The sequence below is a fragment of the Paenisporosarcina indica genome (assembly GCF_001939075.1).
Taxonomy (GTDB): Bacteria; Bacillota; Bacilli; order Bacillales_A; family Planococcaceae; genus Paenisporosarcina; species Paenisporosarcina indica.
Genome location: NZ_MPTA01000006.1, coordinates 1 through 230,686 on the forward strand (window position 1 = coordinate 1; position 230,686 = coordinate 230,686).

At 37.7% G+C, this 230,686-nt stretch carries 229 protein-coding genes, 1 tRNA gene, 2 other RNA genes, 7 pseudogenes and 1 riboswitch (1 of these 240 cut by a window edge); of the genes and pseudogenes, 71 read left to right on the forward strand and 168 right to left on the reverse strand.

What is annotated here, in order from left to right:
• Window positions 1-197: 197 nt before the first annotated feature.
• Complete coding sequence (locus tag GY23_RS13400; protein WP_075619735.1) at window positions 198-458, reverse strand: DUF1871 family protein; 261 nt, start codon at window positions 456-458, stop codon at window positions 198-200.
• A 76-nt stretch (window positions 459-534) separates the two neighbouring features.
• Between GY23_RS13400 and GY23_RS13405 the strand changes: the two genes are divergently transcribed.
• Window positions 535-1,707 carry a MalY/PatB family protein gene (locus tag GY23_RS13405; protein ID WP_075619942.1) on the forward strand — a complete coding sequence of 391 codons (1,173 nt, stop codon included), beginning with the start codon at window positions 535-537 and terminating at the stop codon, window positions 1,705-1,707.
• A 46-nt stretch (window positions 1,708-1,753) separates the two neighbouring features.
• Here the strand turns inward: GY23_RS13405 and GY23_RS13410 are convergent, their stop codons facing one another.
• Together GY23_RS13410 and GY23_RS13415 are read right to left on the reverse strand one after the other, a co-directional pair.
• Window positions 1,754-1,966: a hypothetical protein gene (locus tag GY23_RS13410; RefSeq protein ID WP_075619736.1), complete on the reverse strand. Its 213-nt coding sequence runs from the start codon at window positions 1,964-1,966 to the stop codon at window positions 1,754-1,756.
• A gap of 17 nt (window positions 1,967-1,983) precedes the next feature.
• The gene (locus GY23_RS13415) at window positions 1,984-2,724 is read right to left on the reverse strand and encodes a peptidylprolyl isomerase (protein WP_211270682.1); all 741 of its coding nucleotides are present in this window, start codon (window positions 2,722-2,724) and stop codon (window positions 1,984-1,986) included.
• Window positions 2,725-2,869: 145 nt separating this feature from the next.
• Between GY23_RS13415 and GY23_RS13420 the strand changes: the two genes are divergently transcribed.
• From GY23_RS13420 to mnhG, 8 genes are all read left to right on the forward strand, one after another.
• A complete protein-coding gene (locus tag GY23_RS13420; RefSeq protein ID WP_139311126.1) occupies window positions 2,870-4,102 on the forward strand; it encodes an MFS transporter in 1,233 nt (410 codons plus the stop codon).
• Between the two features lie 226 nt (window positions 4,103-4,328).
• Entirely contained in the window at window positions 4,329-6,752 is a 2,424-nt protein-coding gene (locus GY23_RS13425; protein WP_075619738.1) for a Na+/H+ antiporter subunit A, read from the forward strand.
• On the forward strand, window positions 6,739-7,161 hold the full coding sequence (locus GY23_RS13430) for a Na(+)/H(+) antiporter subunit B (RefSeq protein WP_075619739.1): 423 nt from the start codon (window positions 6,739-6,741) through the stop codon (window positions 7,159-7,161). The genes GY23_RS13425 and GY23_RS13430 overlap by 14 nt, the downstream gene beginning before the upstream one ends.
• A complete protein-coding gene (locus GY23_RS13435) occupies window positions 7,161-7,502 on the forward strand; it encodes a Na(+)/H(+) antiporter subunit C (RefSeq protein WP_075619740.1) in 342 nt (113 codons plus the stop codon). Before GY23_RS13430 ends, GY23_RS13435 begins: the two co-directional genes overlap by 1 nt.
• Window positions 7,495-8,979: a Na+/H+ antiporter subunit D gene (locus GY23_RS13440; RefSeq protein WP_075619741.1), complete on the forward strand. Its 1,485-nt coding sequence runs from the start codon at window positions 7,495-7,497 to the stop codon at window positions 8,977-8,979. The genes GY23_RS13435 and GY23_RS13440 overlap by 8 nt, the downstream gene beginning before the upstream one ends.
• A 2-nt stretch (window positions 8,980-8,981) precedes the next feature.
• Entirely contained in the window at window positions 8,982-9,461 is a 480-nt protein-coding gene (locus GY23_RS13445; RefSeq protein ID WP_075619742.1) for a Na+/H+ antiporter subunit E, read from the forward strand.
• The gene (locus GY23_RS13450; RefSeq protein ID WP_075619743.1) at window positions 9,458-9,742 is read left to right on the forward strand and encodes a Na(+)/H(+) antiporter subunit F1; all 285 of its coding nucleotides are present in this window, start codon (window positions 9,458-9,460) and stop codon (window positions 9,740-9,742) included. Before GY23_RS13445 ends, GY23_RS13450 begins: the two co-directional genes overlap by 4 nt.
• Window positions 9,726-10,094, forward strand: a complete 369-nt coding sequence (gene mnhG, locus GY23_RS13455) for a monovalent cation/H(+) antiporter subunit G (RefSeq protein ID WP_075619944.1) — start codon at window positions 9,726-9,728, stop codon at window positions 10,092-10,094. Before GY23_RS13450 ends, mnhG begins: the two co-directional genes overlap by 17 nt.
• Before the next feature lie 70 nt (window positions 10,095-10,164).
• Here mnhG and GY23_RS13460 read toward each other — a convergent pair whose 3' ends face one another.
• Complete coding sequence (locus GY23_RS13460) at window positions 10,165-10,383, reverse strand: hypothetical protein (protein ID WP_084544144.1); 219 nt, start codon at window positions 10,381-10,383, stop codon at window positions 10,165-10,167.
• Between the two features lie 143 nt (window positions 10,384-10,526).
• On the reverse strand, window positions 10,527-12,053 hold the full coding sequence (locus GY23_RS13465) for a leucyl aminopeptidase (RefSeq protein ID WP_075619745.1): 1,527 nt from the start codon (window positions 12,051-12,053) through the stop codon (window positions 10,527-10,529).
• Between the two features lie 122 nt (window positions 12,054-12,175).
• Here GY23_RS13465 and GY23_RS13470 point away from each other — a divergent pair, with 122 nt between their 5' ends.
• Together GY23_RS13470 and GY23_RS13475 are read left to right on the forward strand one after the other, a co-directional pair.
• Window positions 12,176-12,652 (forward strand): divergent PAP2 family protein, encoded by a 477-nt coding sequence (locus tag GY23_RS13470; RefSeq protein ID WP_075619746.1) that lies wholly within the window; start codon window positions 12,176-12,178, stop codon window positions 12,650-12,652.
• 96 nt (window positions 12,653-12,748) lie between these two features.
• Complete coding sequence (locus GY23_RS13475) at window positions 12,749-13,567, forward strand: hypothetical protein (RefSeq protein ID WP_211270683.1); 819 nt, start codon at window positions 12,749-12,751, stop codon at window positions 13,565-13,567.
• Between the two features lie 86 nt (window positions 13,568-13,653).
• On the opposite strand, the gene GY23_RS13480 is transcribed toward GY23_RS13475, so the two are convergent.
• The 5 genes from GY23_RS13480 to GY23_RS13495 all read right to left on the reverse strand — a co-directional run bounded on the left by GY23_RS13480 (window position 13,654) and on the right by GY23_RS13495 (window position 17,577).
• On the reverse strand, window positions 13,654-13,983 hold the full coding sequence (locus GY23_RS13480) for a YuiB family protein (RefSeq protein WP_075619748.1): 330 nt from the start codon (window positions 13,981-13,983) through the stop codon (window positions 13,654-13,656).
• Window positions 13,984-14,126: 143 nt separating this feature from the next.
• The gene (locus tag GY23_RS18325; RefSeq protein WP_161487612.1) at window positions 14,127-14,252 is read right to left on the reverse strand and encodes a YuiA family protein; all 126 of its coding nucleotides are present in this window, start codon (window positions 14,250-14,252) and stop codon (window positions 14,127-14,129) included.
• Between the two features lie 711 nt (window positions 14,253-14,963).
• On the reverse strand, window positions 14,964-16,178 hold the full coding sequence (locus GY23_RS13485; protein WP_075619749.1) for an NAD(P)/FAD-dependent oxidoreductase: 1,215 nt from the start codon (window positions 16,176-16,178) through the stop codon (window positions 14,964-14,966).
• A 548-nt stretch (window positions 16,179-16,726) separates the two neighbouring features.
• Window positions 16,727-17,089 (reverse strand): HesB/IscA family protein, encoded by a 363-nt coding sequence (locus tag GY23_RS13490; RefSeq protein WP_075619750.1) that lies wholly within the window; start codon window positions 17,087-17,089, stop codon window positions 16,727-16,729.
• 251 nt (window positions 17,090-17,340) lie between these two features.
• Window positions 17,341-17,577, reverse strand: a complete 237-nt coding sequence (locus tag GY23_RS13495; RefSeq protein WP_075619751.1) for a NifU family protein — start codon at window positions 17,575-17,577, stop codon at window positions 17,341-17,343.
• Between the two features lie 84 nt (window positions 17,578-17,661).
• On the opposite strand from GY23_RS13495, the gene GY23_RS13500 reads away from it, so the two are divergent.
• Entirely contained in the window at window positions 17,662-17,994 is a 333-nt protein-coding gene (locus tag GY23_RS13500) for a YuzD family protein (RefSeq protein ID WP_075619752.1), read from the forward strand.
• A gap of 48 nt (window positions 17,995-18,042) precedes the next feature.
• On the opposite strand, the gene GY23_RS13505 is transcribed toward GY23_RS13500, so the two are convergent.
• Window positions 18,043-19,110 (reverse strand): NAD(P)/FAD-dependent oxidoreductase, encoded by a 1,068-nt coding sequence (locus GY23_RS13505; protein WP_075619753.1) that lies wholly within the window; start codon window positions 19,108-19,110, stop codon window positions 18,043-18,045.
• Between the two features lie 200 nt (window positions 19,111-19,310).
• Between GY23_RS13505 and GY23_RS13510 the strand changes: the two genes are divergently transcribed.
• Window positions 19,311-19,547, forward strand: coding sequence for a YuzB family protein (locus GY23_RS13510; protein ID WP_075619754.1), 237 nt, complete (start codon window positions 19,311-19,313; stop codon window positions 19,545-19,547).
• A gap of 33 nt (window positions 19,548-19,580) precedes the next feature.
• Here GY23_RS13510 and GY23_RS13515 read toward each other — a convergent pair whose 3' ends face one another.
• The 25 genes from GY23_RS13515 to GY23_RS13630 all read right to left on the reverse strand — a co-directional run bounded on the left by GY23_RS13515 (window position 19,581) and on the right by GY23_RS13630 (window position 43,933).
• The gene (locus tag GY23_RS13515) at window positions 19,581-20,342 is read right to left on the reverse strand and encodes a TIGR01457 family HAD-type hydrolase (RefSeq protein WP_075619755.1); all 762 of its coding nucleotides are present in this window, start codon (window positions 20,340-20,342) and stop codon (window positions 19,581-19,583) included.
• Window positions 20,339-20,791, reverse strand: a complete 453-nt coding sequence (locus GY23_RS13520) for a DUF86 domain-containing protein (RefSeq protein ID WP_075619756.1) — start codon at window positions 20,789-20,791, stop codon at window positions 20,339-20,341. Before GY23_RS13520 ends, GY23_RS13515 begins: the two co-directional genes overlap by 4 nt.
• Before the next feature lie 146 nt (window positions 20,792-20,937).
• A complete protein-coding gene (locus GY23_RS13525) occupies window positions 20,938-21,288 on the reverse strand; it encodes a YutD family protein (protein WP_075619757.1) in 351 nt (116 codons plus the stop codon).
• Between the two features lie 17 nt (window positions 21,289-21,305).
• Window positions 21,306-22,274: a lipoyl synthase gene (gene lipA, locus GY23_RS13530; protein WP_281251506.1), complete on the reverse strand. Its 969-nt coding sequence runs from the start codon at window positions 22,272-22,274 to the stop codon at window positions 21,306-21,308.
• Window positions 22,275-22,527: 253 nt separating this feature from the next.
• Window positions 22,528-23,319 (reverse strand): sporulation protein YunB, encoded by a 792-nt coding sequence (gene yunB, locus GY23_RS13535; RefSeq protein WP_075619759.1) that lies wholly within the window; start codon window positions 23,317-23,319, stop codon window positions 22,528-22,530.
• Window positions 23,320-23,360: 41 nt separating this feature from the next.
• Window positions 23,361-24,731, reverse strand: a complete 1,371-nt coding sequence (locus GY23_RS13540; RefSeq protein WP_075619760.1) for a bifunctional metallophosphatase/5'-nucleotidase — start codon at window positions 24,729-24,731, stop codon at window positions 23,361-23,363.
• A gap of 12 nt (window positions 24,732-24,743) precedes the next feature.
• Window positions 24,744-25,568 carry a sulfite exporter TauE/SafE family protein gene (locus GY23_RS13545; RefSeq protein ID WP_075619761.1) on the reverse strand — a complete coding sequence of 275 codons (825 nt, stop codon included), beginning with the start codon at window positions 25,566-25,568 and terminating at the stop codon, window positions 24,744-24,746.
• On the reverse strand, window positions 25,568-26,428 hold the full coding sequence (locus GY23_RS13550; protein ID WP_075619762.1) for a DUF72 domain-containing protein: 861 nt from the start codon (window positions 26,426-26,428) through the stop codon (window positions 25,568-25,570). Before GY23_RS13550 ends, GY23_RS13545 begins: the two co-directional genes overlap by 1 nt.
• A 302-nt stretch (window positions 26,429-26,730) precedes the next feature.
• Window positions 26,731-28,128, reverse strand: a complete 1,398-nt coding sequence (sufB, locus tag GY23_RS13555; RefSeq protein ID WP_075619763.1) for a Fe-S cluster assembly protein SufB — start codon at window positions 28,126-28,128, stop codon at window positions 26,731-26,733.
• An 18-nt stretch (window positions 28,129-28,146) separates the two neighbouring features.
• Window positions 28,147-28,587 (reverse strand): Fe-S cluster assembly sulfur transfer protein SufU, encoded by a 441-nt coding sequence (gene sufU, locus GY23_RS13560; RefSeq protein ID WP_075619764.1) that lies wholly within the window; start codon window positions 28,585-28,587, stop codon window positions 28,147-28,149.
• Complete coding sequence (locus tag GY23_RS13565; RefSeq protein WP_075619765.1) at window positions 28,577-29,806, reverse strand: cysteine desulfurase; 1,230 nt, start codon at window positions 29,804-29,806, stop codon at window positions 28,577-28,579. The genes sufU and GY23_RS13565 overlap by 11 nt, the downstream gene beginning before the upstream one ends.
• Window positions 29,806-31,110 (reverse strand): Fe-S cluster assembly protein SufD, encoded by a 1,305-nt coding sequence (gene sufD / locus GY23_RS13570; protein WP_075619766.1) that lies wholly within the window; start codon window positions 31,108-31,110, stop codon window positions 29,806-29,808. Before sufD ends, GY23_RS13565 begins: the two co-directional genes overlap by 1 nt.
• A gap of 17 nt (window positions 31,111-31,127) precedes the next feature.
• Window positions 31,128-31,907 (reverse strand): Fe-S cluster assembly ATPase SufC, encoded by a 780-nt coding sequence (gene sufC, locus GY23_RS13575; protein WP_075619767.1) that lies wholly within the window; start codon window positions 31,905-31,907, stop codon window positions 31,128-31,130.
• A 286-nt stretch (window positions 31,908-32,193) separates the two neighbouring features.
• Window positions 32,194-32,352: a YuzK family famiily protein gene (locus GY23_RS18580; RefSeq protein WP_211270684.1), complete on the reverse strand. Its 159-nt coding sequence runs from the start codon at window positions 32,350-32,352 to the stop codon at window positions 32,194-32,196.
• A gap of 447 nt (window positions 32,353-32,799) precedes the next feature.
• A complete protein-coding gene (locus tag GY23_RS13580) occupies window positions 32,800-33,330 on the reverse strand; it encodes a hypothetical protein (protein ID WP_075619768.1) in 531 nt (176 codons plus the stop codon).
• A gap of 415 nt (window positions 33,331-33,745) precedes the next feature.
• Window positions 33,746-34,567 (reverse strand): MetQ/NlpA family ABC transporter substrate-binding protein, encoded by an 822-nt coding sequence (locus GY23_RS13585; RefSeq protein WP_075619769.1) that lies wholly within the window; start codon window positions 34,565-34,567, stop codon window positions 33,746-33,748.
• Between the two features lie 59 nt (window positions 34,568-34,626).
• Window positions 34,627-35,295 carry a methionine ABC transporter permease gene (locus GY23_RS13590; protein ID WP_075619770.1) on the reverse strand — a complete coding sequence of 223 codons (669 nt, stop codon included), beginning with the start codon at window positions 35,293-35,295 and terminating at the stop codon, window positions 34,627-34,629.
• A complete protein-coding gene (locus tag GY23_RS13595) occupies window positions 35,288-36,313 on the reverse strand; it encodes a methionine ABC transporter ATP-binding protein (protein WP_075619945.1) in 1,026 nt (341 codons plus the stop codon). The genes GY23_RS13590 and GY23_RS13595 overlap by 8 nt, the downstream gene beginning before the upstream one ends.
• Window positions 36,314-36,405: 92 nt before the next feature.
• A riboswitch (SAM riboswitch) is annotated at window positions 36,406-36,510 on the reverse strand.
• A 56-nt stretch (window positions 36,511-36,566) separates the two neighbouring features.
• Window positions 36,567-36,875 carry a thioredoxin family protein gene (locus GY23_RS13600; protein WP_075619771.1) on the reverse strand — a complete coding sequence of 103 codons (309 nt, stop codon included), beginning with the start codon at window positions 36,873-36,875 and terminating at the stop codon, window positions 36,567-36,569.
• Window positions 36,876-36,891: 16 nt separating this feature from the next.
• A complete protein-coding gene (locus GY23_RS13605) occupies window positions 36,892-37,230 on the reverse strand; it encodes a toprim domain-containing protein (RefSeq protein WP_075619772.1) in 339 nt (112 codons plus the stop codon).
• An 83-nt stretch (window positions 37,231-37,313) separates the two neighbouring features.
• Window positions 37,314-37,694: a glycine cleavage system protein GcvH gene (gene gcvH, locus GY23_RS13610; RefSeq protein ID WP_075619773.1), complete on the reverse strand. Its 381-nt coding sequence runs from the start codon at window positions 37,692-37,694 to the stop codon at window positions 37,314-37,316.
• Window positions 37,695-37,768: 74 nt separating this feature from the next.
• Entirely contained in the window at window positions 37,769-38,128 is a 360-nt protein-coding gene (locus GY23_RS13615; protein ID WP_075619774.1) for an arsenate reductase family protein, read from the reverse strand.
• 429 nt (window positions 38,129-38,557) lie between these two features.
• Window positions 38,558-40,342, reverse strand: coding sequence for an acyl-CoA dehydrogenase family protein (locus GY23_RS13620; RefSeq protein ID WP_075619775.1), 1,785 nt, complete (start codon window positions 40,340-40,342; stop codon window positions 38,558-38,560).
• Between the two features lie 18 nt (window positions 40,343-40,360).
• Window positions 40,361-41,536, reverse strand: coding sequence for an acetyl-CoA C-acetyltransferase (locus tag GY23_RS13625; RefSeq protein WP_075619776.1), 1,176 nt, complete (start codon window positions 41,534-41,536; stop codon window positions 40,361-40,363).
• 30 nt (window positions 41,537-41,566) lie between these two features.
• Window positions 41,567-43,933 (reverse strand): 3-hydroxyacyl-CoA dehydrogenase/enoyl-CoA hydratase family protein, encoded by a 2,367-nt coding sequence (locus tag GY23_RS13630; RefSeq protein WP_075619777.1) that lies wholly within the window; start codon window positions 43,931-43,933, stop codon window positions 41,567-41,569.
• Between the two features lie 538 nt (window positions 43,934-44,471).
• Here GY23_RS13630 and GY23_RS13635 point away from each other — a divergent pair.
• The 4 genes from GY23_RS13635 (at window position 44,472) to GY23_RS13650 (ending at window position 45,995) form a co-directional block, all read left to right on the forward strand.
• The gene (locus GY23_RS13635; protein WP_075619778.1) at window positions 44,472-44,732 is read left to right on the forward strand and encodes a hypothetical protein; all 261 of its coding nucleotides are present in this window, start codon (window positions 44,472-44,474) and stop codon (window positions 44,730-44,732) included.
• On the forward strand, window positions 44,729-45,043 hold the full coding sequence (locus GY23_RS13640; protein WP_075619779.1) for a spore coat protein: 315 nt from the start codon (window positions 44,729-44,731) through the stop codon (window positions 45,041-45,043). Before GY23_RS13635 ends, GY23_RS13640 begins: the two co-directional genes overlap by 4 nt.
• Before the next feature lie 70 nt (window positions 45,044-45,113).
• Window positions 45,114-45,434, forward strand: a complete 321-nt coding sequence (locus GY23_RS13645) for a thioredoxin family protein (protein WP_075619780.1) — start codon at window positions 45,114-45,116, stop codon at window positions 45,432-45,434.
• An 81-nt stretch (window positions 45,435-45,515) separates the two neighbouring features.
• On the forward strand, window positions 45,516-45,995 hold the full coding sequence (locus tag GY23_RS13650; protein WP_245827669.1) for an STAS domain-containing protein: 480 nt from the start codon (window positions 45,516-45,518) through the stop codon (window positions 45,993-45,995).
• 68 nt (window positions 45,996-46,063) lie between these two features.
• On the opposite strand, the gene GY23_RS13655 is transcribed toward GY23_RS13650, so the two are convergent.
• Entirely contained in the window at window positions 46,064-47,320 is a 1,257-nt protein-coding gene (locus GY23_RS13655) for a GNAT family N-acetyltransferase (protein ID WP_075619782.1), read from the reverse strand.
• A 169-nt stretch (window positions 47,321-47,489) separates the two neighbouring features.
• On the opposite strand from GY23_RS13655, the gene GY23_RS13660 reads away from it, so the two are divergent.
• Window positions 47,490-48,935 (forward strand): catalase, encoded by a 1,446-nt coding sequence (locus tag GY23_RS13660; protein ID WP_075619783.1) that lies wholly within the window; start codon window positions 47,490-47,492, stop codon window positions 48,933-48,935.
• Window positions 48,936-49,061: 126 nt separating this feature from the next.
• Window positions 49,062-49,586, forward strand: coding sequence for a C39 family peptidase (locus GY23_RS13665; RefSeq protein WP_075619784.1), 525 nt, complete (start codon window positions 49,062-49,064; stop codon window positions 49,584-49,586).
• Here GY23_RS13665 and GY23_RS13670 read toward each other — a convergent pair.
• Both GY23_RS13670 and GY23_RS13675 read right to left on the reverse strand, forming a co-directional pair.
• Entirely contained in the window at window positions 49,570-50,397 is an 828-nt protein-coding gene (locus GY23_RS13670) for an STAS domain-containing protein (RefSeq protein ID WP_075619785.1), read from the reverse strand. The two genes, GY23_RS13665 and GY23_RS13670, sit on opposite strands and share 17 nt — an antisense overlap.
• Window positions 50,398-50,416: 19 nt before the next feature.
• Window positions 50,417-51,307, reverse strand: a complete 891-nt coding sequence (locus tag GY23_RS13675; RefSeq protein ID WP_075619786.1) for a 5'-3' exonuclease — start codon at window positions 51,305-51,307, stop codon at window positions 50,417-50,419.
• Window positions 51,308-51,685: 378 nt separating this feature from the next.
• Between GY23_RS13675 and GY23_RS13680 the strand changes: the two genes are divergently transcribed.
• From GY23_RS13680 to GY23_RS13690, 3 genes are read left to right on the forward strand one after another with little or no spacing between them, the layout of a single operon-like run.
• Complete coding sequence (locus GY23_RS13680) at window positions 51,686-53,221, forward strand: spore germination protein (protein ID WP_075619787.1); 1,536 nt, start codon at window positions 51,686-51,688, stop codon at window positions 53,219-53,221.
• 16 nt (window positions 53,222-53,237) lie between these two features.
• Complete coding sequence (locus GY23_RS13685; RefSeq protein ID WP_075619788.1) at window positions 53,238-54,350, forward strand: GerAB/ArcD/ProY family transporter; 1,113 nt, start codon at window positions 53,238-53,240, stop codon at window positions 54,348-54,350.
• Entirely contained in the window at window positions 54,347-55,471 is a 1,125-nt protein-coding gene (locus GY23_RS13690) for a Ger(x)C family spore germination protein (RefSeq protein WP_075619789.1), read from the forward strand. The genes GY23_RS13685 and GY23_RS13690 overlap by 4 nt, the downstream gene beginning before the upstream one ends.
• Window positions 55,472-55,647: 176 nt before the next feature.
• Here GY23_RS13690 and hutH read toward each other — a convergent pair whose 3' ends face one another.
• On the reverse strand, window positions 55,648-57,174 hold the full coding sequence (hutH, locus tag GY23_RS13695) for a histidine ammonia-lyase (protein WP_075619790.1): 1,527 nt from the start codon (window positions 57,172-57,174) through the stop codon (window positions 55,648-55,650).
• Between the two features lie 152 nt (window positions 57,175-57,326).
• Between hutH and GY23_RS18775 the strand changes: the two genes are divergently transcribed.
• Entirely contained in the window at window positions 57,327-58,313 is a 987-nt protein-coding gene (locus GY23_RS18775) for a GNAT family N-acetyltransferase (protein WP_084544146.1), read from the forward strand.
• 26 nt (window positions 58,314-58,339) lie between these two features.
• Window positions 58,340-58,888 carry a GNAT family N-acetyltransferase gene (locus tag GY23_RS13710; RefSeq protein ID WP_075619791.1) on the forward strand — a complete coding sequence of 183 codons (549 nt, stop codon included), beginning with the start codon at window positions 58,340-58,342 and terminating at the stop codon, window positions 58,886-58,888.
• A 36-nt stretch (window positions 58,889-58,924) separates the two neighbouring features.
• Here the strand turns inward: GY23_RS13710 and GY23_RS13715 are convergent, their stop codons facing one another.
• From GY23_RS13715 to GY23_RS13735, 5 genes are all read right to left on the reverse strand, one after another.
• On the reverse strand, window positions 58,925-60,232 hold the full coding sequence (locus tag GY23_RS13715; RefSeq protein WP_075619792.1) for a DUF4179 domain-containing protein: 1,308 nt from the start codon (window positions 60,230-60,232) through the stop codon (window positions 58,925-58,927).
• A complete protein-coding gene (locus GY23_RS13720; RefSeq protein ID WP_075619793.1) occupies window positions 60,225-60,743 on the reverse strand; it encodes a sigma-70 family RNA polymerase sigma factor in 519 nt (172 codons plus the stop codon). The genes GY23_RS13715 and GY23_RS13720 overlap by 8 nt, the downstream gene beginning before the upstream one ends.
• A 251-nt stretch (window positions 60,744-60,994) precedes the next feature.
• Window positions 60,995-62,626 (reverse strand): GNAT family N-acetyltransferase, encoded by a 1,632-nt coding sequence (locus GY23_RS13725; protein WP_075619794.1) that lies wholly within the window; start codon window positions 62,624-62,626, stop codon window positions 60,995-60,997.
• Window positions 62,627-62,669: 43 nt separating this feature from the next.
• Entirely contained in the window at window positions 62,670-63,968 is a 1,299-nt protein-coding gene (locus GY23_RS13730; RefSeq protein WP_075619795.1) for a tyrosine-protein kinase domain-containing protein, read from the reverse strand.
• A 286-nt stretch (window positions 63,969-64,254) separates the two neighbouring features.
• A complete protein-coding gene (locus GY23_RS13735) occupies window positions 64,255-64,521 on the reverse strand; it encodes a hypothetical protein (RefSeq protein ID WP_075619796.1) in 267 nt (88 codons plus the stop codon).
• A gap of 434 nt (window positions 64,522-64,955) precedes the next feature.
• On the opposite strand from GY23_RS13735, the gene GY23_RS13740 reads away from it, so the two are divergent.
• Window positions 64,956-67,991: an efflux RND transporter permease subunit gene (locus GY23_RS13740; RefSeq protein ID WP_075619797.1), complete on the forward strand. Its 3,036-nt coding sequence runs from the start codon at window positions 64,956-64,958 to the stop codon at window positions 67,989-67,991.
• 831 nt (window positions 67,992-68,822) lie between these two features.
• Here GY23_RS13740 and GY23_RS13745 read toward each other — a convergent pair.
• Complete coding sequence (locus tag GY23_RS13745) at window positions 68,823-69,353, reverse strand: hypothetical protein (RefSeq protein WP_075619798.1); 531 nt, start codon at window positions 69,351-69,353, stop codon at window positions 68,823-68,825.
• Between the two features lie 146 nt (window positions 69,354-69,499).
• Complete coding sequence (locus GY23_RS18780; RefSeq protein WP_075619799.1) at window positions 69,500-69,712, reverse strand: hypothetical protein; 213 nt, start codon at window positions 69,710-69,712, stop codon at window positions 69,500-69,502.
• A gap of 357 nt (window positions 69,713-70,069) precedes the next feature.
• Here GY23_RS18780 and GY23_RS13755 point away from each other — a divergent pair, with 357 nt between their 5' ends.
• Window positions 70,070-71,098: a PTS sugar transporter subunit IIC gene (locus GY23_RS13755; RefSeq protein ID WP_075619800.1), complete on the forward strand. Its 1,029-nt coding sequence runs from the start codon at window positions 70,070-70,072 to the stop codon at window positions 71,096-71,098.
• 239 nt (window positions 71,099-71,337) lie between these two features.
• Here the strand turns inward: GY23_RS13755 and GY23_RS13760 are convergent, their stop codons facing one another.
• The 4 genes and pseudogenes from GY23_RS13760 to GY23_RS18065 all read right to left on the reverse strand — a co-directional run.
• Window positions 71,338-71,637: a spore coat protein gene (locus GY23_RS13760; protein ID WP_075619801.1), complete on the reverse strand. Its 300-nt coding sequence runs from the start codon at window positions 71,635-71,637 to the stop codon at window positions 71,338-71,340.
• A 13-nt stretch (window positions 71,638-71,650) separates the two neighbouring features.
• Entirely contained in the window at window positions 71,651-71,848 is a 198-nt protein-coding gene (locus GY23_RS13765; RefSeq protein ID WP_075619802.1) for a hypothetical protein, read from the reverse strand.
• A gap of 18 nt (window positions 71,849-71,866) precedes the next feature.
• Window positions 71,867-72,991 (reverse strand): annotated as a pseudogene (locus GY23_RS13770) (zinc-dependent alcohol dehydrogenase).
• Window positions 72,992-73,008: 17 nt separating this feature from the next.
• Window positions 73,009-73,098, reverse strand: a pseudogene (locus tag GY23_RS18065) (spore coat protein); the annotation flags it as partial.
• A 169-nt stretch (window positions 73,099-73,267) separates the two neighbouring features.
• On the opposite strand from GY23_RS18065, the gene GY23_RS13775 reads away from it, so the two are divergent.
• Window positions 73,268-74,365, forward strand: coding sequence for an L-dopachrome tautomerase-related protein (locus GY23_RS13775; RefSeq protein WP_075619803.1), 1,098 nt, complete (start codon window positions 73,268-73,270; stop codon window positions 74,363-74,365).
• Window positions 74,366-75,496: 1,131 nt separating this feature from the next.
• On the opposite strand, the gene GY23_RS13780 is transcribed toward GY23_RS13775, so the two are convergent.
• Window positions 75,497-77,152 carry an ABC transporter substrate-binding protein gene (locus GY23_RS13780; RefSeq protein WP_075619804.1) on the reverse strand — a complete coding sequence of 552 codons (1,656 nt, stop codon included), beginning with the start codon at window positions 77,150-77,152 and terminating at the stop codon, window positions 75,497-75,499.
• Between the two features lie 100 nt (window positions 77,153-77,252).
• Here GY23_RS13780 and GY23_RS13785 point away from each other — a divergent pair, with 100 nt between their 5' ends.
• The gene (locus tag GY23_RS13785) at window positions 77,253-78,509 is read left to right on the forward strand and encodes an MDR family MFS transporter (protein WP_075619805.1); all 1,257 of its coding nucleotides are present in this window, start codon (window positions 77,253-77,255) and stop codon (window positions 78,507-78,509) included.
• Window positions 78,510-79,060: 551 nt separating this feature from the next.
• Here the strand turns inward: GY23_RS13785 and GY23_RS13790 are convergent.
• The 8 genes from GY23_RS13790 to GY23_RS13825 form a co-directional block, all read right to left on the reverse strand.
• On the reverse strand, window positions 79,061-80,263 hold the full coding sequence (locus GY23_RS13790) for an NRAMP family divalent metal transporter (RefSeq protein ID WP_075619806.1): 1,203 nt from the start codon (window positions 80,261-80,263) through the stop codon (window positions 79,061-79,063).
• Between the two features lie 19 nt (window positions 80,264-80,282).
• Window positions 80,283-81,053 (reverse strand): LamB/YcsF family protein, encoded by a 771-nt coding sequence (locus GY23_RS13795; RefSeq protein WP_075619807.1) that lies wholly within the window; start codon window positions 81,051-81,053, stop codon window positions 80,283-80,285.
• Window positions 81,054-82,064 (reverse strand): 5-oxoprolinase subunit C family protein, encoded by a 1,011-nt coding sequence (locus GY23_RS13800; protein ID WP_075619808.1) that lies wholly within the window; start codon window positions 82,062-82,064, stop codon window positions 81,054-81,056.
• A gap of 1 nt (window position 82,065) precedes the next feature.
• The gene (gene pxpB / locus GY23_RS13805; protein ID WP_075619809.1) at window positions 82,066-82,749 is read right to left on the reverse strand and encodes a 5-oxoprolinase subunit PxpB; all 684 of its coding nucleotides are present in this window, start codon (window positions 82,747-82,749) and stop codon (window positions 82,066-82,068) included.
• A gap of 286 nt (window positions 82,750-83,035) precedes the next feature.
• Window positions 83,036-83,347, reverse strand: a complete 312-nt coding sequence (locus GY23_RS13810; protein ID WP_075619810.1) for a 2Fe-2S iron-sulfur cluster-binding protein — start codon at window positions 83,345-83,347, stop codon at window positions 83,036-83,038.
• A gap of 25 nt (window positions 83,348-83,372) precedes the next feature.
• A complete protein-coding gene (locus tag GY23_RS13815) occupies window positions 83,373-85,067 on the reverse strand; it encodes an FAD-binding protein (protein WP_075619811.1) in 1,695 nt (564 codons plus the stop codon).
• A gap of 318 nt (window positions 85,068-85,385) precedes the next feature.
• On the reverse strand, window positions 85,386-85,685 hold the full coding sequence (locus GY23_RS13820; RefSeq protein WP_075619812.1) for a hypothetical protein: 300 nt from the start codon (window positions 85,683-85,685) through the stop codon (window positions 85,386-85,388).
• Between the two features lie 57 nt (window positions 85,686-85,742).
• The gene (locus GY23_RS13825) at window positions 85,743-86,084 is read right to left on the reverse strand and encodes a hypothetical protein (RefSeq protein ID WP_075619813.1); all 342 of its coding nucleotides are present in this window, start codon (window positions 86,082-86,084) and stop codon (window positions 85,743-85,745) included.
• A 206-nt stretch (window positions 86,085-86,290) separates the two neighbouring features.
• Between GY23_RS13825 and GY23_RS18785 the strand changes: the two are divergent.
• A pseudogene (locus GY23_RS18785) lies at window positions 86,291-86,422 on the forward strand (MDR family MFS transporter); the annotation flags it as partial.
• Between the two features lie 100 nt (window positions 86,423-86,522).
• Here the strand turns inward: GY23_RS18785 and GY23_RS13830 are convergent.
• Together GY23_RS13830 and GY23_RS13835 are read right to left on the reverse strand one after the other, a co-directional pair.
• Window positions 86,523-87,557, reverse strand: coding sequence for a S66 family peptidase (locus tag GY23_RS13830; protein ID WP_075619814.1), 1,035 nt, complete (start codon window positions 87,555-87,557; stop codon window positions 86,523-86,525).
• A gap of 407 nt (window positions 87,558-87,964) precedes the next feature.
• Window positions 87,965-88,477 carry a DinB family protein gene (locus tag GY23_RS13835; RefSeq protein ID WP_075619815.1) on the reverse strand — a complete coding sequence of 171 codons (513 nt, stop codon included), beginning with the start codon at window positions 88,475-88,477 and terminating at the stop codon, window positions 87,965-87,967.
• Window positions 88,478-89,233: 756 nt separating this feature from the next.
• On the opposite strand from GY23_RS13835, the pseudogene GY23_RS19080 reads away from it, so the two are divergent.
• Window positions 89,234-89,514: pseudogene (locus GY23_RS19080) on the forward strand (tyrosine-type recombinase/integrase); the annotation flags it as partial.
• A gap of 279 nt (window positions 89,515-89,793) precedes the next feature.
• On the opposite strand, the gene GY23_RS13845 reads toward GY23_RS19080, so the two are convergent.
• Window positions 89,794-90,066: a hypothetical protein gene (locus tag GY23_RS13845; protein ID WP_075619816.1), complete on the reverse strand. Its 273-nt coding sequence runs from the start codon at window positions 90,064-90,066 to the stop codon at window positions 89,794-89,796.
• A 502-nt stretch (window positions 90,067-90,568) separates the two neighbouring features.
• Here GY23_RS13845 and GY23_RS13850 point away from each other — a divergent pair.
• Entirely contained in the window at window positions 90,569-91,684 is a 1,116-nt protein-coding gene (locus GY23_RS13850; protein WP_075619817.1) for a competence protein CoiA family protein, read from the forward strand.
• 185 nt (window positions 91,685-91,869) lie between these two features.
• Here the strand turns inward: GY23_RS13850 and GY23_RS13855 are convergent, their stop codons facing one another.
• From GY23_RS13855 to GY23_RS13885, 8 genes and pseudogenes are all read right to left on the reverse strand, one after another.
• Complete coding sequence (locus tag GY23_RS13855; RefSeq protein WP_075619818.1) at window positions 91,870-92,766, reverse strand: GNAT family N-acetyltransferase; 897 nt, start codon at window positions 92,764-92,766, stop codon at window positions 91,870-91,872.
• Between the two features lie 243 nt (window positions 92,767-93,009).
• Complete coding sequence (locus GY23_RS18500) at window positions 93,010-93,159, reverse strand: hypothetical protein (RefSeq protein ID WP_169834571.1); 150 nt, start codon at window positions 93,157-93,159, stop codon at window positions 93,010-93,012.
• Window positions 93,160-93,357: 198 nt separating this feature from the next.
• Window positions 93,358-93,743, reverse strand: a pseudogene (locus GY23_RS13860) (transposase); the annotation flags it as partial.
• 559 nt (window positions 93,744-94,302) lie between these two features.
• The gene (locus GY23_RS13865; protein ID WP_075619819.1) at window positions 94,303-95,409 is read right to left on the reverse strand and encodes an AAA family ATPase; all 1,107 of its coding nucleotides are present in this window, start codon (window positions 95,407-95,409) and stop codon (window positions 94,303-94,305) included.
• Window position 95,410: 1 nt separating this feature from the next.
• On the reverse strand, window positions 95,411-96,178 hold the full coding sequence (locus GY23_RS13870) for a DUF6414 family protein (RefSeq protein ID WP_075619820.1): 768 nt from the start codon (window positions 96,176-96,178) through the stop codon (window positions 95,411-95,413).
• 221 nt (window positions 96,179-96,399) lie between these two features.
• Entirely contained in the window at window positions 96,400-96,699 is a 300-nt protein-coding gene (locus GY23_RS13875) for a hypothetical protein (protein WP_075619821.1), read from the reverse strand.
• 84 nt (window positions 96,700-96,783) lie between these two features.
• Entirely contained in the window at window positions 96,784-97,098 is a 315-nt protein-coding gene (locus GY23_RS13880) for a hypothetical protein (RefSeq protein ID WP_075619822.1), read from the reverse strand.
• A gap of 984 nt (window positions 97,099-98,082) precedes the next feature.
• Window positions 98,083-99,255: pseudogene (locus GY23_RS13885) on the reverse strand (DUF4153 domain-containing protein); the annotation flags it as partial.
• A 246-nt stretch (window positions 99,256-99,501) separates the two neighbouring features.
• Here GY23_RS13885 and GY23_RS18800 point away from each other — a divergent pair.
• Window positions 99,502-99,723, forward strand: coding sequence for an Arm DNA-binding domain-containing protein (locus GY23_RS18800; RefSeq protein ID WP_245827673.1), 222 nt, complete (start codon window positions 99,502-99,504; stop codon window positions 99,721-99,723).
• Window positions 99,724-100,176: 453 nt separating this feature from the next.
• Here GY23_RS18800 and GY23_RS13895 read toward each other — a convergent pair whose 3' ends face one another.
• The 23 genes from GY23_RS13895 to clpP all read right to left on the reverse strand — a co-directional run bounded on the left by GY23_RS13895 (window position 100,177) and on the right by clpP (window position 120,468).
• Window positions 100,177-100,737 carry a TIR domain-containing protein gene (locus GY23_RS13895; RefSeq protein ID WP_075619823.1) on the reverse strand — a complete coding sequence of 187 codons (561 nt, stop codon included), beginning with the start codon at window positions 100,735-100,737 and terminating at the stop codon, window positions 100,177-100,179.
• Window positions 100,737-101,573, reverse strand: a complete 837-nt coding sequence (locus tag GY23_RS13900; RefSeq protein ID WP_211270685.1) for a macro domain-containing protein — start codon at window positions 101,571-101,573, stop codon at window positions 100,737-100,739. Before GY23_RS13900 ends, GY23_RS13895 begins: the two co-directional genes overlap by 1 nt.
• The gene (locus GY23_RS13905; RefSeq protein ID WP_084544148.1) at window positions 101,570-102,424 is read right to left on the reverse strand and encodes a toll/interleukin-1 receptor domain-containing protein; all 855 of its coding nucleotides are present in this window, start codon (window positions 102,422-102,424) and stop codon (window positions 101,570-101,572) included. Before GY23_RS13905 ends, GY23_RS13900 begins: the two co-directional genes overlap by 4 nt.
• A 644-nt stretch (window positions 102,425-103,068) precedes the next feature.
• The gene (locus GY23_RS13910) at window positions 103,069-104,097 is read right to left on the reverse strand and encodes a toll/interleukin-1 receptor domain-containing protein (protein ID WP_075619824.1); all 1,029 of its coding nucleotides are present in this window, start codon (window positions 104,095-104,097) and stop codon (window positions 103,069-103,071) included.
• A 433-nt stretch (window positions 104,098-104,530) separates the two neighbouring features.
• Window positions 104,531-104,668 (reverse strand): hypothetical protein, encoded by a 138-nt coding sequence (locus tag GY23_RS18585; RefSeq protein WP_211270686.1) that lies wholly within the window; start codon window positions 104,666-104,668, stop codon window positions 104,531-104,533.
• Window positions 104,665-105,171, reverse strand: coding sequence for a tyrosine-type recombinase/integrase (locus GY23_RS18805; protein ID WP_342742419.1), 507 nt, complete (start codon window positions 105,169-105,171; stop codon window positions 104,665-104,667). The genes GY23_RS18585 and GY23_RS18805 overlap by 4 nt, the downstream gene beginning before the upstream one ends.
• Before the next feature lie 5 nt (window positions 105,172-105,176).
• Window positions 105,177-105,563: a phage integrase N-terminal SAM-like domain-containing protein gene (locus tag GY23_RS18810; protein ID WP_245827671.1), complete on the reverse strand. Its 387-nt coding sequence runs from the start codon at window positions 105,561-105,563 to the stop codon at window positions 105,177-105,179.
• 119 nt (window positions 105,564-105,682) lie between these two features.
• Window positions 105,683-106,038, reverse strand: a transfer-messenger RNA (tmRNA) gene (ssrA, locus tag GY23_RS13920).
• Window positions 106,039-106,184: 146 nt separating this feature from the next.
• Window positions 106,185-106,652, reverse strand: a complete 468-nt coding sequence (smpB, locus tag GY23_RS13925; protein ID WP_075619825.1) for an SsrA-binding protein SmpB — start codon at window positions 106,650-106,652, stop codon at window positions 106,185-106,187.
• A gap of 52 nt (window positions 106,653-106,704) precedes the next feature.
• Window positions 106,705-109,023, reverse strand: a complete 2,319-nt coding sequence (rnr, locus tag GY23_RS13930; protein ID WP_075619826.1) for a ribonuclease R — start codon at window positions 109,021-109,023, stop codon at window positions 106,705-106,707.
• Between the two features lie 43 nt (window positions 109,024-109,066).
• Entirely contained in the window at window positions 109,067-109,813 is a 747-nt protein-coding gene (locus GY23_RS13935) for an alpha/beta hydrolase (RefSeq protein WP_075619827.1), read from the reverse strand.
• 240 nt (window positions 109,814-110,053) lie between these two features.
• Window positions 110,054-110,281 carry a preprotein translocase subunit SecG gene (gene secG / locus GY23_RS13940; RefSeq protein ID WP_075619828.1) on the reverse strand — a complete coding sequence of 76 codons (228 nt, stop codon included), beginning with the start codon at window positions 110,279-110,281 and terminating at the stop codon, window positions 110,054-110,056.
• A gap of 361 nt (window positions 110,282-110,642) precedes the next feature.
• Window positions 110,643-111,938: a phosphopyruvate hydratase gene (eno, locus tag GY23_RS13945; protein WP_075619829.1), complete on the reverse strand. Its 1,296-nt coding sequence runs from the start codon at window positions 111,936-111,938 to the stop codon at window positions 110,643-110,645.
• 2 nt (window positions 111,939-111,940) lie between these two features.
• Window positions 111,941-113,482: a 2,3-bisphosphoglycerate-independent phosphoglycerate mutase gene (gene gpmI / locus GY23_RS13950; protein WP_075619830.1), complete on the reverse strand. Its 1,542-nt coding sequence runs from the start codon at window positions 113,480-113,482 to the stop codon at window positions 111,941-111,943.
• Window positions 113,475-114,236 (reverse strand): triose-phosphate isomerase, encoded by a 762-nt coding sequence (gene tpiA, locus GY23_RS13955; RefSeq protein ID WP_075619831.1) that lies wholly within the window; start codon window positions 114,234-114,236, stop codon window positions 113,475-113,477. The genes gpmI and tpiA overlap by 8 nt, the downstream gene beginning before the upstream one ends.
• A 12-nt stretch (window positions 114,237-114,248) precedes the next feature.
• Window positions 114,249-115,436, reverse strand: coding sequence for a phosphoglycerate kinase (locus tag GY23_RS13960; protein ID WP_075619832.1), 1,188 nt, complete (start codon window positions 115,434-115,436; stop codon window positions 114,249-114,251).
• A gap of 101 nt (window positions 115,437-115,537) precedes the next feature.
• Window positions 115,538-116,545 (reverse strand): type I glyceraldehyde-3-phosphate dehydrogenase, encoded by a 1,008-nt coding sequence (gene gap / locus GY23_RS13965; protein WP_075619833.1) that lies wholly within the window; start codon window positions 116,543-116,545, stop codon window positions 115,538-115,540.
• 12 nt (window positions 116,546-116,557) lie between these two features.
• On the reverse strand, window positions 116,558-117,595 hold the full coding sequence (locus tag GY23_RS13970; RefSeq protein ID WP_075619834.1) for a sugar-binding transcriptional regulator: 1,038 nt from the start codon (window positions 117,593-117,595) through the stop codon (window positions 116,558-116,560).
• Between the two features lie 183 nt (window positions 117,596-117,778).
• Window positions 117,779-117,925, reverse strand: a complete 147-nt coding sequence (locus GY23_RS18330; protein ID WP_161487613.1) for a hypothetical protein — start codon at window positions 117,923-117,925, stop codon at window positions 117,779-117,781.
• Window positions 117,926-118,041: 116 nt separating this feature from the next.
• Window positions 118,042-118,275 carry a glutaredoxin family protein gene (locus GY23_RS13975; RefSeq protein ID WP_075619835.1) on the reverse strand — a complete coding sequence of 78 codons (234 nt, stop codon included), beginning with the start codon at window positions 118,273-118,275 and terminating at the stop codon, window positions 118,042-118,044.
• A gap of 124 nt (window positions 118,276-118,399) precedes the next feature.
• Complete coding sequence (locus GY23_RS18335) at window positions 118,400-119,176, reverse strand: TPM domain-containing protein (protein WP_075619836.1); 777 nt, start codon at window positions 119,174-119,176, stop codon at window positions 118,400-118,402.
• Window positions 119,176-119,754 carry a LemA family protein gene (locus GY23_RS13985; protein WP_075619837.1) on the reverse strand — a complete coding sequence of 193 codons (579 nt, stop codon included), beginning with the start codon at window positions 119,752-119,754 and terminating at the stop codon, window positions 119,176-119,178. Before GY23_RS13985 ends, GY23_RS18335 begins: the two co-directional genes overlap by 1 nt.
• A gap of 117 nt (window positions 119,755-119,871) precedes the next feature.
• Entirely contained in the window at window positions 119,872-120,468 is a 597-nt protein-coding gene (gene clpP / locus GY23_RS13990) for an ATP-dependent Clp endopeptidase proteolytic subunit ClpP (protein ID WP_075619838.1), read from the reverse strand.
• A 171-nt stretch (window positions 120,469-120,639) separates the two neighbouring features.
• Here clpP and GY23_RS14000 point away from each other — a divergent pair.
• A tRNA-Arg gene (locus GY23_RS14000) sits at window positions 120,640-120,711 on the forward strand.
• A gap of 427 nt (window positions 120,712-121,138) precedes the next feature.
• Here GY23_RS14000 and GY23_RS14005 read toward each other — a convergent pair.
• From GY23_RS14005 to hprK, 12 genes are all read right to left on the reverse strand, one after another.
• On the reverse strand, window positions 121,139-121,396 hold the full coding sequence (locus GY23_RS14005) for an HPr family phosphocarrier protein (RefSeq protein WP_075619840.1): 258 nt from the start codon (window positions 121,394-121,396) through the stop codon (window positions 121,139-121,141).
• A gap of 73 nt (window positions 121,397-121,469) precedes the next feature.
• Window positions 121,470-122,426 (reverse strand): DNA-binding protein WhiA, encoded by a 957-nt coding sequence (whiA, locus tag GY23_RS14010; RefSeq protein WP_075619841.1) that lies wholly within the window; start codon window positions 122,424-122,426, stop codon window positions 121,470-121,472.
• A 26-nt stretch (window positions 122,427-122,452) separates the two neighbouring features.
• Window positions 122,453-123,445: a gluconeogenesis factor YvcK family protein gene (locus tag GY23_RS14015; RefSeq protein ID WP_075619842.1), complete on the reverse strand. Its 993-nt coding sequence runs from the start codon at window positions 123,443-123,445 to the stop codon at window positions 122,453-122,455.
• A 4-nt stretch (window positions 123,446-123,449) separates the two neighbouring features.
• Window positions 123,450-124,337, reverse strand: coding sequence for an RNase adapter RapZ (rapZ, locus tag GY23_RS14020; protein WP_139311129.1), 888 nt, complete (start codon window positions 124,335-124,337; stop codon window positions 123,450-123,452).
• Entirely contained in the window at window positions 124,334-124,810 is a 477-nt protein-coding gene (locus GY23_RS14025; protein ID WP_075619843.1) for an NUDIX hydrolase, read from the reverse strand. Before GY23_RS14025 ends, rapZ begins: the two co-directional genes overlap by 4 nt.
• A 493-nt stretch (window positions 124,811-125,303) precedes the next feature.
• On the reverse strand, window positions 125,304-126,254 hold the full coding sequence (gene trxB / locus GY23_RS14030) for a thioredoxin-disulfide reductase (protein WP_075619844.1): 951 nt from the start codon (window positions 126,252-126,254) through the stop codon (window positions 125,304-125,306).
• A 74-nt stretch (window positions 126,255-126,328) separates the two neighbouring features.
• Window positions 126,329-127,855: a tetratricopeptide repeat protein gene (locus tag GY23_RS14035; RefSeq protein ID WP_075619845.1), complete on the reverse strand. Its 1,527-nt coding sequence runs from the start codon at window positions 127,853-127,855 to the stop codon at window positions 126,329-126,331.
• A gap of 386 nt (window positions 127,856-128,241) precedes the next feature.
• Entirely contained in the window at window positions 128,242-128,754 is a 513-nt protein-coding gene (locus GY23_RS14040; RefSeq protein WP_075619846.1) for an acyltransferase, read from the reverse strand.
• A complete protein-coding gene (gene ppaX, locus GY23_RS14045) occupies window positions 128,751-129,407 on the reverse strand; it encodes a pyrophosphatase PpaX (RefSeq protein WP_075619847.1) in 657 nt (218 codons plus the stop codon). Before ppaX ends, GY23_RS14040 begins: the two co-directional genes overlap by 4 nt.
• Complete coding sequence (locus GY23_RS14050) at window positions 129,404-130,342, reverse strand: nucleoside recognition domain-containing protein (RefSeq protein ID WP_075619848.1); 939 nt, start codon at window positions 130,340-130,342, stop codon at window positions 129,404-129,406. The genes ppaX and GY23_RS14050 overlap by 4 nt, the downstream gene beginning before the upstream one ends.
• A 17-nt stretch (window positions 130,343-130,359) precedes the next feature.
• Window positions 130,360-131,172: a prolipoprotein diacylglyceryl transferase gene (lgt, locus tag GY23_RS14055; protein ID WP_075619849.1), complete on the reverse strand. Its 813-nt coding sequence runs from the start codon at window positions 131,170-131,172 to the stop codon at window positions 130,360-130,362.
• Window positions 131,173-131,201: 29 nt separating this feature from the next.
• Entirely contained in the window at window positions 131,202-132,137 is a 936-nt protein-coding gene (hprK, locus tag GY23_RS14060; protein WP_075619850.1) for an HPr(Ser) kinase/phosphatase, read from the reverse strand.
• A 269-nt stretch (window positions 132,138-132,406) separates the two neighbouring features.
• Here hprK and GY23_RS14065 point away from each other — a divergent pair, with 269 nt between their 5' ends.
• On the forward strand, window positions 132,407-132,949 hold the full coding sequence (locus tag GY23_RS14065; protein WP_075619851.1) for an N-acetylmuramoyl-L-alanine amidase: 543 nt from the start codon (window positions 132,407-132,409) through the stop codon (window positions 132,947-132,949).
• 107 nt (window positions 132,950-133,056) lie between these two features.
• Here the strand turns inward: GY23_RS14065 and GY23_RS14070 are convergent, their stop codons facing one another.
• The 4 genes from GY23_RS14070 to GY23_RS14085 form a co-directional block, all read right to left on the reverse strand.
• Window positions 133,057-134,232 carry a DUF4097 family beta strand repeat-containing protein gene (locus tag GY23_RS14070; protein ID WP_075619852.1) on the reverse strand — a complete coding sequence of 392 codons (1,176 nt, stop codon included), beginning with the start codon at window positions 134,230-134,232 and terminating at the stop codon, window positions 133,057-133,059.
• Window positions 134,233-134,310: 78 nt separating this feature from the next.
• Window positions 134,311-137,211, reverse strand: a complete 2,901-nt coding sequence (uvrA, locus tag GY23_RS14075) for an excinuclease ABC subunit UvrA (protein WP_075619853.1) — start codon at window positions 137,209-137,211, stop codon at window positions 134,311-134,313.
• A 6-nt stretch (window positions 137,212-137,217) separates the two neighbouring features.
• Window positions 137,218-139,200, reverse strand: a complete 1,983-nt coding sequence (gene uvrB / locus GY23_RS14080) for an excinuclease ABC subunit UvrB (RefSeq protein WP_075619854.1) — start codon at window positions 139,198-139,200, stop codon at window positions 137,218-137,220.
• A gap of 349 nt (window positions 139,201-139,549) precedes the next feature.
• Window positions 139,550-139,789, reverse strand: a complete 240-nt coding sequence (locus tag GY23_RS14085) for an IDEAL domain-containing protein (RefSeq protein ID WP_075619949.1) — start codon at window positions 139,787-139,789, stop codon at window positions 139,550-139,552.
• A 186-nt stretch (window positions 139,790-139,975) separates the two neighbouring features.
• Here GY23_RS14085 and GY23_RS14090 point away from each other — a divergent pair, with 186 nt between their 5' ends.
• Window positions 139,976-140,524: a competence protein ComK gene (locus GY23_RS14090; RefSeq protein ID WP_075619855.1), complete on the forward strand. Its 549-nt coding sequence runs from the start codon at window positions 139,976-139,978 to the stop codon at window positions 140,522-140,524.
• Window positions 140,525-140,607: 83 nt separating this feature from the next.
• Here GY23_RS14090 and GY23_RS14095 read toward each other — a convergent pair whose 3' ends face one another.
• Complete coding sequence (locus GY23_RS14095; protein WP_075619856.1) at window positions 140,608-140,973, reverse strand: YhjD family protein; 366 nt, start codon at window positions 140,971-140,973, stop codon at window positions 140,608-140,610.
• A gap of 204 nt (window positions 140,974-141,177) precedes the next feature.
• On the opposite strand from GY23_RS14095, the gene GY23_RS14100 reads away from it, so the two are divergent.
• Window positions 141,178-141,951, forward strand: coding sequence for an enoyl-CoA hydratase-related protein (locus GY23_RS14100; RefSeq protein WP_075619857.1), 774 nt, complete (start codon window positions 141,178-141,180; stop codon window positions 141,949-141,951).
• Window positions 141,952-142,019: 68 nt separating this feature from the next.
• Here GY23_RS14100 and GY23_RS14105 read toward each other — a convergent pair whose 3' ends face one another.
• From GY23_RS14105 to GY23_RS14160, 11 genes are all read right to left on the reverse strand, one after another.
• Complete coding sequence (locus GY23_RS14105) at window positions 142,020-142,592, reverse strand: YdhK family protein (RefSeq protein ID WP_075619858.1); 573 nt, start codon at window positions 142,590-142,592, stop codon at window positions 142,020-142,022.
• 34 nt (window positions 142,593-142,626) lie between these two features.
• Entirely contained in the window at window positions 142,627-145,032 is a 2,406-nt protein-coding gene (locus GY23_RS14110; protein ID WP_075619859.1) for a heavy metal translocating P-type ATPase, read from the reverse strand.
• Between the two features lie 90 nt (window positions 145,033-145,122).
• Window positions 145,123-145,332: a copper chaperone CopZ gene (gene copZ, locus GY23_RS14115; protein ID WP_075619860.1), complete on the reverse strand. Its 210-nt coding sequence runs from the start codon at window positions 145,330-145,332 to the stop codon at window positions 145,123-145,125.
• Between the two features lie 15 nt (window positions 145,333-145,347).
• On the reverse strand, window positions 145,348-145,677 hold the full coding sequence (locus tag GY23_RS14120) for a metal-sensing transcriptional repressor (RefSeq protein ID WP_075619861.1): 330 nt from the start codon (window positions 145,675-145,677) through the stop codon (window positions 145,348-145,350).
• Between the two features lie 186 nt (window positions 145,678-145,863).
• On the reverse strand, window positions 145,864-147,000 hold the full coding sequence (locus tag GY23_RS14125; protein ID WP_075619862.1) for a bifunctional cystathionine gamma-lyase/homocysteine desulfhydrase: 1,137 nt from the start codon (window positions 146,998-147,000) through the stop codon (window positions 145,864-145,866).
• 5 nt (window positions 147,001-147,005) lie between these two features.
• A complete protein-coding gene (locus GY23_RS14130; protein WP_075619863.1) occupies window positions 147,006-147,935 on the reverse strand; it encodes a PLP-dependent cysteine synthase family protein in 930 nt (309 codons plus the stop codon).
• A complete protein-coding gene (locus GY23_RS14135) occupies window positions 147,935-148,405 on the reverse strand; it encodes an S-ribosylhomocysteine lyase (RefSeq protein ID WP_075619864.1) in 471 nt (156 codons plus the stop codon). Before GY23_RS14135 ends, GY23_RS14130 begins: the two co-directional genes overlap by 1 nt.
• 12 nt (window positions 148,406-148,417) lie before the next feature.
• Entirely contained in the window at window positions 148,418-149,053 is a 636-nt protein-coding gene (locus GY23_RS14140) for a class I SAM-dependent DNA methyltransferase (protein WP_075619865.1), read from the reverse strand.
• Window positions 149,054-149,887: 834 nt separating this feature from the next.
• Entirely contained in the window at window positions 149,888-150,436 is a 549-nt protein-coding gene (locus GY23_RS14150; protein WP_075619867.1) for an SF0329 family protein, read from the reverse strand.
• On the reverse strand, window positions 150,433-150,969 hold the full coding sequence (locus GY23_RS14155; RefSeq protein ID WP_075619868.1) for a GNAT family N-acetyltransferase: 537 nt from the start codon (window positions 150,967-150,969) through the stop codon (window positions 150,433-150,435). The genes GY23_RS14150 and GY23_RS14155 overlap by 4 nt, the downstream gene beginning before the upstream one ends.
• 12 nt (window positions 150,970-150,981) lie before the next feature.
• Window positions 150,982-152,955, reverse strand: coding sequence for a S9 family peptidase (locus GY23_RS14160; protein WP_075619869.1), 1,974 nt, complete (start codon window positions 152,953-152,955; stop codon window positions 150,982-150,984).
• A gap of 306 nt (window positions 152,956-153,261) precedes the next feature.
• Here GY23_RS14160 and GY23_RS14165 point away from each other — a divergent pair, with 306 nt between their 5' ends.
• The 3 genes from GY23_RS14165 to GY23_RS14175 all read left to right on the forward strand — a co-directional run bounded on the left by GY23_RS14165 (window position 153,262) and on the right by GY23_RS14175 (window position 156,998).
• On the forward strand, window positions 153,262-153,951 hold the full coding sequence (locus GY23_RS14165; RefSeq protein ID WP_084544149.1) for a hypothetical protein: 690 nt from the start codon (window positions 153,262-153,264) through the stop codon (window positions 153,949-153,951).
• A gap of 258 nt (window positions 153,952-154,209) precedes the next feature.
• The gene (locus GY23_RS14170; RefSeq protein WP_075619870.1) at window positions 154,210-155,754 is read left to right on the forward strand and encodes an FAD-dependent oxidoreductase; all 1,545 of its coding nucleotides are present in this window, start codon (window positions 154,210-154,212) and stop codon (window positions 155,752-155,754) included.
• 104 nt (window positions 155,755-155,858) lie between these two features.
• Entirely contained in the window at window positions 155,859-156,998 is a 1,140-nt protein-coding gene (locus GY23_RS14175; protein WP_075619871.1) for a zinc-dependent alcohol dehydrogenase, read from the forward strand.
• Window positions 156,999-157,052: 54 nt separating this feature from the next.
• Here the strand turns inward: GY23_RS14175 and GY23_RS14180 are convergent, their stop codons facing one another.
• On the reverse strand, window positions 157,053-157,262 hold the full coding sequence (locus tag GY23_RS14180; RefSeq protein ID WP_075619872.1) for a hypothetical protein: 210 nt from the start codon (window positions 157,260-157,262) through the stop codon (window positions 157,053-157,055).
• A 237-nt stretch (window positions 157,263-157,499) separates the two neighbouring features.
• Here GY23_RS14180 and GY23_RS14185 point away from each other — a divergent pair, with 237 nt between their 5' ends.
• Complete coding sequence (locus GY23_RS14185) at window positions 157,500-158,792, forward strand: helix-turn-helix domain-containing protein (RefSeq protein ID WP_075619873.1); 1,293 nt, start codon at window positions 157,500-157,502, stop codon at window positions 158,790-158,792.
• A 101-nt stretch (window positions 158,793-158,893) separates the two neighbouring features.
• Here GY23_RS14185 and GY23_RS14190 read toward each other — a convergent pair whose 3' ends face one another.
• The gene (locus GY23_RS14190) at window positions 158,894-159,190 is read right to left on the reverse strand and encodes a DUF3006 domain-containing protein (protein WP_075619874.1); all 297 of its coding nucleotides are present in this window, start codon (window positions 159,188-159,190) and stop codon (window positions 158,894-158,896) included.
• 268 nt (window positions 159,191-159,458) lie between these two features.
• On the opposite strand from GY23_RS14190, the gene GY23_RS14195 reads away from it, so the two are divergent.
• A complete protein-coding gene (locus GY23_RS14195) occupies window positions 159,459-160,748 on the forward strand; it encodes a helix-turn-helix domain-containing protein (RefSeq protein ID WP_075619875.1) in 1,290 nt (429 codons plus the stop codon).
• Window positions 160,748-160,888 (forward strand): hypothetical protein, encoded by a 141-nt coding sequence (locus tag GY23_RS18340; RefSeq protein ID WP_161487614.1) that lies wholly within the window; start codon window positions 160,748-160,750, stop codon window positions 160,886-160,888. The genes GY23_RS14195 and GY23_RS18340 overlap by 1 nt, the downstream gene beginning before the upstream one ends.
• 653 nt (window positions 160,889-161,541) lie before the next feature.
• On the opposite strand, the gene GY23_RS14200 is transcribed toward GY23_RS18340, so the two are convergent.
• The 6 genes and pseudogenes from GY23_RS14200 to lplA all read right to left on the reverse strand — a co-directional run bounded on the left by GY23_RS14200 (window position 161,542) and on the right by lplA (window position 168,949).
• Window positions 161,542-163,089: a fatty acid--CoA ligase family protein gene (locus GY23_RS14200; RefSeq protein WP_075619876.1), complete on the reverse strand. Its 1,548-nt coding sequence runs from the start codon at window positions 163,087-163,089 to the stop codon at window positions 161,542-161,544.
• Window positions 163,090-163,425: 336 nt separating this feature from the next.
• Window positions 163,426-165,359 (reverse strand): annotated as a pseudogene (locus GY23_RS14205) (FtsX-like permease family protein).
• Entirely contained in the window at window positions 165,331-166,104 is a 774-nt protein-coding gene (locus GY23_RS14210; RefSeq protein WP_075619877.1) for an ABC transporter ATP-binding protein, read from the reverse strand. The pseudogene GY23_RS14205 and the gene GY23_RS14210 overlap by 29 nt, the downstream one beginning before the upstream one ends.
• Window positions 166,037-167,113 carry a sensor histidine kinase gene (locus tag GY23_RS14215; protein WP_075619878.1) on the reverse strand — a complete coding sequence of 359 codons (1,077 nt, stop codon included), beginning with the start codon at window positions 167,111-167,113 and terminating at the stop codon, window positions 166,037-166,039. The genes GY23_RS14210 and GY23_RS14215 overlap by 68 nt, the downstream gene beginning before the upstream one ends.
• Window positions 167,110-167,817 (reverse strand): response regulator transcription factor, encoded by a 708-nt coding sequence (locus tag GY23_RS14220; RefSeq protein WP_075619879.1) that lies wholly within the window; start codon window positions 167,815-167,817, stop codon window positions 167,110-167,112. The genes GY23_RS14215 and GY23_RS14220 overlap by 4 nt, the downstream gene beginning before the upstream one ends.
• A gap of 139 nt (window positions 167,818-167,956) precedes the next feature.
• A complete protein-coding gene (gene lplA, locus GY23_RS14225) occupies window positions 167,957-168,949 on the reverse strand; it encodes a lipoate--protein ligase (RefSeq protein WP_075619880.1) in 993 nt (330 codons plus the stop codon).
• A gap of 139 nt (window positions 168,950-169,088) precedes the next feature.
• Here lplA and yhfH point away from each other — a divergent pair, with 139 nt between their 5' ends.
• The gene (gene yhfH / locus GY23_RS14230) at window positions 169,089-169,214 is read left to right on the forward strand and encodes a protein YhfH (RefSeq protein WP_075619881.1); all 126 of its coding nucleotides are present in this window, start codon (window positions 169,089-169,091) and stop codon (window positions 169,212-169,214) included.
• 41 nt (window positions 169,215-169,255) lie between these two features.
• On the opposite strand, the gene GY23_RS14235 is transcribed toward yhfH, so the two are convergent.
• The 6 genes from GY23_RS14235 to hemE all read right to left on the reverse strand — a co-directional run bounded on the left by GY23_RS14235 (window position 169,256) and on the right by hemE (window position 176,043).
• A complete protein-coding gene (locus tag GY23_RS14235) occupies window positions 169,256-171,442 on the reverse strand; it encodes a YhgE/Pip domain-containing protein (RefSeq protein ID WP_075619882.1) in 2,187 nt (728 codons plus the stop codon).
• Between the two features lie 66 nt (window positions 171,443-171,508).
• On the reverse strand, window positions 171,509-172,078 hold the full coding sequence (locus GY23_RS14240; RefSeq protein ID WP_075619883.1) for a TetR/AcrR family transcriptional regulator: 570 nt from the start codon (window positions 172,076-172,078) through the stop codon (window positions 171,509-171,511).
• Between the two features lie 149 nt (window positions 172,079-172,227).
• On the reverse strand, window positions 172,228-172,425 hold the full coding sequence (locus GY23_RS14245) for a hypothetical protein (RefSeq protein WP_075619884.1): 198 nt from the start codon (window positions 172,423-172,425) through the stop codon (window positions 172,228-172,230).
• Between the two features lie 156 nt (window positions 172,426-172,581).
• Window positions 172,582-173,988 carry a protoporphyrinogen oxidase gene (gene hemY, locus GY23_RS14250; RefSeq protein WP_075619885.1) on the reverse strand — a complete coding sequence of 469 codons (1,407 nt, stop codon included), beginning with the start codon at window positions 173,986-173,988 and terminating at the stop codon, window positions 172,582-172,584.
• Between the two features lie 29 nt (window positions 173,989-174,017).
• Window positions 174,018-174,953 (reverse strand): ferrochelatase, encoded by a 936-nt coding sequence (hemH, locus tag GY23_RS14255; protein WP_075619886.1) that lies wholly within the window; start codon window positions 174,951-174,953, stop codon window positions 174,018-174,020.
• Between the two features lie 40 nt (window positions 174,954-174,993).
• Complete coding sequence (hemE, locus tag GY23_RS14260; protein WP_075619887.1) at window positions 174,994-176,043, reverse strand: uroporphyrinogen decarboxylase; 1,050 nt, start codon at window positions 176,041-176,043, stop codon at window positions 174,994-174,996.
• 326 nt (window positions 176,044-176,369) lie between these two features.
• Here hemE and GY23_RS14265 point away from each other — a divergent pair, with 326 nt between their 5' ends.
• From GY23_RS14265 to GY23_RS14275, 3 genes are all read left to right on the forward strand, one after another.
• Complete coding sequence (locus GY23_RS14265; protein ID WP_075619888.1) at window positions 176,370-176,891, forward strand: antibiotic biosynthesis monooxygenase family protein; 522 nt, start codon at window positions 176,370-176,372, stop codon at window positions 176,889-176,891.
• Window positions 176,892-177,010: 119 nt separating this feature from the next.
• On the forward strand, window positions 177,011-177,478 hold the full coding sequence (locus tag GY23_RS14270) for a hypothetical protein (protein ID WP_084544150.1): 468 nt from the start codon (window positions 177,011-177,013) through the stop codon (window positions 177,476-177,478).
• 452 nt (window positions 177,479-177,930) lie between these two features.
• Entirely contained in the window at window positions 177,931-179,106 is a 1,176-nt protein-coding gene (locus GY23_RS14275) for a M20 family metallopeptidase (RefSeq protein WP_075619889.1), read from the forward strand.
• 291 nt (window positions 179,107-179,397) lie between these two features.
• Here the strand turns inward: GY23_RS14275 and GY23_RS14280 are convergent, their stop codons facing one another.
• Genes GY23_RS14280 through GY23_RS14295 form a run of 4 tightly spaced genes read right to left on the reverse strand, consistent with a single transcriptional unit; the run spans window position 179,398 to window position 182,698 of the window.
• Window positions 179,398-180,495 carry an ABC transporter permease gene (locus tag GY23_RS14280; RefSeq protein WP_075619890.1) on the reverse strand — a complete coding sequence of 366 codons (1,098 nt, stop codon included), beginning with the start codon at window positions 180,493-180,495 and terminating at the stop codon, window positions 179,398-179,400.
• Window positions 180,495-181,364: an ABC transporter ATP-binding protein gene (locus GY23_RS14285; protein WP_075619891.1), complete on the reverse strand. Its 870-nt coding sequence runs from the start codon at window positions 181,362-181,364 to the stop codon at window positions 180,495-180,497. The genes GY23_RS14280 and GY23_RS14285 overlap by 1 nt, the downstream gene beginning before the upstream one ends.
• Window positions 181,348-182,154 carry a hypothetical protein gene (locus GY23_RS14290; protein ID WP_075619892.1) on the reverse strand — a complete coding sequence of 269 codons (807 nt, stop codon included), beginning with the start codon at window positions 182,152-182,154 and terminating at the stop codon, window positions 181,348-181,350. The genes GY23_RS14285 and GY23_RS14290 overlap by 17 nt, the downstream gene beginning before the upstream one ends.
• Window positions 182,132-182,698, reverse strand: coding sequence for an RNA polymerase sigma factor (locus tag GY23_RS14295; protein ID WP_084544151.1), 567 nt, complete (start codon window positions 182,696-182,698; stop codon window positions 182,132-182,134). The genes GY23_RS14290 and GY23_RS14295 overlap by 23 nt, the downstream gene beginning before the upstream one ends.
• 387 nt (window positions 182,699-183,085) lie before the next feature.
• On the opposite strand from GY23_RS14295, the gene GY23_RS14300 reads away from it, so the two are divergent.
• From GY23_RS14300 to GY23_RS14310, 3 genes are all read left to right on the forward strand, one after another.
• Window positions 183,086-184,354: a DUF3221 domain-containing protein gene (locus tag GY23_RS14300; RefSeq protein ID WP_075619893.1), complete on the forward strand. Its 1,269-nt coding sequence runs from the start codon at window positions 183,086-183,088 to the stop codon at window positions 184,352-184,354.
• 134 nt (window positions 184,355-184,488) lie between these two features.
• The gene (locus GY23_RS14305; RefSeq protein WP_075619894.1) at window positions 184,489-184,884 is read left to right on the forward strand and encodes a hypothetical protein; all 396 of its coding nucleotides are present in this window, start codon (window positions 184,489-184,491) and stop codon (window positions 184,882-184,884) included.
• Between the two features lie 35 nt (window positions 184,885-184,919).
• A complete protein-coding gene (locus tag GY23_RS14310) occupies window positions 184,920-185,528 on the forward strand; it encodes a DUF3298 and DUF4163 domain-containing protein (protein WP_075619895.1) in 609 nt (202 codons plus the stop codon).
• An 86-nt stretch (window positions 185,529-185,614) separates the two neighbouring features.
• Here GY23_RS14310 and GY23_RS14315 read toward each other — a convergent pair whose 3' ends face one another.
• Together GY23_RS14315 and GY23_RS14320 are read right to left on the reverse strand one after the other, a co-directional pair.
• Entirely contained in the window at window positions 185,615-186,808 is a 1,194-nt protein-coding gene (locus tag GY23_RS14315) for an ABC transporter permease (RefSeq protein WP_075619896.1), read from the reverse strand.
• On the reverse strand, window positions 186,792-187,541 hold the full coding sequence (locus tag GY23_RS14320) for an ABC transporter ATP-binding protein (RefSeq protein ID WP_075619897.1): 750 nt from the start codon (window positions 187,539-187,541) through the stop codon (window positions 186,792-186,794). Before GY23_RS14320 ends, GY23_RS14315 begins: the two co-directional genes overlap by 17 nt.
• 214 nt (window positions 187,542-187,755) lie before the next feature.
• Between GY23_RS14320 and GY23_RS14325 the strand changes: the two genes are divergently transcribed.
• From GY23_RS14325 to GY23_RS14350, 6 genes are all read left to right on the forward strand, one after another.
• Entirely contained in the window at window positions 187,756-188,181 is a 426-nt protein-coding gene (locus GY23_RS14325; protein ID WP_075619898.1) for an HIT family protein, read from the forward strand.
• A gap of 116 nt (window positions 188,182-188,297) precedes the next feature.
• Entirely contained in the window at window positions 188,298-188,831 is a 534-nt protein-coding gene (locus GY23_RS14330; RefSeq protein ID WP_075619899.1) for a tryptophan transporter, read from the forward strand.
• Window positions 188,832-189,046: 215 nt separating this feature from the next.
• Window positions 189,047-189,430: a YtxH domain-containing protein gene (locus GY23_RS14335; protein WP_075619900.1), complete on the forward strand. Its 384-nt coding sequence runs from the start codon at window positions 189,047-189,049 to the stop codon at window positions 189,428-189,430.
• Window positions 189,431-189,601: 171 nt separating this feature from the next.
• A complete protein-coding gene (locus GY23_RS14340; protein WP_075619901.1) occupies window positions 189,602-190,171 on the forward strand; it encodes an HTH-type transcriptional regulator Hpr in 570 nt (189 codons plus the stop codon).
• Window positions 190,172-190,288: 117 nt separating this feature from the next.
• Window positions 190,289-190,834, forward strand: coding sequence for a DUF3267 domain-containing protein (locus GY23_RS14345; RefSeq protein ID WP_075619902.1), 546 nt, complete (start codon window positions 190,289-190,291; stop codon window positions 190,832-190,834).
• 68 nt (window positions 190,835-190,902) lie between these two features.
• Window positions 190,903-191,088, forward strand: a complete 186-nt coding sequence (locus tag GY23_RS14350; RefSeq protein WP_075619903.1) for a hypothetical protein — start codon at window positions 190,903-190,905, stop codon at window positions 191,086-191,088.
• 140 nt (window positions 191,089-191,228) lie between these two features.
• On the opposite strand, the gene GY23_RS14355 is transcribed toward GY23_RS14350, so the two are convergent.
• Window positions 191,229-191,321: a YjcZ family sporulation protein gene (locus tag GY23_RS14355; protein WP_425435000.1), complete on the reverse strand. Its 93-nt coding sequence runs from the start codon at window positions 191,319-191,321 to the stop codon at window positions 191,229-191,231.
• Window positions 191,322-191,459: 138 nt separating this feature from the next.
• Here GY23_RS14355 and GY23_RS14360 point away from each other — a divergent pair, with 138 nt between their 5' ends.
• Window positions 191,460-192,335, forward strand: coding sequence for a peptidylprolyl isomerase (locus tag GY23_RS14360; protein WP_075619905.1), 876 nt, complete (start codon window positions 191,460-191,462; stop codon window positions 192,333-192,335).
• Between the two features lie 144 nt (window positions 192,336-192,479).
• Here GY23_RS14360 and yhaM read toward each other — a convergent pair whose 3' ends face one another.
• From yhaM to GY23_RS14395, 7 genes are all read right to left on the reverse strand, one after another.
• Window positions 192,480-193,418, reverse strand: a complete 939-nt coding sequence (gene yhaM / locus GY23_RS14365; RefSeq protein WP_075619906.1) for a 3'-5' exoribonuclease YhaM — start codon at window positions 193,416-193,418, stop codon at window positions 192,480-192,482.
• Window positions 193,415-196,300, reverse strand: a complete 2,886-nt coding sequence (locus tag GY23_RS14370; protein ID WP_075619907.1) for an ATP-binding protein — start codon at window positions 196,298-196,300, stop codon at window positions 193,415-193,417. Before GY23_RS14370 ends, yhaM begins: the two co-directional genes overlap by 4 nt.
• Before the next feature lie 10 nt (window positions 196,301-196,310).
• Complete coding sequence (locus tag GY23_RS14375) at window positions 196,311-197,531, reverse strand: metallophosphoesterase family protein (protein ID WP_075619908.1); 1,221 nt, start codon at window positions 197,529-197,531, stop codon at window positions 196,311-196,313.
• A 131-nt stretch (window positions 197,532-197,662) separates the two neighbouring features.
• The gene (locus GY23_RS14380) at window positions 197,663-198,931 is read right to left on the reverse strand and encodes an ABC transporter permease (RefSeq protein ID WP_075619909.1); all 1,269 of its coding nucleotides are present in this window, start codon (window positions 198,929-198,931) and stop codon (window positions 197,663-197,665) included.
• Window positions 198,924-199,823, reverse strand: coding sequence for an ABC transporter ATP-binding protein (locus GY23_RS14385; RefSeq protein WP_075619910.1), 900 nt, complete (start codon window positions 199,821-199,823; stop codon window positions 198,924-198,926). Before GY23_RS14385 ends, GY23_RS14380 begins: the two co-directional genes overlap by 8 nt.
• An 11-nt stretch (window positions 199,824-199,834) precedes the next feature.
• Complete coding sequence (locus tag GY23_RS14390; RefSeq protein WP_075619911.1) at window positions 199,835-200,146, reverse strand: DUF2178 domain-containing protein; 312 nt, start codon at window positions 200,144-200,146, stop codon at window positions 199,835-199,837.
• On the reverse strand, window positions 200,139-200,348 hold the full coding sequence (locus GY23_RS14395) for a helix-turn-helix transcriptional regulator (protein ID WP_075619912.1): 210 nt from the start codon (window positions 200,346-200,348) through the stop codon (window positions 200,139-200,141). Before GY23_RS14395 ends, GY23_RS14390 begins: the two co-directional genes overlap by 8 nt.
• A 145-nt stretch (window positions 200,349-200,493) precedes the next feature.
• Here GY23_RS14395 and GY23_RS14400 point away from each other — a divergent pair, with 145 nt between their 5' ends.
• On the forward strand, window positions 200,494-200,679 hold the full coding sequence (locus GY23_RS14400) for a YhzD family protein (RefSeq protein ID WP_075619913.1): 186 nt from the start codon (window positions 200,494-200,496) through the stop codon (window positions 200,677-200,679).
• Between the two features lie 47 nt (window positions 200,680-200,726).
• Here the strand turns inward: GY23_RS14400 and GY23_RS14405 are convergent, their stop codons facing one another.
• Complete coding sequence (locus GY23_RS14405; RefSeq protein WP_075619914.1) at window positions 200,727-201,509, reverse strand: enoyl-CoA hydratase; 783 nt, start codon at window positions 201,507-201,509, stop codon at window positions 200,727-200,729.
• Between the two features lie 199 nt (window positions 201,510-201,708).
• Between GY23_RS14405 and GY23_RS14410 the strand changes: the two genes are divergently transcribed.
• A complete protein-coding gene (locus GY23_RS14410) occupies window positions 201,709-202,368 on the forward strand; it encodes a CPBP family intramembrane glutamic endopeptidase (RefSeq protein WP_075619915.1) in 660 nt (219 codons plus the stop codon).
• Window positions 202,369-202,467: 99 nt separating this feature from the next.
• On the opposite strand, the gene ssrS is transcribed toward GY23_RS14410, so the two are convergent.
• Window positions 202,468-202,666: non-coding RNA, 6S RNA (gene ssrS, locus GY23_RS14415), on the reverse strand.
• A 163-nt stretch (window positions 202,667-202,829) separates the two neighbouring features.
• Here ssrS and GY23_RS14420 point away from each other — a divergent pair.
• Together GY23_RS14420 and cspC are read left to right on the forward strand one after the other, a co-directional pair.
• Window positions 202,830-203,171, forward strand: coding sequence for a hypothetical protein (locus GY23_RS14420; protein ID WP_075619916.1), 342 nt, complete (start codon window positions 202,830-202,832; stop codon window positions 203,169-203,171).
• 228 nt (window positions 203,172-203,399) lie between these two features.
• Complete coding sequence (cspC, locus tag GY23_RS14425) at window positions 203,400-203,600, forward strand: cold shock protein CspC (protein ID WP_016429181.1); 201 nt, start codon at window positions 203,400-203,402, stop codon at window positions 203,598-203,600.
• Window positions 203,601-203,908: 308 nt separating this feature from the next.
• Here cspC and GY23_RS14430 read toward each other — a convergent pair whose 3' ends face one another.
• From GY23_RS14430 to GY23_RS14440, 3 genes are all read right to left on the reverse strand, one after another.
• A complete protein-coding gene (locus GY23_RS14430) occupies window positions 203,909-204,256 on the reverse strand; it encodes a YlbF/YmcA family competence regulator (protein ID WP_075619917.1) in 348 nt (115 codons plus the stop codon).
• A 10-nt stretch (window positions 204,257-204,266) separates the two neighbouring features.
• Window positions 204,267-205,388: a DUF445 domain-containing protein gene (locus GY23_RS14435; protein WP_075619918.1), complete on the reverse strand. Its 1,122-nt coding sequence runs from the start codon at window positions 205,386-205,388 to the stop codon at window positions 204,267-204,269.
• 105 nt (window positions 205,389-205,493) lie between these two features.
• Entirely contained in the window at window positions 205,494-205,883 is a 390-nt protein-coding gene (locus tag GY23_RS14440) for a ferritin-like domain-containing protein (protein WP_075619919.1), read from the reverse strand.
• 71 nt (window positions 205,884-205,954) lie between these two features.
• Here GY23_RS14440 and GY23_RS14445 point away from each other — a divergent pair, with 71 nt between their 5' ends.
• Window positions 205,955-206,161: a YheE family protein gene (locus GY23_RS14445; RefSeq protein ID WP_075619920.1), complete on the forward strand. Its 207-nt coding sequence runs from the start codon at window positions 205,955-205,957 to the stop codon at window positions 206,159-206,161.
• A gap of 46 nt (window positions 206,162-206,207) precedes the next feature.
• Window positions 206,208-206,333, forward strand: coding sequence for a hypothetical protein (locus tag GY23_RS18950; protein WP_281251505.1), 126 nt, complete (start codon window positions 206,208-206,210; stop codon window positions 206,331-206,333).
• A 52-nt stretch (window positions 206,334-206,385) separates the two neighbouring features.
• On the opposite strand, the gene GY23_RS14450 is transcribed toward GY23_RS18950, so the two are convergent.
• Complete coding sequence (locus GY23_RS14450) at window positions 206,386-208,140, reverse strand: ABC transporter ATP-binding protein (protein ID WP_075619921.1); 1,755 nt, start codon at window positions 208,138-208,140, stop codon at window positions 206,386-206,388.
• Window positions 208,137-209,879: an ABC transporter ATP-binding protein gene (locus GY23_RS14455; protein WP_075619922.1), complete on the reverse strand. Its 1,743-nt coding sequence runs from the start codon at window positions 209,877-209,879 to the stop codon at window positions 208,137-208,139. Before GY23_RS14455 ends, GY23_RS14450 begins: the two co-directional genes overlap by 4 nt.
• Window positions 209,880-210,544: 665 nt before the next feature.
• Here GY23_RS14455 and GY23_RS14460 point away from each other — a divergent pair.
• Together GY23_RS14460 and GY23_RS14465 are read left to right on the forward strand one after the other, a co-directional pair.
• Complete coding sequence (locus GY23_RS14460; RefSeq protein WP_075619923.1) at window positions 210,545-211,033, forward strand: universal stress protein; 489 nt, start codon at window positions 210,545-210,547, stop codon at window positions 211,031-211,033.
• A 121-nt stretch (window positions 211,034-211,154) separates the two neighbouring features.
• Window positions 211,155-212,555 (forward strand): cryptochrome/photolyase family protein, encoded by a 1,401-nt coding sequence (locus GY23_RS14465; protein ID WP_075619924.1) that lies wholly within the window; start codon window positions 211,155-211,157, stop codon window positions 212,553-212,555.
• A gap of 729 nt (window positions 212,556-213,284) precedes the next feature.
• Here GY23_RS14465 and kynB read toward each other — a convergent pair.
• Together kynB and kynU are read right to left on the reverse strand one after the other, a co-directional pair.
• Window positions 213,285-213,905 (reverse strand): arylformamidase, encoded by a 621-nt coding sequence (gene kynB / locus GY23_RS14470; RefSeq protein WP_075619925.1) that lies wholly within the window; start codon window positions 213,903-213,905, stop codon window positions 213,285-213,287.
• Entirely contained in the window at window positions 213,906-215,177 is a 1,272-nt protein-coding gene (gene kynU / locus GY23_RS14475; protein ID WP_075619926.1) for a kynureninase, read from the reverse strand.
• Window positions 215,178-215,530: 353 nt separating this feature from the next.
• Here kynU and GY23_RS14480 point away from each other — a divergent pair, with 353 nt between their 5' ends.
• Both GY23_RS14480 and GY23_RS14485 read left to right on the forward strand, forming a co-directional pair.
• Window positions 215,531-216,874: a hemolysin family protein gene (locus GY23_RS14480; protein WP_211270688.1), complete on the forward strand. Its 1,344-nt coding sequence runs from the start codon at window positions 215,531-215,533 to the stop codon at window positions 216,872-216,874.
• A gap of 66 nt (window positions 216,875-216,940) precedes the next feature.
• Window positions 216,941-217,834 (forward strand): cation diffusion facilitator family transporter, encoded by an 894-nt coding sequence (locus tag GY23_RS14485; RefSeq protein ID WP_075619927.1) that lies wholly within the window; start codon window positions 216,941-216,943, stop codon window positions 217,832-217,834.
• Between the two features lie 34 nt (window positions 217,835-217,868).
• On the opposite strand, the gene GY23_RS18345 is transcribed toward GY23_RS14485, so the two are convergent.
• Window positions 217,869-218,024, reverse strand: a complete 156-nt coding sequence (locus GY23_RS18345) for a hypothetical protein (RefSeq protein ID WP_161487615.1) — start codon at window positions 218,022-218,024, stop codon at window positions 217,869-217,871.
• A gap of 356 nt (window positions 218,025-218,380) precedes the next feature.
• Between GY23_RS18345 and rsgA the strand changes: the two genes are divergently transcribed.
• Window positions 218,381-219,463: a ribosome small subunit-dependent GTPase A gene (rsgA, locus tag GY23_RS14490; protein WP_075619928.1), complete on the forward strand. Its 1,083-nt coding sequence runs from the start codon at window positions 218,381-218,383 to the stop codon at window positions 219,461-219,463.
• Window positions 219,464-219,613: 150 nt separating this feature from the next.
• On the opposite strand, the gene GY23_RS17865 is transcribed toward rsgA, so the two are convergent.
• The 5 genes from GY23_RS17865 to GY23_RS14510 all read right to left on the reverse strand — a co-directional run bounded on the left by GY23_RS17865 (window position 219,614) and on the right by GY23_RS14510 (window position 225,220).
• Window positions 219,614-219,766 (reverse strand): hypothetical protein, encoded by a 153-nt coding sequence (locus GY23_RS17865; protein WP_211270687.1) that lies wholly within the window; start codon window positions 219,764-219,766, stop codon window positions 219,614-219,616.
• Window positions 219,767-219,794: 28 nt separating this feature from the next.
• Entirely contained in the window at window positions 219,795-220,445 is a 651-nt protein-coding gene (locus GY23_RS14495; RefSeq protein ID WP_075619929.1) for a response regulator, read from the reverse strand.
• A gap of 12 nt (window positions 220,446-220,457) precedes the next feature.
• Complete coding sequence (locus GY23_RS14500; RefSeq protein WP_075619930.1) at window positions 220,458-221,573, reverse strand: GAF domain-containing sensor histidine kinase; 1,116 nt, start codon at window positions 221,571-221,573, stop codon at window positions 220,458-220,460.
• A 275-nt stretch (window positions 221,574-221,848) separates the two neighbouring features.
• Window positions 221,849-223,582 (reverse strand): phospho-sugar mutase, encoded by a 1,734-nt coding sequence (locus GY23_RS14505; protein ID WP_075619931.1) that lies wholly within the window; start codon window positions 223,580-223,582, stop codon window positions 221,849-221,851.
• Between the two features lie 93 nt (window positions 223,583-223,675).
• Window positions 223,676-225,220 (reverse strand): carbon-nitrogen hydrolase family protein, encoded by a 1,545-nt coding sequence (locus tag GY23_RS14510; protein WP_075619932.1) that lies wholly within the window; start codon window positions 225,218-225,220, stop codon window positions 223,676-223,678.
• A gap of 137 nt (window positions 225,221-225,357) precedes the next feature.
• Between GY23_RS14510 and GY23_RS14515 the strand changes: the two genes are divergently transcribed.
• From GY23_RS14515 to GY23_RS14525, 3 genes are read left to right on the forward strand one after another with little or no spacing between them, the layout of a single operon-like run.
• A complete protein-coding gene (locus GY23_RS14515) occupies window positions 225,358-225,783 on the forward strand; it encodes a disulfide oxidoreductase (protein ID WP_075619933.1) in 426 nt (141 codons plus the stop codon).
• A gap of 1 nt (window position 225,784) precedes the next feature.
• Window positions 225,785-226,255 (forward strand): thioredoxin family protein, encoded by a 471-nt coding sequence (locus GY23_RS14520; RefSeq protein WP_075619934.1) that lies wholly within the window; start codon window positions 225,785-225,787, stop codon window positions 226,253-226,255.
• A 54-nt stretch (window positions 226,256-226,309) separates the two neighbouring features.
• Window positions 226,310-227,155: an RluA family pseudouridine synthase gene (locus GY23_RS14525; RefSeq protein WP_075619935.1), complete on the forward strand. Its 846-nt coding sequence runs from the start codon at window positions 226,310-226,312 to the stop codon at window positions 227,153-227,155.
• Window positions 227,156-227,383: 228 nt separating this feature from the next.
• Here GY23_RS14525 and GY23_RS14530 read toward each other — a convergent pair whose 3' ends face one another.
• From GY23_RS14530 to queG, 3 genes are all read right to left on the reverse strand, one after another.
• Window positions 227,384-228,220: an aldo/keto reductase gene (locus GY23_RS14530; RefSeq protein WP_084544153.1), complete on the reverse strand. Its 837-nt coding sequence runs from the start codon at window positions 228,218-228,220 to the stop codon at window positions 227,384-227,386.
• Window positions 228,221-228,771: 551 nt separating this feature from the next.
• Complete coding sequence (gene trmL, locus GY23_RS14535; RefSeq protein WP_075619936.1) at window positions 228,772-229,245, reverse strand: tRNA (uridine(34)/cytosine(34)/5-carboxymethylaminomethyluridine(34)-2'-O)-methyltransferase TrmL; 474 nt, start codon at window positions 229,243-229,245, stop codon at window positions 228,772-228,774.
• A 12-nt stretch (window positions 229,246-229,257) separates the two neighbouring features.
• Window positions 229,258-230,394 (reverse strand): tRNA epoxyqueuosine(34) reductase QueG, encoded by a 1,137-nt coding sequence (gene queG, locus GY23_RS14540; protein ID WP_075619937.1) that lies wholly within the window; start codon window positions 230,392-230,394, stop codon window positions 229,258-229,260.
• A gap of 55 nt (window positions 230,395-230,449) precedes the next feature.
• On the opposite strand from queG, the gene GY23_RS14545 reads away from it, so the two are divergent.
• Window positions 230,450-230,686, forward strand: the start of a protein-coding gene (locus GY23_RS14545; RefSeq protein ID WP_075619938.1) for a B3/B4 domain-containing protein. 456 nt of this gene lie beyond the right edge of the window; the window shows 237 of its 693 coding nt (coding positions 1-237); its start codon is at window positions 230,450-230,452; its stop codon lies off the right edge, out of view.

The window sequence follows — 230,686 nt, forward strand, 5'->3', positions numbered from 1 at the left end:
TTTAAACGGTGAAGCTTTTTTTTATGGGTTTTTCAGACGTCAAACGCCATTTTTCAGACGTCACCCTTCAAAAGTGTAAGTGAGCCACCGCTCAAGTGGGAGCAAGTGCTGGAACACTAGGTTTATGGTAGCCATAAATTTTACACTTTATATATATTAAAAAAGCTCTCCCATGTATATAAAGGGAAAGCTTAAGCTCAAACTATACACTTGGCTTCATATTTTATTGCAATTAATTTATAGGCAATTTGTACGCATTGTTCAATAGGAATCCAAAGTTCGTACGAATGCTCATAAACTTCTTGTATGCGTTTTGCGAGTTCAGTGGGATGGTCAATCCCTTGTAGGGCTGCCACCACGTCAGCTGTTTCCGTATCATACGCTTCTGATCCCATATTGAAAGGATCCCACGTTTGAAGTAATCGAACAGCTTTCCGATTCATTTCAATGTTTTCCATCTATTTTCACCTATTTTACTTTTCTTTAATACTTGCTATGATAACATATTAATAAAAAAGGAAAGTAGGAATGGCTTTGAATTCGTTTGAACAAGTAATCAATCGACGTAAAACTCGCTCAGTTAAGTGGGACTTAATGGAGATGATATATGAAATTGAAGATGCTTCTGATATTTTGCCAATGTGGGTCGCGGATATGGATTTTGCCGCCCCTAGAGCTGTGATTGATGCATTACACGAACGAATCGATCATCCCATCTTTGGCTACTCCTATATGTGTGAAGGATGTAAAACCGCAGTGCAAACATGGTTGCTGAATCGACACGGTTGGCAAACACAAAATGACTGGATGTTATTTCATCATGGTGTGGTCCCAGCAATTGCAACAGTGATTGAGACGTTTACACAGAAAAGCGACCGAGTATTAATAAATACGCCAGTTTACCCACCTTTCTTCTCTGTCCCTGAAAAACAAGGTCGCCAAATAGTTGAAAATAAGCTATTAGAAGACAATGGTGTTTATAAACTAGACTTTACTTCTTTTGAAAATCAATTAAAACAAGGGATTAAGTTGTTTATTTTTTGTAACCCCCACAACCCTGGAGGAACAGTTTGGCCAAGAAAAACGTTACAAGAAATTATTAGATTGTGCACAAAATATGACACACTGATTTTATCAGATGAAATTCATGGTGATCTAGTGTTTCCTGAATTTAAACATATCCCTCTTGCTTTGCTAGCTGGAGCCGAAGCAGACCGTATTATCACGTGTGTCGCACCAACCAAAACATTTAATTTAGCAGGAGTACAAGCAGCCGTAATGATTGCCACTGATCCTGAAAAACGTGAAAAACTAAAAGAAAATGCACTTTCACATGGACAAATGGAATTAAGCGCATTTGCTGCTGCTGCATTAAATGCCGCCTATGAACATGGGGCTCCTTGGTTAGACGACTTGATGAAAGTTCTCTCATCGCATATGGACTATGCCATTGAAAAAATTACTAAAGCAATCCCGAACATAAAGATCTACAAACCCCAAGGAACTTACTTGTTATGGATCGATTATCGAGCAACAGGTTTATCTGAAGAATCCATTATGAAGTCCCTATTAACCAAGGGCAAATTGGCATTAGAACCAGGGTCGAAATATGGTGAGTTAGGTACAGGTTATTTGCGCATGAACGTAGCTTGTCCCCGTGCAACACTTGAAGATGGGGTTCAACGGTTTATTCACGCATTAACATAAGAAAAAGGCTTAACCGATGGAACTCGGCTAAGCCTTTTCTTTTCTTTTATTTTTGCTTTTTTTGCTGTTCTATATCTCGTTCATTTAATATGCGTTTTTCTAATTCTTTTGTCTGTTCTTCTTGTTTCTTAGACTTTTTTAAAATCCAACGAAAAACAAGAATACATATGACAGCGAATATAAGAAATTCTATTGCTGCTGGAATGTAAGCAGACTTATCTTCTGGAAAGTACAGAAAGTTGAGAATCCAAACTTTCATGTGGGACACTTCCTAACTTATTTTTGAAGAACTTCGATTGACTCGATTTTAATATCTTCAACTGGTTTATCGTTTGCACCTTTTTTAACTACAGCCATTGCATTGACTACGTCCATACCTTCAATAACTTGTCCAAAAACTGTATGACGGTTGTCTAACCAAGGAGTACCACCATTTGTTGAATAGGCTTCAACGATTTCTTCAGGGTATCCAGCTTTTTTCATTTGGCTTAACATGCTTGAATCCATATCGCTTTTTTGAACGATAAAGAATTGGCTACCGTTTGTTCCTGGGCCAGCATTTGCCATCGATAATGCACCATTCAAATTGAATGCTTTATCAGAAAATTCATCAGCGAATGTCGCTCCATAAATACTTTCTCCACCCATACCAGTTCCTGTTGGGTCGCCACCTTGAATCATGAAATCTTGAATGATACGGTGGAAAATAATACCGTCATAATAACCGTTTTCTGCATGAGTGATAAAGTTTTCTACTGTTTTAGGTGCGATTTCTGGGAATAATTTAATTTTGATAGCACCCATAGTTGTGTTCATTACGACTAAAGCTTCATTTGCTGCAACTTCTTTTGATAATTGTGGATACATAGGACTCTCTCCCTCAGTTGTAGTTGTAGTTTGTTGTTGCGTTTCTTCGACAGGTTTTTCAACCTTTTCTGGCTCGACACTCTTATTCTCGCCACATCCTGCTAACAAGATCAGCAGGCTAATTAGTAACAGACTTCCTCGTTTTTCCATGATCATTTCACCCTCAAATAGTCTATCATAATACGACTTTAATTTCAGTAATTAAGTCATCTCACTTCCTTCGGAAAGCGAAATGTTTTATAATAAAGAATTGATTGATGCAATTTATGGTTAAGGAATGAAAGTAGGGATATATTTGAAGATACAAAAGAGAAATTTCACGATAATGTGGATTTCGAACTTTTTAGTTGCAGGAACGATAACGATGATCATGCCTTTCTTGTCACTTTATATTGACACAATGGGTGATTTTTCAGACTCTTATGTGCAGAAATGGTCAGGACTTGTATTTGGTATCACCTTTGTATCTGCATTTTTAATGTCACCGGTTTGGGGACGTGTTGCAGACCGTTTTGGGTATAAACCAATTTTAATAATAACTGGGCTCGGAATATCCATAAGTATTTTACTTATGGGATATGTCCATTCAGTTGAAGGATTTTTCATTCTTAGATTGTTTATGGGAATTGTAACAGGATTTATTCCAACCTCTCTCGCTTTTATCAGTTCGCAAACAGCCAAAGAAGTGGCTGGTAAGACTTTAGGGACTCTTCAAATGGGGAGTGTGTCCGGTTCCCTTTTTGGACCAGTGTTCGGTGGTTTTCTTGCCGACTCATTCGGTTTCCAATATACCTTTGTCATAACATCCGTTGTCATCGCAATCGCTGCTCTTTTAGTGTTAATCGGCATAAAGGAAACAAAAAAAGCACCGTCAAAGTTTGCACATGTATACTCTCGAAAAACGGTTATTATGGGGATATTTCATCATCGATTAGTATTTAATGTAATGATTATCACCGCTCTCATCCAGATAGGTAATTTCAGCATACAACCACTGCTTTCACTCTATGTGGCAGGTTTGACGGATTCCTCGCAAGTTGCATTGCTAGCGGGTGTGACGTTTAGCGCTGCGGGAATCGGAAATTTGTTGTTTGCTCGTAAATGGGGGCAACTCGGAGATTCTGTTGGCTATGAAAAAATCTTAACTATTTTGCTCATTCTAGCTTTTATATTTATTATCCCACAAGCCTTCGTTACAGAACTGTGGCAATTAATGATACTACGCTTACTATTCGGGATTGCTGTTGGAGGATTAATCCCAATTACGACAGCATTAGTTAGACGTGAGTCTCCAATTGAAATTCAAGGAGAAATGATGGGCTATAATACAAGTTTCCGTTTCTTTGGTAATATCATTGGACCAATGTTCGGTGGAATAATCAGTGGATTTATCGGTATTTCTTCAGTGTTCTTTGTTACTGGCGGATTATTTTTAGTAGCATTTATAGTTCTACTACTGACACGAAAAATGCCTGAACAAGATTTTGAACGTGTGTTGCTAAATGAAGAAGCACACCAACAAGCTTAATTATCCATAGTAAAAAGCGTTTCTCGATATTGAGAAACGCTTTTTAACATTGTTTTTCATAAAATATCCACTAAATAATTGTGAACTCTTCCTATTTATCAAGACAGCCAAAGTTATGCGTCAACGCCCAATACTATAGAGAGAATCCAATGCAAGCGAACTAATTCTGAGTTATAATCGAGTTGTGAATATGAAAATGTAATTTTTCAAAAAAAGGAGGATTAACTTGTCATTTGTTTATTTTATTTTCATCCCGATGATTGCTGCACTCCTGATCCCTTTTTTATACAAAAAGGTTTGCGGCATTCATACTGGTTGGTTTGTCCTCGTAATACCTGTCGTTTTGTTCGGCTTATACACGACATTATTGTCTAATGTTCAACATGGTGAATCGGTTACATCTTCATTTGAATGGATTCCCTCATTGAACATATCTTTTGTTTCATACATAGATGGATTGAGTTTGTTATTCTCTCTTCTCATCACAGGAATTGGAGCTCTTGTTGTACTTTACTCCATTTATTACTTGGACAAGACACGCGAACAATTACATAATTTTTATGTGTATCTCATGTTGTTTATGACTGCGATGCTTGGAGTGGTACAATCTGATCATTTAATCAGTTTATATTTCTTTTGGGAGTTAACTTCGATTTCTTCTTTCTTGCTGATTGGTTATTGGTATAAGCGAGATCGTTCCCGCTTCGGTGCACTAAAATCGATGATGATCACCGTGTTCGGTGGATTAATGATGCTTGGTGGATTTGTACTCCTGTCGATTATGGGTGATACGTATTCGATTCGTGAATTAATCGCTATTGCGCCTGAATTAGCTAATCACGAGTGGTTTGTATGGTCATTAATATTAGTTTTACTTGGAGCATTTACAAAATCTGCTCAATTCCCGTTCTACATCTGGCTACCAGATGCCATGGAAGCACCAACTCCAGTTAGTGCATACCTACACTCAGCTACAATGGTTAAAGCAGGTCTTTATTTAGTTGCTCGTTTCACCCCGATTTTCGCCAGTTCCGAATGGTGGATTTGGCTTGTTACTGGAATCGGGTTGCTCACTTTGTTCTGGGGATCCTTCTTTGCATTAAAACAGACCGATTTAAAAGGAATCTTAGCATTTTCTACAGTAAGTCAATTGGGATTAATCATGTCTCTGCTTGGCGCAGGTGCAATATCGTTCCATACAGGGATTGAGGATAACTCAATTTTCAAATACGCAGCATTCGCAGCAATCTTCCACCTTGTCAATCATGCAACGTTCAAAGGTTGTCTATTTATGATTGCTGGAATTATCGACCATGAAACAGGAACTCGTGATATTCGTAAACTTGGTGGTTTGATGAGTATTATGCCGATTACGTTTACCATTGCTATGATTGGCAGTTTCTCAATGGCAGGACTTCCTCCTTTCAATGGTTTCCTAAGTAAGGAAATGTTCTTAACTGGTATGTTATCCATACCCGATTTTGACTTCTTTGCATTCGACACTTGGGGGATTTTATTCCCGATTATTGCATGGATTGCTAGTGTGTTCACATTTGTGTATAGTTTCTACTTTGTATTCCGTACATTTACAGGTACATATAAACCTGATTTTTTACCGAAAAAAGCACACGAGGCACCATTTGGAATGTTAATTTCACCAGCAATTTTAGGTTTGCTAGTCGTTGCGATCTTCTTTATTCCAAATATAATTGCAGATATATTGATTAAACCTGCAGTAGCTGCTATTCAACCCTATCTATATAGTTCGCCTGAAGAGATTGATATACATGTCTCCGCGTGGCACGGTTGGGCTAGTCCTGAACTTTGGATGACAATCGGAATTATCGTCATTGGTTTCTTGTTATATTGGACCTTGTCTAAATGGCAACCTATGTTTGAGAAGATTCCTAAATGGTTCTCATTGAATCGAATTTATGACAAGTTGATGGATTTAAGTGAAACAGGCACTCATCGTTTTTCTAGTTTGTATATGACCGGTTATATGCGTTCATATTTAATCTATATGTTTACAGCGATTGTTGTGTTAACAATTAGTACGGTATTTATTAAAGATGCGTTTGATATCAGTTTTGCGATGCTTGCACCGATTCACCTTTACGAACTGGTTATCGTGTTGGTATTAGTCGCGGGAACAATCACCGTGTTAACAGCTAAGTCGAGGTTGACTTCAATCATTGCTTTAGGGTCTGTTGGTTATTCAGTAGCTTTATTCTTTGTCATATTCAATGCACCTGATTTGGCATTGACTCAATTAGTCATCGAAACGGTATCCGTTGCCCTATTCTTGTTGGCATTCTATCATTTGCCAAAATTAAATCGACACGAGAATCGAATGAAATTCCGTTTAGGAAATGCATTAGTTGCTTTTGGTGTTGGAGCAATGGTAACGATTGTTGCACTATCTGCACACTCAAATAAACTGGTACGATCAATTTCTTCATATTATGAAGATACCGTCTATTCTGAAGCAGGCGGAGGTAATATTGTAAACGTTATCTTAGTTGACTACCGTGGATTTGATACATTATTTGAAATTACGGTATTAGCCCTTGCTTCACTTGGCATTATTGGGATGATCAAACTTCGATTATCGAAAAAGAAAGAGGTGAATCGAAATGAAAACAAATGATGTGATTTTGCAAACGACAACAAAAGTCATATTCTTTATCATTATTCTCTTTTCGATTCATATTTTCTTTGCTGGACACTATGCACCTGGTGGAGGGTTTGTTGGAGGATTACTTACATCCAGCGGAATCGTCCTACTGTTGCTGGCATTTGACTTAAAAACAGTGTCTACCATGTTACCAATCAATTACACCGTCATGGTAGCAATTGGTTTACTAATAGCACTGGGTACAGCAGCAGGGTCCATCTTTTTTAATGTTCCTTTCTTCACACATGCATTTGAATACTTCACGCTCCCACTTCTTGGCAAACAGTCATTACATACCGCCGCTTTGTTTGATGCAGGAGTTTACCTCGTTGTCGTTGGTGTCACGATGACCATTATTCAATCGATTGGAGAGGACGAATAATGGAAATAGTAATGTGTTTTGTTATTGGGTTTTTATTCATGGCAGCAGTTTACCTCATGTTGTCCAAAAGTTTGCTTCGAATCATTATTGGTACAGGTCTTTTAAGTCACGGTGCGCATTTGTTGATATTAACAATGGGTGGACTAGGGGGTTCTTCACCTCCTGTTGTAGCTCCAGGCGTTACAGATTATGCTGATCCGTTACCTCAAGCATTAATCTTAACCGCGATTGTCATTAGTTTTGGCGTGACCGCATTTTTCTTGGTGCTTGCGTACCGCTCATACCAAGAGCTTGAAACCGATAATATGAATTTAATGAGAGGAACTGAAGATCATGATTAATTTGCTTTTGTTCCCCATCTTACTTCCATTCTTCTTTGCCATGATACTGCTGTTATTTCCCAAGAAATTATTTCTACAGCGAACCATATCAATTGTTGCACTAGCTTTAACTGCTGTTTTCACGATTATATTAATGCTAAAAGTAAAATCGGATGGTATTCAGGCAATTACATTAGGTAGTTGGCCAGCACCATTTGGTATATCGATGGTTTCTGATATGCTTTCCGTACTTCTCGTTTTATCATCCACAATCATTGCGATTTTTGTGGTTTGGTACAGTTTTTCGTCCATTGGTAAAGAGCGTGAATCATTTTTCTATTATCCCGGTATTTTATTTATGCTTACAGGGGTGAATGGTGCATTTACGACAGGTGATATTTTTAATATGTTTGTATTTTTCGAAGTGCTATTAATGTCTTCCTATTTATTAATCGTCCTTGGTGGAGAAAAAGTCCAATTGCGAGAATCAATTAAGTACATATTAGTAAACGTTATTTCATCCGCATTGTTTGTTATTACGGTTGCCTACTTGTATTCAGTTGTTGGAACGTTAAACATGGCCGATATCTCAGTGAAAATAGCACAAATTGATCAGCCAGGAATCATAACGGTCATCGCGGTTTTATTCTTAGTCGTATTCGGTTTAAAAGGTGCGATATTCCCGCTATTTTTCTGGTTACCAAGTTCTTATGCGGCTCCGCCTATTCCTGTATTAGCGTTATTTGGAGCTTTACTTACAAAAGTCGGGGTGTATGCGATAATGCGTACGTACACCTTGTTTTTTACACTCGATCAAGGCTTCACTCATGAATTGTTGATGGTACTATCCATCTTAACGATTGTTGCGGGGTGTATCGGAGCATTAGCATATTTCGATGTTAAGAAAATCATCATTTACAATATTATCATTGCGGTAGGAGTTATTTTATTTGGAGCTTCACAAATGACTGAAACCGCGTTAATGGGTTCTGTTTTTTATTTGATTCACGATATTCTCATTAAGGGAGCCCTCTTCCTTCTAATAGGCGTAATCATAGCCATTACAGGTACATCTAATTTACGTAAAATGGGTGGACTAATTAAGACCTATCCGATGCTTGGGTGGACTTACTTGATTGCTGCATTTGGATTGGCAGGTATTCCTCCGCTAAGTGGATTCGTCGGAAAACTATTGATTGTACAAGGTGGATTTGAAGCGGGTAATCTTTGGGGCAGTATCTTTATATTAGCGTCAAGCTTAGTTGTCTTACTTTCTGTCATGCGCATCTTTATCTATGCGTTTTGGGGAGAGCCTGTACAAGTTATTAAATTGGATTCAATACAATATCGTAATCTCTTTACACCAGCAGCTATTTTAGTTGGATTCAGCGTAATTTACGGCGTTGGTTCTGAGTGGCTTGTACCTTATATGAGTGACGCAGCAGAAGTGCTGTATAATCCTTCTACATACATTAAAGCCGTTTTAGGGGGTGCTTGATCATGGCTTTTCAACTTTTGTTAAATTTCTTTATTGCTGTTGTGTGGATGTTCATATCGGTATCATTCACCGCTTCGACTTTCATCGTTGGATTCATACTGGGGCTGATTATGCTTTGGATTATGCAACGCTTTATTCCAGGAAGATTCTATATGAGCCGTGTTTGGGCTGTCATTAAATTGGTGGTGTTGTTTTTCAAGGAACTATTTATGGCAAATATTCAGGTGTTGTTATTGATTATTCAACCTAAAATGCCTATTAAACCAGCCATTTTCGCGCTTCCTACATCTCTTGAAAAAGAATGGCAGATCACCTTGTTGTCAAGCCTAATCACATTGACGCCAGGTACTTTAGTGCTTGATGTATCCGAGGATTCGAAGACTCTTTACATCCATGCCATCAATTATGAGGATTCGGATGATGCCATCAATTCCATTAGGGATACATTTGAGAAAGCTATTTTGGAGGTGAGCCGCTCATGATGATTTTCTTTTGGGTAGTCCTGATACTGATTAGCTTATCGATGGTTGCTTTCATTTACAGACTTGTAAAAGGCCCATCTACTCCGGACCGTGTAGTGGCACTTGATGCATTAGGTGTTGCATTAATATCAATGATTGGTGTCATTTCCATTTTGGCAGACACAATCTTTTTCTTAGATATTATTTTATTGTTAGCGATTTTAGCCTTTATTGGTACTGTAGCTTTCTCTAAATTCTTAGAGAAGGGAGAGATTATCCAACGTGATAACAATCCTAGCTAACATTCTCATTGTTGCAACCATTGTATTTGGTGTCATTTTCACGCTCGTGACTGCAGTTGGATTAATTCGATTGCCCGATATTTATACGCGTACTCATGCGGCATCAAAAAGCGCAACGCTTGGTGTTATGTTTATATTGATCGGGGTCTTTCTTCATTTTTGGTTGATTGAAGGGCATCTAAATTCACGTATTCTTCTCGGGATAATATTCTTGTTTATCACGGGTCCTATAGGTGGTCACGTAATCGGACGTGCATCCTATCTATCTGGTGTGAAGTTGTGGGATAAATCGGTAGTGGATGAACTTGCACCCGTTGTAGAAGAACGAAAAAAACAATTTAATAAACAATAAAATAAATTAAAACGCTTATGCGCTCTACCGATAAGGTAAAAGCATAAGCGTTTTTCATTTATTTTTATACTTAGTAGCCGTATGGATAGTATGGATAGTATGGATAGTATGGATACGGTGGATAATAATATGGATACGGTTGACTATAGCCATACCCACCATACAATGAAGACCCTAATAAACCACCCAGTACTCCACCAATAAAAGGACTGCCAAATCCGCCACCAAATCCTCTGCCGAATCCTCCACCAAATCCTCTTCCAAAACCTCTTCCAAAACGATTATTCATATCTCTCCTCCTCTTCATCATAACGTATGAAAAAAAGAAGGAGCGACATATGCATAATGCCTACTTAGTTTTTCTAGCCTTTAAATTTGAAAAACCGACCGTTTCACAAATCATACCGGTCCCTATCGATTTGAATGATTGTTTTACTCTTCGCTATCTTCAAGGCTCATTCGTTCTACTAGTGTAGCCAATGATCGCACCATTGCTCCTGTGCCACCTTTGGGTCCTAAATCATATGCTGCACTTGCATCGGAAGTTCCTGCGATGTCTAAGTGAATCCAAGGAGTATTCTCTACGAATTCACCAACAAAACCTCCTCCAAAGATCATGTGCCCATCACGCCCAGGTGAATTGTTTAAATCAGCTACATCACTCTTACGGATTCGTTTTTTATCACTTTCCGTTAATGGCATACGCCATACAAACTCTCCCGTTTCAGCAGTTGCTTCTTTAAATAGTTCAAAGAAAGCATCATCATTTGAAAGTGCACCGGTTTTGTCCTTGCCAAGTGCGACAATAACTCCCCCTGTTAAGGTTGCTATATCAACTATATAATTAGCACCTTGTTGCTTCGCATAACTCACAGAGTCTGCCAAGACCAAACGACCTTCTGCATCTGTATTTAAAATTTCAATTGTTTTGCCACTGTACGAAGTAATGACATCATCAGGTTTAAAAGCATTTCCCGAAATCATATTGTCTGTTGAAGCAATAACAGCGATCACGTTTTTATTCGGACGTGTTTCACCAATAATTCGCATGGCACCTAGAACTGCAGCAGCACCACCCATATCGCCCTTCATTCCGACCATACCTTCTTTTGTCTTAATAGAATATCCACCCGTGTCATATGTGATTCCTTTGCCAACAAGACCTACTACATCGTTCCATTCGTCATTTGCACGGTATTTCAAAACCATTAATTTCGGTTCTTCTGTAGAACCTTGATTTACAGCTAAGATTGCACCCATTCCGAGTTCTTCCATTTCAGCTTTTCCTAATTCTTCATATTCAAAGTCATAAGTCTCTGCTAATTCTTTTGCGTACTCAGCCATTTTTGTCGCAGTTAACACGTTTGGTGGCATGTTTACGAGAGTACGTGCTTCGTTAACTGCTTCTGAATACACTTGTCCAATTTCAAAGTAAGACAAGATTTCTTGTTCATCTGAATTTGTCACTAACTCCACTAAATCGAGATAGTAATCAGTAGTATTTGAAGATGTTTTATAGTTTTGAACTTGATATAGTCCTAAGCCGATGCCTTCTGCCGCTAAATAAGTTGCATCCTCAATCTCAATTTCTTCATTGGTGAATGAATCTAACCAAATCGAAACGTTCGTAGTTTTGGAAGCGACAAGTTCTTTTCCTACAGTTCCAAAAATATCTCGTAACTCGTCTTGTGTTAATGTTTTACGATTGCCAAGTCCCACGAAGAAAACTCGTTGAAGTTTCCCCTCTTTTAGGGTCGGCAACTTCGTTAGTTTCTTACGATCTGTTGAAACATCTCCAGCTTTCAACCACTTTTCTAACGATGAACCGTAAAAAGAAACGAATTCTGACCAATTTGTCGTGTTCTCCGGGTGCTTGTAAGTTCCCACAATTAAAACTTCAGCTTGAATTTCATTGAATTGCACTCCAGTTACTTCAACATTCACAAAAAACCCCTCCATATCTATACATACAAGTCTAATTATAAACTATTATTATTCGGATTTCGAATTGTCAATAATCACACTTTTGTGTTGTGATATAATTGTCTATACAATATGGAAATAGAAAGGATGCGCTGTTTATGGACCTTTTAACGAATATTCCACTCATCGCTGCACTTTTAGGAATTATATTGGCCCAATTCATCAAAGTTCCAATAACATATTTAGTAACAAGAAATTTAGATTGGAAATTGATGACTTCCACGGGTGGAATGCCAAGTTCACACTCAGCTGCAGTCACTGCCGTCACAACTGCAGTTGCATTTGAAACAGGTCTAGGCTCACCTCTCTTTGCAGTTTCAGCTATTTTTGCAGTAATCGTCATGTTTGATGCAACTGGTGTTCGTTTCCAAGCAGGACAACAGGCAGTCATGATCAATCAAATGCGAAGTGATTTTCAAACTTTCGTAAATCAATCCAAGGATTGGGCACATAAGAAAGAGGAAGAAAAAATTGAGGAATTAAAAACATTACTTGGACATAAACCGAGTGAAGTATTTATGGGTGCCATTACTGGGATCTTGATTTCTATTGTTATTTACGTCTTTATTGTCTAAGGCTATGTTTAATTATTGGAATGAGTTGATATAATTTTGTTAAAAAAATTATTTTACATCGTTTTACTTCTAATCACATTATTGCTAGTTGCAAGTGTGACTGCCACTAAATTTAAAGAAAATATTACTTCTTTTATTTTTGGAAAAATAGTCACAAAAGAGAAAGAAGATTTAATAAAAGACCGAAAAAAAATAGAATTTAAACATTTATCGATTTATTATTCAGATTCAGATTCAAAACTATTGCCAGCAACAAAAGATTCATTGGCACGTGCAATGGAATTGAATAATTCTTTGTTTGGCTCTAGTTATACTCAACCCTATGATTTAATTATCTTTAGTAGTAAAAGTGAAATTGAATCTTTTTCAGGTCTAGATTATGCTATCGGGATTAATTCTCCCATTAACAATTTGTTTGGTGTACTTCCCGAAAATAAAGAAGGGATTATTGAGGATATACCGCCTCTTGTTTGGAACTACAAATCAAATATAATGCATGAATATACCCATTATGTATTTACACAGAAAATATCTGAAATCGGATTGATAAATGAAGATTTCCCTCTATGGTTCTCAGAAGGAGTAGCAGAATATATTGGCTCTGATGGTGAAAGTGGATTTGTATTAGAGCTAGGACCTAAAATTGTGTCATTTAATGAATTGACTACTAATGAACAATGGAACAAGTACCGAACGGACATTCAATATGATGTTTATTTGCAATCTGAAAAAGCTATCCATTTCTTAATCAATGACTATGGAATTGGTATTATTAAAAAAATCATCGTGGAAACAAGTTCTAAAGGTGGATTCGAAGAGGGACTCCAAAGTGCCACTAATATTAATATAAAAAAACTAGATGGTTTCATCAAGACTTTACCTAAAAGAGTAGATACAAATGAATCAGACAGGTAAAGGAATTAGCGTCAAATTTGGAAGTTGTTAAATGAAATTGTATAAAAAAGCAGTAAAGCTCAAATAAGAGCTTTACTGCTTTTTAGTTAAAACATTTGATAACCATTTTTACGTAACAGTTTAATAACAATTCCTGAAATAATTGCTCCGAGTAACCCACTTGATAGTATCAGAATGTCTGCTATATGAAGTGACACTAATTTATCTCCGAGTGCTTGAAATGCAAACACTGGTGATGTGAAATAATCAAAAAACTCGATATCATCAATAATCAAGATTACAACGATTGGATAGACAAGTGCCATTAACCAAGTCATGCGTAGTAACATGTTGAGCAAAAAGCCGATTCCGAAAAACATAACTAAAAATATTAATACTGATAACATTAATTGTACAAGCGAAAAATTTCCGTCCATTGAATGATTCCCTCCATGCTTCCTTTCAACAGTTTACATGATTGATAAGGTCCTTTCAATGGACATGTACGTTGTTCAACTATATGTAACAATTAATAACGCCCCTCGTCGGCTTTATCACCTTTACGAAACATTATCGAAGTTTATTTTCTGCCTGATCCTGAACAGCATGTGCATGTTTCTGATCCACCAAGACGTAATTGGAAATAACCATTTCCTTTGCAATACGGGCATTGATTAGTTTTATCCTCTTTTTTAGTCGTGTTCATCTGAACCGTCTCCTTTTATTTCTTAATTTTCAGATAATATATCATAGACTAAATATTCTGTAAACCATTTAAATACCCAATGTAAACGAGTACATTGGACTTTATCTCATTTATTCTTTGATTATCTAAGGATAGCTCATTCTTTTAAAAAGCATTTTATCACTCTTGTAACCAAAGAAAACTCCTGGTGAATACTTTCGATTACTTGATGGCCCTGAACTAACGTATTTTTGGCTAGTTCATGAATCTTAACAAAGGTATCTGGTTTCTGGCTCAATCAATTCGGACTTAAACCGATGTGCATCGTATATTTCTGTCAATTGTGCGGTAATGACTAGTTCGTTGGTTGTGGGTCCCAAATAAAAATCACCATGTTGTCACTTATGTCGTTCTGAACGACACCTGTACGAAAAACCATTACTCCTTACACAGGTGACTGTATTCCTGTCTCTTCTAGCACTTATCTGCTGCACTGTTTCCTTTGATTCACATACTCTGCTGGGGGGCTAATGACCATTTTCCGTCTTAAACCACCGTAGCGTGTCTTCAACAAGCCTATTCACCTAATGATTAACGGCCACCCAGATTCTCCTAGCCACTTTACTGCGGTCCTTGTTCGTCACGACCATCATCCTGCTATTAAAAAAACCCATCTGGAAATTCCAGATGGGAGACATATATTGATTCTTATTAAATTTTCCAAACTACTTATTATAGTAAGTTAAATTTACCTTTTTTCACGACTAATGACGGACCACCGATCATGTAAAGAGAGCGGTTATCGATTACTTTTTTCATGAATGATGCTTTTGTTCCCGTAATTTTTTTACCGAAAACAACACCGATTGCGTCATGCTCGCCAAGTGAACATACACTACCTTTTAAATCAGGTACGAATTCTTCAGTTGCTGATCCGTTAATTAAAGAGATAATGTTTTTCGCCACTGTAACACCTTGTTGCATAGCAATTTGTGCAGTTGGTGGGTAAGGACGGTTAATTTCTTCATTGATCATTAACGCACAGTCACCTACGATAAATACATCGTTATGGCCAGGAGCACGCATATCTTTATCGACTTTAACGCGAGCACGCATATTTTCAATGCCTGATTGTTCAATCAAACGATTTCCGCGAACTCCTGCAGCCCAGACAACAGTTCCAGCTTTGATGAATTCAAACTCGTCTTCACCTTTTTTAATTTTCACGCCTTCAGGTGTCGCTTCCACTACTGGAGTTCCAACTGAAAATTCGATTCCTTTTGCTTGTAAGTGTCCTACAGCGTATTCCACCAATTCTGGATCGAAACCAGGTAATACCATTGGAGACGCTTCTACACAAATAATGCTTACTTTATCTTTTGGTACATCAAATTCTTTACAAAGTTCAGGAACACGGTTTCCTAATTCACCTAAGAATTCGATACCAGTGAATCCAGCACCACCAACGACGATTGTTAAACGGCTATCGTCTTTGACTTCATCCATTGACCATGTTGCAAATTGATATTCAATATGTTCACGGATTTGACGAGCCGCTTTTACATTCGCAATGGAAAGCGCATATTTATCTAGACCTGGAATGCCGAAAGTTTCGCCTTCGAATCCAAGACCAATTACTAAGTAGTCATAAGTAAATTCACCATTATCAGTTGTAACTTTCTTTGAAGCAATGTCGATACCTTCTACAGATGCTTTAACAAATTTTACTTTGTCAGCTTTAATTACATCTGCAATCTCATAGCGTACTTGATCCGGACGTAGAGTTCCAGCTGATGCCTCATGCAACCATGTAGATTCATAATGATAATTATTTTGGTTAATTAAAGTAATATCAGCAACGTCAGTGCCAATATTTTTTTGTAAGTTAACTACTGTTGCCAAGCCGCCATATCCGGCTCCTAATACTAAAATTGTCGGTCTTTTCACGAAGATCGAAACCACCTTTTACAAGTTTTATATGCATATTGCATTAGTCAAAGAAAAAAGAAGTATTTTCATACTTCATAAATCTTAACGTCCAAAGTTTATTTGTCTAAATTTCGACAAACGTACTATCTCTAATAATAGCTCTTTTAAGTTTTGATTTCAATACAATCTTGTCTAGTGTTAAAGGTTTGAATTTACAGAATAAGAATTTAGTTTACTAGTACGAAACAATTAACTTTTTCCTATATTAAACATTAAGTAATATCAAATTATCTATTTTCATCGTACATTTGCGCATGAGCCAACAACAATGAAAACCGCATACTTGTTAGTCTCATTCTTCACGCTCCTGCGGGTGGTCATGCAGGCGCAAATTCACTCTTTTGTTAATATTCAATCTCAATACTAGTTAAGGAAACAGTTAAATATAGGCGATTTGCTTTTCTTAACATACGTAGATTTCGATTGTTCATTGCCAATCAAAAACCTCCTCTAATAGTAATGTAAAAACATTATCTACCGAGGAGGAAAGTTTAGTCAGCCCTATGTTAACAATTTTCCGGAGTGCCTGTTTTTGTTGAGGTTCTAAATGAAGATCCACAACCACATGAAGCGATTGCATTTGGATTTTCAATTGTAAATCCGCCACCCATTAAAGATTGTTTATAATCTATAACCGTTCCATTTATTATTGCTTTGTCATCATTTGATACAAGAATTGTTAACCCGTGCTGTTCTAAAATTGTATCAGAATCTTTTTTCTCATGTTCGAAGCCCATCCCGTAAGATAGACCACTACACCCTCCACCATGAACGGCTACACGTAAAAAAGAGCCTTCTTCTTCATTGTGAGTCATCATTTCTTTCACTTGGTAAGCTGCAGCTTCAGATAATTCAACAACTTGTGTCATGGTTACACCATCCTTCTTTCTGATATGATATCAAGTTTACTCCTGAACTTTCCAGAACTTCAACTCGAAAACAATCCCCTATTTGAAAACCTTATTCGGTATAATGTAAATGAGTCTATATAAAAAAAGAAGCCCGAAAAGGCTCCTAGTTACTAATTTTCTAGTTTAAAGCCTAGGCTCTTATGCTTTGCCCCACCCAAAGTGGATCGTGAAGGCGTTGCGACTGTGGTCGCGGTCTTAGCCTTCAAACATTAAAATACTTGTTCAACTTCAACAACACCTGGTACTTCTTCCAAAAGTGCACGTTCAATACCAGCTTTTAATGTAATAGTGGAACTTGGGCAACTCCCGCATGCGCCAAGAAGACGAAGTTTAACAATGCCATCTTCGATATCAACAAGCTCGCAGTCTCCACCATCTCGTAGTAAGAATGGACGTAATTTATCTAGTACTTCTTGAACTTGCTCGTTCATTAATGTATCAGTCATTTATTTCGACTCCTTTCCTTATAATCATTATAATGTGAAGAGATGAAAAAATCCATCAGTTAATACTAAAGGGGAATAATAATCATGGACAATAAAATACTTTCAATTGAAATCTTCGGTTCTGATATAGTATGTGCAAGTTGTGTGAATGCACCCAGCTCTAAGGATACATACGAATGGCTACAAGCTGCAATTGACCGCAAGTACCCAAGTCTAACTTACAATATTTCTTATATCGATATTCAAAAGCCAATTGATAATGAGCGACAACAGGCATTAGCCAATCGTGTATTGGATGATGAGTTCTTTTATCCTCTCGTCTTAATCGATGGCGAAGTCGTTGGTGAAGGCTATATCCAGTTAAAGCCTGTATTCACTGAACTTGAAAAACGCGTGATTGAAAGTGATCCATCATAAAAAGAAGACCTAGAAGCTATTTTTCACTTCTAGGTCTTCTTTTATTCATCAACCGTTATGCCATTTGTACATCCATAATATACCGGATTTTAATAAACGGGCAATACGTCCCGTAACTGTTCGATCCGCTAAAAAGGCAAAGCCTTGTTTTTTCCCTAAAGAACCAACAAATCCTTTCAACTTAATTTCAGGCATCGTTTCAGGTAATTCTTTGCCTTTCCATTTAGCTTGAAGCACTTGTACAATTTGTTCAGCTTGTTCTTCCGCTACATAAGCACTAGGTGCGAAAGGCAGTGCAGCACAGTCACCCACTACATAAACATGTTGATCTTCTGGTAAGTGATGATACTTACTCAAAATAACGCGTCCAGTTGAGTCTGTTTCGCCACCCAAGTTACGCACGGGTGCAACTGGCTGTATTCCCGCAGTCCAAACAACAGCATCTACATCAATCGTCTCTTCATGGTTATACAAAACCTTTGGCTCTACTTTTGTAATGTTTGAGTTACTTACCACTTCAACGTTGTGCGTATCAAACCACTTTTTCACAAAATTACTTAAACGTTCAGGGAAATCACGCAATATACGTGGACTTCTGTCAAATAATTTAATCCGTAAATCGGGACGTGATTCACGAAGTTCACTTGCAAGTTCAATCCCACTAAGTCCAGCTCCGACAATTCCAACAATCGAATTCGATGGTAATCCACAAAGTATGTTAAAGGTTTCTCGAGATCGTCCGATGGTTTGAATGCTATAGGTAAACTCATCAGCTCCTGGTACACCGTGATACTTATCTTCACAACCTAATCCAATGACTACATCATCGAAAGGAATTTTCCTATCATCTGATAACACAACCACTTTTTCTTCACGGTTAATTTCTACAATTTCACCATAAACCATTTTTAAACGTTCATGTTCTGGATAAGCTACACGTACCTCCTGATCAGGAACCGTACCTGCTGCAAGAGCATAAAATTCAGTTTTCAAACTATGAAAAGGTGTACGATCGATTAACGTAATTTGGACGTCATCTGGTAAATTATTCGGCAATAAACGAAGCAATACGCGCATATTGCCGTATCCGCCTCCGAGCAATACTAAATTTTTCATAAAAATCTCCCTTAAGGCTGTTCAAAAAATCCAATTAACCGACAAGCAAGTTGCTAAATTGAGCTTTTTAAACAAGCATGTTATATACAGTCTACCTCTACGTAGTTAGTATAAATCATTGTGAGATGTTTCACAATAAGACAACTGAATTGACGTACGAAAAAAAAAGAGTAGCATGTCGATGTAGCGAGGTGAAGAACGTGAATCCTATGGTTGAATTTTGTGTCAGTAACTTGGCAAATGGATCACAAAAAACGTTTGAAGAATTAGAACGCGATCCGAATTTAGACGTTCTAGAATATGGTTGTTTAAGTTATTGCACAAAATGTGCAGAATCTTTTTTCGCAATCGTAAATGGCGATGTAGTTCAAGCCGACTCCCCAGATGAACTTACGAAAAAGATTTACGAATATATAGAAGAAAATCCACTATTTTAAAGAAAAGGAGCTGCATATATGCAGCTCCTTTTGTTATACCCATTCAAGTAAGTTTTCAAGCATCATAGTGGGAGGAATTTTTTTCAAATGAATTTCAGCAGTTGTTGTTACACCTGTGTTTACATGAACCGTATCGATTCCAAATTCAATGCCTGCTAAAATATCTGTATCATAATTGTCTCCAATCATTACCATTTCTTCTTTTGAAAAATTATGTTCAAGCTGAATCATATTCAGCATATGTCCTTGAGGTTTTCCAATATATATGGGATCAATGCCTGTTGAGGTTTGAACAAGTGCTGTAAAAGCACCGTTACCTGGCATCAGTCCCCTTTCATTTGGAAATGCACGATCACTATTTGTTGAAATAAACACCGCACCACTTCGAACATCTAAACAAGCTTGGGCTAGTTTTTCATAGGAAATACCACGATCAATACCCATGACAAATACCTCATTTGATGACGAGACAACTTCTAAGCCATTTTCCAATAACGCATCGTGCAGTCCACGTTCTCCAATCATTGAAACTGCTGCATGTGGATAATGCAGTGCTATATATTTCGCAGCAGCCATTGCGGAAGTCATAATATGACTCCGTTTCGGATTAATCCCGAAACCTATTAGTTTCTCCATTACTTGATCCGGAGTTTGAGAAGCATTATTTGTTACATAAAAAGGTTCAATGTCGCTTTTTTGTAATTGATCAATAAAATGGACGGTCTCGAGGATTGGTTCGGTTCCACGATACACGGTACCATCTAAATCAAGACAATACGCTTTGTATGTTTTCATGCTTTGTCCTCAGGTATGAAAGCTGAGACTGGTCCGAGTTCGTGAGTTAAGTAGTGTTCAACTTGATCCGAAAACTGTTTTAAAACGCTCAAGTTCGCAATAAGAGTCTCGGCTATCTCATTATGATTTACATTAATAAAATCACGTACCAATGTTTTCCTTAATAAAATCACTTCTTTCAAAGGTGCATCCATTTCTTGAGAAATCACTTTTTCATCAGTTAAAATGTCGATGATGTCATCGTAGCTACCAGGGTCGCGCATGATAAATCCATCGATCATCGTATTCCCTACATCAATTATGGATTCGATAACGTTTTGCGCGATTCGTTCCAAGGCCAATTTGCTGATGTTATTGGAAGTGATATCAGGTGTTTCTTCAAGCACTTGAACAATTTCCGTCATATAAGATAGTGTCGTATTAACTTTTTTGCGGTCAACAAAATACATGTGAAGTCCCTCGCTTTATATCTTCTTAGTTGTTGGTCTTTTCCATCCTATAGTACCATAAATGCCAGACGTGGAAGGAGAACTGCTTTATGGAATAAATTTAGATGTCTCGAATTTCATTATGTTTAAATATAAAAAACCCTCGATTAAGATTGGGTATCTAAATCGAGGGTTTCTTCAATTGGAATTTCTGCCGTTTCAACTAACACTTCAGCGGGTTTTGCTGGGCCGAATTTTTTTAAGATAAAATGGGCACACCCAAAGTTACAATGCTCGTATAAATAATCTTGTAAGGTACTAACTTTTGTATCGTACGTTGCTTTTTGGTTTTTATCATCGAAAAAACCTTTTAATCGAAGCTGTCCATAACCCCAGTCTCCAAGGATATAGTCATACTTATTTAATATTTCACTATATCGTTCTTGAAACGCTTCTTCTTTAAACGCTTCACGATAATCTTTAATTATCTCATAATCCCATCGATCGATTGTTATCATGTTTTACTCACACTCCATCAGTTTGTTGTGAGAGCTAGTTGCTCGTCTCCAAGACGATGTTTTTCTTTAGCAGCTGCGTTCACTTGTTCGTCTGCATGATAGCTACTTCGTACCAGTGGTCCTGCTTCACAATGTGAAAATCCTTTTGACATGGCAATTTTACGAAGTTCTCCAAATTCCAGTGGCGAGTAATATTTTTGTACAGTCAAATGTTTTTTGGAAGGTTGTAAGTATTGTCCAATTGTCATGATATCAACATGGTTAGCTCTTAAATCATCCATGACTTCAATTATTTCTTCCGTTGTTTCCCCAAGTCCAACCATCAATGATGATTTAGTTGGGATTTCCGGTTGCATTTCTTTAGATCGGCGTAAAAATTCGAGCGAACGGTCATATTTTGCACGAGCTCGAACTCTCGGTGTTAAACGTCGAACTGTTTCGATGTTATGATTTAATATATCAGGCTTTCCATCCATTAACATTTTTAAATTCTCTTCAATTCCACCCATATCTGAAGGCAGAACTTCAATCGTTGTGAAAGGATTTTTACGACGAATCGCTCGAATGGTTTCAGCAAACACGGCTGCTCCACCGTCTTTTAAATCATCACGAGCAACTGCTGTAACGACCACATGTTTTAAGTTCATCAAGATAACAGAGTCCGCTACACGTTCAGGTTCTGCTAAATCGAGTTCATTAGGAAGACCCGTTTTAACTGCACAGAAACGACAAGCTCGTGTACAAATTGCCCCTAGTATCATAAAGGTAGCTGTACGGCGAGTTCCCCAACACTCATGAATATTAGGACATTTTGCTTCTTCACAAACTGTATGTAAGTTATTTTCACGCATGAGTTTTTTTAGATCTTTGTAATTATCATTCGTGTTCAATTTTATCTTAAGCCAGTCAGGTTTACGAATATGAGTTTGCTGTGTCGTCATACGTATCGACCCCTTCTTTACGGACCATTTTGATAATTTATTCACTGTTGTCAATGTACCATATTTGACCAACTCTCACAACCATCAAAACCTCCTAGATGCAGATACATAATCGAGTTAAAGGCTTTAAAAGCCCGATTCCAATTAGAGAAGATGGACAATAAAAACATAGAAAAACGCCTCTAAACGAGACGCTTTTCCTCTAATGCTTTTTGCTTTTTGTTGTTTTTCCTTCGTACCACAGATAAAGGAATCCGTCGGTTCTCGTTACTTCTACACCCACTCTAACTCATTATATTTACTCTGGTGGATTTAGAGTTGGAGTTTCTGGTGGTTGGATTGGAACTTCTATGGAAGGTTGAGCTCCACCATCACCTTTCGTATAAATTTGAGGAACTTGACCAGAAATTATTCCCATTGCTACTGGAATTTTCTGCTCAATTGTAGTGGTTTTTGTAGCAAGTGGAACAATCACTTGTACGTTGACTTTAATCATGATACTGATATCCACCATTGCACTATTAATCCCAAATTCCTTAATCTCACGAATGATGTTCGATTGTACATTTCCAATGACGTGAAAGCGTATTGGTATTTTAGGGCCTAAGTTACCAAGGAGAGGAATATTCGTCGCTTGACCAAGTGGGACAAAAAAGACGATTCCCCCGTTATCTTCCATTGCTGTTGGGTCATACTCTATGTCATCTAAATAAGGTAAATTTTCCAAGTTTCCTTCTTCAGCTTGTTCCAGATGGGTTTGCACCAAAGCTACTGTTTCCGCCTGTACCCGGGTGATGATTTCTGTATTAATTTTCTGCGTCATCATGTTAGGCTTATCCGATGGTACTTCCACAATGATTTCATTAATGTCCATTATATCTAATGTTCTAGAGTTAATTGCTTTGCTAATAACAAGGGACGCTATTTTATTTGACTGGATCTCGGCATAATCCATATAAATCGGTGTCAATCTAACATTGACGAGATAAAACATCAACGCAACTGAAATTACAACAACAATAAATAAAAATGGAATTATATTCTTACCTCTACGATAAAGCGATCTTTTAGGTGTTTTACGTAAGCGCACAAAAAAGCCTCCTACGTCATGGTACTACGAGGAGGTTCATATTATTCCAAAACTTGCTGTTGTTTTTGACCATAATTAATCACTACGTCTCGAATAAAATCAGGCATAAAATAAGTCTTTGGCAACTCTTTAAGTAATGGGTAAAAATAACCAAAAGTGAACATATCGAGCGTGGCTAAACGTACAATCTCTGCAGGTTCTATGCGTTTATTTTGAATGAATAATACTTTATCCACTACGTTAAATTGATGTGTGATCATTTTACCCATTACAACACCACGAAAACCTAATCCTTTAATCTCGAGATTTGGCCAGCTTTCATTTAATGATAACTGATAAATCTCAACTAATTGTGCTCCAGTAAGTTCAATGACACATGGATTAATTGGATGTGGCATCATTTTATGAATATCAAAATGGGAAACTTCCTCCGCTTTTAAATCCGATAAAAATATGCCTGCATTAAATAATGCACAATCCGCTTCGCAAAATGTAGTGATTGCTTCTCCGAAAAAGGTAGACAAAGCTGATTCTTTGAACCATTCCTTTTGGAGTGATACCGGTTGATAAAAAGCTGTTTCCAACAAGTTTTCTTTCCCAACATTAACTAATTCATCAAGAAATTGCTTTTCGTTAGGGCATTGCTTGAGCTCATTTGTATCATATAAAAGTGCCTGTTTTTTCTCGAGTTTTTTCGAGTCTAAATTAAAATCAACCGTAACATGACCAACAAAATATCCAAATTTACCGGCTGCCGCTAAAAGTGAATTATTGACCACTTTCCCTTCGTGTAAAATATGATGTGTATGTGCACCAAATATGACATCAATGTCGGGAAATTGTTCAGCGATTGTTTCATCAGCGTTAATTCCTAAGTGGGACAAGCAGATCAGCATATCAGTTTGAGATTTCAATACATCTACTTGATGTTTTAATGCCTCAAATGCGTTCGTTACTTGCCAGCCTAACTGGTGATAAAAATGGGTGAATTCGGCTGTTAGAGCCGTTACACCAATTTTTGTTCCATTAAGGGTTGTTAATATAGTAGTTGGCATCAACCATTTCGGTAGTTCACCATTCTCATACCTCAAGTTTCCAACAACTACATCAAATTGAGCATCGCTATAAAGATTTTCTAACTCACTATGTGAAAGCGTAATTCCTTCATTGTTACCAATTGTTGCAACATCATATTGAGCTTTATTTAAGAGTTCAACATTGCCTTTACCTAATGTTCCCTCTGTAAAAATATGTGATCGATCAATATGATCACCAAGATCCAGCGTAAAGCTTGATTCGCCTTCTTCATGATGCCATTTTTTCCGACTTGTCACGAGTTCATGAATTCGTGGCCAATGTTGAAAGTGACTGTGTAAGTCATTTGTATGATAAAAATGGATGGTTTCAATCATTAGACCAACTCCTTACCCCATCAGTCCCGCTACAATCGAACGAATACCGAGTAATAATAAGATAATACGTAACGCAAATACTAATGTTTCCGATTTTATTCGTTGATTTAAGGATGCCCCAATCTTTGCTCCGATAAAAGCAGCAGGTACGACTGGAATCGTGTAGAACCAAGGCACGTTTCCAAGCGAGATATGGCTAGCTGAATTGACAATTGACGAAAGGAATACCATAAACATCGATGTACCAACGGCAACATGTGGAGGAAATAAGAACAACAATATCATGGCAGGAACAATAATCGATCCTCCACCAATACCAAACAATCCAGAAGCAAAACCGACACCAAAAGTAAGTAACAGTGCAAACCAAACTGGATATCCATACACATGATTTGTTCCATGAGGATCCGTAAATGTTTTTTTCTTGCCGTTATTCACAAACCATTGTACTGGTTTTAAATACTTCCGAATCAGAAGCAAAGTCGACAGTATGATCAATAAAATCCCAAAATACAAATTAAACGATGGCAAGTCCAATCCTTTATTGACCCAAGCTCCCAAAATGGTGCCAGGTATGCTCCCCACAAAAAAAATCAGCCCGCTACGATAATCTACCGTTTTTGATTTCATATAGGTCATCGTCGAAGCCAAACCTGTAAAAATCATCATGATTACAGATAATCCTACTACATTCTGTGGCGTAATCCCTGGAATTAAGCCTAGAGAACCACCTAAAAACAAGGTAGCAGGAACCAGAATGATACCTCCGCCAAGTCCCACCAAGGCACCGACAACACCGGAAAACAATCCGATGAGTGCTAATAATACATACTCCATTACCATTCTCCTTCAAATATATCTAGCTGTTTAGGCGCAAGCCCTTCATATTCAAGATCCAACAATCGCATAAATTGCTTGGCATTATTGGCTGCGTGTCCACCCGAATTGTTGTTGAACAATACCGTTACATGTTCGGCTTGCCCTTCAAGCAATCTCACCACATCTGCTATTTCAGTCAACTCCGCCAAATTGTAATCGTATAAATAACGGACTTCCCTCCATTTTTGGTCATTTCCAGGATTTTTCCATCCATGAACATTGCGACCATGCAGTCTGAGCAAAACATGATCTTCCCTCGTTACGATGGGAACAAGCGGGATACTCCCTTCCCCAGCCTGAGGTTCGTCACATACAGAATGTATCCAGTTGTTATTCTTTAAAAAATCGAGCGTTTTCTCCCTGTATTCCGAGTAGTACCACGACTGATGGCGAAACTCAATCGTAAGGGGTAATTCTTTAAGCTGGTCTTTCACTTCATTTATGTAAGAAATATGTTTTTTTTGGCAATCAAACCACGGTGGGAATTGGACTAATACCATCCCAAGTTTCTTTGCCTGAATTAAAGGTTCTAAAGATTCTCTATATAAGGCAAACATTTCCTCAGTTGATTCAAAAGGCAATTCCCCACGATGATGACCTGTAATTCCTTGATAGGCTTTTACTATAAATTGAAAATTATCAGGAGTTTCACTAACCCACTTCCGCATATTTCGTGCTGGTTGTATGGCATAAAATGCTGCATCGAGTTCGACAACCGGAAAATGGGAGCTATAATCAATTAACTTTTCAGTGCTTTTTGATTGTGTGCTATAAATATCAGGATGGTCTCCCCATCCAGTTAGGCCAACAAGAATCATCCATTATCACACTCCATTTTTTCATTATCATACCATAATTTTCATAAATAAAATAAATAGCCACTCGTATTAGCATAGGTCTAACTATAAAAATATTTAATTTAATGCGACTGGGTTTTGTTGCCTTACTATGTTTTATGATCAACTTTTGATATTACTTGATCAACTTTAACTCTAACTTGATGAATTAACGCTATTTCTCCTAATCAAGAATCTTACTGTCAAAAAAATGCCTCCAGAATCATATCGATTCCAGAGACATTTTTTATTCATCTAGTGTCTGCATGTTGAGATATCAAATGTTAGCCGATTGAGCCTTCCATTTCGAATTTAATCAAACGGTTCATCTCAACTGCATATTCCATCGGTAATTCTTTTGTGAATGGCTCAATGAAGCCCATTACGATCATTTCAGTTGCTTCTTCTTGCGTAATCCCTCGACTCATCAAGTAGAATAATTGTTCTTCAGACACTTTTGAAACTTTCGCTTCATGTTCTAAAGAGACATTATCATTCAAGATTTCGTTGTAAGGAATGGTATCTGAAGTAGATAAGTTATCCATGATCAATGTATCACATTCGATATTTGAACGTGCACCTGACGCTTTAGGACCAAAACGAACGACACCGCGGTACGTTACTTTACCACCTTGTTTCGAAATAGATTTCGAAATAATCGTTGATGACGTATTTGGAGCTAAGTGAATCATTTTAGCGCCAGCATCTTGGTGTTGCCCTTTACCTGCAAGTGCAATTGATAATGTCATACCACGAGAACCTTCGCCTTTTAAGATGACAGCTGGGTACTTCATCGTCAATTTAGAACCGATGTTACCATCAATCCATTCCATCGTTGCATTTGCGTCACATACAGCACGTTTCGTCACTAGGTTATACACATTGTTAGCCCAGTTTTGAATTGTTGTATAGCGGCAATATGCATCTTTTTTAATAATGATTTCAACAACTGCACTGTGTAGTGAGTTTGTTGTGTAAACAGGAGCTGTACATCCTTCAACATAGTGAACTGACGCACCTTCATCAACGATGATTAACGTGCGCTCGAATTGACCCATGTTTTCAGAGTTAATTCGGAAGTACGCTTGCAGTGGGGATTCTACTTTAATGCCCGGTGGGACATAGATGAAAGATCCACCTGACCATACAGCCGAGTTTAATGCAGCGAACTTGTTATCTGTGTTTGGAATTACTGTACCCCAGTGTTTTTTGAAAAGTTCTTCGTTTTCACGTAAAGCTGATCCAGTATCTTTAAAGACGATCCCTTGATCTTCAAGTTCTTGCTTCATGTTGTGATAAACAACTTCAGATTCATATTGAGCAGATACTCCTGCCAAATATTTTTGCTCTGCTTCGGGAATACCTAATTTATCAAACGTTCGTTTAATTTCCTCAGGTACTTCATCCCAAGATGTTTGTGATGCTTCAGATGGTTTTACATAATAAGTAATCTCATCAAAGTTCAGTGAATTTAAATCGCCACCCCATTGTGGCATTGGTTTTGCATAAAATAACTCTAAAGATTTTAGACGGTAATCCAACATCCATTGAGGTTCTTCTTTCATACTAGAAATTGTTTCAACGATTTCACGTGTTAGTCCACGTTTTGAACGGAAAATAGATACGTCTTTATCGTGGAAACCATATTTGTAATCGCCGATTTCAGGCATTTTTTTAGCCATCATCTTTCCTCCGTTCTATTACGAATGTGATTCGTTTTGTACGCCCTTTTCCATGGCTTTCCAAGCAAGTGTCGCACACTTGATACGTGCTGGGAATTTGGCAACTCCTGCTAAAGCTTCGATATCACCCAAGTCAATAGAATCATCATATTCTTTACCAAGCATGATATCTGAGAAAATCGTTGACAGTTTCAATGCTTCATCCACAGGCTTGCCTTTTACAGCTTGCGTCATCATGGATGCTGAGGCCATAGAAATCGAACAGCCTTCTCCATCAAATTTTGCATTCTCTACGATTCCATCAGTAACTTGCAATGTTAAATGAATACGGTCACCGCATGTAGGATTATTCATATCAATTGTGACACTACCATCTTCAAGTGACCCTTTGTTACGAGGTTTTTTGTAATGGTCCATGATCACAGTTCTATAAAGTTGATCTAAATTATTAAAAGACATCGTTGAAATACTCCTTCGCCGTGTTAAGTCCAGCTACTAATCGATCGATATCATCAACCGAGTTGTATAGATAAAAACTGGCACGTGCAGTTGCTGTTACTTGCAACCACTTCATAAGAGGTTGTGCACAATGATGTCCGGCACGTACGGCAATTCCGTTCATATCTAGCACCGTCGCAACATCATGCGGATGGACATCGTCTAAGTTAAACGTGACTATTCCTGCTCTTTCGCCAGGATCTTTAGGTCCAAATATGGATAATCCTTTGATAGTGGACATACGATCCATAGCATAAGATGCCAGTTCATGTTCATGTTTCTCTATTTCATCGAGACCAATCTCTTCTAAGAAATCAATTGCTGCCGCTAAGCCGACAGCACCTGCGATAATCGGCGTCCCACCTTCGAACTTCCATGGAAGCTCTTTCCAAGTTGAGTCAAACAACCCAACAAAGTCGATCATTTCGCCACCAAATTCAACAGGTTCCATTTGCTCAAGCAACTCTTTCTTGCCATATAACACGCCAATTCCAGTAGGTCCGCACATTTTATGACCAGAAAACGCTAAGAAATCACAGTCTAAATCTTGAACGTCGATACGTAAATGAGGTGCCGCTTGTGCACCGTCTACTACCATAATTGCTCCATTTTCATGTGCAATTTGCGCAATTTCTTTTATGGGATTCATTGTTCCAAGGACATTTGACACATACATAATTGACACAATTTTAGTGCGTTCTGTAATGGTCTCACGAACTTTTTCCAAGGATAATGTTCCATCCTCTTCAAGGTCCACGTATTTTAAAACTGCACCTTTTTGTTTCGCTAGTTGCTGCCAAGGAATAATATTCGAATGATGCTCCATGTATGTGATGACGATTTCATCGCCCTCTTGGACATTTGCACTACCATAGCTTTGTGCCACCGTATTAATTGCAGTCGTAGTTCCACGCATAAAAATAATTTCTTGTGTAGACTTCGCCGAAATAAAGTTACGCACTTTTTCGCGTGCCCCTTCATAACTTTCAGTCGCACGGTTCCCAAGTGTGTGCACACCACGGTGAACATTTGAATTATCAAAACGGTAATAGTTGGATATAGCTTCTATGACTTGAATTGGTTTTTGAGAAGTTGCTGCACTATCAAGATAAACGAGTGGATGCCCGTTTACTTCTTGATTCAAAATTGGAAAATAGCTTTTAATTTCATTATTAATCATTAGCGCACTTTCCTTTCAATAACCTCCGTCAGCTGCTTTTTAACGCCTTCAATTGGCAATACATTTACAACTGGTGCAAGGAACCCATGAATAACTAATCGTTCTGCATCTTGTTTAGAAATACCACGACTCATCAAGTAGTAAAGTTGAAGTGGATCAACGCGTCCAACAGAGGCTGCGTGTCCAGCTGTAACATCATCTTCATCAATCAATAAAATAGGGTTTGCGTCACCACGTGCTTTTTCATTCAACATTAACACGCGTGACTCTTGTTCCGCGTTTGCTTTTGTAGCACCGTACTCGATTTTACCGATTCCGTTAAAGATGGAAGAAGCTTCATCTTTCATTACACCATGTTTAAGGATATAGCCTTCTGAGTGTTTACCCCAGTGAATAATTTTGGTTGTAAAGTTTTGTTTTTGTTTTCCACGACCAACAACCACCATTTTTGTATCCCCATAAGAACCGTCACCAACTAAATGAGTAACGTTTTCAGAAATGGTATCTCCATCATTCATTAAGCCCAGCGCCCACTCAATACGTGAGTTACGATTTGCAACTCCGCGACGATTGACATAGGTAGTGATTCCTTGTGCTAAAACATCCACAGCTCCGTATGTTACACGTGCATTGTCTTCAGCAAATACTTCAGAAATAATATTAACAATTCCAACTGCGTCAGTAACTGTTGATAGATAGTTTTCTACATAAGTTACTGAGCTATTCGCATCAGCTACAACAATTGTATGGTTAAACAGAGAAGCTTGAGCGTTATCATGTAAGAAAACTACTTGCAAAGGCTCAACTACTTCTACATTCTTAGGAACGTATAAAAAGACACCGCCATTTAATAATGCTGCGTTTAAACTGGCAAGTTTATGCTCATCCGTTTTGACACCGTTCGTCATGAAATACTTTTGGACTAGCTGACTGTGTTCGCGTACCGCCGTGAATATATCGGTAAAAATAACACCTTGTGCGGTTAACTCGTCAGAAACTTGTAAATAAGCAGGTGTATTATTGCGTTGAATATAAATATTTTTTTGATTGTCTGTAACAATGGCTTTCACTTCTTCTGGTAAATCAGCAAGTGATGCAAACGTGTCACTTTCCACTGCATGAACTGGGAAATCCGTGAAATTCCACTTATCAATTTTTGTTTTGTCTGGTGTTGGCAATGGCAGATTCTCTGCCGCCTGTAAAGCTTGTACACGATATTCAGCAAACCAAGAAGGTTCTTGTTTCGCAGTTGAATAGGAGCGTACATCTTGTTCGGTTAATGCCAATTTCGTTTCAACCGTCATGTGTATATCTCCTTTCCTTACGCTTCTTGGCCTACAGTTTCATCTTCAATTCCTAATTCATCTTTAATCCAGTCATAACCTTGTGCTTCTAATTTGTGCGCAAGTTCAGGACCACCTGTTTTAACTACGCGGCCTTGCATCATCACATGTACATGATCTGGCGTAATGTAGTTAAGTAAGCGTTGGTAATGGGTAATGATCAAACAACCAAAACCTTCTCCACGCATTTGGTTAATTCCTTTTGAAACAACTTTAAGAGCATCGATATCTAGACCAGAGTCAATCTCATCAAGAATCGCAAATTTAGGTTGAAGCATCATTAATTGAAGAATTTCATTGCGTTTCTTTTCCCCACCTGAGAAACCTTCATTTAAATAACGTTGTGCCATATCTTGATCCATTTCAAGGTATTCCATTTTCGAATCGAGCTCACGAATAAATTTCATGATTGAAATTTCATCGCCTTCTTCTCGACGTGAGTTAATTGCAGAACGTAAGAAGTCTGCATTTGTAACGCCATTTATTTCACTTGGATATTGCATAGCCAGGAAAAGACCTGCTTGTGCACGTTCATTAACTTCCATCTCAAGAACATTTTCCCCATCTAAAGTGACAGATCCAGAAGTAACTTCGTATTTAGGGTGACCCATAATTGCAGATGCTAATGTCGATTTACCAGTACCATTAGGTCCCATAATCGCATGAATTTCGTTCGTGTTAATTGTAAGGTTTAGACCTTTAAGAATCTCCTTGCCATCAATGGCAACATGAAGATCTTGAATAACTAAAGTGGACATTTTACTACCTCCAAGTGTATAAATGAATGAAAAAGCCATTCTTAATTTATTATCATTCTAATCTTAACTGAAATAATGAGCCCATGCAAATCTTTTAAACGGTTCAATCTATATAGAATAAAAGTCCAATACCATTGAAATCGGCTAATAGTAGTGTGCCTTCTCGAAGTCTCAAAGTCTATTCATTTCATTTTCAATACTGATATCCTAATTGAGAATGTATTTCACTCTCTTTTTAAACAAAAAAGTCAATGAACTAGGTTCATTGACTTTACAAATTTTCACTTTATGAATCGCGGTGTGCCAGTCTATCTAATTGAGCTGATGCTTGTTGGCCTGCTTCATAATCACGCTCTCTTTTCATTTCCACTTGCAATCGAACGTCAGGATTATTTTGATAATCGACGAATCCCACACCGTGTGAACTTCTAAATGCGTGGTCCATTTGTTCAGTGTAGTTGAAATATAGTGCTTGGATAATGAATCATTCCTTTCAAATTTTCAACTCAATTTACAAGTTGTTATCCTTCACATGTATATGTATACCCAGATGGAAATGTTCTAAACAAAAAAGTTCGTGCGTGGAAAATTGGCCCCGGATAAAGTTCATCATTATAAACAGGACTGAGTAATCCCTATAATAACACTTCTGCGATTTGTGGATGCCGACGTCGAGAAGCATGAATAAATTAGTGCCAGACTACTCGCTATGGCTACCATTTGAAATGCGCTTACGCTGGTTCTGCCTAGGTATATGGTTCACATCAAATTCAGGTACAGCGCAATAAAAAACAAGCGATCATTCCTCGATTAGTCGAAGAATGATCGCTTAAGTAAAACTTTATTTTATAGACTTTTTCAGTGTACTCGGCAAATACGGACAAACACTTTCTTATAGTGAAACTTCGTTGTAAATGCTTGAACCCACTAAACCAACTTCTTCAAGTACTGCATTTAATTCAGTATCAGCTTCTTGGAATTTAGCATTCGCTTCATCTACTACAACTTCACCTTCAGCGGCTAGTGCTTCTGATTTCATTGTATATGCTTCTTGAATTTTTGCTAAAGCACCTTCAATAGCATCTTGCTGTTCTGTTAAGCCTGCAGGAATTTCAAGTGATTCAACTTTAGCAGATGCATTAACAGCAGCATTTTTAGCATTTTCTCTCATTGTTTGAAGCTCAGCACCTTCAGGAAGAGAATCTTTTGCTTGTGCATTATCAAAAGCATTTAAATCAGCATCAACTTCGTTAATTGATTGTGAAATTGATAAATAAAAGTTCATCATATCTGCAGCTGGATTAGCTTTTTCTTCAGTAGAAGTAGCTCCAGTTGTTTTTGTGTCAGTGGCTTCTTCTTTGTCTGATGAACAAGCAGCCAGTACTAAAGAAAGTGAAGCGATTAGGAATAATAATTTTTTCATTTTGAATCTCCTTTGAATGTGAACTTATTTTCTTTGCAAGCCTAACATAGCCAAAATGCGATGTAAAGACGGTTTCGAATAGTCGCAACTGCAAGAAAATTGAGATTCCAATGTGAAAAGTTACTAGTTGTGATTACCTGTAAATCGACTGACGATTATGCTAACATTCGTGATTGAAAAGTGATAATGTTCACTGACAAATCCAGGTTAACAGGTAGCTATGAAAGTCTGAATACTGCACCATTATACAAAATACAGAAAATAGATGCCCTAATACCACTCACCATCTTTGGGCTTTACATTGAGAATATTAAAAATTGTGGGAGACATCCACAAAATACTAGATTCGCGGGAGTCTGAAATTATATTCTAATTACAAAAGACGCCGGGGAACCCCGACGTCTGGATAAGGCTATTATTTAACTGGTACGACAGAGCCGCCCCATTTTTCTAAAATGAAATCTTGAATTTCTTTTGATGTTAATGCTTCAACTAATGCTTTAACTTCTTTATTGTCTTCATTACCAGCTTGAACTGCAATGATATTTACATATGGCGAATCCGTTTTTTCAATTGCAATTGAATCTTCCAATGGGTTGATGTCAGCATCGATTGCATAGTTTGAGTTAATCAACACAGCGTCGCCTTCTTCATTTTCATACATTTGAACAAGGAGTGCTGCTTCGTACTCTGCATCAAATACTAAGTTTTTCGGGTTGTCGACGATATCTTTTACTTCAGCTTTTGTTTTATCGATTCCTTCAGCTAATTTAATTAAACCTTCAGCTTCTAAAATTGAAAGAACACGACCGTGATCGGCCACTGAATTACTGATTAAGATTGTTGCCCCATCTGGAAGTTCATCCAATGATTTATATTTTTTAGAGTACACACCGATTGGTTCAATATGAATTCCACCAGCATTGACAAAATCATAGCCATGATCAGCAATTTGTGATTCTAGGTATGGTATATGTTGAAAATAGTTGGCATCCAATTCACCAGATTCTAAATCTTGGTTAGGTAAAACATAGTCTTGGTACGTTTCGATAACTAGGTCGATCCCTTGTTCTTCAAGTATAGGTTGTACTTTTTCTAAAACTTCGGTATGAACACCGTTTGATGCTCCTACAACTAATTCTTTGTTGTCTCCACCCGAAGACTCTTTATCGCCACCACATGCTGCTAGAGTGATTGCACTTACTGTCAATAAAATTCCTGCTACAAATTTCTTCATAATTTTACTCTCCCTTTTTGCTTTTATATGTGTACGAATTTACATTCGACAGCACCAAATTAACGTTTATCTGCTTTTGAAGTAATTGAGTCTCCCACCCATTGGATGATAAAGACGATGATTAAGATGATAATTGTAGCCACAAGTGTTACATCTTCTCGACTACGTTGGAAGCCATCCTGAAATGCTAATGTTCCCAATCCACCGGCACCGATTATTCCAGCCATTGCGGTATAGCCAACGAGTGCAACTGCCGTGACAGTAAGACCTGACAATAAGGCCGGCAATGACTCTGGCAATAAAACTTTCCAAATAATTGTTGAGGTCTTAGCACCCATCGAGCGGGCAGCTTCAATTACTCCTTTATCAATTTCACGCAGTGCAATTAAAACCATTCTTGCATAGAACGGTGCAGCACCAATTATTAATGCCGGCAATGCTGCGTCTGGACCGCGAATGGATCCCAGTAAAAGCTTGGTAAATGGAATTAACAAAATGATTAATATGATAAAAGGAATCGATCGAAAGATATTGACGAAGGCACCTGTTAACCAGTTGACCAGCTTATTTGCCCATAATTGGCGTGGGCTTGTCAAAAACAATGTAATTCCCAGTGCTAATCCGATTATGAAAGTAAAACCAGTAGCCAATGCAGTCATATAAAGAGTTTCTAATGCTGCTTCCCACATGTTAATCCAATCGACATTCGGTAGAAGTTTTTCAAGCATGTGAGATCACCTCCGTTTGAACGTCTTGCCCATGTAAATACTGAATGGCTTTCTCAATAGCTAATGACTCACCTTCAATTTGTAAATACAACGTTCCATAAGCCCCGTTTTGAGTTTGAGCAATATTCCCTTGTACAATGTTTACTTCCACTTGATATTGTTTGATTAATCTTGAAAGTATTGGTTGTTCAGTTCGATCGCCAACAAACACAAGTTTTACTAGTTTTCCTGAAGGATATTGTTCTACAAGATGAGCAATCGTTTGATTTGCTTCTTCTGGTCCGTTAATTTGTGCAACAAAACGTTTTGTTATGTCTTGCTGTGGTTTCTGGAAGATGTCAAGCACGCTACCCATTTCTACCACTTTCCCTGCTTCCATTACAGCGACACGGTGACAAATTTTTCGAATGACATGCATTTCGTGTGTAATTAATACAATGGTTAGTCCTAAACGTTTATTAATATCAACAAGTAATTCTAAAATGGCATCGGTTGTTTCTGGATCCAAAGCAGAAGTCGCTTCATCACAAAGTAATACCTCTGGATTATTTGCTAATGCACGCGCAATTCCCACACGTTGCTTTTGTCCACCTGATAATTGTGAAGGATATGCTTTTTCTTTTCCTTTTAATCCAACAAGCTCGATTAATTCTTTTACTCGTTCCGTGCGTTTTGATTTGCTAATACCAGCAATTTCAAGTGGGAACGCTATATTATCTTCTACTGTTCTAGACCACAGTAAATTGAAATGTTGGAAGATCATGCTCACTTTTTGTCTAGCACTCCGAAGGGCTTGCCCCGAGCTTGACGATATTTGTTGGCCATTAACAGTCACACTGCCCGAAGTTGGTTTTTCTAAACCATTCAATAATCGAATTAATGTACTTTTACCAGCACCACTATAGCCGATAATGCCAAAAATCTCACCTGTATCAACAGTAATATTGACGTCATCAACCGCAACAAGTTTGCCATTCCCTGTCACGAACGTTTTTGATAAGTTTTGTAATTGGATCATTTCCACTTCACCTCTACTCTTTTCAAATAAAAAGCCCCTCCTGCAGATCAGCAGAAGGGACATAAGCGCACAAAAATATACGTTAGACCGATCTCTCATCTTTCAAAGTAAATACTTTGAGTGATTTGGCACCATTTCACAAATGTGACGGTTGCCGGGCATCATAGGGCACTTCCCTCAGCCTCTCTTTATAAGAGCAACGATATTAAGTTTTTAGTTACGAATGATAATGTAACATGATAAAAAGTGAACGTCAAATACTTTTTTTCAAATGATTATACAAATAAGGAACTGAGTGAAATGCATAAATTTTTTCACTTATTTCACCATTTTCAGTAATTAATAAACATGGTACACTCTCAATTTCATGGTCGATGGCTAAATCTGCTACATAGTTTAAATTTGCTTGACCCATCTGGATGTTGGGCAACAGCTCTTCCACTACTTCTAACATCTTTGATGCCACTTGGCACGTTCCACACATTGGGGCATATAAATAATAAGCTGTAACCACTGTATTTTTGGATTGATTTTCCCACTCTTGACGCGTCCATTCTTTCACTGTTTTCATCCTTTTATTAAATAAATTCTGATTTCACATCAATATTTGCTCCAAGTAAGATTGTCGCGAGGAATTTTAATGGGGTTGTCGCGACTTCCCGATATGTTGGATCTGTATATAAATGAAATGCTTCGGGAAATTCGCGTTTAATAAGTGCACGTAACTTCTCTCCAGATTTATCCGCGTCAACAAATACATAAATCTCCAGATGATCATATGGAGCAAGAATCTCTTCTAAACGGGTGGGACTGACAGTTCCGTTCGTACAAATAATTTCAATTGGTTCTGCAAGAAGTCGCATGATTCGTTGTTTGTCCGAACGTCCTTCTACAAGTAAGACTTTACCTTCAAGCATGACGATTCACTCCTGAATTTGAGAGACTTCTACTTGACATATGCAAAAAACGCCGAACAAATGTCGGCGTTTAACAAACGAAATTATTCTTGAGTCATTTCTTCGTATTGCTCAGCCGTCATTAATGAATCTAATTCCGAAACATCCGTTGGCTCGACAACAATCATCCATGCGTTTTCATATGGAGATTCATTTACGAATTCTGGGCTGTCTTCTAATCCACTGTTCACTTCAACAACTTTCCCACTGATCGGCGCGTATAGTTCAGAAACTGTTTTAACAGATTCTACACTTCCAAATGGTTCGTTCGTTTTAATATCGTCGCCAACTTGTGGAAGCTCTACGAAAACGATATCACCAAGCTCAGATTGAGCGAAATGTGTAATTCCGATGCGTGCTTTTCCATCTTCTAGTTTAACCCACTCGTGTTCTTCAGAGTAGCGTAAATCTTTTGGTGTGCTCATTAAAACCCCTCCAAATATGTATTCTATTCAATCTCAGTTTGACATAATTTCATGCTAAAAACAAGAACGGAAACTTAGTTAATCCACTTCTCTTCAAATTCGGATTCCTTATAACCTAGAGTAACTTTTGTGCCATCAGTTACAATCGGTCTCTTTATTAACATGCCCTCAGAAGATAGGAGTTCAAACTGTTCGTCTTCTGCCATAGTTGGAATTTTATCCTTTAATTGTAGTTCTCGATATTTCAACCCACTCGTGTTGAAAAACTTCTTCAATGGGAGGCCACTAGTTTCCACTATCTTTTTTAATTCTTCTTTCGAAGGGGGGGATTCTACGATATGCACATCATGATATATAACTCCTTGCTCATCTAACCATGCTTTTGCTTTTCGACATGTCCCACAATTCGGGTATCCATAATATGTAACTGTCATTTTTCAACCTCCTTGATAAGAACCATTTTAACAAAAGGCTATGATAAATCCTACTGTTGATATTCCGCAAAACTGTTTCGCTATCCGAGGGAGTCTTCGCTGTATGTCTCCCTATCTACCTATGAGTAAAAATCACAATTGAAACGATGCATACAATTTGACATCGTATCATTCGTTTAGCAAGTCCTAATACAAGCTATTTCTGCAGATCTTCGTTTCATTTGATGTGCAGCCAATTTGTGTTTCCTTCACCTGACTAAAATCTATATGAATTATCTTTTACAATTAATCGAAATATATAACACAAGCAATGGGTTTCTTATAAACTTTGATTCTTATTAAAAATGCAAAAAAACCCCAAACACTATCTCACAAGATCTGTGTAAAAAAATCCGAACGCTTCTATATAGAAGCGTTCGGATTTCCTAGTTATACGACAAATTTTTCAGCATTGATTAATTTAACCGAAGCATCACGTTTTTTCGCAATGATATTGTAAGGGGTTGAACGTGTTAATTTACGCAGTGCTGAAAGCATCATTCGTAAGTTATCACCTTCAACGGCAGCAATTAATGTTTCTTTCGCATCTTTTTCAATACACTCGAAAGCTTCTTGACAGAAGATTTGTGTATACAAAAGTTTTTGGTTCGCTTTTTCAACACCATCTCTGTGAATCGCTTTTTCCGTACGAAGAACCGCTGATTCCATTGCAAATAAGTTGTTAACGATATCTGCAATGTTTACCAGTACTTCTTGCTCTGTCTCAAGCTTGGTACCGTAACGTTGAGCCGCAAGACCTGCAGCAAGTAAAGCGATTTTCTTCGCATTTTGTACCAAGTATTTCTCTTGTGCTAAAGGTGTATCTTCGATTTCTTCAGGCATCATCATTAATAATTCTTCTTGAAGAGCTTGAGCCTTTTGAAGAAGTGGAAGCTCGCCTTTCATAGCTTTGCGCAAGAAAGTCCCTGGAATCAGAAGACGATTAATTTCGTTCGTGCCTTCAAAAATACGGTTAATGCGTGAATCACGGTAAATACGTTCTACTTCATACTCTTGCATGAAGCCGTAACCACCGTGTAATTGAACTGCTTCATCAGCAATATAATCCAACACTTCTGTACCGAAAACTTTATTTATTGAGCATTCTATCGCATATTCTGCGATAGAAGCTGCAATGGCTTTTCCGTCTGTTTGCTCTTCCACACTTAATTGACTCATGCGATCTTCAAAGTAACCAACAGTGCGATAAATTAAACTCTCTGAAGCATAGAGTTTAGATGCCATCGTAGCTAACTTTTCTTTTGTTAAGTTGAAAGAAGAAATAGGTGTCTTAAATTGTTGACGTTGGTTTGTATAGGTTACGGCTAACTCAAATGCACGTTTAGAGCCACCTACTGTACCTACCCCCAATTTGTAACGACCAATATTTAATATGTTAAAGGCTATAACATGACCGCGACCAGCTTCTCCAAGTAGGTTTTCTACAGGTACTTGAGCTTCTTGAAGGATTAATGTACGTGTAGAAGAAGATTTAATCCCCATTTTCTTTTCTTCCGCGCCAACTGATACCCCAGCAAATTCACGCTCTACAATGAAGGCAGAAAACTGTTCTCCATTAATCTTCGCATACACTACAAATACATCTGCAAATCCTGCATTCGTGATCCATTGTTTTTCACCATTTAAAACATAGTGAGTTCCTTCTGCATTTAATTTAGCAGTTGTTTTAGCACCTAAAGCATCTGATCCCGAACCTGGCTCTGTTAATGCGTATGCCGCAATTAATTCACCTGTTGCAAGTTTAGGTAGGTACGTTTGCTTTTGCTCTTCATTTCCAAAAAGAACGATTGGTAATGAACCAATCCCTACATGCGCACCGTGTGTAATCGAGAAACCTCCAGCACGAGACATTTTTTCAGCAATTAATGCGGAAGAAATCTTATCTAAAGCAAGGCCACCGTATTTTTCTGGAACATCTACACCGAGTAAACCCAAATCGCCTGCCGATTTCAGTAGTTTCACAGAATGCTCAAATTCATGGTTTTCTAGTTTTTCAAGTACTGGGGCAACTTCACTTGCAACGAAGTCTTCCGTTGTTTTCGCAATCATTTTATGTTCGTCAGTAAAATCTTCTGGTGTGAAGACGCGATCTAGTGAAATATCTTCAAGTAAAAAACTTCCACCTTTAATCATGTCTACAGTTTTGTTTGTCATAGTGTTTCCTCCTATTTTTTAAAGAATCTCGAATACGCCGGCTGCACCCATTCCACCACCAATACACATCGTAACAACACCGAATTGCTTACCTTGACGTTTTAATTCATGAATCATTTTCAGACTTAAAATTGAACCTGTTGCCCCCAGTGGATGACCAAGAGCAATCGCCCCACCATTAACATTTACTTTATTTATATCTATTCCTAAGTGACGTACTACTTGAATTGATTGAGAAGCAAATGCTTCATTTATTTCCCACAAATCAATGTCTTTTATTGAAAGACCAGCAATTTTTAAAGCTTTTGGTACGGCGACAATTGGACCAATCCCCATAATCTCAGGTGGTACTCCTCCAACAGCAAATGACAGGAATTTCGCCATCGGTTTTAAACCTTGCGATTCAGCCACTTCACGGTCCATTACTAATACAGCACCCGCACCATCTGATGTCTGAGATGCATTTCCAGCTGTAACAGTTCCACGCACATTAAATACTGGACGAAGTTTTGCGAGCGTCTCTATACTTGTTCCAACTCGAACGCCTTCATCCATTTCAAACATGAATTTCTTTTCTTGCGGTTTGTTATTTTCGTCGATATATCGCTTCAGTACTTCTACTGGTACAATTTCATCCTTGTATTTTCCAGATGCAATAGCTGCAGCTGCGAGTTCATGTGAACGAACTGCAAAGGCATCTTGCTCTTCACGTGTGATTCCGTACTTCGTCGCAACTTGTTCAGCTGTGTGTCCCATCCCCATATAGTATTGGGGTGCTGTTTCAGCAAGTGTTGCATTCGGTCGTATTGTATTCCCCATCATTGGCACCATACTCATCGATTCAACACCACCTGCAATGATTGCTTCTGCGTGGCCTAGCATGATGCGTTCTGCTGCAAAGGCAATGGATTGAAGACCGGATGAACAGAATCGGTTAATGGTAATTGCCGGTGTTGTATCTGGCAGACCGGCAAGTGCCCCAATGTTTCGCGCTACGTTCATCCCTTGCTCCGCTTCAGGCATCGCACATCCTAAGATGAAATCGTCAATCGGTCCATCATATCCGCCGGCACGTTTTAACGTTTCTTTTACAACTAATGCACCAAAATCATCTGGTCGGACTGTTGCAAGGGAGCCTTTTTTCGCTTTCCCTACAGGCGTTCTGGCACCTGCTACAATTACTGCTTCGCGCATAAGTTCTCCTCCTTATTTGCCGCGTGCAACCTAGTTACGCAGCGGCTTTCCTTTCACTAACATGTGTTGCATTCTTGCTTGGGATTTTGGCTGAGCTACTAAGCTTAAAAATGCTTCGCGCTCTAAATCGAGCAAATATTGTTCATCAACAAGTGTGCCGTATGGAACTTTACCTCCAGACAATACATAAGCAAGTTTCTTCGCGATATTCAAATCATGCTCACTAATGAAACCTGATAAGAACATGCCTTCCGCTCCAAGTAAAAGCGTGGCATAACCTGAATCGCCAGTTACTGGAACCTTTTCACGTAATGGAGCTTTGTAGTTATTTTCATATAATGCTAAGGCAGCTTGTTTAGCATCGTAGATTAAATGATCGGCATTTACACTGATGCCATCTGCGAAATTCAGGAAGTTATTTTCGCGTGCTTCTTCACCTGATGTTGATACTTTCGCCATTGCGATGGTTTCAAACACTTTGTTAGCCACAAATTGATAATCCACATGAACACCGTTAGGCAAACCTTTTAAATGCTTCATATATAATTCTTTGTTTCCCCCACCACCAGGGATGAGCCCTACTCCCGCTTCTACTAAACCCATATAGGTTTCATGAGAAGCTTGAATGTGAGCTGCTGGAAGACAAACTTCTGCCCCTCCACCAAGAGCCATACCAAATGGTGCTGCAACAACTGGTTTTGAGCTATATTTTATTTTCATCATGGCATTTTGGAATGCTCGAACAGTGAAATCAAGTTCGAAAATATTGTCATCTTGGGCTTCCATCAAGATCATGCCAAGATTCGCTCCTACACAGAAGTTTTTCCCTTGGTTTCCGATGACAAGTCCTTTATAGTTTTTCTCCACTTCATCGACTGCGAAGTTAATCATTTGTATAATATCGAGTCCAATCGCATTGGCTTGTGAATGGAACTCAAGTAGTGCAATGCCATCTCCTAAATCTATTAAACTAGCACCCGAGTTTTTCTTGATTACGCCATGTTTCTTTTTATATTGTTTCAGATTGATCACTTTTTCATTGGTTGGGACAAGCGCATATTCGTGACCATTAAAGAAATACGTATCTCCATTTTCTTCTTTATAGAAGGAATCAAATCCTTGTTCAAGTAAGCTTTGTACGAAATCCGGAACTTCCAAGCCTTCCGCTTTCATTTTTTCGACCGATTTTTTCACTCCTAATGCATCCCAAACTTCAAACGGACCTTGTGCCCATCCGAACCCCCACTTCATCGCATTGTCAATTGCGACGATATCGTCTGCAATCTCACCGTGCAGTTTCGCAGAATACACAAGTGTCGGTGCCAAAATGCTCCATAATAATTCACCTGTACGGTCTTTCGCAAATGTTAATGTTTTCACTTTTGCAGCTAGACCTTTTTGTTGTTTTGCCATTTCAAGTGAAGGCGTTTTCAATTTTTTCACTGGTTCGTATTCCATTGTTTCAAAGTTTAATTCAAGTATTTCTTTCCCTTTCTTCATGAAGAATCCTTGACCTGACTTCGCACCAAACCATCCGTTGTCTAGCATTCTCTTAATCAATGTTGGGAGTTCAAACACTTTTTGCTCATCACCAGAAGTTTGGTCATAGACATTTTTCGCCACATGTCCGAACGTATCTAGACCAACCACATCAAGCGTACGGAAAGTTGCAGATTTTGGACGACCAATTACAGGACCTGTAACCGAATCTACTTCGCCAATTGAATATCCCTTTGCTATCATTTCTCGAAGAGTTACCAAGAGTCCATATGTTCCGATTCGGTTTGCAATAAAGTTTGGCGTGTCTTTTGCAATCACCACACCTTTACCAAGGCGATCTTCACCAAATGTTCGCATGAACTCAACAACAGCAGGAAGTGTCGTTTGTGCAGGAATCACTTCTAACAGTTTCAAATAACGTGGTGGATTGAAGAAATGAGTGCCCAAAAAGTGTTTTTGAAAATCCTCTGAACGTCCCTCAACCATCGCATTAATACTTATTCCAGATGTATTTGAACTGATGATTGTTCCTGGCTTGCGCACCGCATCAATTTTTTCGTAAAGCCCTTTTTTAATGTCAAGATTCTCAACTATGACTTCGATAATCCAATCTACATCTTTTAGTTTGCCTAAGTCATCTTCAAAGTTTCCAGCTGTTAATAATGCAAGATTTTTCTTTGACGCAAGGGGTGCAGGCTTTTGCTTAAGTAATTTTTCTAAAGATCCTTGTGCGACTTGATTTCGAGCTATCGGATTAGTTTTGTTTTCTTCAGATAAATCTCGTGGCACCATATCAAGTAATAGTGTTGGAATTCCGATATTTGCTAAGTGGGCTGCAATACCTGAACCCATGACACCTGATCCCAGAACTGCGGCTTTTTTAATTTGATAAGTCATGTATAAAGCCCCTTTCTCAATTTGAATGAACACTCATTCATTTTTTAATTAAAAAAATAGACACCAACTCTATGACATTCAGTGTAGACCATTTTCTCTTTTTTCGCAATATTTAAATGATAATCAAATGCCCTAATTTCACAGTGATTCACTCTGCGGAAATCGGATGTTTTTTATGCTTAAACCATCTTATGAATTGAAGTCTAAGTTGATGAAAATTAATTCTTTCATAGGCAGATCATCCCTTCAATTCATGTATAATTCATGAAAATTTTCTCACACTACTACCTATGACTAAGCTATGTTAAATTTCATTGTTGATTTTCACCTATTAATAGATATGGAGCAAAACTGCGAAGTAAAAGCCTGCTCCTGCACCGCTACGCTGCTTCGTCGCAAAGACATTGGCCGAACTATCTTCGACCAATATCTTTCCTGCGGAATAGCTCGGCGCCCGTCCGCGGAAAGTGGAGCAGTTTTGCGGAATATCCTCAGTATGATTTAACATAGCCTATGACCGAAAAGGAGGATATTCACTATGGGCTTATTTTCTCAAGCAAATGAACAGCAACTTATGTATCCAGAGCCACCTAAAATGGTTTCGACAAAAGACTTTCTTTATTTTAAGGATATGATGTCATGGAATTTATTAGCTGCCAAAAAAATGAACTGGTCTGCTCAGAACTGCCATTTACCTGATTTAAAGAAAGAGTTTGAAACTGCTGCTCAAATGCACGCTAAACACTTTAATGAATTACTAAAAACATTACAGCAAAGTGAAGGAGGTCCTGTTTCATGAGTGAACAGACCATTAAGAATCCACAAACTCCTTTTGCAGAAACAGCAGATCTAAACGATCGGGATATTTTGAATGATGCCCTTTCTACGGAAAAGTCTTTATGTCATTCTTATCAAATCGCACTACAAGAAGCCAGCCATGACGCACTATATCAACTAATTTTCTCTCAATTACGTGATACATCAAAACAGCAACGTAGCTTTTATGACTTGAATTTCAAACATGGTTGGTATGTCCTAACACCCACCACATCACAAGAAATTCAACAAACTGTCCAACAATTCGAAGGATATAAGCAACAGCTACAATAAGAAACAAATTGCTTTCCGTCTGAAGTGAAACGGTGTAAACTGTTCCTATAGATAGCAAGGAGGAGCAGAAATGAAAGCAATTACAACAGCTGAACAATTTAATGAAATTATTTCATCTGATACAGAAGTTATCGTAAAATTCACTGCAGGATGGTGTCCGGATTGCACAAGAATGGATATGTTCATCGATCCTATTATTGAAGAGTATAACCAATATCAATGGTATGAAGTAAATCGTGATGAACTTCCAGAAATAGCCGAAAAATATGATGTCATGGGTATCCCAAGCCTGTTAATATATCAAGAAAACACAAAAAAGGCACATTTGCATAGTGCAAATGCTAAATCCCCAGAACAGGTAACTGAATTTTTACAAAGCCAAAAAGGGTAGACCTCGCGTCTGCTCTTTTGTTTATCCACGAACTTTTGAAACACCATCGCTTATGTTATACTCTCTGAAAAGAATACCGTCATGAGGTGGAATATGCATAACGAGTTAAACTTGCAAGAATTAAAAGACAAAGTAAAATACTATGAAAATATCATTAATCAAATGTCCGCACCTATTATTGCTTCAATCGTACCCCAGACCATCATGATTCCAATCGCAGGTTATATGTTTAAGGAACGGCTTAAAATGATACAAGAAAAAACACTTAAATATGCAGAAAGTCATCGTGACATTGAACACGCAGTATTTGATTTTACAGGGGTAACGGTTGAGGATGTTGTCTCTTTTGATTACGATGATTTAGCATGTGAATTATCTCACCTTAATAATTCGCTTAAATTGATGGGCATTCGTTCAATCTATGTCGGATTTAATCCCAGGATTGTCAGAGAAATAGTTCATGCAGGAATACATGTAGAACTTGAAACATATGTCAATTTCCGCATGGCGCTCCAACGTTTATTAAAAGAAAACAACCAGTCTCTTCACACTCTTGCGTGATGAGCTGGTTGTTTTTTATTAAGAGGTCTTTGTCAGAAGTTATTTTTCATTCTACTTGGATGCTCCCCTTAAAATGATGTGAAACAAATCGGTTTCATATTTGGCTTGAACCAGCTATCTAAATCTCTTGCTGAGCCATCATTTAATTCGACTTTACCGTATTTAATCAATTGTTCAAGGCTTATACACCCCATCCACCAAGAGCTTAGGTCGTTTATTGAAATGCTCAAATCGGCTAATGTCTGTGTAATTACTGAAGGTTCCACTTCCCATATATTATTTTTACATGTCAATTTGTATCCACCTTGGATCTCCTGTGAAAATGAATCCTCAACAAAAATGCTCATGCTTACAAATTTGTCTGGTCGAACATTCGAACTGAAATTCGACTGTTTTACAAATTCCTCCACTGAAATCAAACGGTACATTAAGCCGGTACCAACCTGGGCCACTTCATGATAAACACTTGGAATCATACGATTGCTATCATTCCTTGGATCTTCCAACTGGTACATAAAAGCTTCATCTTGTGTTCGAATAATCACTCGTTCTACTTGATCTTGTTGAGAATTCAGCCAAGCACTAATAGCTAAGAAGGCACTCGGCTTTATCCAAAACCATTCGAATACAACTAACTCATGATGTAGGAAATGGCTATCCTTAACCGGTTGTAAAATATATGCAATAGCCCCAACTAATTTGTCTTCTTCATAAACACCAGCATAATAAGACGCTTTTTTCTTGATGAGATTTCTTTCATTCCACGTCCGTTTAATCATTCCATGATGAGTTGCCGCATATTCATTGTATAGCTGAACAATCTCTTCTTCGATTGCAGGCGATAACAACTTCACACGGTGTTTATCTCCACCACTCGGAAAACTAGTTGGTTTTAATTTGTATTGGTATCTTGTTGGTCCATAGCCATAGCCCATTTTCCGATAGAACCCAGTGTTAAATGGATACAAAGAAACAAGCGATACCTGTTCATTTTGTGCAAGTTCATGAAAATGTTGTAATAAATGAAAAGCGATCCGTTCTTTTTTATGAAATAAATGAACCGCAACCATTCCAATTCCAAATTGCCGAACCATTTTTCCGTTTATATTTCCTAGGAAGTCATGTAATCGATACAAACCTACTAATTTATTTTCTTCATCAAAAAATCCATAATAGCGTAAATCATTATCTGTTACTTGTTCCGTCGTCAGCCGTTCTGCAAATTCTGCTTGTTGCGTTGCTTGTGAAATGTTCATTCCTGGATACGCCATAGCTACAATTTCTGTTGCTTGTTTTATGTCCTTTTGAGTAAGTAAACGGATCATCTTCATTCCCCCTAATTTAGGTAAGTATAAGAATTTCTGAATCGTCTGTAAACTAGCTATTCATCCTAGTCTATAAATACCTGTTTCTTATTACTTGATAATTAGTTTAATATACTTTACATTGGAATTAGTTCTTTTTTATAATAACTATTAATAAGGAGTCGGTATAATGAAGAAGTTAACAACAAACCAAGGTGTTCCAATCGGAGACAATCAAAATTCACGCACGGCTGGTCGACGTGGACCCACACTAATGGAGGATTATCAACTAATTGAGAAATTAGCTCATTTTGACCGTGAACGTGTTCCAGAACGTGTTGTTCATGCTCGCGGTGCAGCGGCACACGGTACATTCGTTGTTAAAAACAGTATGAAAAAATATACAAGTGCGGCATTCCTTCAAAATGAAGGGCAAGAAACACCAGTATTCACTCGTTTTTCAACAGTAATTCATGGTCTACATTCTCCTGAAACCGCACGTGATCCACGTGGATTCTCAGTTAAATTCTATACAGAAGAAGGCAACTATGATTTCGTTGGTAATAATTTGCCAGTATTCTTTATCCGTGATGCCATTAAATTCCCGGATGTTATTCATTCATTAAAACCAGATCCACGTACCAATTTACAAGATTCTGCACGTCTTTTTGATTTCTTTGGATTATCACCTGAGTCAACTAATATGGTCATGCATTTATTCACAGATGAAGGCATTCCACAAGATTACCGTCATATACGTGGTTCTTCTGTACATTCATTTAAGTGGATTTCGGAGGAAGGCAAAACTACATACATTAAACTTCGTTGGGTACCGAAGCAAGGCGTTAAAAACCTATCAATTGAAGAAGCTGCCGCTCAGCAAGCGAAGGACTTCAGCCACGCGACTCGTGACTTGTATGAAGCAATTGAACGCGGGGAGTTTCCAGAGTGGGATTTATATGTGCAAACATTAAAACCAGAAGACATGGATAATTACGACTTTGATCCATTGGATGCTACAAAGGATTGGTTAGAAAAAGATTTCCCATATGAATTAGTTGGAACAATGACCTTAAATCGTAACGTAGATAATTTCTTTGCTGAAACAGAATCAGTTGGATTTAACCCAGGCGTTCTTGTGCCAGGTTTCCTACCTTCTGAAGATAAAATGTTACAAGGTCGTCTATTCTCTTACTCAGATACACAACGATACCGCATAGGAGCAAACTATCTACAATTACCAATCAATGCGCCACAATGTCCGTTTGCCAATAATCAACGTGACGGTGCTATGCCATTCAAACAGCAAACGTCTCGTGTGAATTACGAGCCTAATAGTTTCGACTCAGAACCAAAAGAAGCACCAGAGTATAAAGAAGCCGATCAACCTATCTATGGGGTTGCCGGTAAAAACGCAATTGAGAAAACAAATAACTTTGGTCAAGCTGGAGAAATTTATAGAACTTATGATGAATCTACAAAACAGGCTCTTATTAAAAACTTGTTAGATCAATTCTCTAGTATTGAAAATCGTGATATCGTTGGCCGTGTAATAGCCAATTTGTATCGTGCAGATGAGACTCTAGGCCAGAAACTTGCCGAAGGTTCAAATGTGGACGTGAATCTTTACCTATAATATTTGAAATGAAAAGAGTTTTTCCTTACTGTTAATACAGGAGGGAAAACTCTTTTTCTTCATCAATGCTAAAAACAGCCTACGTTCCGATGATGGATCTATTACGAATTACCAGGAGATGAAATCATGCGTGTGCAATTGAAAGTTAAAGGATTATCTCAATATGATGAATCTATAAAGACCCACTATCAGAATTCTGCTTGTGGTCCCGTAACAGCTTTAACCATTTTACGGTACTGGATGCCGAACTCTTCCACTTATGATGTGAATCAATTGTATCGGTTACTGCAAACTACTCGAATCGGATTATTTACATGGAGATTAAAACATAACTTGGGTAAACTCCTCGGTTCTTCTTGGGAAATAAACACATGTTCTCTAGAAGAAGCAAAATCTGAACTGATTGAAGGACGTCCAGTTGCGTGTAAATTTGATCGCTACTTTACATTTCACTGGTTTGGCACTTACGAATTTGCCTATCACTGGGTTCCAATGATCGGTTTTGAAGAAAATGAAAACGACTTAACACTGATTCTCCATGACAATGGTGGAAGAAATCGTGAAAGTCGCATTCGACATGTCTCATATAAGCAGAATCAGGATATTTTAACATTTGTAAAAATGTATCCATATTCTAAGATGATTGAATAACTGAAAGTGCACGCTTTAAAGTTGAGTAACTACCGACTTTTCCAAAATCTAATCCAAGTTGAACGAGAGTTTGAGCGATAATCGGAGAAATCCCACTTACGGTGCCTTTTACACCAAGAAGAGCTAATGAATCTAATAAATGAAATAGTTGTTGAGCAACAAATGTATCAATGATCTGTACGCCGGATAAATCAATAATCAAATGTTTGATTTTCAATCGGGACGCTTCAATCAAAGCACGCTCATGCAATACTCGTGAGCGTACTTCATTCATTGTACCAACCAGCGGCAACACAGCAATATCGTTATTGATCGAGACAACTGGTACGGACAATTCCAACACCATTTGTTGAGTTAGAGCCAATTGTTCTTTATCGTAACGTACGAAGGGAACACTGAAGAAATAAACGAGATCGTTGATAGAACGGTCTAACACATCAATGATATCGTATAGTTCATTGGTATTTAGTTCCAGCTTTTGTGCTTCGTATTTTATTAGACTGCCTATAGTATTACGATAATGTGGAACTTCACGTAGCATCATGTCAATCGTCACTTGGTGCATTTTTGCTGTATGAGCCCCTGCCTTCTCTCCCCATTCTCTTAAACCCACCACGCGTTGTTCTTCAGACATTTCTAAACAAGCCCCATAAAGTTCGACAAGTTCAATTCTCATTGGATGTAGGTCTATTTCAATCCTATTTAATTCTGGATAACGAGAATTTTGCTCATTCGTAATGATTCGTGCAAGATCATGTGATTGTTGTAATATACAATTCTTCATATGGATGAGTTGTGAATTTAAATTCATGGAATACCTCCCAAATTTGTCAAATTAAATACAATGAACGTGCATGTCTACTTGTAATCCCAAACCCCGCTTGGTCAAGTTGGTGTAAATGATCTTGATTATAGGTTGGGATTAATAACTGATTCAGCTCGATTGGTAAGTCCATTTCACAATGTATGGTGGCAAGTTTTTTTGACAGACGTAACATGTCGAGATTTTCTTGAATTTTCTTTTGTTGCCCTGGTTTTAATTCATGCAAAGAATCGATGACCCCTTCTACTGAACCGTATTTTTGAATTAATTGCAATGCACTTTTTGGTCCAATCCCTTTTACGCCTGGATAGCCATCACTTGAGTCGCCCATAAATGCTTTAACGTCAGCAAAAACAGATGGCTCAATTTGATATTCCTCGATAAATCGTTCATATGTATAATCATCGTAAATTGCAAATCCTTTTTTCGTGAAAGCGATATTTGTAGTTGGGGTTAATAGTTGCAATAAATCTTTATCCCCACTTACGATTGTAATGTTGGCTTCATTTTGCCATTTGCATGCCATCGAACCGATTAAATCATCTGCTTCCATGCCAACTTCCCCAAAGTTTTGCCAACCCAGCATTTTTGATATATCTTTCGCCATATCAAATTGTGGAATCATCTCTTCTGGTGGTGCAGGACGATTTGATTTGTAGCCGTCAAAAAGATCATTGCGAAATGTTTGACTCCCCATATCCCAACAAATTGCCATATGAGTTGGTTGCATCATTTGTTTTGCTGTTAAGACGTGACGTGCGAAGCCTTGTACGCCATTTGTTGGGGTCCCTTGTTCATTTCGGAAATATTGGCCAAACACAGATGTAGCAAAGAATGAACGGAATAACAAAGCCATTCCATCTACTAATAAAATATGTGGTTTCTCCATTGATTTCATTTTTTCTCCTCTTTTCCTCACGGTTTTTCACTTCAATTCATAAAGTACATTTCCGAGTGACATTTCCAAAAAATTTGACAGTCTTTTTAACTGTAAGTTTCCCTTCATTATCAACCTTTTTTGATACAAATCCTACTACTATTTCGTTACTGTGGAAAGTTTATGCTTTATGTCTAGGAAATTCAGTATGAATGCTAATGTTTCCTAATGTTAATCATCGCTTCAGAAATTCCTTCAATTAGTATAGCAGGTTCAAAGTAAATAATATGGGAGTTCCTACTTTTGCAAAATGGAAAGTTTAGAATATATCTCTGAAATCGAGTATAGAATATCCCCCTAAAGCCAATTCTTATAACAAAGTAAGAAAGGGGGAATATCATGTTTAAAAATAAATTCAAACTATCTTTATCAAAGAAACAATCAAAAGTTGAGAGTGATAGGGATGGAAATGAACCGAAAGAAAATATGATTCCTTCAGCAACGAATTCTTTTATTCAGGCGATTAAAGATGCTACTCATAACCCATCAGACTTAATTGTCAAGTCGATTCCTCCCAATCTCACGCTCATTTTTATAGAAAATCTCGTGGATGAACGGACATTAAATGATCATATCCTAAATGATTTGTACAAAAAACCGAGTGAATCACCGGAACTTATGAAGTCTTTACTATCTATTCCCTTGTTAAATATATCTAATCTACTGGATGATGCTTTGTCTTCAATGATGACTGGAACGGTAATCATTCATATTGATGGTTATTCTCAAGTTGTATTGGCAAATATCGCCACTAGAGAAACACGCAGTTTGTCAGCACCAGAAAATGAATCCCAAGTAATTGGCTCACAAGTTGGATTCAATGAAAGTCTTTCAACAAATGTATCGTTAGTACGTAGGTACATCATGAATCCTGATCTTTGTATTGAAAAAACCAAGATAGGGAAACGAACGAATACATCAGTTTCACTATTATTCATGAAAGGTATCGCCTCGGAGGAGATGGTTAATACCCTACGACAAAGGATTAACAGCATTGATATCGATGCCATAATAGATAGTGCCGCTCTGGCTGAAATGATTGATGACAACTCTCTTTCAATTTTCCCACAAATGCTTCTTACAGAAAGAACTGATAAATTTTGTGATGGATTAATGAACGGCAAATTGGGAGTTCTTGTAGATGGTAGTTCCATGGCAATCATTTGCCCGCAATCATTTATTGAATTCTTCCAAAGTAGAGAAGATCAAAATCTCAGATGGCAAATTGCATCATTTCTTCGGATATTAAGATTTAGTGCAATCTTTTTATCCGTTTATTTAACGCCTTTATACGTGGCGGCATTGACATTTCATTACGAAGTTATTCCACAAGCTTTCTTAGTTCCACTAAGTGAGTCTAGAGCTTTAGTTCCTTTCCCTCCAGTATTTGAAGCCTTACTTTTAGAATTTATTATCGAGTTACTTAGAGAAGCTGGAGCAAGATTGCCTACAAAAATCGGACAAACCATTGGTATTGTAGGCGGTATCGTAATTGGAACAGCAGCCGTACAAGCAGGAATTACGAGTAATATCTTAATTATTATTATCGCTTTAAGTGCATTGGCGTCCTTTACATCACCAAGTTATATGATGGGGAATGTTATTCGTATTATTAGATTTCCCATTATCATATTGGCGGGCTTTTGGGGCTTTTATGGCATTATGCTTGCATTTTGTTTTATACTCATTCATCTATTACGTCAATCCAGTTTGGGTACTCCGTACACGGCACCTTTTTATCCACCTCGACTGAAAGATTGGCGTGATAGTATTATCAGAGCGCCCTTTTCCTATACATCTAAAAGACCCACAAGTTCAAGACCAGTAGATGATGAAAAATCCAATCCTGAACCAGTAAATCCTGAAAAAAGTTGAACTGAAGGTGATATGAATGAAAAATCCACTGCAACTTAGCCCGAAAGATACGATAAATGCTTTTCTCCTTTTTTTTGTGATTCATAGCAGTCAAGTTGGAGTTGGAATACATGGCTTTCAGCGCTTTGTGTATCATGATGCAAAACACGATGCTTGGATTTCGGTACTTCTTATAGGCATCGTCTCACATATCATCGTTATCTTCATGATTAAAACGTTAGAGATGTACGATTCAAATGATTTATATGGGATTCACCAAGATGTATTTGGTAAATGGATTGGGAATTTTTTGAATGGGATTTATATTCTATACTGCTCAACCGCATTTTTCGCTGTTTTGCGAAACTATATGGAAGTAATAAATGCATGGGTTTTCCCCAACTTAAATCCCTGGTTCCTTTCAGCTACTTTGCTGTTAATTGTGATGTATGCCTTTCTCTCCGGTCTACGGGTGATTGTCGGAATTGCGTTTTTTAGTGTTGTTTTTTCTTTTTGGCTCTACCCATTATTAATATTTCCGCTCGAGTTTTCGTCATCGTCAAGTTTTTATCCAATTTTGGAGAGCGATATTATCTCGATTTTAAAAGGTGCACAATCCATGACTTTTACAATTATTGGTTTTGAAATCCTTAATGTCATTTATCCTTTCGTAAAGGATAAGGAAAACGTTAAAAAGCACGTTCATTTAGGTTTGCTAGCTACTACAGTAATTTACTTAGCCATAATTTTGGTTTCGCTTGCCTATTATAGCGAAGGTGAACTCGCAAGAACCATATGGGCAACTTTAACTTTATTTAGTATTGTCCGATTCCCATTTATTGAACGATTTGAATTTATTGCAATAAACTTCTGGATGTTGATTATTATACCTAATCTTTGTCTATACATATGGGCTGCTTATAGAGGAACCATACGCTTAGTAAAAATAAGTGCGAAAAAATTCGTTTGGATTTTTTCAATTATCATCTTCATTTTCACTATTGTTATTCAAACACGTACCCAAATAAATATGATTAACACTCAATTTGGCAAAGTTGCCTTTTATATTGTTTTTGTTTATCCCATTTTTCTGTATGTAGTCGCCGCATTGAAAAAGAAACTCACATCACAAAAGGAGCAAAAAGAATGAAAAAATTAAGATACTTTATCATAATTATATTGCTCTTTGTAAGCCTAGTGGGATGTGCGGAAACAAAAATCCTAGAAAGAATCGGTGTAACCACTTTGGTAGGCTATGACTTGGGTGATGACGAGATGGTGGACACTACCGCGATCATTCGACAAGTAAGTCCCGAATTTCAGAGTAGAGTGGAGATTATTACTACGAAAGACAAAACTAGTAAAGGTACACGTATAAAAGCCAATCTTAGATCATCTAAAAAGATACAGATCGGTCAAATGAGGATCGTCTTGTTCGGAGATGATGTAGCTAAAGATGGACTTCGTTATTACACTGAAACACTTTTGGAAAATCCTGCTGTTAGTAATAGTCTTTTTATGGCCGTTGTTGAGGGTCGAACGCAGCCATTACTTGAATACAAATATGAAAATATTGAGGATATTGGTCAACATATATTTAAGTTGGTAGAACAAAACATTACGAATGAGCACTTGATTTCATCCACTCTTCATGAGGTAGCACATGATTATGATTCCATAGGTATGGACATGTCTATGCCTATTTTAAAAAGAGACAAAGAAGTGATAGCCATAACTGACGTCGCCCTATTCAAAAGGGACAAAATGGTAGGTAAACTTTCGGTTAACGATAGTTTTTATTTAAAACTTGTTAGAAATAATTTTCAATCTGGAATGCTTGAAACGGTTCTTACAAAAGATGATTTAACATCTTCGTTAATGAAAAACTCTCCCGACGGAATTCCTTTAGTATTCGATACCGTTCGAACGGTCAGAGATGTAAAGCTAATCAATCAAAAAACACCGGAATTCGACTTACACATTAAAATGAATGCAAGATTATTGGAAATAAAGTCAGACATAAATACAGGGGATCCAAAACAAATTGCGGCTCTTGAAAAAGCGATAAAAAAGAATTTAACCCGTGAGATATCAAGAGTAATTGCCTACTGTCAGGAAGTTGATTCGGATGTTTTCGGCTTCGGCGAAGTATACAGAAGCTCTGTTAGAAATTCCAACCTAACGCATGAAAAATGGCATGAGATGTATAAAGAAATGAAAGTGAATGTAAAAATAGACTTCACGATAATTAGAAATGGGATTTTTGAATAATTTGAAGGCAAACCTATTATATCTTGATATAAAATAAACATCGTGGCAAATGAAGTTAGGTGGAAAGTAAATTCCCGATTCAACACTTCCTATACTATGGAAAACACACATATTCCGACACTCCTTAGAATTGTGTATAGAAAAGGCAGTCCCCCAATGTAGGGGACTGCCTTCTTTTAATTTACTGACATTGTTAATTTTTTTGAATAGGTAGCAAAGTATGTTTCGTTCTTTAAGTAAGCACTAATACGCTCAATGTCTATGCTGAAAATTCGATCTTCAACCATTGATGGTGTGAATGCCCTGAATTCTTCCCATTTATCTTGAAGTGATGGCGACATGTTTTCTTTTCCTCGGTATTCAGTTCCTTGAAGTGCACAAAAAGCTTCAATGGCTAAAACACGGCGTGCATTTTGAATGATGTTTCCTGCATGACGTGCACCGATTGTTCCCATACTCACATGATCCTCTTGATTCGCCGACGATGGAATAGAATCCACTGATGCAGGATGTGCCAACGTCTTGTTTTCTGATACTAAACTTGCCGCTGCATATTGCAATATCATAGCCCCTGATTGAAGTCCAGGTTGTGGACTTAAAAATGGTGGCAGTCCTTCGTTCAATTGAGGATTCACCAACCTTTCAATTCGACGCTCTGAAACATTCGCTAGCTCAGCTACAGCTATCTTTAAGAAATCCATCGCAAACGCAATCGGCTGACCATGAAAGTTACCACCTGATATGATGACTTCCCCATCATCAAAAATTAGCGGATTATCCGTTGCCGCATTCATTTCAATTTCTAATTTTTCTTTTACATAGCCAAGTACTTGCCAACTAGCCCCATGAATTTGTGGAATACATCGAAGCGAATAAGCATCTTGAACTCGTTTCTCCCCTTGTGAAGTTACAAGCTGGCTACCTTCTAACCACGCAAGCATACGTTTTGCTACGTCTACCTGCTCCACGTATCCACGTGCTTGATGAACTGCCGGGTGAAAAGCATCCGTAATACCGTGAAGTGATTCCATCGTCATCGCAGCAATCCATTCGCTTTGATAAGCAAGAGTCTCAGCTTCCAACCAATTGAGAACTCCCTGAGCTGTCATCGCTTGCGTTCCGTTGATAAGGGCTAGCCCTTCCTTCGCTTCCAATACAAGTGGCTGCATACCTCGTGATTCCCAAAGTTCGCCTGCTGGTTGGTGGTCTCCTTCATTCCAAACCAACCCTTCACCGACTAAAACCAATGCCAAATGTGATAGAGGAGCTAAATCGCCTGATGCTCCTAGTGATCCTTGTGAAGGTATGACTGGATGAATCGAATGATTAACCATATAAGCCAAACGTTCCAATACTTCTACCCGAATTCCTGAGAAACCTTTTAATAAAGCATTTAATCGCAAAACGACCATTGCACGAGACACTCGTTCTTCAAATGGTTCGCCAATCCCACATGCATGGGAACGAATTAAATGAAGCTGTAGTGCATGGACATCTTTTTCGTTAATACTGACGTCGCTAAATTTACCAAATCCCGTATTAATGCCATAAACAGTACGTCCTTCTCTTACAATTCTCTCGACTGCTTCTCGACTTTTTTGTACTCGAGATAATGCTTGGTTATCTAACTCAACTTCTTCATTTTGATATAAAATAGCCCGCATTTGTTCAACGTTTAAGCTTTCACCTGTTAATAAAACCATTCCGAACACCCCTTTGTATTGAGTATAAATTGGAGTGGATAGAAGAACAATTAAAATATGTAAAATTATAACAAGTTACAGTGATAGTCTGCTATCTTAATAAAGTGTTAATATAGGGAATATTCACATCTATAATCTTGAGGAGGAGTTTCATGGAGTGGCAATCGATGTTTCATTATCATAAGTGGGCAACGCAAAAGTTATTAAATCATGTAGGTTCAAAAGATCGTTCACTTTTTCATCAAGAAGCAAAGAATTCCTTTAAGACAATCAGCGAAACATATGGACATGTCATCACAGTTGACGATTTATGGTTTAAGAGACTGAAAGGAATCGAAAAACCTGACTTGGTTGATTTCGATGTACGTTCTGTACTGTCCACAAAAGAGGCATTTGCCAGGTTACATACAGATATGGAAGCCTATTTAGAGACACTTACAAAAGCAGCGTGGAAAGAAACTTTACACTTTACCAATATGAAGGGACACCCATTTTCAAATACACGTGAAGAGATGTTCTTCACTTTCATCAACCATTCATCCTATCACCGTGGTCAAGTGACATCTTTCTTACGCCAATTTGATTTAGATGGAATACCCGTTGATTATATCTATTTTAGTAGAGATACTAAAATAGATACTCCCCACCTATCAGAAGTGACAATCCGACCTTTTGAAGCGGGAGATCTCGGCTATGTAGGGCATCTCCACGGAACACTCTATGACAAAACATATGGCTTTGGACCAATGTTTGAGTACTACGTAATGAAGGGTTTGACAGAGTTTATGATTGACAACGATGGCGGCGAACTATGGGTGGCTGAAGTAAATGGTAAAGTGGTTGGTTCGATTGCGATTACTAAATCAACTGATACAGAAGCTCAGCTCAGATGGTTTGTTTTGGACGAAGAATTCCATGGAAGAGGCATCGGGAAGAAACTAATGGAAACTGCCCTCAATTTTTGTGCAGAACAAAATTACCAACATGTTTTCTTATGGACTGTTAACATACTCGAGGTTGCTCGCCACCTGTATAGTAAATACAACTTTACTTTAACTGAAGAAAAACCAAATGATGAATGGACGGGCACTACATTATTGGAAGAAAGATGGGACTTGGATCTTGCAGTAGATAAGTAGAAATAAAGTATAATGGAGGTTAAAGCATGACATTTCCTATTTTTGATACAGAAAGACTTCAACTAATACAATTAAATCAATCCCATTCTCTCCAACTCTTCAATCAGTTTTCACGTGAAGACGTCACCCGTTATTATGGGATGGATCCATTGAAAACAGTGGAACAGGCTGAAAAAGTGATTGACAATATGAACAATGGTTTTACTGAAAAGCGTTCCATGCGATGGGGAATTCAATTAAAAGAAACGGGTGAATTAGCTGGAACAATTGGCTTAAATAACCTGCAGTTGTGGAGCAAAAAATGTGAAGTCGGCTATGATTTACACCCTGATTATTGGGGAAATGGCTATGTAACAGAAGCACTTCATACCGTTTTGCAATACTGTTTTGATGACTTGGAATTTTCTCGTGTTGGTGCGCTAACCTTCCCTGATAATGTACCTTCTTGGAAACTGTTGATAAAAGCGGGTTTTAAAAAAGAAGGATTGCTGCGAAATTATTTATATCAAGGTGGTAGGAACCATGATGCTTTCATGTTTTCGATCACAAGGGATGATTGGACAACGATTCAATAAAAGCAATGGCCTATCCCACTTGGATAGGCCATTGCTTTATTCAGTTAAGTCGATTTCCACTCTTCCTTCGATCCATCTTGGATAAAAACTAAATGGGAGTGTTAACGGATTCTCATATGATTCTGTAGGGAGTTTCATTATAAGTTCTTTACCGCCATTATGACTCCATTCCTGTATATACGATTCTTTTCCATTATGATCCACAAATCGGCTAAATAGTTCAAAATGAAAATCTTCTGGTACATTAGATCCCAATCCCACTCTTCCATTTAATACATTTTGGAAAGAAAAATAGTTTTCATGTGGCTGATTTAAGATGATTTTCTTGTCTGTATCAATCGTAATAAATGCCTCATCTTTTGGCATTGCTTGTAGTTTACTAAACGTAAGTGTTAGTCTCTTTGGTTGATCAAAATAATTACTTTGCAAGTAGATAATTTCTTCATCATCGCTTAAAATACTTGAATTAAACCCATATGTTGCCGAGCTCCACTCTTCTCCTTTTTCATTCTGTAGAGCCAAATCTTCAAAGTTAAAGATTCTCATTGAATTTTTTGGATCTTTTTCTATATGGATTGCCACGCGAAGTGGTGTGATATTAACATCACTTACTGTGATTTTTTGACCTTCAATTGTTACGGTTTCATTTACTATAATTGTTTTTACAGAATCATTCTTTCTAGTTATTTCAAATGGAATTTCAAATTCAAAAGCTTCTTCATCATTTTCGAATGGCATCATCAGCTCAAATTTTTCTTCTTGAATCGGCTCTTCAAACGAAATTTCAAGGCGAGACGAGTAGTTGGAATGTTGATAATCATTTGGTTTCGCATTTAATGACATCGATGCCCCTGGCAGTTTCTTTTTATTCTCCCCGTATATCCTCGGTGCTTGAGGTCTCACTTCGCCTTTTGTCCCATCATGTTCTATCGAATAAAAGATGAGCATTTGTTGATGGTCCGAAACTACGCCGTCGATTGTCAATGTAATGCCATTTTGTGTTTGGCTCTTCGCGATTTCTTGATAATAGTCATTTTCGATGGCAGCATTGAATCCTTTATCGTCATGAATGAGTGAAACCAACTTTTCCATTCCCGGAAATGAAGCGACTGCATTAGCAATGGCCGGAGATACGCGAATCGATGTAACCAATGTAATCAGTACGAGTGCAGAAATGGCCAATATCCAAAATCCACGTTTCCGTTTCGTTCTTCTCATCTGTTTTTCACGTTTTGCTCTCTCCAAACCTTGCAAGATGGCTCCTTCCAGCTCACCCTGAGGAATGTCCACATGTTCTAAATGCTTTCGTAATTCATTTAATTTCTCTTCCTCATTTTCAAACATGATCCACTTCTCCTTTCTCATTGAAATACTGTCTCAAGGTCTTCATGATTTTGTGCAGTCTAGATTTGACGGTACCTTCAGGAATATTCTCTAAAATCGCTATGTCTTTAATCTTTACGTCCTGGAAGTACTTTAAGTGAATTAATTGCTGTTCCGCATCTGAGAGTGTGGAAAGTGCTTCTGTTATTTCAAGTTGAGAACGATCATTCGTTACAAGCGAATCACTTAGTCTTTCATCAATCACTATTCGCTTGTTTTTCTTGATTTGATCTTGGCAATAGTTCATCATAATTCGTGTTAACCAAGTTTTAATATAATTCGGCTCTTTTAAAGTATGAATCTTTTTGTATGCACGATATGTGATTTCCTGAACAGCCTCGATGGCATCGTGTTCATTTTTCAAAAAAGCGAGTGCGGTTCGATATAAAGTATCTTTATGTTCCTTCATAATTGTAATAAAGGCCTCATCGTCACCGTCAATCGCCTTTTTAATGATTTCTAAATCCCCCAAAATACCACCTCTTTTAATCTCTGTTATACATTAGACATGTAACTCCCCAAAAAGTTCAACTCAATAAAAAAAACCTACTACATTATCGTAGTAGGCAGGTCAGTCATTCACAAGTTTTAGATTATGGACTCTTCTTTACCTTCGTTGATATTTTCTCTTTAAATTACGGATTCTTAAAATGATATTACCTAAACGATTTTTTGGGATATATACTGAAACTGCTTTCAATAGTTGACCTCCAACATTCATACTTAACTGCTTCTACTGGTAATGCTTGTAATTGCTTTGTTGAACATGCTTATTTTCGATATGCAATTCACTTTGGTAAAACCTAAATAGGATAAATGCTTGGTGAGTGATTCATCTCGTTTCGTTGTTGAAATATAAATATCTCTTACCTGATGTTCGTGACGTAAAAAAGAACATATTTCAGGTAGTTGGTGAACTTGCCATTCATTCACAAAAAAACTTTGTTTCGGTAGTGTTTGAAGATAATCAACCTCGTCCAAACGAATGGCTCTAGCATTCACCCAAAAAATAGATGCATCGGCAGCTCGATAAGGCAGAAATCCACTATAAAACTTTTTATTTACATGATGAAATTCTTTTTCTTCTTTCATAATTTCTTCATGTGTCATCAATTGAAAATCTCCTATCGCTGAATTGCCTTTACATTGGTGATATACATCTAGTGACTTATTCGAAAAGAGAAAACCGCGTAGGTTAGTTAAGCTCTTTAGCCAATTCATATCCTTTACATGCCGCAACAAATGAGATGTTCTCCCTAGAATCTGACGCTTGAACAGCACCATGTTATGATTCTTATTCAAAACGGTTCGAACATATCCTCTACTCTTAATCAGTTGAACCAGAAGTTTAGCAGGCCATTCATTCGAAGAAAAAAGAATATTATTTACTGTATCTAGCCCTGTGTTCCAATCCAATTTATATGGATCATCGCCAACACTCAGATCAAAAATCTTAATGCCGTGTTTTCTACTGTGTTCAATTAACTTATTCATTAATATACGACCTGGACTATACAAATTGTAATCATCGTCGTGACCGATGATAAAAGACACATATCTGCCGCGGCACATAAAACCATATGTAAATGCAATCATTTGATCGTTTAAAAATAGTGCATCTACTTTTACTTCTATTGGTCGATCCTTGACCGATAGCAATGCATGGTAAAAATCTTTGTGTGCCTGATTCTTAAATTTACTAGTATCAAGTTTCTGTTTCCAATGCTTATCATGCAACGAGAAAACAGTTTCCATATCACTGGGGTCGACAGATGCCGTTGTTAGATCACCGATCAACTGAATTCTTTTTTCTCTTCTATTTAATCCATGCAGCTTTTTTCTTGGCTTCATATAATCATTCAAATCAATTGATTCAATATGAATATACGGTGTGACGCTTGAAAAAATAGTGGTTGGATAATCTCTGCTTTTTAAATAACCCATTATATTTGTGGTTGTTTTACTGCTAGATAACAAGCCATGGAGATTAAAGACAACATTTGGAATGGATGTAATGAGATAATTCAGGATAAAAGGTATGGCTGCTTTCTTATCTTTGTCGTAAACAATTACATCCATATAGTCAGCTTCATCTCTTGCCACGAATTCTACAAGAGTTGAATTCCATTTGTTTGTAAACTGAAACGGAAAGAAACCAATCCATTTGTCATTGTCTTCTACAACAAGTATCTCAATATTTTTATCTTTGCCCAGATGCAACCACCAGTGCACAATCCACTCAAACTCTATAAATGGATTTGTATTTTGATTACTCTCCAATATTTGATCCCAGTTTTCTTTGTACTTTCGCAATTCTTCTATAGTTCGAATTTTATCAAGTTTAATATAGGTCACCTTCCATCTTTTTAAGATTTTCTTACTAGAAAGCTAGCCACTTCTACTTCTTCGAACGTGGTGAATCTTTTGATTTGTTTATGATAACGCCCAGCAAAGGAGCTTGGACTATTTTTAACTTTTCAATCGCATGGATTGTTTTTTCAACTCTTGAAGTTTCAGCATTTACTACATATATGCACCCATCTACCAAATTCGTTACTTTCAACGTTTCAGCAAAAGTTAAAGGATGGGTATCCACTATGATTACATCAAATAATTGCCGCAATTCTTCCAGCAACTGTACAAAGTTCTCCGTGGATAGCAGTTCTGAAGGATTTGTTTGGACGGGTCCAGCACTAATAAAGAATAAGTTTGGTACCTTTGTCGGTTGGATGATGTCATTTACACTGCATAAGTCCAAGACGTAAGATGTGACACCTATTTGATTGGAGTATTCAAAAAGTCGATGCTCAGTTGCTCGGCATAAGTCGACGTCCACATACACGGTCTTTTTGTGATCCATGGCAAATGCCACACTTAAATTGGTGCTGACAAATAACTTACCATCACCCGATTCGGCACTACTTACCAATAACGTTTTTGCCTGTTTCTTTAACAGGTCATCCGTTAAGTTCTTTTGAATTGATTGAAATGCTTCTAAAAATACATGATTGGCAGGAAGTTCATTAATCAGTAATCCATCACTAAAGGGCAGAACACCAAGAACCGGCAACTTTAATATCTTTTCGGCTTTTTCTGGTGAATCTAATATTGTTAAAAACGATTGTTGAATCAGGACAATGACATAGCTTAGCAAGCAGCCCACAAGAGCAGAAAATGCAAAAAACAAAACAGTTAGAGGGGTTATTGGTTTTTCATCTTCAACAGTAGCGTCACTGATGATTAACACATTATCTACCTTTTTTGATGTCTTGGATTCGTCTTGAAAAACAATTGCCAATGTATTAGCCAATTTTATCGCATGATCTGGTGATTTATCCTTTGCAATAATGGTGATTGTTTGAGGACTTAACTTAGACTCTACTTTTACTTTCCTTTTTAACTCTTCCTTTTTATACGTTGTATTCAAAGCAACATTGACTTTGCTTAATACGCCATCATTATTTGTTAAATGTTTATAGGTCTCTGTCAGAAGTAAGTCTTTTTCTCCCTCGACATTCATCACCGATTCCTCTTTGGCCAATTTGACAATCACATCAGCTTTGGCTTCGTAACTTAGTGGAATCGCAAAACTTGTGAACCCTCCAATAAATGTCATAAAGAAGGTAACCAAAATGATCAATTTTTTCTTTCTTTTAAACAAATGAAATGCATTTTGTAGTTTCAAAGTTTGTTTCATTTAAACCATTAAACCTCCTTTGTAAATTGCCACATCGAGGAAATAAAGTTACCTATTCTATTGAAAATAAACCACACACCTTTTGACCAAATGGCTGATCCGTCCAGATGCATACTAATGATTTTCATTTAACGTTTTTCAGAATATGAACTGTACCAGTTCTTAGTGATTATATTCATTCACCCCACTCGTACAGAACTAAAATTACATACAACACAAAAACACGTCGCTCGAAGTTTCTCGAAAGACGTGTTTTTGTGTATATTTTTCAACCCATTAATGGATGTTACTTATTTAGATCTGTTTCCTTTTTTTCTTGTGTATCTGGCATATCAAATTCATCATCACCGATTATTTCATTTTCTTTCTGACCTGGCTTCACTTCACTGTCTTCACTCACACCTTCATTTTCGTTATCTTTCGGACCAGGTACTTGAGTTTCATCCTGAGTTTCCTCCGCAGGTGGGTTATTAGCACGATTTGCTTCCTCATCTCCACAACCGACGAGAAGAAGTGCTGATAATGCTACTACTAGTGACGTTTTTTTACTCATCTAAATACCCTCCATTGATTCTTTTTTGTATTTTGTCCGACTAATATAGAACTATGTAAAAATTTTATATTAGACAAATAAAAACCATAAAACGAAATGTTTTCACATTTGGTTTTATGTAGACGGAGGGAATCTAACACACGTTCAGAAACTCCAACACTTAAGCTTCTGTGCGTATATGTTGCCAATTTCCGATTTCCATTATCTTCTAAGTCTTAAGTCTTAGAAAAAAATAATTCTAAGGATCAATGTGGAATTGACTCCTATTTTTTACAATGAAGATACAACTGAAGCTATGGGAGGAAAGGAGCACATCGTTTGTATTAAATTATTGTAAAATTTTTATAGTTTAACAATAGTCTGATTTATCGTTTTGTATTCATGATAGGATTTTATTTGGGAATAAATCAGTAATTTTTAGGAGGAGAATATCTGTGTCGAGATTTACCAAGTGGGCTTTTGATAACAGGGCTGCTGTCGCTGTATTGACTATTTTAATTTTAGCTATGGGTGTTGTCAGCTATTTTAGACTGCCGATGGAATTTTTACCCTCAGCGGATAATCCGCAAGTAACCATTATTTCCATGGGCCATGGAACTGACTCCAAGACAATGGAATCAGAAGTAACCATTCCGATTGAAAGAGCCGTTACAGGAATGAACGGAAAAACATCTGTTTATTCTACCACTGGAGATGGCTTTTCCAAAGTAGACCTGTTCTTCGAGGCAGGATATGATATGAAGCAAGCCAAACAGGATGTACAAGATGCATTAAGCAGTGTGGCTTTGCCTCAGTTTATTTCCAAGCCAACAATCTCACAGCTTAATACTTCTATGATTCCAATTGCTAACCTTGCCGTCACCTTTGACGACGGGTTGACTACAGAAAATATGGATTTTGCTCGTGAAGAGCTTCAATCACTCTATCAAGAAATCAAAGGCGTCTCCAGTGTAGATGTATATGGGATTACAGATTCCGTCATTTCCGTCCATATAGATGATGAAAAATTGGCTGAAAATCAAATTTCTCTTCAAGCGATTTTGGGTATTCTAAATGGTCAAAACACTGCTGTAGCTGTCGGAGAAAAGATGATTGACGGAAAAACAAGCAATATTAAAGTAATCGGAGATTTAACAAGCCTTGAAAAACTAAAAGGTTTAATTGTAGCGCCAAGTGTAACGTTAGGCGAAATTGCAACAATTGAAGAAACAAGAGAAGAAAATTTCATTAGCCGATTCAATGGTAAGGATAGTTTAGAAATTAGCATCACAAAGGACAGTCAATCCAATGCCGTGACGATTAGCAAAGAAATTGAAAAAGTAACAAAGGAAATCAATGAAAAGTATGATCACCAGGAATCAGTTATTTTTATATCCACTGCTGATATGGTTCAAAATTCCGTTCATACTATGATAAAAGAAGTTCTTCTTGGTGCACTATTTGCAACAATTATAATCATGATCTTCCTACGAAATATTCGTTCTACTTTTATTACCATTGTATCAATCCCTTTATCCCTTTGCTTCACACTATTCCTACTATCATGGTCTGGCGTGACATTGAATATATTAACACTTGGCGGTGTTGCTGTTGCAGTTGGGCGACTAGTTGATGACAGTATTGTTGTAATCGAAAATATTTTCCGTAAAATGCAAACAGAGAAGTTCTCAGTCCAAATGATAATTGACGCAACTAAGCAAGTTGGTGTTGCGATTACTGCTTCTACATTAACGACTGTAGCCGTTTTCTTACCAATGAGTTTATTGAATGGAGGACTTCAAGAATTCCTTTTACCATTCGCTTTAACCGTAACCTATTCCTTGCTCGCTTCTTTGATTGTTGCGTTGACTGTTGTTCCGTTAATGAGTGCGGGGTTATTGAAGAATGCGAAAATTCCCGAACATAAACCAGCTGTTCGTTTCCCAAAAATAGTTACATGGTCCCTAAACCATAAATGGATCGTCTTCTCGATTTCCATCTTCCTTTTCATCGGATCCATCGGCACATACTTTGCCATTCCAAAAGGTGCAGTTGACAGCTCCTCTGCTGACTATGTCTCGGCCACGCTGAGTTACCCGAATGATACGCCAATGGAAGAAGTAAAGGAAAAGACAATTGAACTTGAAACATCAATCCGAGATATGGATGAAGTGAAATATGTGTTTTCACAGGTAGGTTCTCCAGCTGAGAGCGCTCAATACGGCTATGTGGGATCACCGACAGAAGCATCTTTCAGTATTTTATTAGATGACAAAAATGATACAGACCTTATAGTGAAAGAAATGGAAAAGAAAAAGAATCAATATCCTGATGCCCTTTTAGAAGTTACGACAGCCTCCTTTATGATGGGGGGAGCAGGTGCGAATATCACCATTGATGTAGTCGGTGAAAATTTGGCAGAGCTTGAAGAAGTGGCAAACAATATTAAAGAAAAAGTTCAGACCATTGAGGGTGTGGAGGAAGTATCCACCAATCAAGACGAAAAGAAAACTGTACACTCCCTCGTTGTAGATCCAACAAAAGGAAATACTGAACAAATCGCACAGCAGTTGGGTGTGATGTTAAATAAGACACCAATTGGAACGATTAGTTTAAATGACAAGCAAAAAACCGTATTCCTGGAACCTCTCCTGGACACGGAATCACCTGAAGACATAGGGAATATACCAGTCATGACCGATAGCGGCCTTGTACCAGTATCGTCCATGGCTACCTTACAAAGTGAAGAGCTATCAACAAACCAGTTTCATAAAAATGGAGAAGCTTACCTTCGGGTCACAGCATCCGTCGATCCTGCAAAGCTATCTGAAATCTCGAGCTCAATAAATCTAGAGATTTTCGGCGATAAAAATGACAATGAAGGCATGAAACTTCCAGATAATGTTGAGGTTCTAGTCGGTGGATCAAGTAGCCAACAAGCGGATGATTTTACAGATTTATTTCTCATTATGCTTGTTTCAATTGGGATTGTATTTTTAATTATGGTCATCACATTTAAGTCGATCAGAGCACCAATTGCCATTCTTTGCTCTCTGCCACTTGCTGCGATTGGCGCCATTTTAGGAATCGTCATCAGCCGAATCTCAGTTGATATCACAGCACTTCTAGGAGCATTAATGCTCATTGGGATCGTCGTAACAAATGCAATTGTACTTTTAGACCGAGTAAAACAAAATGAACAAAAAATGATTATTCGTGATGCGCTTGTAGAAGCAACAGCAACAAGAATGAGACCAATCTTCATGACTGCGATTGCAACCATTTGTGCGATGCTTCCATTACTAATGAAAAAAGCTGAAACAGGTAGTTTAGTATCACAAAGTCTCGCAGTTGTTGTTATTGGTGGGTTAGCCATGGCAACCCTGCTTACTCTGATTGTGATTCCATGTATCTATGAATTGCTTTATTTTAGAAAGTCTAAGAAACAGCGAATGAATCAGGCAGCAGTTCAGGAAACTTCCGAACAGTAAGAGGAGAGTATGTGTTTATTTTGGTACCCAACATGTTCGTTATCGTTTCGGAGTAATCTAAATAAGAATCTTGCTACGTCATTACGAATAGATAATTAAAGCAGGGGCTGTCCCAAAAGTCATAGAAAATGACTTTTAGGGCAGCTCTCTTTATATTAATATTTCTCCGTTATATTAATATGAGGATTTCCGTTCCAACGTACTTTCATGTTTCGAAGCTAGCGTATCGATGCAGAAACAGGCGGACGCGTTCCGCGGGGCGGGCGGTGAGCCTCCTCGTCACTTAAAAACATGTGCTCCTGCATCGCTGCGCTAGCTTCGTCGCAAACGAGTTGTGCAAAATTCATTTCCACAACTCGTTTCCTGAGGGGTCTCACCTGTCCCGCTGATCCCGCAGGAGTCGCCGCCTTCCACTACAATCTATAAAGTGTTTAATAATCAACGGGTATATACAACCTAGCTATAAAAAAAACATGATGCATTCGCTATTTGAAGTAATGAAAGCAAAGGCAAAAGCAGCCCTTGAATGTGAAACAAAATCACGCATCTACGCGCAACGTAAAATTGACGTAGAAAGTGTTTTTGGTCTCCTCAAGGGTAATCAGTCGTTCCGCAAATATTTTACTGCGGGGCCTCGATAAGATCCACACAGAGTTTGGGATGGTGGCATTATCCCACAACCTCTTGAAAGTAGCAGACATCCGCCAGCTACTTTCAAGGAAAACAAGTGAAAACATAAAAACAGGTGGAGAAAAACGACTCGTTTTTCTTCACCTGTTTCATTTTAGGAACTTATTAGACTGCCCCTGCTTCGTCTATTGTTTTTATAAATTATACAAGCACAAAATCAGCACCTTCAGGATAAAGGGAAACATATACACCGTCTTCATTTAAATAGGCTAATTCAACACCCTGTAATAAATTGTGTTGGGATAGTACTTTCTTGATAGTTTCCAATGCTATTTCAACATCTAGTACAAGGCAAGAGGTGGTCCCAGCACCATCACCAATTTCTGAACCATAAAGCTCCCCAATTCCTGTCGAGAACAAAGCATCATCTAATAAGTCTTCTACAAGAAAACTCTTTTCCTCCGTCTCTTCGAATTGCTCTTCATCTTCATAACGGTATTGCACAACTACTTTAATCATCGACTTTTCATCAACATATTCATAGCCCTGATAAACCTTCTCTTCAGCTAATTTTTTCATTACTTTTTTTGAGCTTGCAAATAAAGTCAGGGGTATTTCTTCCTCGTTACCACTAACCCCTACAGTGCCAGAAAGTATGTGTAAATTCTTTTCCACTTTCCAAACTTGCCAATAAGATATTTTATTACTGGTCTTTTTAATTAATCTAATCATGTTGTATCATTCCCCTTTTTTATGATTCATGACCATTCTTAACCCAATAATAACTAATTTTCTATTAATCTTTATTCTAATATACAAAAAGGCGCTCAACCTCTGATTATCAGAATTTGGCGACTTTTTTAGTACCATCGGAAAATTCAACATGATGTTCTAATTTCTGAACAATTAGGACCTTTTTTCTGATTGCATCCTTTAAATTTTGTTAAAGTTTTTTCAAAATGATTTCCGCATAAACTTTTTAACTGCAGTTTTTGCGAGAATCCATGATATTCAGTAGATAATAATTCACTATCAGAATTCTTCTTCACGTAATCACGTAAATATCCAAACTTACCCGTTCCCACTATCATACCACCACTTCAGCGAACAAACCTACAGGGAGCCAATGTAGTAACCAAGCGCAAATATCAATTTCCAAACGAAGAATTCCTGGAAAGGCTTCTGTCTCTCAGTTCGGAATCTACTTTCAAAGAGAATTCTCTTAATTTCAGAAAAAAATATGTATTGACATTATTGCGATAGTTATATTAGTATAATAGCAATTCATTAGTCGCCTCCGATATATACTTTGTATGTCTAGCACTAATAGATTAGACAACCTATCTAACTATAATCAATAAAGATTCAGCGCTCATCCTATTGGAGAGCTTTTTATTTTATCTAAATTAGAAATATATTTTATGCGATATATTAGGAGGAGTTAAATAATGAAAGCGTCAACGAAACAATATTTAATTGATCGAATGTATAAAGGATCACAAGGGCTTGCAAACGCTGTATTAGTAACATTAGGTATCGGGCTTCTAATCGAAACTTTTGGAACATTTACTGGTTGGGAAGGTTTTACAACTATTGGGAAGTCAGCACAACTAATGCTAGCTCCTGCAATCGGTGCTGGTATTGCCTATCAATTAGGTGGGAATACACTGGTTATTTTCAGTGCAATGGCCTCTAGTACAATTGGTGCAAATGCTTTATCGCTTCATGCAGATGGTTTTTGGGTACTTACCACAGGACAACCAATTAGTGCTGTATTAGCTGCAGTCATTGCTGTTTGGGTTGGGAAACGTATTGCAGGTAAAACAAAACTAGATATGTTAGCTATCCCTTTTGCAGCTATATTTGTCGGAGGGGTTGCAGGTGTAGCTTTAGCAGCAGTAACAACTCCACTTTTACAACAGTTAAGTAGTTTTATTACCAACTCTGTATCAGGTTCACCACTTATCGGCTCAATTGTTATAGCTCTTGTTTGGAGCATTTTCCTTATGTCTCCTGCATCCTCTGCAGCAATTGCGATTGCCTTACAACTTGATCCTGTTTCTAGTGCAGCGGCATTAATCGGATGTACAGCTCAGTTTGCTGGTTGGACAGCTATGTCCTTTAAACAAAATGATCTTGGTGCAAATATTGCACAATCATTCCTAACACCAAAAGTACAAGTTCCTAATATCGTAAAAAACCCACGACTCATCGTAGGTCCATTTCTTGCTTCAATCATTTGTGCACCAATCGCTATCTTATTTTTCGACTTTCAAGTTCCCTATACATTAGCTGGACTTGGACTTAATTCTTTTATTGCTCCATTAAATATCTTGGCAAACCAAGGTGTAGGCTTTCTTGTGATGTATCTTGTATTAGGAGTAATTGTACCCGCGATAATTTCAGTTACTGTTTATCGCTTGTTAAAAAATAAAGGATTAGCTAAAACTGGTGATTTACATATGGAAGTAAAATAGTTTCTTTATGGCACTAGGTTATCCTTCAGCGCTTTGATACTCAAAGAAATCTGTAACTTCAGAAGAAAAACCCATATCCATTTTAAGCTTTATATTACATATAAATTGAGGAAATCCAGCAACCTTGTATTAACAGGATTGCTGGGTTTTTTGTTATATACATTTTGTCTATTGCTGCTACCGATAATTCGTCATTTAGTTTCCTGTTTTGAAGTCATTTGGTCTAATTGACGTATATTCTATAGAGTGGGCAAGTTTATTGCGGTTTCAATATTTTGTAGACTTAATTCGGTTTGCTTGTCAAGATCCCATGCATGATACCAGCCTTTTTCCATCATATAATTTGATATTATTTCATGCATATTAAGAGATTCCTCTAAATGTTGAGTAAGGATAGCTTTAATCTCTGGTGTTCCTGACTCAGTAACGGCCATGGCATAATTTCTGACGCCACTTTTAGCTGAATTCAGTAAATCCATTGCTACAACTTGGTCAGTCAGAGCATCCATGCCAGTTATATTTTTAATTATCGGATTCATGTTCTTTCATCTCCTAATTAGGCTTTGCTTTAGATAGGATGGAAGCAAACTCCTGTAATTGTCTAGTGGAAGTATCAACGTCTTGTTGCAAAATATTTTTTAGTTCTTCATCTGATACATAGCCTTTCATTGTTTTGGACTTAGTTAAACAAAGGGTTTTAAATGCGGTCATTTCTTGTACTTCAAGTACTTCATGTAATGCGTAATCCACTATACAAACCTCCTTTATTTAGGTTTTCAGAACGACCTTTATACAATTATCCGTCCTTCTGTCAAAGATTTCATAGCCTCGTTTAGCTTCACTCAATGGAAGTACATGACTTACTACATCACTTGGATCGATTTTACCTGTAGAAACTAACTCGAACATATATGGCATATAGTGGATAACCGGAGCTTGCCCTGAGCGAATATTCACATTGCGCTGGAAAATATCCCCTAGTGGGAAACCGTTATACCTTCCTCCCACCAGTAACTTGAATTGTTCCACCTTTTCTAACCGCTTGGGAAGCAATGACAAATGCACTCATGGTTACACCGTGAAGCTTTAATCCGCTTGCAAGGAACTCTCAATCGCTCATTTTCCCATCCATGCCCACTGCGTCAATGACCACGTCAGCTCCACCCTTAGTCATTTCCAAAAGATGCATTCCGACATTTTCGTATTGCTCAATATTTACGGTTTCTACGTTGTTTGTACGTTTGGCATGCTGTAAGCGGTAATCAATAAAATCAACAGCTATTACTCACTTTGCCCCTTTTAGCCAACAAAACTTTTGAGCAAAAAGGCCGACTGGACCGCAGCCAAGAACGATTACAGTAGCCGTTTTTAACACCCGCATTGTCCACACTCCAGTAACCAGTAGTCATGGCATCGGCGATTTAATTTTTCATCAGGTTCTTCACATGTTTCAGAAATTTTAAAATGGGTGAAATTAGCAAAAGGCACTCGTAAATATTCGGCTTGTCCACCAGGGTAGCCGCCGGCAGTACCTGAGTAGCCGAAATAAGCTCCTATTTCTCCATTATCATTGGAATTATCACATTGGCTCCCAAGATGGTTTATACAATAGACACATTCACCGCAGGCAATATTAAAAGGAATAATGACTCTGTCTCCCTTTTTCACCTTTGTAACACCGGGTCCGACCTCTTCTACAATCCCCATTGGTTCATGCCCGATTACATAATCCTCTTGCAAATTAGGAATCATTCCATGGATCAAATGCAAATCAGATCCACAAATCGCTGTGCTTGTTACTTTAATAATCATGTCATCTGGTTTTTCAATCCGAGGATTTGGAACTACTTTGACTTCAACATTCTTGGTGCCTTGATACGTTACTGCCTTCATCTAGACAACCTCCTAAGTTATTGTTCATCTGGTGTTCGATCAAACATCCCTTTTCTATTCGTTTCACCCGGGAACAATTTCATGTTGCCGATCATTATGGTATTTTTCATGAATTTCTTAAATCGGTATCTTCAGTCGGGAGAAACAGGTACCTGTGGAAGAAACAATTAAACCCACAGCATCCAACACGATGAAAAATTTATCAAGAACCAGGCACTAAAAAAAAGTTTCATCATATATAGGGGATATACGTTCGGATTTGATGAGGAGGATATCATGCAACCTATGTTACCTATGGAAAAATATTTTGGGCAGTTTGAACTGGTGCATGCTTTTTATGGGGCTATGCCTACAGGTGTCAGCGTTTCCGAAATCGGTCGTATTTTTGTTTGCTTTCCAAAATGGGGAGACGACGTTCAATTTACTGTGGCGGAAATTGTTGAGGGTGAATTGCAGCCTTATCCCAGTTTAGAAACTAATTTGGTTAATACCGAGAATATTACGATGTCTTTCGTCAGTGTCCAAAGTATCGTTGCTGATGGAAGAGGAACACTTTGGGTACTGGATACAGGAGCACCAAATTTTTCTGAACCTATTCAAGGGGGAGCAAAATTAGTTGCTGTTGATTTAAGCACGAATACAATAAGGAGAGTATATACCTTTACAGAAGACGTTGTCTTACCAACAACTTATTTGAATGATGTCCGATTGGATTTCCGGGTTGGAAAAGCAGGTTATGCATATATAACGGATTCTTCTTCCAGAGGGCCAGGGGGCATTATCGTCGTAGATTTAGAAAACGGGAACGCGTTTAGACGGTTAAATGGGGCAATATCAACTTCACCTGATCCCTATTTTTTACCGAAAGTAGAAGGTGAAATTTTGATGAATCGAAACCCGGATGGCTCGACTTTCCCATTTAGATTGGCTTCCGATAGTTTAGCGATTTCTCCTGATGGAAAGGTTTTATTTTATGCTCCACTAACCAGCCGTCAGCTGTTCTCGATCTCAACAGAAGCCCTAAGAGACACAAGGATACAGGACATGAATTTATCCCATTATGTGCAGTATTGGGGGGAAAAAGGTGCGTCTGATGGCATGATCACCGGCGCAAAAGGAACTGTTTATGCGGGAGACTATGAAAACAATAGTATCCGGAAGATATTGCCGAATGGCACAATGGAAACCATCGCACATGACCCGAGAATTTTATGGCCGGATACTTTTTCGATTGGCCCCGATCAATACTTATATGTCATTGTGAATCAATTACATCGGCAGGCGAGATTTCATTATGGAAGAGACCTGCGGGAAAAACCATACAGTTTACTTCGTATGAGAATTGATGAATTCCCTGCTCCTACCTTTTCATAATAATCATAAACGAAGGTAGCTATCCCTCATCATAGAGCAGCCTTTTTTGTCAGTTAAAATCCGTCTCATAAGTTTCTCGGAGGACCATTGTGCATCTCATAATGGCAAAGAAAAGCTAATGATTTCCATTAGTTTTAGCGGCGTACTCTCCAGTTGGTAATAAAAACTATATATTCAAATCTACGTTTCCAATAATTGCAAAAAAAAAATCCCCCTCACATCACGAAGTGATTGTAAACGTTGATACATCAATGTTTATAGAGGAGGGTAATGAAGAAACAATATTTCTAAGACTCAACTACAGGAGTAGAGGGTCTTTTTGTATTAAGCGTTGGCTTTTCTCTCTTGCCGAGGCTTTTTCTAACTGGTTTAAATTACTTATATTTAGTCACTAATAATGTTCGTAGAACTTTTTTCCGTATTTCACTTCAGGTCTCTACTCAAAGTGAACCTTGAGAAAAGATGTTACCCTTAATTTGCCAAAGTCTATTTTGAAACTCCACATATTTCATCATTAGACTTATTTTTGAGTTGCAATGTGTAACAAAACTCGTCCTTTTCTGAACACGATACTAGTGGATCATAAATATATCATTTTGATTCAATTGCGTGTAATAAAACTCTGATCATTTTTCGATGTTCATTAACCTGGACGATACATTCTTATGTAATAGTTGATGTAGGATTAAAGCGAAATTAGAATTATCGAAAAAAGCTATGATTCACATTTGATCATCGCTTAATATATGTTCTCTAAGTTTCTGCCGTTTAATTTGGTTTCATATCTCATTAGTAACTCGTTCGAAAACAGACCAATTCCCTCGTTTAGCCTACTGCTTTGGCTGGATATTCAACCTTTTTGCGTTAGTCCTCTTAGATCAACTCCATGATGTCTTAGAAAAGAATCTTTCACCAGCACTAACATCATAATATTTGGCATTCAAACTGGATTTTTTATTAGTCCTTTTTGGTATTTTTTTATCTTAGGAAATTTTACGATTTAATGGAAATAATTTCCCCCATTACCTCTATATTTTCTGAATTTACAGTGTAGAAAAGATAATTAAAGCCTCCCCAGTTAATGGATTCTTGTTTTGAGGCTATTATTCATACTGTTTATATCGTCATTCTTTATTCTAACTGTGGTCTAACCCACAACTTAGAAAAGTCGACATAGCCAAAATGCTTAATACTGATGTTCATCAAATCTACTGAAAATGGGATTTGGCGTTTTTCGTAATAGAGCGGAATCATAATTGATGATTCCAATAAAACTTTTTCTACTTTTAAATTTAAAGCTGTCCATTCATGAAATGGCGTATGGGCATACTCATTCAGATAATTAGTCAAGATGTGATCTGTTTTTATAATTTTGGCTAGTGGAGAATATCCATTTTTCAAAAATTGATAAAAGGAAAAGTCTTGATTCATTTCGAAAACTTCCCCATGAATAAATAGGTCCACTTGTTGGTTCTCTTCACTATTGGTTACAGTATCTTCAAATGAAACCCATTTAATTTCCACGGGAACACCCTCAGCATCAAATATTTCTTTCAGCCAATGGGTTGTTTGTTCCGTGTAATTTACGAGCTTCATAATGAGAGTTCCAGTGAAATCAGGGTACTTCACTTTTGGAACTGTATAGCCTTGATTTTGACCAATAAGACAACTTTTATTGTTTGGAAATGCACGAGGGTGTACACGTGTAATATTATGTCGATGCTTTGAAATAATGTGATGTATGTAATCTCTCACTTCTTTTCGTTGAATGTCAGACTTGCGGAAAGTATTCATAATAACGACTCCAAACCCTGAATCACTTTCAACTTCAACTGTATCTTTTCCAACTTCTTGTGTTGAAGAGCGGTAAACGATATCAAAATCTTTAGGCACTTGCACAAATTCCACTTCATCGAGTAATGGTCTTTCTTGAAAATAATCTTTAAAAGCAAATAAGGTTGTCTTTAAATCATGGTTATTTTCAGCATAAAAGGCGCCAGTCCCAAACACTTGATCTTTACTTTCTTTGTAAATGCTTGCATTCAAAGTGCCCAGCATTTGCAGACAATAGTTACAACCCTTTGGGAAATAAATATCAAGTATTAAAGGAGCAACAACCTTTATTTCCTTTACAGGTTCCCACAGATCCTGAAAATGAACATCCCTTCGAAGTTTCTCTAAACATTCAACCACATCTTCTGCAACTAAAATCGAGCCGTCATGAAATTTAACATCTTTTTTTATATAAAGTCTAAGACTTGTGGGGCATTCATCCCAACTATGTGCCAGTTCTGGATAAATCAATCCCCGTTCATCAACTGCGACCAATCGATTAAAGACATTCGCAACCATATTTGCGCTATGTACCTCTGCTGCTTTTAACGGGTGCATGGTTAATAAAGGATAGCGTCTTGGGATAATTAATTTGTCTATCTCATTTGCACTTTGAAAATACCCTAGTTTTGATCGAAACTTATTCATTAAACGAAGTTTGCTATCTTTTGACCAGTCGAATAAAAGATACTTACTACTTGTTTCGACAGGTTCATCCTCAATCATCTTCAGCAGCTGTTCTTCAAATATTTCTTCTACATCTTTTATCCATTGTAGTTTCGAAACATTTCCACGTCCTTTACCAGGTGTGAAGGTTAGCCAACCTTGAGTGCTCCATTTTTGTATGTAACGTGTTGTCTGTTTTGGACTTAGATGAAGGACTTCTGCTATTTCCTCTTTTTTTATGTTGCCTGACGATACAGAGTTCCATAATGTTAAAAGATAATAATCCATTTTAACCTCCTCTGACATAAGTGGACATATATAAATAAATTGTCTATTTTTAGGTACTCGAGTCTAGTTTAATATACAAAAGACAGAGGAGGTATGCAACATGAATTGGAAAGACTATCCACAAAATATTAAGGTCCGTTTAATAACTTCTTTTTTTAATCGAGCTGTATCTTCTGCAGTGATGCCATTTATGGCATTATTCTTTGCTCAAGAAATGAGTAAGGTATGGGCTGGACTGTTTTTGGTATTCACGGTAATCATTAGTTTTTTTATAAATCTAATTGGTGGGTATATATCCGATCGATTCCCACGAAAGAGTGTATTAGTAACAACCGCTTCTTTAAGTGCAGTGATGTTTTTATTGATGACCATTAGCTTATTTCCTATAAATAATGTAATTTGGCTGTTTGCCACTGCTTATGTAGCGTTTGTCATGACAAGTAGTTTGGGACGACCTGCAATGCATGCCATTATTATTGATTCCACTACCCCGGAGAATCGGAAGGCTGTTTATGCCATTGAATATTGGCTAGTGAATTTATCCATGGCTATTGGTGCTGCATTGGGTGGCTTGTTATACGTGAATCATCAAATTGAGTTATTCATCCTACTGACAATCACATCTGTGACTCTCCCAATTGCTTATCACATTTGGCTGATAGATGAACATACAACTCGTTTAGAAAAGCAGCACCAAAATGTGGTAATAGATTTAATTCAAAATTATAAAGTGGCTTTTCAAGATCGACCATTCGTCAAGGTGGTTGTAGGGTCAATGTTCATTTTTGCTGCGGAGTTTTCTTTAAATAGCTATATAGGTGTTCGACTTGCAGAAACATTTAAGTCCGTAACTATTGGTGATTTTGAATTAGGTGGAGTACGTATGTTAAGTATTCTAAATATCGAAAATATGTTACTCGTAGTGTTCTTCACATTTTTTATTACTAAATTTACTAATCGATTCAGCAAACAAAAAATGTTGCTAATTGGACTCATTATTTATGGAATCGGTTATGTAACGATTACTTCTGCAAATTCATGGTATATGCTTGTTATCTTTGGTTTCATCGCGACGATCGGTGAACTAATTTACTCTCCTATTCGAAATGCTGAAGAAGCGAATATGATGCCAGCCGATAAAAGAGGGTCCTACTCGGCATTTTCTAATCTGTCATTCTCTGGAGCCGACTTGATTGCGAGATCCACAATCATTATAGGCGCATTCTTAATTCCAACGATGATGTCTGTATACATTGGAATCCTCTTGATGATTGGTATTTTCCTTATCTATTCTGGGTTATTTTTGAAAAGCTCAATGCCAATAAAAAATATAAAGGCTATTTGGCGGCAGCAATGAATAAAACAGGGGACGGTTCTTTTGCTTCTTTTTTAGTGAAACTCGTATCGCTGTTCCCATTTGTAAGGGAGGACAAAATAGAATTTTGGGTACCAGGTTCTAACGTGAATGATTCTTATAATGTAGCTTCAGATAGCTAGGGGTGGAAATGGAGGAGTTCTGATGATCGAGAAATCGATTGAGGGGCTTTTTCTTTTGGGCTTGTGCCTAGATTTATTGTTTCTTAACCCCATTGATTCGTCTAAATTGGATGGTTTACTATCATTGTACGTTGCAAGATGAAATTATAGGTCAGTCAACAAGCGTTACGGTACATCCTATTAAAAACGAAGGGACATATTGGCCAAATTTATCAAAAACTTTTTTATATAAAAAGTAGACACCAGACTCGGGTTATGGGTTTTCAGCGTTTATATTCATCGAAACAAAAAATCCCAATTTTTGACCATTACCACTTTTACTAGTACAGTCTAGGGATAATTCACAACATACTTTTAACACATAGGAAGGAGGAAGCAAGAGAACCGTCCCCTTGCTTCCTGGACTCCTTTCTATTTAAACAATTGAGGAATTCCATTCATTAATGAGTAAACGCCCATTATCGCCATTGTAATAACAATGATTGCTCCAAAAATTGTCAGCCATAATGGATGTTTATAATCTCCAACAATTTTAATTTTATAAGCTGCTACTAACATAACCCCTAGTGCAATTGGTAAAATAAGACCATTTAGTGATCCAACTAGAATAAGAATAAGGACTGGTCGACCGATAAAGACAAATACTAAAGTTGAAACTGCAATAAACCCAATGATTATTTTTTTATGATGCTTCTCTAACCAAGGGTGAAAGGTACGAATAAATGAAACGGATGTGTAGGCTGCTCCAACTACTGACGTAATTGCTGCTGCCCACATAACGATTCCGAATATCTTATAGCCAATATTACCAGCGGCTAGTTGGAAAACAGAGGCTGGTGGATTTGAAGGGTCCAACTTTAACCCTTGAGAGACAACACCTAACACAGCTAGAAATAGAATAATTCGCATAACAGAAGCAATTCCTATCCCGAATATTGAACTACGTGTTACCTCGGGTAATGCCTCTTTTCCTTTTATCCCTGCGTCAATTAAACGGTGACCACCAGCAAATGTGATATAACCTCCAACTGTTCCGCCCACCAAAGTAACAATTGCTAAAATACTAATATTATCGGGTACAAAGGTTTTTATAACCGCCTCCCCGTACGGAGGCGTTGCCGTAAACATCACGTACAACGTTAAACCAATCATAACAAAACCTAACACTTGCGCGAACTTGTCCATCGCTTTGCCTGCTTCACGAACTATAAAAATACCAATTGCAAGGATACCACTGAGAATCGCTCCTAATTCTGCAGAGATCCCAAACAAAACATTTGTCCCTAGTCCAGCTCCTGCAATATTTCCGATGTTAAAGGCTAGACCACCTATAACAACCAAAAACGCTAGAAAATAACCCAGACCTGGCAATAAATCATTTGCTATATCTTGGGCACGTTTTTCAGAAACGGCAATAATTCGCCAAATGTTTATTTGAGCACCGATATCAATAATAATTGAAATTAGTATTACGAATCCAAAACTTGCAAGAAGTGACTCTGTGAAAACGGTTGTTTGCGTCAAGAAACCTGGCCCAATTGCAGATGTCGCCATTAAGAAAGCAGCACCCAGTAATACACTACGATTTGTATTCTTCATCTTTACCTTTTTCATGTGTATTCTCCTTTATTTCTTATTTGAACGCTGAAATCTTTCTTACATTGACTTCAGAAGTTTTCAAAGTTTCAGAAATACGTCGAGCAAAATCAAGCGCGTGAATGCCATCCCCGTGAATACATACAGTGTCTGCTACTATTAAAACTTCAGTTCCAGCGGTGCTAATAACCTTCCCTTCTTTAACCATTCGAACAACTTGTTGAATGGCAGTATCGGTTTGTGTTATTAAAGCATTCTTCTCTTTTCGACTGGTTAGCGTTCCATCAGTTTGATACGTGCGATCAGAGAACACCTCATTCGCTGTACGTAAACCAATCTTTGCACCTGCTTTCACAATCTCACTACCTGATAATCCAAATAGAACTAATTCGGGATTCACCGCATATATAGCTTCTGCAATTGCTTCTGATAAAGCAGGGTCAGTTGCAGCCATGTTAAAGAGTGCACCGTGTGGTTTTACATGTTGCATTACGCCACCTTCAGCTTTTACAAATCCATACAATGCCCCAATTTGGTACACAACAATTTCATAAGCCTCTTGCGGAGTAATGATAATATTTCTTCTCCCAAAGCCTGTTAAGTCTTGAAATCCTGGATGCGCGCCAATTCCAACATCTTTATCCAAAGCAAGTTTGACCGTTTTTCGCATCGTTGCAGGATCGCCAGCATGAAAACCACATGCTATATTCGCAGACGTCACAAAATCTAAAATTTCTTCATCATTCCCCATCTTATAAGCACCAAAACTCTCGCCCATATCGCAGTTCAAATCAACTTGATATTTCATTCAAATCCCCTCCTTAAATTTCAGGGAAATTGATTGCTTTAATTGCTCAATCAATTTCCTTTCCTTCATTAATTCATGTTGTGCTTCTTCCAGTGAAATGCGTTCAAATCGTAGATATTCTCCAGGTTTTAATTGACTCATCTTTTGCAAGTCAACTGTTGCAACTTGTCCAATCTTCGGGTAACCACCTGTCGTTTGTCGGTCTGCCATTAATATAATGGGTTGTCCATCTGGCGGTACTTGAATTGAACCAAAAGACACTGCTTCTGATAACAATTCTTTTGGCTCCTTTAATGCAAGTTGCGGTCCTTTCATTCGATACCCCATCCGATCAGAATCCGAAGAAGCTTGGAAAGCATGATTAAAGAATACGTCCTTACTTTTCTCGTTGAATAAATGTGCTTGTCTCCCATCAATAATTCGCACACTGGTTTCCGGTCTATAAGTCGGAATTGCTTTGGCCATTAACGTCCATTCCATTTGAATAAAAGAACCCTTATTTTCATTCTTAGATAAATGCTTCATATTACCTTTTACGTACTGTGAACATTCACCAACCTGAACAACGTCTCCTTTTTGTAGAGCTCGTCCTTCAAATCCACCAATTCCCGCACGTAAATAAGTCGATTTACTACCCATCACTTCAGACACAATAAATCCTCCAGCAACCGCTAAATAGGTACGGCATCCTGAAACAGGCTTTCCGAAAGTAAGCTTACTCCCTTTTTTCACTACTATAGGACGCCACATTTTAATCGGGAGTCCGTCTATTGAAGGGGATAAATCGCCACCAGTTAGTGCAAATAAACAATCATTTTGAAACGTTATATGTGGGCCCATTAACGTTATCTCAATCGTGGGATCGGTCTCTTTATTGTCGACTAAGATATTGGCAAGACGATGTGCATAAGGATCCATGACACCACTTGCAATCACTCCATATTTTTGAAAACCTCTTCTTCCAAGGTCTTGGATAGTTGTTTGCAGCCCACCTTTCTCAATCCATATCATGTTACTCCCCCTCCCACTGGTCATACTCTGCTTTAGATATAGGTTTAAAAACAATACGATCTCCTGCTTGTAGTAAACTTGGAATCTCTTCATTTGGGAGAAAAAGGTCCATTGGCGTACGACCAATCAATTGCCAGCCCCCCGGAGTTTCAATTGGGTAGACTCCTGTCTGCATACCCGCAATCCCAACAGTACGTTCAGGAATCCGAAGCCTTGGAGTGGACCTACGAGGAGTGGCAATACTTTCAGCCATTCCACCTATAAAAGGAAACCCTGGCGCAAAGCCGATCATATTTACTTCGTATGTACCGTTAGAATGAAGTTCAATTACTTGTTCCACGGTTAACTTATTATGTAATGCTACAAATTCCAAATCCGGTCCATATTCTCCGCCATAGTAAACTGGAATCTCTATCGTGCGTTGTGCTACTGTATCCGACTCTGTTATCTCAACTAACATCTTTTCAAGTAAGTTCTTAATGTCTTTAAACTTAAATTGTGCAGTAACCTCATAGAAAACAGTCACCGTTGTAAATGCTGGAATTACTTCGACAATCGTATCAATTGCAGCTTCCTCTAGTTGTCTCATGATTGATCGAACTAGGTTTGTTGCTTCTTTTGTAATTTCGTACCCAACTTCAATCACAATTGCTTCATCACCAAGTGGTGAAAAGGTTATATCCATCATCACACTTCCAAACTTTTCTGAATTATAAGTAATTATAGATAGCTTGATTCATAGTTGGCAAGTTGAAGGCATCGGAAGAATCTAGAAAGTTAGTAGTTTAATTTATTACTAGTGGAATAAGAGTAGAACCTAAGTAGAGAGAGCAATTTATAATCCCATCCCTCAGAACTCTAATTTTGATACAGCAAACACCCCTAATCACAGTTTAGAGGTGTCTTCAAATCTATATTAATGTATTCAGGATTACTTTATCCTAAGGGAGCAAGTTCATTTATATCACTGCCTATTCCATTACCGTTGTTAAATCTTTTACCCACTGTCGTGATTTAAGCGGTTCTATCGATACTTTTTGTCCATCACTAGCTCTTATACTACATAAATACTGAACTTTGCCGTCTACCATTGCCATACATTCTTTACACGCATTCGCGGATCTGCATGAATAACGTACTGAAAGAGAAGAATCGACATGTTCCCGAATCCAAAAAATAGCATCTAGCAAACTAATACCTTCAGAGTAAGGAATTTCATATTCAATGAAATTCCTCCCCTTTGCTTCATCTCCTCTGACAATGTTTAACTTTATAGGCGACATCCGTTTCACTCCTTTTCTTAATCCTTTACTTTGTTGTCATATCTCTTTTCTTAAGTGTCCATTCACCGCTATCATTTAAATTGAAACTTATTCCGTAAACATCTTTATGCATTTCAGGATAATCTAATCTTACATGGGCACCCCTTGATTCTTTTCTCTCAAGTGCACCTCTTATAATCGCTTCACTAATAATGGACATATTATAGTTTTCAATCTTTTCAACAACAGAAAGGGAGTATTTGTCTTGTTTTGCTAGGGCCACTTCCCTATTTTCTTCCTGTAGCTTTTTCATCTCATCCAGAGCTTTCTCTAGGTCCTCTTTTTTTCGAAGAGGGCCAGCACCTTTCCACATCACCTGTTGAAGTTTCTTCCGTAAGGTAAGTGTAGATTCTTCATCATTAGAAACTTCACGAGGATACCAAAAATGTTGAAGTTTCTGCCATTCTACGTCTAGCTCTCTTGCAACAATATCAGGATAAATCTCTTTCTTTGTTCTTGCTGCTGTTTCTCCAGCAACCCTTCCAGTAACAAGAGCCTCCGTAATCGCATTACCAGACAATCGATTTGCACCATGCATGCCGTGGATTAGTTCACCACATGCTAACAAACCCTCAATGGATGTCTTCATATTTTTATCCACATAGACACCACCTAGCATGAAATGAGCCATAGGTGCAACTTCAACTAAATCCTTAGTAAGGTCAACACCTTGTGATAAAAGAATATCGATAACAGGACCAAAGCCTTCACGAAGTTTTTCTTCTGGAACCATACGGAAGTCAAGATACGCTCCACCATGAGGGGTCCCTCGTCCCGCTTCCACTTCTTTAAAGATGGCAAAGCTCGTCATGTCCCTTGTAGCGGTATATTTCCCTGCCTCTTCACCGGCATATGCATCCATGAATTCCTCTTGATTCCCATTTAATAGGCGCCCGCCTAGTTTATAGCGAAAAGGATCCCACATAATTGGATCAATTCCTACAAGTGGTGGAAAAAGGTGTGCAATGGGAAAAAATTGGACCATTTCCATATCATATAATTCGCTCCCTGCCTCAACCGCAAGTAAAAAGCCGTCTCCGGTCATGTTTGCGGACGCACTGTTTCGTTCATATAATTCTGTCAGTCCACCTGTAGCAAGGATGACCTGTGAAGCTGTAATGCTAACAGGAACCATGTCCTCCATTGAAAAACCTACAGCACCTACAACTTTTCCTTCATGTTTCACCAATCTTGTAATCATCACATTTTTGATACGGCTAATTCGTTTGTCTTTCCAAATTGCCTTTCGCAGACCATTTGAAGTTGCAACGCCAGTATTTAAAATATCAACATAGACACACCGTTTTTTAGAATGTCCAGGGGATACAACCTGTGAGCGCTTCCCGTTCTCCGCCCTAGCAAAGCGGACTCCATATCCTTCGACTTCATTAATAACCTCTGGACCTCTGTCAACAACCGTTCTTACAATTTCAGGATATGCAAGCCCTCGACTTCCTTCCATTGTATCGTTGAAGTGAATGTCCACATCATCATCTTCAGCTTCACCAAGTGCTACCGCAACAGTCATCTGTGCAATTATTGTTGCACCGCCACGTCCAATCAAGCTCTTATCTGCAATAATGACACTTGCACCTTCATCAGAGGCTGCCCTTGCAGCCATCATTCCAGCAGCACCAGAACCTATCACTAATACGTCAGCACTATAGCTTTCTTTTGCCATTGCAAACTCACTCCCACTCCAATGCTCTAATTACTTCGCCTAAACAATTTCTTGGAATACCACGATTACATCGCTTAACAAAAGGATTTTACGCCTGTTTATGACGGCTTTTAAAAATGTACTATTCGGTAACAGTATAATAGCGGGGATTCTTTGTTAGAAGTCTTACGGTTCTCCAAAATTGCGAGTACCAGGTTCTAAAATAATTCCGAATTCAATGAGATCCTGATACCTTTCACTACAACACTACAACTAATGATATATCTTGCTGTAAAACATTTTTTACGACGTAATCGATGATTAGCCCCACAAATTCAGCTATACATCTATAATAGTATTTGCTATTATCTTTGCCTTCTCTCGAATATCATCTTTTAATCTACCAGATTTTATAATATTATCTAGAGCTACTTTTTCCATCTTGAACTCAAATATTTTCCTCGCATTAGAAATTCTTGTTTTTTGTGCATCTAAGGAATTGGCATTTGGATTCTCTTTTAGGAGTTTATTTGCCAGTTCTCCACTATCATTAGTTACATTCCTAAATTCTTCAAAATACTCAACAAAAATTTCTTTACCAATTGACCTTAATTTCTTTTCTAAAAGTTCTTGATTCATTACGTACCTCTACCTCCTGTAACCTTTTCTTATTTGAATAATTAATGTAACAGCTTGTTAGATTACTAATATTTCATTTAATATTGATCGATGATTTGTTTGATAGCTAATTGCTGCCATTATATAAACAGAGTTACCTGTAATTGCAGTAATTTCTTTGCTTATCCCCTTTTCACCAGCCATCCATCTTTCGTAGTAAGCGCAAACTTTTATAAAATTATCTTTGTATATAGGACGAGGGCTTTTTAATTTACTAGAAGGCACTATTTCTGATTCATATACAGTCAAAATCTTGCCATTGGTTACCAGTTTAAAATTAAGACCTGTTTTTGTTTTTAGTTCTATTGGTTTTTCTAAACTTTCTGCTAATAAACTTTCCCATATATCTGCTGCATTCATTCTATACCTCCTTTAGAATTTGATCATAATTAATCTAATTCAACATTATGACCTAATTTACCTTCAAAAAAAGAACGCAATTCCTTCATTTGGAATTCGTTCTTTTACTGTTATAATCACTCAAACCAAGAGACCACCTCGCAATACCGACGCGAGAACCAGGTTCTAAAATAATTTAGAATTCAATGAGAACCTGGTACCCTTCACTAATTGGACTCACTATTTATCGAATCACTTATGTAACTATTACTTCTGCAATTTCATGGTATGTGCTTGTTATCTTTGGTTTCATCGCGACGATCGGTGAACTTATTTATTCTCCTATTCGGTATGCTGCATAAGCGAATATGTTGCCAGCTGATAAGAGAGGGTGCATATCTGTTAGTATTACGTATCGCTAAATTTCATTTTAAAAACCATCTATTTTCATTTTTAGAACTATATAAATTTCATGGTAACTGAACCCTTACCTTTAATATATTTAACTGTCGTATACGCACCATTCACCAAAATATTTTGTGGCGGTGTATGACCCACATCAGCATCTAGAATAACAGGAATATTAAATCTTTCAAAAATAACCTTCAAGGCATCGGTTAGTGTAAAATCACCGATATCTTTATATCCACTTGCCCGTCCGAATAGCACGCCTTTAATATTTACAAACCAATTATTTTCTTGCATTTGCCATAATGCCCTATAAATTTTTGCGGCATCCATTCCGACAGATTCAAGATACCAAATGACCCCTTCATCATGACAGTATTGATTAACAAAATTATTAACATTATCGAATGGAGTCCCCACCAATACTTGTAAAGTACTTACACATCCTCCTATCAATCTCCCCGAAAATGTCACTTCATCTTCATTGTTTAAAGTTTTCCATTCTGTTTGTGAATCGAGATAAAATCCTTTGGCAGGATTTGAGTACACTTTATCCCAACTAGATTGATATTTTTCAGATGAATATTGTGTAATTTCTTCATTTTCACAACAACTAAGCACTTCTATCCATTTACTTGATAGCTCATCCCACTCAGGAGCTGATAGTTCAGTGAAATTTACTCCATGAGCAGAAGCATGACCCGTTATTGTTGTGTATGCAAAATTTAATGTACTGATATCTGAATAACCTAACATCCATTTCGGTTTCGATTCTTTTAGTTTATTCCAATCTATAATTGGTAGGATTTCCATTGCAAAACTACCTCCCCAAGGGGGCATTATGACACTGATACGATCATCTTGAAAAAAAGCCATTAATTCTTCTGCTCTTTTTTCTTTAGAGGCACTTCTCCCTTTGTCTTGTGTGAGCACAGTTTCCCCGATTAGGACTTTAAATCCCTTATCTTCTACTTGTAGCCTTGCTTCATCCACAAGTATATGTAATGATTCTTCAACTCCACTTGATGGTGCAGTTACACCTATACAACTGTTTAGCTTCAGAGATGAGGGATATTTAATTTTCATAAAAATCATCCTTTAGATAGTTATTTTAATACTACTAACTTAATAGGTTCTAGATTACTGAGAATTATTCCTTCTTAACTAAGCTGCTGCGTTAGTTTATGAGTAACAATTCATACCGGCTCGCCGAAATCTATTTGATGTTCTGTACATTAGAAAGATCATCGAAATGATGGTCTTGTTTAACTAAACCTCTTCTCGAAATTTCTAATTAGCCGTATGTTATACAATTTTGCGCATGACAAATAGCCCTCCAAAAACCTTTTGGAAGGGTTCAATATGAAAAAAGAGTTGCCTAAGCAACCCATAATCTTCAACTAAAGCGCCCATTAGTTTAAGTATTTTTCTTCACAACGTTAAAGTTACTTTTTCCCCTTTACTTAAACAGGAATCAGTTGATAAGCATAAGTTTAGTGCCTCGCATCTAAAAGTAATTTTATCTCCTTTATTTGTTCTATGTGTCGCTGTTCATGCAAATATATCTGTTCAATCCATTGGTCAAGTGGTAATTCACCTAAGGCAGGATGCTTAAATGATTTTTCCACCAATATAGATTTATCCTCTATTGTACTAAGGAAAGTCAGGGATTTTTTTCTCGAATTTTCTAACAAATCAATGATTGACTGAACTTCATATGGTTCTACATCTGGTTCAACGATTTCGGGAGCTTTAAATTTTTTCGTTCGATTCAACAAAAGATGAACGTTTTTACGTTCTGTTTGAGTATTATCAACCTTTTTTAATCCCCATGCAATAGCCTTCATTGTTGCCTGTTCCACTAAAACTAAGTGATGACAAACTTGTGCTATACTCCACATATTCATACCCAGCCTATCATTGAATTGAGAATAACTTAAGGAAGTAATCTCCTTTACTAAGTTATTTCTCGTTTCATACAGATTGTCATTTACTAAATTACTCATGAAATTCTCCCTTCACCAAAAAGTAAATATCTAGATTCCTATTCTGTATATATTCTCCCACGATAAAAAGTATTCTTTGAGTATTATTTTACTATCCTGCTGACGAAGAAAAGACTTCCTCGTACAATGAAAATGGATGTCACAACGATACAGCTATTAAAGGATTGGAAGAAAGAACAAGCTAAAAAGGATCTCCAGCTTGGCTTTAATACCATATAACAAAATCCGCTTGTATTCCCAAATACAAATAACGACTTACATGAGCCAAATAAAACGTATACGCATTGTTCCCTTTCATTTGATGCTGGAGCAACTATTAAAGAAGATCAATTCAGTTTAGGTCATAAAGATGTAAAAACAACTTTAGACGTATATACTCACATCACCAAAAAAGCGAAAGCTGAAACGATTGATAAAGATGAATACAAAAATAATACTGGAGGGAACTAATATCGAGTAGTAATAGTCAGTTACTCAATCATCTGAATCTGAACTATGGTTTAAAAGATTTATTGAAAAAATCTTATTGGATCATGTAGCAAAAGATGATTTGATTACAGACTACGAGCTTTACTGATTAGTAGAAAATAATTTATGAGAAAGAACTGTCACATGCAGCTAAAACATTTAATTATTATTTATTGCCGTGTGGTTCTGCTGCACAAAATCTGGATCTACAAATTTCTGCAGCAAAAAGGCATCTTGAATCACTCGGATTAAAGGAAAACGAAGATTTTATTATTTATGCGACAACACGGATATCCTATCATCTTCAAAACGGTTCAACTAAGAATGGCTAGACTGCTTGCTCTTGCATACTTAAATCTCTAATTAACCCAACACTCTTTACGACATACACATACATCGCTTCTTGCAGTGGCCGGTGTAGCACTGGAAAAAACTATGGATAGACTTGGTCATTCAGATGATGAAATCACCAAGAATGTCTATCTCCACGTGACAAAAAAATGAAAAAAGAAGCTTCCCAAGAGTTTCCACAACTAATGAGAAGCCTCGATTATAATCCTCTACGTTAGCAAAATGATAGCATTTCACTTTCACCTTACATACAAACCCATACATATCAAGGGTTAAAGCGGCTTATTACATCATGCCGCCATACCGCCCATTGGGTTTTTCTCAGGTAGGTCTGCTACTGCTTCTGTTGTTAAGAACATTGTCGCTACAGTAGAGTTGCTGCGTCTAGAACCCATTTGGGGCAGTATATTTAACTCACATACAAACTATTTTTTATTTAATAACAACTATTATTATGGGATAATAACCCGTTCCTCTGCCTGTTTTTTGATAAGTTCTCAACATCTGATAAATAACTTATCTCCACTAATCAACTGGTATATTCCTAAAACCGAAACGCTCCCCACAAAAAATTGGCCAGCTAAGCCACTTAAATATTCACGCTTAGCATCAAATAAGTTTTTCTTTATTTGTAACATGTCATTTTCAGACAGATTAGCATCACTTAGCTGATTCATATTCTCTATAGCATTATGAGTAGGTATATTAAGTTCCTCAGCAATAACATTAGCTAAGAAAGTCATATTAACTCCCGCTAATTCCCCATTCATTTGATAACAGCATATCCTGCAATTGATATGACATTTTACCATTATATATTTCCCAATCATTTTATTTACGTTGCCTCAAAATCCCTCTCAAATCTGTATTGTTATATAGAGGATTATTAGCAATCCTAACTATTTCATCCCCCAAACTATCTGCAGCATTAGGAAACATACCCCTGTGTCCGAAACAATCATGAATATATAAACATTTACGTTAGTTATAATAAACATGATTGTTTTTGACACAGTGGCCGAACACTAAATCATTCTATATAAATCGTACATTCTTGTTTCAAAATGAATGCTCTTCAAATTCAAGTATTATGATCGAGTCAAATACTCTAAATATCGTCCTTCCTTTCTCATATAAATCCTCTTAAACTGAGAATGTTATTATTCATTAATGTTCAACAAAATAACAAATAATCCTCTTTTGTGTTTATTTGAAACCAATTCATCCTATATTCGTATTATCTTTAAATAACATTCAATAGGAGGTTTCAATTTGAGAGAATCATGGCACACAAATGACGAAAAAATCTATGTCATACCGCAGAACCTTTCTGAAGCTGAAGTGGAAAATCATAAACAAATAGCAAAAAAAGGTACATTTACCTGCCCTTATTGCAAAGCGCAATTGTATGTAAAAAGCGGAGAAATTTTAGGGAATTTCTTTTCACATTTGCACGGAGAAAGTTGTGAGGCATCTAAACAAAGTGAAGCACGTTATAGCAAATATGAAAAACAAAAGAAGAACGATACAAAACGACAACCACACATAGTTGCTTTGATGAACGATGAATTAAATGTATTAGTAAAAGTATACTCACACGTTAAAGTCACTCCTGGATACTTGAACCCGGAATTTTCCAAGAATATCCCTGACATCACTTTGAAAATTCATGATAATAAGTACGCTATTACAGTTGTCACAAACATTACATCATCAACTGATCAAGCCTTTGCAAAATCCATTCAAAATCAAAAAACTTATTATGCATCATTAGGTTATGAACCTATATTTTTCATAGAACGAAACCATTTAGGCATTGATATTGACGGCAAATCGCTCGTTCTCTGGAAAACTGAGCTCCAAGCGTTAACAAGCCAAAAAGCGGATACTCATTGGCAACATTTTTTAATGCAACTAGGGGAATTAGAGGTCCTACAGGCGGTACTAAAATTACCTAAAACAGACTTAAATGTCAAAAGCCTAATGTATATTACGCCGGCTAATGAAGCTATTTCCATTGAAGCTTTTCACATTTTAGAGCATCCGAACACATTTCCACCAAAAGCACACTTCTTCGCGACACCTTATAAATTATCGTTCTCTCAAGCATTTAAAATAAACGATGAAAATCTTAGCCTAGCGGACCTAGACATTGAAAATAATAATCAATCAAAGTACCTTGAATATTTTTCACAAGCAAAAATAGCTTTAGAAAGACAACTTGAAGAAGAGACGCATTTAACTAACTTAGCAACGGAAGAAAAAAGAAACCAAGTTGTCGAAAACCAGCAAGTGTATCTAAAAAGTTATAGTCAAAGTAAATATGCAAAATCTGATAAAGATAAAAAGCGCGAACTAGTTATGAAAGCTTTCCATTCTAATAATTAAATGTAAAGCTACTTTCCTCATTAAAATTAAATCATTTTAGTGACATTCCCCTGTGGAGATACAATTATCAAAATCCAAACAATCACGTTTGTTCAAATAAACATGATTGTTTTTTACACAGGGACCGAACACTAAAAAAGCCGTCCCGGCAACGTTTGGTTGCGGGAACGGCTTTTCAATCAAGACTACAAATGGTATTCATAGCATATGACCCCTTCGACTTGCTTGAAGCCTTCCTGGAGATAAAGTGCTTTCGCACGTTCATTTTCGCCATTTACCGAAAGTATCGTCTTGGCATAGTTTTTTTTCTTGGCAAAATGAAGAGATGCTCTCAAGAGAATACGGCCCAAGCCTTTTCCCTCGTATTCGGGAATGATGGCAAGAGGGCCGAAATTCATGATTGGGGTACTTTCAAAATCGTCTTCTTGTGAACCTCTTACGACCCCAACTGGTCGTTCCTTCTCGTACAGAATCAGCATGCCTTCTTCTATGTGCTCTTCACTCGAAAGCATCCTCTCCACGTCTGCCTGTATAAGAGGCGTTTCACTTCCCAGCAATTTCGCAAACCCGGCATTTCTGACTTCACACCAAGTTCTCTCATCCATTCCCTGCCTGAACGTCATTATTTCATAGCCCTCTGGCAAAGTGTAAGGAGGCACATCCATTTCCTCCCTTACTACCACGAATGTATACCGCTCCACTGTGAAATTCAACTCTTCCATGAATTTTTTCAATGCTCCATTAGTCAATTGGACAAAGAGAAAAACCTTATCAAGTCCACCAGTATGCTTCAGAATTTGCTTCATCAGCATGTCGTAACAAGCAATCTCCTCGAGTTCAGAATGGAAAATTCTGAAACGCGCCTTACTTCCTCGTCGGAAGTAATCTTCGATAATAAGAGATGCCGCCGCAATGATCTCCCCATGTTGGTTGCTTATTATGTACGTCGGATTATCAACATTGGGCACGAAGTCTTTCAAGTCTTCATCGTATAGAAAGGAATCATCGACCTCTTGTTTATGTTTTTTGCAGTATGAGATAAAATCCGCTACCCTTTCACTTTTCAGTGCTTCCACATTCATCTTTTTCACCGTCCATTGTTAAGATTTTACGTCCCCGGGAACGTCTCAATTATGACTATTCCATTGTTAGAGTTTTCATACATAAGACACCACCAATTTCAACCTTGATACAATTGAGTTTCTAGTTGTTTCTCAAAACAGGATATACCATTCAATTCATGTAATTCTTGTCCTCAATTGAAAAAAGAACTTTGAATAAGAAAAACACAGGGAGATTTTAGTCTTCCTATGTTTTCATTCATATTATTTATCTGTTTGTTTTTGCTTCTTTTTCAAATACTCCGCACGTATTTTTTCAAGTTGCTTCTTTTTATCAAATTTGGCAGGCTTGTGTTTTTCATGATACTTTGCCACAGCTACCTGACCTTTGGTATCCAATTCAAATTTCCCCACTTTGTCCACCTACTTTTCTTGTCTTTAAAGAGAATCTATTCAACAAATATAATATACCTTATTTTACTGAAGTAAACCTTATTAGTGTCTTGCTAACCTTGCATAGGGAGCGTCAAGAAGTTTGTGTAAATAAAGAAAAACTTTTCTTGTAGGTGCACCTATCTCTTACTTTTCTTTGAACATGGCTGCCAGTTCTGCTCAAGCTTGATCACAACCTAAATGACATCGAGTAGAGAATTTTTGATTGTATATTTCAAACTGAGAAACAAGAATTCTTTCAAGGGATTCTTCGTTTGGAAATTGCTCTTTTCGTTTACTGTATTTCTTAATTTGTTTGTTAAAGGATTCGATTAAATTGGTTGAATAAATACTGCGCCAAATTGATAATGGAGAGCTGTAGAACGTTAATATATAAGGGTTATCCATCAATGACTTTGTCACTTTGGGATAAGCTGTTTTCCACTACTTCACAAAATCTCCAAGTGCTTTTTACCCAATTCGTGATCATCTGCCCGATACACAGATTTAAAATCTTCACAGATTTCTGCACGGTCGGTTATCCGTACTTTATGAGCAACGTTTCGTTAGTGACATGCCCCTGTGTCCGAAACAATCATGAAAATATAAACATTCACGTTAGTTCAAATTAACATGATTGTTTTTAACACAGGGGCATAACACTAATGAAGATGTTTATTAAGTAATCAAACTCCATTCTATTGAGTCAAAATAAACTGCCGGGGAGTGACAACACAATGAATAGTTGCGAAGTATTGAAAATTCCAACTGCAAATGTTACCAAGTAGGGTTTGCAAGGTTTGATGATGTTACTCTATTGTTATTTGTGTAGAAATCCTTTATTAAAGCAAAATTCCCTAAAAAAAAAAATAAAGCATAAAGTTTTCAAACGGAAATTTTATGCTTTATTTCACATGATAAGACTGCATTAACCAGTCATATAAATATGGAGACTGCGGGAGTCGAATGACAACGCTTTTGACTACGTTAAATAAAAAAACGTTGCGGGGGGCGGGCAAGTTTTAATATTGGAACCTGATACTCTGCACTGGGAAGGAAGGTAGTCGTGACACTGCACCTTCAAAATCTAGATGTTCCTAAAACGCTTGCGGAAAAATACAGGAATTATAAATTTTCGATTATCGGATTAGCTATCATTTTCTTTACATATCTTCTAATTTCACGGACATTACTCAGATTTTTTGAACGTGTTTTTAATAACTCAGGGATATTTTTCCCATTGAAAATAAAGTTTAGGACAAGTTGTTTATCTTCTTCAACATAAAATTTCAATTCTTCCTCATAGATTCTATCGATAATAATACGCTTTACTTCTTCACTCAACAAATGAAATTCTACAAAAGCGTCGAAACGAGAAAATATTGCTTCTCCTAAATTGTTTTTTATTTCATCTTCAGAAGCATAATTAGATGTGCAAATAATAATAGAATCTTTCATATTGACTTTATAATATTTATCTTCATAAAACCCCTCATCGAATAGTTGATAAAATGCACTAAAAAACAAGCTATTGCATTTATCGAATTCATCTAATAATACAACATTTGATTCTCTGTCCATTAAATCTTTAGCGAATGAGTTGCTCCGGTCCCCAAAAATATATTCGAAGAAGCTATGGTTGTGAAACATAGAAAATTGCTTTCTAAACAAAGCCCCTTGTTTAGTTAAAATTTCATTGATGAATTGTGCTGTTTCGGTTTTTCCTATACCTGGTGGTCCATATAACATTATTACCTTTGGTTTACCTTTATTGTTATTTACTAAACTATATAATGCTTGTAAAATTTCTTTTTTTGCATTCTTCTGTCCCAAAATTTTCTCATCATAATTAACTTTTATTACCCGTAGTACTTCTCTTGATACTTTAGGATATATATAATTAAACTCTTCTATTTCGAAATCTTCATACTTGCTTAGTTGTGAATATACCTTTGACGGAGGGTTATGTAAATATATCTCATCGTACTCGAATATCTCTTGATAATTTAATATTACTAGGAGCATCATCTCAATGAACGCATCAGTTGTACCACCATATTCATCCGAAGTGACAGCAAAAAAATCATAGGAATTAATATCTTCTTGCTTTATTATTCCTTTTGTCAAACCATCATATTGCTTTATAAACTCCAATAATGTTAATTTCAATTCATTTTTAGGCAGGTATGAATCAAAATATGAATGTGGTCCATAATACACTTTCACCTTCATATCATTCACCTATTCCAGCTAAAATAACATCATATACTTTTAATTTTAAGTTTGATATATCTTCTTCGTCTTCAATACCCATTAGTTCATCAATATTGATTTCTTGGGAAGGAACATCATCATTTCCAGCAAGTTCATGCTCCATCAGCAAATCATTTTCTTTACATGTGCCTACTTCAATTACATAATAAGTCAAATCCATTTTAGGTATATCCGTTAGCATATAAGCATTTTTAAATTGTTGAATATTAAATCTTAGTACAATTTTTTTATTATCTAAGATACCTATTAATTCATAGTATCCCTTAGCAGCAGTTAAAATCTCATCAACTTCTCTAAAATTAAAATCTTGTAGCCCCTCCACTACTGCCGTATCTTCCCTAAATATTTTTAAATATGGAGCATACATTTTCATAAAAGCAAAAGAATTCTTAAGAGCGTATACTTTATAGTTTTTCAAAACTGTAATTTTTACTTCACTAATAAGCCTTTGTTTTATGTCTAGAAAGTCTGATAGAATTGTGTTAGTTAAAGTTTTAGTAACTAATGAATCCTTATTGGCTTCGATACTAGCACCCACATTCACATTAAATGCAGCTTTAATAACGTTTAAAAAACCCGTACCAGCACCTGCTTCCGCTGTAACCCCAGCATTTCCTTTTAATGTAACTGTCCCCTTATCTTCATCAATGGACTGAATTTCTCCACCATGTTCTACTAATAAAATATCTGTAACAGAGCCTTCATCAAAATAAACAATTTTTTTCATAGCATCCTCCATATATTTTAATTTAATTGCTATATGAAAACAAACAATCCTGAAGGAATTCGGATTTTAATATAGATTTCCTTAGTGTTGAGTGCCAGGTTCTAAAACAATTCAGAATTCAATGAGTACATGGTACCTTCACTACAACACTACAACTAATGATCTCTCTTGCTGTAAAACATTTTTTACTACGTAATTGATGATTAGCCCCACAAATTCAGCTATCCATCTATAAAAGTGTTTGCAGTTCTCTTTGCCTTCCCTCGAATTATATCTTTTAATCTATCAGATTTCACAATATTATCTAGAGCCTCTATTTCCATCTTTAACTCAAATATTTTCCTGGCATTAGAAATTCTTGTTTTTTGAGCGTCTAAGGATATGGCCTTTGGATTATCTTTTAGGAGCTTTTTTGCTAATTCTTCCCTATCAACATTTAAATCCCTAAATTCTTCAAAATACTCAACAAAAATTTCTTTTCCTATTGATCTTAATTTCTTTTCTAAAAGTTCTTGATTCATTACGTACCTCTACCTCCTGTAGCCTTTTCTTATTTGAATAATTAATGTAACAGCTTGTTAGATAACTTCTATTTCATTTAATATTTATCGTTGATTTGTTTGATAGCTAATTGCTGCCATTATATAAACAGAGTTACCTGTAATTGCAGTAATTTCTTTGCTTATCCCCTTTTCACCAGCCAGCCATCTTTCGTAGTAAGCGTAAACTTTTATAAAATTATCTTTGTATATAGGACGAGGGCTTTTTAATTTACTAGATGGCACTATTTCTGATTCATATACAGTCAAAATCTTGCCATTGGTTACCAGTTTAAAATTAAGACCTGTTTTTGTTTTTAGTTCTATTGGTTTTTCCAAACTTTCTGCAAATAAACTTTCCCATATGTCTGCTGCATTCAATACTATACCTCCTTTAGAATTTGAACATAATTAATCTAATTCAACATTATGACCTAATTTACCTTCAAAAAAAGAACGCAATTCCTTCATTTGGAATTCGTTCTTTTACTGTTATAATCACTCAAACCAAGAGACCACCTCTACCGACGCGAGTACCAGGTTCTAAACTAATTCAAAATTCAATGAGAACCTGGTAACCTTCACTAATTGGACTCATTATTTCTGGCATCGGTTAAGTAACTATTACTTCAGCAAATTCATGGTATACGCTTGTTATCTTTGGTTTCATCGCGACGATCGGTGAACTTATTTATTCACCTATTCGGTATGGTGAAAAAGCGAATATGATGCCAGCTGATAAAAGAGGATCCTACTCGGCATTTTTTAATCTGTCATTCTCTGGAGCCGACTTTATTGCGAGATCCACAATCATTTTAGGCGCATTCTTAATTCCAACGATGATGTCTGTATACATTGGAATCCTCTTGATGATTGGTATTTTCCTATCTATTCTGGGTTACTCTTTCGTGAAGAGACGGACAGCGAATATAAAATCATTTTGTGTAACAGAAAACCGTAACGACAAGTGGGGTAAGAATTCCAACACAAGATCCAAACGAAGCACGACCACTCAGGACAGTTCTTACGGAAATCTCTCGACAAAAGTAAAACACCAAGCTTCTAGAAAACAGAAAGTGCATGCGACACATAGCATGTGCTAATCTTGCATGTCAAAAAACTGACGCCATTATTATATAACTGGCGTGAGTGGTAATGTTGCCTCGTAAAGCCTGTCAGTATCTACAGTGTCGACAAGGACGGTACTGACGATAAAAAAACTGAAAGGTAGTGAAGCGCATGTGGCACCTACAAGAAATGTGAACATTGTCTTACAGGAATTGTCGTGTACTAATGAAAGAAAGTAGGTTGGAAGCTAGTCACGTTCCACCCTACTTTTTTGATTTGTCTTATACATAGAAATCTCTAATTAAAAATTATAGGAAATGTAAATATAACGAAAGCTGCCCAAAGTCCGTAGACCGGCAAATACTTAGTAACGGCATCTTGAATAGTTGAAGGTCCGGATTTGTTTTGTAGAAAACGAATGTAGGAGAGCATAATCCAAATAAGATTTGCCCAGATAAGAATGTTTACTCCTAAAACAGCAAGTCTATTAGGCGTAATCCCATAAGATGAAAGTCTGAACACGATAGCTGACAAAGCAACACTGTCAATGATAAGGGCAAGAACAATTAAGGCAAAATTCATATAATCTGAAATGTTCTTTTTCTCGTCTGAGTCGCTCTCGATAATGGAAAATATGGTAACGGCCAATACACCAAGGAGTATTCCGTTGAAGGCTATTAGGAAATTACGGTCCAAGAATGGATTTTTCCCGACCCATATAACCGTTATAAGATAGACCAACAATGTGACCAGGACAAGAGGACTAAAAATTTTAGCTATATATGGTGTAATATTCTTAGCATGTTTAAGATTCATTGATACCAGGTATGCAGCCACAATAGCGAGAGCGGCAGCACCAAATAAAACGACATTACTAAAATAGAAGTCTTCTATATCCAAGCCAACAAAGCTAAATAACTGCATGGTCAATGCTGCTAGTACCATTCCGCTAACTGCCATGCTGGCGTAAAGAATACAATATTCCAGATTAAATTTAATATAGGCTAATCTTGTGCTGCCTTTTGAATATTCATTTCCTGTAAATGCAAGCCCTACCAATACCCATAAGAATATGGGAAGGTGTAAATAAGCAAGGATAATACTGTCTTTATAATTTAATGGCAGCATATTAAGATAAAAGCCGGAAATTAGGAACAACACTGCAAGGGAATAAATAACACTTTTTTTCGGAGTATTATTGTAAACAAAATAGGCAGCAATAAAGGGAATTATACCAAAAGCCAGGTTAATTGGAGCAATTGCTTCCTGTTTGACAAAATGGTAAATGATCCTGGTGCATATCCCGACCAGTATGGCTAAAATGCCCATGAATATGAAACCCTTTTGAAGCAAGGAAAATCTTACTGTATTTGCCGCCTCCTTGAAATGCAATCTTTCGTACCAAACACCAAGAACCTGAGAATCAGGATTTTCTTCCCATGCGTGTGTGAATGACTTTTTAAAAATTTTATTGTTTTACAATAAATTTTTATTATTTTGGATAACATTTTTATTGTAGGTATTTGTTTTAAGCAAAAATAAAAAGTATTCCTCATTCAAAGAAATGCCCTATAACTTTAAACCATTAAATTTATTACTTGTACAGCTAACATGCATCTTAGTTCAATAAGAAAAAAGACTTTACCTCTTCTTGAAGTAAAGCACCCGTTTGCTAAATAACGAATAATAAACCTTGGTACCGGGTTGATCCTTTAACTGGTAAAGAACAACGGTACTACAAGACGTGGCTTTAAAACTCTAAAGGGAGCCGAACTAGCTTTAGCACGTATGAAATTTGAAATATCAAAAGGCACTTTTGGCAGATCACAAGCTGAAACGTACCAAGAAAAGTTGAAGAAAGTACGTTTACTAAAACAGCAGGTCTCTTCCGTAATCATTTTCTTCCTGAAATCGGTCAGAACAAGATTGAGTAAATGATTATCGATGTATGCCAAGGACAAGTTGATACTTGGTCTAAAAAATTGAAAAAATATCGGATTGTAAAAGCCTATGCAGCTAAATGAAGTGATGAATTTTGCAATCAAACGTGGTTACTTTGAAACAAATCCGTTCTCATTAGTTGATATGTCCGTTATGAAGAACACCTCTTTCGAACGATGGATATTTACACGCACGTTACTCAGAAGGCTAAGGGTATACAGAAGTTCGAAAAGTACCTAAATATCTGATTTCGAGTTCGACTACGGTTCTGACTCTGGCTGACTACGACCAGTTGAAACTCAATGAAATAAAAAAACACCCAAATCCTTGATATGAAAGGATTTGGGTACTATTTGAAATCCTGTGATTTCTAAGTATGGAGACGGCGGAAATCGAACCCGCGTCCAGAAACTCTAACACTTAAGCTTCTACGCGTGTATAAAAAATATATTACATATAACCCCAGTTTCTGTATGTGTCGGATGTATATGTAGTATATGAGCTAGCTAGAATATTATCCCCTGTACTATGGATACTAAATTGTGATATAGCTGCCATTATAGCTTTTTCTCTAAAAGGAATGTGTATACATTTAGCCGATCCATGGCTTACCCTAGAGGCTAAAGCTTTAGGCCACAAATTGCTTAACTGCGTTGGCGCAGTTATACTATCATATCCAGTATAAGCAATAATTATTGGTAAGTCGTATACATCGACAGCTTTCTCAATTTCAAAATTAAGTAACCCCCTATCCCAAGCTGTATCTTTTGAGATTATCAGAAGCATATTTTTCGAACTTTTCATTCGTTCAAGTAACCTATTTTGCAAAGTTACCTTGGTACTTGTATCTTGCACTTGATATGTTTTCTTGTGACTGTCACTAAAGGTCAAAGTATTGCTTCTACTTTGATTCCATTTTTGAAGCAGTCCATAATATTTGATATCACTTTTTGTTGGGTCTGTTGTACCTTGTCCATCAAACGCTACATATGTTCCATTTCTATACGCCATTAGTCTATATCTCCCTGTAAGCTAAATAAATTAATTTGATCAAATAAATCTTCATAAATAACTATAGTTAATTTTGCTGGATATTTAAACCTAGTCTCACTAATCCTAAATGTCCAAAGCATTATATTCAGTAATTCACCAATTTCAATGTTATTAAATCCACCTTTAAACCTTGTTATTCCAGACCCAAAGACTGGTACGGTTACGCTTTTTTGTGCATAAACTCTATTAATCTCATTCCAAAATTGTAGAAGAAAATTTATATACTCCGTCATCGTTAACTCAGCTTCATTTTTGTCATTAAATTTAGAAAATGCAGTCAATACATAGTCATCTATTACAATCGAGCTTCCTAATTTATACTTTGTTGCTCCACCTTTTCTAGGAACATTTTCGCAAAGTATATTTTCAGACATGTTTAATACTTCATCTTCTTTTATTCTTTTAGATAACTCATTGACATCTGTAAAAATATTCATAATGTACTTTCCATTAAGAGAGGTTTCTGCAATAATCTTATCATCAACAATAGTGTCGAAATATTCGTTAAAAGGTATGACTTTTAGCCCCTCTTGGCTAAAAATATCTCCTTTTTTTATATGGACAGTAGTTCCACCAATACTTATATTAGTTTCAGCTAACTTATTAGCATAAATCCAAATTCCAAAGTATATTAAACACAGAATGATAATAAAAATAACTCCACTTTTTATTTTCCAATCATCAGGTAACTCACAAAAAATTAATATCAAAGACAGAGCAGCACTAACTCCACCAACAATTTTTAGAAATTGTTCTATAATTCTTTTGTCAAAAAATTTAATCTTAATTGTCATTTCGCCAAATATCTCCTCATATTAAATAATTCCTTACCAAAATATAAAACATCTAGCCCATGAATTTCTTTATTCGAGCTTGTATTATAGCTATTTAACCACTCCTGTAGTTTCTCTGCGTCTAAGCTCTCAAGCTCAGATAGCTGACCATCAACAGGATACAATATGTCTAAACTATTTTGCTTCTGCTCATTCAATACACTAAATCGTTTTTCAATAATCTCCTCAATCGCCAATCTTCTTGGGTGGATTTTTCTAACGATAGAAGCCGTTTTTAATTCATTGTAAATCCATGGGGAATTAGTTTTTTTATCTTTTGCTTCATTAACACTTAATGACTCAGGTGTATTTAGAAATATTAAACATTCCGTTTGATCGATAATATCATTCAAAGCCGTTGACAACATCATATGAACATGGCTAGTAGTATAGTTTCTTATTTGATAATTATAAGTAGTATTCCCAGCTTTTCTACTTAAAACACTATATTCATTATCAATCTCTTTTAATAATGCATTGGCACTTCCCCATACTATTGAATCAATAAACACTGTTAGTCCGAAGTTTTTATTCAGCCAAACAGCAAGTCTCTTCGCTGTTCTAGCATCATTATGAGAGTGAGAAATAAATACATCCGATTTATAACCAGGGAACCAATCATTAATAAGTTTTGAACCATCTATTTTACCGTCCTCCCCTCTTGGTAATAAGATTTTATCGTTCACTTTGTTTTTTAATATACTTTTTAGATTCTTTAGCTCATTCTCATAATCTTCAATTTCTTCATCACTTATGCCAAAAAAAGACTGTTTTTCTGACATAGATAAATCTAAATTATACCCTTTAAACAAGATTGCACCTCCATTATTTAGTATATCTATATCCATCTGTACACTAATTTTAGAAAACTATATACTCTTAACTCTATTTTTAAAATTAGATCATGAAAAAAGTTTACTAAGCTCTTTCTAAGTTAGATTTCAACATTTTAATCTTAAACAAAAGCAATACACATGGATCCTTAACCTTGCAGCACTAAATCTTTAAATTCAATACAGTCTTTTCGCTAGATGGTCTTCTATATAAATCAATAAATCTCCATACCACATGTGCTGGTTTAGTATCAATCTCTTACGCAACCAAGACCTTGAAATACAAAATTCACATTACCATCATTTTACTTGGTAAAAATATACCCTTCATTTTCACCACTCATCATACACTTTAGAGTTGGTGTATGAATAGAAGCTCCATTACTAAACCAATTTTTCGTTTACATAAACGGTAGGATTAACAATAGACACTATACTACTAGAGATTTAAACTGTTTTTCAATGAAAAAAACCAGTGAGTTTGTTCACTGATTTTTTATATCAGACTATTTTAGACACGTCGTTAATTGTAATCTTCATTTTTCTAGATCACTTTAGTAAGTACAGGAGAAAGAAGACAAAACAGAGAGATTTCGTTCCCTTCGTTTAAATTTATAACAAACCTAAAAGTTATCTATACTATTTCGTGAATGTAGTTGCTCTTCGAGTAGCCTACTCCTACTATTTTGGCGAGGTATTCCTTTCTTATTAGTACGAATCTCGGATAATACTATTTCACTATTATTTGATAATAAATTGTCTAGTATTCGTGAAGTAAAGAATTGTATTTCTTCTAGACGAGTCATTGTCTCATAAAAAAAACCTTCATGCTTAGCTGTTAAATTAACAAGCTCACTCATTATTTCTGGTTCTTCTATTCTTTCTATTTTTCCAGATAAAAGTTTATATTCTTCTTGATAACCTCGTAAATTTTGATTTATTCTTGATAACCTTCTTTTCACCTCTTCAATTTCATTATTTGAAGTTAATAAAGGAGACAAGGATATTAATACATCAGTGATTTGCTCCTTTAAATAATCTGCAGGAATTAATTCTCTTGGCGAATTTAATAGTTTTTGTTGTGACCTAGTCAAATCAAGAACTTGTTCCATAATATCTTCATTTGGGCTTTCTTTCACTAGAACCTCTTCTTTAATTTCAATATTTGGATACTTTTTATTTATTTCATCTAATTTACCTTTGAGATTATCCCATATTAAATCAAAAGTAGTGTCTAGTCGAGATACCTCTAAGCCCTCTTCTCCACAAGCTTTATTAATGCTATATAATAATTTTCTTACATCCTCTTTGTCATATGCTGTAGCTTGAAATTGAAGTAAAGGACCCTTTACTTCAGATTTTTTTAGATTAAGTAAGAATGGAGAAACATAACCTTCATCTACAAACTTAGATAATGCACCTGCTTCAAAATTCACCCATGGTGCTGCTATGTTTTCTTTTGTTACACAGATAATCCCATAAGAACATGTCTCTAATTCTTTTGCAATATCGTTACTCCATCTTGCCCCCTTATCTATGTCTTCTGATGAAACATATGTTGTTACGGACTGGATTACAATTGGTAACCAATCACGGAATGCTACTGCTACTTCGTGACTAAGATTACCTGACCAACTCAGAAAAACTCTCATATTTATCAATATCCTCTCAAAAAGCTAATTTCAACAAATTAATCATACGGTCTTAAAGCTTAACTATGTAAGTATACGTCTGCTTTTGTAACATGGTTATTTCTTTCATCTATTCCTCCTATTTATGCAGAACAATATAATATTCGACATAAAAATGAAAAACCCTTTAATTAACAAAATTGCCCAACTATATTATCGTTGTAAAGCTGATAACTCTAAAGTTAACTCTCCGAATTCAAAGCGCTAGGAACGTTATGTATCTATTTGTTACAGACAATATAAAAGACGGATTTTATTAATCTTTGTAACAGTGTGGTGAATTTTCAATCCCATGTTCATTCTTCCACTTCAACACAAAAAAGGAGGATCCTTTTAACAGAACCTCCTTCGAGTGATTTATCAAAATTCACTCCCTTGATGTAAATTATTTTATTTAGATTTTATAAAGTAACTCTCGAAATTTTTCTACTCGTTTATTATCATGTTCTGATTTAGCAACTGCAATACTATATGATAATGCTCCTATTAAACCTACATAATCTTGAATTGATATTTCAATTTTTTTCATCATTGGTAATCCCTCAAACTAGTTGCTACCTCTTTCACATCTAAATCTAAGTATTGTGTCGTAACACCTAAGTCAGAGTAACCGAGTGCTTTTGAGATAATTGCAATGCTTGCTCCCGCATCTAGTAACTTCTTAGCATACCCTCTTCGTATTGCATGTGCATTGATGTTTTCCAAGCCGAATCGTTTCGAATATTTATTTAGTTGTTTGGAAATAGCATTATTAGACGTTTTACTATTATTAATCGGTAAGCCGTTCTGAGTAATGATGATATTTGTATTCTCCGTATTGTAGTAGCTTCGAACAATTTGCAGTTTTAAGAACTTATGATTCTTCAATATAGAACCGTCTAGGTTTATGGAAGGATTTTCATAATCAATATGTCTCTCTTTCAACTCGCCTAATGTTTGGATACGAATGCCAGTCTTATACATTGTCAGAATAGCTACTGTATCTCGAAAGCCGATGAAAGTGTTTTGGTAAATAAGTTCAATTAGCTTTTCAATATCATTTACTTTAGCACCTTTTTAATTTGCTTATCAATTTTGATGTTAATGGTACTCCAGAATTTTTGTTTCATCCAACCGCTATTATGAAATTTACTTAATACAGCTTTAATCGATTTTAGACGTATTAATTTCGTCTGTTGAGCGACTTCTAATGAACCTAAGTACTCGTAAATGCTATCAGTTGTAATATCCTCTACATATTCCAGTTTATTGAACTGTACGAACTGATTAAAAATATAGTCGTAGCTTTCAATTGTTCTGATTCGGTTTCCTGCGAATCGCATTTGCTGATAAATTGTTCCTAATGCTTGCGGAATAGTTGTCCCGCTTCTTTTCACTTCCATGTTAACTTCTTCTGATTGATCGTAAAAAAACCGTGTTTTCTGCACATACAAAAAACCTCCTAATTTAAATAAATTAGAAGGTCAATCGATGCAAATTCGTTAGGGAGTTTCCCCCTAGTTTGTGTTATTAACCGTTGTTATGACTGCATTTAAAAGCAGTAAAAATATGGAGACGGCGGGAATCGAACCCGCGTCCAGAAACTCCAACACTTAAGCTTCTACGCGTGTATCTTGCCTATTAAGGTTTCGCGCAGCATTATGCCGACAAGCGGGCGTCTTGTGCGCTAACTTGAAAATCTCTTACCGGCGGCTCAAGTGGCACCGACGATCGTATCCCACTAAAAGTGAGCTCGTACAGGACCACATGGGTGATGGTCAAGACAAGCAACATCGTCAGCTTACGCTGCGAATGCTAGGTTTTGGTTTTTGCCAGTTATTATAAAATGACGTTGATACGGAGCCGATCCCTCCGACGCGCAACTTAAGCTCAGACCATCCCTGTCGAATCCGTAACGTCCCCTTAATTAAGGTTGATCAAAAAGGTTGTCAGCAAAATTTAAATTGCTGCTTCTTGAACAAACACTTATAGGAAGTTCGGGTGAACTACATGTGAAGCTGGCAAAGCTGTATTCTTATTATAAGACAAAATTGGTCAAACTTCAAGGTCTAATCTTGATTTCGTGATTTGAACGCACGTTCGATGTCACGTTTTGCTTCTTTTTTCCTCAAATCATCGCGTTTATCGTAATTCTTCTTCCCTTTACCCAAACCGATCAACACTTTTGCAAATCCATCTTTTAAGTACATTTTAAGTGGGATGATTGAGAATCCGTCTTGTTTAGAAAGTCCGATTAACTCATTGATTTGTTTTTTATGAAGCAATAATTTACGTGACCGTAGCGGTTCATGATTAAAACGATTTCCTTGTTCATATGGACTGATATGCATATTGGAAATCCACGCTTCATTATTACGAATCCGTACGAAAGCGTCTTTTAATTGAACTTTTCCTTTTCGAATCGATTTTACTTCGGTCCCTTGTAGGACAATTCCCGCTTCAATCGTTTCTTCAATAAAATAATCGTGGTTCGCTTTTTTATTTTGCGCAACTACTTTTCCTTCACCTTTTGGCAATTGACTACACCTCGCTGTTTAGAAAAGAGCAGCTACTCGCCGCTCTTTTCACTTACTTTTTCTTCCGCTTACGACTACTTTTTTGTTTTTTTGCAATATCTTCATAAAACTTTTTCTTTTGATTAACGCCTTTTTTAGGACCAGGATTTGATTTATCTGTTGTACGTTTGCCTGCTCCTTCTTTTCGTTTCGCATGAATCACTTTAGGCGTTTCTTTACGAGCTGGTCGATTGAAGGATTTCACCATACCCACAATTTCAAAGTCAATCGCCGATTCTTCAGGTTTTACTGAGGTAACACGAACTGTTACTTCGTCCCCAATTCGGTATTGTTTACCCGCTCTCTCACCGATCATCATCATTTGACGGTCATCAAAACGATAATAATCATCTGTCATGTTACTGACATGAACGAGTCCTTCAATTGTATTCTCAAGTTCAATAAACATCCCAAAGTTTGTAACTGAGCTGACAATGCCATCAAACTCTTCACCAATTTTGTCCACCATATACTGTGCCTTTTTCAAGGATTCTGTATCGCGTTCTGCATCAACCGCACGACGTTCACGTCCAGATGTATGGTCTGCAATCTCATCCATTACAGCACCCCAATGAGCGACAGTTGGTTGCGAAACATCACCATTAATTAAGTATGTGCGAATTAATCGATGAACGATTAAATCTGGATACCTACGAATCGGAGATGTGAAATGTGTATAGTACTCAGTTGATAAGCCAAAATGCCCCAAACTCTCTGCATAGTATTTCGCTTGTTGCATCGAACGTAACATCATCGTAGAGATCACTGGTTCTTCAGGTAATCCTTCAATTGATTCTACAATTTCCTGCAGGGCACGTGGGTGTATTTCATTCCCGGATCCTTTAACGACAATCCCAAAATTCGTAATGAACTCAAAGAAACGTTGAAGTTTTTCTGGTTTTGGATCTTCGTGAATACGGTAAATGAACGGTACATCCATCCAGTGGAAATGTTCTGCAACGGTTTCATTTGCAGCAAGCATGAATTCTTCGATTAAGCGTTCAGCTATTGTTCGTTCACGAATAACAACATCAGTAGGCCATCCTTCGTCATTAACAAGAATTTTCGATTCTTTAAAGTCAAAGTCAATAGCTCCACGGTCTGCACGTTTTTGTCGTAAAACACCTGCAAGTTCAGCCATCAATTCAAACATTGGTACTAAGTCGCGATAACGTTCAATTGTTTCTTCATCTTTTTCTTCCACAATCTTATAGACATCATTGTATGTCATACGCTCGGTTGTTTTGATAACGCTTTGGAAAATTTCGTGTGACACTACTTTCCCCGAACCGTCAATCACCATTTCACATGACAATGTTAATCGGTCCACATGTGGGTTTAATGAACAAATTCCGTTAGATAGACGATGAGGAATCATTGGAATCACTCGGTCAGTTAAATACACACTTGTAGCTCGTTCATACGCTTCTGTGTCTAATGGAGAGTCTTGTGTAACATAATAACTAACGTCCGCTATGTGGACACCGAGTTTGTACGTACCATCAGGATTCTTTGTCACTGTTACCGCATCATCCAAGTCTTTTGCATCTGCACCATCAATCGTTACAATTACTTCGTCCCGGAGATCACGGCGTCCTTCTAAATCTGATTCTAAAATTGCATCAGGTACAGCATTCGCTTGATCTAAAACAGCTTTCGGAAATTCAGTTTCAATGCCATGTTTATGGATAATCGACAAGATATCGACGCCTGGGTCATTTTTGTGACCAAGAATTTGCGTAACCATACCAGTGGCTGATTTACGTCCTTCTGGCCATCCTGTAATTTCAACAACTACTTTATGACCATCAATGGCACCAAGTGTATCTTCTTTCGCAATAAAAATATCCATTGAGATTTTTTTATCGTCTGGAAGGACAAATCCAAACCCTTTATTATCTTGAAATTGGCCGACTACTTTTGTAATTCCACGTTCGGTAATTTTGGTAATTGCACCTTCTCGTCGATCGCCCGAACTTGAACTAGAAACACGTACAAGTACTGTATCGCCATTCATGGCTCCATTAATTTCTGTTGGGGGAATGAAAATATCGTCCATTCCATCTTCCTCTGGTGAGACAAATCCAAAACCTCTAGGATGCCCGATGAATTTACCACGTAATAAGTTCATTTGTTGAGGTAGTCCATAACGGTTCGATCTAGATCGAATGACAACACCCTGTGTTTCTAATCGAGTAAGAGTCTTGACTAATTCCTTAAACTCTTCAGAGTATTCCAGTTCGAGTTGCGATTCTAATTCTTGAACAGTCATTGGTTTATAATCTTCTTTTCGTAAAAGTGCTATTAATTGTTCTTCTAAAGATTGTTCCATCTTACATCCCTCCTTCTAACAGCGTGTGCGAGAATGGCAGTTTTTACACCTGCCACTCCAATGACTGTAAAAATTCTAATATGTCTTCGTGTAGCTGTTCTTTTTCTTGATCAAGCGTAATGACGTGACCTGATTTCTCATACCATTTAATTTGTTTTTCAAATGATTCCACATCATCGTGAATGATGGTAGCTGAATCAATGTCAATGACCTCATCTTTACGTCCTTGGACAACGAATAGAGGTGCATATACGTGATCGATATGTTTTCGGACATCGTACACCAAATTACGCAATTCGGGTAAAGATTCCATCGATTGTTTTTGAAGTTCTACTACTTCTTCTTCGATACGTATTGCATCTTTTCCTTCATATCGTTTATAATCTCGTGCGTATTTCAAGACGCCTTCATACATGATTTCCGTTGTTTTCATCGACATCGGTGCACACATCGTTACAATTCCTTTGACAGGTACTGTATACCCTAACTTAAGAGAGAAGACACCTCCTAATGACAATCCTGCAACAGCAATTTCTTCGTAACCGGCTGCTTTTAATTGATCATAGCCACGCATTACGTCTTTCCACCAATCTGATGGTCCAGTATGTATTAGTTCTTCAGGTGGTACGCCATGGCCTTTATAATGAGGTGCCAATGAGGTATAGCCGTTTTTTTCTAAGAAACGACCTAGCATCCGTACATCTGAAGAGTTCCCTGTAAATCCATGAAGTAACAATACGGCTCGTTTACCCGCTTCAAAAAAGAACGGTTTGGGTTGATTGATTCGCATTCAAAATACCTCCATTTAATAAGAAAAGCGCAAAGCGCCGTCTTGGTCCGGAACCTGCGCAAGAAGGACCGAATTGAAAGCCTGCTTTCGTATGAATGGCCTGAAGCTTAGGTATGGACTGGCGCTTGGAGCTAGACAAAAGCTATCCATATATAAGGATACAGCTTGTAATTTTAAATTTTCAAGTAATAAGAAAACGCCTAACCAATTCAGTCGGTCAGGCGGCTCGTTTTATGTTGATTATAATTTCGTTACGGCAATTGCCAAAATAAAAAATAATACGGCTAATACAATCGTTATACGGTGCAATACAAGATCCATTCCTCTTGCTTTTTGCTTGCCGAAAAGTTGCTCAGCTCCACCAGAGATGGCACCTGATAAACCTGCACTTTTCCCTGATTGTAACAACACAACAACGATTAATGCTAGCGAAACGATGACCAATAAAGTCAATAACAACGCATGCATTTGTTCCACCTCCCGATCAGAAACATCACAACACTCATTATTTTACCAAATAATAGACGTAAGTACAATAAGCTGATAGAAATAGATTAGGTATTCTATCAGAAAATTTGATAATTTAACGAATATTTAGACGCAAAGAAGATTGATAACTTGAAACAAAATATGACACAGCCAGAATTTTGGCAAATCCATACAAATTTATTCCTTATTGGATGTGCGTGTCGCTTGTTTAGAAATGTTTGCTCATTGTCCAAATATCTCATTCTCTTGTACAGATATCTATCATTCCTCCACCGAAATCTCCTATACACTTGCGAAAAATAAAAGCCGCCCACAATTATTGGGGCGGCTTTCATGTTATTTATTTCTTTAAGTTATAGAATGTTTTTAATCCTAAGTATTGAGCTGAATCGTAAAGTTGATCTTCAATACGAAGCAATTGGTTGTATTTGGCTACGCGGTCAGAACGTGATGGTGCACCAGTTTTGATTTGTCCCGCATTTGTAGCAACTGCGATATCTGCGATTGTTACATCTTCAGATTCACCAGAGCGATGAGAAATAACAGTTGTATAACCAGCACGTTTCGCCATTTCAATCGCGTCAAACGTTTCTGTTAATGTACCGATTTGATTTATTTTGATTAAGATTGAGTTTGCAATGCCTTCTTCAATCCCTCTAGAAAGTTTCGTTGTGTTCGTAACGAATAGATCGTCTCCAACTAATTGAACTCGATCACCTAGGCGTTCTGTCAATAATTTGTGACCTGCCCAGTCATTTTCATCTAAACCATCTTCAATTGAAACGATTGGGTATTTATCGCAAAGCTCTACATACCAATTCACCATTTCTTCTGATGATTTCACGATTCCTTCACCAGCTAAATTGTAGTTGCCAGCTTCTTTATTGTAGAACTCAGATGAAGCAACGTCCATTGCAATCAAAACTTCTTCTCCTGGTTTGTATCCAGCATTTTCAATCGCTGTCAGGATCGTAGTGATTGCTTCTTCATTGGATGCTAGGTTTGGAGCGAAACCACCCTCATCTCCAACAGCAGTATTCAAACCTTTTTCTTTTAACACTGATTTTAAACTATGGAAAATTTCTGCTCCCATACGTAGTGCATGACGGAATGATTCTGCACCAACTGGCATTACCATAAACTCTTGGATATCCACATTGTTATCGGCATGAGCGCCACCATTTAATATATTCATCATTGGAACTGGTAATTGTTTCGCGTTAAATCCACCTAAGTATTGATATAAGGGAATGTCTAAGTAGTCTGCAGCTGCATGTGCAACAGCAATTGAGACACCTAGTATTGCATTTGCACCAAGTTTGCTTTTGTTTTCAGTGCCATCAAGCTCAATCATCGCTTTATCAATGGACACTTGATCTAGTACAGAGAAATTTTCTTCAAGTTCTTCAGCTAAAATGTCATTTACATTTTCTACAGCTTTTAACACACCTTTACCAAGGTAACGGCCTTTGTCACCATCACGAAGCTCTACTGCTTCATATTCACCAGTGGAAGCACCAGAAGGTACGATTGCACGGCCAAATGCGCCGCTTTCTGTGAATACTTCGACTTCAACTGTTGGATTCCCGCGAGAATCTAATACTTCACGAGCTTGTACGTGTGTAATAATTGGCATGTTTATATCTCCTCAGCTTTCAGTAGTGTTTTACCTGTCATTTCAGGTGGTTGCATAATTCCTAACAAGTGTAACATGGTTGGTGCTAAATCTGCTAAGATCCCGTTGTCCCGCAAAGAAATTCCTTTTTTTGTGACGATAACTGGAACTGGGTTCGTTGTATGTGCTGTCATTGGCTCACCCGTTACGGTAACAACTTCATCCGAGTTTCCGTGATCAGCGGTAATGATGGCCGCTCCACCTTTCTCTACGAGTGCTTCGACAATGCGGCCGAGACATTCGTCCACAACTTCAATGGCACGAATGGTTGGTTCTAGCATCCCGCTATGCCCCACCATGTCTGGGTTGGCAAAATTCAAGATAATCCCATCAAAGCGATCTGCTCGAATAGCATCAAGTAACGCTTCTGTTACATCATAAGCACTCATTTCAGGTTGGAGATCATAGGTGGCGACCTTTGGAGAATTGATCAGAATACGTTCTTCTCCCGGGAAGTGATCTTCCCTGCCCCCACTCATGAAAAATGTCACATGTGGAAATTTTTCTGTTTCGGCAATGCGCAATTGGGTCTTGCCATTTGCAGCTAACACTTCCCCAATTGTATTAACTAAATTATCGCTTTCATATGCAACCGTTGCTATTACTTCATCACTATAAGTGGTAAATGTAACAAACTTCAAGTTGTTCGGATGCTTTGGACTAAGTGGAAAGGCCTCACAATTTGCATTTGTAAAGACAGTCGACAATTGAATTGCACGGTCTGGTCTAAAGTTAAAGAAAATGACAGCATCATTAGAATCGATTGTGGCAACAGGTTGTCCGTTTTCCCCAATCGTAAACGGCAGAACAAATTCATCTGTGACCCCTCGTTCATAGGAAGCCTGAACTCCTGCTACAGCAGAAGATGCCGTTCCGCCAACCCCATCAACAAGTGCTCGATACGTTTGTTCTACTCTTTCCCAACGTCGATCACGATCCATTGCATAATAACGACCACTTATCGACGCAAACGTGCCTACTCCGATTTCATTCATCTGCAGTTCTGTTTCCTCAATGAACTCAATTGCAGTTTTCTGTCCAACATCACGGCCATCCAAGAAACCATGCACAAATACGTCTTCAACACCATGCGCTTTTGCCAATTGCAATAATGCGAACAGATGCAAGTAATGTGAATGTACTCCTCCATCGGATAGCAAGCCCATTAGATGCAACTTTGAACCATTCGTTTTCACATGAGCAATCGCTTCCAAAAACGCTTTGTTTATAAAGAAATCTTCTTCACGGATTGATTTATGGATACGTGTTAAATTTTGATAGACAATGCGTCCTGCACCAATATTTAAATGACCCACTTCTGAATTCCCCATTTGGCCTGGTGGCAATCCAACTTCTTCACCTGAAGCGATAAGTGAAGCATGAGGAAATTGGTTCCAGTATCGATCGAAATTGGGTTTGTTTGCTTGTGCTACCGCGTTACCAAAAACTTCGTTTCTTAATGCGAGACCATCTAAAATAATAAGTGCAACTGGCGATTTAAGCATTTGCACCCGCCTCCAATAATTTCAAGAACGATGCTGGTTGTAAACTTGCACCACCAACTAGTGCTCCATCAATATGTTCCATGGTTAACAATTCTTCAATATTCTCTGGTTTGACAGAGCCACCGTACTGAACGCGAACCGCCTCAGCTACGTTTTGGCCAAACAATGATTCCACTTTTGCACGAATTGCCCCACAGACCTCATTTGCATCCTCGGATGTTGCCGTTTTACCTGTACCGATCGCCCAAATTGGTTCATATGCAATGACTGCTCGTTTCACTTGGTCTGCAGTCAAATCAGCAAGTGCTTTTTCTACTTGCCCTTCCACTTTAGAAGTCGTGTTCCCCGCTTCACGTTCCTCAAGCGTTTCACCAACACAAATAATTGGAATTAAATAATGGTCGAATGCAGCGTGCACTTTCTTGTTAACTGCTTCGTCTGTTTCATTGAAATATTCACGACGTTCAGAGTGACCTAAAATGACGAAATCAACGCCTAAATCAGCGAGTTGAACCGGACTTACTTCACCTGTAAAAGCACCTTCAGATTCAGAGTGCATGGTTTGAGCTCCCACATACACCGGGGAGTCTTTTACGACTTGTGCTAATTGGTCTAGAAATAATGCTGGAGCACAAATGACAGTATCTAATTTCACAGGATCCGGTGCTAAACCTTTCACTTCTTCTGCAAATTGTTTCGCTTCAGACAATGTTTTATACATTTTCCAGTTACCTGCAATAATTGGTTTACGCATGCGAATTCCTCCTTAGTTTTGATCGTTTAGAGCAGTAACCCCAGGCAAGTCTTTGCCTTCCATAAATTCAAGGGATGCACCGCCACCCGTAGAGATGTGATCCATTTGGTCCGCAACTTCGAATTTTTCAACAGCTGCCGCCGAATCCCCGCCACCAATAACCGTATATGCTTTTGTAGATGCCATTGCATTTGCAACGCCTTTTGTACCATTCGCAAATGGAGCCATTTCGAATACACCCATTGGTCCATTCCAAATAATCAATTTAGAGTTTTTAATCACATCTGCATAGAGTTCAGTTGTTTTCGGTCCAATATCAAGCCCCATCCAGTCAGAAGGAATTCCGTCAATGTCGACCACTTTTGTTTCAGCATCTTGTGAAAACTCGCTTGCCACAATCACATCAATCGGAAGCAAAAGATTCACGCCTTTTTCTTTTGCTTTTTCAATGAATGATTTGGCCAAGTCGATTTTATCTTCCTCGACCAATGACTGTCCGATTCCGTGACCTTGAGCCTTGGCAAATGTATAAGACAAGCCTCCACCGATGATCAGATTATCTACTTTGTCTAGCAAATGATCGATGACACCGATCTTATCTTTTACTTTTGCACCACCAATAATCGCTGTAAATGGTCGATCTGGATCAGATAATGCTTTCCCTAATACATTCAGTTCTTTTTCCATTAATAAACCGGATACTGCAGGAATATGGTTGGCAATCCCCGCTGTTGAAGCATGTGCACGATGTGCAGCACCAAAAGCATCATTTACATATACATCTGCAAGTTTTGCAAACTGTTTTGCTAATTCAGGATCATTCTTTTCTTCGCCTTTATGGAAACGGACATTTTCCAATAACACAATGTCCCCTTCTCCCATTCCAGCGATTGCTTGTTCAACTGACTCGCCAATTGATTCGTCTAGTTTTTGAACAGGTTTATGTAATAATGTACTCAAATGTTCACCCACAGCAGTTAAACGCATGTCTTCGTGAACTTCTCCTTTAGGTCGTCCCATGTGGCTTGCCAATATCACTTTTGCACCATTTTCGACTAATTGCTTGATCGTCGGAAGTGCTGCACGAATTCGTGTATCATCTGTGATTTTCCCATCTTCCATTGGCACGTTGAAATCCACGCGGCAAAATACTCGTTTACCTGCTACATCTATTTGTTGCATTGACTGTTTCTGATTCATGAAGAAATCCTCCTTCAGTATGAAAAAATAAGGAACGGAGGGTTCCTCCGTTCCTTTTACCCAACTCTATTATAGAGGTTGTATTTAAGATTCGCTATTATTTAAAGACCTTTTTTGTACATGTGTAAAGCTAGGTCGATACAACGTGCAGAGTAGCCTGATTCGTTGTCATACCATGCTAGAACTTTAACCATATTGCCTTCAAGCACCATTGTAGAAAGACCATCAACAATTGATGAAGCCGTGTTTCCGTTATAGTCGCGAGAAACAAGTGGTAGTTCGTTATATTGTAAATACCCTTTTAATTCGTTTTCAGAAGCTGCTTTAAGTGCTGCATTTACTTCTTCAACTGTTGCATCTTTTTCAAATTCTGCAACTAAATCAACAAGTGATACGTTCGGAGTAGGTACTCGAACTGCCATACCATCTAGTTTACCTTTTAACTCAGGAAGTACTTTAGAAACTGCCGCTGCTGCACCTGTAGTCGTTGGAATCATCGATTCAGTTGCTGCACGTGCACGACGGTAGTCTTCATGTGGTAAGTCTAGAATACGTTGGTCATTTGTGTATGAATGGATGGTTGTCATCATTCCACGTTTAATGCCAAAGCTATCATGAAGTACTTTTGCTACAGGAGCTAGACAGTTTGTTGTACATGAAGCATTTGATACGACATGATCTGTTTCAGCGTTATACGTTTCATGATTTACACCCATAACAAATGTTGGCATTCCACTTTTACCTGGTGAAGAAACAATTACTTTTTTCGCACCGGCTTCTATGTGTTTTCCTGCAGATTCGTTGTCGCGGAAAATCCCTGTTGATTCAATAACGATATCAATTTCAAGCTTTTTCCAAGGTAATACTGAAGGGTCTTTTTCTGCATATACGCGTACTCTATTGCCATTTACGATTAAGTCATTTTCTTCTGAAGAAATTTCAGCATCGAAAATACCATGTACTGAATCATATTTCAATAAATGAGCCAACATAGCAGCATCTGTTAAATCGTTGATTGCTACTACTTCTACCTCACCATGTTGTAATGCTTCACGGAATACTTTACGTCCAATACGTCCAAATCCATTAATCGCTATTTTTAAAGTCATTTTTATTTCCTCCTAGTTATCACTATCTAATAGTTGAGTTAATTTTGTTGCAGCACCTTCATCAGTAATAAAGACCGTTTGCTTAGGTGCATGTTTTAAATAAGACAATATAGCAGATGCTTTAGACTCACCACCAGCAACTGCGATCAAATGTGTAACATGTTTAAGTTGCTTTAATTGAATTCCTACCGTCCGAATGCGATGAACCGCTTCGCCTTGCTCGTTAAAGTAATACCCAAAGGCTTCACCTACGGCTTTTGATTCAATCACTTTGTTAAATTCTTCGTCGCTTGAGTTACGGCGTCTTGCCATTTCTTTGGCATCGCCGATCCCATGAATAACGATATTTGTTTTATCGTACAAATCCATCATTTCTTTTATGATCGGTTCTTTAATCATTGCCGTGTACGCAGCTTCACTTAAATGATCTGGCAGGTACAAAGTTCGTGAAGTCCCACTCGCTTGTGTGGCAAAAGATGAGGAAATGTTATTTGCCTGCAATTCCGCATTATTTCCTATACCACCTCGTGCAGCAATGAAAACTAAATTCTTAGGTTTAAGATGAACAGATAAATGATTGGTGATGGACGCAATCGTACTTCCACCTGTTACCGCAATAATATCTTTTTCATTTGAAAGGCTATCCAATTGTTTAGCCGCTTCAGAACCTAGTAATGATTTTGCATAGCTTTCACTTTCACTGTCACCCGGAACGATAATCACTCGAGTCAAGTGAAAGGCTTTTTCAAGTTTTCTTTCCATGTCAGTTAATCCTGACCATTCATGTACTAAATCTTTTAAAGTTTCTAAGACATTTTTTCCATCTTGTGTTATTTTCATTCCACCCGTGAGCACATTAATTAATCCTTGTGCTCGTAAAATGTCGGATTCTCTTCTTGTTTCTCGTTCTGTTAAGTGAACAAGTTCTCCAAGTGCTCGGCGTCCAATCCCAGAAGATAAGTAAATCGTCATTAATATTCGATATCTTTTTTGAAGAAGCGAAGTCATTTCAGGTAACATTTTTTGTTGTGCTCCTAATAATTCTTCCATCGCATTCTCCCTCTAAAAAAGGTTGGGCATTTTTTGTCCCACTCTTTTAAATTATGTCCCACTTCTACTTTTAATATACGCTCTTTTCAAAAAAAGTGCAATAGAAAAGGTGTGAAGTTTAGGGAATACTTAGTCCAGTCTGCTTCAACACAGTGTGAGGGGACCAATTAGTTTTGTTTTCCGCTACGCTACTGTTAAAGAAACTTGGCTGTTTGTTTTATTTCCGTTCATTTTGATTTCTCCCCGTTCGCGAGATCCTTCTACCTGTTCATCAGCACTTTCTACCCGTTCGAAACCCGTTTCTACCTGTTCATCCAATTTACTCCACAAAATATCCCTCAAAACAAGTAGGTCACTGAAAAAATCCTTTCAATCTAAACAAGCGAGCCTTTGCTCGATAAAATCGAATAAAGGCTCGCTTGATATTTGTATATTAAACTAGAAGTTCAGGAACTAAACGCCTCTATCAAAGTTGGATAATCGATACGGCCTTCTTGAATCACTTTACCTTCACTAATAATGACAGGAATTCGAAGCATATATTTTTCGTGAATGGTATCATCATCTTCTATATTAATAGTTTCGATTTCCAGTGGCACATCTTCCTCTACCATTCGCAGCATTAAACTAGCTTCTTCACATAATGGACAGTTCGGTCGTGAATAAAATTGGACTCTCAAAATAAAACATTCCTTTCGTACCTTTGTTCTATTATAAGGGACAGCTTTTCTAGTGAGAAGGGTAGGGTATGAATTCTAATATCCAAAAAAATCGAGTGATTGATTAACCACTCGATTTTAATGATTAAAAGCTACGGCCGGCCCCACCTCCACCAGAAGAGCCACCGCCTCCTCCGCGGAAACCACCGCCACCGCCGCCAAATCCTCCACCGAATGATCCCGACCCCATCATTGGAAAAACACCACGTCTTCTTCGTGATCCTGGACCCATGCCACCACCACCGCCACGATTTTTAAAAATCGTGAAAACGACGAACAATATGATGATGATTGTGATGATTGATGTGGAACCACCGCCACCACCTTGGTCAGACATAACTGGTGTTACTGCTTCCCCTTCCCAACCATATTCAGTTGAGATTTCCTGGTAAAAGACCTTCATCGTATTTAGAATGGCTAAATCAAATTGATCTTTTGATGCATAAGGAATCGTGTATTCATCTAAAATACGTCCCACTTTCCCATCTGGTAAAGCACCTTCAAGTCCATAGCCTACTTCAACCCACAGCTTCCTAGATTCGATATCAATTACCAGTAAGACGCCATTGTTTTTCTCTGCATTTCCTAGTTTATACTCACGGAAGGCTTGATTCGCAAAACTTTGAATATCCGTACCATCCAGTGAGTTGACTGTAAGTACCGCGATTTGTGCACCTGTCGCATCATCTAAACGCGCAGCCATTTGATTAATTTCTGTTTTTTGCTCATTATTTAACAAGCCCGCAAAGTCTTGCGTGTAAATGTCACCTACAGGTTTAGGAATGGTTGCAGCTTGAATCATAGGAGCAAGCGTCAATAGGAAGAGGAGCGCCATTCCCATGAAGAGCGTGGCTTTTTTCATTACTCCCCATCTCCTCCGAAGTCTACTTTAGGTGCATCTTGTGCGGCTGCATCTGCTTTAAAATATTCTTTTTCATCAAAACCAAAAATACCTGCTATCATGACGCCAGGAAAACGTTTTACTTTTCGATTAAAATCCGCAACTACTTTATTGTAATCTTGTCGTGCTATAGATAAACGATTTTCAGTCCCTGCTAACTCATCCATCAATTGACGGAAGTTGGCATCAGATTTCAAGTCTGGATAATTTTCTACAACAACTAATAATCTACTTAATGCACCTGATAATTCATCATTTGCCTGTGCCTGGTCTTCTGGTGAACCTGCACCAGCTAAACGTGATCGAGCTTCCGTGACACTTGCTATCACATCTTTTTCTTGTTTCGCAAAGCCTTTTACGGTTTCAACTAAATTTGGAATCAAATCCAGTCGTCGTTGCAATTGGTTCTCTACTTGCGCATATGCTTCATCTACGTTTTCTTCACCGTTAACAAATCCGTTGTAACTAGGAATTAACATAAGTGCTAGTACGACAATAATAATTACAACGATTAGAATCGGACCTAAACCCTTTTTCATCTTCTTCACCTCTTGAATAGTATAGTCAATATCTACCTTCTTTATAGATGATTAAAACATGGGTATTTTTTGATCAAAAAAAACTACAGTGACTTATCTAGTCACTGTAGTCTAATGTTATGCTTTTTTAAAATCATTGCGAGTCATAATATGATCGATTAAACCGTATTCTTTCGCACGCTCTGCCGTCATAAAGTTATCGCGATCTGTGTCTTTCTCAATTACTTCAATAGGTTGACCCGTACGTTCTGCTAATATACCATTTAATTTTTCACGTAAGAATAGAATACGTTTCGCAGCGATTTCAATTTCAGTCGCTTGCCCTTGTGCGCCACCCAGTGGTTGGTGAATCATAACTTCAGCATTCGGTAAAGAATAACGTTTACCTTTCGTTCCTGCTGTAAGTAAAAATGAACCCATTGAAGCTGCCATACCAATACAAATTGTTTGTACATCTGGTTTAATAAATTGCATTGTGTCATAGATTGCCATACCGGCAGTGATACTTCCGCCTGGGCTGTTGATATAAATTGAAATGTCTTTCTCTGGATCTTCAGCTTCTAGGAAAAGTAATTGTGCCACGATTGAGTTAGCTACATTGTCGTCAATAGCACTTCCAAGCAGAATTATTCGGTCTTTTAATAATCGAGAGTAGATGTCATAAGCACGTTCTCCACGGCTTGTTTGTTCAATAACTGTAGGAATTAAATTCACTGAAATTGCCTCCTTCAAACATAAATTGATTTTCGTACATCCTGAGTTTTACAATAAATTTCTCAGCTGTTCCCTTATCATATACAAGTTGGTCAAGGAAGGTCAAATATTTTGCACAAAAAACTTTAGTTGAATTGTTTTCATTAACTTTGTATAATAGGGAAGTCGCTCGCCCTCGTGGTGCAATGGATAGCACGTGAGCCTCCGAAGCTTTAGATGTGAGTTCGATTCTCGCCGAGGGCATCAAATATAGGATAATAAAGGACTGGAGGTTAGAAATTTTGGTAATACCAAAATTTGCCCAAGTCCTTTTTATTTTTCAATTTAGTATATGAAAACATTCGATTATCGAATCACGCTTCATTCTTTTCGGTGCAAAACGCAATCAATGCAGAAAAAACAGCAGTTGCTGTATTTGTTGCATTTATGAATGAAAAACCTTCAACTGGGAGTTAGCACTCTGAAAAAGTTCTTTCATTCTAAACAAACGAGCCTTCCCTCGACAAAATCGCGGGAAGGCTCGTTTGTTATTTGTACACAATCTACTGTATTAGATGGTATCACTATTCCCAGACGCATTTCAAGAGATAGCCGAATAGGGAATACTTATTCCAGTCTATAATGGTGCACTTTTTCAGTGCCCTCCTGGAAGTCGAAGGGATTTTTTTATCTATTCTTCTTTTTGAATCATTGCGATTAAGCCAGCTACGGCTTGTTCCTCATCGGATCCATCTGCACTAATAATAACTGTAGAACCTTTACTAATAGCTAAGCTCATGATTCCCATGATACTTTTCGCGTTTACTTTTTTCTCATCTTTTTGAAGATACACATCTGCTTGGTAACGATTTGCATCTTGTACAAACAGAGCAGCTTGTCGTGCTTGCAAGCCTGATTTTAATTCTACTTTTACTTGTTGTTCCACCATTCTTTTATGCCCCCTAAGCTCATTCCGTACTTGTATTGTTACTTATGTTAGCTGAAATGGACCATTCTCACAACTATCTTTTAACTTTATCATAAGCCACGCCACCGCGGAGTCCATCAGCGATTTCATCTAGTTTACGCAATCGATGATTAATACCCGATTTACTAACAGTGCCTGCCGATACCATTTCGCCTAGCTCTTTTAATGTCACGTCTTGATATTCAACGCGCAGACGTGCGACTTCTCGCAGTTTTTCAGGTAATTGATCAATCCCAATTGCATTATCAATAAATCGAATATTTTCAACTTGCCGCACGGCTGCACCGATTGTTTTATTTAAATTTGCAGTTTCACAATTCACGAGTCGATTTACGCTATTTCTCATATCCCGAACGATTCTGACGTCTTCAAATTTCAAAAGTGCATAATGAGCACCGCTAATGCTTAAGAAATCCGAAATCTTTTCAGCCTCTTTCAAATACGACACGAACCCTTTTTTGCGTTCAATCGTTTTTGCATTTAACCCAAATCCATTCATTAGGTCTACGAGTGCCTCACTGTGATCTTTATATAAAGAATAAATTTCTAAATGATAAGCTGAAGTCTCTGGATTATTGACAGATCCTCCAGCTAAAAATGCCCCTCGTAAATAGGCACGCTTGCAACACTTCTTCTTGACCAACTCAGATGAAATCGTACGATTAAATTGAAAATCCTCTGAGATGATTTTCAAGTCTTCCAGCAAAGCTTTTGCTCCGTCACGTACGCGACATATATATACATTATTTTTCTTTAAACGCATCTTTTTACGTACCAATAATTCCACTTGGTATGGATACAAATGTTTCATTAAAGTATATAAACGTCTGGCAATTGCTGCATTTTCTGTTTGAACGTCTAAACTTAAACTCCGATTGGCAAATGAAAGTGCACCATTCATTCGAATGAGTGCCGACAATTCTGCTTTCGCACAACAAGGTATTATGTCAGATTGCGTCATTTCTTTTTTGGTTTCCGATGCAAATGACATAGAAGTTTCCCCCTTTCGAGCGAATGTTAGATAGACTGTTGCTTAATTGCTTCTTCCCTATCCTCCGCATAATGGACAAGCCACTCCGCAACTTTTGTTGCTTCATGTCTAATCGCTCCATCTTGGATGGTCGCGATATCTTTTTTGACCACTGTTATTCCTAATTTTTTTAATTGAGATTCATCATAACTTACCGGCCTTGATTGTTCTTGTTCATAGATTTTTTGAACGGACAAAGGCACCTCGTCTGTATTAAGTAAAATAGTATGAATAAAGGGAGCTCCCATATGTACCATTAGTGCTCGAACATGATCAGCCGCAGAATAGTTATGAGTTTCTCCAGCTTGTGTCATTAGATTACATATATATACGTTTGGTGCTTTTGACTGAAGAATCGCTTTTTGAATGCCCTGAACTAATAAATTCGGTAATATACTAGTATATAAACTTCCAGGTCCAAATACGAGTAAATCGGCTTTTTGAATGGCTTTAATTGTATCAGGTAGTGGTTCAACATCATTTGGTGTCAAAAATACACGCTGAATTCGTTGTTTATAGGTGGGGATTTTGGATTCTCCTGTCACAATCGTTCCATCTTCCAGCTCTGCATGTAGCGTAATCCGTTGATTGGCAGCGGGCAGAATCGTGCCATGTACATTTAGTACGCGACTCATTTCACGAATTGCATGGGAAAAGTCTCCCGTTATGTCGGTCAATGCAGTTAACATTAAGTTTCCTAGTGAATGTCCTGCTAAATCTTCTGATTGACTAAAACGATATTGGAACATTTCTTCTACTAATGGCTCCACATCCGATAATGCTGCCATTACTTTTCTTATATCTCCCGGTGGGGGAATATCGTAATCATCTCGAAGTCTACCAGAGCTTCCACCATCATCCGCAACCGTAACAATTGCAGTAATGTCAATAGGGAATTTCTTTAACCCTCGAAGTAATGTGGATAAACCCGTTCCCCCGCCGATTATGACGATTCGCTTACGGCGTTTGGAACGTGCCATTCCATCAACCCTTTCTATGATTAATATCTCTGTGCGTAATTACAGTTTGATAATCTACTTTAAACAGTTTCGCGAAGTATTCCGTTAAGGTAACAGAACGATGTTGACCACCTGTACATCCGAATGCGATGACAAGTTGTCGTTTTCCTTCGCGTTTATACTGAGGTATCATATATGTCAGTAAATCAGTCAATTTTTCAAGTAACACCTGAGTTTCAGACCATTTTAATACATATCCAGAAACATCAGAATCCAATCCCGTCTTAGGACGTAATTCTTCTATATAATAAGGATTCGGCAAGAACCTTACATCAAATACTAAATCGGCATCAATCGGCAGACCATGTTTATATCCAAATGACATTACATTGACCGTAAAAGTAGAATTGCCTATTTGAGAAAACTCTTCCTGGATTTTTTCTCGTAGTTCTTTTGGTTTGTATTTAGAGGTATTGTAGATGAACTGTGCTCTTCCTTTTAGCTCTGATAGCAGCAGTCGTTCTTTTGCAATCCCTTCCAATGGCAGACCCGCAGGTGCTAAAGGATGAGAACGACGTGTTTCTTTGTAACGTCTTACAAGTGTTTCGTCGTCTGCTTCTAAAAACAAAATCTTTGGTGAAACGTCACTTTTTTTGCCCAGATCGTCTAGAGCACCAATCAAAGAATCAAATAAATCGCCACCGCGCATATCCATAACTGCGGCAATTCGGTTCATATTTTTTCCCGACTCTCTCATCAACTTTAAAAACGTCATTAATAGAGCAGGCGGCAAGTTATCGATACAGAAAAACCCGAGATCCTCGAAACTTTGAATGGCTACTGTTTTCCCAGCTCCTGACATGCCGGTAATAATAACAAATTCCGAATCTTGAGTTCTTTGTGTTTCCATCATTGTTTCTCTCCCTCATATGACACTTGGATTTCTTCTTTAATTAACTCAAAATCTGAGGTGTATACAAATGTCCCATATTGAACTCCACTACCTGTGACTGCATATTGCAAATTTGTGCGATCGCCTTCTGCCATTGGCAAATGGACCAAAGATTCCACTGGGTGCCATTCTAAGACACCTTCAGTTGTTATGTCAAAGGGAATTCCTTCTAAATCATGGGCGACAAACGTAAATAGCATCCACTCATTCTTTACTTGTTCTTCGTCAAGAACAACCATGGTATAAACACCTTTTAAATGAGGATTGATCGGCGTTGTATTTGTTTCTTCGGAAAATTCACGAATGGCTGCTTGATAAATAGACTCACCCGGCTCCATTTTTCCACCAGGTGCTACATACCAATCTCTACGTGGTTTCTTCAACAAAAGGACTTGATTATCTTTTAATACGATTAAGTTTGCTATACGTTGCACATTCTACACTCCACATCCATGTAAACTCACTAGGTCTATTATACAACTTAGAAGGTCAGCATATCAAAAAAAGTGTAGCAATATCACACTCATAAGACTAAACGTTGTTTGCAAAGAAATTGCCTTCTTAAATTCTAAATAGTTATTAATCAAATAAGGGTTTATACACTCTGTTTCTTTATCGCGCATTTGCGCTACCGCTGGCTCCAGGTGAGCCAACATGTAAGAAGAGCACATACTAGTGGGTCACATTCTTCATGCCCCTGCGCAAGCTCGTCGCAGAAAAGCTGTGCTCTTGCGGCAATGCGCTCTCATTCTTAAATGCCATCAGCAAGTTTTTTAACATAGTCTACAAAAAAAGGCTGCTACGTCGATTTTCATCGCGCAACAGCCTGTCAAAATATTGCTATAAAAAAGGGGGTCAATTTACTATCTTTAATATACATCATCATTATTGCAATGGTGTTACAGATGGATTAAAGAAAGATTAAAATTAAGCTTTGACTCCTAATTTTTCATGTAATTCTTCAATGTAGTGCTGAGCAGCTTGTGCTGCAATACTTCCATCACCTGTGGCTGTTACAATTTGACGTAATGTTTTTTCACGTACGTCACCTGCTGCAAAAATTCCTGGGACCTTTGTTTCCATTTGCTCATTTGTTAAAACATAGCCATTTTCATTCAATATGCCTAAGTTTGCAAATGGTTTTGTTAACGGAAGCATGCCGATGTAAATAAATACACCATCTGCATTAAATTCACGTTCAGTGTCATCAACAGTTGATGACAATGTTACGCTTCCCACTTTGCCATTTTCAGCATTGATTTCTTTAACTGTATGATTCCAGATGAATTCAATTTTTTCATTGGCAAATGCGCGTTCTTGTAGTATTTTTTGAGCTCGCAACTCTTCGCGACGATGTACGATGGTCACTTTGCTTGCGAAACGTGTTAAGTACACACCCTCTTCAACTGCCGAGTCTCCGCCTCCAACGACAACCAATTCTTTGTTCTTAAAGAATGCTCCGTCACATACTGCACAATAACTAACTCCACGTCCACCCAGTTCAGTTTCACCTGGAATGCCCATTTTTTTGTATTCGGCACCAGTTGTTATGATAATTGCTCGTGTTTTATATTCTTTCCCACCAGCTTTTATTGTCTTAAACGCTTCACCATCCGTGATTTCTTGCACGTCACCGTATGCGTATTCAGCACCGAATTTTTTTGCATGATCGAACATTTTAGTCGAAAGCTCTGGCCCTAAAATATGTTCGAATCCAGGGTAGTTTTCCACTTCTTCGGTATTCGCCATTTGGCCACCCGGAATTCCACGTTCAATCATTAAAGTAGATAAATTTCCACGAGATGTATAAACAGCAGCTGTCATTCCAGCAGGTCCTGCACCGATAATCACAACATCATAAATTTTTTCTTCAGTCATTGTAAAAAACCTCCTACACTCATTGTTCTCTCACAAATCGTATAAGATTCGTGCAATCCATACAACTTTTATGCTTACGCGTCAAATAACGGCAAAAATTGCATAAGTTCATTTATATACTTTGTGATTGTTGGCGTTGTAATTTTATACTGCTCTGACAATGCTTTTTTAGTAATTCCTCGAGAACGAGATGATTGGTACATAAAGTCTGCCGCAGCTGCGAGTGCTTTCGGATTCTTAAATACATACCCTTTATCAATTGCTCGTTCCATCAAAACAAACCACATTTGATATAAAGAAGACTCATCAATCGTTACAGGATGATTTTTCTCATACAATTCTTCCGTTGCATCAACTGCTCGCATAAAAGAACGTTCCTCTAAATGTATCGTTTCGAATTCGTGTCCAAGTGAATGAGCAAGTAACCATTTTTCCATGATTGAATACGTTTCAACATTTACCCATTCAGGATGAGCTAATATTTCTTGTTTATGAGCCGTCTTTCCAAGTAAGAATAAACCAAACATACGCTCACTACGATACGCATTTTCAAGTTTTTCAACGATAAAGTCACGATTATGCTCCATGCCACTTAACGAAATGCCTTCCTTTTGACCAGCCCATGGTTCAAGTCCATCTTTATCTGGAGCAATTTGAATCAATAATTTCCATGTCTGACGTGCAACTTGTTCATGACCCGAAAAATAAGCAGAATGAGATAACCAAAAATAAAACCCTGGGTCGCCTTCATAGCCTCGTTTTTGCAATGAACGCAACCACTTATATGCATCTTCATAGTGCCCCACTAAAGCAAAAGTGGCACCTAATTTATAGCGATGTTCCAACATATAAGGTTGGATTTTGCTCAATAGTTTTATTAAATATTCCAGTTCTTTCTCATTTTTTTCATAATAATGAACAACGGCTAAATTACATAAGGCATGCAGATTGCCCGTATTATTTTCTAGCACTTGATACAATAAAGCTTTTGATTGATCTACTTCTCCGATATAGAAATAAGCTAATGCTAGGTTATTATAGGCAGCCCAAAAATCCGGGTTTTCTTCCACTAACGTTTCCAACACTTCGATGGCTTTTTCAAAGTTTCCTTCTTCCATCATGCGTCGTGCTTTTTCTTGAATCGTCAAAATTTCACTGCCAATATCACTTGATTCAAACAGTGGCCAATCTTCTTGTTCAGAGAAATCAATGATTTCCATCGCTTCTTCTGCATATACACCACTTATATCTAGTTCTACATACTTTTTCGCGAATTTTCGCGCATCTGCTAAAAACCCAAGATGTGCATTGACTTCAGCTAAGAAAAAGATAACTTCTGTTTCATTTGGATCAAGACTATGTGCACTATGCAATAATTCAAGTGCATGGTCGTATTTTTCTTCTTCCATTTCCACAATGGCGTACTGCATTAAAATAAGCGGATCATCTGGACTCAGTTCCGCTGCACGTCTCAAATATTTATTTGCCTTGTCAAACTGCTCCCGATTAAGAGCTTTCACTGCTTTTTGATAATAATATTCGCCTGTTGGTACAAAAGAGACGATATTAGTATTTGCTTGTTTTATGTGTTTTTTCTCCAATTAATGCCTCCGAAAAAATAAAAAGGAACACACGATGTCCCTTTTCAGTATCTTCCTATTATACCACAGAGAATTAAGTTTTACTCTCATGCCTTTTTTGTAGTACTACTATCACATCATCTTCAATAACATCCCAGGAAGACTCGTTAGTTATCTGTAAACACTTTACTGAGTGATTTTTCTGCCTGGCTTCTCGCGGGACGCATCCACAAAGCGCCGAAGCGTGAATTATAGGGAATACTTAGTTCAGTCTATACTGGTGAAATTTTCAGTGACTTCTATATAGGGTAGGACTAGCTTAGAACACTGGGTTCGTGGGAGAGTCCCAAATTTTATACTTTTTTATAAAAAAACTCACGAAGTGAGTCACTTCGTGAGTTCGTTTTTTATTGATTCAGACGACGTTTTGCCATTTCTTCAGCTGTGTATATGATTTTCATCGGGTTTCCTCCAACGAAACTTCCTGCTGGGACATCTTTATGTACGAGAGTTGCAGCTGATACAATTGCTTCGTCCCCAATATGAACTCCCGGTAAAATCGTGGAGTTTGCACCGATTAACACTCGGTCGCCAATCACGACGTCCCCAATTCGGTATTCATTTATTAAATATTCATGTGCTAAAAGTGTGGTGTTGTAGCCGATAATTGAATTTTTGCCAATTGTAATTCTTTCTGGAAACATCACATCGGGCATGACCATTAGTGCGAAGGATGTTGCTTCACCAATGTTCATATGTAAGAAACGGCTGTACAAAAAGTTCTTAAACGGTAATGATGGGCTATATCTGCCGAGTTGAATTACGACAAAATTCTTCATGACTTTCCAAAACGGCACGGTCTTGTATATATGCCACAACGAATTTGCCCCTTCTACAGGATACCGCTCTGTTTTTCTCATGAATGATAACCATCCACAATTTCAAGAAGTTCAGATACATGTTGCAACATATAATCCGGATTAAATGTGGCCAAAAATGTTTCACCTTTCGCACTCCATGCTACGCCTGCTGTGCGAACTCCCGCATTCTGACCACCTTCTATATCATGTGAATTATCACCAATCATAAGCGATTCTTCTTTGCTAGATCCCAAACGTTTTAATGCAAGTAGAATCGGTTCTGGATCTGGTTTTGGATTGGTTACATCATCAAGTGCAATGACAATTTCGAAAATACCCTCGATGCCCATCAACTTCAAACCTTGTTGAATAACATCTTGTCTTTTCGTTGAAACAATCGCCATTTTGATTCCGCGTGCTTTAAGTATTCGAAGAGTTTCTGTTACACCATCAAATTCAACTGCCATTTGATCATGCATTTCCATATTAAAAGCACGATATTCAAGGATCAACTCTTCCGTCAAAGTCTCATCTATACTATCAAATGTTTGCTTCAGAGATGGACCTATAAAATGCAGTGCATCCTCTCTAGTAAAACGCCCTGGATAGCGTTTTCCTAAAACACTTAAAAAAGTTTGGATGATGAGCTCATTTGTATCCAGCAACGTTCCATCAAAATCGAAAAGTAGTGTAGTAATAGGTTCTGTTTTCATTGTGCGAGCAATTCCTTCCTTTTCGTTTGTTCAGTCCGTCTCCAAATTGCAGCTATAATAATCGTTAATACGAAGGCGATTCCGAGCCTTAATAATAATAATGGCCAGATTGGGATTCCGAGTGGGATAAAAATAAGGGTATCTTCTACTACTGCGTGACAGGCTACTAAGAAGATAAAGACCAGTGTTGCATCTTTTTTGCTGACACCATCCTCTTGTACGGCTTGAATCATGACCCCCGCCCCAATTGCTAAGCCGATTACCAACCCCGAAACTAGCGTCATCGAGGCATTCGGTGCAATCCCTAATACTTTTGTAAAGGGTGCGATTTTTTGTGAAAATTTTTGCAAGTACAGTTTGTCTTTCAAATATTGGATAATAATCATAAGCGGGATGACAATCATCGCAAGTTGTAAGACACCAAAGCTTGCTTTTTGAAGACCCAGTAAAGTGATTTCCAACCATCCTTCTGGTATTGCGGCTGCTTTTGGAGCCATCCCGTATTGAGCGATCTCTGAACCACCCGACCAGACAAGATTAATGACAATGGCAGAGATGGCAGCTAGCCCGAAACGAACAAGTAAGACAACCCATAATTTAACGCCAACTTTTAAGGCAACGGTCGTTTCGATAAAAATATTGTGTGAAAACGACAACATGACTGCGATGATAAAGACTTCTTTTACCGTCAATTCTAATGATAGAATTCCGGCAATTCCGGCATACAGATTGAGGGCATTCCCTAATACTAACGGAATGGCCGCGTCTCCTCTCAGACCAAATATCCCCATAACCGGTGAAACTAAATCAATAATCCACGGCAAAACTGGCGTATATTGTAATATAACGATGAGCACAGTAATCGGAAAAATAAATTTACTTAAGGTCCATGTAGTTTTCAGACCAGCAAAGAATCCATTTTTTAAAATAGTCATATCCACCACTTCCTTCCTTATGCGTCTAAATAACGCACAGGATCTTTAGTTTTCACGCGGCGATAAACAATCACACTGACTGCCACTACGATACCGATAACCGATACGACTTGAGCTGTACGAACTTCACCAAATAAATACAAACTGTCCGTGCGCATGCTTTCTATAAAGAATCTTCCAAATGAATACCAAATGATGTAAAACATCAACATTTCTCCACGAATCAAATTCACACGACGCAACAAGATTAAGATAATTACACCTGTAAAATTCCACACCGATTCATATAAAAACGTAGGATGATAATAAGTCCCATCGATTCTCATTTGATTAATAATCCAGTCTGGTAAAAACATATTTTCTAAAAAAGCCCGAGATACCGGACCTCCATGTGCTTCTTGGTTCATAAAGTTACCCCAGCGTCCGATCGTTTGCCCAATCAATAGACTAGGTGCTACTACATCTGCCACTTTTAAAAATGATACTTTTCGTTTTCTTGTAAATACATAAGCTGTAATAAATGAAGCGATTAATGCCCCATGTATGGCCAGTCCGCCTTCCCATACTTGAAGGATTCTACCAGGACTTCCAGCGTAACGATCCCATTCAGAGAAAACATAATATAGACGTGCTCCTAGTATGGCGAGTGGTACAGCCCAAATTAATAAATCAGTTAAAAATTCCGGATGAAATCCTCGTTTTACCATTTCACGTTGTGCGACAATAAACGCCAGTACGATCCCAAATGCGATAATGACCCCGTACCATCGAACATCAATTGGTCCAATAGAAATCGCGATTGGATCTATAGCTCCTAGCAAAAAACTCATATCGTATACCCCTTCCATACTTCCCACTTTTAATATGTAGCGTCTCCATTTTGACTAATGACATCATTTAAACGATTTGAAAATTCCTCCGCGGCATTCACACCCATTCGTTTTAACCTATAGTTCATGGACGCCACCTCTAAAATAACGGAAAGATTTCGACCAGGTCGAACTGGAATTGTTAACTTGGTTAACTCTGTATCAATGATTTTCATTTTTTCTTCTTCCAGGCCAAGACGATCATACGTTTTGCCAGCATCCCAAATTTCCAATTCGATTACTAGTGAAATTCGCTTGAAACTTCTGATTGCACTTGCCCCAAACAAGGTCATGATATCAATTATGCCAAGACCTCGGATTTCGAGTAAGTGCTCGATGAGTTTCGGTGCGTTTCCAATCAGCGTATTTTCGGCTTCTTGTCTAATTTCCACGCAATCGTCCGCCACTAATCGATGACCTCTTTTCACAAGATCCAGCGCGGTCTCACTCTTACCAACCCCACTTTTCCCTGTGATTAATACCCCAACCCCATAAATGTCCACGAGCACGCCATGCACAGCCGTAGTTGGTGCCAGTTTACTCTCAAGAAAGTTGGTCAGTAAACTAGAAAAACGAGTGGTTGCCATATTTGTGCTCATTACAGGAACATGTTCCTCATTAGACGCAATTCTCAATTCTTCCGGTACTTTCACGCCATGCGAAACAATGACTACAGGTGTATCCGCTGTACATAATTTTTTCATGCGTTCTTTTCGTTCATGTGGAAGTAACATATCGAAGAAAGATAGTTCCGTTTTACCCAGTAATTGCACTCGGTTTGCTGGGTAGTGTGTAAAATAGCCAGCCATTTCTAAACCTGGACGTGAAATATCACTGACCGCTATATGACGTCCAATTCCTTCTTGACCACTGATCAATTTTAAATTGAACATTTCCATTACATCTTTTGCTGTTACTGACACCATAGAACCACTCGCTTCCTTCGAAAATCGAATTATTTGCTATGCCTTTCATTTTAGCACGCAAAAAGAAATGCGCAAAGTGCCAATCTAGCTCGACTCCGGCGCTGGAAGGATGAAAGGCGAATACAAAACCTCGCCTTTCTGACCCCATGAAGGGGCCCGCGAGCTGGCACTTGGAGCTGGACACTAAGGAAGAAAAGAAAGATTTTCTCACGAGGTTGTCGCTTTTCCTTTTCTTTTTTTCTATGTGATGCTTAGGAGGGATGATTAGGATGAAAATTATGATTGATGCAGGTCATGGACCCAATACCGCTGGTAAAAGATCACCGGATGGTACATTGCGAGAATTTATGTTCAATGAAGGCGTTGCTATTCGGCTCAAGAAGCTTTTATTAGCTGATGGATTCACGACTATTTTTTCACATGACAACACACGTGATGTATCACTTTCTGAGAGGGTTTTGCTCGCAAACAGAGAAAAAGTTGATGCTTTTGTTTCGATACATGCCAATGCGTATGGAACTACTTGGAATGATGCACATGGCATTGAAACCTATACAAGTTTGCAAGCTAGTGATACTTCCATAAAAATAGCAATTTGTATTCAGCAAGCATTGATCCTTCGAACAGGTGGGAAAAGCAGAGGAGTTAAAAAGGCAGACTTTGCAGTGCTTTTGGAAACGAAAATGCCTGCCGTTTTAGTCGAATGTGGATTCATGACAAATAAAAAGGAAGCAAATTTATTGAAAAGTACTAACTATCAACTGCAATGTGCCCAAGCAATTTACTTTGGTTTGTTGAGTTCGCTTAAGTAAATCCATTCATTAAATAAACATAGCTTAACATATGAAAAATCCCCAAATCGGTTAGTACATCGATTCGGGGATTTTTCACTTATGTTGGTTCAATCATATTGCATTGATTAATCAGCCGTTGTGTATCTCACTAATACGGATCCCGTTTTTGCTTCGCCTCTTACATACAAAGGAGCTGCCACGGAGTCAGCGATATCTTTTGTAAATCGAATGCTTTTTTGCAAGAAGTGATCTTGCTCGTTCATACGCGTTACATCAGGTAGTGCCACATCCATTTTACCAAAGTTCGATGTTACTTCTCCTTGAAGCGGAACATTTGAGGGAACGTATATTTCTACAGCTCCAGCAACCGCACGACCTTCAATTTTACGAGCTTGTTGATTTTTCGTCGTTAACACAACATGACCATTAACCGAATGTGCATTGATTTCTTTCAAATGACCGTCGATGTAAATACGTCCATTCATTGTTTCTGCATCAATTTTATTTCCTTTTACATCGTTTACATGTATGGCACCATTCGCAGCTTGGATATCACCATCTTCAAATTGCACATCTTTCAGTTCAATTTTACCGTTCGAGGTTTTAACTTTTAGACGATCTACCTCTAAATGATTTCCAGTAAATGCTCCATTAAATAATCGAATGGACATAGAATTGTAAACTTGTTTTGGTACATATAGAACAACATTTACGGAAGTTGTCTTTAAATCACTAATTATCCTTAATCTTTGTTGGTCTATGACAAATACAAATTTATCAAAGAACTCTTTCTTAGCTTCTTCTTCTGATGTCGAACGATATACTTTCACATGACACTCAACTCTTACTTGATTGTCTTGTGAAGGATAAATTTCAATTTTCCCATTTGTAAGATCTGCAGAAATATCACTAAAATCTACCCCATCTTTTGTAAAGGTATGATGGAATTGAATCGGTTCACCGAATGGCATATCCAAATCAAATGATTTCATTTTGCCTACTGCTGATTGCATAAATTGCATGAAACGCTCACCAAACTGTGAAAAGTCATTTTTTATATCTTCCATAAAATCGTCTGCTTGAGAAGGATCAATTTTCTTGTTTGTAGTTTCTGTATAAGTATGTGTAGGCTTAGTTTCCGGTTCAAACGGTGTTAATGTAGGCTGACTCTGTGTAGAACTAGATGTTGCACTTTGTTTAACTTCTCCATTGCCTAATGCCTCAAGCAATATCAATGCCTCTTGTGCAGAAATCGTCCCTTTTTCAACGGAATCTAAAATGCGTTTACGTTCATCTTGCATATCGTTGGCCTCCTTCAAAGCCGCTTTGCGCGGAACTTTGTTCTTCCCTTATACATACGGTTCACAATCAAAAAGGTTTCATTTTGCAGAAACTGTCTCTTTTTTCTTCTTTCTTTTAGCAGACGCTTTTGTTAGTTGAACCTCCATACGTTCTCGGTCTCGTTCAAGCACTTTCGCTAAATAATGACCTGTATATGATTTTTTTACTTTGGCTATTTCTTCAGGGGTACCTACTGCTAATATCGTTCCACCCTTGTCGCCACCTTCAGGACCTAAATCGATCAGATAATCAGACGTTTTAATAACATCTAAATTATGTTCAATTACCAATACTGTATCCCCGTTTTCAACTAAACGTTGTAAAACGACCAGCAGTCTTGCAATATCATGTGCATGTAAACCTGTTGTCGGCTCATCTAGGATATAGAATGACTTACCGTTTGAACGTTTGTGGAGCTCTGAAGCCAGTTTCACACGCTGTGCTTCACCACCCGATAACGTCGTGGCCGGTTGTCCTAACTCCATATATCCTAACCCAACATCTAAAATTGTTTGAATTTTACGATTGATCTTAGGAATGTTCTCAAAAAATTTCACTGCATCTTCAACTGTCATTTTCAAGATATCCGCAATGTTCATGCCTTTATACTTCACTTCAAGTGTTTCACGGTTATAGCGTTTCCCATGACAAATTTCACATGGAACATATACATCTGGTAAGAAATGCATTTCAATTTTTATGATACCATCACCACGACACGCTTCACAGCGACCACCTTTGACGTTGAAACTGAAACGGCCTTTTTTGTATCCACGTACTTTCGCTTCATTTGTAGATGCAAACACATCGCGGATATCATCGAAAACCCCTGTGTAGGTAGCCGGATTTGACCTTGGTGTTCGCCCAATTGGTGATTGATCAATATCAATCACTTTCTCTAACTGTTCGATACCCGTAATTTCTTGGTGTTGACCTGGCTTTGCTTTTGCCCGATTCAACTTTTGTGCAAGTGATTTATGCAAGATTTCATTAATTAATGTACTTTTACCTGAACCTGAAACACCTGTAACGGAGGTGAAGATCCCCAATGGAATGTCAACAGATACATTTTTGAGGTTATTTTCGGTTGCCCCTTTTATGGAAATCACACGACCATCGGGTTTTCGGCGTTCATTTGGAAGTGGAATAAATTTCTTCCCGCTTAAATACTGACCTGTTATTGATTTCGAACTATTCATTACCTGTGTTGGTGTTCCTGCGGCGACGATTTCACCACCGTGAACTCCTGCTCCAGGACCCACATCTATTAGATAATCAGCAGCCATCATGGTGTCTTCATCATGTTCGACAACAATTAACGTATTTCCGATATCTCGCATATTTTTAAGCGTTGAAATAAGTCGATCGTTATCTCGTTGATGTAAGCCAATCGATGGCTCATCCAAAATATATAAAACTCCCGTTAATTGTGAACCGATTTGTGTCGCTAAACGAATGCGTTGTGCTTCCCCGCCTGACAATGTACCTGCTGCTCGACTTAACGTTAAGTAATCCAAACCAACATTGATTAGGAAACCTAATCGTTCATCAATTTCACTCAATATGAGTCGGGAAATTTGCATGTCTTTTTCGGATAGCTCAAGTGATTTGAAAAAATCATCGGCCTCTTGAATGGAGAACGATGTTACTTGACCAACATGCAAAGATGCAATTTTGACTGCTAATGTTTCCGGCTTCAAGCGGTATCCTTTACATGTCGGACAATTTTTTTGTGTCATATACTTTTCCATTTGTTCACGAATATAATCGGAAGATGTTTCTTTGAAGCGTCGTTCAATATTTGACAAGACTCCTTCAAAATAAATGTCATTGTCTCGTACTTGCCCAAAATCATTTTCATATCGGAATCGAATTTTATCTGAACCAGACCCAAGAAGAATTTTATCCATTTGATCTTTAGGTAGTTTTGCAACTGGTTTTTTCATATCAATTTTATAATGCTTACAAACTGCTGCTAATAATTGCGGGTAGTATTGAGAACTTGTTGGCTCCCACGGGACAATCGCTCCTTCATTTAAAGATCTTGACCAATCCGGGATGACAAGATCAGGGTCAACTTCAAGCTTTGACCCCAATCCATCACATTCAGGACACGCACCAAATGGGCTGTTAAAGGAGAACATACGTGGTTCAAGCTCTCCAATCGAGAATCCACAAATTGGGCAGGCATGATGTTCACTAAATAATAAAACTTCATGGTCCATTACATCAATTAACACACGCCCATCAGCTAGACGCAGTGCTGCTTCTAATGAATCTGCAAGTCTTGCTGCAATATCTTCTTTTATAACAATACGGTCAATCACAATTTCAATATCATGCTTTTTATTTTTATCCAAATTAATATCATCGTCTAAATCCATTAAATCCCCGTCAACTCGAACACGGACATACCCTTGTTTTTTTACATCTTCAAGCATTTTGACATGGGTTCCTTTTCGCCCAGAGACAATTGGAGCCAATATTTGCATCCGTGTGCGTTCTGGGAATTCCATTAATCGATCGACCATTTGTTCAATGGTTTGGGAACTAATTTCGGTACCATGTGTTGGACATATCGGTTTACCAACTCGTGCAAATAACAGTCGTAAATAATCATAAATCTCGGTTACAGTCCCTACTGTGGAACGGGGGTTACGACTTGTCGTCTTTTGATCGATGGAAATCGCAGGTGATAATCCTTCTATGGAATCCACATCAGGCTTGTCCATTTGTCCTAAAAACTGTCTAGCATATGCAGATAACGATTCTACATAGCGTCGTTGTCCTTCTGCATAAATTGTATCGAATGCAAGTGAAGACTTACCCGAGCCCGACAAACCTGTCATAACGACAAGTTTATCGCGTGGAATTGTCAAAGATACGTTTTTTAAATTATGTGCTCGTGCACCTTGTATGCGAATTTCTTGTTTTTTCAAATGGGTTCACCCTTCCGCTTTCAGTTCCAAAATGGTATCGCGTAGTTCAGCTGCACGTTCGAAGTCTAATGCCTTCGCTGCGTCTTTCATTTCTTTTTCTAGTGTTAACAACAAAGTCGCTTTTTCATCTTTCGTTAATTTCTTCCCTTTTGTTACTTTTTCCATATAAGTAGTTGTTTCTTCTGCATTATGAGACGCACGAATAACTTCGCGAATATTTTTCTGAATCGTTTTTGGTATAATCCCATGTTTTTCGTTATACGCGATTTGAATGTTACGACGTCGTTCAGTTTCTGCAATTGCTTTCGTCATCGAATCCGTCATACGGTCTGCATACATGATGACATGCCCATTCGCATTTCGGGCTGCTCTTCCCATGGTTTGAATGAGTGAACGTTCAGAACGTAAAAATCCTTCTTTGTCGGCGTCTAGTATGGTTACGAGCGATACTTCAGGAATATCAAGACCTTCTCTAAGTAAGTTAATGCCAATTAATACATCATAAACTCCCATTCGAAGCTCTCGAATAATTTCAATCCGTTCCAATGTTTTAATTTCTGAGTGTAAGTAGTTTACTTTTATTCCGATTTCTTTTAAGTAATCGGTTAAATCCTCAGACATTTTTTTCGTTAGAGTGGTAACTAGCACACGTTCATTACGCTCGGTCCGTTGACGGATTTCATCGATTAAATCATCTATTTGTCCTTCTATTGGACGGACATCAATTGTAGGGTCTATGAGACCTGTCGGCCGAATGATTTGCTCAACCATCTCAGGTGTATGTTCCAATTCGTAAGCTCCTGGAGTCGCCGAGACGAAGATGGCTTGATCCATATGCCCCTCAAATTCTTGGAATGTTAACGGTCGGTTATCCATCGCAGAAGGCAAACGGAATCCATGATCCACTAACACTTTCTTACGTGCTTGGTCCCCATTGAACATTCCGCGTACTTGCGGCAAGGTAACATGGCTTTCATCGATTACCATTAAAAAATCATCTGGAAAGTAATCCAGTAATGTATAGGGAGTGGCTCCTGGTTCACGAAGTGTTAAATGTCGGGAGTAGTTTTCAATACCTGAACAAAAGCCCATCTCGCGCATCATTTCTAAATCATATCGTGTTCGTTGTTCGAGACGTTGTGCTTCTAATAATTTATTTTCCGACCGCATGATTTTCAATTGTTCCTCTAATTCAATCTCTATGTTTTCAATCGCTTTCAGCAATTTTTCTTCACGTGTAACGAAGTGGGAATTCGGGAAAATGGCTACATGTTCACGTTCTCCAATAATTTCACCTGTTAATGCATCTACTTCACGAATTCGATCAATTTCATCTCCGAAAAATTCAACACGGATACAACGTTCATCACGTGAAGCCGGGAAAATTTCAACAACGTCTCCACGTACTCGGAACTTTCCTCGAACGAAGTTCATATCATTTCGTTCATATTGAATGTCGACCAATCGCCGCAGTAATTGGTTGCGTTCAATTTCCATTCCCATCCGAAGTGATAGGACCATTTCCCGGTATTCTTCAGGGTTCCCTAAACCATAGATACATGAAACAGATGCGACAATTAATACATCTTCACGTTCGAATAAAGCCGACGTTGCCGAGTGACGCAACTTATCAATTTCTTCATTGATACTGGAATCCTTTTCAATATACGTATCGGTTTGTGGCACGTACGCTTCCGGTTGATAATAGTCGTAGAAACTAACAAAATACTCTACTGCATTATCTGGAAAAAATTCTTTAAACTCACTATATAGTTGTCCCGCAAGTGTTTTATTATGGGCCATAACCAATGTCGGTCGCTTGATTTCCGTCACGACATTCGAGACTGTAAACGTTTTTCCTGTCCCTGTTGCCCCAAGTAATGTTTGGTATTTACGACCGTCTTTGATCCCTTGTACCAACTCTCGAATCGCTTGCGGTTGGTCTCCGTCCGGTTTGTAAGGAGCTTGTAAATTAAATGACTGTGCGATAACAATTCCTCCTATGTCAATAGCTTGTTGCTCATTTTTTTTGGTTTATGTTCAATACTCATACTTTATCATATTCCCCTATTCTAACCAAACAAAAAGCGAACGTATGTTTTTTTGCAAGAAAAGCGGAAAGCGCCACTCTAGCTCGACGCCGGTGCTGGAAGAACCGAATGCGGAAACTTGTTTCCGCATGAGGGTCTGAAGCTGAGGTGCGAGCTGGCGCTTGGAGCTAGACATTACAAAAAGAGCATAGCGATTGTTTTCTCGACAACGGCTTCTTGTATCTGAACATAAATAAAATCCGCCCTTTGAGAAGAGCGGATTCGTCACGAGCTTATAGATTCAAAGTTTATACGCTTTCTTGCTGCAACTGACTTAGTTCGTTTGTGTACTCCACAAACGACACTTTATCTTTTCGATCGAGCGAGACATCAATTAAAACTAGCAAGCGTTCTTTCCGTTGCTCACGATGCACATGGTTTAAGAATAAGTCCATATAAATCTCGTTTAGCAACTTCTCCGCTTCACTAACGGTTTGATTTCGCCCCATCGCTTTTAGAAAGTCAGCATATGAATAATACTTATCCATTGCAATCACCTCGAATGCCTTTTTTCTATTATAAGTAAAGAAGCAGTGAAGTTGCAAATGTTTTTTAAAAATTCTATCTAATTTATTTTTTTCTGATTTTTTAAAATACTTTACTGGTAGTAATTGATTAATTTCCAAAATTTCTCTATAATAAAATTTATAATCTATCAAAGGGGATGTTAATATATGGATAATAAAATCACTACAGCATCTAAATACTTTGTTTCATTTAATACCATTGCATTAGTGCCCATTTGGATTGAGAACAAACTGTATACTAGAGTAATAGAAAATCATACCGAATTTATCGTTAAAATGAAACCAAATACTATTATTAAAAAATCACTTATTTTTTATGGGAATTCTTTTAAACATGCGACACTTTTTTCTCGCGAGTCCATTGGGCGATTACATAAACTCCCTCTGATGATCTCACATGATTTCGGGATTCCTTTAATCATGATTCCCACCCTTTCTCCAGAATCCGATGGCAACATATGGGTTTCCTTTTCTGCCATTGACCGTTATTCCATTAATGCCCGTAATGAATGTGTAGTACACTTCACTAACTCACAAGAACTTCCTGTGAACGTTTCTCATTCTACGATGTGCAGACAATTTGCACATTCCTATTTCCTTACGAATCACTTTCAAAAAACACGGGAGAAAATTAACCATCCCTATTCCCTATCAAAAATTACTTATAGGCCAAACCAACAAAAATCAGATCGATAATACATAGTCCGTATCCTTTAAACTAAGCCCTTTGCTCATCGAAAGGGCTTTTTATTTTGACTCTATTTCTTTCCAACCTTCCTTCAAGTGATTTGTTTCGCCATTGCTAAATAAACCCCAAGTAACTCCTCCACGCGGTTTCTAAGACGTACGTTTAAGTAACGACGATGTTCTTCATAACCTCCGTGAAAAAAAACGTATTCAGTAAAGGTGTCATCATGATTTCCTCGAAGGACTTTCATATTGTGTTGGCGCAAATATAGTTTGGTGCCTTTCAGTTCTCTTTGAGCTTCTTTGACCGCTTGTTCAATAATCGCAACGTAAGGTCTCTTCAATTTGAAGGGACCTTTTTCGACGATTTCCCGATCACGCTCTAAAATGGTTAACACCATCGGTAAATAAATCATTTTTTCAAAATAAGGTAAACTTTCGGCTGGAATGAGCGGCATTTTCACAACTCCTCAAAGAACATTTGTTCGTATATATTATTGTATGCTGATTTCCCTAAAATACAAGTGGGAATTTTAAGGAAATTTTTTTGCCCCCCAAACGGTTTGAAACAATTAAATCGAAGAATGGAAAGAACGTCCAAAAAATGCTATGTTTTGTAGGGGAACACGTTTGAACTAAGAACCATACAAGGGGGATTCATCATGGAAACCATTCACTACGAACAAAAAGGAAATTTAGCAATTGTCACATTAAACCGTCCGGACTCAATGAACGCGTTCAATTACGACATGTTAAGCGAACTTGGACATGTTGCCGAAGCAATTCGTATTAACCCTGACATCCGTGTTGTCATCTTTGCGGGATCAGGAAAAGCATTCAGCGTAGGAGCAGATTTAAAAGAACGTAAAACATTAACTGAACAAAAAGTACGTCGCAACGTTTATAAAATTGGTGAAGTGTTTTCAACCATTGAAAACTTACCACAACCTACAATTGCCATGATGAACGGCTACGCATTTGGGGGTGGGATGGAACTTGCACTTGCCTGTGATTTCCGTATTGCCGCTGACGACGTTGTACTCGGATTAACTGAAACAAGCTTAGCTATCATTCCCGGTGCAGGTGGAACACAACGATTGCCACGCTTAATTGGTGAAGCAAAAGCCTTGGAATTAATTTTAACGGCACGTCGCTTGAAAGCGGATGAGGCTTTGGCATATGGAGTTCTGACAAAAGTGGTAAATCAAGATAGTTTGCTAGAAGAAACAGGGAAATTTGCTGATCTAATGCTCGCAAATGGACCGATTGCTTTGCAACAGGCGAAATTTGCCATTAAACAAGGCATGAACGCTGATTTACATACGGGTTTGAACATTGAACGTAAAGCGTATGAAATGACTATTCCAACAGAAGATCGCGTCGAAGCTTTAACTGCTTTTGGCGAGAAGAGAAAACCTGTATTTAAAGGGAAATAAGAAAACAGCTACTTCAGAGCCAACACTCTGGAGTAGCTGTTTTTTTGTCTTCTAGTTAGAGGTAATTATTATTTAGCTGACAGTTCACTTTCTGTTACCCATTTATGATTTGTCACTTCTTCTCCACCAGTAGTCGGAGTGTAATCAATCATATATACAGTAGTTTGTTCGCTGGAATCAATTTCAGCAGTTACACCATTCATCCCTTCCATATGGTCTGCCTCTATGGTAACTTCCGTGCCAGGTTCTAACGTTTCTTCACCCGCGTCTATTAATTCTTCCTGAATGACCCACTTATGATTTGTCACTCTATCTCCACCTGTTGTCGGAGTAAACGAAATGGCGTAGGCTGTAGTATTGAAGGCACCTACAATTGTAGCTTCAGCACCCTTCATGCCTTCCATATGATCTGTTTCGATAATCGCTTGGCTCCCAACTTCATAAGTAGGTTTTCCTGCCACTTTCAAACCTTCAGGAACTTCACCTGAGCCTGAATGGTTCATATCCATGCTTTCTTCAGAACTAGAATTCATATCCATATCTTCATGGGAATTCGTTTCCTTATTGTCATTACCACACGCGGTTAATATAAAAGCTGAGACTAACGTAACAAATCCCACTACTAGTTTTTTTCTCATCATGCTCCTCCTCAAAATTCGAATTATACTAGGTTCGCTATTTCAATAATTTCACTCGTTGCAAACGTAGAGCATTTAATACAACCGATACGGAACTGAATGCCATGGCAGCTCCTGCAAGCCAAGGAGCCAAAAATCCTGCAGCCGCAATCGGTATTCCTATCGCATTATAGGCTAATGCCCAAAATAAGTTTTGTTTAATGTTACGTACTGTTAAACGACTCATTTGAATGGCATCAACAGCACGCATCAAATCGCCTTGCATCAGTGTAATGTCTGCAGCTTCCATAGCAACTGCCGTACCTGTACTCATCGCCATCCCTACATCGGCAGTAGCTAATGCGGGTGCATCATTGAGTCCGTCGCCAGCCATTGCAACACGTCGACCATCGGCTTTCAATTTGGCAACGATATTTGCTTTTTCAGCAGGAAGCACACCGGCAAATACTTCATCAATCCCCACTTGCTGTGCAATGGCACGTGCAGTTCGCTCTTGGTCTCCTGTTAACATCACCACATTTAGTCCTAGTTTCTTCATTTCCACAATAGCTTTTGCTGAAGAGTCTTTTACGGTGTCCGCAACGGCGATTAACCCTGCGTATTTACCTTCTAATGCGATAAACATAACCGTTTTCCCTTGAGATTCCAATTCACTGGCTTCAGTATCGTTAAAAGTTACCTTTGAATCATTCAGTAATTTCCGAGTCCCAATCAATAGATTTTCCCCATCAACTACGGCGCGTATTCCATGACCAGGAATGGCTTCAAATGATTCAGCTGTCATTTTAACTCCCTCGCCATACGCAGTGACCGCAGTCGCAACAGGATGCTCTGATTGACTCTCTGCCGCCGCTGCAAGCGAAATGATACGTTCACGTTCAAATCCATCCACTACCATAAACTCAGTTACTTCCGGTCGGCCATTCGTGATTGTCCCTGTTTTATCCAACACAATTGTGTCGATGTGTTTGGTGTTTTCCATGGACTCTGCAGTTTTAAACAACACTCCCAGTTCAGCAGCTCGACCAGATCCAGCCATAATCGAAGTAGGCGTCGCTAATCCAAGTGCACATGGACAAGCAATGACAAGTACGGCAATTGTGCTTTCTAGTGCGTTTGCAAAATCCCCAGGAGAGAAAATGAAATACCAGGCAATAAAAGTAAGTGCAGCGATTCCAACCACGATAGGTACGAATATAGCGGATATTTGGTCTGCCAATCTTTGTATGGGTGCTTTTGATCCCTGTGCTTCTTCCACGACACGGATGATATTCGAAAGTACGGTGTCTTTCCCTATATTCCGAGCTTTTACACGTAATGTACCATTCGCATTAACAGTAGCTGCATAAACCACATCACCGATTGATTTATCTACCGGTAAGCTTTCTCCCGTTAACATCGATTCGTCTACCGCAGAATTTCCTGACAAAACTTCGGCATCTACCGGAATAGATGAGCCTGGTTTTATCATCAAGAGGTCTCCAATTCGGACATTATCTACTGGAATTTCTTGTGTCATTCCATCTCGCTCAACAAATGCCATTTTGGGTTGAAGTTTCATTAGCTTTTTAATGGCATCGGAAGAACGCCCCTTTGCTCTTGCTTCAAAAACCTTACCAAGAATAATTAAGGTGATTAACACCGCACTCGTTTCAAAGTATAGGCCAACACTATGTGAAGCTATATGCTCTAAATTGGTTAAAACCAAATAGACACTGTAAAAATAGGCTGCGGATGTACCTAATGCAACTAGAACGTCCATATTGGCACTTTTATTACGAAGTGCAAAGTAAGCCCCTTTATAGAATGACCAACCAATCCAAAACTGCACTGGAGTAGCAAGAGCCCATTGCACAAAGGGATTCATTAAAAATTCAGGAACGTACATCCAGGAAATAAAGGAAAAGTGAGCCACCATGGTCCATAAAAGTGGCAGAGATAATAGTCCCGAGATTAGAAATAAACGGGTCTTCTTTTTAATTTCCACTTTACGGTGATCCACTTTTTCAGCCTGTTGCTCATTTTTATATTCAGCATGGTACCCCAGTGATTGGATTTTTCCGATTAAATCATCCGAAGACAAAACAGTCGGATCAAACGAAATACTACTTGATTCCAATGCTAAATTGACTGTGGCATCTTGTACACCCTCCATTCGATTAAGCCCTTTTTCAATTCGTGTGGAACATGCAGCACACGTCATCCCAGTTATGTTTAAATCCACTTTGTCTTGCATAACGTCATATCCAAGTGTTCTGATTTTGTCTTGTAAAGAAGAGACGTTTATTTCCAATTGATTAAAAGAAACACTAGCTTTTTCAGTAGCGAAATTAACCGTTGCCGTAGAGACGCCATCCATTCGTTGCAACCCTTTTTCGATTCGATTAGCACAAGCGGCACACGTCATCCCAGTTATCGCTATATCCGTCTTTTTTTCAGCCATGAAAAGCCACTCCTTTGATACCTTGTAGGGGTATATAACATTTAAAAAAATTACTGCGATATTCGCAGCAATTCCTATTAACTATTAAGATTAAGCCTTTACAGTGTATCCTTGATCTTCAATGGTATCTGTAATTTTTTGAATATCAACGTCATTATTAAATTCAACAGCTACAGTTCCATCATTTAACTCCACAAGAACTCTCTCTACACCGTTAAGTGCTCCTACACTATTTTCAACTGATTTTACACAATGCCCACATGTCATTCCTTCTACTTGTAGAGTAATCTGATTTGTCATTATGAATTCCACTCCTTATTTTCTCATTAATTTTTGTATGGTAACTAATAATTCATCTAACACTTCTTCATCGCCTTCAGCTAATCGATCTACAACGCAACCCTTTAAATGTCCTTGTAAAAGCACTTTGGCTACACTGTTTAAAGCTGACTGAGTGGCAGAAAGCTGAGTAATAATATCATCGCAATAAATATCTTTATCCACCATACCCTTAATTCCGCGAATTTGACCTTCGATACGGTTTAATCGATTAACTAAGTCTTTTTTAACGGATTCAGGATGATGACTCTTTCTACAAGACGTTTCCGAGACCGGTAGATTTAATTCTTCCGCAATATGATCCATCTTTCAGCCTCCACATTCATATTGCATTCATTGTAATGTACCTAGTGGGGGTATGTAAAGAATAAGGATTCGTTTTACTGAAGTTTTCCACTTCAACTATTCTGTTCACTTACATCAGTATTATTACATATAGAAATTAAAAAAGGTCATTCCCCTCAAGTGAGCGGAATGACCTTAACGAAATTATTATTTAGCTAACCCTTGTTCTAAGTCTTCTAGTAAGTCTTCTACATCTTCAATACCAACGGAAATTCGCACCAATCCATCTAAAATACCGAGTTCTTGGCGGCGATCTGCCGGAATTGACGCGTGCGTCATTCTCGCAGGAACCGAAATCAAGCTTTCTACTGCACCTAAACTTTCAGCAAGTGTAAAGTATTTCAATTTTTTTAATAATTGATCCGCTTTTTCAGTGCTACCCACGTCAAATGAAATCATTCCACCAAATCCAGTGGTTTGTTTTTTCATGATTTCGTGGCCAACATGTGTTTCTAAACCAGGATAATACACTTTGCCAACTTGATCATGTGCAACCAAGAAATCAGCAATGCGTTTCGCACTCGCATTCGTTTCTTCCATACGAATACCTAGTGTTTTCAATCCGCGAATTAATAACCAAGAATCTTGTGGCCCCAAAATCGCACCGACTGAATTTTGCACGAAATGTAAGTCTTTCGCTAACTCTTCAGTAGCGACTACCACTAATCCAGCAACGACATCACTATGTCCACCGATGTATTTTGTTGCACTATGCAACACGATATCAGCACCCAGTGACAGTGGTTGTTGCAAGTAAGGTGTCATAAACGTATTATCGACGATCGTTAACAAGCCTTTTGATTTCGCTAATTTTGCGATTTCTGCTATATCCGTTACTTTCAATAAAGGATTCGTTGGAGACTCGATAAATACGGCTTTCGTGTTTTTTTGAATGGCCGCTTCAAATTCAGCAGCATTTGAAGAATCTACAAACGTTGATTCGATACCAAATCGATTCAACACTTTTGTCATGACACGGTAAGTACCACCGTACACATCATCCGTCATGACAATGTGGTCGCCAGCATTGAATAACATCATAACTGAACTAATTGCTGCCATGCCCGAACCAAACGCAAAACCAGCATGACCACCTTCTAAATCACTAATTAATACTTCAAGTGCATGACGAGTCGGGTTACCTGTGCGTGAATATTCATAACCACGGAAATCTCCTACTGCATCTTGTTTATACGTACTAGTTTGGTAAATAGGGGTGGACACAGCTCCAGTTGTCTCATCCCCGACGATTCCTGCGTGAATTAATTTCGTTTTTGGTCTCATATCGATTAATCCTCCTTCAATAATTCATAAACATTTTGACTTAAATAGCGTTCACTTGAATCTGCAAAAATGGTCACGATATGACTGCCTGGCTTCGCAACTTTTGCTTCCTCCAACGCAGCATAAAATGCCGCGCCAGAAGAACTTCCAACCAGTAGGCCTTCTTCTTTAGCCAACTGGCGCAATTGATGAAAGGCGTTTTTGTCAGTAACCGTATGAATCGCATTAAAATATGCTCGATCCATATAACCAGGTAAAAATTCCATGCCTATACCTTCTGTATAGTGGGAACCAGGTGCTCCACCATTCAATATCGAGCCTTCTGGTTCTACAATGACGGTTTTAATATCTGCTTTTTGACTGATTAAATACTTTGCCGTTCCCATAAATGTACCACCTGAACCTGCTCCAGCCACGAAGACGTCAATTTGACCATCTAAGTCGCGCCATAATTCCGGTCCTAATGTGTGAACATATGTTTCTGGGTTAGCAGGATTTGAAAACTGAGCAGGCGAGAAAGCCCCAGGGGTTTCGTTTACAAGTTCCACTGCTTTTTCAATGGCCCCTTTGATACCTAGCTCAGTCGGTGTGTTAATGATTTCCGCACCAAGAGCACGCATCAAAGTTTGTTTTTCCACACTGAATTTTTCTGGGACCACAAATTTAACCGTGTAGCCTTTACCAATTGCGGCTAAAGCCACACCAATGCCCGTGTTTCCAGCTGTTGGTTCAATGATTGTTCCACCTGGCTGTAGCTTTCCGGATTCTTCTGCATCTTTTATTAAAGATATTCCTAAACGATCCTTCACACTGCCCCCTGGATTCATAAACTCAAGTTTCGCAAAGATACGGCAGTCGTTTGGGATATTTATATTGTTGATTTCAACGACTGGTGTGTTACCAATCAATTCATGAACGCTTCCGTAAACTTTCATTATGCTTCCTCTACAAATACCGTACGCCATTCATCTTTCTTAGAAAGCATCTCGCGGGCAATTTCTTTTGCGCCTTCTAAACTATGGCTTGCAGCCCAGCCACATTGAACTTCATTACATGCTGGAACTTCCGTTGCTTGAAGAACATCATCAAGCGTTTTTTCTAAAACCGTTAAAATTTCATCATAGTTATCGTGGTTAATGACAGCTAAATAAAATCCAGTTTGACATCCCATAGGACTCATATCTACTACATGGTCCGTATGATTGCGAATATTTTCTGCCATCAAATGTTCAAGGGAATGCAGACCCGGCATTTCCATATGTTCTTTATTTGGTTGTTTAAAACGTATATCATACTTTAATATTTCGTCACCTTTTATTCCTTGTTTACGCCCAGCAAGTCGTACAAATGGTGCTACCACTTTTGTATGATCTAAGTTAAAGCTTTCAACATTCATTTGTTTCATGTTTAACACTCCTTATTTTCTAGTCGCATCCATTAACCAAACATAATCATTCATTCGGACAAATTCAACTTCAAACCCTGCATCTTCAAATAAACCGCTTAGAACGGGAATCGTCGTGTAATATTCACGTTCCAAATCATCAGCTACGTTATGATATCCGCGTGAACGTTCTTTATCGATTTGTGCTTGTTTCGCTTCTTCAGTTGTAAAAACCGTGTCTGCAAACACCACTTTTCCACCTTTTGATAAGAGACTGGCATATTTCATCAGTGCATTTCCTTTTTCAACATCTGTTAAATGATGAAATACATACGTACTAACAAACGTGTCAATACTTTCAGGTGCGTCAAACGCTAATAAATCGCCATCTAGCAATATTAGGTTTGGAAATCGTTCTGCCGTTACTTTACGCATCGCTTTATTGGGTTCAAACCCTATTACATGATATGCCGCATCTATTAATTTCGACGTTAAGTTGCCAGTTCCTGTTCCAAATTCAACAACCGTACCAAAAGATTTTTCAGTAACGGTAGATAAGATTTCTTCATATCTATCAAAGACATCACGATATTCTGGATCTTTTCCAGAAACAGATGCATCGTATGACTCTGCCCACTCGTCAAAAATTTCTACGAATTCGCGTCCCATAATAAATTCCCCTTTTAATTATATACTATTCCAACTTGTTTACTTGGTAATAGGTTAACAGAGTTATTTATATCACATTTTCCGTAAAAGTTCTAGTGATTAACATAAGGAAAGCGCAAAAAGCCACTCTAGCCTAAAGCTCAGGTACAGGCTGACGCTTGGAGCTAGACATAATAACAACGGAAATTATAGGCTTTCTTATCTTTCAAGAAAAAACAGGTAAAGTGCGTCCGGCCCTTTAGTTATAGAGGTAATCACTGAATCATAAAAGGTTGTTGGTCGCTTTGGCCTTACTGCTACACTCATGGTCTACTGATTTAAAAAAGGGTGGGCAATGACTTCGTCATTTCGCCCACCCTCTTTTCTTACAGACTATCCTGCGGCGGGTGTACGTCCGTCGCTCCCTTGTTTCCTCAATATGAACAGTGATTTTAATTTTGGTAACGAAAGAATAGATGCCTTCCTATAACAATCAATCGGTCGAAGATGAAATTTTGACCTCCCACTACTTTCTTTATTCAAATGCTTTACATTAATATGACACTGTAGTATTTCCTTCATAAACTGCACTGAATTAGGCATTTGCTATATTCCTAAGCAGAACCAGCGTAGGCGCCTTTCTAGTGGTAGCCGGAGCGAGAAGACTGGCAGTGATCTTCTGCCTGGCTTCTCGCGGGAGGCATCCACAAAGCGCCGCAGCGTTATTCAAGGGAATACTTAATCCAGTCTTGTAATGATGAACTTTTTAAGTGTCCTATTTAGAGTAGGAAGAGCTTTGAGCACTGGTTCCTGGTAGTCTCAAATTTCACCTTATATTATAAAACCTCATCCACATTACGTGAAAGAGGCATCTTCTGAGAGAAAGCGAATCTCATAAAACATCAGCTCTAAATCTGTAAGCTTTTCAATTTGTAATTCCCGGAACCTTCTTTTGCCAAGACGTTTATCCCAAATCGTCATCGAGCGAATAAAAATGTGTTCGTGGACTCTCGCTTCTTCAAAAGGTAGATTTAAGTAGTCGAACAATGCATTTTTCATTTCCCAAGAAGGATAGACACCATGCATTCTCACAATTTCTTCTGCATCATCACTTGATCTGTGAAGGCTTTTCACTTCTTCGGATTCAAGTAATTCACATAGCGGCATGTGCCATGGGATAGGTTTGATTTCTCTTTCTTTAATAAGATTCTCATATACTTGATTGGATTTCACTTCAAATCCCAGATCAGAAAACCTGAATAATTCAACTCCATCCAAGGTAACCCACAAAATACTTTTTTGATCATGCGTTTTCCGATGAACAGTTAAATAAAATTGTAAGCGTCCATTCAATGATTCGCAAAGTTTCGATTCACTTAGCTGCTTCAGTTTGGACCACTTCATCGGGATTCCCACTCTTCACGCAAAATCCCCATGCGTATGGAGTCGTAATACTGTCCATTATAATATCGAACTTTCCGAATGCGCGCTTCCATGGTCATACCAAGTTTCTCGCCGACTCGGACCATTCGTTCATTACCAGACCAAGTTGTATAACCAACCCGTACCAGTGGCATCGTTTTAAATAAACGATTGATCCACTGAGTCAATGCCTCAGTTCCGTAACCCCCGCTCCAATACTGCGGTTTGTATATGACAATCCCCATCTCTAACCATAAAGAAGTTTCATGTTCCCAATAATACGTAACCATTCCAATAAGCTCATCGTTCACTTCAATTGCCAGTACATCTTTTGCCTGTAAATAACGTTCTTTATTCTTCAAAAATTCTTCAAACGTCTTGGGTGCATGCGGAAAGTAAGGTGCGTCCCACTTTTTCCATTCGGGACTTTCCTCTTTCATGCTCATTTCCCAGAGTGTATATAAATCATCTTCAAAATAAGGTCGTAAGCGGACCTGTGTCTTTATATCGTTCAATAATTTCCCGCCTTATAAATATTGATTAAACCATCCCGTAATCTGTTCAAGACGTGCATAACGTAAATTCGGAAGGCCCGTACGCGACAGGTTATGGTCAGCATCAGGGAATCGAACAAAGCTCGTCTCTTTCTTCATTTGTTTCAACGTAATATAGAGTTGCTCAGCTTGTTCAATTGGGCACCGGAAGTCTTTTTCACTATGCAAAATGAGAAGAGGTGTTTCTACGTTTTTAGCATACTTAAGTGGTGAATGTTGCCATAACTTTTCAACATCCGTCATATCCGCTCCAATTTGCCAATCACTGAAATAGTATCCAATATCAGAAACACCAAGGAAACTTACCCAGTTCGAAATCGAACGTTGTGTAACTGCAGCCTTAAATCGATTGTTATGACCAACAATCCAGTTCGTCATAAATCCACCATAACTACCTCCCGTTACACCCAAACGATTTTCATCAATCCAAGAATGTTCAGCGATGACATGATCCACACCAGCCATAATATCTTCATAATCTCCGCCACCATAATCACCACGGACATCATCCACAAACTGTTGACTGTAGCCATGACTGCCTCGAGGATTTACATATAAAACACCATAGCCTTGAGCAGCTAGTAATTGCATCTCATGGAAGAAAGTATTAGCGAACATCGCATGAGGGCCCCCATGAATATCTACGATTAAAGGATATTGTTCACCTTCTACAAATCCTGCAGGTTTCAGCAACCATCCATGCACGTCCCAGTTTTTAGCGCCTTTGTAGATAATCGTATCTGGTTGAACAAGATCTACTTCTTTTTCAAATTCTTCATTGAATGTTGTCAAAGCTTTCCGTTCACCTGTTGCAATCGTCTGTAAATATAGTTCCCCAATATGTGTGGGATTCGATACGGTGAGTAGTGCAAATTCGCCCGTCTTCGCCACATCATACCCATATACATGTTCATCTTCACCTGTCGCAGGATACATTTCACCTTCAACAGAAGCTGCATATAAACGTACATCACCCATGACGGATACTTGGAAATATAAATGATTATCCTTTGTCCAAACGACATCCGGGGCACTAGCACCTTGTTGGTGATCTGCCACGACATAATCCCCGACGGGTGCATCAAGACCTTCCGTAAGAATTTGACGGAATCCAGCTTCTATATCGTACACGTACAGTTCTGTATGCGTCGCATTCCGATAAGCACTTTCACTTCCGACAAATGCTAGTAACTTATCATCACCAGAAAAGGCTGCCCCTCCAAAATAGCCATCCTCTTCTATAATCGTGGTTTCTTCTTTTGATTCTACGTTAGCCAAATACAATGCCTGACTGAATTCAAAGTCTTGATTCTCGGAACGATTTACACTGAACACGATGTTTCTCCCATCATGTGAGACAGCTTGTAAACCATATTGATGGTTTCCTTCTGTAAACTGTGTGACTTCATTCGTATCAAGATTAATAAAACCAATATGTTTAAAGGTATCTTGTGGAAGTAAACCGATACCATCCATTTTATATTTCATCTTATCGACTACTACAGGTTCAGGTTTTTTCTTTTCATCTTGATCTGGCTCGTCTGTGAAACTTTTCCCATCTTTCACAGAAGCGGAAAACCATATTTTCTTGCCACAGGGCGACCACAAAAAGCTGCTAACCCCTTTATCAAATGTTGTAATTTTCCGGGATTCCCCACCTTTTGTTGATAGGATATACAGTTGATTTTTCTCATCACGAGAAGATAGGAATGCCAGTTGCTTGCCGTCAGCTGAATATGCTGGCGCAGACACCTTCTCTTTTCCATGCGTCCATTGCGTAACCTCGTTTGATTCTAAATCCACATGCCACAAATTTGCTTGATATGTATTTTCTTTGTCATCCATATGTGTTCGTACGAATACCGCTTCTTTTTGATTAGGTGCCAAAACTGGTTGAGTAACCGATACCAATTTACTTAAATCTTCAATTGTTAACTTTCTAGTCATATGTGTTCCTCCTTAGTTACCTTCCTCTTTCTATTTCGACACCCGTAAGAATTTCCCTTTAATTTTAAGCATGAATTTCCTTTCTTCTTTTAAATTTGATTGGGGCTTGGAAACCGTCTTTCGTTCATCGATTAAAACCTACTTCTGATACTATCGGTGACTGGCTGTAGTGTCAGGTTTAGCATCGCATTATCCCTCCCTAATCCAACCTTTGGGAGAACATGTTAAACGAATTAAAAAATGATTAATTAACGAGGTGTATGAACATATTAAGCTTAGTTTCAATAAATATTTGGAGGTTTTACTATGGAACCAATAGAAAGAGTAAAAACTGCTGCTATTTCATTGGCAAGTGACTTAAAGGTACAAGCATTTGGTGGTGGGGAAAAACCCGTTGAAACTATTGTAGATATGGACACGGTTCAAACGCTTATAAGTGATTGGAATGCTATGTCAAAGAAAGCTGCAAATTCTACAATTGAACAATACGGACCTCCAAATGAAGCGATTCAAAGTAGATTGATTTGGTATAACAATGGACCGTGGAAAAGAACGATTGTCTTTCGCGATGAAATTCCACACGATTTTCCACAACCCCATACCGATGTAATCGAGAATTTTATTAATTACCGGGTACCGCCCGAAATGTTCAGTGAACTGGCGAAGTTTGATGGAAGTGTCATTGTTGAAAGAACAAAAGGAGAAGTATCGTCCCGATGTGATATGGAAGCTGCAAACATCATTGCCCTTAACTTAATGAATGACATTGTGACAGGAAAGCTAGACGCCGTAAAAGCTCGTGAAATCTGTTGTGAAGTTACCTCGGCTTTTATTATGAATAGAACAGCACCTTATGCTGAGGCACTTCAATTCAATGTTGCAACAGAGGAAACAAAGGATACTGACCAAGTAATGATTGCTGGCGCAATGGTTGATCAGGTTTTTAAAAAAGTGAACGATTTATTCGAAGGAAACGTAAATAATCAAGTAAATTAAAAGCTATACAAGATTAGGAACCCGAGAAAATCTGTAAAAACAGCCATTTCTCGGGTTCCCTACTTGTTGTTATTAATAATGTTGAAGAGTAAGACAAGAAAAACGAATAAACACACGATAAAAATGAATTCGGAGTTCGAAATTCTTTCATTTTATCGTTTTGTTGATGGGAATTTCACCTTATGAATCATTTAGGTATAGGGTTCTTTTTCATGATTAAGGGTAATAATGAAGAAATAACAACCTGGAGGGGATTTTATGTGTGCACTTGAATTGCCGAAAACCACAAAATCATATTGGAGAAAAAAACGGTCAAACAAAACATTTCCATCAATGGATACGGACATCACCACAGAAGTGTGTATAGTCGGGGCCGGGATTTCAGGTGTTACCGCCGCATATGTTCTCGCTAAAGCAGGTGTTCGTGTAACAGTTATTGAGGGCAGTAAAATCGTCAGTGGGACTACGGGTTTTACGACAGCTAAAATAACTGCACAGCACGACGTTATTTACGATGAGTTGATCCAAACATTTGGGATGACGCAAGCTCGTCAATATTTCGATGCCAATCAACAAGCTCTCAAACAGATAAAAAAGTGGATAAACGAACTTTCCATAGATTGTGATTTTGAAGAACGACATGCCGTTCTCTATGCACAAACATCTAAAGGCGTTGAACAATTACATACGGAGAAATCGGCTTATGACAAACTTGGCATCCCCGGTGAATTGTCAACTTCCAAAAATGAACTCCCGTTTCCAGTTAGCGAAACATTAACTTTACCAAATCAAGCTCAATTTCATCCTGTCAAATATATCAACAGATTAGTTCAGGAAGCGCAGAAATTGGGTGTGACTTTTTACGAAAACACGAGGGCAGACTCTCTAACACAAGGTGACGAAATTTTAATAGAAACAACTGAAGGGAAAAAAATCTACGCGAAGAATGTTCTAGTAACCAGCCACTTTCCATTTAACGATAAAAACGGACTCTATTTTTCGCGCTTGTCACCTCAACGTTCATATGCAGTATGTGTAAAAGTACCTAGCACCGAGCTAAAAGGAATGTATATCAATGTAGAAACAACCTCTCGTTCCATTCGAACTGCGAAAGGTGACAAAGGAGAAAGCTACATCATTATTGGAGGGGAAGGGCACAAAACGGGACAACATGATGACACCACTCATGAGTATTCTACTGTCGAGCGGTATGAAACACTAATTCAATTCGCAAAACAGCATTTCCCCGTCGAGTCAATTGACACTCATTGGTCGGCTCAGGACTATGAAACACTTGATCGCCTTCCTTACATCGGTGAAATGTCATCGGGCTTACAAAATGTATTTGTCGCAACTGGCTTTTCTAAATGGGGTATGACAAAAGGTACCGCTGCCGGCTTATTACTTGCTGATCTTGCACAAAACAAATTTAATCCATTTAAAGATTTATTTTTACCAACTCGAACAAAAATGAAAAAAGAAGACATTAAACACCTTGTAAAAATGAATGCAAATGTTGCGAAAGAGTTGGTGAGCGGTAAATTTGATCGGCCAACCGATTCAGTGGAGGATTTAAACAATGATGAAGGACGCATCGTCATGATGGATAACCAAAAAACGGGTGCGTATAAAGATAAAAATGGAAAACTCCACTTAGTCAAACCTACATGTACACATTTGGGATGTGACGTGCACTGGAATGATGGTGAACGGTCATGGGATTGCCCTTGTCACGGTTCACGCTTCTCCTATAAAGGAGAGGTATTAGAAGGTCCAGCTGTGGAACCTCTTAAGCGTAAGTAATTTGTCGTCTGAGAATTTTAGCTAATGGTTTTTCTCATAACTAATTGGGGTACAGTAGTTAAATAATTGAATATCCATAACTTTCACTCAAGGAGGATGATTTAATGAAGGCAGTAACATTTCAAGGAGCAAAAGATGTGAAGGTAAAAGAAGTTCCAGATGCAAAATTGGAGAAAAAAGACGATATAATCGTCCGCATTACATCCACCGCAATTTGTGGTTCCGATCTCCATATTTATCGTGGTGCCCTGCCTGCCAAAAAAGATTATGTCATTGGCCATGAACCTATGGGAATTGTAGAGGAAGTCGGTCCTGAAGTAACGAAGGTTAAAAAGGGAGATCGAGTTGTTCTTCCGTTCAATGTATCTTGTGGTGATTGCTACTATTGTAATCATGATTTAGAAAGCCAATGTGATAACTCAAATGATAATCCAACTGTAGATACTGGTGGGTATTTTGGATTTACAGAAAGATACGGAAACTATGCGGGTGGTCAAGCGGAATTTTTGCGTGTTCCATATGGGAACTTCATGCCATTCGTAATTCCTCCTTCATGTGAATTAGAAGATGAATCTCTCCTATTCCTTTCAGATGTTCTCCCGACTGCTTATTGGAGTGTTGAAAGCTCCGGCATGAAAGCTGGAGATACTGTAGCTGTATTGGGGTCAGGTCCAGTTGGTCTTATGGCTCAAAAATTTGCGTGGATGAAAGGGGCAAAACGCGTCATCGCCGTGGATCACCTGCCTTATAGACTCAAACACGCAATTAAAATGAATAATGTAGAAGCTTTTAATTTTGATGAATATGATGACATGGGTGCACACATCAAGGAAATTACTAACGGTGGTGTGGACGTGGTCATCGACTGTGTAGGGATGGATGGGAAATTGTCTGCGATCGAAAAAGTGGAACAAAAACTGAAACTTCAAGGTGGGACATTAAGTGCGATTGACATTGGATTGAATTCGGTCCGTAAATTTGGGACCATTCAATTGACCGGGGTATATGGCTCGTTGTATAACATGTTCCCGCTAGGAAACATCTTCGAACGAAATGTGACGTTGAAAATGGGGCAAGCGCCAGTCATTCATTACATGCCCCTACTATTTGATAAAATCACAAAAGGTGAATTCGATCCAACTGAAATAATTACGCATAAAGTACCGTTAGATCAAGCGAGTAAAGCATATCAAACTTTTCACGATCATGAAGATGAAAGCATTAAATTCATATTAAAACCATAGTTCCACATAGCATGAAATCCCCGTAAGCAGAAATTTGCTAACGGGGATTTTTAATTAGAACTGCATGGCATCTAGGTTCATATGGCTTTTTACAATCTCTGCACATTCACCTATGATGGGAAGTAAGGAAGTTGTGGCGTATACCACAAGCATAGTGAAAAAAGTAATTGCTATAAAATGAATTGGCTTGGCTAATATTATTTTTCTAACAGAAGTTATCAAACCTAAGGCAATATGATCAACTACTATTACAGCATGCTTCAATTCCTTCACTCCTCCCTGTTCTAAGTTAAATTCTCGCTTGTTTCTTCTCTAGTATTATTCTACTTGAAAAAAACGTCGAAAAATGTCGAAAAAGTTGGGAAAGTTTTCACATTCTGATGCTAATAATAACGATTTCAAGAAATATATTTCTTGAATGAACTTTTGTTTAAAGTTTGGTCAACATATAGTAGGATTAAGGTTAGATTTGTAAATTAACGTAAATGAGGAGACTGGCTTGTGAATAATTTTGGACACGTAATTAAACTAGAGCGAATTAGAAGGAATATGAAGCAAATATCACTTGCTCAAGGGATTTGTACACCTTCCTATCTCAGTAAAATAGAGAATAACTCTATCGTGCCCAGTCAAGAAGTAGTCGATTTATTGCTTAACCGACTTGAACTATCTGTTATCCAAAACAATAATATCGACGATGAAAGTTATCTCAAAAAAATAAGAGAAATCTATTTTAATGCGATCATGAACAAGGATCGCGAACTTACAGCCAAACAATTGAAAGAAATTAATGCTGAACGCTATCTTTTTATAGATTCTACAAATTACTACACCTATCAGTTAATGGTCTTAAGATTAACGCTCATTGCTGCTCAAGATATTCAAAATGATACAAGTGAGTTGATCATGGCATTATCTGAGCTTTCCGGAAACTTTAATGACTACCAAATGTTTTTGTTTCACTCGAATGTAGGAAGTTATTACTCGTTCTTGTTGGATTATAATTCAACCCTTCAGGCTTATGAAAAAGCAATTATTTATTCTAAGAAAATAAATATTGAACCATGGGAAGAAGCAGATTTTAATTATGTGTTAGGACATTGTTATTTAACCCAACAGCGTTGGGTTATTTCAATAGAATATATTCAAAGAGCATTAGAGTACTTTAAAGGTGGGTTCTATAATACTCGGGCAATTGAATGCTACTTGGTTTTGGCTATCGCTCAAGATGCTTCATTTCAATTAGATGAAGCTATGGAAAATTTATTACTAGCTCAGAAAATTTCGACACAACTAAACCTAAAAGAAAATTTCCCACTTATAAAACAAAACATAGGTACCTTTGCCTCTAGAAAAGGACTGTCACAAGAAGCCATTCAATATTTTATGGAAAGTCTTGAGCATAGAGATGATAATGATGAAAAAATATACCCAATCTATTCTCTGGTCAAAGAATACTCAAAATTAAATAACGCCGAGCAAGTCATCAAGTGGGCTGAAATGGGGATTTCATTAATTAATGAAAGTCAGAATCCATCACTTCAAACATATGCACATCACCTTAATGTTTATTTGACAAAAGAATCTGATCCAAATCAATTTGAAAAAGCAGTAATAAATGCCTATCAATTCTTTAGAGATAATAAAGACTATCGCCATACTCAGAAATACGCATTGTTATTAGGGAATTATTATTTTAAAAATAATAAATATAAAAACGCTGCCAAATATTTTGCCATATCGAACGAATATATGTTTAAAAAGCAGAATATCTCTCATTGGGAAGACCTATGAAATTTGAAAAGCCTGTAACTATTTCCCGAGGTCGGGGGAAATAGTTACAGGCTTTTCGATATATGTCAGAAACACTGGCGGCAGTGTCTTTGAACGCAATATTAACTTGCTGTAGTGTAAATTAAACAACCTTGTTCATAATCGATATAATAACTGTTAATTTTCTGAGAAGAAATAATGGCTTCTTCATTCATTTGTTGATAGGCAATACGATTATTTACTTTGCTTATTGCAAATCCTTCTTCTTGAATGTTCACTAACAATACGTCGCCAACTTTCATATCAAGAGTTAGATCATCAGTTGGAACAACCAATACGTTCGATTCACTTGGAAATTCTAACAAAACTGCTAAATCATCTTCAAAACGATCCAATTTATACATTCTGCCAATAAACATACTGACCAGCTCCCTTTAATTTGATAATTTCACTGAGTTTGAAAGTTATTAATTGCTAAATATTCTTAATAAACGTAGAATTTAAAGTAACTAGATGGCTTTCCTAGTTACAATCTAATCATAAGTCGTTAAGATGAAATAAGAAAGAAAATCAAGTTGGGAAACTTTTTTCCAAAACATCAGTTTTATCGCAGTTTTTTACTCACTGTTTCCCAACTACAAGTAGTAGATATTACTCAATGACTCAAGTAGTATAAAAGGTGGATATATGAATAATATCGGTTTGCTCATCAAAATGTCGCGCATACAACAGAATATGAAACAAGTAAGCCTTGCCAAAGGGATTTGTTCAACTTCCTACTTAAGTAAAATTGAGAACAACCAAACTATACCTAGTGAAGATGTCCTACAACTTTTACTGGAAAGACTTAATTTAGATTATGAAGATCTTTCTACTGAACAGGAAATGGAATTCTTATCCAACCTTTATTTACTTTATAAAGAAGCAATTATTGATAGAAATAAAGATGAGATCAAAGAAAAGCTTGTTTCTTATAAGGAAAGAAATTTTCTTTTTAAAGATGAAACGAATTTCTTTACATATAATCTCTATTTATTTCGCTTATATTTAATTACACAAGCAGATGTTGAAACTGTGAAAAATCTTATGAATTCTTTGGAGCAAATGAAAGAAAAGTTCGATGAAAGACAAAACTTTATATTCAACAAAAACTGTGGCTTCTATTACTATTTAGTTAGAGATTTTAAAGTCGCATTAAACCATTTTGAAATTTCTTTAGATTTACTATCTAACTTTCACTTGGAAGAATGGGAACTCGCTGATTTCTATCATGCAATTAGCATGTCTTATCTTTCGAATAACCATTTATTAAACACGATTGAATATTCCACAAAATCCTTAAATTATTATAAAGATAATTTGATTTTTGCTAGGGCAATTGATTGCTATATTGTCATTGGAATAGCTTATAAACATAATTTAAATTTTAAAAATGCAGAAGAAAATTTTCTGTTGGCAAAGAAAATTGTCATGAATTTTAAGTTAATCGAGTATAATGAGATTATCAATCACAATTTAGGTTCACTTGCTGCAATTCAAGGTGAATCAAAAAACGCGATTGAATATTATGAAGAAAGTCTTAAAAACTCGATTGGTGGAGAAAATTTTCTATTAACCATTTATACCATTTCCAAAGAATATTCCAAGCAGAATAATAGATTGATGGTAAATCATTGGTCAGATAAAGGGTTAATTTATATATCTACCCTTAATGAAGATGATTACAAGTCATATTACTATCACTTTAATATTTTCAAGTTATTGCATGAAAAGGATTCGGAATTTGAAAATATCATGGTAAATGCGATTGATTATTTTGAGAGTATAAAGGATTATCATCATGTCCATAAGTATTCAATATTATTGGGAAACAAGTATTCGGAAATCAGAAAATATAAAAATTCTACTCTATATTTACAAAAAGCAATAAGCTTTTCATATAAAATAAAATCTATTACTTACTGGGAGGATTTATAATGAAGAAAAAATTATTAGCAGCTTTACTAGTAGCAACATTTTTGGTTAGTCTCGCTCAACCGTCTCAATCTCATGCGATAGATATGCTTCCAAGAATCACAAGCATCGAACCAGTTAACTTTGTAGCTTCAAACAACTAATAAAAAGCAGAAACGACTTGAGTCATCTCCGGTCGTTTCTGCTTTTTATTTGATCTGTTTTTTTGATACTCCGTCCGATGAGGTATTTTCTAATTGTTTACTCAGATTTTTCCGTTTCATGGAGAGGAACAGTAATATGAGTAGTCCAATAATAAATACTGGGATTAAGAGTATTAAGACGGTGGTAAATATATCTCCCAAATTTATCAATGTTATCCCCCTTTCCGTTTGTTCTATTTATAGATAGAATACGCTAGTTACGTTGAAAATGTTCAGTAAACTCAAGTTATCGACATATATTTTCTAAAAATTTCATGTCCATGATTATCGGAAAGTTATAAAACGAAAAGCCACCCTATTTAATGGGTGGCTTTCTTTTTATTTCCTGACAAATATTGATTCATATGGGTTAAACGGGACCTATTTTCTAATTTACAAAGCATAACAATTAACGCAGTTGATTGATCAAGTGCACACGGAGTCCATATTTAACACACCATGAGAATCGATAGCTAGGCAGCGAACTTGGTAGCCTTTGTTTTCCGTTTGATGGCTGCTCCTTCTAACACTTAAAATTAAAAGGGATGTGCAAATGACTTGAGTCACTTTGCTCATCCCCCTTTCTTTTTGTTCATTTTATAGATGTGCATCAATCATTTAACAAGTTCTTTTAATGAGCGACGCAATATTTTGCCGGTCGTGTTTTTCGGTAATTCTTCTAAATACTCGAAATGTCTAGGAAGCTTGTATTTAGCTAAATGTTTTGCACAGTACGCATGTAGATCCTCACGTGTTACGCTATCATCTTTTACTACGACATATGCATGAACGGCTTCTCCAAAATCGATATCTGGCAAACCAATAACCGCTGCTTCTACCACCCCTGGGTGAGCAAATAATACTTCTTCCACTTCTCGTGGGTAAACATTAAAACCACCAACAATGATCAAGTCTTTCTTTCGATCAACGATATAAATATATCCTTCTTCATCGATTCTTGCCAGGTCCCCTGTATACAACCAGCCATCACGAATAGTTGCAGCAGTCTCTTCCGGCATTTTGTAGTACCCTTTCATGACGTTTGGTCCCCGTACAATTAGCTCACCAACTTCATTAACCCCAACGTCATCGCCTAACTCATTTACTACACGATTTTCGACGTTTAGAATTGACGTGCCAATGGAGCCAGGCTTGCGATCACGATCTAAAGGATTAAAGCATGTAACAGGTGAAGCTTCTGACAAACCGTACCCTTCAGAAATACGCACTTTATACTTATCTTCAAAGTTATGTAGCAGTGCAACTGGTAATGAAGATCCCCCCGAAATCGCTAGACGAATTGTTGAGAAATCGTCAACGTTTGCTTGTGGAAATTGATACAAGAAATTATACATTGTCGGAACCCCAGCAAAGACTGTAGCTTTTTGCTCTTTTGCTAAATTGAAAATATCTTGTGGGATAAAACGTGGAGCAAGTAAAATAGTTGCTCCTTTTAATAATGGTGCATTTACCACAACCGTAAGTGCAAACACATGGAACACAGGTAATGCAGCAATCACTTTATCGTCACCATTAAATCCTAAGTAATCTGCTGTATCACGTGCATTTGAGAATAAATTCTCATGCGTTAACATAGCCCCTTTTGGACGTCCTGTTGTACCAGATGTGTATAAAATAACAGCATTGTCATCTGGTTTAATTTCTCCAGGTAATACGTCAGGCGAAGCAGACATTAATAACTGTTTAAACGTTTTCACTTTACTTTGAACAATTTCAGGTAGAGCTGCTATTTTCTCCCCCACATCCGGAGAAGATTCACAGATTACATATGTAGTAATTGTTGGGAATGCTCCTGCTGCCTTTTCAATAAGTGGCAATAACAAATCAAGTGCAATCACTGCTTTTGCATCGCTATTTTGTAGAATATACGAAATTTCATCTGGTGTATAAATCGGATTAATTGGAATTGCGGTTGCCCCTAAACGCATCGTTGCATAAAACGAAATTAAGAAGTGTGGAGTATTTCCAAGTAAGAATGCAACATGGTCCCCTTTTTCCACACCTAAATTACGTAGAGCAGAAGCAAAACGTGAAATGGATTGATCAAATTCTGCAAAAGATGTATCTTTTCCCATAAATGAATACGCGGTTTTGGTTGGTTGTTCTATAGCAGTTTGATGAACTCGAGCTACTAAATTCATTTCTTTTCTCCCCTTTGTATTGAATGAATAGTCATTCATTATTCAATACTTTCATTATATAAGAAATGTTCTGACAATACAACGAGTATCCAGTCTTCAAAATAATGAGAAAGCGTAAAAGTTCCTACGTTACCAAGTCTAGCTCCAAGCGCCGGCTTACTGGCCCCTTTATGGGATTAGAAAGGCGAAGTATTCGCCTTTCGCCCCTTCCAACACCAGCCTCAGGCTAGAGCGGCACTTCCGCTTTTCTTGTTATGCTCCTGCGGTTACTCGTCGCAGATTATGCTCCTGCGGTTACTCGTCGCAGATTATGCTCCTGCGGTTACTCGTCGCAGATTATGCTCGTACATGTGCAATATAGCGCCATCGAATTAGGAAGTAATAAACGACTTGAATAAACGTAAATCCAACTAACACTAAAATCATATCGCTTAATATGGATACCTCAGCCAAATTACTCCAGATGACTTGGAGTGATAAAAATGAGAATGCACTATGCAGCATTGCAATACCCCATGGCAAGAAAAACTGAGGGAGCAACTGTCGATTTACAATCTTAATTAATTCTCGATCGGTTAACCCCATACGTTTTAACACATCAAATTGACGCTTATCTCGTTCTAGTCCCGTATACAATTTAAAGTACACAAAACTACCTGCCGCAAGCAATAATACTGCAGCCACCATTAAGCCTGTAAATAATAACAGTGAAAACGTCGCACGAATTATAGAATAATTAAAACCTGGATTTTCGAAGTAAAAAGGAAGATTTGTATAATCTTCATTGTAGATAGAATTTGTCACTTGTGTATCAATGGAAAGTCCGATTGATTTTGTTCTTTCCCATGCAGCAACATGAAATGCGTAAAAGTTAAAAGAAGAAGTCATCGCTGTTCTGCCCTCTAGGGGTTCAGAAATTAATTCATAATCAGCATCACTGACAACAATAATATTTGAGCCGATAACCATTGAAGGAAAGAGCATTTGTGGATAGACACCTTTGATTTGAACTGGAATGTTACTTTCTTCTAATACAGTTTGTATCTCTCGATTTGCAAGAGATTTTATGGATTCCTCTGAATACGGAATAAACATGCCCACTCCCGCTTCTAAACTGATAAGTGGTAAACCAAGTGCAATCGCCAAACTGTTGATATCAGATTCTCTTAAAATGTTTACTTTATATTGTGAGTATGAAGATGTTTGTTGCTTAATGACAAAAGGAACAAGTGTATAGGAAATTCCTTGCTCTTCTAATTCTTTTCGAATTAATGAAATATGTTCGGATTCATAAGGATTTGTTAATTCACTTGAATAGATTAAGCTTAGTGGATTTAATTCCCGAAACTGTCCTGTGTAAGAAGACAAAGAAGTCAAAGTTCCCACCGATAGGAAGGCAAAGGTTGAAACAATCGTCACGATAAAATACATACGTGCATTTTCCCTTAGTTTTACCGAGACTTCTGAAACGGCAATTAAACGATATCTGTGCCAATACAAAGATTTACGTTTTCTCATTTGATGAAGAATAAACATCACGCTATGAGTAAAGAAGAAATAAGTCCCCAGTGCAGCAACAGGGGGCAAAATAATGGATAGTGCTTTCACCACATTCATCGTAGTAAAAGCAGCAGCGGCATATGCAAAAAGCAGCATGACAATACCGAGTACCGCTTTCACCGTTGAAAAACTTTGCATTTCATCTGTTTTCCAATTCCCTCGAATAAGTTCAATTATTTTTTGGTCTCGAATAAACACGACGCTCGTCATCGCAATAATGACAAAAAGACTAAAAAATGCACACATTGTTAAAGTGAATGGTTTCCAAGATATATAAAGAGGCAAACTATCCAACTGCAATAATTCCCTGATAATCATAAAGAAAAATTTAGAGAATGCATAGCCAAAAAGAATTCCCGTCGCTATTGAAACTGCACCAATTAACATAGTTTCCAGGAAAATCAATTTGTTAAGTTGCTTCTTTTCCATTCCAAGCTGCAACAGTAATCCAAACTCTTTCGAACGTGCCTGTAAAAAAGCACTCATCGAATAAAATAAAAAAATAAGGTGAATATATACAAAATTATTTCAGCAACGATCATTCCTGATACGGCGAACTCACGTAAAAACTCATCTTCAATTTTGGGGTGAAACATCAACATAGAATACATAAAAAATACCATAACTGAAAACATACTCGCCATAAAAAATGCAGCATAAATACGACGATTACGTACTACATTACGGTAAGCGAATTGTCGAAAGGTCATTGACATTGCCTCCAAGTAAAGACAATACATTTAGGATTCGTTGGAAAAAGGTTTGCCTACGTTCATCGCTGTAAATCTCATTAAAAAACTCACCGTCTTTAATAAATATGACACGGTCACAATAGCTTGCAGCAATCGGATCATGTGTGACCATTAAAATGGTTGTTTTTTGTTCCTGGTTTACTTTAACCAGTAATTCCAGAACATCTCTTGAGGCTTTCGAATCTAGATTACCTGTAGGTTCATCGGCCAAAATAATCGCGGGCTGATGTATTAATGCTCGCCCAATGGCTGTCCTCTGTGCTTGCCCACCCGAAATTTCATTTGGCCTTTTCTCAAGGATTTGTTCCAGGCCTAGTTTTTTCGCTAAGTCCACGATGCGACGTTTCATTTCTTTAATGGGAAGTCCATCAAGCGTTAAAGGCAGTACTAGATTTTCTTCTACTGTAAGCATTTGTAGTAAATTAAAATCTTGGAAGACAAAACCGAGCTGTCTCCGTCTGAAAAGAGCCAGCTCGTTTTTCGTCATTTCTTCGGGACTAAGCCCATCAATTGTAATCATACCGGAAGTAGCTGAATCGATCGTTGATATTAGATTCAAAAGAGTAGTTTTCCCGCTTCCTGAAGGTCCCATCACAGCAACAAACTCGCCCTTTTTCACTTCAAAATTAAGCTGGTTAATCGCTCGATGTGTGACTTTCCCCTCGTACACTTTTGTTACTTCGTCCATTTTCAAGATTGTCATCTTCTGGTACTCCTCCCCTCTTTACTTCTGGGTTATGAAATAATATCGAAACGATTGTGCCTTTGTCTTTTTCCGATTCAATCATTAATTCATGTCCGAGCTTATAACAAATTTCATTGGCTAAATATAATCCCATCCCTGTACTTTCACCAGACTTACGCCCATTTTCGCCGGTAAAGAAGGCTTTCATAACCCGTGGAAGATCCGTACTCGGAATGCCAATTCCTTCATCCTGGACAGATAGCAATACATCTCCTTCTTGACAAGTTGCCCGGATCTGTACTTTTTTGCCTTCTTCGAACGTATACTTTACTGCATTTGTAATAAACTGACCGATGACAAATTTCATCCACTTTGCATCAGTTGGAATAATATATTTCCTCTCAATATCTATAACCGGATAGACATGATTGGTAATAAATAGTCTTTTATGATCAGACACTACCTCAGACACGAGTGATTTTAAATGCACTAGCTCAACTTGCATATCTTGTTCAAAGGTATCAAGGCGTGCATTCATTAATACTGAGTCGAGCCCTCGCTTCATACGATCTAGCTCTTCTTGCATGCTTTTTTTATCAAAGCTTTCTTCTTGCAGAAGGAGTTCAGCGACAGACACTGGCGTTTTCATTTGATGAACCCATTGATTCATAAATTGCAATTGACGTTTTTGATTGGCATACAGTGTTTGTACTTCATTTTGATATAAGCGATATAGGCTTTGTAAATAATCTTCGACTTGTTGTTGTTCCGGCGACTTCCCATTACGCTGTAAAGCCGCTTCCATTTCTTTAGGTTGCGACAATATCTTATTGAGGTAGGAATATCTTTTAACATATCGACCAAATAAAAATGACACAATCAGTAATGTACTAATAACGATTGAGTACACAGCCGTATCAATATTTCGGAAGCCATCAAGCCAATACAGGAGCATAATAAACAACACCATAATGAATTGGAAGATCACATAGGCTGCGTGTTCTCTGATAAACAACTTGAAACTCATGACGATTCCTCAGTGCTCAACACTAAGCGATATCCCGCTCCGCGCACTGTCTCAATTGTTGAAGTAATCCCATAATCTTGTAACTTTTTCCGCACACGTGTCATGTTGACGTTTAATGTGTTTTCATCCACAAATGCTTGATCATCCCATAATTCTTCAAGTAATTGTTCACGTGTTACCACTTTGGGCGATTGATTCATGAGCAGTTCCAAGATTGTGCATTCCCTTTTTTGCAATGGAATCTCTTGTGTTGCTGTGTGCAATTCCATTCGTTCCAGGTACAAATATAATTTCCCACATTTTACTGTTCGTTCTTCTTGTTTTGTCGCATATTCTCCGTACGTTCGTCGTAAATGACTTCTTATTTTCGCTAGCACGATTTCATAATGGAAAGGTTTCGTGATAAAGTCGTCCCCTCCATTTTCAAGAGCAAACACTTGGTCCATATCACCAGACCGTGCCGAGATAAACAAAATTGGGCAAGTTGTTTTTGTACGGAACTGCCGACACCAGTAATATCCATCATAAGAGGGTAGATTTATATCCAGCAATATTAAGTGCGGATCAAACTCCTCAAACTCTTCTAATATTAAATCGAAGTCCTGTACCGTATGTACTTCGTAATGGTATTTACGTAATGTATCGGCAAGTAGCGAGGCAATTTTAGGATCATCTTCGACAATAAAAATACGTTGTGCTACCATGTCAGCCTCCCCCTTCACTCTTTTTCTTAATTGTACTTAAGATAAGTGCTTAGTGCCACTCTTGCTCGACGAGACGTCGCAATATACACAAAAAAAGCCTGACCGAAGTCAGACTCTGAAAGTATGGTACGTGGAATGCTCAATAAATTAATTGAAGGAATTGTTCTTTTGTGATGCCACCTAAATACGTTGTAAGTTCGATATCACCTAGTACCTCAGCAATGGCTGATTTGTCGTATGTAGCACCTACTAATAGTTTTTCAATGTCAGCGACATCGCCAACTCCAAAGAAATCCCCATAAATATTAGCATCTTCAATAACACCATTCTTTACTTGTAATCGAACATCGATTCCACCAGTTGGGAAACGTTCAGAATGTGACATGTTAAATGCAGGTGATTTGCCATAGTTCCAATCCCAATTTCCATAACGTTCTTTCGATAACTCTTTAATATTTGCCCAGTCTTCTTCCGTTAATTCAATTGTTTTAACATGTTCTTTTCCACCAAAAATAGAATGAAGCAATGTTAACTTAAATTCTTCAATAGTCATCGGCTTGTCCATAAACTCCGTAATATTGGCAACACGACTACGAATCGATTTAATACCTTTAGATTCAATTTTATCTTTACGTACTTTCAATGCAGAAACGACCGCATCAATTTCCGAATTGAACATCAATGTTCCATGACTATACATGCGACCTCTTGTTGTAAATTGTGCAGTTCCAGAAATCTTACGGCCACCAGCCAAAATATCATTGCGACCAGAAAGTTCTGCATCAACACCCATTTCCTTTAACGCATCCACAATTGGTTGCGTGAACTTTTTGAAGTTACGGAAACTATCGCCATCGTCTTTGGTGATGAAACTGTAATTTAGATTTCCATGATCGTGGTAAACTGCTCCACCTCCAGATAGTCTGCGCACAACATGGACACCGTTTATATCTACATAATCCGTATCTATTTCTTCAATTGTATTTTGGTTCTTGCCGATAATAATGGCAGGCTCATTTATATAGAACAGAAAAAATGAATCCTTCTCAACGTCCATTGTTTTTAATGCATATTCCTCTATTGCTAAATTTATTCGTGGATCAGTGATGCCTTTGTTATCGATAAAATACATACAGGTAATCTCTCCTTTAATTGTCCTACTCTTACTATAAATGATTTTTCTACATTTGTGTTGACATTAATTCATCTGTAATAATACAATATAAAATAACCAATCAGTACTAGTACAGTTTGAAGAGGAGGTTAATCAGATGTTAGAAAACGTCATTGAATTTTTCAAAAATCTACCTGCCAAACAGTGCTCCCAGTGTGGAGAAAAGATTGAAGAACAGCACGAATGTTACGGCAACAAATGTGAATCCTGTAATACATTGTAAACAGGAAAACCGTTCAGGATACATCTCCTGAACGGCTTTTTTTATGCTTCTTTTACGTTTGATTCTTGGCGTTTAAATTTATATACGAAATAGGTAACTGTGCATACTGCAGTACCGATAAAGAATGTGAGCAAGATCCCATTATTCCATTGAATCATGTTGAGATCAGCTGTAGAAATAGCCGATCGGAATCCTTGCACTGAGTATGTCATCGGTAACCATTGATTAAATACCTGTAAAGATTTTGGAAGCAATTCTAATGGGAATGTTCCAGCGCTAGTAGTGAGCTGAAGAATTAGAATTAATATGGCCACAAATCGGCCACTATCGCCAAGAACAGAAACTAGCAATTGAACAATCGATAAGTACGTAAAACTTGTAATGATCGCTGTCGCAATAAACCATCCAAGGTTAACCGGTTCTAAATCTAAACCAAACAGTACAATCGCAACAGCCATCAATGCTTGAGTTATCCCTACAATTCCTAACACAGCCATTTTACTTGTTGCCCATGCCCATCCACTTGTTGGAGGGATAGCTGACTGGACAAATGGGAAAACAATTGAAATCATTAATGCCCCAACGAATAGGCCAAGGGATAGAAAGTAAGGGGTAAAACCTGTTCCGTAATTTGGTACGTGATTAATTTCTGATTTGGTCACTTCTACTGGAGCAGATGCCATTTCAATCGTATTATCATTCGTTTTCACTTCACTTGTTTTAGTAGATGCATCAGCTAGCTTATCATGTAGAGTTGCCGAACCTTCGGCTAGTAATGCAGTGCCATCCACAAGTTCCGTAGATCCCTCTGCTAAATCCCCAGACTTAGATGCAAGATTATTAGTACCCTCATTCAATTGGCTTGAACCTTGTACCAGTTGTTGTAAACCATTTAACAGTGCATCACTACCTGTTGAGCTTTTGGTAAGTCCTTCTTGTAATTCGACTAGCTTGGTGGATAATGTACCTGCCCCCGTTGCGATTGCTGTGGCACCATCATTTAGAGTTTGAGAGGACTGAGTTATTTTTTCTAAGCCATCAGCCAAGGTTGTGTGGCCTGTTGCTAATTTATTCATGCCCGTTGATGTTTCTGACAGACCACTGCTTAAATTTTCAGTTCCATCTTGTAATGTCCCTAATCCTAGAGACACTTGTTCACTTCCCTGTTGAAGTTGCACAAGTGACCCTTTTAATGCATCTTGCTGTTCTTGCGGTAAGGAATCCAGAATTGGTGCTATTTGTTCTGCCAAAGTAACGATACCTGTCGTTACTTGATTAGATCCTCCTGCTAATTGTTCTACAGATTCATTGGCTGTCACAGAACCTTTTTGTAATTGACTTAAAGCAATGATGATTTGTTGCTCTTGTACATTCGCTTGTTCAAGACCGTTCGACACTTGAGTAACACTTTCTGTATAAGTGGAAACGCCAGATTGTAACTGTTGTGCCCCTGTAGAAGTTTGAGCTGCACCTTGTTGCAATTGTGAAGTACCATTAACAAGCTTACCAAGCCCAACAGTTAAATTATTTGCTCCATCTCGTGCTGCTACTACGCCTTTTGATAATTCATTAGTTCCATCAGCTATTTCTACAGAGCCGCTCGCTAATTGTTCCAAATAGCCCTTTATATCTGTTGCACCTGTCGCAAGTTTATCGGCACCTACAAATAATTCTCCCGCTCCATCTGCCGCTTCGCCATATCCCTCACCCATTTTTGTGATTGAATCAAATAACTTTTCTGAGTAACTAGCGACGATTTGCTTATTCACTTCTGCACGAATACGTTCCATTGCCGTGTCACCAATCTGAGCAGACAAAAAGTTGAATCCTTCGTTTGGTTTATAGTCAATTATTAACTTTTGAGGATTCTCATCAAGAAGTGTTGTTGCGTGTTGCGAGAAGTTCGACGGTATCTCAATTACCATGTAATAGTCTTGTTTTTCCAGTGCTTTTTGCGCATCTTCTTTAGAAACTTCTACAAAATGAAACTGCTTACTATCAACTAAATTTTTCGTTACATCTTTCCCAACCGTTAAATATTGACCATCTAGTTCCGCACCTGTATCTTCATTAACAATCGCTACTGGTAAATCACTCAATTGTGCATATGGATCCCAAAATGCCCATAAAAACATTCCAGCATATAATACTGGGATGAATAAAATTGCGATGATGGGGATTAATAATTTGCGGTTTTTGATGATATTAACTAATTCCTGTTTTAACATTCTTTTTCCTCCTAAAACTTATTGACCAATTTGTTCAATTGGTCATATTTTTTTAAAAAAAGAGTCTCACTTAATGAGACTTGCAAAAATCGTATCTTGAAAAACTTCTACAATTTTTTCTTCAGTTAACGAATCATTATGGGTTAGCTGCCAATCTACAGCAAATGCCATATAAGCTTTGAAAATCAGGTATGCAACTAACTCGACATCCACTTGCTTGATTTCATCTTTGTCGATAGCTGTTTGGATGTTTTCAGCAATATATTTCACGATTTCTTGTTCAACTTGAACCAAAACGGCTTGTACAACAGGAGTTTTCATTTCTTTTTCTTCCGAGATTAATTTAGCTAGTAAGGCATGATGTTCCCGGAATTCTAGCATTTTCATTAAAACTAGATGAGCATTTTCTTGGAATGTTCGTTCTTCAGAAATAACACCATCTTTTTTAGCCTTCATCTCTTTTATCATCGTAAAGACGATTTCATGAAATAATTCTTCTTTATTCGCAAAAAACGTGTAAATTGTTCCTTTACCAACATTAGCGATTTTTGCAACTTGGTCCATTGTCGTAGCCTTATAACCAAACAAGGAAAAAGATTTCGTCGCAGCTTCCAAGATTTCCTGTCGTCGATCCATTCATACATCACCTCTTATAATCGAAGAATGACCAAAAAACCACAACAGTCATTTAGTCATTATCATAATTGATTTATTTCTATTTTACAAGTAGAAATTTTAATTGGATAGATTTTCATACCAATGCCCATTCAAGTCTATTCGTTTGATTAGATACCTAACAGATTATCAATTAACTTAATAAGGTAATAAGTTGTAATGATTGCAAGGGCGGTTGCAATAATTGTGCTAACAAAAATCGTCATTAATCCATCAGAACCAATATGATCAAAAATAATGAATCCAAGCAAGGCATCATAGGCATAAATGAGAATAATGAAAATTAAATACTTCATAATCTTAAACATTGTTATCGATCCCAACTCTCTAACGCTTTTTCTTTAAATATACACTAATTATAATTTTCGAACCCTTGAAAAAAAAGAAAAAGGACTGGAAAGCAAATTTGCTTGGTTCCAGTCCTTTAATACAAAATGTATTGTTGAAAAACAAAACGATAGATTCTATTTCACAAACAAATTTTCCAACATTTCTCCAACAGCTGCTTTTCCTTGATCTACACAGTCTGGTAAGCCTAAGCCTTCAAAAGAACTACCAGCTATTTTCACCATAGGAAATGCTTGTTGAACTTCTTGTTTTACTTTTGCTATACGCTCTTTATGGCCAACCACATACTGTGGTGAAGCTTTTTTCCAGCGGGTTACAACAGTAAATAAAGGATCCCCATCAATTTTAGTGGTTTTTCGAAGATCTGCTAGAACCACTTTTTCTAATTCACTATCCGACAACTCAACCACTGATTCATCACCAGCACGTCCAACGTATCCACGAAGTAACACATGACCTTTTGGTGTGGTAGTTGGCCATTTACGATGCGTCCACGTACAAGCAGTTATTGAATAGTCACTGTTTCGAGAAACAACAAAACCAGTTCCTTCTCTTTCTTGTACTACGGCACTTTCAGGGAAAGCCATGGCTACAGTCGCAACAGATGTTGCAGGCATATCTTTAAGTCCAGATAACAAACCGTGCTCTTCAAATAATGGAAGAGTCGCGAGATGCGGTGTTGTTAAAATAAGTCCATCTAACAACATTTCAGAACCATTATTTAATCGGATGTTAACTTTCTCGCCGACTCTCTCTAATTGTTCTAGACGAACACCTTTCATAACAGTACCTGGTTCTAGCTGAGCTTCTATCGCCTCAACAACAGTTTCCAAACCATTTCTAAAGGTACGGAAAACACCATCTTTTGGCTTGTTTTTAGATGGTTTTGGCGTTGTTTTTTTCGTTCCTACAATCAAACTTCGATGTTCTTGTTCCATTTTATAAAACTGTGGAAAAGTTGCTTGTAAACTTAACTTGTAAATATCACCGGAATAAATCCCAGCCAATAAAGGTTCAATCAGGTTTTCAACTACTTCTCCGCCAAAACGTCTCCGTAAAAAATGACCAACTGATTGATCGCCTTTTGCCGATGATTTTGGTAAAACAAAATCTCCCGCCGCACGAATTTTCCCACTCCATGAAAACAAACCAGAAGAGATGAAAGGAGATATTTGAGTTGGAATCCCCATTACAGACCCTCCAGGAATCGGGTGTAATTCCTCATTTACGAGGACGTACGCTTGTCCGGTAGCATTGCTTACGAGCTGATCACTAATTCCTAGGTCATCTGCTAATATCCCAAAGCTCTTTTTCCTTTCTAAGAATGAATCAGGACCACGTTCGATGATAAACCCATCTTTTCGTACCGTCTGGATTTTCCCTCCAAGTCGGTGTGAAGCCTCAATTAAGAATACTTCGAGTGGGTAGCCTTTTTCTTTTGCTTCTTTTTGTAAATAGAAAGCAGCTGCAAGACCGGTTATCCCGCCTCCAACAACCGCTACTTTTCGTTTCTCTCCAGACACGTTCATCATCACTTTCGGATTAGGATTCCTTATTTCTTACCTAAATGTTTTAATACAACATCAGACATTGCATCGATAAATAAAGGTTGTGTATTGGGCATTTCAGGTCGGTAGTAGTTTGCACCAATTTCATCACAGACGACTTTACATTCATAGTCATTGTCAAACAAGACTTCCAGATGGTTTGCAACAAATCCAACTGGTGTATAAACAAAAGAGTTATAGCCCTTTTTCTCAAACAGTTCTTTGGTTAAATCTTGGACATCAGGACCAATCCATGGCTCAGGTGTCTGACCGGCACTTTGCCATCCTAATTCATAGTTTTCGACTCCGGCAGCTTGTGCAATCAGATCAGCTGTTTCCTTTAATTGATCCGGGTAAGGATCACCATTTGCGATAATCTTTTCAGGTAAAGAATGGGCAGAAACGATTAAACAAGCCTTTGCACGTTCTTCTGCCGACATCTCATTGAATGTTCCTTGAACTTTTTCAGTCCAATATTGGATGAATTTCGGTTCATCGTACCAACTTTCTATAGACGTGATGTTTAAACCAGCAAGTTTATCGGCTGTTTCTTGCACACGTCCGTTATACGATTTAATCGAGAACGTTGAGAAGTGAGGTGCTAATACCATAGATACTGCTTCAGTAATTCCATCTTTATGCATTTGCTCCACGGCATCTTCCACGAAAGGCTCGATATGTTTTAAACCAATGTATAGTTTGAACTCGATTTCATCTTGTACGTCATTCAAACGGTCACGTAAAGATTCCGCTTGGTCTTGCGTAATTTTCGCCAGTGGAGAAATTCCGCCGATTGCTTTATAGCGGCTACGTAGGTCCTCAAGTGCTTCTTCACTTGGTGGACGACCATGACGAATATGCGTATAGTAACGTTCGATGTCTTCTTCTTTATATGGCGTGCCATATGCCATAACGAGTAATCCCATTGTTATCTTAGACAACTTCTTCACCTCATTAGTCTTAATAAAAATGTTTGTAAGCTTACGATTTCAGTTTCATTTGTTCGCGACTGTATTCATGTACAAATGTCGTCAAACGTTTTAATACATCCGGGTTCACTTCAGGGAATACACCATGACCTAGGTTGAAGATATGATTTTGGTGTGCAATTCCTTGATCCACGATTTCTTTCGCACGTTCTTCAATAACTGACCAATCCGCTAGCAACAAGGAAGGATCTAAATTCCCTTGAAGAGTCTTCGTCAAGCCCATTGCACGAGCATCTTTAATTGATAAACGCCAATCTAGTCCAACTACATCTACAGGTAGGTCATGCCACTCTTTTGCTAAGTGACTTGCTCCAACACCAAATGTTGTCACTGGTACTCCAAGTTCACGAATACTTGTAAAGATACGTGTCATGACTGGTTTGATGAAGATACGATAATCTTCAATATTCAAAGCACCGACCCATGAATCGAAAATTTGGATTGCTTTTGCTCCTGCATCAACTTGTGCTTTAGTATAAACAATAATCATGTCCGCTAGCTTGTCCATTAAGGTAAACCAAGCTTGTGGTTCGGATATCATAAAGGCTTTTGTTTTATTGTAGTTTTTTGAAGGACCGCCTTCAATCATATAGCTTGCTAATGTGAACGGTGCGCCTGAGAAACCAATTAATGGTACATCTAGCTGCTCTTCCGTCAAAATTTTAATCGTTTCAAGAACAAATGGAATGTGATCTTGTGGAGAAAGTTCTCCGAGTTTCTCTACATCCTGTACTGTACGAATCGGATTTGAAATAACTGGACCTACGCCAGCTTTGATTTTCACATCCACGCCAATACCGGGAAGCGGTGTCACGATATCTTTATATAAAATCGCCGCATCTACGTCGTAGTTTTCAACTGGCAAACGAGTGACATATGCGCAAAGTTCAGGTTGGTGCGTAATTTCTTCTAACGAATATTTTTCTTTAATTTTACGATATTCCGGTTGTGAGCGTCCTGCTTGACGCATATACCATACTGGAGTGTAGTCCACTTTCTCGCCTCTTGCTGCACGCAAAAATGTGTCATTAATTTTTCTCATATATCTGGTTCCTACCTTTCAACAAAACGTATTTTTGGGTTAATGTCTAGTTCCGAGTACCAGCTCACACCTAAGCTTCTGGTCCTCATACGAAAGAAAGTTTTCGCATCGGTCCCCCCAGCACCGACGTTGGGCTAGATTGGTACTCTGCACTTTTCTTTTTATATTCGTTCTAAATATAGACGTTCTCTACACTATTGTATAGATTTCAGGTGCAAATGTCATAGAATTGTCTTGATTAGGGGACACTCTTTTGACATAGAGTTGTTTCGAGTGTTTTTGGTTGGGGAATAATATACTGTATGTATAGATATGGGGGGATTTTGATGAATATTTACTTAACTTCTGGAACACCTGAATTCATGAACTCTTTAAAGGAAAAACACGCCGATCAAAAAATGGTGGTTTTACACGGAGAAGGCAATACGGTATTACTACATGAAACTACCGGAAAGACTGTTTTCTCAACACCTCGTAAATACGAAGTACTCGATTCCTCTGGGGAATTAAACGAGCAAGGCTATTTCGTTTTTAATAACATTCCTGTTTCCGATGAAGGTCGACCAATTTTTGAACAGCGTTTCAGCAATCGTGCACGTGCGATTGAAAATGAACCTGGATTTATCGCCATCCGCGTATTGCGTCCCATTAAGGCCGATACTTATATTATCTTGACCGAATGGACAGGACCGAGTTCATTTGAAGCTTGGCAATCATCACAAGCGTATAACAAAGCACATGAGAAACGTGGGTCCGATGAGGGATTAGATCAACGACCTAATATTTTTTCGAGTGCCTCGTATGTTACTACTTATACAACAGCCAAAAAAAATGAAGATGCCAATTAAACAAGATTCAGCTTTCTTCATATATCCTGTTATCCTAACCACCATTAATTGGTGGTTTTTTTTATGCATTTAGCATTAATAATATTTAATTGGATACCATAATTTCAGGAGTTGATATTATGAAGAATGCATTTCTTCCCTTAATAATAATTGGATTTTTATTCGTTTCATTATTTATGTTTGTTCAAACAGAGGTTGATTCAGCCACGCTGGAGAAAAAGCTTAAGAGTTGTCCAAAGGAAAGTGACTTAGTAGAAACTTCCATCGACAATCAAGAAGAATTAGTAAATGAATTAGACTTCTTGATACCTGATACCTATATCAAAGGAGACGAGTATGGAGAAAACTACAAGGAATGGATCGTCACTACCGTTATGCCTTTACCAAAGACTGTTGATGATACTACTGTAGATGTTTATTATGAAATAGCTAAAAATCTCTGCGGGAAAGAAGTGGCGAATAAGTCTTGGTTAATACAAATAGACTTTCCAAAATGGGATGATGTTAGTGCCAGTAATTCTGAAGGTCAAATTTTTGTAGCAAAAAATAAAGAGACAGGTTGGTATGTCTGGTATAGGTATCATTAATCCAATATTAGATTGGCTTGAGTACTACATTTTATTTTATCGTGTTTAAATTAATAATGCGACATTTCGTTCGAAATTGAACGGAATGTCACCTTTTTTTTCGTATTGTTTATCTTCTTCCTATATTAAGGTCATAATTCGTTTGAGAACTACAGTGAGTATGCCCATGGATCATTGCATTTGCATTCCAAATAAACTCGCAGTAAAACTGCTCCTAATCCACGAAAAAAACACGGTTTAAAAAAGCCGTTTCATAAATTCCCCACCTATCTCATATAACCTACTAGCTTTATTTTATCTGTTTTTGAAAAAGAAACGCCTTTCGCTAGAGAGATTCTGTCTCCATCCCAAGACGGATTTCATGGTCTACTAAACTTACATTGTTTCGAAGTGAATACAAATGATATAATAACAAAAATTCAAACTACTACGATATACGAGGAGAATTAGTAATGAAAAATCAATTATTTGAGAAACTTAATGCAGCATTTGAAGACATGCAAGTCATTCGTCGCCATTTACATATGCACCCAGAAGTTTCTTTTCATGAAACAAATACAGCGAAATACATACAAGAATTTTACGCAAATTTAGGTGTGGAATATACAGCTAATGTTGGTGGAAATGGTGTTGTGGCGCGAATTAAAGGGGTATTCCCTGGAAAAACAGTGGCCTTACGAGCGGATTTTGACGCCTTACCAATTCAAGACGAAAAGGACGTACCATACAAATCAACAGTTCCGGGTGTGATGCATGCTTGTGGACATGATGGTCATACAGCCACTCTACTGGTGCTGGGAAAAACATTATTTGAGATGCGTGAACAACTTTCTGGTGAATATGTATTAATTCATCAACATGCAGAAGAATATGCACCAGGTGGAGCAAAACCAATGATTGAAGCTGGGTGTTTAGAAGGTGTCGATGCAATTTTCGGAACTCACCTTTGGTCATTGACGCCATCGGGCACGGTTGAATACCGCGTAGGTCCTGTCATGGCAGCGGCTGACCGTTTTGAAGTCACGATCCAAGGTCGAGGTGGTCATGGAGCAAGTCCTCATCAAACAAAAGATGCAATTGTAATTGGAGCGCAGGTTGTAACAAATCTACAACAAATTGTTTCTCGTCGAGTGAACCCAGTTGAATCTGCCGTTATTTCTGTTGGATCATTTGTCGCAAACAATGCATTTAATGTCATTGCAGATTCTGCCAAGTTAGTTGGAACAGTCCGTTCTTTTAATCCGGAAGTGCGTGATTTATTGGAAAAAGAATTGGAACGCGTGATTGAAGGAACTTGTCTTGCGAATGATTGCTCATATGAATTTGTTTATGTTCGAGGCTACAGTGCAGTTGTTAACCATGAAGCCGAAACGCTCTTATTAAAAGATGTTGCAGAACAAATACCTGATATTAAGGAAGTTCGCGAAACCGAACAACATATGGGTGGCGAAGACTTTGCCTATTACTTAGAAAAAGTGCCAGGAACTTTCTTCTTCACAGGAGCTATGCCAGATGGAGAAGTGTACCCCCACCATCACCCGAAATTTGATTTCGATGAAAATGCCATGTTAATTGCTGCAAAAACTTTAGGCGCAGCAGTAATTGAATATCAAGAAACAGAAAAATAAATAATTCGACATCAATTTAATTACCCGTTCAGCAATTTGGTCCCAAAACAGAAAAAAAAAAGTGAAATAACGTAATTTTTTGCAAACAATAAAATATTGATAAACAATCATACTAGCATCGCTTTTAGCGGTGCTTTTCTGTTTTTAACCTAGTCAGTAATTTTTCTTGCGGGAAAAGCATATAAAAAAACACTCAGACTTTTCTAAGTGTTTTTCTCATTATATTTTTTGGATTGATATTGGCACTTGAGGGCAAAAGTAGTTGAAGAAAAGCCACTGATAAGAACCTCACTAAATCATAACTTCCTTATTTTTAATAACTTGTAATGTTAACATAACAAAAACTATAGACATCACAATCATCCATATAACAGCTAAAATTGGATATATAACTGGAAAACCAAATAGATTTACTGTTTTAAAGCCTTCAAACAAAAATTCAACTTTCATGAGATAGATAAAAGAAAAGCTAAATACATCTCTCAACCAGTTTGGCATCATAACCGTTTCCACGAACATAATTGGTATCGCGAAAATTACTCCATTAATCAAGAATGAAATCAAAGAGTTTTTAGAAACGGAGGAAACGAGTATGATCAGTAGTGCAAAGCAAAAAGCAGCTAATAAGTGCGTGCTTAATTGAATTAAATGAAAATCAAACATGTTCAAACCATATGGTGAAAAGAAATATTTAAACATATTTTGTATAGGTGTCTGCCAATCACCTATACCAAATTTAATAAAATTAATTCCTATATTAAATACTTCCCAAGCCAAAACCACTATCACAGTAAAAATAAGAGAAGCAGTAATTTTTGCCCATGCTAATGAATTTCTTCCCTTTTTTGAACTCAGAATATAGTTATCCGTACCTGAACTAGTTTCGTTTGTATAAATGCTGGAAAGTCCGATTAAAAGCATTGCACCTGTTATAAAAATAGCGTAAAAACTAGCGTAATCGATTATTTCCATCGGTGCTTTACTGTAAGAAAAATAAGGTCTATCAACTTTTGTTATCATTTCTTGTTCAAGTTTCGTGTTGTAGTTGTTTTCATTTTCAAGTTGTTTTAATTTTTCTTCACGATTCCTTTGAGAACCTTGAATAAATGCAATGTTTTCGTATATACCATACTTAATTTGTTCGTTTTCGGACAAAGGTATGCCAAACTCTAATCCTTCTATTTTCTTTGTTATTTTATTGCTTTCAATCTCCGCTTGTTGTAGTGTTTCCTCCGTTATTGAACCTTCCCATTGTTTATAAAGTTCTCTTTCAGAATCAGTAGTCGTTTCAAAAGTAAAACCTGTGGAAAATATTATTAGTAGAAAAAAAGTAATATAAATGATTTTCTGTTTGAAAAGCTTGTACAGTTCAAACTTTAAAAGTTGCATTATATGGCTACCTCCTCGAAGTAGAATAGATATAAATCTTCAAGATTAGGAACCACATTTTCAGCATTTTTATATGGCTTCGAATCACTTACTATTCGCAATTCAAATTTGTCCTGGTCACGCATAATGTTTCCAACTTGATAGTGTTCTTGAAAATAAGAAATATCTTTTTCCTCAACGGAAATTGACCATACTTTATTTTCGATTCCTTGAAGGAGTTTTTGTGGCGTCTCTTTCTTTATCAGTTGACCTTCTTTTAAAATTAAAACTTCTTTTGCAATAAATTCGATATCTGAAACTATATGTGTGGATAATAAGACGATTCTATCTGCTGAAATTTTCGACACTAAATTTCTGAACCTGATTCTTTCCTTTGGATCAAGCCCTGCAGTTGGTTCATCGACTATTAATATTTTTGGATTGTTTAATAATGCTTGAGCAATCCCTACTCTTCGCTTCATTCCACCCGAAAATTTACCTACTTTTTCTTTTCGATGATCCAGTAGCCCAACTAAACTCATCACTTCATTTACCTTTTCATTGGCTTCCTTTTTTGACAATCCTTTTAATGACGCAATATATTTTAGAAATTTCTCAGCTGTGAAATTTTTGTATAACCCCACATGTTGTGGAAGATAACCGATTAAATCACGGTACTCATGATCCATCAAAGCAATATCTTTTCCATTAAACAATATTTTGCCAGAGCTTGGTTTCATCACACTTGCAAGAATTCGCATTAAGGTTGTTTTTCCGGACCCATTTGCTCCAAGAATGCCATAAACTCCAGTTGTTAACTCTAAATTTATATAATTTAATGCTTTTTTGTTTTTAAAGTTTTTAGAAACATTGTTAATGGTTAAGTTCATAAGTTAGACCCCTTATATACATTTGTTTCATCTGGAAAATAATAAATCCAGCTGCACTTACAGTAATCAGAATAAAAATCGTTGCTGGCATGTTATCGATTTTATTAACAAATTGTGTCTGGTTAAGTAGCATCCCAATTCCAATCCAACTCACAAGAACAGCCGTTATTGAATAGGAATTTCGAATTCTATTCACAATTAATAAAGAAACTGCAGTAATAACAGTAAATGGTGTAATCCAATAAAGCATTAATTTCCAAATCCAGATTTCTTGATAGAAGTTAGAAATACTAAACGTAAATATCATATTAATAATTAAATTAAAACCACCTACAACCACCAGTTTAGATAAGATGATTTCCTGTAAACTAAACTTCAATGACATCTCAAGTTCGGCCATTCCCGCATTTCTGCTTTTTAACACTTCTAATAAGCCTGTAATTGTAGGAATAGGAGCAAAGAGCATCAGGATCGCATATGGACTTTGTTCCATTGCAAATACTGCAACCAGACCCAAAAATAGAAATAAGCTATTCAATACCCAAAATAACGAGCTAATATTAAAGACCTCTTGATAGGAATGCTTCATAATCGAAGAGATGTTTTCAAAAATAACTTTCCGTTTATTCAATTTAATTGGTACATGAGGTCTTATCGCATTAATAGTCCTCATCATCTCTGACTCGCTTGGATACTCTACATCATACTCGTCTAACATAAATCCTAACTCTTTCTCTAATTCTTCTAATTCCTTGGTATCAGCCAAATTATCTATTATTCTGTTTCGCATCTTCCTCACCTCGATCCAAGAGTTTGGCTAATTTCCCGAGTCCTTGTTTCAATCTGGATTTGACTGTTGACACATTGGTATTAGTCACTTCAGCAATCCCCTTTATCTTCATTTGATGAAAATATTTTAAAATGATAGCTTCCTTCTGATAATCCGGTAGACGATTGATTGCCCACTTAACTTGTTCTCTCGATTGCTTTCGATCAAATATGTAAGACACACTGCTTTTTTCGCTTGTAATGGTTTCTGGTAACTCAGATTGTATGGAGGTTCTTTTATAATCAGCGCTCCTCCAGTAATCCCTACAATGATTAATAGCTATAGTGAATAACCAACTGTTAAAATTCCCCTTACCCGAATACGATTGTATTCTTTGAATGATTTTTATAAAAATTTCTTGAGTTAATTCATACGCTATATCCTTATTTCCTACTTTTCTGTATACAAAAGAAAAAATAGTTTTATAGTATTTTCGCGTTAACACTTCCATTGCTGCTTGACTACCATTCAGGATTTCCTTAATGAGTTCTTTATCTTCAGGCACTTTTATCACCTCACTTATTTTAGACGTAATTAGAATTAAGAAAGATTTAAGTTTTTTTAAAAGTTTTATATATGAAGTAAGCACACACTGTCGTGATGTTATCTACAACTTTTTATAAAAGTCGTCCGCATGAGCCTACAAGTGTGAAGTACACATACTTGTGGGTCTCATTCTTCACGCTTTTGCGGCCATGCAGGCGCAAATGAACTCTTTGTATTTAATTGAATATTGTCAAACTTTTTTTGGGGAATTGCTTTAGTTTTAAGGAGTTGTTCTTACAAAGAGCAAACATTTTTATAATTAGGCAAACTTCAATAATTCACTGTAACGATTCAGAATTTTCTACGTCTAATTTTGTAATGGCCCATTACATAAGGAGGCAACAAAATGAAAAACCGAAAATTTTATACATCTTTACTAGCCATATCCTTGCTGCTAACCGGATGCGGCACTGGAGATGCGACTGTTAGTACGGACCAAAAATTGACGGGTGACACCGCAGTGAAAAGTGAAGACCCAAATTGGCCAACGATTAAGGTCGTGAGTGGTCGAGACATAATCGCTGAACTCAAGCAAACGACTACTAATCCGAAGATTCGAAATGACGCATTCACTAAAGTGAAAGAAAGTGAAGAATTAACACAGGGCCTCTTTGGAAAAGTAACACCTGAACTAGAAGAAGATATGGGTGTTCAAGGAATCGAAGCACAGGCAGCTTTTCAAGCGATTGATGAAGTATATGGCGGACACGAGGGGTTATTAGCTGAAGGTGTTGTCTTTTTTGAAAATCAAGCAGATGGTGCTCAACAATCTGGATTTTGGATTGGATTAAAAGAACCTGACGATCGATTAATTCAATATGTTGATACTCTACAGAAAAAAGTAGACGCTGGAGAAATATTAGCGAAACATATTTATATCTACAAAAGTGCTTTTACTGAAAAAGAAAATTATGATTTAACCGACAATGTATTTGCAGCAGTAAATGCTATCGCTAAAAGCCATCCCAATCCAGATCGCCTATCATCTGGCATCTCTGTGGATACAATCACAGGAACCATAGAAATCACTCATGATTTCTTAACGGAAGCACAACAAGAAAGCCTGCAGAAGCAATTTACCGACCGAAAAATAGAATTTACGCAAGATGGTCGTATGGTTGCTGGACCTAGCGAATCGGATATCACTTATCCAACTGAACCTACTACGACTAACCCATCTAAAGATGGAGCATATGTAATTAATGTTTCAGAAAATGGCATGCTTATTGTAAACGCAATGCCAACGGATTACTCATCAACAGGCGGAGAAAGCGATTTTTATTCTGCCGTTAATTACACGTATCCAAATGCGGATGAGAAATTAGAAGTGGGCCAGCGCGTCATTGTCGAATCTTCTGGTCCCATGGCGTTATCTTATCCAGGACAAGGCAGAGTCAAGTACGTCGAAGTACTTCCAACGTATAAACCCGAAACGGCTGACTTTACTGAAGCTGAAATCGTTCGTGTTGCACTTAGTCAATCAAGTACAGATTCAGGTTGGAGTGTACCAATCAGTAATATTTCTTACGATGAAAAGACTGATAGATGGTCCGTAGAATTTGCACCTGAACGAGAAGATAAATTTACCGTTGAAATAAAAGATAGCAAAAGCTAAATTTGTAATTTGTGCTACTTTTCATTGGAGAAGTAGCTTTTTCTTATGTATTGATCCCGTTTTATATCGGATACTGAATAATTAATTGAATGATGCATATTATTTAGAACTACTGTCTAAATGGAGGATGCAATGTGAAGAGGTCAAACAACAGTGTCATTCTGCTGATATTTTGTCTATTCATAAGTTTTGTCATAATCATATTTGTATTATCTTCTTTAACGCAAGAATCAGACCAAGACCTTTATCTTCGTGACATCACAGAAGTCGAACAGGTCACAAACAAAATGAGTGAAACGGGTTTTCAAGAACAACTCATCACAGCTTTGAAAAATGAAGGCTATAAGCCTACAGGAAGCTTTGGTTACACCATTTTCAGCATGGACAAAAAAGAGTTAACAATTGTCCTACACGGAATTGATACTAGCCGAAAAAAAGCGGAAAGTTACATACAAGCACTTGTTAATCAACTGTCAACATCAATTGGAATTGGTACTTTTGAGGTAACTGTATTGGAAGACAAAGATTAATTATTTGTTCATACCAATTATGAGAGGATGTTTAATTGGATTTACCTGTTGCAGTAGGGTACAGAATACTTCAAAAAGAATCACCGAAAGTGACCGTTTATTATCCCTTCGTTGTAGGTTTGGGCAATCAACAAGCAGAAATAAAAATTAACGCCGCAATTGTGGATACATTGAATAAAATCTTGGTTGAACTTGGTTTTCACTCACCGAGCCTTCAAGAAATGCTCGGTGAGTTTGAAATTAAAACTAATGAACGCGGTATATTCAGCCTTTCCCTAAGCGTCTACTCGTTCACAGGCGGAGCACATGGAATGACCATTATTAAATCATTATCATTTGATGTGTCATCAGGTCAACTATATGAACTGAGTGATTTGTTCAAACCAAATAGTGATTATGTAACCAAACTATCATCCATCATTGCAGGAAAAATAAAAGACTGGAAAACACTTCTCCTCGAACCATTCAGCAAAATTAGCAACAACCAAGATTTCTATTTGGCCGACCACTCACTCGTCATTTATTTTCAACTGTATGAAATAACACCTTATGTAGCTGGATTTCCCTACTTTCCAATCCCTATTCTCGATATTCAAGACATCATAAAACCAAACGGACCTCTCAACAAACTACTTCCTTTTTAATTGATTCATACCTATTTCGATAAGCATAATAAAAATGGTCTCACACCCCCACTCTACTTGGGTATGAGACCATTTTGGCGTAAAGCTTATTTACTCAACCTAATCGTAATCTCACTTACCACAACAACTACAATCGGCAATACGTACATAACCATACTGTCTGCACCTACACCTAACAAAGTTGCTAAAATGATAAGTGCCTGAGCAACTTGGACAAAGCGTACTAACTTAACTACTGCCTTGCTTCGGGCACTGTTGCCAATTGGGAAGAGCATGTCCATACGAAACTCACTCGAAGATGATAGAGCTTGTTTGATTTGTAATGCGGTAGCAAATGCCAATGCACCAACAAAAATCATAACAACAATCGGAATGCCAATAAACGCAGTTCCTAATGCAGCAAGTACAGTTAACCGTAGCCATAAGTAAAAGGTATCATCCGTCCGCACGAATGTCCGAAATACTAAATAGTTTTGAGAACTTTTTTTCTCATATGGTATTAAACGATACACGATATCCAGCCAGGCACGACGTCTAATACTACCTCGAATGTGCGGAACGTCTGTGAAATAGTTAGCAAATCGGTAAAAACGCAACATGCGATTTTGTTCCAGTCTCACAAAATGTTCGTATGGAAACGGCTGACGTTTCTTCTGGCGGCTCCACGTGAATGAGTAAAAACCAACAGGAATAATTAGCAAAGCACAATACATTGGATTCATTGTAAAGATTGCTGCTAATACAGCAATTGAAACAAGTGCCCGAACGAATCGATCACCCCATACTCCTTTTCCAAGATTCGCCCACCTGAAAGCAAATTCAACATGCACATTCCAAAACTTCATGAGCACAATGAAAATAAATACCGCACCTAAAGTGACATTTCCTACATTCCCCACTTGCTTGAGCAAAGGGATAGCCACGATAAACGGTAATAATGCAATAAACAATTGTGACCAAATCGTCCAAGACAATGCTTTTTTCATATAATCCATTAACTTTGATTCAAGTGGCAGTAAAAACACTTGATCAGGTTCACGAATCAATGTAGTAGGAGGACTGAACGACAATAAGATACCGATAACGCCAGCCACCAACCAAGTTCCAGGAAAATCACTAGGAGCTGTTTTCAACCATTCGCTATACTGATATCCAGCTGCACCCGCCACAAACACCATTACGATGACCAAGTGTCCAGTGAACACATATTTTAAATACTTTTGGAGTTCGTTTACATAATGAAGAAATCGTATTCGCCATACGTCATGCAAGTTCTTCATGGTCTTGCTCCTTTGTCATGGCGATATACAAATCGTCTAGTGTTGCAAGTGGCATGTTAAATGCCTCACGTAAATCGTCCATTGTTCCTTGTGCACGAATTCGACCATTATGTAAAAGTAAAATGCGGTCACAATAACGTTCAGCAGTTGATAAGATATGTGTCGACATTAACACAGATGATCCCGTTTTTTTCTTTTCATTCATTTGATCGAGCAATGATTGAATTCCTAGCGGATCCAAGCCAACAAATGGTTCGTCAATAATATAAAGTTTTGGATCTACTAAAAACGCACACATAATCATGACTTTTTGTCGCATACCTTTTGAAAAATGTGATGGAAACCAATTCAAGCGTTTTTCCATTCTGAATTCTTTCAACAATAATTCAGATCGCGAGGCTAATGTGACTTCATCTAATCCATAGGCCATAGCAGTGAGTTCTAGATGTTCTTTCAAGGTTAATTCATCATACAATACCGGAGTTTCTGGAATATAAGAAAACGAAGATCGATACTTGTCCATATCTTCTTCAAATGTGACATTGTTTAGCCGAATCTCCCCATCTTTTGGGTTCATTAATCCGATAATGTGTTTAATTGTTGTACTTTTCCCTGCCCCGTTTAGCCCGATTAAACCGACTAATTCTCCAGGTGCGACAGAAAAAGATAAATCATGAATAACAGGTTTACGTGTGTATCCACCCGTTATCGAGTTAACATCCAATACATTCATCAAGGGCACCTCTTCTCTCTCTACATAATATCAAAACATTCAGTAGAAAAACACAACTTCCCCCCAAAATGGTGCAAGTTGATGTCTTTTGCTTATACCGATATCCAAAAAGTTTATACTAGCTTGTACGTGCAATAATTCTATAAACACCTTACACGGAATCATCTCAATATATGATAAAATGAGCATAATAATGAGAAAGGACGTGAAATCTATGAGTGAGTGTATATTTTGCAAAATTGTAGATGGTTCAATTCCTAGTATTAAAGTATATGAGGATGAGCATGTGTTTGCCTTTATGGATATAATGCCCCTTACAAAAGGACATACTTTATTAATTCCGAAAAAGCATCATGAAAATGTCTATGACATGTCTTCAGAAGAAGCTGGGCAATTATTCTCGGTTGCACCAAAAATTGCAGAGGCTTTAAAAGCATCATTCAACCCTGCAGGATTAAATTTGTTAAATAATAATGGTGCCCCTGCTGGACAAAGTGTTTTTCATTTCCACTTACACTTTATTCCTAGATATGACCAGACCGATGGATTTAAAGCTTCTTGGCTAACCAAGGAAAAACAATATACGAATGAAATGTTCAAAGAGTATGCGGATAAGATTCGTGAAAATCTAAACAAATAACCTTGCAATCCGCAATCAGTGTCTGTAAGATTATGATTAAGTTTCTCGCTGCCGATCACAGGATACGCCAGGGGAAGCCAAAAAGTAGTTGAGAAAAGTTGAGGAGAGATTAGCAAATGAATACGAAAAATTTAGTTTTAATGGCCCTACTAGTTGGTGTAGGTGCCGCATTGTATTTAATGATTCCGGGATTCAGTGGCGGGATTAAACCAGACTTTATGTTAACCATGATGTTTATTGGCATAATATTGTTTCCAAAAGCATCACATGTCTTTTTACTCGCATTAACTACAGGCGTGATATCGGGATTGTTTTCGACTTTCCCTGCAGGATTCATTCCAAACGTCGTAGATAAATTTGTAACAGCTTTTGTCTTTTTTGCAGTTGTAGTTGCTTTAAAGCAATTTACAAGCAAGCTTCCTATCGTCATTATACTTGCCGGATTAGGCACTTTCTTATCAGGCGTGACCTTCCTATCCATTGCAATTTTTGTATTTAGAGTAGATGTCGGCATTCCTTTTAGCGGACTTGTTCTTGGGGCTGTTCTACCAGCTGTAGCAATGAACGCAATTGCTTTCTTCTTTATATTCCCAATAGTTACGAAGCTAGTGAAGCGTTCTAAATTCGAAACTGCACTTACATCATCTTAAAAACCTATGTGGCCTGCCAACTTGGTAGGCCACTTTTTATATTTTCGTATTGCTCCAACTCATTCGGAAACATGTTTCCAATTCGTTTCTTCCAGCGCCGGTGTCGAACTAGAGTTGCGCTTTCCGCTTTTCTTGTTGTCACAGCTCGTCCTTCATGTTTTAATTAATTGAAATGAAGGAATAGTATACATATATATGAAAGGAGTGCGTCTATCATGAAGGCATCTACATTTTTTGTTGGTTTGGTAACTGGTGTTATAGCCGGATCAGCAGCTGTCTTATTTTCAACTCCTCAATCAGGTAGCGATTTACGCTCTAATGTCAAAACAGTTTCTACTGATTGGAAAGAGAAACTTTCTGAAGTGAAGTTCCAAATTAGCGATTTGAAGCAATCAATCGCGGGCTTATCAAAAGAAGCAAAGACAGAAATCCCACAAACGATTGAGGAATTAAAAGAATCAGTCCAAGCATGGCAATCTGAATCTGCACCAATACAAGAAAATTTACAAAATGAAATTGCTTCTATTTTAATGGCAATGGAAGAACTTGAAAAGTCATTAGTGAAGCAATCTAAACATTCTGCTTCCGATATCAATTAAATACACTACCCTGCCCTACAATTATTTGTAGGGCATTTTTTATAGTTTCTACCCATTCCATTTGTGAAAAAAATGTCTAAAAATATAATTTTTCAAACATTCAAACTATGATTATTTTTGCTTTATTGGTATAATTATAAAAAAGGAATATTCAAGAAAGAAGGTGGATAAATGTCAGATCAAACGTATACAATGAAAGAGGCCATGCTCTACAGCCAGCGAATTGCCCAGCTATCCAAAGCACTTTGGAAAGCTGTTGAAAAAGATTGGCAGCAATGGTTAAAACCTTATGAGTTGAATATTAATGAACACCATATATTATGGATTTCTTATCATTTAAAAGGTGCTTCCATATCAGATATTGCTAAATTTGGAGTGATGCATGTTTCTACTGCCTTTAACTTTTCGAAGAAATTAGAGGAACGTGATCTTTTGTCATTTTCTAAACGCGATGATGATAAACGCAATACATATGTAGAACTTACCGAAAAAGGTGAACAATTACTAATCAATATGATTGAGCATTATCATGATTCTCCTCATACAGTTATCGAAGGCTCATTACCTTTAAAAGACTTGTATGGTCGTTTCCCTGATTTTATGGAATTAATGGCCATTATTCGTAATATTTACGGGGAAGACTTCATGGAAATGTTTGAGCATTCATTCAAAAATATGGATCAATCCTTTGATGAAAAGATTGGAAATATTAAACCAGTCCTTTCCAATACTATTGAGTAAGGATAATAATTGAAAACGCTCTCTTAAATGTAATAATTATTGCCTTGCTTTTTACATGGAAACCTCGTAATGTATGTATCTGCAAGTATATTATTTTTACATTAGGAGATGCATACCGTGCACTGCTGGAAAACCATAAACGTAAAGAAGCAATACGGGCTTGACCGTATTTTCATGTTGTCTACATTACTAGTACTTGCCGTCTTTTCTCTTTTCTATGTAGTGCTTAAAATGCTAATTAATCATCATCTTTCGGACGATAGATTTGCTCTTTTTTTACTTAGTTTAATTTTATTGTATCCAATTCATAAAGGTCTGCATTTTGTTCCGTTGATTCGTTATCGTCATCAGGTTCATTTCTCAATAAAAAAACAAATCGGGTTTATGCCGATTTTATCAATGCGCGTAAAAGAACCAGTATCTAAGAACCGGTTTTTATTGGCCTTACTTACTCCTTTTCTTTGTATTAATACGATGTTGATTGCTGGAGCTTTTTTACTGCCAGCTTTTGGACATTACTTTACTATGTTACTCGCTTATCATTGTGGTCTTTGCCTGATTGATTTACTATATATAAAAAATCTTGCTCGTTCACCTAAGAAAGCATTAATCGAAGAAACAGAAACAGGATATGAAATTCTAATTCCTCCTACAATAATGTAGCCGAATTACTGTTCTTTTTCTCAAAGTTTTGATATGCTAATGAAGATTGGCAGAGGGGAGGAATAGACATGATAATCATGATATTAGTTCTATTCTCGATTGTGTATTTGTTCCAAATTAATCGAATGACATATGCACTATGTATACAACGTGAAATTCCTGAAGAGAAGCAAACAAAGATATTTCGTACAATTAATGTTTTGGTAACGATTTTACTTGTTTCCTTTTATGTTGAAATTTTATTAACCGCATAAAAAAGTCCATTCGCCTGACCGCAGGCAAATGGACTTTTTCTTTTTTCTCGCTTCGAGTATAAATTCGCACTCTTCATCTTAACCTACATGGCAAAGTCAGATCAGAGCCAACCTATCCCGAGCAGCAAGACCTTTCTAAATTAGCATAGGAACGCTGCACCTACGATAACTAAAAGAATAAATAATACAACGATTAGCGAAAAGCTTGAATGTTGCTGGAATTCACCACTCACTTCGCACACCCCATTTCTCTTTGTTATCGTATGCTCTTATTTTCATGTTCTGTAGGCATGCAGGGAACCATTTTTGTTTTCGCATCGTTTATGTTATAGTAACTACGGCATAAAGAAGACAGTTAGGAGAGATTTCCCATGAAAAAATCTGTATTAGCATTAACACTTGCAGCATCAGTATTAGCTTTATCAGCATGTAATGGTGATAAAGCATCGAAAGATTCAGATGTGATTGTTACTTCAAAATCTGGGGACATTACAAAAAATGAACTCTATGAAGAAATGAAAGCGTCAGTTGGTAAAGAAGCCCTACAAGTATTGGTCCTTGAAAAAGTATTAGCTGATGAATATGAAGTAACAGACAAGGAAGTTACTGCACAATTCGATAAAGAAAAAGAAGCAGCAGGCGAAAGTTTCGCAGCTGGTCTTGAGGCACAAGGTCAAACAGAAGAAAGTTATAAAAAATATATTCGATTGAATTTATTGCAAGAAAAAGCATTAGATGCAATTAAAGTATCTGACGAAGATATTAAAGCACAATATGAAAACATGAAGGTAGAATTAAATGCACGCCACGTTTTAGTAGCTGACGAAGAAACAGCGAAAGAAGTAAAAGCTAAGCTTGATGGTGGGGCTGATTTTGCTGAAATAGCAAAGGAATACTCAACTGAACCGGGAGCAGCAGAATCAGGTGGCGAACTTGGTTGGTTTACATCCGACAAAATGGTAAAAGAATTCTCTGATGCAGCTGTAGCTTTAAAAATAAACGAAATAAGTGCTCCAGTAAAATCTGAGTTCGGTTACCACATCATCCAAGTAACTGAAAAGCGTGACGCAGCAGATATTGGGACATTGGAAGAAAATAAAGAAGCTATCACCGATTCATTTAAAATGAAAGAATTACTACCAAGCATTTCTAAACTAATGCAAGATGCGAAAATTGATATTAAAGATAAAGAACTACAAGGTGCAATTGATCAATTCTTGAAAACTGAAGAAACTTCAGCTAAATAATGAATAGCAAAAGGCACTTCCATCGCGGAAGTGCCTTTTTTTCATTTACATATGAATAGACTAGTCTATTATAGCGTTGCAATTTTAGCTTATCGTGTCCGTTTCACTTTTATTGGAGCAGAACTTAAGTGATACTCCGCTCTTTTACTCAAATGTCGGTTTATAAAATGATCGATTATCAAGTGGGAATAGACGCTCTGTAAATTCACCCGGGTTTGTTTTATTTAACGCCCGGTTAAGCATGTTCATTTTCGCATCGATATTATCAATATAATGAAGCATTTCGGCTTCACGTAACATTGGCTTCTTCGGACTGCCCCACTCTTCTTTTCCGTGATGTGACAGGACCATATGTTGAAGGAGCATAACTTCTTCTCCCTCGATTTGTAGTTCTTCCGCCGCTTTCGAAATTTCATTCACCATAATTGTGATATGGCCAAGTAAATTCCCTTCAACTGTGTATGATGTTGCAACTGGACCTGAAAGTTCAGTTACTTTCCCAACATCATGCAAAATAATTCCAGCATATAGTAAATCTTTATTTAATGAAGGATATAAATCACATAATGATTTCCCCAGTTTTAACATGGATACCACGTGATCGATTAATCCGGACACATAATCATGGTGATTTTTCGTTGCTGCTGGATAGGTCATGATTGCTTCTTGATGTTTTTTCAATAAGTGTCGTGTAATTCGTTGAATGGGTGGATTTTTCATTTCAAAGAAAAATTGCATTAATTCCTCGAATAACACTTCTTTTGACTTTTCAGCAGCCGGCACAAGGTCACTTAATGAAATACCTTCCTCGTCTTTTATCGGACGAATACTCTTTATACGTAACTGGTTTTTGCCACGATAATGTTGAATTTCTCCCCCTACTCGCACGATTGCTTCCGCATGATAGAGTGTTTCATGTTCTTCATTGGTATCCCATAGTTTTGCTTCAATATCGCCACTTTTATCTTGCAAAATAAGTGTCATAAAGGGATTCCCTGTAGTTGTAAAAGCTTTAGTTGATTGTTTAATCAATAAATAGTGGTCTACTGCTTCTCCTACCGCTAATGTTGTAATGCCTGTCATGTGGATGGCACACTCCTTTCATTTCGCAATGTTGCGACGTCAATAACGTTCGCTTGCGGCCAAATCGTTTTCATGTCTTCATGACATGTAAAGTAGAAGAATTGATGTTGATTTTCTAAATCCGTCATTAATTGTACCATTTGTTGCGTACGGAAACGATCGAAATGTACAAATGGATCATCCATTAAGATCGGCAGCGGGACTGTATCTACAAGAGATTCTGCTAGCGCAAACCTCAAGGATATATAAGCCTGTTCTTTTGTTGCTTGACTAAGCTCTGCAATATGATAACGGGTACCAGATACATGTACAGCTTCAAATACACCTTGCTCATTAACTTCAAGTGATTCATAGCGAGCACTTGTTAAATGATTAAAAAACTGTTGAGCTTTTTCTAAGACATATGGAAGGCGTTTTTCTTTTAGGTTATGCATGGTTTGACGGATTGCTTCTGTCACTGCTTTATGGACAGACCATTTATGTGCCAGTTCTGCTAGTTCAGTTTTTTTCTGTTCAAATTGTTGCAAGGTATGTCCATATCGTTCATCGCTTAACAATGAACTTGTTTGTTGTTTAAGTGTAGCTTTCTCTTCCAATAGTTCATTGCGTGTTGACAAAATATGATTAAATTGCGAATCAAGTTCGTCAAGTTGTGGCTCCTCTTTTGTTTCCGGTACCGTAATCTCACCTATAGAGACGAGTTGACTGTTAATCGCATTTAATTCATGCTGTAGGTATTGTTTGTTCCTGTAGACTGCGTCAGCCGCATAATAGGCCGCTTCGTTTTCCACGTTAGCCTCATTCCATAATGTTTGAATGTTCTTAGATTGAGCCTCATATAGTTTTTGCTTTTCAGCAAGTTTCGATTTCCATATTTTTACTTTTTCTTGTGTGTTTCCAATCTCTTTTAAGCGATCTTTTAATTCACTATATGCGTTTCGTAAAATGTTATAAGCATGGTTTTCAGAAAAAGATTCTTCAGTTACTTCGGTCATCGTTGTTAACCAGTTTTGAATTCGTTCAATAACGGCTTTGTATTCATTTGATCTTTGTACGTTTATTTGTTGTAACTCTTGAATTTGACGAATACATTTTAGAAGCTCTGGAAACAGTTTTGCTTGAAGCAATTCATCAAAGCCATGCTGTTGAAGAAATTCATTAAATGCCTCTTTTGCTTCATCCTCTTTTTGTAGTGTCTGTCGCATATTTTGGTCAATCACTTTCAACACATGTTCTTTTTCATCTTTTTGTTGTGTAAGCAGTGACATTCTATCATTATACAATCGTACTTTTCCTGCTAATTGTTCCACCGTTGTTAGCTCGTTTTCAAGTGCTGTAATTTCTGACTGATAGTCTTTCAATGGAGCTCGCTCTGAAACTTGATTATTTTTTTTAAGCAAAACATAAATAAAGGTTGCCAGAAGAATGCCACCTGCAGCAATCCACCAATTTTGAAGAAGAAATGCCCCGCTAAAGGCTGCCAATAATATCACACAGAAAATAACTAACGAAGTATTTGTCTTTGGTACAGTCGGTTTCAGATTTATTTGTTGTCGAGCCTTTAGCTCTGCCACTTGCCGAATTAACTGTTGAAGTTTCGTTACTTGTTGTTGTTCCCTTTCACTGGGGGCTGTTTTCTGCACTTGCTCTATGTTACGTTGCAGTTCTTGAATCTCTGCCTGTAATCGATGGCGACTTTGTGTTTCAAAACGCAAGGACTCTTCCGCTTGTTGCATGTTCTGCATAATTTGTTGAAAATATTCTTCTTTTTGAAGTGACACATCCATTGATATCACTTGTTCAAAGTGTAAGTCACTTTTGATCCCAAGTAATCGAGCGTGCTGATCAATCTCACTCTTTAATTGATCCATTTCAATTGCAAGCTGTTGTTTGCGAAGTTGCAAGTGATGCCATTCAGTTTCTTTTGATAGCATGTCTTCCATTTCTTTCATTCGTTCAACTGGTAACGTTTGTTTAAAAAGGTTCTCTGACTGTTCGATGTCATGAGTTAATTGATCCATTTGAATGTCTAGTTCCTGCCTACGATCTTTTAACAATTCATATCTTCGAATTCCTTCAGCTGGGAACGATTCTTGAACAATCTCATCTATTTGGAACATCAGTTGAGTTTTTTGTTCTAGCAACGGCTTTGCTTGAAGGTACTTTGACAGTTGTTCGTCTTGTTGTTTCAATTGGTGTTCTTGATGTTTTAATTCTTCAAGCCTTCGATTAATTTCTGACATCCGAACAATAGCGGGTTCATATTGATCAATTTTTGACCGTTCCTCTTTCAATGTTTGCTCAAGGCTTCGGATTTCTTCTATTTTCACATTCATTTCCGGGTTCTTGCCGGATTTTTTAAATAAGTTATTCATTTCTTTTGTTGCTCGTTGTTCAAGTTTCGTTAATGTTTCGACACCTGTCGTACCCGAGGCAAGTAGTGTTCGGCTTAATTCTTCTTCGGTCATTTTTTCAAAGTTTTGTAATTGATGGATAGAAAACGAAAAGATGCCTTCAAAAGAGGTTCGATCATAGTGAAAGAGAACTTTCTTTAACGACTCCTCGTCACCACGCGTGCCGTCTTCAAAGAATACCGTCACGTCTCCAGCTGATTTCCCTTTTACCCGTTCAATGACGACACGTCCAAATTCAGGATGATCGATGTGAACTTGTCCACCATGACGGCCGCCTCCTTTTGGTTCATAGCGTAATAATCCTTGATTGCGGAGTGGGAACCCAAACAACACAGAAAGCAAAAACTGCTGAATGGTTGTTTTCCCCGCCTCATTCCTTCCGAAAAATACATTGATTCCATCTTTCAGTTCAATCATGATATCTTCGTGTTGCCCAAAACCATAAATTACGAGTTTTTGGATACGCATAGGGGGTTCCTCACTCCTTTATTAATAGTTCCTTTTGAATGATTGCACGTGCATCTCTTTCAATCGCTTCATATTCTTCAACTGTTAGTTTCTCCATAAAACGACTACTTCTCGAATGTTGATATACATCGCTTATGATCTCTTTCCAATCTTGAGCATCCCAGTCACTCATTACAGAGATTACTTGATCCGTCAGTCCACTCGATCCCGATTCTATCGTTTCCGGAATATCCACCGAAATGGATTGAACCCAAATCGTAGGAACTTTCATTTCTTGTGTTTCACGTATCAATGCTACCCATTCCTCTATCGTCGTACCATTGAGCATAGTTGAGGTATTAATATCTACATCGATTAATTTGATTTCAAGAATTCCAGCTCCAAATTTACTACGAAATCGTTCGATTGATTCTTCAACCATTTCTATCCATTCATTTGCATGCACAATGTCTTTACATGAACACTCAATCTGTTCGTATATGATGGCAGACGTCGGTACAAAATTTAATTGAGCCCCACTTTTATCGAGCGTCACATCATAAAAACCTTTTGGCCCTTTTTCATTACGATGACGACTTTGAATGTTGCCTGAATAAACAATTGGTGGCTCAGCATGGAGCATTTGTCTTTTATGAATATGGCCTAATGCCCAGTAATCGTAATTTTTGCTTAGTAAATCTTCTTTTGTAAAAGGAGCGTAAACCGCATGCGTCTCGTCCCCTGCCAAACTCCCATGAAGCATTCCGATATGAAATGCATCAGCTTGTGAAGCTGCCTCATAGGAGGACATCATTGATTCTTTGACATGACGTTCTATATAGCTAAAACCAGTTATGTATACGTCCTGTTGACGAATGTTCACCTGTACTTTCTCAGTTTTCGATTGAAATACATGTACATTAGGCGGAAGTTGAAAACGCGTCCATTTTCCACCAAGATGGTCATGATTTCCATGGCAAAGAAAGACCGGAATTTGATGTTTATGTAATGTTTCCATGCCTTGCTGAAATTTATGCTGGGCGCGCAGGCTGCGATCTTCCCCATCATAAATATCACCGACAATCAGGATGAAATCGGGCTTTTCTTTAACAGCTGTTTGGACAATTGTTTGGAATGCTTCGAATGTGCTATCGCGAAGTGCTTTCAACTGCGTATCCGGCATCGAGGTTACTCCTTTAAACGGGCTATCGAGATGCAAATCGGCTACATGAAAAAAACGTATGGCAGTCATTGGATGCTCCTCCTTTTGTCGAATGTTTGTTCTTATTTTATCATTTGAACTGGAATTAAGCTACTTGTTGAAAAGGGAAAATAAAAGCCATTCCCTAAGTACTTGGAATGGCTTATGTTAAATATTTAATTCTATTTCTTTCCTAACTGAATCGCTTTTTTAATATCTTTCAAGGATTGGGAAGCCCCATACATTAATACGCCTCCGCGATAAACTCGAGAACCGAACCACCCTAAAACAAAGATTGTAACTAATAAAATGGCAACTCCTAAGATTGGTTCCCAAATTGGTAATTCCAGCATCCCTACACGCAAGAACATGACGAGTGGTGTGAAGAATGGAATATAAGAAGCGATTTGTACATACCCCGCTTCAGGATTTCCTAGACCTGAGAACGCGATAAATGATGCAATAATGATCAAGAATGTCATTGGCAATAGCAATTGTTGGACATCTTCCGTTCGACTTACAAGTGAACCGAGCAATGCTGCCAATGTTGCATATAAAAAGTACCCCAGTAAGAAGAAAATCACTGCGAACACCATAGTGCTAATACTAACATTCGAGAATCCGAAGAATGAAAAAACGCCAGAGGTTAAGTCTGAGGAACTCGTTTTTAGTGCAACAAATCCTACTACGCCAAACAATGCGATTTGTAATAGACCGAGTGTTCCAACCCCTGCTATTTTCGCAAACATGTGTTTCACCGGAGAAACACTGGAGATGATGATTTCCATAACCCTTGATGATTTTTCAGTTGCAACTTCCATAGCTATCATATTGGAATAATAGAAGACGGCAAAATAAATAACGAAGATTAAGACATAAACCAATCCACGCGCTTGGCTCAATTCTTCCTCGGATTTTGAAGAATCAGATACCGCTTTTTGATTAAATTCTATTGGGGCAAAAAGTTGTGCGACCTTCTCACTCGATAAATCCAATGAAGTGGCTTTCAAGTTTGTTTGCAAATTTTGAAGTGCGTCACGAATGGCCATCGGATTTTCAAATTCACTAGCATTTTCAGATGTGTACGTTGCATGAATCGTTTGAGTTTCATTTACTGAGAGTTCAAGAAAACTCTTAATTTCTTCTTCAGAAACTTGTGCTTTCAACTCCTCAATTGAATGCGTGGAAGATTTCAAAGTTAAGTCACTTTCCGACGCATCTAATTGCTGTTGTAGAGGCTCTAGTAAGCTACCACTATGATCTACAACATAGATGGTGCTAGAATCAGCTCCCCCATCAAAAACACCTATATCTTGCACTTTGGAAATAATGCTTGAAAGGTTTGACATTAAGAAAATTCCGGCTACAACAATTAAAGTAGTAATGACAAATGATTTCGTTTTTGCCTTTGTCCAAAATGATTGATTGAATATCGTCCAAAAATCACGCATGTTCTTTCCCCACCTTTTCAATGAAGATATCTTGAAGTGAAGGTTCTTCTATTGCGAAGTATCGGATATCGCCTTTTGTCAACGCATTGCGTAGTAATTCATGGGCAACTTTTTCTTCACCAATCTGGAAAACGCCCCCCTCAATGGTTTGTTTGTAGGAAGTAACCCCTGTTGTTTCTTGTAAAAATGATAAATCAAAATCTGCTTTCATCCGAACATTTTGATGTCCAAATGATCGTTTAACTTCTCGTAAGGAACCCGTCAATAAGGATTGCCCGTGGTCCAAAATGATAAGTTGCTCACATAATTCTTCTACATGGTCCATACGATGACTAGAGAAAACAATGGTAGCTCCTTCCGTCTGTACGTCCAATATCGCTTTTTTCAATATTTCTACGTTGACAGGATCTAATCCGCTAAACGGTTCATCCAAAATAATGAGAGATGGTTTATGTATAAGAGATGCAATTACTTGTATCTTTTGTTGATTTCCTTTTGAAAGCTCTTCTACTTTTTTACTTGAATAATGCGGAACTTCAAATCGTTCGAGCCATTCATTTGAGGCGATTTTTGCATCATGCTTTTTCATTCCGCGAAGCTGACCTAAATATATGAGTTGATCTTCAACTTTCATTTTTGGGTATAGGCCTCGTTCTTCAGGTAAGTAGCCGATATGGGTGCTATTGGCATACGTTATCGGTTTGCCATTCCATGTAATCGAACCTTCTGTTGCATCCAATAAACCAAGTATCATGCGAAATGTAGTGGTTTTTCCAGCACCATTTGCTCCTAAAAAACCAAACATACTCCCTTGCTTTACCGTCATGGACAAATCTTTTACAGCTGTAAAGTTCCCAAACTTTTTAGTTACATTGTCAATCTGTAATGTCATGTCTACACCCCTTAGAATTTTTTCTCTGCAATTATTCCACCTATTACATACGCAATCATATGCGCAACATACACAAATGTTAACAGGAAAAATGAAAATCCAGCGCCTTCAATAATCATGGCCGTAATCCAAGCTCCAGCGATACATAACGTCGATATTCCCCATGCTATTGACCGCGCTTTATTGTGTATTTGGTGATATCGTTCGTCAAAAAGTCGTTTCTTTTTTCCATTCTTTTTCACAAAGTAAAAGACGATCGCAATTGTGAAAAAGCCAACTAAGAAACCTGATAATCCTGATAAATAATCAAAACTCTCACTCATTTTCCTCTCCCTCCTCATATATGAATATGTCTTCAATGGTGCAATTAAACAATTTTGAAAGTTTGAACGCGAGTATGATGGATGGATTGTATCTTCCTTTTTCCAAGGAAATAATGGTTTGTCTCGATACATCTAACTTTTCGGAAAGATCATCCTGCGTCAGGTTGAATTCCATTCTTTTTTCTTTCACGAAATTCTTCACCTTAGCCCCCCCTTATTAGTAAAGTTAGCTTTACGTAAAGTTTACTTTACTAGCGAGATGAATGTCAAGCTCACTTTACAAACTATTTTTTTAGTCTGAAAACTTGTATAATGAATTTATATTCGTATAAGAGAGGTTGATAAGTGTGAAACCATATAAATTTACAGCGTTTGAACCCACAGGAAAGTTAATTATTGAAGAAACTTGGAAGTTTGCATCAGACGAAGAAGCAAAAGCAAAAGGATCAGAAATGATTGAAAACAAAAACTTCGAAAAAACTACACATCGTTTAGTCAACACATCTGGAAAACTCATTTTATTCCACGTATAGGAAAAACAGACTACCAAAGTTATTACATCCTTTGATAGTCTGTTTTATTATTCACCTTTAAAATTTGGTTTGCGTTTTTCAACGAATGCTTGAATGCCTTCCAAATGATCCGCAGATTTTCTCATGGCGGATTGTGAAGAACTTTCTAACGCAAGTACTCGTTCAAGTTCGTGCACATGTTGGGTATGTAGTATTTGTTTAGTAGCTATCATTGCTTTGATTGGGGAAGTTAAGAATTTCGCTGCAGTAATTTCTGCTTGTTCCAGTCCTCTTCCTTCGGCGGTCACTTCGTCAATAAGTCCAAGTGCTAAAGCTTCGTGTCCATTTAATACCTTCCCAGACCAAATAAGCTGTTTCGCTTTTGGAATACCTACACGCTCTTTTAAGAAGAAATGCCCTGCTCCATCTGGAACCAATCCAATTCCAATGAAATTCATCGCAAGTTTGCTGTTTTCTTCAGCAATAACCACGTCGCATCCTAATACCAAACTAAAACCTAACCCAGCAGCAGCACCGTGAACAGCTGCAATTGTCACCATTGGAAGTGAATATAATGCTTTTGCTAGTCGAGAAACATCACCCATAACAGCATCAATATCCATTGGACTTTCTGGATCAAGCATCGCCTTGATATCACCACCTGCAGAAAATAGACGTCCTGCCCCTTTAATTAAGAGAACTTGAATATCCTTTTCACCGTTTAACCATTCTAAAGCATCGGCTATTTCTTTCATCATCATGGCATTCATTGCATTCATGCTTTGAGGACGATTCAATGTCAAAGTTGCTAACCGTCCGTTTTTTTCTATTATTACTGTTTCAAATCTCAAAATAGACACCTCTCTCTTCTAGTGAATACTCGTTCATAATAATAGTATTCGAGATTGATATAAGAAATCCTTTAATTTCACCAGGGATTAAATAGATAGCGGTAGTGGCAGAATTAGTACATACAGAATTAGGGGAGACTTAAATGGTTCCTGATTTAGCAACGATGAAATTTTACATACCATCACTCCAGGAGGCATTATGAAGAACGTACTTTATTTATTCGGTCCAACTCTTATGATTTTTATCGGTCTCAGCTATTATGAATCAATTCCAATTACCTTCGCATTGTTTTATGGGTGGTTATTTTTTATTCCCTTTATTAGTTACCTCAAAAGGGATTGCCTTAAGGAATCATTTTTTCATTCATTCACTAACGGAATTTCTGCACAAACCGTCTGGATTGGCATTGTAAGTGGAGTTATTTGTTTAATCGCGATTTTTAGTGCTGTGTCAATATTACAAGGTCGATTATTTGAAACTGAGCGAATATCAGAAGTTTTAGTTGATTGGGGTTTTACTGGATCACAAATGTGGGGATTCATTTTAGTATTGATTTTTTTTAATCCGTTTCTAGAAGAATGGTACTGGAGAGAGTTCATGCATACGCGTTTAATTCCTATCTTAGGAAGAACTAAAACCGTCGTTGTTACTTCATTTTTCTATTCATTGTATCATTTATTATCACTGATTCCATTATTTGCGATGCCATTTAGCTTGATTGCAGCAGTACCTGTTTTCCTTGTCGGTTTAGTATGGGGATATTTTAAAGTGAAACTTTCAACGATCACTACCTCAGTAATTAGTCATGTACTTGCGGATGTGGGAATTGTCATCGCTTATTTGTATCACTTTATGTAAGGTTGATCTTGGATTCGACACAAAACCACGATAATGGATTTCTACATAAAAAACACAAAAAAGACCAATTCCCTAAGGGAACCGGTCTGTAAATTAAAATTAAAAGCCGCCTTTGCCGTAAATAAAATAAGAAAGTTTTAGACCACCACTTCTCCAAGTGGGTGTTCGCGGAAACTATCCTGTATGTCCTCATTGATTATAAAATGAACAAGGCCTGCCATTCCAGTTTCTATAAAAAACTCCCTATAACAGCTTAAAGGTTAAAACTTAAATATCGTTACGAACAACGCAGCTTATATTCGTATATTAACTTAAATGATTTGAACTTTCAATGGAAATTTCAACCATATTAATTGTGGTTTCATCAGCTACACTTTACAATTAATATATAGGAAGTTTTTTATTAAAATGCGACATTTAGACTTGTTTATAAATAGAAAAAAGTTGATGGGAGTGTAACTATGATTGAAACCATTTCAAGTTTATTAGGGGTCTTTGCGATGTTATTTTTATTTTTGCTTGGTTTACTTAGTCAAATAAAAGATTGCAACCAGGATTTACTAGTAACAAGAGTTCTGTCAAAAAGATTGCTATTTGGACATAAACTTTCAATATGGGGCTTTTATGGATTCCTATTCTTTTATCCAATGCATCTCTTCATTAATTTCGGTGTTATTAATAATGAAGTTGTTTTACCGGGTGAAACTTCATATATTGCAACCGCCATTTCCTTTTGTTCAATCTTAATAGGAAAGTATTTAATACTTTCTGTGAAAGCTCACGCAGTAAAGGTATTGTATTAAATAACAAGGTCACGACTATTCCACAAACTAGTATTTCAATAGCATTCAAAAAAAATTCCATAAACTTAATCATTTCATTTGCATATCTCCTAATATCGTGTTATTCTTAAGAAGAATTATTTTTGTCGGTGTGAAGGATTGAATTTGTTTAAACTTATCGTCTTAATGATCACTTTGAGCAGGGATAGTATTACATCGTGTGACATTTCACACTAGGAGGCAACAACTATGGAACAAGGTACAGTAAAATGGTTTAATGCAGAAAAAGGATTCGGATTTATCGAGCGTGAAAATGGAGACGACGTATTCGTACATTTCTCAGCTATCCAAAGTGAAGGTTTTAAATCTTTAGACGAAGGTCAAAAAGTAACTTTCGACGTTGAGCAAGGCGCTCGTGGAGCTCAAGCTTCTAACGTTCAAAAAGCATAATTCCAACATTTCAAACAGACTCTACATTGTAGAGTCTGTTTTTCTTTGTGTATATAATGGGATATTTTGCAATATATCTTCGTTTGGATCTCATTTCTATAGGAACCACGTATAAATAAAAACAAAAAAACCTCCACTCACAGAATGAGTAGAGGTTTTAATTCAAGTAAAGTAACACAATTTAAGGATTTTTATATTATATCATGAAAAATTATAGATGTCTAGTTTACTAAATATTAAATTCTCTTCCCTCTAAATTCAACCTACGACATTTTTCTACTCAAAAGAAAAACCAGCACAAGGCTGGTTTACATTCCTTCATATAATGCCTGTACTGGCTTCATAAGAACTCGGTTTACCTCATCTATTAACCCACTTAGTGCCATTTCAGCTTGCAGCATTTTTTCGATTTTCTCATTTGTTTGTGCGAGTTGTGCAGTTTTTTGTGCATACTCGAGCTCTTCACCTGAAATTTCTATGCCTTGCATTTGCTTTTCTTGTAACGTCATCTGTAAGTCACGGAAACTTTTAAATAAAGCAAGCGCCTGTGGATCTGATTTCACATCCAAAACTGCTTGTTGCACTGCTGTATATTCGGTTGTTTTTCTGAACGTGTTCTCTAATTTGTTGATATCATCGTAAATATTAACTGTCATATTAACACCCCTACATCATATTTATTACATACATGACTCCGCCTTGGACAACACCGATCAATCCACCCAACACCGCACCAAGTACCGTAATCATTTTAAATTCTCTTTTTGATATGCCCAAAACTAGATCTTCCAGACGTTCCACCGGGAATGAATCAACTTGTTCTTTCACAATATCTTCCAGCTGTAAACGTTGAATGGATTCTCCAAGCTTTGTTTCACCCTGTTTAAACGCAAACTCTATAAGTTTAGGTGTCAGGTTGTCGGCAGTCCATTTTGCTCCGTTAGGCCAGTATGATTGTAACGTAACATCGAGTCGTTTTTCAACTGACAACTCATTTTTCACATAAGATTTAATCATTTGTTTCATAGGTTGTAAATCCAATCCGCCAATTAAGTCATTTAAAGAACGATCTTTTAATTTTTCCCATTCACCTCGAATTGCATTTGAGATCATCTCCGATGTACCTGGAGCATGTAAGAATTTTTGGATTTCTGGCTGAACACGATTTACGATGGTTGAAGAGTCGCCCATAAACATGTTAATCATATTGCCAAATGCCCCTTTAGAGGCGAGAAAGTCGTCAATTAATCGTTTAACAGTTAGACGTCCTTCATCTGACACAAAGTATGTTTCCGCTTTTACAATCATGTGCGCCGTGATTTCAGGTACGCGTTCATTCGCATTTTTCAGCCATTGTTCAGGAGCGATTTCACGAATTGTTTTGATTGCAAATCGAGATTCAAGTGATGTCATTTGTTCATCAATCAGTGAATCTATTTTACCTTCCACACGTGTTGGAATATGTTCAACACCTACTCTTTCAAGCCACTGCTTAAGTGTTGTTTCTGTCTCAAATATATGTTTTGTCAGTTGTACTTGTATCCACAACTGTGCCTTTTGACGCATTTCAACGGAAAAGAATCGGCGTTTAAATGTTTCGGGTGTCAATAAATGTTCGACAACTGTCCGTCCCATTGACTTAGCCAATTCATCTCTACGTTTAGGGATAAGTCCCGGGGTAAATGGCACTCGCCACTTGCCTATGTATCTCGCTTCATGTGGGCGAAACAACATTTTTATTGCCAGATGGTTGGTAAATCCACCGATAAGTGCGCCAATGAATGCCATGAAAAGCAACGTCCATATTAAATTCAAATTGTTCACCTTTTTCTTTCAAGCTACCTTCAATTATAACAGACTACAGCAGCTTGTTAAAAATGTGAACCGTTCTAATTAGAGTGCGTTATACATTGTTGAGAATCGGATTGCGTGTTCCATTTCATCATGCATCGCAATGAACACAGGATTGTAAGCTTGGGGGATTGGAATAGTCAAAAGCAATTCTTTGTAAAACTCTTTTGCTTCCAATTCTTCAACTAGAGACTCTTTGGCAGCTTGCTTTAGATCTGTTGGTGGTGGCGCTTTTTCGGGATTTTGTACATATTGACCAGTCAGCATATAATAGAGTTGTTGAAACATTTCATAATGACTTTTCTCATCATCCATGATATGCGTGATAAATGATTGCCAATATGGATCGTCTGTTAATGTATGCATGGATTTATAGAAGTAATAATCTCGATATTCATTTTCAATGGCTTGTTTCAGTTGTTCATTAAACAATAGGACACTCCTTTTTTACCTTTTTTCTAGCGTATGCGGGGGTGCCTACACCTATGAGAGGAGCAGATTTCATGCTACAACATTTTAGCTTTAAACCCATGTTTGAAAATAAACAATTACCTGGCTGGACTTTTTCTTTCTTCTATAAACAAACCCGCTTTGGCGGTGAATACCAACCAGACGGATCGATTACGTGGACAAGTGGTACTACACCACCCGATGAAGAAATCGTAAAGAAAATGATTCATGAACTGATGCTTTTTCATGTATATGATTGATTAAGAAATGCGACTGAGCTCATACTCTGTCGCTTTTTTGATTTTAATGCTTGTTATTGATGCTGAAGCAGCTCCTCAGTCGGACATTTCGGTGGTGACGTCTGAAAAGTTAGGAATGGTTTTTTCATTCTTGTTGGCTCATGCGGAACCTGCAGCTTGCGCAAATGTATGATAAACAACTAAATAGTCTTAACATAACTAATAAGAAAAAAAGGGAGTACCCTTTACCCCACATGAGGGGTAAGAGGTACTCCAGATTGCAAGCGATACATTTGTTCATAACGACCACCGAGTGCCACCAATTCATCATGTGTTCCCTGTTCCACAATTTCACCACGATCCAGCACTAAAATGCGGTCTGCATTTTTAATAGTAGAAAGTCGATGTGCAATAATGAATGTTGTACGTCCTTTTTTCAATACATCCATCGCATGTTGAATGATTTCTTCCGTTTCTGTGTCAATGTTTGAAGTGGCTTCATCTAAAATCAAAATTGCCGGATCAAACGCTAACGCACGTGCAAATGATATTAATTGACGCTGACCAGATGACAGTGTGCTCCCTTTTTCGATTACCGGTTCATCAATGCCTTTTGGTAAATGTTTAAGTACCCTAGCCCCACCAACTGCATTTAAAGAAGCCTGCACCTTTTCACGAGAAATTCTAGCGTCCCCTAAACTTACATTCGATTCAATGGTTCCGGAAAATAGATATGGATCCTGTAGCACAATTCCCATATGGTCACGAACTGTTTGTCGCGATAAATCTTGAATATTCATCCCGTCTATCGTTATAGCACCTTTTGATACGTCATAGAATCGGAACAGTAAATTCATAATCGAACTCTTTCCTGATCCCGTATGACCAACAAGCGCCACGGTCTCCCCTTGTCTCGCTTCAAATGAAATGTCCTTCAGTACATACTCTTCTTCTTTATAGGCAAACCAAACTTTTTCAAATCGAACATTTCCTCGGTAACGAGCAATTTTTTCATCGTTTACATCTTCACCTGTTCGGTCAAGTAAACGGAAAACACGCTCTGCTGCGACTAGCGCTTGCTCAAGTTTGGCCAACTGATTCACGATTCCTGATACAGGGTTAAACAATCGGGTGATGTAATCCACAAACGCATACAATACCCCCACTGAAATTGCGGTAGTTGCTGTTAATGAAGCACCGCCAAAGTACCAGATAAATAATACGAAGGTAATCGTACGAAGCACACCAACTAAATTGTGTGATGTTCCTGCATCAAGATACAGCAATTTATTTTGAAATTTGTAATGCTCACGGTTCATGACTTCAAACTCTTCTTGCATTTGTTTTTCTCGACGGAATGCTTGAATGATAGTCATTCCTTGAATCGATTCATTAATCATCGCATTCATATCACTTACTTTTGCTCGAACAATGTGATTATATTTTGATGCATACTTGCGATATAAGATCATCCAAATAAACAAAATGGGTAAGACGAATAAAGCAATTGCGGCCATTTTCCAATCAAGGAAGAACAATGCGACGTAAATCCCAGTAATGTACATCCCGCTAGTTGCAAACTGTGATAATACCGTAACGTACAATTCCCGAATCGCTTCTGTATCATTCGTTATGCGAGCGACCACTTTACCTGCAGGCAGATTATCAAAGTAGCGGATCGGCAATGTTTGAATGTGTTGATACACATCATTTCGCATTTTTTGAATGACACGATTTGCCGCTCTTTGTAAGAGTAAATATTCACCATATCGGAATATGGCAGCTACGACAGTAAGTGCAAAAAACACGCCGAGTAATGTGATAATCGGTTCAAATTCAATGCCATTACTTGCTCCTGCAATATGTTCATCAATGATTTTCTTAGCAATTAGTGGACCTGCTAAATCCGCTGCAACAGCTACGGTTAGAAGTGCCATACCAAGTATTAATAATTTTTTATAATGAAGAGCGTAAAGCCATAATCTTTTTCCTGTACTCATGAAGTCACCTCCTCGATTTGCTGGCGGTCGAACTGTTCTTTGTACCAGCCCTCTTTTGCAAGCAATTCTTCATGTGTACCTTTCTCAATCATTACTCCATCGTCCAGTACAATTATCCAATCAGCATGTTGAATGGCGGATAGTCGATGAGTCGTAATAATCGTTGTTTTTCCGCTTCTTTCTTGTTGTATATTTTCAATGATACGGGCTTCCGTTTTCGCATCAACTGCAGACAAGGAATCATCCAGTATTAATATTTCTGGATTTTTAATCAGTGCACGTGCAATAGAAATACGTTGTTTTTGTCCCCCTGATAAGGCGACTCCTTTTTCTCCAACGAGTGTTTCTAATCCTTGAGGTAACAGTTCTAAATCTTTTTGGAAATAGGATAAACGAATGGCCGTTTCAATATCCCTATCTGTTCCTTTCGGATGACCAAATAAGATATTTTCTTTTATTGTACGTGAGAATAACACGTGATCTTGTGGGACATAGCCAATCCAATTTCTAACTTGATCTTTTGTTTGATTTTCAATCGGAATATCTGAGAACGAAAGTGTCCCTTCGCCTATTGGGTATTCTCTGAGCAACTGTTTAATTAGCGTGGTTTTCCCACTACCTGTTTTCCCAACAATCCCAAGCGTCTGTCCTTGCTCTAAGTGTAAATTAATATTGCTTAAATTCACAGATGAAGATTGTGGGTATTGGAATTTTATGTTATTGAAACGAATTCGACCTGGTTGTGAGACCGCAACAGGATTTGGGGAATCTTTTACATCTTCTTCGTAATCCAAGGTTTCTTGTACACGATCCAGCGAAGCACTTCCCCGTTGCATGACGTTAATCAATTCTCCAATTGCAAACATTGGCCAAATAATCATTCCCAGATAAACGTTAAATGCCACTAAATCACCGAGTGTCATTTGACCTTTTGACACCAAATAGGCTCCGTATCCTAAGCCAATCATATAACTAATACCCGTTAGAACTTTTGTAATCGGATTAAACAAAGCATCGATTTTTTCGACTTCCATATTTTTCGCGAAAACATCTTCTGTCATGTCATCAAATTGTCTCTCTGATGCCCTTTCTTGCACGTACGCTCGTATAACACGTACGCCTGCAACTGCCTCTAGGACACTATCATTCATATCACCAAATGCGTCTTGTGCTTTCATATACTTCTCATGAATACGCTTGCCGAGAATCTGCATGACAATCGCCAAAATCGGTAGTGGCAATAGCGCAGCAATTGTTAATTTCCAACTAACCAGAATCCCCATTGTCACTAAAATTGTCAGCATGTAGAGCGATGAGTCAATTAACGTTAAAATTCCGAATCCAGCTGTAGTTGATACTGCTTTTAAATCATTAGTGGCACGAGCCATTAAGTCCCCCGTACGGTTTTTTTCATAAAACGACGGCGTCATACGTAAAAATTGTTTCATTAATCGGCTACGTAATTGTTTTTCAATCACATACGCTCCACCAAATAGTTGATATTGCCAAACAAAGTTACTCAAATAATTCACAACCATCACTGCGATCAATGAAAGGATAAAAGTATAGAGTAATTTTGAAGTTAGGGTTTGTTGATAAATTGCATCAATGGATTCCCCAAGTAGCCATGGTGGAATCACTTCTAGTACGTTCGTAACCATTAGCAACGAGATTGCAAGGGTGTATCGTTTCCAGTTTTCCGCGAAAAACCATTTTAATTTAAATAATACCGAGAACATGTCAATTTCCTTCTTTCCTTAAAGGTTGAGCTTACACTAGCCACCTTCTAGAGATTCCTTGATTAGAATTTGTTTCTGTTGCTGAAAGTTCATAGCCAGCACTCCTTTTCAATGTTTTTATATGTGACAGTAAATACTGAAACAACCATAATTTGGTAAGTGATAAACACAAAAAAGCACACGCACTGTTTCCAGATGCGTGTGCACATGAAAAAAAGTACAGGTATCCATACCTGTGCCTTTTTGTGTGTTAAGTCAAAGAGAATGAACTGGCAGGTACGGATGAACTATGGAATTATTCGCAATTTCAAATAGGATAATCATGACACGTACCTCCTTTTCTCATAGTTTTATTTACCTTATTAGATTATCATGTTAATTTTTCCATTGTCAATACATTTCGAATAAAATTAGTATTCAATTAATAATTGCGTTTATTTAATTTTCCAAAGGGTATTTGAAAACTAAGTAATCATCCAATTTGAGGAGCGATTAAGCATGTAAGAAAAAAGGAATTTCGAAGTGCGACATAAAGAATAAATTGGCAGCATATTACTCGGAGCAACATCAATCAAATACACAGCATATTTAGTTATTTTCTTTGCAGTGTTATGGATTCTTATTAATTCGTATACATTTTTAACTTAGAGAGGAGATTTCACCTAATGTTTAATAATATCATTGTTGGATATGATGGTTCGGAAGGCAGTCGAGCAGCATTAGACAGGGCTGTTGACTTGATGAAACTTCAATTTGATACCAAATTAGTCGTGGCTTATGTGAATGAGGATGTGATTGGTGGAGACCCTGCCTATACAGGTGAACCTTTAATTGCAACATCTGTTATAGCTGATATGACAACTGCTCCATCCGTTGATCCTGATCTTAACTCACCTAGGCAATTAGCAAGGGAATATGCAACTCAAATGACCGAGTTTATACAAATGCAGTTTGATAAACATCATATTGAAGGACAAATCATCGCAATAGAAGGACACCCAGTCCAAGCATTATGCGAATTAGCTGCAGAGCAACATGCCGATGCAATACTCGTTGGAAACAGCGGAAAATCAGGTTTCCAAAAATTTTTCGTTGGATCTGTTAGTGAAAAATTAGTCAAAGAATCACCATGCTCGGTGGTAGTTGTTAAATAATCTTGATGAATGCACTCCTATCTCAATAGGGGTGCATTTTTAATCTTACGTATATTTGTTGGTTGAAATAGAGAAGTTAAAAGTGAGGAATCTCGTATTACGCACAAGGAGTCGTGATGATATGGAAATTGCGGTACTGTTACGAAATGATTTACGCCTTCATGACCACCCTGCCCTATCTCAAGCTGTACTTGATGGTAAAATCTTGCCAGTTTATGTTTTAGAAGAAAATTTAGGCGATGCCTTTAAATATTGGACTCATCGCAATCTAGAAACTCTACAATCTTCATTTCGTGAAATTGGTGGTGAACTATTTGTTTCACGCCTACCATTACCCGAAACGGTCAGAGCACTTCAAGAAGAATTGGCAATCACTGCCGTTTACTTCAACCAATCCCATCATCCCCAACAACGCATTCGAGATGAAGAGTTTGCCTTACAATTAGTAGGAGAAGGATTGATTGTACGAATATTTGAAGGAACCATGCTCCTTCCCCCGTCGGAATCGGTGAAAGGAAATGGTGAACCTTATCAAGTTTTCTCTCCATTTTATAAACAGTTCCGTACTAAATCCATCCCTCCAACTGTACCAAGAATTAGAGAAGCACTGTTTGTAGGATGCGATTTGAATATAAAAAGCATTTCAACCGATATCACTTCATTACAATTGGTTCCATCTATCCCTTGGACACATGGCATGGATGAAATTTGGACACCCGGGGAAGATGCTGCCATTGAACGCATCCAAACTTTTATCGATGAGGATGTGGCTGCCTATAAAATCACGCGTGATTTTCCTGCCATTTCAGGAACCTCCCGAATTTCCCCTTACCTAGCGATTGGTTCTCTATCGGTTCGGAGTGTTTATCACTACACTTTAAAAACACAACCGGATGTGAGTGAAGCGTTTATTCGGCAATTAATCTGGCGTGAGTTTGCTTATCAAATGTTGATTCACTTTCCTCATACTGTCTCGAAACCACTGAATCCTAAGTTTTCTAAATTCCCTTGGTTAAATAACGAGGAACATTATGAACAGTGGTGTCTTGGACAAACTGGTGTTCCATTAATTGATGCAGGGATGCGTGAATTGTTGTCGACAGGTTATATGCATAACCGGGTTCGAATGAACGTGGCCAGTTATTTAACCAAACACTTATTGATTGATTTCACAAAAGGAATGTCTTGGTTTTGGAACAAAGCCATTGATGCGGATTTCGCCAACAACACTTTCGGCTGGCAATGGACCTCTGGAAGTGGTGCCGACGCTTCTCCCTATTTTCGGATCTTCAATCCGTACTTACAAAGCAAGAAATTCGATAGTGAAGCTGTTTATATTCGCAAGTGGGTTCCAGAGCTTCGGGGTCTATCAAATCAGGACATTATGGAACCTGATCAAGCCTCTAGTGATGCATTAGAAAAAGCTGGAGTTGTCTTAGGTGAAACGTATCCACGCCCTATAGTTCCCCATAAAGCAGGTCGCGCACGTGCGTTACTGGCCTATGAAAAGATTAAAAAATAAGAAAAACCGGGCAAGTACGTCCGACCCTTTAAAAGAGGTTCACTGAATCATGAAGGATTGTAGGTTGCTGTGGACGCCTTCCTGCTGCACCATGGTCTAGTGATTAAAAAGCGTATGGGCGAATGACTTCGTCATGTCGCCCATACGCTTTTCTTCCAGACCATCCTGCGGCGGGTGTACGTCCGTCGCTCCCTTGTTTCTTCCATGTGAACAGTGATTTCTATTTTGATAACGAAAGAATCGATGCCTTCCTTTAACGGGTCAATCGGTCGAAAATGAAATTTCGACATCCCACTGCTTTCTTTATTTATAATATTCTCCGTTAATAAGTCACGTTAGTATTTCCTTATCATGCTATTTTAAAGGAAGTCTCATTATCCACTCGCATTTATAGATGGAAACGTAAATTAGCACATACAAATAAAGAGATTCTGTACTGAATTAAACAGTTCCAATATGCCTAGGCATAACCAGCGTAGGCGCCTTTCAAGTGGTAGCCGGAGCGAGAAGATTGGCAGTGACTTTCTGCCTGGCTTCTCGCGGGAGGCATCCACAAAACGCCGGAGCGTTATTCAAAGGAATACTACTTATTCCAGTCGATAATGGTGGACTTTTACGTGCTCGATTTAGGATAGGAAGTGCTATGAATACTGGGTTCTAGTCGTCTCGAATTTTAAGCTTTCTTGTCTTTTGAAGAAAGACCTTGGCTCCTGTCCAAGGTCTCATTCACTACTTTTCAATTAACACTGCACGGACTGGGCTGCCGTCCGCTCCTTCAATTTTTAAAGGAAGTGCTATTAATTCGTATAAACCTTCCTTTATTCCATCCAAAACAAGTCCTTCTAAAATGTATCGACCTGACTTTCCTAATGTGTGATGAATCGGTAATTCCTTACTTGTGATCGCATCTACAGAAGGTAAGTCCACTCCAAATAACACAATTTCGTTTTCAACCATCCATTCCACTACATCGACAGCAAACGTTGGAATTTCTTCTGGGAATACGTCACGTTGCTGCCAGGCACTTGTATGGAATAGCACTGCTTTTGCTTCCCCAACCATTACGTTTTGCAAAGTTTCTCGAGAAATTACGTCATTTCCACTCACATCAATCACAATAGCACTTACAATATAATTTTCTAATGGAAGTTCATGTACTTTTTCACCTTGGTCATCATAATGGAACGGTGCATCAATATGAGTTCCTATGTGCGTACTCGTAGTAATTTGTCCAACATTCACAGATCCACTTTGTTCTTTCGTCCAATTAACTTGAAATTGAAAGGCTGTATCACCCGGCCACTCAGCTACGTCTTGATTTAGCATCATTGAAATGTCATGGATTTTCATTTACGCCACCACATTACGTTCATTTGAAAATGTTTTAAATGTATCTTCATCCATGATTTTCTTTAACCGTTGAACCATTTCCCATACATCTACAAAGCTGGAGTAGAAACTGATTGGTGCTAGTCGAATAATATCAGGTGTTCGGAAGTCAGGTATGACATTCGCCTCTTTTAAAGCTTTACAGATCCGGGCTGCCTCTGGATGAGCTAAAGCAATATGACCACCACGTGCCTCATCAGCCGTTGGGGTAACATCAACAAACCCATATGTACCCAATTCCGCGTGCACTAAGTCTCGTAAATACTTGGTCAAAGCAAGTGATTTTGAACGTATGGCTTCCATCCCTACTTCTTCAAATAATTCAACACTTCCACTTAGTGGGGCAGTACTGAGTAGGTTTGGTGTACCAATTTGATAAGCACCCGCTCCGTCCGCTTTTGAAAAATCATGGGACATATCAAACTGTTTGGTCTTATTAGAACCAAACCAGCCAGCAAGTCCAGGCAATTCATGGTGGTGACGCTCATGAATATATAAGCCACCCGTTCCACCAGGACCACTATTCATATACTTATAATGACACCAAATCGCAAAATCTACGTTGTCTGTATGTAACTGATGTGGAACGGCTCCAACCGAATGCGCTAAATCAAATCCAACAATGATTCCTTTTGAATGTGCCATTTCAGTTATTCGACCTAAATCTAATAATTGCCCGCTACGGTAAAGGACGGAAGGCAACAATAAAATTGCTACATCCTCCGTTAACATTTCTTCAATCGCATGCAACGTAAGTGTATAGCCATCGTTACTTTTCACTTTTCGCAAAGAAACAGCCGGATTGAGACCACGTAATCTTAAATGACTTTCGACTGCATAAATATCCGATGGGAAATTCAATTCGTCCACAACTATGACGGATCGTTCAACAGTTGGATGAAACAATGTCGAGAGCATTTGATGAATGTTGACCGTTATCGATCCTGTCACCATCACTTCGGTACCGTTCGCACCAACCAATTTCGCAACACGCTCACTCAATAGTTCGGGATACATAAACCAAGGTTCTTCCCCTTCAGTCCATCCATCGATTCCTTTATCACGCCAACTTGAAATAAGTTTATGCAGAGTTGCTTCTGAACGCTTTGACATTAGGCCTAGCGAATTCCCGTCCATATATAGCTGATTTTCAGACAAATAAAATTCAACTTTATATTTACGCATCTTGTCATGCGAATCCATATCTGTTGCAAATTGTTTTGTCGTATCCAATGTACTATCCCCTTTTAGTCATATTTGGCAAAGCTTAATGCACCCAAAACTGCAGTGATAATTAGTAAAATACTAACAGATTAAATGAAATTATCACAATAGTATAAAAAACTTGACTCTATTTGTTCAACAGGTTGTGGTTTTTCCTTTCATCTGTAAATTACTTCCTTATAAATTTAGTAGTCTATGGAAACCAAATATGGAATTACCTGTGATGTACCAAGGAAGTTGAAAATTATTATTTGTTATTTGCTTAAAAATCTTTTATTATTATATGTATTAACTATTTTTAAGAAAACAGGAGGTGTACACTTTGTTCTCCCCCTCATTCGGGTTTGGAACAAAGGAATTCTTTGGACATAGCCATACGATTGACAGCATTTGCTGTCTTAATCGCTTTTACAGCATTCTTCGTAGCAAGTGAGTTTGCCATTGTAAAAGTGAGAACAACCCGCATTGATCAATTAATAGCGGAAGGAAATAAACGTGCGATACCAGCAAAAAAAGTCCTATCAAACTTGGATGAATTTTTGTCTGCGTGTCAGCTGGGTATTACTATTACTGCATTAGGATTAGGGTGGCTAGGTGAACCAACAATTGAACGGATTTTACACCCAGCATTTGAGTATTTTGTTCTTCCGGAGAATGTTTCTTCAATCCTTTCATTTATCATTGCATTTGCACTTGTGACTTATGTTCATGTAGTGGTGGGAGAACTAACACCGAAGACATTTGCTATACAAAGAGCTGAGGAGATTACATTAGCTGTCGCAAAACCACTAATTATATTTGATCGACTTATGTATCCAATCATCAGAGGTATGAATGGTTCTGCTCGTTTCTTAGCTGTTCGTGTTTTTGGATTGAAAGCCGTATCCGAGTCAGAAGTGGCCCATTCGGAAGAAGAACTTCGAATGATTTTATCTGATAGTTTAAAAAGCGGTGAAATAAATCAGTCAGAGTATAAATATGTAAACAGTATTTTTGAATTCGACGATCGGATTGCCAAAGAAATTATGGCACCACGAACAGAGATGAGTGCCATTGATAAAGATACAACACTTCGTGAAGTGTTCGATCAAGTAAATGTGGAACAATATACACGCTATCCCATAACCGATGGTGATAAAGACCATGTTATAGGACTAGTAAACATGAAGAACTTATTAACTGCTTATATTAAAGAAGCATCAAATATAGATCGACCGGTAATAGACTATATGCAACCTATTATTCGTGTCATTGAGACGATTCCTATTGGTGAATTGTTACTAAAAATCCAACGTGAACGTATTCATATGGCAGTCTTAATGGATGAATATGGTGGTACATCCGGACTTGTGACAATAGAAGATATTCTTGAAGAAATCGTCGGGGATATAAGAGACGAGTATGATAATGATGAAATACCGGATGTTCAAAAATTAGCCGATGACCATTATATCCTCGATGCAAAAATATTAATCGAAAACGTTAATGACATTCTGGCGATTAATATTGATGAAGAAGATATCGATACCATTGGTGGATGGTTTATGACAAAGCATTTCGAGCTCATCAAAGGCGAAAAAATAATTGAACAAGGATACGAATTTACGATTAAAGATATGGAAGGTCATCACATACTGTATCTGGAAGTAATTAAATTAACTGAAGATGAAGTAGCTGAGTTAGGAAACCAACTAGCGGAATCATAAGAAGAAACGACTCTCCTAATGAGAGTCGTTTTCTCATGGTCGAAAGTTTTGCAGGAGGGAAAAAATTTGGAACTGTACACACAATTACGTGAAGGGGAAAAAGGTGCATGGATTAGTATCTGTACATATTTAGTATTAAGTGCAGTAAAGCTGACGGTTGGGTATTTAGGTACATCGGAAGCTCTAAAAGCAGATGGACTTAATAATACAACCGATATTGCAGCTTCAATTGCCGTGTTAATTGGCTTGCGAATTTCCCAAAAACCACCGGATGAAAACCACCATTATGGCCATCTGCGTGCGGAAACAGTTGCATCCCTTGTCGCATCATTTATTATGGCGGCTGTAGGTTTGCAAGTATTAATGAATGCAGGACGTAATTTGTTCCATCCAGTTCATGAAACTCCGTCCATTCTGACTGCTGTAGTAGCAGGCGGGAGTGCAATTGTCATGTACGTAGTTTATCAATACAATTTGAGATTAGCGAATCGCATTAACAGTTCAGCTGTACGAGCTGCTGCATATGACAATCGATCGGATGCCCTGGTAAGTATTGGGACAACTGTTGGGATATTGGCTGCAATTTATGGAGTACCCATACTTGATACTATTACTGCTATACTGGTGGGTCTCCTAATCATGAAAACTGCCTTGGATATATTTAAAGAAGCGGTATTAACACTAACTGACGGTTTTAATGAAGATGAAATGGAAACTTTATCTGTACTGGTCAGAAAAGTACAAGGTGTCATACATTTGGAAGATTTTAAAGGTCGCATGCACGGTAATCTAATGTTCGTAGATTTAACCGTGACCGTGAATCCTATATTAAATGTTGTAGAAAGCCATCGAATAACCGAAGAAATAGAAAGAAAAATCCACATTGTCAAACCATTTTGTATGGTACATGTCCACATCGAACCCCACCTTCGTGAGCATTCAACTATATTGGAACAATAAAAAACCGCCATATGGGCGGTTTTTTTCTAGCTTATCATTCTTCGGCATCTTCTTCTTCAAGCTCTTGCTCTACATCATTATCTACATCATCTTCAGTGTCGTCACCACATGCAGCCAACAACCCTACTGATAGGAATGCTGCCGCACCAATTTTCCACCATTTTTGTCCAGCAATTGATTTCGTTGTCATTGTTATTCCTCCATCCTATTAAGTTTTTTGTTAACCGTTCTTAACAAGACTAATACCCTTTGTCAATTCATTTATAAACAAATAATTGAATTAATTTTAGAATAGGGACAATTTTCTCATATTAAAGGTTGACTAACTGAATATGCTTTTGGTATGGTTAATTTAATAAATAGAAAGCAGGTGAGGTATTATGGCAACTTTATATGAGAGTGTAAAAATGCGAATTGGCATGATCCAGGTATCTCATCACACGTGTGCTTTCTAAAAAGTGACCGTTTCTTTTGATGTGTATTTAACCGTGGCTGCCTATTCGCAGACACGGTTTTTTATTATACACAAATCAGGAGGAATACAAATTGAAAAAAGTTGAAAATTACGGTTGGAATGAATCTTGGGAATCAAAATGGCAAGATCAATCCACAAATGAAAAATTACAAGCTAGCGTCTATGGACGTGTTTTGCTTGAGCATAAACATATGTACCGTGTTGTAACTAATGATGGTGAATGGTTAGCTTCACTTTCAGGAAGTTTCAAACATCAAGCTCGTGAACGCCGTGACTACCCTGCCGTTGGTGACTGGGTGGCAATCGAAAAAATGCAAGGTGAAGAAAAAGGAATCATTCATACCATCTTGCCTAGAACATCAATCTTTTCTCGAAAAGCAGCTGGCTTGACTACGATTGAGCAAATTGTCGCAGTTAACGTTGAAATCGTCTTTCTAGTCATGTCGCTAAACTTGGATTTTAACGTTCGTCGACTCGAACGCTATTTGATCGCAGCATGGGATTCGGGTGCAAATCCGGTTATTGTATTAACAAAAAAAGATCTTTGTGGCAATCCGCAAACCTATGTAGAACAAGCAGCAGCCGTTGCTTTTGGTGTGCCAATTCATATGGTGAGTAGTGTGACTGGAGAAGGTATTGTTGAGCTGCAGGAAATGTTGAGCGAAGGTAAGACTGCCGCTTTACTAGGTTCTTCTGGAGTTGGTAAATCCTCACTAACTAATGCACTTTGTGGAGAAGAAGTAATGGCCGTAAAAGAGATTCGAGAAGATGATGACAAAGGTCGCCATACAACGACTCATCGTGAGCTTTTCCGAATGCCCGGTGGTGGATTACTCATCGACACACCAGGCATGCGTGAATTCCAAATGTGGGATAACAATGAAAGTCTAGACACCGGATTTAATGATGTGGAACAATTGGCGAATACCTGTCGTTTCAACGATTGTCAACATAATGGTCAGCCAGGATGTGCTGTTCAAGAAGCTCTAGATAACGGTACATTAACTCGTGAGCGTTATGCAAGTTATGAAAAATTAAAACGTGAGCTTGCTTATATTGAACGTAAAGCCGATGCTGTGGCGCGAAAAGCAGAGCTTGGAAAGTGGAAACAAATTACGAAAGACGCACGCAAGCGTCCCGCGAAAAAGAAATAAAAGTGAAAATCAACTAGTAGAGCCCCAATTCCCTTAGGAAATGGGGCTCTATGTTGGAAGAAATAAACAAACTCTTTCCAGATGGTTTGGATACATCAATTGCTCTAAAAAATCTGTAACAAGGAGCTCTTCTTTATTGACGCAATGATTTTACAACCGGATCTGTTGCTTGTTCTTCTTCGCCATGTACATGGGAATTTCCTTCACACTTGTATGGAAACCAAATGTAGGTTCAATAAATCTGGCTGCAAGTGCAGAGCGTCCATGTTTTGGTCGATTTCCACTAATAACGAATACTTTCACTGCTCTTCTCTCTTTTTAACTAAACTACTCATGATCTTCCGCTTGGTTCAGTTAACCCGTGCTTCACAGCATAAAGAGCAGCTTGCGTACGATCTTGAACGTGTAATTTTGAAAAAATATTGGATATATGTGTTTTAACCGTTTTCTCGGTGACAAATAAAGATGAAGCAATTTCTCTATTACTTTTCCCTTTTGTAAGCTCATATAAAACATCTTGCTCTCTAGGCGTTAATGGATATAGCTTATGTGGCGGATCAACTTGTGGCTCGCGAATCTTCATCAATTGTGAAGTCGCTTGAGGATGTATTGTGTTTTCTCCACGCATGAGTTTACGAATGGACTCCACTAAATCATCGGGTTCAATATCTTTTAATTGATAACCCGATGCCCCCGCTTCAATCGCTGGAATGACATGATCCTGATCTGAAAAACTCGTGAGCATCAACACTTCTGTTTGTGGGAATTTTTCTTTAATGCGTTTAGTGGCTTGAATGCCATCCATTTCAGGCATAACTAAATCCATTAACACAATATCGGGTCTCAGGGTTGAAGTCAATTCAACAGCCTCTCTCCCATTCGTCGCTTCTCCGACAACATGAATATCTTTTTGAGTCTTCAAGAAAAACAGTAAGCCGCGTCGGACGACATGATGATCATCCGCAATTAGCACTTTAATCATGCAAATTCCTCCTTAGTATGGCAAACGGATTAATATTTCTGTGCCTTTTCCAATCTCACTTGACCAATCCACAGATCCTCCAGCAGTGCGTGCTCGATCTCGCATGCTTTGCAAACCAATTGAGGGTAAACTAACATGTGATTCGATTTGGAATCCACATCCTTCATCTTTCAAGACAAGCAACACATCACTCGATGTTACCGTAATAAATAATTCTCCAGTTTGAACGCCTGCATGCTTACGTATGTTATTTAAACCCTCTTGTACGATACGAAAAAGTGTTTCTTCTGTTCGTGAAGGCAAATTGATGACACCTGAGACATTCACGTTTAATGTTAAGCCGAGCATTTCGGAATAGCCTTTAATGCCTTCAATTAAGCCACTTTCCAATCCTTTTGGACGCAGCTGCCAAATAAGTGCACGCATTTCATTTAGTGCTTCTTGAGTTAAATGTTGTATCTCCCGAAAAGTTTCCTTCACTTCTGCTTGTTCAGCCATTTCACTCCCGCCTCTAGCGGTCAATGTTACTGAGAATAATAACTGGTTCACAGAGTCATGCAAATCCCGTGCTAACCGATTCCGTTCCTGAACAAGTGCCATTTCCTGTTCCTGTTTTGTTAACAAAATTCGTTTAATAGCGGAACCCATTTGGAAGGCCACGGATTCAAGCAGTGCCAACTCGTCTTTTGTAAATGCAACCGTATTGGGAGATGCTACATTCAATAACCCAAAATTCTCTTTTCCCGATTGTAGCGGAACTGTGGCGTGATGCGTAATGCCCCCATGGTCCCCAACTTGAGCATTAATGGCACTTTCAATTCTTTGGCACTCAATCATATTCGTAGCTTTTTTCAGTTCTCCATTGCGATATTTAGAAACACACCAACAACCACCTTTTTTAAGATGACGGCACCTGTCGTGTTCTAAAGCTTCCGGAAGATTCTCATGTACAATTAATTGGTGCTTCCCTTTAGAACTAATAAAGAAAATCCACCCTGTTTCGAATTGTGTGCCGGCCAAAAACTTTCGTAAAGCTCCCTGCAGCATTGTCGTCATTTCAGTTTCTTCATTCAACAATTCTGCTATTTCTTTTAATAAGCCGATGTTTGAATGTTCATTTGTTTGCATGCAGTCGCCTCCGTCACATACTAATATTACCTTTTATCATACCATTCGTTTTCATGCATTCGCATGAAGATTGGTTCATACTTTTGACTGAAAAGCTTATTTATACTTCTCCCTTCTTGCTCAATTTTTGTTGACCCGTTTCACACTTAAGTCAAGTTGTTGAAATACAGCATGTGTTACTACCTGCTTCTACACTTCGCACTCATACTCCTTTGTATTGAATGGTGGAAAGAAACAAGCCCCTATTAGTAAGCTTCACTAATAAGGGCTTGGAATTAAGCTTCAAAACGCATATCCATTGCGGATGTGAATTGGGTTTTAATGTCCTCAAGTTTCGTCATGCTCTCTTCTTTAGTCAGGCCCATTACAGCAATGTAGTACTTAATCTTCGGTTCTGTTCCGCTTGGACGCACACATACCCACGAACCATCTGCTAATAAGTATTTCAACACGTCTGCTTGAGGTAAGATTAGTTTCTCATCTTTCCGCCCATCAATAAATGTACGTGATTGTGCCAAATAATCTTCTTGTGAGGAAATGGCAATTCCCGCAATCTCGGACAACGGTTGTTGTCTTATATTATTCATCAGTGCTTTAATCGAACGAGCTCCGTCTGCCCCTTTTTTGGTAACAGAAACTAACCCTTCGAAATAATATCCATGGCGTTCAAATAAGTCATGTAATACATCTAGTAACGTTTTCCCTTGCAATTTATAATAAGCAGCAGCTTCTGTAACTGCTAAAACTGTTTGGATTGCATCTTTATCACGTGCAAATGACTTAATCAAATACCCGTAGCTTTCTTCATATCCAAACAGGAATTGATATTCATTTGTTTCATTATATTGTTTGATTTTTTCACCAATAAATTTAAACCCCGTTAAGACGTCTTCCGTAGATGCTCCGTGGTACTCGGCAATTATCCGACCTAGATCAGATGTTACAATCGTTTTAATAACACGACCATTAGCAGGCATATTTCCTTTTTCTTTTAGTTGTATTAATAAATATTCAATTAATATCGCACCTGTTTGGTTCCCAGTTAACAAGACATATTCGTCACCTTGTTTAACTGCCACTCCGACTCGGTCTCCATCTGGATCAGCCGTTATCAAAAGATCTGCTGCTGTTTCTTTTCCTTGTTTCATCGCAAGTTCAAATGCACCGGTTTCTTCTGGATTTGGTGACTTCAGTGTTGGAAATTCACCGTTCGGTTCCATTTGTTCTTCCACATAAGAAAAATTAGTATAGCCGGCTCTAGTCATTAATTCACGGACGGTAGAACCCGACGCACCATGAAGTGGAGAGAAGACTACGCTTAAATTTTCTTTTCCAGCAAGTTTTGGATGATGCTGAACGGACTCAACGAGTTCTAGGTATGCCTCATCTAATTCACGTCCCACCACTTGAATCATGCCTAATTGCACGAGTTCATTGTAATTACCCGCTTCTACTGCTAGTTCATCACCAACTTGTTGAACATACGCAATCACCGCTTCTGCAGCTTCTAAATTAAGCTGGGCACCATCTTCACCGTATACTTTATATCCATTATATTCTGGAGGGTTGTGGCTAGCAGTAACGACAATTCCCATGAATGCATCTAGCTCTCTAACACTAAATGATAGTTGAGGAGTTGTACGTGGTGCTTCATATACATAAGCTTGAATACCATTCCTCGCAAAAGTGCTTGCAGCTTCTTGTGTAAATTCAGGTGATTTTCTACGACTGTCATACGCAATGACTATTCCTCTATTCATGGCTTGAGGACCAGCCGCTTTTATGTAATCCGCAACTCCTTGAGAAGCTTTTCGAACAGTATATGTATTCATTCGGTTCGTGCCTGCACCAATTTCACCACGCATGCCACCCGTTCCAAATTCCAAGTCTTTATAAAAAGCATCTTCTAAAAGCTTTTCATCTTGAGCCATTTCAGAAAGCTGTTCTTTCAATTCAGGCTCAAGTGTTTCAAAAGCCAACCACTTGTTTACAGCTTGTTGATAATCCATATATGTTCCTCCATTTGAAACGGCAATGCCGCCTCTGCAATGAAGAGCGTTGAAAGCAACTCGATTTCTTCATTATAGAAACGGCATATTGTTTCATCCTTTTTTATAATCTATTTGATAGACATCATGACGACGGTCTTTTAAGTGTTTCACTGTTCCATCTTGTCGTTGGCGTCGTAAAATTTCCAAATCCACATCGCTTATTAGAACCATTTCTAAGTTTGGACTCGTCTCACCAACAATTCCATCACGTGCAAACTCAAAGTCAGACGGTGCATAGATACCTGACTGTGCATATTGAATATCCATATTTTCAGTTTGTGGCAAGTTCCCCACGGTTCCTGAAATAACGGTATATATCTGATTTTCAATTGCACGTGCTTGTGCACAGTATTTTACTCGGAGATAGCCTTGACGATCTTCCGTACAGAATGGAGTGAAAATAATATTCGCTCCCATATCTGTAGCGATACGTCCAAGCTCTGGAAACTCAATATCGTAGCAAATTTGAATGGCAATTTTTCCGCAATCTGTATCAAATACGCGGACTGAATCCCCCGCACTAATCCCCCACCATTTACGTTCATTTGGAGTGATATGAATTTTATATTGCTTCTCAATCGAACCATCGCGGCGGAATAAATACGCAATGTTATATATTTCATCATTATCTTCTTTTACGAAATGTGAACCACCAATAATATTTACGTTATATCGCACTGCTAAGTCCGTAAAGAGTTCAATGTACTGAGGTGTAAATTCCGTTAACCTTCGAATAGCACGACTTGGAGATGGTTCATTTAGGAATGACATTAGCTGTGTGGTGAAAATTTCCGGGAACACAACAAAATCCGAATGTGCATCCGAAGCGACATCAACAAAATATTCACATTGGTTGGCCAAATCATCAAACGATTCGATTGCGCGCATCATGTATTGGACGACGCAAATACGAACTGGGTAACTTGTCTTGAAATGACGCTTGGACATTGGTTTATAGTCAACATTGTTCCATTCCATCAAAGTTGCATATTTGACAGATGCTTTATCATCTGGTAAATAGTTTGGGTTAATACGCATTAGCGTAAAGCCATTCATGATTTGGAATGTTAACACTGGATCATAAATTTTATGTCTAGATACGGCATCTACATATTCACGGGGTAACATTTCGTCTGAATGTTTGTGGAAATTTGGAATACGTCCACCAATAATGATGGATTTTAAATTTAACTGACGTGCAATTTCTTTTCTTGCTTCGTATAAACGTTGACCCACTTTCATACGTCGATATTCTGGATGTACCATTACTTCGATTCCATACAAATTATAGCCATCTGGATTATGATTGGTAATGTAACCAGCATCCGTCACATCTGACCATGAATGACGATCATCATATTCATCAAAGTTGATGATTAAACTTGAACAAGAGCCGATGATACTGCCATCGAGCTCGGCTACCATCTGCCCCTCAGGGAAAATACTTAAATGACTACGTAATTGATCCACTTTCCATGGATCCATTCCTGGAAAACATAGTCTCTGCATTGCTAGAATCGGTTCTATATCATCTAAAGTAGTTTGTCTTATAACCATACTTACTTCAAATTGGGATAAATCGAATTGTTCTGACATACTCTTTTCATCTTCTCCTTCACAAAAGCTTCATATTTCATTATATAAGAGTTTCTGGTTCGTTGATAATATTTTACATGCTAACAACTAAGAATTATAATTTGATTTGAGATAATATTAAAAGAGGAGATTGATTTATGTCAAAAAAAATTGAGAATCTACTATTATTTATGTGGATGGTAGCCTTATCAGCTACGATGGGTTCCCTTTACTTCTCAGAAATTCGCGGGTATGAACCATGTGAACTATGCTGGATTCAAAGAATCTTCATGTATCCTCTCGTCATTATTTTAGGAATTGCTTACATCCAAAAAAATGCACGAATTGCCGTAACGACAGCCACTTTTGCAATTATCGGTGGAATGATCTCCCTTTACCATTATGGCATTCAAAAGCTAGATTTTTTATCTGAGAGTGCACCATCTTGTGGCCGTGTTTCATGTACGGGCGAATACATTAATTTACTAGGCTTTATCACCATTCCCTTTCTAGCACTTACCGCCTTTATCCTGATTACCATAACAAGTTTCTTAATTTTACGTGCCTTGAAGGAGGAAAAATAAGTTGAAAAAATTATTAATAATCGGTGGAGCAATTGTAGTTGTTTTTATTCTGCTCATTGTTTTAACGAATATGTCTAATGACAAAAAATTAGCGAACAACCCGTATGGAACAGATGATTTACAACAAGAAACGATTGATCAACTGAACGATAAAAACTATCAAAATATCATTTTACCTGATGATTTAAAAGAAGAAATCGAGAGCGGCGAACCAGTTACAGCTTACTTTTTCAGTCCAATTTGTGTACACTGTAAAGCGATGACACCTGTTTTAATGCCAGTCGTAGAAGAAATGAATGTTGATTTGGTACAATACAATATATACGAATTTGAGCAAGGATGGGAAGATTACAAAATTGAAGGAACTCCAACCATCATCCACTTTGAGAATGGCAAGGAAGTTTCACGTTTGTATGGTAACTATCCAAAAGAAAATATAGAAGAATTTTTCAATGAAGTTGTATTAAAATAAACGATATCGCAGACCATGTCCTGAACATGGTCTCTTTTTTGGAGGAACCAACATATGATAAAAACATTTCAATATGAATTAAAAAAAGACAACATTACCATTGAAGAACTACTACGTGACGATTTTCAAATCGGCAAGAAAATCATGCATGAAATGCGCATGGCTAAAAGCATTTTAAATGAACAGGGTGAACCTATGGTATGGCAACACCATTATCCGATTGGAACAAAACTTACCTTCCAAGTAAATGTCGAACCTTCTTCATATGAAGCGACCGAAACTTGCGAAGTTCCAATTCTCTTTGAAGATGCTCACATACTTGTAGTTTCAAAACCTGCAGATATGGCGACTCATCCTAATGATCCAGGTCAAACCGGAACATGCATGAACCATGTGATGGCGTATATAAAGAAACAGGGTGGAGTCTATGCTGAGCATGTCCATCGACTCGATCAAGGCACAAAAGGATTAGTCTTAATTGCTAAACACCCACTTATCAAATCGATGTTAGACCGTATGCTGGAAGACAAACAAATCATTCGCGTATATGAAGCGATTGTAGATGGTCAAATGACACAAAAAAACGGCTCTATTCGAACGTCTATCGGGAAAGATCGTCATGATTCTGCGCGACGGGCTGTATCTCCTACTGGTCAAACCGCTATCACACATTTCGAGGTGGTGGGTCAAGATGCCAACTTCACAAAAGTCCATGTTATTTTGGAAACGGGACGTACGCATCAAATCCGAGTTCATTTTAGTTCAATCGGCCATCCGGTAACAGGTGACAGAATGTATGGTTCTAGAACAAGAGCAGACAACTATTCGTTACAAGCGAAAAAATTGCAATTTGTCCATCCAATTACAAAAGAGATGGTTGTAGTGGAAGATTATAAATGATGTAATGAGCGATACCAAAAAGAGATTCCTGAGTCATTAATGACTTGAGGAATCTCTTTTTTACGATTAGAAAGTGTACTTCTTTGTGTCTAATTTACAATCAAGATTTGTTATATCTAGCTCCAAGCGCCAACTCACACCACAGCTTTAGGCAGTGATGCGAAAGCAGGCTTTCGAGGGTCTTTCCAGCGCCGGTGTGAGCTAAAGTGGCGCTTTACACTTTTCTATTTAAAAATTAAAGTTGAAATTATCTGGATCTGCACCCGTACGTTGGTTAAGGTTCAATGAATCGATCTGTTTCATGTCATCAGCCGATAGTTCAAAGTCAAATACATCTGCATTTGAAGCAATACGTTCAGGCGTGACTGACTTAGGAATGACCGTTAAATCATGTTGTAGATGCCAACGCACGATAACTTGTGCTGGGGTCTTTCCGTATTTTGATCCCATTTGTACTAATGAAACTTCATCTAACAACCCACCACGAGCAAGTGGTGACCAAGATGTCACGGCTATTTGGTTATCTGCACAGAAGGTTCTTAGGTCAAGCTGTGTAAGACGAGGACTCAATTCTATTTGATTGACCATTGGTTTTATGTTTGCCTTTGCGAATATTTTTTCTAAATGATGTTGATGATGATTTGAAACACCTGTTGCACGTATGAGTTTTTCATCATATAAACGTTCAATCGCCCGATATGTTTCTGTAAATGTTTCTTTTACCGCCCAGTGTGTTAAATATAAATCCAAATATTCGAAACCCAAGTTTTTTAACGATGTTTCAAATGCTCTTAAAGTTTGGTCGTATCCTTGATCAGCGTTCCACACTTTTGTGGTCACAAAAATGTCTTCACGTTTTAAGCCAGAAGCGCGGACGGATTCACCAACTTCTTTTTCGTTGCCATACAACGAGGCGGTATCAATTGCTCGATATCCCACTTTTAAAGCAGTTGTCATTGCATTAATTGCCTCATCAGAATTTGTCATTTTGTAAACGCCTAACCCAAGACGGGGCATTTCGACGTCATTATGTAGTGTTTTAGTGGATTGCAAAGTCAGTGTCATGTTTATCTTCCTTTCCTTCAATCTACTTCTATTGTACAAATTAATAGAGATTTTTACGAGCGTGACGATATTTCTTCTGAAAATTATTGTACTTTTTTCTACAAAAGAATATTAAATGGAATTTTGATTATTTCGTCCCTCCTCTTAAAAGTAGACACACTATGTTTCGCTTAAAAGAACATAATACTAATGTAACAACCGAATTATTCGCAGGTATGACTCCTTTCCTGACGATGATATTATCGTGAATGTAAACCCAGTGATCGTGGCTGATGTTGGAGCATCTTTTGACCGAGCGAACGACTTTCGCCATATTTGTGTTGAAGTGAATATTTCTTTTTGAGATGATGTAGTCTATAATTAGGTATGATATTGTAATTCTCTTTTAAGGAGGCAACATACATGGGCTTAATTCTTATTCTTGGTGTCAGTGTTGCATTCCTTGCTGCGATTTTCACGGCAGGGTACGATGACAAACCAGGCGCAACTGGAAAGAAATAATACAGCTACAGTAAAAGGGACCGCTAGTAACTAACTAGCAGTCCCTTTTTTTATGTTAATGTTGGAAATTCTTGTTGGCGAAGTGCTTCATAAATTAAGATAGCTGCCGTATTCGATAGATTCAGTGAACGTATATGTTCATTCATCGGGATTCTCAGGCAGGTATCTTGATTTGCATCAATTAATTCACGAGGTAGACCGGTCGTTTCCCGCCCGAAAACGAAGAAGTAATCCTTTTCAGGTTCACTGTAGTTGTAAGTTGTATAGGGTTTAGAACCATGTTTCGTAATATAGAAAAACTCCGCTGCAGGGTATTTCTCAAACAACTCTTCTAACAAGTCGTAATACTGAATGTCCACATGCTCCCAATAATCGAGCCCTGCACGTTTCAACATTTTATCATCTGTCGAAAAACCAAGAGGTCTGATTAAATGAAGTTTTGTACCTGTTCCTGCACAAGTACGTGCGATGTTTCCAGTGTTTGCTGGGATTAATGGTTGGTAAAGTACTACGTGAATGGCCAAAATAACACTTCCTTAATTTACTTTTTCGAATGCTAAACCTTTATGAATCTCAGTAATTACTTCTGAATCCACTTCTGTTTGCAGAACTTTCCGTAGAGCAACTATTCCCTCTTGTGTTCCTATTTTACCAATAGCCCAAGCTGCCGTTCCGCGAATCACTGGACGTGTGTCATGTTGAAGTAAATCGATTAAATGCGGTACTGCACTTTCCTCTTTAAAATGAGCGAGTGCTAAGATGCTATTTCGCTGGATGGGTTTCTTCCCTCTCCATGAACCTGAGACATGTCCAAACCGTGTCTTGAATTCCTTGTTACTCATTTTCAATAATGGTATGAGCAATGGTTTGGCTATTTCCGGATCAGGTTGGAAGTCCAGTTGATGGGTATTGGAGATGCCTTTATTTTTCGGACATACCGTTTGGCACGTATCGCAGCCATAGATCCGGTTTCCAATTTTCGTTCGGAACTCGTCAGGCAAAAATGTTTTAGTCTGTGTTAAGAAGGCAATGCATCGTTTGGCATTCAACTGGCCACCTTCAATCAGTGCTCCAGTTGGACAAACATCTAAACACAAGCGACAATCCCCACACTCATCCTCCATCGGGGCATCAGGTGCAAATGGGATATTTGTGATGATTTCACCAAGATAGACGTAAGATCCAAATTCAGGCGTAATGACCGAACAATTCTTTGCACTCCATCCAATTCCCGCTCGTTCCGCTACAGCACGATCGGATAGCTCTCCAGTGTCCACCATAGAACGCGTTTTTGCATCCACTATCCGTTCTGCAATAAACTGTTCTAACTTCGATAAGCGGTCTCTTAGCACCGTATGATAATCAATCCCCCAAGACGCACGAGCGAAAATCCCCCTGCGTGAGCCTTTCTTTCCTTGTGGGGCGTTTTCCATGCGTGAAGGGTAAGCAATCGCAATAGAAATGATACTCTCGGCTTCATTTAATAAAAGCCTTGGGTTCGTTCGTTTATCTAGATCAGGCTCCTCAAAACCGGATTGATACCCCAGTTCTTGTTGCCGCTTTAATCGATTCTTCAGCTCACGGAAAGGATCGGAAGAAGCAAAACCGATTTTATCGATTCCAATTGAGTGCGCATACGAAATTAACTCTTGTTGAAACTGATTCACATTCATGAAATCCTCTCCCTCCTTATGATAAACTGATGAAAACTAGTCTGTAGGTGAAAACATGAATATATCTATAAATCCTTCGATTTTTGAAATCGATGAGAACATTAAAATCGGCATTAATCATTATACCAAATTTGTCGTATCAGAATCTCCTCAAATGTTAAAAGGGCGTATGCAATTATTTCAAGAACACTTATTTTTTGATTTGCAAGATAGAGAACTAACTGATTATGCGGGGATTAGAGAGTGGAGAGCCCTATGGAAAAAGTTTGGTTCAGATCCAGGTCGCTATCGT

Coding starts and splice junctions, on each gene's coding strand:
- GY23_RS18335 (WP_075619836.1), bottom strand. CDS start 119,176: ATGAAAAAAGCCACGCTCTTCATGGGAATGGCGCTCCTCTTCCTATTG.
- GY23_RS13960 (WP_075619832.1), bottom strand. CDS start 115,436: ATGAATCAGAAACAGTCAATGCAACAAATAGATGTAGCAGGTAAACGA.
- GY23_RS13660 (WP_075619783.1), top strand. CDS start 47,490: ATGAAGAAGTTAACAACAAACCAAGGTGTTCCAATCGGAGACAATCAA.
- GY23_RS14340 (WP_075619901.1), top strand. CDS start 189,602: ATGTCAGATCAAACGTATACAATGAAAGAGGCCATGCTCTACAGCCAG.
- GY23_RS18580 (WP_211270684.1), bottom strand. CDS start 32,352: ATGGACCACGCATTTAGAAGTTCACACGGTGTGGGATTCGTCGATTAT.
- GY23_RS18780 (WP_075619799.1), bottom strand. CDS start 69,712: ATGATAGTGGGAACGGGTAAGTTTGGATATTTACGTGATTACGTGAAG.
- GY23_RS14195 (WP_075619875.1), top strand. CDS start 159,459: ATGAATAATATCGGTTTGCTCATCAAAATGTCGCGCATACAACAGAAT.
- GY23_RS14235 (WP_075619882.1), bottom strand. CDS start 171,442: ATGTTAAAACAGGAATTAGTTAATATCATCAAAAACCGCAAATTATTA.
- GY23_RS13615 (WP_075619774.1), bottom strand. CDS start 38,128: ATGACAGTTACATATTATGGATACCCGAATTGTGGGACATGTCGAAAA.
- GY23_RS14450 (WP_075619921.1), bottom strand. CDS start 208,140: ATGAGTACAGGAAAAAGATTATGGCTTTACGCTCTTCATTATAAAAAA.
- GY23_RS14160 (WP_075619869.1), bottom strand. CDS start 152,955: ATGACTAGAAAGTTAACAATTGAAGATTTAAGTAAATTGGTATCGGTT.
- secG (WP_075619828.1), bottom strand. CDS start 110,281: ATGCATGCGTTGTTATTGACTTTATTGGTCATCGTTTCGCTAGCATTA.
- GY23_RS18345 (WP_161487615.1), bottom strand. CDS start 218,024: ATGACAACGAAATCAATTGCTGGACAAAAATGGTGGAAAATTGGTGCG.
- GY23_RS13525 (WP_075619757.1), bottom strand. CDS start 21,288: ATGATAACAATCGATCGATGGGATTATGAGATAATTAAAGATTATCGT.
- GY23_RS13985 (WP_075619837.1), bottom strand. CDS start 119,754: ATGAAAAAGGGTTTAGGTCCGATTCTAATCGTTGTAATTATTATTGTC.
- GY23_RS14460 (WP_075619923.1), top strand. CDS start 210,545: ATGTTTAATAATATCATTGTTGGATATGATGGTTCGGAAGGCAGTCGA.
- GY23_RS13775 (WP_075619803.1), top strand. CDS start 73,268: ATGCAACCTATGTTACCTATGGAAAAATATTTTGGGCAGTTTGAACTG.
- GY23_RS13755 (WP_075619800.1), top strand. CDS start 70,070: ATGAAAGCGTCAACGAAACAATATTTAATTGATCGAATGTATAAAGGA.
- GY23_RS14215 (WP_075619878.1), bottom strand. CDS start 167,113: ATGAGTTTCAAGTTGTTTATCAGAGAACACGCAGCCTATGTGATCTTC.
- GY23_RS13815 (WP_075619811.1), bottom strand. CDS start 85,067: ATGGCAAAAGAAAGCTATAGTGCTGACGTATTAGTGATAGGTTCTGGT.
- GY23_RS13445 (WP_075619742.1), top strand. CDS start 8,982: ATGGCTTTTCAACTTTTGTTAAATTTCTTTATTGCTGTTGTGTGGATG.
- GY23_RS13435 (WP_075619740.1), top strand. CDS start 7,161: ATGGAAATAGTAATGTGTTTTGTTATTGGGTTTTTATTCATGGCAGCA.
- GY23_RS13480 (WP_075619748.1), bottom strand. CDS start 13,983: ATGGACGGAAATTTTTCGCTTGTACAATTAATGTTATCAGTATTAATA.
- GY23_RS13870 (WP_075619820.1), bottom strand. CDS start 96,178: ATGAAAAAAATTGTTTATTTTGATGAAGGCTCTGTTACAGATATTTTA.
- gap (WP_075619833.1), bottom strand. CDS start 116,545: ATGACTTTAAAAATAGCGATTAATGGATTTGGACGTATTGGACGTAAA.
- GY23_RS13430 (WP_075619739.1), top strand. CDS start 6,739: ATGAAAACAAATGATGTGATTTTGCAAACGACAACAAAAGTCATATTC.
- GY23_RS13595 (WP_075619945.1), bottom strand. CDS start 36,313: ATGATCCAATTACAAAACTTATCAAAAACGTTCGTGACAGGGAATGGC.
- sufB (WP_075619763.1), bottom strand. CDS start 28,128: ATGGCTAAAAAAATGCCTGAAATCGGCGATTACAAATATGGTTTCCAC.
- GY23_RS14040 (WP_075619846.1), bottom strand. CDS start 128,754: ATGAGAAAAACAGAGCGGTATCCTGTAGAAGGGGCAAATTCGTTGTGG.
- sufU (WP_075619764.1), bottom strand. CDS start 28,587: ATGTCTTTTAATAATTTAGATCAACTTTATAGAACTGTGATCATGGAC.
- GY23_RS14190 (WP_075619874.1), bottom strand. CDS start 159,190: ATGTTTATTGGCAGAATGTATAAATTGGATCGTTTTGAAGATGATTTA.
- GY23_RS13680 (WP_075619787.1), top strand. CDS start 51,686: ATGTTTAAAAATAAATTCAAACTATCTTTATCAAAGAAACAATCAAAA.
- GY23_RS18340 (WP_161487614.1), top strand. CDS start 160,748: ATGAAGAAAAAATTATTAGCAGCTTTACTAGTAGCAACATTTTTGGTT.
- GY23_RS14070 (WP_075619852.1), bottom strand. CDS start 134,232: ATGCAAGATGAACGTAAACGCATTTTAGATTCCGTTGAAAAAGGGACG.
- GY23_RS13585 (WP_075619769.1), bottom strand. CDS start 34,567: ATGAAGAAATTTGTAGCAGGAATTTTATTGACAGTAAGTGCAATCACT.
- GY23_RS13550 (WP_075619762.1), bottom strand. CDS start 26,428: ATGATTCTTGTTGGCCTAACTGGATGGGGAGACCATCCTGATATTTAT.
- GY23_RS13685 (WP_075619788.1), top strand. CDS start 53,238: ATGAAAAATCCACTGCAACTTAGCCCGAAAGATACGATAAATGCTTTT.
- GY23_RS14090 (WP_075619855.1), top strand. CDS start 139,976: ATGGATAATAAAATCACTACAGCATCTAAATACTTTGTTTCATTTAAT.
- GY23_RS13540 (WP_075619760.1), bottom strand. CDS start 24,731: ATGATTGAAACCATCCATTTTTATCATACAAATGACTTACACAGTCAC.
- kynB (WP_075619925.1), bottom strand. CDS start 213,905: ATGAAAATCCATGACATTTCAATGATGCTAAATCAAGACGTAGCTGAG.
- trxB (WP_075619844.1), bottom strand. CDS start 126,254: ATGACTGAAGAAAAAATTTATGATGTTGTGATTATCGGTGCAGGACCT.
- GY23_RS13970 (WP_075619834.1), bottom strand. CDS start 117,595: ATGGAAGAATTATTAGGAGCACAACAAAAAATGTTACCTGAAATGACT.
- GY23_RS13875 (WP_075619821.1), bottom strand. CDS start 96,699: ATGAATCAAGAACTTTTAGAAAAGAAATTAAGATCAATAGGAAAAGAA.
- GY23_RS14105 (WP_075619858.1), bottom strand. CDS start 142,592: ATGATGAGAAAAAAACTAGTAGTGGGATTTGTTACGTTAGTCTCAGCT.
- GY23_RS18775 (WP_084544146.1), top strand. CDS start 57,327: ATGGAGTGGCAATCGATGTTTCATTATCATAAGTGGGCAACGCAAAAG.
- GY23_RS13735 (WP_075619796.1), bottom strand. CDS start 64,521: ATGAGTAAAAAAACGTCACTAGTAGTAGCATTATCAGCACTTCTTCTC.
- GY23_RS13730 (WP_075619795.1), bottom strand. CDS start 63,968: ATGAAACAAACTTTGAAACTACAAAATGCATTTCATTTGTTTAAAAGA.
- GY23_RS13675 (WP_075619786.1), bottom strand. CDS start 51,307: ATGAAATCAATGGAGAAACCACATATTTTATTAGTAGATGGAATGGCT.
- copZ (WP_075619860.1), bottom strand. CDS start 145,332: ATGACAAATCAGATTACTCTACAAGTAGAAGGAATGACATGTGGGCAT.
- rnr (WP_075619826.1), bottom strand. CDS start 109,023: ATGGAACAATCTTTAGAAGAACAATTAATAGCACTTTTACGAAAAGAA.
- GY23_RS14420 (WP_075619916.1), top strand. CDS start 202,830: ATGATTGAAACCATTTCAAGTTTATTAGGGGTCTTTGCGATGTTATTT.
- GY23_RS14280 (WP_075619890.1), bottom strand. CDS start 180,495: ATGCAACTTTTAAAGTTTGAACTGTACAAGCTTTTCAAACAGAAAATC.
- GY23_RS14130 (WP_075619863.1), bottom strand. CDS start 147,935: ATGAAAGTTTACGGAAGCGTTCATGAATTGATTGGTAACACACCAGTC.
- GY23_RS13845 (WP_075619816.1), bottom strand. CDS start 90,066: ATGAATGGGGAATTAGCGGGAGTTAATATGACTTTCTTAGCTAATGTT.
- GY23_RS14370 (WP_075619907.1), bottom strand. CDS start 196,300: ATGCGTATCCAAAAACTCGTAATTTATGGTTTTGGGCAACACGAAGAT.
- GY23_RS14125 (WP_075619862.1), bottom strand. CDS start 147,000: ATGAGACCAAAAACGAAATTAATTCACGCAGGAATCGTCGGGGATGAG.
- GY23_RS13460 (WP_084544144.1), bottom strand. CDS start 10,383: ATGAATAATCGTTTTGGAAGAGGTTTTGGAAGAGGATTTGGTGGAGGA.
- gcvH (WP_075619773.1), bottom strand. CDS start 37,694: ATGAGCACACCAAAAGATTTACGCTACTCTGAAGAACACGAGTGGGTT.
- GY23_RS14290 (WP_075619892.1), bottom strand. CDS start 182,154: ATGCGAAACAGAATAATAGATAATTTGGCTGATACCAAGGAATTAGAA.
- pxpB (WP_075619809.1), bottom strand. CDS start 82,749: ATGGATATAACCTTTTCACCACTTGGTGATGAAGCAATTGTGATTGAA.
- GY23_RS14285 (WP_075619891.1), bottom strand. CDS start 181,364: ATGAACTTAACCATTAACAATGTTTCTAAAAACTTTAAAAACAAAAAA.
- GY23_RS13650 (WP_245827669.1), top strand. CDS start 45,516: ATGAGGTGGAATATGCATAACGAGTTAAACTTGCAAGAATTAAAAGAC.
- GY23_RS14245 (WP_075619884.1), bottom strand. CDS start 172,425: ATGTTTAAGATTATGAAGTATTTAATTTTCATTATTCTCATTTATGCC.
- GY23_RS14435 (WP_075619918.1), bottom strand. CDS start 205,388: ATGGCATTCATTGGCGCACTTATCGGTGGATTTACCAACCATCTGGCA.
- GY23_RS13745 (WP_075619798.1), bottom strand. CDS start 69,353: ATGATTAGATTAATTAAAAAGACCAGTAATAAAATATCTTATTGGCAA.
- GY23_RS13505 (WP_075619753.1), bottom strand. CDS start 19,110: ATGAAAAATTTAGTATTGCTCGGAGGCGGATACGGCAATATGCGCGTA.
- GY23_RS14325 (WP_075619898.1), top strand. CDS start 187,756: ATGAGTGAGTGTATATTTTGCAAAATTGTAGATGGTTCAATTCCTAGT.
- GY23_RS13935 (WP_075619827.1), bottom strand. CDS start 109,813: ATGCGAATCAATCAACCCAAACCGTTCTTTTTTGAAGCGGGTAAACGA.
- GY23_RS14265 (WP_075619888.1), top strand. CDS start 176,370: ATGAATATTTACTTAACTTCTGGAACACCTGAATTCATGAACTCTTTA.
- GY23_RS14270 (WP_084544150.1), top strand. CDS start 177,011: ATGAAGAATGCATTTCTTCCCTTAATAATAATTGGATTTTTATTCGTT.
- GY23_RS13520 (WP_075619756.1), bottom strand. CDS start 20,791: ATGTATTTTGTTGACCGCAAAAAAGTTAATACGACACTATCTTATATG.
- GY23_RS18325 (WP_161487612.1), bottom strand. CDS start 14,252: ATGAACACGACTAAAAAAGAGGATAAAACTAATCAATGCCCGTATTGC.
- yhaM (WP_075619906.1), bottom strand. CDS start 193,418: ATGACAGGCATTACAACATTAGCGGTAGGAGAAGCAGTAGACCACTAT.
- GY23_RS13795 (WP_075619807.1), bottom strand. CDS start 81,053: ATGAAATATCAAGTTGATTTGAACTGCGATATGGGCGAGAGTTTTGGT.
- GY23_RS13780 (WP_075619804.1), bottom strand. CDS start 77,152: ATGGATTATTATCTTTTAACATTATGGAACTCTGTATCGTCAGGCAAC.
- GY23_RS13715 (WP_075619792.1), bottom strand. CDS start 60,232: ATGTTTGAAAATGAGGAAGAGAAATTAAATGAATTACGAAAGCATTTA.
- GY23_RS13500 (WP_075619752.1), top strand. CDS start 17,662: ATGGACAATAAAATACTTTCAATTGAAATCTTCGGTTCTGATATAGTA.
- GY23_RS14095 (WP_075619856.1), bottom strand. CDS start 140,973: ATGCCGCTCATTCCAGCCGAAAGTTTACCTTATTTTGAAAAAATGATT.
- GY23_RS14175 (WP_075619871.1), top strand. CDS start 155,859: ATGAAGGCAGTAACATTTCAAGGAGCAAAAGATGTGAAGGTAAAAGAA.
- GY23_RS13665 (WP_075619784.1), top strand. CDS start 49,062: ATGCGTGTGCAATTGAAAGTTAAAGGATTATCTCAATATGATGAATCT.
- GY23_RS13620 (WP_075619775.1), bottom strand. CDS start 40,342: ATGACAAACAAAACTGTAGACATGATTAAAGGTGGAAGTTTTTTACTT.
- GY23_RS14410 (WP_075619915.1), top strand. CDS start 201,709: ATGAAGAACGTACTTTATTTATTCGGTCCAACTCTTATGATTTTTATC.
- GY23_RS14360 (WP_075619905.1), top strand. CDS start 191,460: ATGAAAAAATCTGTATTAGCATTAACACTTGCAGCATCAGTATTAGCT.
- GY23_RS14100 (WP_075619857.1), top strand. CDS start 141,178: ATGGAAACCATTCACTACGAACAAAAAGGAAATTTAGCAATTGTCACA.
- GY23_RS18585 (WP_211270686.1), bottom strand. CDS start 104,668: ATGATGAAAAAAATTGAAATATCAATTCAAGATTATGTAGGTTTAATA.
- ppaX (WP_075619847.1), bottom strand. CDS start 129,407: ATGAAAACAGAACCTATTACTACACTACTTTTCGATTTTGATGGAACG.
- GY23_RS13590 (WP_075619770.1), bottom strand. CDS start 35,295: ATGCTTGAAAAACTTCTACCGAATGTCGATTGGATTAACATGTGGGAA.
- GY23_RS13630 (WP_075619777.1), bottom strand. CDS start 43,933: ATGACTTATCAAATTAAAAAAGCCGCAGTTCTGGGATCAGGTGTCATG.
- GY23_RS14120 (WP_075619861.1), bottom strand. CDS start 145,677: ATGGATCATATTGCGGAAGAATTAAATCTACCGGTCTCGGAAACGTCT.
- gpmI (WP_075619830.1), bottom strand. CDS start 113,482: ATGCTTAAATCGCCAGTTGCACTTATTATTTTAGATGGTCTCGCATTA.
- GY23_RS13645 (WP_075619780.1), top strand. CDS start 45,114: ATGAAAGCAATTACAACAGCTGAACAATTTAATGAAATTATTTCATCT.
- hemE (WP_075619887.1), bottom strand. CDS start 176,043: ATGAGAAAAATTAATGACACATTTTTGCGTGCAGCAAGAGGCGAGAAA.
- GY23_RS14150 (WP_075619867.1), bottom strand. CDS start 150,436: ATGAAGTGGTCCAAACTGAAGCAGCTAAGTGAATCGAAACTTTGCGAA.
- GY23_RS13470 (WP_075619746.1), top strand. CDS start 12,176: ATGGACCTTTTAACGAATATTCCACTCATCGCTGCACTTTTAGGAATT.
- GY23_RS14505 (WP_075619931.1), bottom strand. CDS start 223,582: ATGGATTATCAACAAGCTGTAAACAAGTGGTTGGCTTTTGAAACACTT.
- rapZ (WP_139311129.1), bottom strand. CDS start 124,337: ATGATGGAAACACAAAGAACTCAAGATTCGGAATTTGTTATTATTACC.
- GY23_RS13545 (WP_075619761.1), bottom strand. CDS start 25,568: ATGGAGTATGTATTATTAGCACTCATCGGATTGTTTTCCGGTGTTGTC.
- GY23_RS13625 (WP_075619776.1), bottom strand. CDS start 41,536: ATGCGCGAAGCAGTAATTGTAGCAGGTGCCAGAACGCCTGTAGGGAAA.
- whiA (WP_075619841.1), bottom strand. CDS start 122,426: ATGTCATTTGCATCGGAAACCAAAAAAGAAATGACGCAATCTGACATA.
- GY23_RS14390 (WP_075619911.1), bottom strand. CDS start 200,146: ATGAGTGAGAGTTTTGATTATTTATCAGGATTATCAGGTTTCTTAGTT.
- GY23_RS14300 (WP_075619893.1), top strand. CDS start 183,086: ATGAAAAACCGAAAATTTTATACATCTTTACTAGCCATATCCTTGCTG.
- GY23_RS13495 (WP_075619751.1), bottom strand. CDS start 17,577: ATGACTGATACATTAATGAACGAGCAAGTTCAAGAAGTACTAGATAAA.
- GY23_RS14455 (WP_075619922.1), bottom strand. CDS start 209,879: ATGTTCTCGGTATTATTTAAATTAAAATGGTTTTTCGCGGAAAACTGG.
- hutH (WP_075619790.1), bottom strand. CDS start 57,174: ATGGTTTTATTAACAGGTGAAAGCTTAAACGTTGAACAAATGCGGGCT.
- GY23_RS13710 (WP_075619791.1), top strand. CDS start 58,340: ATGACATTTCCTATTTTTGATACAGAAAGACTTCAACTAATACAATTA.
- GY23_RS13910 (WP_075619824.1), bottom strand. CDS start 104,097: ATGAGAGTTTTTCTGAGTTGGTCAGGTAATCTTAGTCACGAAGTAGCA.
- GY23_RS14210 (WP_075619877.1), bottom strand. CDS start 166,104: ATGACAATCTTGAAAATGGACGAAGTAACAAAAGTGTACGAGGGGAAA.
- tpiA (WP_075619831.1), bottom strand. CDS start 114,236: ATGCGTAAACCAATTATTGCAGGTAACTGGAAAATGTATAAAACATTG.
- GY23_RS14350 (WP_075619903.1), top strand. CDS start 190,903: ATGATAATCATGATATTAGTTCTATTCTCGATTGTGTATTTGTTCCAA.
- GY23_RS13820 (WP_075619812.1), bottom strand. CDS start 85,685: ATGAATCAAGAACTTTTAGAAAAGAAATTAAGGTCAATTGGTAAAGAA.
- GY23_RS13670 (WP_075619785.1), bottom strand. CDS start 50,397: ATGAATTTAAATTCACAACTCATCCATATGAAGAATTGTATATTACAA.
- GY23_RS13825 (WP_075619813.1), bottom strand. CDS start 86,084: ATGAATGCAGCAGATATATGGGAAAGTTTATTAGCAGAAAGTTTAGAA.
- yhfH (WP_075619881.1), top strand. CDS start 169,089: ATGTTAGAAAACGTCATTGAATTTTTCAAAAATCTACCTGCCAAACAG.
- lgt (WP_075619849.1), bottom strand. CDS start 131,172: ATGAGTTTTTTGCTAGGAGCTATAGATCCAATCGCGATTTCTATTGGA.
- GY23_RS13565 (WP_075619765.1), bottom strand. CDS start 29,806: ATGATTAATAATGAAATTAAAAGCTATTTTCCAATTTTGAATCAAGAA.
- hprK (WP_075619850.1), bottom strand. CDS start 132,137: ATGGTGTCAGTAACAGCAAAAGATGTAATGGAAATGTTCAATTTAAAA.
- GY23_RS14110 (WP_075619859.1), bottom strand. CDS start 145,032: ATGGCTGAAAAAAAGACGGATATAGCGATAACTGGGATGACGTGTGCC.
- GY23_RS14515 (WP_075619933.1), top strand. CDS start 225,358: ATGTCAAAAAAAATTGAGAATCTACTATTATTTATGTGGATGGTAGCC.
- GY23_RS14445 (WP_075619920.1), top strand. CDS start 205,955: ATGCTACAACATTTTAGCTTTAAACCCATGTTTGAAAATAAACAATTA.
- GY23_RS14015 (WP_075619842.1), bottom strand. CDS start 123,445: ATGGCACGTTCCAAACGCCGTAAGCGAATCGTCATAATCGGCGGGGGA.
- GY23_RS14220 (WP_075619879.1), bottom strand. CDS start 167,817: ATGGTAGCACAACGTATTTTTATTGTCGAAGATGATCCTAAAATTGCC.
- lplA (WP_075619880.1), bottom strand. CDS start 168,949: ATGTATTTTATCGATAACAAAGGCATCACTGATCCACGAATAAATTTA.
- GY23_RS14140 (WP_075619865.1), bottom strand. CDS start 149,053: ATGGGACGCGAATTCGTAGAAATTTTTGACGAGTGGGCAGAGTCATAC.
- GY23_RS14135 (WP_075619864.1), bottom strand. CDS start 148,405: ATGAAACAAATGAATGTTGAAAGCTTTAACTTAGATCATACAAAAGTG.
- GY23_RS14465 (WP_075619924.1), top strand. CDS start 211,155: ATGGAAATTGCGGTACTGTTACGAAATGATTTACGCCTTCATGACCAC.
- GY23_RS13465 (WP_075619745.1), bottom strand. CDS start 12,053: ATGGAGGGGTTTTTTGTGAATGTTGAAGTAACTGGAGTGCAATTCAAT.
- GY23_RS13865 (WP_075619819.1), bottom strand. CDS start 95,409: ATGAAGGTGAAAGTGTATTATGGACCACATTCATATTTTGATTCATAC.
- GY23_RS13785 (WP_075619805.1), top strand. CDS start 77,253: ATGAATTGGAAAGACTATCCACAAAATATTAAGGTCCGTTTAATAACT.
- GY23_RS14275 (WP_075619889.1), top strand. CDS start 177,931: ATGAAAAATCAATTATTTGAGAAACTTAATGCAGCATTTGAAGACATG.
- GY23_RS14510 (WP_075619932.1), bottom strand. CDS start 225,220: ATGTCAGAACAATTCGATTTATCCCAATTTGAAGTAAGTATGGTTATA.
- GY23_RS13810 (WP_075619810.1), bottom strand. CDS start 83,347: ATGTCGCCTATAAAGTTAAACATTGTCAGAGGAGATGAAGCAAAGGGG.
- eno (WP_075619829.1), bottom strand. CDS start 111,938: ATGCCAATTATTACACACGTACAAGCTCGTGAAGTATTAGATTCTCGC.
- queG (WP_075619937.1), bottom strand. CDS start 230,394: ATGAATGTGAATCAGTTTCAACAAGAGTTAATTTCGTATGCGCACTCA.
- GY23_RS14170 (WP_075619870.1), top strand. CDS start 154,210: ATGTGTGCACTTGAATTGCCGAAAACCACAAAATCATATTGGAGAAAA.
- GY23_RS14005 (WP_075619840.1), bottom strand. CDS start 121,396: ATGGTGGAACAACAAGTAAAAGTAGAATTAAAATCAGGCTTGCAAGCA.
- GY23_RS14085 (WP_075619949.1), bottom strand. CDS start 139,789: ATGGATAAGTATTATTCATATGCTGACTTTCTAAAAGCGATGGGGCGA.
- GY23_RS13835 (WP_075619815.1), bottom strand. CDS start 88,477: ATGAGTAATTTAGTAAATGACAATCTGTATGAAACGAGAAATAACTTA.
- GY23_RS14240 (WP_075619883.1), bottom strand. CDS start 172,078: ATGGATCGACGACAGGAAATCTTGGAAGCTGCGACGAAATCTTTTTCC.
- GY23_RS14065 (WP_075619851.1), top strand. CDS start 132,407: ATGAAAATTATGATTGATGCAGGTCATGGACCCAATACCGCTGGTAAA.
- GY23_RS13655 (WP_075619782.1), bottom strand. CDS start 47,320: ATGATCCGTTTACTTACTCAAAAGGACATAAAACAAGCAACAGAAATT.
- sufD (WP_075619766.1), bottom strand. CDS start 31,110: ATGACGGTTGAAACGAAATTGGCATTAACCGAACAAGATGTACGCTCC.
- GY23_RS13490 (WP_075619750.1), bottom strand. CDS start 17,089: ATGACACAAGTTGTTGAATTATCTGAAGCTGCAGCTTACCAAGTGAAA.
- GY23_RS14200 (WP_075619876.1), bottom strand. CDS start 163,089: ATGAATTTAGTAGCTCGAGTTCATCAAACTGCTATAGAACAACCAACC.
- GY23_RS14495 (WP_075619929.1), bottom strand. CDS start 220,445: ATGATTAAAGTGCTAATTGCGGATGATCATCATGTCGTCCGACGCGGC.
- GY23_RS13635 (WP_075619778.1), top strand. CDS start 44,472: ATGGGCTTATTTTCTCAAGCAAATGAACAGCAACTTATGTATCCAGAG.
- GY23_RS13790 (WP_075619806.1), bottom strand. CDS start 80,263: ATGAAAAAGGTAAAGATGAAGAATACAAATCGTAGTGTATTACTGGGT.
- GY23_RS13895 (WP_075619823.1), bottom strand. CDS start 100,737: ATGGCGTATAGAAATGGAACATATGTAGCGTTTGATGGACAAGGTACA.
- GY23_RS13450 (WP_075619743.1), top strand. CDS start 9,458: ATGATGATTTTCTTTTGGGTAGTCCTGATACTGATTAGCTTATCGATG.
- GY23_RS14530 (WP_084544153.1), bottom strand. CDS start 228,220: ATGACACTGACTTTGCAATCCACTAAAACACTACATAATGACGTCGAA.
- GY23_RS14165 (WP_084544149.1), top strand. CDS start 153,262: ATGGAACCAATAGAAAGAGTAAAAACTGCTGCTATTTCATTGGCAAGT.
- GY23_RS13410 (WP_075619736.1), bottom strand. CDS start 1,966: ATGAAAGTTTGGATTCTCAACTTTCTGTACTTTCCAGAAGATAAGTCT.
- GY23_RS14315 (WP_075619896.1), bottom strand. CDS start 186,808: ATGAAGAACTTGCATGACGTATGGCGAATACGATTTCTTCATTATGTA.
- GY23_RS13580 (WP_075619768.1), bottom strand. CDS start 33,330: ATGAAAAAATTATTATTCCTAATCGCTTCACTTTCTTTAGTACTGGCT.
- GY23_RS13800 (WP_075619808.1), bottom strand. CDS start 82,064: ATGATATGGATTGAGAAAGGTGGGCTGCAAACAACTATCCAAGACCTT.
- GY23_RS14320 (WP_075619897.1), bottom strand. CDS start 187,541: ATGAATGTATTGGATGTTAACTCGATAACGGGTGGATACACACGTAAA.
- cspC (WP_016429181.1), top strand. CDS start 203,400: ATGGAACAAGGTACAGTAAAATGGTTTAATGCAGAAAAAGGATTCGGA.
- GY23_RS13440 (WP_075619741.1), top strand. CDS start 7,495: ATGATTAATTTGCTTTTGTTCCCCATCTTACTTCCATTCTTCTTTGCC.
- GY23_RS14330 (WP_075619899.1), top strand. CDS start 188,298: ATGAATACGAAAAATTTAGTTTTAATGGCCCTACTAGTTGGTGTAGGT.
- GY23_RS13640 (WP_075619779.1), top strand. CDS start 44,729: ATGAGTGAACAGACCATTAAGAATCCACAAACTCCTTTTGCAGAAACA.
- GY23_RS13900 (WP_211270685.1), bottom strand. CDS start 101,573: ATGACAATTAAGATTAAATTTTTTGACAAAAGAATTATAGAACAATTT.
- GY23_RS14380 (WP_075619909.1), bottom strand. CDS start 198,931: ATGCGTGATTTTTGGACGATATTCAATCAATCATTTTGGACAAAGGCA.
- GY23_RS13760 (WP_075619801.1), bottom strand. CDS start 71,637: ATGAATCCGATAATTAAAAATATAACTGGCATGGATGCTCTGACTGAC.
- GY23_RS13400 (WP_075619735.1), bottom strand. CDS start 458: ATGGAAAACATTGAAATGAATCGGAAAGCTGTTCGATTACTTCAAACG.
- GY23_RS13605 (WP_075619772.1), bottom strand. CDS start 37,230: ATGCTTGAAGGTAAAGTCTTACTTGTAGAAGGACGTTCGGACAAACAA.
- sufC (WP_075619767.1), bottom strand. CDS start 31,907: ATGTCCACTTTAGTTATTCAAGATCTTCATGTTGCCATTGATGGCAAG.
- GY23_RS13830 (WP_075619814.1), bottom strand. CDS start 87,557: ATGAAAATTAAATATCCCTCATCTCTGAAGCTAAACAGTTGTATAGGT.
- GY23_RS14375 (WP_075619908.1), bottom strand. CDS start 197,531: ATGACTGCCATACGTTTTTTTCATGTAGCCGATTTGCATCTCGATAGC.
- GY23_RS13415 (WP_211270682.1), bottom strand. CDS start 2,724: ATGGAAAAACGAGGAAGTCTGTTACTAATTAGCCTGCTGATCTTGTTA.
- GY23_RS13515 (WP_075619755.1), bottom strand. CDS start 20,342: ATGAAAACATACAAAGCGTATTGTCTTGATTTAGATGGTACCGTGTAT.
- GY23_RS14500 (WP_075619930.1), bottom strand. CDS start 221,573: ATGCAAACAAATGAACATTCAAACATCGGCTTATTAAAAGAAATAGCA.
- GY23_RS13690 (WP_075619789.1), top strand. CDS start 54,347: ATGAAAAAATTAAGATACTTTATCATAATTATATTGCTCTTTGTAAGC.
- GY23_RS14385 (WP_075619910.1), bottom strand. CDS start 199,823: ATGACATTACAGATTGACAATGTAACTAAAAAGTTTGGGAACTTTACA.
- GY23_RS14430 (WP_075619917.1), bottom strand. CDS start 204,256: ATGACAGTTAATATTTACGATGATATCAACAAATTAGAGAACACGTTC.
- GY23_RS14335 (WP_075619900.1), top strand. CDS start 189,047: ATGAAGGCATCTACATTTTTTGTTGGTTTGGTAACTGGTGTTATAGCC.
- GY23_RS18950 (WP_281251505.1), top strand. CDS start 206,208: ATGCTTGTTATTGATGCTGAAGCAGCTCCTCAGTCGGACATTTCGGTG.
- GY23_RS14050 (WP_075619848.1), bottom strand. CDS start 130,342: ATGACTATTTTAAAAAATGGATTCTTTGCTGGTCTGAAAACTACATGG.
- GY23_RS13855 (WP_075619818.1), bottom strand. CDS start 92,766: ATGAATGTGGAAGCACTGAAAAGTGAAAGGGTAGCGGATTTTATCTCA.
- GY23_RS14525 (WP_075619935.1), top strand. CDS start 226,310: ATGATAAAAACATTTCAATATGAATTAAAAAAAGACAACATTACCATT.